Source organism: Streptococcus infantis (assembly GCF_018499575.1).
In the GTDB taxonomy this organism is placed as follows: Bacteria; Bacillota; Bacilli; order Lactobacillales; family Streptococcaceae; genus Streptococcus; species Streptococcus infantis_K.
The window spans coordinates 1-230,686 of sequence record NZ_JAHDAP010000002.1 but is presented as its reverse complement, the minus strand read 5'-3'; the positions used below and the strand labels follow the sequence as shown (position 1 = coordinate 230,686).

At 41.4% G+C, this 230,686-nt stretch carries 224 protein-coding genes, 2 tRNA genes, 1 other RNA gene and 1 riboswitch (1 of these 228 cut by a window edge); of the genes, 50 read left to right on the top strand and 177 right to left on the bottom strand.

Annotated features, from left to right (window positions below; translation table 11 throughout):
• The 13 genes from recG to nrdR all read right to left on the bottom strand — a co-directional run.
• Nucleotides 1-1,735, bottom strand: partial view of an ATP-dependent DNA helicase RecG gene (gene recG / locus KJR31_RS07170; protein ID WP_214262718.1) — the 5' portion only. Its footprint begins 281 nt before the window's first position; 1,735 of the gene's 2,016 nt are visible here — the first part of the coding sequence; the start codon lies at nt 1,733-1,735; the stop codon falls past the left edge of the window.
• 24 nt (nt 1,736-1,759) lie between these two features.
• Entirely contained in the window at nt 1,760-2,863 is a 1,104-nt protein-coding gene (alr, locus tag KJR31_RS07165) for an alanine racemase (RefSeq protein WP_214262717.1), read from the bottom strand.
• Complete coding sequence (gene acpS, locus KJR31_RS07160; protein WP_214262788.1) at nt 2,853-3,215, bottom strand: holo-ACP synthase; 363 nt, start codon at nt 3,213-3,215, stop codon at nt 2,853-2,855. Before acpS ends, alr begins: the two co-directional genes overlap by 11 nt.
• A gap of 44 nt (nt 3,216-3,259) precedes the next feature.
• Complete coding sequence (locus KJR31_RS07155; protein WP_214262716.1) at nt 3,260-4,291, bottom strand: 3-deoxy-7-phosphoheptulonate synthase; 1,032 nt, start codon at nt 4,289-4,291, stop codon at nt 3,260-3,262.
• Between the two features lies 1 nt (nt 4,292).
• Entirely contained in the window at nt 4,293-5,324 is a 1,032-nt protein-coding gene (locus tag KJR31_RS07150) for a 3-deoxy-7-phosphoheptulonate synthase (RefSeq protein ID WP_178894568.1), read from the bottom strand.
• A gap of 80 nt (nt 5,325-5,404) precedes the next feature.
• On the bottom strand, nt 5,405-7,918 hold the full coding sequence (secA, locus tag KJR31_RS07145; RefSeq protein WP_214262715.1) for a preprotein translocase subunit SecA: 2,514 nt from the start codon (nt 7,916-7,918) through the stop codon (nt 5,405-5,407).
• A gap of 179 nt (nt 7,919-8,097) precedes the next feature.
• Nucleotides 8,098-8,691, bottom strand: a complete 594-nt coding sequence (locus KJR31_RS07140) for a LemA family protein (RefSeq protein ID WP_214262714.1) — start codon at nt 8,689-8,691, stop codon at nt 8,098-8,100.
• A 39-nt stretch (nt 8,692-8,730) separates the two neighbouring features.
• Nucleotides 8,731-9,573, bottom strand: coding sequence for a TPM domain-containing protein (locus tag KJR31_RS07135; protein WP_006150863.1), 843 nt, complete (start codon nt 9,571-9,573; stop codon nt 8,731-8,733).
• A 192-nt stretch (nt 9,574-9,765) separates the two neighbouring features.
• A complete protein-coding gene (der, locus tag KJR31_RS07130) occupies nt 9,766-11,076 on the bottom strand; it encodes a ribosome biogenesis GTPase Der (RefSeq protein WP_214262713.1) in 1,311 nt (436 codons plus the stop codon).
• A 13-nt stretch (nt 11,077-11,089) separates the two neighbouring features.
• Entirely contained in the window at nt 11,090-11,803 is a 714-nt protein-coding gene (locus KJR31_RS07125; protein WP_214262712.1) for an NADPH-dependent oxidoreductase, read from the bottom strand.
• Nucleotides 11,800-12,696 (bottom strand): primosomal protein DnaI, encoded by an 897-nt coding sequence (dnaI, locus tag KJR31_RS07120; RefSeq protein WP_214262711.1) that lies wholly within the window; start codon nt 12,694-12,696, stop codon nt 11,800-11,802. Before dnaI ends, KJR31_RS07125 begins: the two co-directional genes overlap by 4 nt.
• On the bottom strand, nt 12,697-13,866 hold the full coding sequence (locus KJR31_RS07115; RefSeq protein WP_214262710.1) for a DnaD domain protein: 1,170 nt from the start codon (nt 13,864-13,866) through the stop codon (nt 12,697-12,699).
• Nucleotides 13,867-14,340: a transcriptional regulator NrdR gene (nrdR, locus tag KJR31_RS07110; RefSeq protein WP_004250782.1), complete on the bottom strand. Its 474-nt coding sequence runs from the start codon at nt 14,338-14,340 to the stop codon at nt 13,867-13,869. It lies immediately after the preceding gene.
• Nucleotides 14,341-14,482: 142 nt separating this feature from the next.
• On the opposite strand from nrdR, the gene KJR31_RS07105 reads away from it, so the two are divergent.
• The 3 genes from KJR31_RS07105 to KJR31_RS07095 are packed head-to-tail and all read left to right on the top strand — an operon-like array spanning nt 14,483 to nt 16,294.
• The gene (locus tag KJR31_RS07105; protein ID WP_214262709.1) at nt 14,483-14,848 is read left to right on the top strand and encodes a GntR family transcriptional regulator; all 366 of its coding nucleotides are present in this window, start codon (nt 14,483-14,485) and stop codon (nt 14,846-14,848) included.
• Nucleotides 14,849-14,851: 3 nt separating this feature from the next.
• Nucleotides 14,852-15,547, top strand: coding sequence for an ABC transporter ATP-binding protein (locus tag KJR31_RS07100; protein WP_214262708.1), 696 nt, complete (start codon nt 14,852-14,854; stop codon nt 15,545-15,547).
• Nucleotides 15,548-15,562: 15 nt separating this feature from the next.
• Nucleotides 15,563-16,294: a hypothetical protein gene (locus KJR31_RS07095; protein ID WP_214262707.1), complete on the top strand. Its 732-nt coding sequence runs from the start codon at nt 15,563-15,565 to the stop codon at nt 16,292-16,294.
• Nucleotides 16,295-16,363: 69 nt separating this feature from the next.
• Here the strand turns inward: KJR31_RS07095 and KJR31_RS07090 are convergent, their stop codons facing one another.
• Both KJR31_RS07090 and KJR31_RS07085 read right to left on the bottom strand, forming a co-directional pair.
• Entirely contained in the window at nt 16,364-17,059 is a 696-nt protein-coding gene (locus KJR31_RS07090; RefSeq protein WP_214262706.1) for an LrgB family protein, read from the bottom strand.
• Entirely contained in the window at nt 17,056-17,430 is a 375-nt protein-coding gene (locus tag KJR31_RS07085) for a CidA/LrgA family protein (protein WP_004250774.1), read from the bottom strand. Before KJR31_RS07085 ends, KJR31_RS07090 begins: the two co-directional genes overlap by 4 nt.
• A 181-nt stretch (nt 17,431-17,611) precedes the next feature.
• Here KJR31_RS07085 and KJR31_RS07080 point away from each other — a divergent pair, with 181 nt between their 5' ends.
• The 3 genes from KJR31_RS07080 to trxA all read left to right on the top strand — a co-directional run bounded on the left by KJR31_RS07080 (nt 17,612) and on the right by trxA (nt 18,639).
• Entirely contained in the window at nt 17,612-17,986 is a 375-nt protein-coding gene (locus tag KJR31_RS07080; RefSeq protein ID WP_214262705.1) for a MarR family winged helix-turn-helix transcriptional regulator, read from the top strand.
• 102 nt (nt 17,987-18,088) lie between these two features.
• Nucleotides 18,089-18,310 (top strand): DUF4649 family protein, encoded by a 222-nt coding sequence (locus KJR31_RS07075; RefSeq protein ID WP_214262704.1) that lies wholly within the window; start codon nt 18,089-18,091, stop codon nt 18,308-18,310.
• Nucleotides 18,311-18,324: 14 nt separating this feature from the next.
• Entirely contained in the window at nt 18,325-18,639 is a 315-nt protein-coding gene (gene trxA, locus KJR31_RS07070; protein ID WP_001029581.1) for a thioredoxin, read from the top strand.
• A 94-nt stretch (nt 18,640-18,733) separates the two neighbouring features.
• Here trxA and KJR31_RS07065 read toward each other — a convergent pair whose 3' ends face one another.
• Nucleotides 18,734-19,402 (bottom strand): MIP/aquaporin family protein, encoded by a 669-nt coding sequence (locus KJR31_RS07065; RefSeq protein WP_214262703.1) that lies wholly within the window; start codon nt 19,400-19,402, stop codon nt 18,734-18,736.
• A gap of 294 nt (nt 19,403-19,696) precedes the next feature.
• On the opposite strand from KJR31_RS07065, the gene KJR31_RS07060 reads away from it, so the two are divergent.
• Nucleotides 19,697-20,461, top strand: a complete 765-nt coding sequence (locus KJR31_RS07060; protein ID WP_004250763.1) for a (S)-acetoin forming diacetyl reductase — start codon at nt 19,697-19,699, stop codon at nt 20,459-20,461.
• Between the two features lie 144 nt (nt 20,462-20,605).
• Here KJR31_RS07060 and KJR31_RS07055 read toward each other — a convergent pair whose 3' ends face one another.
• The 5 genes from KJR31_RS07055 to KJR31_RS07035 are packed head-to-tail and all read right to left on the bottom strand — an operon-like array spanning nt 20,606 to nt 24,123.
• Nucleotides 20,606-21,352, bottom strand: a complete 747-nt coding sequence (locus tag KJR31_RS07055; RefSeq protein WP_214262702.1) for a 16S rRNA (uracil(1498)-N(3))-methyltransferase — start codon at nt 21,350-21,352, stop codon at nt 20,606-20,608.
• Between the two features lies 1 nt (nt 21,353).
• Complete coding sequence (gene prmA / locus KJR31_RS07050; RefSeq protein ID WP_214262701.1) at nt 21,354-22,304, bottom strand: 50S ribosomal protein L11 methyltransferase; 951 nt, start codon at nt 22,302-22,304, stop codon at nt 21,354-21,356.
• Between the two features lie 10 nt (nt 22,305-22,314).
• Nucleotides 22,315-23,214 (bottom strand): GIY-YIG nuclease family protein, encoded by a 900-nt coding sequence (locus KJR31_RS07045; RefSeq protein ID WP_214262700.1) that lies wholly within the window; start codon nt 23,212-23,214, stop codon nt 22,315-22,317.
• Entirely contained in the window at nt 23,215-23,643 is a 429-nt protein-coding gene (locus KJR31_RS07040) for an NUDIX hydrolase (RefSeq protein ID WP_214262699.1), read from the bottom strand.
• Between the two features lie 9 nt (nt 23,644-23,652).
• Nucleotides 23,653-24,123, bottom strand: a complete 471-nt coding sequence (locus tag KJR31_RS07035) for a DUF3013 family protein (RefSeq protein WP_214262698.1) — start codon at nt 24,121-24,123, stop codon at nt 23,653-23,655.
• 115 nt (nt 24,124-24,238) lie between these two features.
• On the opposite strand from KJR31_RS07035, the gene KJR31_RS07030 reads away from it, so the two are divergent.
• Both KJR31_RS07030 and KJR31_RS07020 read left to right on the top strand, forming a co-directional pair.
• On the top strand, nt 24,239-25,510 hold the full coding sequence (locus tag KJR31_RS07030) for a replication-associated recombination protein A (RefSeq protein ID WP_214262787.1): 1,272 nt from the start codon (nt 24,239-24,241) through the stop codon (nt 25,508-25,510).
• A gap of 263 nt (nt 25,511-25,773) precedes the next feature.
• A tRNA-Lys gene (locus tag KJR31_RS07020) sits at nt 25,774-25,846 on the top strand.
• 95 nt (nt 25,847-25,941) lie between these two features.
• On the opposite strand, the gene KJR31_RS07015 is transcribed toward KJR31_RS07020, so the two are convergent.
• Nucleotides 25,942-26,598 (bottom strand): hypothetical protein, encoded by a 657-nt coding sequence (locus KJR31_RS07015; protein ID WP_214262697.1) that lies wholly within the window; start codon nt 26,596-26,598, stop codon nt 25,942-25,944.
• A 237-nt stretch (nt 26,599-26,835) separates the two neighbouring features.
• Here KJR31_RS07015 and KJR31_RS07010 point away from each other — a divergent pair, with 237 nt between their 5' ends.
• On the top strand, nt 26,836-27,369 hold the full coding sequence (locus tag KJR31_RS07010) for a hypothetical protein (protein WP_214262696.1): 534 nt from the start codon (nt 26,836-26,838) through the stop codon (nt 27,367-27,369).
• A gap of 185 nt (nt 27,370-27,554) precedes the next feature.
• On the opposite strand, the gene KJR31_RS07005 is transcribed toward KJR31_RS07010, so the two are convergent.
• The 10 genes from KJR31_RS07005 to rpsL form a co-directional block, all read right to left on the bottom strand.
• Complete coding sequence (locus KJR31_RS07005; RefSeq protein ID WP_214262695.1) at nt 27,555-28,118, bottom strand: ABC transporter substrate-binding protein; 564 nt, start codon at nt 28,116-28,118, stop codon at nt 27,555-27,557.
• Nucleotides 28,119-28,303: 185 nt separating this feature from the next.
• Nucleotides 28,304-29,332 carry a tRNA preQ1(34) S-adenosylmethionine ribosyltransferase-isomerase QueA gene (gene queA, locus KJR31_RS07000; RefSeq protein WP_214262786.1) on the bottom strand — a complete coding sequence of 343 codons (1,029 nt, stop codon included), beginning with the start codon at nt 29,330-29,332 and terminating at the stop codon, nt 28,304-28,306.
• 37 nt (nt 29,333-29,369) lie between these two features.
• Complete coding sequence (locus KJR31_RS06995) at nt 29,370-30,278, bottom strand: LysR family transcriptional regulator (protein ID WP_049504432.1); 909 nt, start codon at nt 30,276-30,278, stop codon at nt 29,370-29,372.
• Nucleotides 30,279-30,418: 140 nt separating this feature from the next.
• Nucleotides 30,419-30,649 carry a GlsB/YeaQ/YmgE family stress response membrane protein gene (locus tag KJR31_RS06990; RefSeq protein ID WP_006153144.1) on the bottom strand — a complete coding sequence of 77 codons (231 nt, stop codon included), beginning with the start codon at nt 30,647-30,649 and terminating at the stop codon, nt 30,419-30,421.
• Between the two features lie 9 nt (nt 30,650-30,658).
• A complete protein-coding gene (locus KJR31_RS06985) occupies nt 30,659-31,900 on the bottom strand; it encodes an aminopeptidase (protein WP_214262694.1) in 1,242 nt (413 codons plus the stop codon).
• A 20-nt stretch (nt 31,901-31,920) separates the two neighbouring features.
• Nucleotides 31,921-32,073, bottom strand: a complete 153-nt coding sequence (locus KJR31_RS06980; protein ID WP_033687279.1) for a hypothetical protein — start codon at nt 32,071-32,073, stop codon at nt 31,921-31,923.
• Between the two features lie 17 nt (nt 32,074-32,090).
• The gene (locus KJR31_RS06975; RefSeq protein ID WP_214262693.1) at nt 32,091-36,485 is read right to left on the bottom strand and encodes a PolC-type DNA polymerase III; all 4,395 of its coding nucleotides are present in this window, start codon (nt 36,483-36,485) and stop codon (nt 32,091-32,093) included.
• A 113-nt stretch (nt 36,486-36,598) separates the two neighbouring features.
• Nucleotides 36,599-38,680 carry an elongation factor G gene (gene fusA, locus KJR31_RS06970; RefSeq protein WP_214262692.1) on the bottom strand — a complete coding sequence of 694 codons (2,082 nt, stop codon included), beginning with the start codon at nt 38,678-38,680 and terminating at the stop codon, nt 36,599-36,601.
• Between the two features lie 277 nt (nt 38,681-38,957).
• Nucleotides 38,958-39,428, bottom strand: a complete 471-nt coding sequence (rpsG, locus tag KJR31_RS06965; protein WP_000087873.1) for a 30S ribosomal protein S7 — start codon at nt 39,426-39,428, stop codon at nt 38,958-38,960.
• Between the two features lie 19 nt (nt 39,429-39,447).
• A complete protein-coding gene (gene rpsL / locus KJR31_RS06960; protein WP_001142332.1) occupies nt 39,448-39,861 on the bottom strand; it encodes a 30S ribosomal protein S12 in 414 nt (137 codons plus the stop codon).
• Nucleotides 39,862-40,203: 342 nt separating this feature from the next.
• Here rpsL and KJR31_RS06955 point away from each other — a divergent pair, with 342 nt between their 5' ends.
• Nucleotides 40,204-40,644 (top strand): LytTR family DNA-binding domain-containing protein, encoded by a 441-nt coding sequence (locus KJR31_RS06955; RefSeq protein ID WP_214262691.1) that lies wholly within the window; start codon nt 40,204-40,206, stop codon nt 40,642-40,644.
• Complete coding sequence (locus KJR31_RS06950; protein WP_214262690.1) at nt 40,641-41,099, top strand: DUF3021 domain-containing protein; 459 nt, start codon at nt 40,641-40,643, stop codon at nt 41,097-41,099. Before KJR31_RS06955 ends, KJR31_RS06950 begins: the two co-directional genes overlap by 4 nt.
• Before the next feature lie 40 nt (nt 41,100-41,139).
• On the opposite strand, the gene mutS is transcribed toward KJR31_RS06950, so the two are convergent.
• Nucleotides 41,140-43,671, bottom strand: a complete 2,532-nt coding sequence (gene mutS, locus KJR31_RS06945) for a DNA mismatch repair protein MutS (RefSeq protein ID WP_214262689.1) — start codon at nt 43,669-43,671, stop codon at nt 41,140-41,142.
• A 46-nt stretch (nt 43,672-43,717) separates the two neighbouring features.
• The gene (argR, locus tag KJR31_RS06940; RefSeq protein ID WP_214262688.1) at nt 43,718-44,164 is read right to left on the bottom strand and encodes an arginine repressor; all 447 of its coding nucleotides are present in this window, start codon (nt 44,162-44,164) and stop codon (nt 43,718-43,720) included.
• 153 nt (nt 44,165-44,317) lie between these two features.
• Here argR and argS point away from each other — a divergent pair, with 153 nt between their 5' ends.
• Together argS and KJR31_RS06930 are read left to right on the top strand one after the other, a co-directional pair.
• The gene (gene argS / locus KJR31_RS06935; protein WP_214262687.1) at nt 44,318-46,009 is read left to right on the top strand and encodes an arginine--tRNA ligase; all 1,692 of its coding nucleotides are present in this window, start codon (nt 44,318-44,320) and stop codon (nt 46,007-46,009) included.
• Nucleotides 46,010-46,356: 347 nt separating this feature from the next.
• Nucleotides 46,357-46,605 (top strand): MarR family transcriptional regulator, encoded by a 249-nt coding sequence (locus tag KJR31_RS06930; RefSeq protein WP_178894531.1) that lies wholly within the window; start codon nt 46,357-46,359, stop codon nt 46,603-46,605.
• 33 nt (nt 46,606-46,638) lie between these two features.
• On the opposite strand, the gene KJR31_RS06925 is transcribed toward KJR31_RS06930, so the two are convergent.
• The 6 genes from KJR31_RS06925 to KJR31_RS06900 form a co-directional block, all read right to left on the bottom strand.
• On the bottom strand, nt 46,639-46,848 hold the full coding sequence (locus tag KJR31_RS06925; RefSeq protein ID WP_214262686.1) for a hypothetical protein: 210 nt from the start codon (nt 46,846-46,848) through the stop codon (nt 46,639-46,641).
• Between the two features lie 70 nt (nt 46,849-46,918).
• A complete protein-coding gene (gene nrdI, locus KJR31_RS06920; protein ID WP_214262685.1) occupies nt 46,919-47,386 on the bottom strand; it encodes a class Ib ribonucleoside-diphosphate reductase assembly flavoprotein NrdI in 468 nt (155 codons plus the stop codon).
• Nucleotides 47,387-47,461: 75 nt separating this feature from the next.
• On the bottom strand, nt 47,462-47,992 hold the full coding sequence (locus KJR31_RS06915) for an ABC transporter permease (protein WP_214262684.1): 531 nt from the start codon (nt 47,990-47,992) through the stop codon (nt 47,462-47,464).
• Between the two features lie 61 nt (nt 47,993-48,053).
• Nucleotides 48,054-49,340 carry a response regulator transcription factor gene (locus tag KJR31_RS06910; protein ID WP_214262683.1) on the bottom strand — a complete coding sequence of 429 codons (1,287 nt, stop codon included), beginning with the start codon at nt 49,338-49,340 and terminating at the stop codon, nt 48,054-48,056.
• A 2-nt stretch (nt 49,341-49,342) separates the two neighbouring features.
• Nucleotides 49,343-51,016: a sensor histidine kinase gene (locus tag KJR31_RS06905; RefSeq protein ID WP_214262682.1), complete on the bottom strand. Its 1,674-nt coding sequence runs from the start codon at nt 51,014-51,016 to the stop codon at nt 49,343-49,345.
• A complete protein-coding gene (locus tag KJR31_RS06900) occupies nt 50,994-51,626 on the bottom strand; it encodes a YesL family protein (protein WP_250319702.1) in 633 nt (210 codons plus the stop codon). Before KJR31_RS06900 ends, KJR31_RS06905 begins: the two co-directional genes overlap by 23 nt.
• 125 nt (nt 51,627-51,751) lie before the next feature.
• Here KJR31_RS06900 and KJR31_RS06895 point away from each other — a divergent pair, with 125 nt between their 5' ends.
• The gene (locus KJR31_RS06895) at nt 51,752-52,015 is read left to right on the top strand and encodes a hypothetical protein (RefSeq protein WP_214262680.1); all 264 of its coding nucleotides are present in this window, start codon (nt 51,752-51,754) and stop codon (nt 52,013-52,015) included.
• A gap of 332 nt (nt 52,016-52,347) precedes the next feature.
• On the opposite strand, the gene KJR31_RS06890 is transcribed toward KJR31_RS06895, so the two are convergent.
• The 7 genes from KJR31_RS06890 to rpmF all read right to left on the bottom strand — a co-directional run bounded on the left by KJR31_RS06890 (nt 52,348) and on the right by rpmF (nt 54,876).
• A complete protein-coding gene (locus tag KJR31_RS06890; RefSeq protein WP_214262679.1) occupies nt 52,348-52,554 on the bottom strand; it encodes a CsbD family protein in 207 nt (68 codons plus the stop codon).
• Nucleotides 52,555-52,591: 37 nt separating this feature from the next.
• The gene (locus KJR31_RS06885; protein WP_214262678.1) at nt 52,592-53,221 is read right to left on the bottom strand and encodes an Asp23/Gls24 family envelope stress response protein; all 630 of its coding nucleotides are present in this window, start codon (nt 53,219-53,221) and stop codon (nt 52,592-52,594) included.
• A gap of 15 nt (nt 53,222-53,236) precedes the next feature.
• Nucleotides 53,237-53,407 (bottom strand): DUF2273 domain-containing protein, encoded by a 171-nt coding sequence (locus KJR31_RS06880; protein WP_142558776.1) that lies wholly within the window; start codon nt 53,405-53,407, stop codon nt 53,237-53,239.
• A gap of 11 nt (nt 53,408-53,418) precedes the next feature.
• Complete coding sequence (amaP, locus tag KJR31_RS06875; protein WP_214262677.1) at nt 53,419-53,982, bottom strand: alkaline shock response membrane anchor protein AmaP; 564 nt, start codon at nt 53,980-53,982, stop codon at nt 53,419-53,421.
• A gap of 86 nt (nt 53,983-54,068) precedes the next feature.
• Nucleotides 54,069-54,296, bottom strand: coding sequence for a GlsB/YeaQ/YmgE family stress response membrane protein (locus KJR31_RS06870; protein WP_349815559.1), 228 nt, complete (start codon nt 54,294-54,296; stop codon nt 54,069-54,071).
• A gap of 232 nt (nt 54,297-54,528) precedes the next feature.
• Nucleotides 54,529-54,678, bottom strand: a complete 150-nt coding sequence (rpmG, locus tag KJR31_RS06865; protein WP_001265622.1) for a 50S ribosomal protein L33 — start codon at nt 54,676-54,678, stop codon at nt 54,529-54,531.
• 15 nt (nt 54,679-54,693) lie between these two features.
• Nucleotides 54,694-54,876: a 50S ribosomal protein L32 gene (rpmF, locus tag KJR31_RS06860; RefSeq protein ID WP_000290417.1), complete on the bottom strand. Its 183-nt coding sequence runs from the start codon at nt 54,874-54,876 to the stop codon at nt 54,694-54,696.
• A 219-nt stretch (nt 54,877-55,095) separates the two neighbouring features.
• On the opposite strand from rpmF, the gene ilvD reads away from it, so the two are divergent.
• Complete coding sequence (gene ilvD, locus KJR31_RS06855) at nt 55,096-56,799, top strand: dihydroxy-acid dehydratase (RefSeq protein WP_214262676.1); 1,704 nt, start codon at nt 55,096-55,098, stop codon at nt 56,797-56,799.
• A gap of 58 nt (nt 56,800-56,857) precedes the next feature.
• Here the strand turns inward: ilvD and KJR31_RS06850 are convergent, their stop codons facing one another.
• The 3 genes from KJR31_RS06850 to tgt form a co-directional block, all read right to left on the bottom strand.
• Nucleotides 56,858-57,199 carry a metal-sulfur cluster assembly factor gene (locus KJR31_RS06850; protein ID WP_214262675.1) on the bottom strand — a complete coding sequence of 114 codons (342 nt, stop codon included), beginning with the start codon at nt 57,197-57,199 and terminating at the stop codon, nt 56,858-56,860.
• Between the two features lie 116 nt (nt 57,200-57,315).
• Nucleotides 57,316-59,133 carry an acyltransferase family protein gene (locus KJR31_RS06845; protein WP_214262674.1) on the bottom strand — a complete coding sequence of 606 codons (1,818 nt, stop codon included), beginning with the start codon at nt 59,131-59,133 and terminating at the stop codon, nt 57,316-57,318.
• Nucleotides 59,134-59,267: 134 nt separating this feature from the next.
• On the bottom strand, nt 59,268-60,410 hold the full coding sequence (tgt, locus tag KJR31_RS06840; protein WP_016466286.1) for a tRNA guanosine(34) transglycosylase Tgt: 1,143 nt from the start codon (nt 60,408-60,410) through the stop codon (nt 59,268-59,270).
• Between the two features lie 116 nt (nt 60,411-60,526).
• Between tgt and KJR31_RS06835 the strand changes: the two genes are divergently transcribed.
• Nucleotides 60,527-61,384 (top strand): DUF975 family protein, encoded by an 858-nt coding sequence (locus tag KJR31_RS06835; RefSeq protein ID WP_214262673.1) that lies wholly within the window; start codon nt 60,527-60,529, stop codon nt 61,382-61,384.
• Nucleotides 61,385-61,431: 47 nt separating this feature from the next.
• On the opposite strand, the gene KJR31_RS06830 is transcribed toward KJR31_RS06835, so the two are convergent.
• The 8 genes from KJR31_RS06830 to KJR31_RS06795 form a co-directional block, all read right to left on the bottom strand.
• The gene (locus KJR31_RS06830; RefSeq protein WP_214262672.1) at nt 61,432-61,794 is read right to left on the bottom strand and encodes a DUF1304 domain-containing protein; all 363 of its coding nucleotides are present in this window, start codon (nt 61,792-61,794) and stop codon (nt 61,432-61,434) included.
• Nucleotides 61,795-61,804: 10 nt separating this feature from the next.
• Nucleotides 61,805-62,230, bottom strand: coding sequence for a MarR family winged helix-turn-helix transcriptional regulator (locus KJR31_RS06825; RefSeq protein WP_214262671.1), 426 nt, complete (start codon nt 62,228-62,230; stop codon nt 61,805-61,807).
• Nucleotides 62,231-62,389: 159 nt separating this feature from the next.
• Nucleotides 62,390-63,253, bottom strand: coding sequence for a DUF2262 domain-containing protein (locus tag KJR31_RS06820; protein WP_214262670.1), 864 nt, complete (start codon nt 63,251-63,253; stop codon nt 62,390-62,392).
• 150 nt (nt 63,254-63,403) lie between these two features.
• Complete coding sequence (locus KJR31_RS06815; protein WP_214262669.1) at nt 63,404-64,522, bottom strand: LysM peptidoglycan-binding domain-containing protein; 1,119 nt, start codon at nt 64,520-64,522, stop codon at nt 63,404-63,406.
• A 177-nt stretch (nt 64,523-64,699) separates the two neighbouring features.
• The gene (locus tag KJR31_RS06810; protein WP_214262668.1) at nt 64,700-65,314 is read right to left on the bottom strand and encodes an HAD family hydrolase; all 615 of its coding nucleotides are present in this window, start codon (nt 65,312-65,314) and stop codon (nt 64,700-64,702) included.
• Nucleotides 65,315-65,317: 3 nt separating this feature from the next.
• Nucleotides 65,318-66,598, bottom strand: a complete 1,281-nt coding sequence (locus KJR31_RS06805; RefSeq protein WP_214262667.1) for an MATE family efflux transporter — start codon at nt 66,596-66,598, stop codon at nt 65,318-65,320.
• A gap of 60 nt (nt 66,599-66,658) precedes the next feature.
• The gene (gene thrC, locus KJR31_RS06800) at nt 66,659-68,143 is read right to left on the bottom strand and encodes a threonine synthase (protein ID WP_214262666.1); all 1,485 of its coding nucleotides are present in this window, start codon (nt 68,141-68,143) and stop codon (nt 66,659-66,661) included.
• A 74-nt stretch (nt 68,144-68,217) separates the two neighbouring features.
• Nucleotides 68,218-69,495 carry a gamma-glutamylcysteine synthetase gene (locus tag KJR31_RS06795; protein ID WP_214262665.1) on the bottom strand — a complete coding sequence of 426 codons (1,278 nt, stop codon included), beginning with the start codon at nt 69,493-69,495 and terminating at the stop codon, nt 68,218-68,220.
• A gap of 370 nt (nt 69,496-69,865) precedes the next feature.
• On the opposite strand from KJR31_RS06795, the gene adhP reads away from it, so the two are divergent.
• Complete coding sequence (gene adhP, locus KJR31_RS06790; protein WP_214262664.1) at nt 69,866-70,885, top strand: alcohol dehydrogenase AdhP; 1,020 nt, start codon at nt 69,866-69,868, stop codon at nt 70,883-70,885.
• 228 nt (nt 70,886-71,113) lie between these two features.
• On the opposite strand, the gene KJR31_RS06785 is transcribed toward adhP, so the two are convergent.
• From KJR31_RS06785 to leuS, 10 genes are all read right to left on the bottom strand, one after another.
• The gene (locus KJR31_RS06785; RefSeq protein ID WP_214262663.1) at nt 71,114-71,806 is read right to left on the bottom strand and encodes a leucine-rich repeat domain-containing protein; all 693 of its coding nucleotides are present in this window, start codon (nt 71,804-71,806) and stop codon (nt 71,114-71,116) included.
• 709 nt (nt 71,807-72,515) lie between these two features.
• Entirely contained in the window at nt 72,516-73,079 is a 564-nt protein-coding gene (locus KJR31_RS06775; RefSeq protein WP_250319701.1) for a DUF4230 domain-containing protein, read from the bottom strand.
• 276 nt (nt 73,080-73,355) lie between these two features.
• A complete protein-coding gene (locus KJR31_RS06770; protein ID WP_214262661.1) occupies nt 73,356-74,672 on the bottom strand; it encodes an ISL3 family transposase in 1,317 nt (438 codons plus the stop codon).
• 138 nt (nt 74,673-74,810) lie between these two features.
• Nucleotides 74,811-76,145 carry an aminopeptidase C gene (gene pepC / locus KJR31_RS06765; RefSeq protein ID WP_214262660.1) on the bottom strand — a complete coding sequence of 445 codons (1,335 nt, stop codon included), beginning with the start codon at nt 76,143-76,145 and terminating at the stop codon, nt 74,811-74,813.
• Nucleotides 76,146-76,252: 107 nt separating this feature from the next.
• Complete coding sequence (locus KJR31_RS06760; protein ID WP_214262659.1) at nt 76,253-76,975, bottom strand: pseudouridine synthase; 723 nt, start codon at nt 76,973-76,975, stop codon at nt 76,253-76,255.
• 165 nt (nt 76,976-77,140) lie between these two features.
• Complete coding sequence (locus KJR31_RS06755; protein WP_214262658.1) at nt 77,141-77,713, bottom strand: nucleotidyltransferase family protein; 573 nt, start codon at nt 77,711-77,713, stop codon at nt 77,141-77,143.
• Complete coding sequence (ruvB, locus tag KJR31_RS06750; RefSeq protein ID WP_284444670.1) at nt 77,694-78,692, bottom strand: Holliday junction branch migration DNA helicase RuvB; 999 nt, start codon at nt 78,690-78,692, stop codon at nt 77,694-77,696. Before ruvB ends, KJR31_RS06755 begins: the two co-directional genes overlap by 20 nt.
• Before the next feature lie 185 nt (nt 78,693-78,877).
• Complete coding sequence (locus KJR31_RS06745; RefSeq protein ID WP_214262657.1) at nt 78,878-79,294, bottom strand: GNAT family N-acetyltransferase; 417 nt, start codon at nt 79,292-79,294, stop codon at nt 78,878-78,880.
• Between the two features lie 11 nt (nt 79,295-79,305).
• Nucleotides 79,306-79,998 (bottom strand): GNAT family N-acetyltransferase, encoded by a 693-nt coding sequence (locus KJR31_RS06740; RefSeq protein WP_214262656.1) that lies wholly within the window; start codon nt 79,996-79,998, stop codon nt 79,306-79,308.
• A 111-nt stretch (nt 79,999-80,109) separates the two neighbouring features.
• Nucleotides 80,110-82,611: a leucine--tRNA ligase gene (leuS, locus tag KJR31_RS06735; RefSeq protein ID WP_214262655.1), complete on the bottom strand. Its 2,502-nt coding sequence runs from the start codon at nt 82,609-82,611 to the stop codon at nt 80,110-80,112.
• Nucleotides 82,612-82,850: 239 nt separating this feature from the next.
• Here leuS and KJR31_RS06730 point away from each other — a divergent pair, with 239 nt between their 5' ends.
• The 8 genes from KJR31_RS06730 to KJR31_RS06695 all read left to right on the top strand — a co-directional run bounded on the left by KJR31_RS06730 (nt 82,851) and on the right by KJR31_RS06695 (nt 91,645).
• Nucleotides 82,851-83,867: an NAD(P)H-dependent glycerol-3-phosphate dehydrogenase gene (locus KJR31_RS06730; protein ID WP_214262654.1), complete on the top strand. Its 1,017-nt coding sequence runs from the start codon at nt 82,851-82,853 to the stop codon at nt 83,865-83,867.
• A gap of 21 nt (nt 83,868-83,888) precedes the next feature.
• Nucleotides 83,889-84,788, top strand: coding sequence for a UTP--glucose-1-phosphate uridylyltransferase GalU (gene galU, locus KJR31_RS06725; RefSeq protein ID WP_214262653.1), 900 nt, complete (start codon nt 83,889-83,891; stop codon nt 84,786-84,788).
• Nucleotides 84,789-84,910: 122 nt separating this feature from the next.
• A complete protein-coding gene (gene pbp1b / locus KJR31_RS06720; protein WP_214262652.1) occupies nt 84,911-87,478 on the top strand; it encodes a penicillin-binding protein PBP1B in 2,568 nt (855 codons plus the stop codon).
• A gap of 79 nt (nt 87,479-87,557) precedes the next feature.
• Nucleotides 87,558-88,490 (top strand): DMT family transporter, encoded by a 933-nt coding sequence (locus KJR31_RS06715; protein ID WP_214262651.1) that lies wholly within the window; start codon nt 87,558-87,560, stop codon nt 88,488-88,490.
• Between the two features lie 63 nt (nt 88,491-88,553).
• Complete coding sequence (dapD, locus tag KJR31_RS06710) at nt 88,554-89,252, top strand: 2,3,4,5-tetrahydropyridine-2,6-dicarboxylate N-acetyltransferase (protein ID WP_214262650.1); 699 nt, start codon at nt 88,554-88,556, stop codon at nt 89,250-89,252.
• A 61-nt stretch (nt 89,253-89,313) separates the two neighbouring features.
• On the top strand, nt 89,314-90,444 hold the full coding sequence (locus KJR31_RS06705) for an N-acetyldiaminopimelate deacetylase (RefSeq protein ID WP_214262649.1): 1,131 nt from the start codon (nt 89,314-89,316) through the stop codon (nt 90,442-90,444).
• 3 nt (nt 90,445-90,447) lie between these two features.
• On the top strand, nt 90,448-90,987 hold the full coding sequence (locus KJR31_RS06700; protein WP_214262648.1) for a 5-formyltetrahydrofolate cyclo-ligase: 540 nt from the start codon (nt 90,448-90,450) through the stop codon (nt 90,985-90,987).
• On the top strand, nt 90,971-91,645 hold the full coding sequence (locus KJR31_RS06695; RefSeq protein ID WP_214262647.1) for a rhomboid family intramembrane serine protease: 675 nt from the start codon (nt 90,971-90,973) through the stop codon (nt 91,643-91,645). The genes KJR31_RS06700 and KJR31_RS06695 overlap by 17 nt, the downstream gene beginning before the upstream one ends.
• Nucleotides 91,646-91,722: 77 nt before the next feature.
• Here KJR31_RS06695 and KJR31_RS06690 read toward each other — a convergent pair whose 3' ends face one another.
• The 5 genes from KJR31_RS06690 to KJR31_RS06670 form a co-directional block, all read right to left on the bottom strand.
• A complete protein-coding gene (locus KJR31_RS06690) occupies nt 91,723-93,102 on the bottom strand; it encodes a glycoside hydrolase family 1 protein (RefSeq protein ID WP_214262646.1) in 1,380 nt (459 codons plus the stop codon).
• 109 nt (nt 93,103-93,211) lie between these two features.
• Complete coding sequence (locus tag KJR31_RS06685; RefSeq protein WP_214262645.1) at nt 93,212-95,065, bottom strand: proline--tRNA ligase; 1,854 nt, start codon at nt 95,063-95,065, stop codon at nt 93,212-93,214.
• A 16-nt stretch (nt 95,066-95,081) separates the two neighbouring features.
• Nucleotides 95,082-96,338 carry an RIP metalloprotease RseP gene (gene rseP, locus KJR31_RS06680; RefSeq protein WP_214262644.1) on the bottom strand — a complete coding sequence of 419 codons (1,257 nt, stop codon included), beginning with the start codon at nt 96,336-96,338 and terminating at the stop codon, nt 95,082-95,084.
• A gap of 21 nt (nt 96,339-96,359) precedes the next feature.
• Complete coding sequence (locus KJR31_RS06675; protein ID WP_214262643.1) at nt 96,360-97,163, bottom strand: phosphatidate cytidylyltransferase; 804 nt, start codon at nt 97,161-97,163, stop codon at nt 96,360-96,362.
• Between the two features lie 8 nt (nt 97,164-97,171).
• The gene (locus KJR31_RS06670) at nt 97,172-97,924 is read right to left on the bottom strand and encodes an isoprenyl transferase (protein ID WP_214262642.1); all 753 of its coding nucleotides are present in this window, start codon (nt 97,922-97,924) and stop codon (nt 97,172-97,174) included.
• Between the two features lie 213 nt (nt 97,925-98,137).
• Between KJR31_RS06670 and KJR31_RS06665 the strand changes: the two genes are divergently transcribed.
• The 3 genes from KJR31_RS06665 (at nt 98,138) to KJR31_RS06655 (ending at nt 102,061) form a co-directional block, all read left to right on the top strand.
• Nucleotides 98,138-98,533 carry a helix-hairpin-helix domain-containing protein gene (locus tag KJR31_RS06665; RefSeq protein ID WP_214262641.1) on the top strand — a complete coding sequence of 132 codons (396 nt, stop codon included), beginning with the start codon at nt 98,138-98,140 and terminating at the stop codon, nt 98,531-98,533.
• Between the two features lie 277 nt (nt 98,534-98,810).
• Nucleotides 98,811-99,380, top strand: a complete 570-nt coding sequence (locus tag KJR31_RS06660) for a GNAT family N-acetyltransferase (protein ID WP_214262640.1) — start codon at nt 98,811-98,813, stop codon at nt 99,378-99,380.
• A 29-nt stretch (nt 99,381-99,409) separates the two neighbouring features.
• Entirely contained in the window at nt 99,410-102,061 is a 2,652-nt protein-coding gene (locus tag KJR31_RS06655; protein ID WP_214262639.1) for a valine--tRNA ligase, read from the top strand.
• A gap of 54 nt (nt 102,062-102,115) precedes the next feature.
• Here KJR31_RS06655 and KJR31_RS06650 read toward each other — a convergent pair whose 3' ends face one another.
• The 15 genes from KJR31_RS06650 to KJR31_RS06580 all read right to left on the bottom strand — a co-directional run bounded on the left by KJR31_RS06650 (nt 102,116) and on the right by KJR31_RS06580 (nt 114,243).
• Nucleotides 102,116-102,715, bottom strand: a complete 600-nt coding sequence (locus tag KJR31_RS06650; RefSeq protein ID WP_214262638.1) for a response regulator transcription factor — start codon at nt 102,713-102,715, stop codon at nt 102,116-102,118.
• Nucleotides 102,716-103,813 carry a sensor histidine kinase gene (locus KJR31_RS06645; RefSeq protein WP_214262637.1) on the bottom strand — a complete coding sequence of 366 codons (1,098 nt, stop codon included), beginning with the start codon at nt 103,811-103,813 and terminating at the stop codon, nt 102,716-102,718. It abuts the gene before it with no gap.
• Nucleotides 103,813-104,550, bottom strand: a complete 738-nt coding sequence (locus tag KJR31_RS06640; protein WP_214262636.1) for an ABC transporter permease — start codon at nt 104,548-104,550, stop codon at nt 103,813-103,815. Before KJR31_RS06640 ends, KJR31_RS06645 begins: the two co-directional genes overlap by 1 nt.
• A gap of 1 nt (nt 104,551) precedes the next feature.
• Nucleotides 104,552-105,436, bottom strand: a complete 885-nt coding sequence (locus KJR31_RS06635; RefSeq protein WP_214262635.1) for an ABC transporter ATP-binding protein — start codon at nt 105,434-105,436, stop codon at nt 104,552-104,554.
• Nucleotides 105,423-105,617 (bottom strand): hypothetical protein, encoded by a 195-nt coding sequence (locus tag KJR31_RS06630; RefSeq protein ID WP_000709296.1) that lies wholly within the window; start codon nt 105,615-105,617, stop codon nt 105,423-105,425. The genes KJR31_RS06635 and KJR31_RS06630 overlap by 14 nt, the downstream gene beginning before the upstream one ends.
• Entirely contained in the window at nt 105,614-105,820 is a 207-nt protein-coding gene (locus KJR31_RS06625; RefSeq protein ID WP_025170070.1) for a hypothetical protein, read from the bottom strand. The genes KJR31_RS06630 and KJR31_RS06625 overlap by 4 nt, the downstream gene beginning before the upstream one ends.
• Nucleotides 105,821-105,945: 125 nt before the next feature.
• Nucleotides 105,946-107,613 (bottom strand): DAK2 domain-containing protein, encoded by a 1,668-nt coding sequence (locus KJR31_RS06620; protein WP_214262634.1) that lies wholly within the window; start codon nt 107,611-107,613, stop codon nt 105,946-105,948.
• Between the two features lie 2 nt (nt 107,614-107,615).
• Nucleotides 107,616-107,981, bottom strand: coding sequence for an Asp23/Gls24 family envelope stress response protein (locus tag KJR31_RS06615; RefSeq protein WP_000216443.1), 366 nt, complete (start codon nt 107,979-107,981; stop codon nt 107,616-107,618).
• A 152-nt stretch (nt 107,982-108,133) separates the two neighbouring features.
• Nucleotides 108,134-108,322 carry a 50S ribosomal protein L28 gene (gene rpmB, locus KJR31_RS06610; RefSeq protein WP_001140948.1) on the bottom strand — a complete coding sequence of 63 codons (189 nt, stop codon included), beginning with the start codon at nt 108,320-108,322 and terminating at the stop codon, nt 108,134-108,136.
• Between the two features lie 106 nt (nt 108,323-108,428).
• Complete coding sequence (locus KJR31_RS06605) at nt 108,429-109,103, bottom strand: LiaF transmembrane domain-containing protein (protein WP_214262633.1); 675 nt, start codon at nt 109,101-109,103, stop codon at nt 108,429-108,431.
• 4 nt (nt 109,104-109,107) lie between these two features.
• On the bottom strand, nt 109,108-109,554 hold the full coding sequence (locus KJR31_RS06600; protein ID WP_214262632.1) for a LytTR family DNA-binding domain-containing protein: 447 nt from the start codon (nt 109,552-109,554) through the stop codon (nt 109,108-109,110).
• A gap of 118 nt (nt 109,555-109,672) precedes the next feature.
• Nucleotides 109,673-110,176 (bottom strand): phosphatase PAP2 family protein, encoded by a 504-nt coding sequence (locus KJR31_RS06595; RefSeq protein ID WP_214262631.1) that lies wholly within the window; start codon nt 110,174-110,176, stop codon nt 109,673-109,675.
• 102 nt (nt 110,177-110,278) lie between these two features.
• Complete coding sequence (locus tag KJR31_RS06590; protein WP_214262630.1) at nt 110,279-112,039, bottom strand: ABC transporter ATP-binding protein; 1,761 nt, start codon at nt 112,037-112,039, stop codon at nt 110,279-110,281.
• On the bottom strand, nt 112,029-113,798 hold the full coding sequence (locus KJR31_RS06585) for an ABC transporter ATP-binding protein (RefSeq protein ID WP_214262629.1): 1,770 nt from the start codon (nt 113,796-113,798) through the stop codon (nt 112,029-112,031). The genes KJR31_RS06590 and KJR31_RS06585 overlap by 11 nt, the downstream gene beginning before the upstream one ends.
• Nucleotides 113,782-114,243 (bottom strand): MarR family winged helix-turn-helix transcriptional regulator, encoded by a 462-nt coding sequence (locus tag KJR31_RS06580; RefSeq protein WP_214262628.1) that lies wholly within the window; start codon nt 114,241-114,243, stop codon nt 113,782-113,784. Before KJR31_RS06580 ends, KJR31_RS06585 begins: the two co-directional genes overlap by 17 nt.
• A gap of 219 nt (nt 114,244-114,462) precedes the next feature.
• Here KJR31_RS06580 and KJR31_RS06575 point away from each other — a divergent pair, with 219 nt between their 5' ends.
• Nucleotides 114,463-115,146: a DUF308 domain-containing protein gene (locus tag KJR31_RS06575; RefSeq protein WP_214262783.1), complete on the top strand. Its 684-nt coding sequence runs from the start codon at nt 114,463-114,465 to the stop codon at nt 115,144-115,146.
• Between the two features lie 44 nt (nt 115,147-115,190).
• On the opposite strand, the gene KJR31_RS06570 is transcribed toward KJR31_RS06575, so the two are convergent.
• A complete protein-coding gene (locus KJR31_RS06570; RefSeq protein WP_214262627.1) occupies nt 115,191-115,907 on the bottom strand; it encodes a YebC/PmpR family DNA-binding transcriptional regulator in 717 nt (238 codons plus the stop codon).
• Nucleotides 115,908-116,004: 97 nt separating this feature from the next.
• Complete coding sequence (locus tag KJR31_RS06565) at nt 116,005-117,375, bottom strand: MATE family efflux transporter (RefSeq protein WP_214262626.1); 1,371 nt, start codon at nt 117,373-117,375, stop codon at nt 116,005-116,007.
• 108 nt (nt 117,376-117,483) lie between these two features.
• Here KJR31_RS06565 and KJR31_RS06560 point away from each other — a divergent pair, with 108 nt between their 5' ends.
• Nucleotides 117,484-118,038: a GNAT family N-acetyltransferase gene (locus tag KJR31_RS06560; protein ID WP_214262625.1), complete on the top strand. Its 555-nt coding sequence runs from the start codon at nt 117,484-117,486 to the stop codon at nt 118,036-118,038.
• A 42-nt stretch (nt 118,039-118,080) separates the two neighbouring features.
• Here KJR31_RS06560 and recA read toward each other — a convergent pair whose 3' ends face one another.
• From recA to KJR31_RS06530, 6 genes are all read right to left on the bottom strand, one after another.
• Nucleotides 118,081-119,229, bottom strand: coding sequence for a recombinase RecA (gene recA / locus KJR31_RS06555; protein WP_214262624.1), 1,149 nt, complete (start codon nt 119,227-119,229; stop codon nt 118,081-118,083).
• Nucleotides 119,230-119,283: 54 nt separating this feature from the next.
• On the bottom strand, nt 119,284-120,540 hold the full coding sequence (locus tag KJR31_RS06550) for a competence/damage-inducible protein A (protein WP_214262623.1): 1,257 nt from the start codon (nt 120,538-120,540) through the stop codon (nt 119,284-119,286).
• Between the two features lie 76 nt (nt 120,541-120,616).
• A complete protein-coding gene (brpA, locus tag KJR31_RS06545; RefSeq protein WP_214262622.1) occupies nt 120,617-121,657 on the bottom strand; it encodes a biofilm formation/cell division transcriptional regulator BrpA in 1,041 nt (346 codons plus the stop codon).
• A 4-nt stretch (nt 121,658-121,661) separates the two neighbouring features.
• Nucleotides 121,662-122,183, bottom strand: coding sequence for a GNAT family N-acetyltransferase (locus tag KJR31_RS06540; protein WP_214262621.1), 522 nt, complete (start codon nt 122,181-122,183; stop codon nt 121,662-121,664).
• A complete protein-coding gene (tsaE, locus tag KJR31_RS06535; RefSeq protein ID WP_214262620.1) occupies nt 122,173-122,616 on the bottom strand; it encodes a tRNA (adenosine(37)-N6)-threonylcarbamoyltransferase complex ATPase subunit type 1 TsaE in 444 nt (147 codons plus the stop codon). Before tsaE ends, KJR31_RS06540 begins: the two co-directional genes overlap by 11 nt.
• 88 nt (nt 122,617-122,704) lie before the next feature.
• Nucleotides 122,705-124,126 carry an NCS2 family permease gene (locus KJR31_RS06530; protein ID WP_214262619.1) on the bottom strand — a complete coding sequence of 474 codons (1,422 nt, stop codon included), beginning with the start codon at nt 124,124-124,126 and terminating at the stop codon, nt 122,705-122,707.
• A 196-nt stretch (nt 124,127-124,322) separates the two neighbouring features.
• Here KJR31_RS06530 and KJR31_RS06525 point away from each other — a divergent pair, with 196 nt between their 5' ends.
• Entirely contained in the window at nt 124,323-125,135 is an 813-nt protein-coding gene (locus tag KJR31_RS06525) for a Cof-type HAD-IIB family hydrolase (protein WP_214262618.1), read from the top strand.
• A 125-nt stretch (nt 125,136-125,260) separates the two neighbouring features.
• Here the strand turns inward: KJR31_RS06525 and KJR31_RS06520 are convergent, their stop codons facing one another.
• The 10 genes from KJR31_RS06520 to uvrA form a co-directional block, all read right to left on the bottom strand.
• Nucleotides 125,261-125,686 carry an SP_0198 family lipoprotein gene (locus KJR31_RS06520; RefSeq protein WP_214262617.1) on the bottom strand — a complete coding sequence of 142 codons (426 nt, stop codon included), beginning with the start codon at nt 125,684-125,686 and terminating at the stop codon, nt 125,261-125,263.
• Nucleotides 125,687-125,772: 86 nt separating this feature from the next.
• The gene (locus KJR31_RS06515) at nt 125,773-127,023 is read right to left on the bottom strand and encodes a bifunctional folylpolyglutamate synthase/dihydrofolate synthase (protein ID WP_214262616.1); all 1,251 of its coding nucleotides are present in this window, start codon (nt 127,021-127,023) and stop codon (nt 125,773-125,775) included.
• 260 nt (nt 127,024-127,283) lie between these two features.
• Entirely contained in the window at nt 127,284-127,589 is a 306-nt protein-coding gene (locus KJR31_RS06510) for a DUF1292 domain-containing protein (RefSeq protein WP_142558921.1), read from the bottom strand.
• A gap of 15 nt (nt 127,590-127,604) precedes the next feature.
• Complete coding sequence (ruvX, locus tag KJR31_RS06505; RefSeq protein WP_070678388.1) at nt 127,605-128,024, bottom strand: Holliday junction resolvase RuvX; 420 nt, start codon at nt 128,022-128,024, stop codon at nt 127,605-127,607.
• 3 nt (nt 128,025-128,027) lie between these two features.
• Nucleotides 128,028-128,294 (bottom strand): IreB family regulatory phosphoprotein, encoded by a 267-nt coding sequence (locus tag KJR31_RS06500; protein WP_004250500.1) that lies wholly within the window; start codon nt 128,292-128,294, stop codon nt 128,028-128,030.
• Between the two features lie 97 nt (nt 128,295-128,391).
• Entirely contained in the window at nt 128,392-128,964 is a 573-nt protein-coding gene (locus KJR31_RS06495) for an SP0191 family lipoprotein (RefSeq protein ID WP_214262615.1), read from the bottom strand.
• 60 nt (nt 128,965-129,024) lie between these two features.
• Entirely contained in the window at nt 129,025-129,423 is a 399-nt protein-coding gene (gene spx / locus KJR31_RS06490) for a transcriptional regulator Spx (RefSeq protein ID WP_006149601.1), read from the bottom strand.
• A gap of 135 nt (nt 129,424-129,558) precedes the next feature.
• Nucleotides 129,559-132,219, bottom strand: a complete 2,661-nt coding sequence (mgtA, locus tag KJR31_RS06485) for a magnesium-translocating P-type ATPase (RefSeq protein WP_214262614.1) — start codon at nt 132,217-132,219, stop codon at nt 129,559-129,561.
• A gap of 297 nt (nt 132,220-132,516) precedes the next feature.
• Nucleotides 132,517-132,670: riboswitch (M-box (ykoK) riboswitch) on the bottom strand.
• A gap of 53 nt (nt 132,671-132,723) precedes the next feature.
• Entirely contained in the window at nt 132,724-133,785 is a 1,062-nt protein-coding gene (locus KJR31_RS06480; protein ID WP_214262613.1) for a M24 family metallopeptidase, read from the bottom strand.
• The gene (gene uvrA, locus KJR31_RS06475) at nt 133,778-136,609 is read right to left on the bottom strand and encodes an excinuclease ABC subunit UvrA (protein WP_214262612.1); all 2,832 of its coding nucleotides are present in this window, start codon (nt 136,607-136,609) and stop codon (nt 133,778-133,780) included. The genes KJR31_RS06480 and uvrA overlap by 8 nt, the downstream gene beginning before the upstream one ends.
• 142 nt (nt 136,610-136,751) lie before the next feature.
• Between uvrA and KJR31_RS06470 the strand changes: the two genes are divergently transcribed.
• The 4 genes from KJR31_RS06470 to KJR31_RS06455 all read left to right on the top strand — a co-directional run bounded on the left by KJR31_RS06470 (nt 136,752) and on the right by KJR31_RS06455 (nt 140,049).
• A complete protein-coding gene (locus tag KJR31_RS06470; protein ID WP_000815631.1) occupies nt 136,752-137,696 on the top strand; it encodes a magnesium transporter CorA family protein in 945 nt (314 codons plus the stop codon).
• 12 nt (nt 137,697-137,708) lie between these two features.
• Entirely contained in the window at nt 137,709-138,383 is a 675-nt protein-coding gene (locus KJR31_RS06465) for a DUF1129 domain-containing protein (protein ID WP_214262611.1), read from the top strand.
• 198 nt (nt 138,384-138,581) lie between these two features.
• On the top strand, nt 138,582-138,845 hold the full coding sequence (locus KJR31_RS06460) for a SemiSWEET family transporter (RefSeq protein ID WP_214262610.1): 264 nt from the start codon (nt 138,582-138,584) through the stop codon (nt 138,843-138,845).
• A gap of 148 nt (nt 138,846-138,993) precedes the next feature.
• The gene (locus tag KJR31_RS06455; RefSeq protein ID WP_214262609.1) at nt 138,994-140,049 is read left to right on the top strand and encodes a S66 family peptidase; all 1,056 of its coding nucleotides are present in this window, start codon (nt 138,994-138,996) and stop codon (nt 140,047-140,049) included.
• Nucleotides 140,050-140,231: 182 nt separating this feature from the next.
• Here KJR31_RS06455 and KJR31_RS06450 read toward each other — a convergent pair whose 3' ends face one another.
• The 4 genes from KJR31_RS06450 to mutL all read right to left on the bottom strand — a co-directional run bounded on the left by KJR31_RS06450 (nt 140,232) and on the right by mutL (nt 144,138).
• On the bottom strand, nt 140,232-140,906 hold the full coding sequence (locus KJR31_RS06450) for a CPBP family intramembrane glutamic endopeptidase (RefSeq protein ID WP_214262608.1): 675 nt from the start codon (nt 140,904-140,906) through the stop codon (nt 140,232-140,234).
• Entirely contained in the window at nt 140,903-141,466 is a 564-nt protein-coding gene (locus KJR31_RS06445; RefSeq protein WP_214262607.1) for a DNA-3-methyladenine glycosylase I, read from the bottom strand. Before KJR31_RS06445 ends, KJR31_RS06450 begins: the two co-directional genes overlap by 4 nt.
• 9 nt (nt 141,467-141,475) lie before the next feature.
• Complete coding sequence (gene ruvA / locus KJR31_RS06440; protein WP_214262606.1) at nt 141,476-142,069, bottom strand: Holliday junction branch migration protein RuvA; 594 nt, start codon at nt 142,067-142,069, stop codon at nt 141,476-141,478.
• A 119-nt stretch (nt 142,070-142,188) separates the two neighbouring features.
• On the bottom strand, nt 142,189-144,138 hold the full coding sequence (gene mutL / locus KJR31_RS06435) for a DNA mismatch repair endonuclease MutL (RefSeq protein WP_214262605.1): 1,950 nt from the start codon (nt 144,136-144,138) through the stop codon (nt 142,189-142,191).
• 183 nt (nt 144,139-144,321) lie between these two features.
• Between mutL and tyrS the strand changes: the two genes are divergently transcribed.
• Nucleotides 144,322-145,578, top strand: a complete 1,257-nt coding sequence (tyrS, locus tag KJR31_RS06430; protein WP_214262604.1) for a tyrosine--tRNA ligase — start codon at nt 144,322-144,324, stop codon at nt 145,576-145,578.
• A 53-nt stretch (nt 145,579-145,631) separates the two neighbouring features.
• Nucleotides 145,632-146,480, top strand: coding sequence for a putative RNA methyltransferase (locus KJR31_RS06425; protein WP_214262603.1), 849 nt, complete (start codon nt 145,632-145,634; stop codon nt 146,478-146,480).
• Between the two features lie 52 nt (nt 146,481-146,532).
• On the opposite strand, the gene glgP is transcribed toward KJR31_RS06425, so the two are convergent.
• Entirely contained in the window at nt 146,533-148,791 is a 2,259-nt protein-coding gene (gene glgP, locus KJR31_RS06420; RefSeq protein WP_214262602.1) for a glycogen/starch/alpha-glucan family phosphorylase, read from the bottom strand.
• Nucleotides 148,792-148,813: 22 nt separating this feature from the next.
• Nucleotides 148,814-150,331 (bottom strand): 4-alpha-glucanotransferase, encoded by a 1,518-nt coding sequence (malQ, locus tag KJR31_RS06415; protein ID WP_214262601.1) that lies wholly within the window; start codon nt 150,329-150,331, stop codon nt 148,814-148,816.
• A gap of 430 nt (nt 150,332-150,761) precedes the next feature.
• Here malQ and KJR31_RS06410 point away from each other — a divergent pair, with 430 nt between their 5' ends.
• The 5 genes from KJR31_RS06410 to KJR31_RS06390 all read left to right on the top strand — a co-directional run bounded on the left by KJR31_RS06410 (nt 150,762) and on the right by KJR31_RS06390 (nt 156,304).
• Entirely contained in the window at nt 150,762-152,030 is a 1,269-nt protein-coding gene (locus KJR31_RS06410; RefSeq protein WP_214262600.1) for an extracellular solute-binding protein, read from the top strand.
• Nucleotides 152,031-152,155: 125 nt separating this feature from the next.
• On the top strand, nt 152,156-153,448 hold the full coding sequence (locus tag KJR31_RS06405; RefSeq protein WP_214262599.1) for a sugar ABC transporter permease: 1,293 nt from the start codon (nt 152,156-152,158) through the stop codon (nt 153,446-153,448).
• A gap of 1 nt (nt 153,449) precedes the next feature.
• Nucleotides 153,450-154,292, top strand: coding sequence for a sugar ABC transporter permease (locus KJR31_RS06400; RefSeq protein WP_214262598.1), 843 nt, complete (start codon nt 153,450-153,452; stop codon nt 154,290-154,292).
• Between the two features lie 215 nt (nt 154,293-154,507).
• Nucleotides 154,508-155,308 carry a DUF1189 domain-containing protein gene (locus KJR31_RS06395; RefSeq protein ID WP_214262597.1) on the top strand — a complete coding sequence of 267 codons (801 nt, stop codon included), beginning with the start codon at nt 154,508-154,510 and terminating at the stop codon, nt 155,306-155,308.
• Between the two features lie 9 nt (nt 155,309-155,317).
• The gene (locus KJR31_RS06390; protein ID WP_214262596.1) at nt 155,318-156,304 is read left to right on the top strand and encodes a LacI family DNA-binding transcriptional regulator; all 987 of its coding nucleotides are present in this window, start codon (nt 155,318-155,320) and stop codon (nt 156,302-156,304) included.
• Nucleotides 156,305-156,358: 54 nt separating this feature from the next.
• Here the strand turns inward: KJR31_RS06390 and KJR31_RS06385 are convergent, their stop codons facing one another.
• The 14 genes from KJR31_RS06385 to KJR31_RS06320 form a co-directional block, all read right to left on the bottom strand.
• On the bottom strand, nt 156,359-157,300 hold the full coding sequence (locus KJR31_RS06385) for a YitT family protein (RefSeq protein ID WP_214262595.1): 942 nt from the start codon (nt 157,298-157,300) through the stop codon (nt 156,359-156,361).
• A complete protein-coding gene (gene aspS, locus KJR31_RS06380) occupies nt 157,278-159,041 on the bottom strand; it encodes an aspartate--tRNA ligase (RefSeq protein WP_214262594.1) in 1,764 nt (587 codons plus the stop codon). The genes KJR31_RS06385 and aspS overlap by 23 nt, the downstream gene beginning before the upstream one ends.
• A gap of 137 nt (nt 159,042-159,178) precedes the next feature.
• A complete protein-coding gene (locus tag KJR31_RS06375; protein ID WP_214262593.1) occupies nt 159,179-159,394 on the bottom strand; it encodes a hypothetical protein in 216 nt (71 codons plus the stop codon).
• An 18-nt stretch (nt 159,395-159,412) separates the two neighbouring features.
• On the bottom strand, nt 159,413-160,054 hold the full coding sequence (locus KJR31_RS06370; RefSeq protein ID WP_214262592.1) for a CPBP family intramembrane glutamic endopeptidase: 642 nt from the start codon (nt 160,052-160,054) through the stop codon (nt 159,413-159,415).
• 9 nt (nt 160,055-160,063) lie between these two features.
• On the bottom strand, nt 160,064-160,765 hold the full coding sequence (locus KJR31_RS06365; protein WP_214262591.1) for a DUF3169 family protein: 702 nt from the start codon (nt 160,763-160,765) through the stop codon (nt 160,064-160,066).
• A gap of 14 nt (nt 160,766-160,779) precedes the next feature.
• Nucleotides 160,780-161,130 (bottom strand): PspC domain-containing protein, encoded by a 351-nt coding sequence (locus KJR31_RS06360; protein WP_214262590.1) that lies wholly within the window; start codon nt 161,128-161,130, stop codon nt 160,780-160,782.
• Nucleotides 161,127-161,330, bottom strand: a complete 204-nt coding sequence (locus KJR31_RS06355; protein WP_214262589.1) for a hypothetical protein — start codon at nt 161,328-161,330, stop codon at nt 161,127-161,129. Before KJR31_RS06355 ends, KJR31_RS06360 begins: the two co-directional genes overlap by 4 nt.
• A complete protein-coding gene (locus tag KJR31_RS06350) occupies nt 161,330-161,533 on the bottom strand; it encodes a helix-turn-helix transcriptional regulator (RefSeq protein WP_000916945.1) in 204 nt (67 codons plus the stop codon). Before KJR31_RS06350 ends, KJR31_RS06355 begins: the two co-directional genes overlap by 1 nt.
• Before the next feature lie 161 nt (nt 161,534-161,694).
• A complete protein-coding gene (gene pgfM1, locus KJR31_RS06345; protein ID WP_214262588.1) occupies nt 161,695-164,658 on the bottom strand; it encodes a glycosyltransferase PgfM1 in 2,964 nt (987 codons plus the stop codon).
• Nucleotides 164,659-164,680: 22 nt separating this feature from the next.
• Nucleotides 164,681-165,640: a glycosyltransferase PgfS gene (gene pgfS, locus KJR31_RS06340; protein WP_214262587.1), complete on the bottom strand. Its 960-nt coding sequence runs from the start codon at nt 165,638-165,640 to the stop codon at nt 164,681-164,683.
• A gap of 75 nt (nt 165,641-165,715) precedes the next feature.
• The gene (locus KJR31_RS06335) at nt 165,716-167,359 is read right to left on the bottom strand and encodes an LPXTG cell wall anchor domain-containing protein (RefSeq protein WP_214262586.1); all 1,644 of its coding nucleotides are present in this window, start codon (nt 167,357-167,359) and stop codon (nt 165,716-165,718) included.
• 197 nt (nt 167,360-167,556) lie between these two features.
• Nucleotides 167,557-168,837 (bottom strand): histidine--tRNA ligase, encoded by a 1,281-nt coding sequence (gene hisS, locus KJR31_RS06330; RefSeq protein WP_214262585.1) that lies wholly within the window; start codon nt 168,835-168,837, stop codon nt 167,557-167,559.
• Nucleotides 168,838-168,915: 78 nt separating this feature from the next.
• Entirely contained in the window at nt 168,916-170,163 is a 1,248-nt protein-coding gene (locus KJR31_RS06325) for a transporter (RefSeq protein WP_214262584.1), read from the bottom strand.
• 66 nt (nt 170,164-170,229) lie between these two features.
• Nucleotides 170,230-170,556: a helix-turn-helix domain-containing protein gene (locus KJR31_RS06320; RefSeq protein ID WP_250319699.1), complete on the bottom strand. Its 327-nt coding sequence runs from the start codon at nt 170,554-170,556 to the stop codon at nt 170,230-170,232.
• Between the two features lie 131 nt (nt 170,557-170,687).
• On the opposite strand from KJR31_RS06320, the gene KJR31_RS06315 reads away from it, so the two are divergent.
• Nucleotides 170,688-171,257 (top strand): MptD family putative ECF transporter S component, encoded by a 570-nt coding sequence (locus KJR31_RS06315; protein WP_214262583.1) that lies wholly within the window; start codon nt 170,688-170,690, stop codon nt 171,255-171,257.
• Between the two features lie 205 nt (nt 171,258-171,462).
• On the opposite strand, the gene KJR31_RS06310 is transcribed toward KJR31_RS06315, so the two are convergent.
• From KJR31_RS06310 to KJR31_RS06250, 13 genes are all read right to left on the bottom strand, one after another.
• Nucleotides 171,463-172,155 (bottom strand): methionine ABC transporter permease, encoded by a 693-nt coding sequence (locus KJR31_RS06310; protein ID WP_214262582.1) that lies wholly within the window; start codon nt 172,153-172,155, stop codon nt 171,463-171,465.
• A 1-nt stretch (nt 172,156) separates the two neighbouring features.
• On the bottom strand, nt 172,157-173,218 hold the full coding sequence (locus KJR31_RS06305; RefSeq protein ID WP_214262581.1) for a methionine ABC transporter ATP-binding protein: 1,062 nt from the start codon (nt 173,216-173,218) through the stop codon (nt 172,157-172,159).
• Nucleotides 173,211-174,584 (bottom strand): M20 family metallopeptidase, encoded by a 1,374-nt coding sequence (locus tag KJR31_RS06300; RefSeq protein ID WP_214262580.1) that lies wholly within the window; start codon nt 174,582-174,584, stop codon nt 173,211-173,213. Before KJR31_RS06300 ends, KJR31_RS06305 begins: the two co-directional genes overlap by 8 nt.
• A gap of 122 nt (nt 174,585-174,706) precedes the next feature.
• Complete coding sequence (locus tag KJR31_RS06295) at nt 174,707-175,561, bottom strand: MetQ/NlpA family ABC transporter substrate-binding protein (RefSeq protein WP_214262579.1); 855 nt, start codon at nt 175,559-175,561, stop codon at nt 174,707-174,709.
• 188 nt (nt 175,562-175,749) lie between these two features.
• Entirely contained in the window at nt 175,750-178,107 is a 2,358-nt protein-coding gene (locus KJR31_RS06290) for a hypothetical protein (protein ID WP_214262578.1), read from the bottom strand.
• 138 nt (nt 178,108-178,245) lie between these two features.
• Nucleotides 178,246-179,088, bottom strand: coding sequence for an amino acid ABC transporter substrate-binding protein (locus KJR31_RS06285; RefSeq protein ID WP_214262577.1), 843 nt, complete (start codon nt 179,086-179,088; stop codon nt 178,246-178,248).
• A gap of 102 nt (nt 179,089-179,190) precedes the next feature.
• On the bottom strand, nt 179,191-179,514 hold the full coding sequence (locus KJR31_RS06280) for an AzlD domain-containing protein (protein WP_045762538.1): 324 nt from the start codon (nt 179,512-179,514) through the stop codon (nt 179,191-179,193).
• A complete protein-coding gene (locus KJR31_RS06275) occupies nt 179,504-180,199 on the bottom strand; it encodes an AzlC family ABC transporter permease (RefSeq protein ID WP_214262576.1) in 696 nt (231 codons plus the stop codon). Before KJR31_RS06275 ends, KJR31_RS06280 begins: the two co-directional genes overlap by 11 nt.
• A gap of 140 nt (nt 180,200-180,339) precedes the next feature.
• A complete protein-coding gene (locus tag KJR31_RS06270) occupies nt 180,340-180,948 on the bottom strand; it encodes a hypothetical protein (protein ID WP_214262575.1) in 609 nt (202 codons plus the stop codon).
• Nucleotides 180,949-181,014: 66 nt separating this feature from the next.
• Nucleotides 181,015-182,025, bottom strand: coding sequence for a tRNA (adenosine(37)-N6)-threonylcarbamoyltransferase complex transferase subunit TsaD (gene tsaD / locus KJR31_RS06265; protein WP_214262574.1), 1,011 nt, complete (start codon nt 182,023-182,025; stop codon nt 181,015-181,017).
• Nucleotides 182,015-182,452, bottom strand: a complete 438-nt coding sequence (gene rimI / locus KJR31_RS06260; protein WP_214262573.1) for a ribosomal protein S18-alanine N-acetyltransferase — start codon at nt 182,450-182,452, stop codon at nt 182,015-182,017. Before rimI ends, tsaD begins: the two co-directional genes overlap by 11 nt.
• A complete protein-coding gene (gene tsaB, locus KJR31_RS06255) occupies nt 182,449-183,132 on the bottom strand; it encodes a tRNA (adenosine(37)-N6)-threonylcarbamoyltransferase complex dimerization subunit type 1 TsaB (protein ID WP_214262572.1) in 684 nt (227 codons plus the stop codon). Before tsaB ends, rimI begins: the two co-directional genes overlap by 4 nt.
• 250 nt (nt 183,133-183,382) lie before the next feature.
• Nucleotides 183,383-183,589 (bottom strand): hypothetical protein, encoded by a 207-nt coding sequence (locus KJR31_RS06250; protein ID WP_214262571.1) that lies wholly within the window; start codon nt 183,587-183,589, stop codon nt 183,383-183,385.
• A gap of 272 nt (nt 183,590-183,861) precedes the next feature.
• On the opposite strand from KJR31_RS06250, the gene KJR31_RS06245 reads away from it, so the two are divergent.
• A complete protein-coding gene (locus KJR31_RS06245) occupies nt 183,862-184,095 on the top strand; it encodes a DNA-dependent RNA polymerase subunit epsilon (RefSeq protein ID WP_214262570.1) in 234 nt (77 codons plus the stop codon).
• A 1-nt stretch (nt 184,096) separates the two neighbouring features.
• A complete protein-coding gene (gene rnjA / locus KJR31_RS06240; RefSeq protein ID WP_004250408.1) occupies nt 184,097-185,776 on the top strand; it encodes a ribonuclease J1 in 1,680 nt (559 codons plus the stop codon).
• A gap of 41 nt (nt 185,777-185,817) precedes the next feature.
• Here rnjA and KJR31_RS06235 read toward each other — a convergent pair whose 3' ends face one another.
• From KJR31_RS06235 to KJR31_RS06205, 7 genes are all read right to left on the bottom strand, one after another.
• A complete protein-coding gene (locus KJR31_RS06235; protein ID WP_214262569.1) occupies nt 185,818-186,855 on the bottom strand; it encodes an aldose epimerase family protein in 1,038 nt (345 codons plus the stop codon).
• Between the two features lie 13 nt (nt 186,856-186,868).
• Nucleotides 186,869-188,032, bottom strand: a complete 1,164-nt coding sequence (locus KJR31_RS06230; RefSeq protein ID WP_214262568.1) for an SIS domain-containing protein — start codon at nt 188,030-188,032, stop codon at nt 186,869-186,871.
• Between the two features lie 99 nt (nt 188,033-188,131).
• Nucleotides 188,132-188,536 (bottom strand): PTS sugar transporter subunit IIA, encoded by a 405-nt coding sequence (locus KJR31_RS06225; RefSeq protein ID WP_004250403.1) that lies wholly within the window; start codon nt 188,534-188,536, stop codon nt 188,132-188,134.
• A gap of 3 nt (nt 188,537-188,539) precedes the next feature.
• Nucleotides 188,540-189,361 (bottom strand): PTS system mannose/fructose/sorbose family transporter subunit IID, encoded by an 822-nt coding sequence (locus KJR31_RS06220; protein WP_178894416.1) that lies wholly within the window; start codon nt 189,359-189,361, stop codon nt 188,540-188,542.
• Entirely contained in the window at nt 189,348-190,253 is a 906-nt protein-coding gene (locus KJR31_RS06215; RefSeq protein ID WP_214262567.1) for a PTS mannose/fructose/sorbose/N-acetylgalactosamine transporter subunit IIC, read from the bottom strand. The genes KJR31_RS06220 and KJR31_RS06215 overlap by 14 nt, the downstream gene beginning before the upstream one ends.
• A gap of 26 nt (nt 190,254-190,279) precedes the next feature.
• A complete protein-coding gene (locus KJR31_RS06210; protein WP_214262566.1) occupies nt 190,280-190,756 on the bottom strand; it encodes a PTS system mannose/fructose/N-acetylgalactosamine-transporter subunit IIB in 477 nt (158 codons plus the stop codon).
• Complete coding sequence (locus tag KJR31_RS06205) at nt 190,753-192,540, bottom strand: glycoside hydrolase family 35 protein (RefSeq protein WP_214262565.1); 1,788 nt, start codon at nt 192,538-192,540, stop codon at nt 190,753-190,755. The genes KJR31_RS06210 and KJR31_RS06205 overlap by 4 nt, the downstream gene beginning before the upstream one ends.
• A 322-nt stretch (nt 192,541-192,862) precedes the next feature.
• Here KJR31_RS06205 and KJR31_RS06200 point away from each other — a divergent pair, with 322 nt between their 5' ends.
• Together KJR31_RS06200 and strH are read left to right on the top strand one after the other, a co-directional pair.
• Complete coding sequence (locus tag KJR31_RS06200; protein ID WP_214262564.1) at nt 192,863-193,579, top strand: GntR family transcriptional regulator; 717 nt, start codon at nt 192,863-192,865, stop codon at nt 193,577-193,579.
• Between the two features lie 268 nt (nt 193,580-193,847).
• Nucleotides 193,848-197,828 carry an LPXTG-anchored beta-N-acetylhexosaminidase StrH gene (strH, locus tag KJR31_RS06195; protein ID WP_214262563.1) on the top strand — a complete coding sequence of 1,327 codons (3,981 nt, stop codon included), beginning with the start codon at nt 193,848-193,850 and terminating at the stop codon, nt 197,826-197,828.
• A 44-nt stretch (nt 197,829-197,872) separates the two neighbouring features.
• Here strH and purB read toward each other — a convergent pair whose 3' ends face one another.
• The 18 genes from purB to KJR31_RS06105 all read right to left on the bottom strand — a co-directional run bounded on the left by purB (nt 197,873) and on the right by KJR31_RS06105 (nt 219,380).
• Nucleotides 197,873-199,171: an adenylosuccinate lyase gene (purB, locus tag KJR31_RS06190; protein ID WP_061604446.1), complete on the bottom strand. Its 1,299-nt coding sequence runs from the start codon at nt 199,169-199,171 to the stop codon at nt 197,873-197,875.
• A gap of 55 nt (nt 199,172-199,226) precedes the next feature.
• Nucleotides 199,227-199,454, bottom strand: coding sequence for a phosphoribosylaminoimidazole carboxylase (locus KJR31_RS06185; protein ID WP_214262562.1), 228 nt, complete (start codon nt 199,452-199,454; stop codon nt 199,227-199,229).
• Between the two features lie 8 nt (nt 199,455-199,462).
• On the bottom strand, nt 199,463-200,413 hold the full coding sequence (locus KJR31_RS06180; protein WP_214262561.1) for a ketopantoate reductase family protein: 951 nt from the start codon (nt 200,411-200,413) through the stop codon (nt 199,463-199,465).
• The gene (purK, locus tag KJR31_RS06175; RefSeq protein ID WP_049496667.1) at nt 200,413-201,504 is read right to left on the bottom strand and encodes a 5-(carboxyamino)imidazole ribonucleotide synthase; all 1,092 of its coding nucleotides are present in this window, start codon (nt 201,502-201,504) and stop codon (nt 200,413-200,415) included. The genes KJR31_RS06180 and purK overlap by 1 nt, the downstream gene beginning before the upstream one ends.
• The gene (gene purE / locus KJR31_RS06170; RefSeq protein WP_214262560.1) at nt 201,491-201,979 is read right to left on the bottom strand and encodes a 5-(carboxyamino)imidazole ribonucleotide mutase; all 489 of its coding nucleotides are present in this window, start codon (nt 201,977-201,979) and stop codon (nt 201,491-201,493) included. Before purE ends, purK begins: the two co-directional genes overlap by 14 nt.
• A gap of 234 nt (nt 201,980-202,213) precedes the next feature.
• The gene (gene purD, locus KJR31_RS06165) at nt 202,214-203,479 is read right to left on the bottom strand and encodes a phosphoribosylamine--glycine ligase (RefSeq protein ID WP_214262559.1); all 1,266 of its coding nucleotides are present in this window, start codon (nt 203,477-203,479) and stop codon (nt 202,214-202,216) included.
• A 120-nt stretch (nt 203,480-203,599) separates the two neighbouring features.
• Complete coding sequence (gene purH, locus KJR31_RS06160) at nt 203,600-205,147, bottom strand: bifunctional phosphoribosylaminoimidazolecarboxamide formyltransferase/IMP cyclohydrolase (RefSeq protein WP_214262558.1); 1,548 nt, start codon at nt 205,145-205,147, stop codon at nt 203,600-203,602.
• Nucleotides 205,148-205,223: 76 nt separating this feature from the next.
• Nucleotides 205,224-205,778, bottom strand: a complete 555-nt coding sequence (gene purN / locus KJR31_RS06155; protein WP_214262557.1) for a phosphoribosylglycinamide formyltransferase — start codon at nt 205,776-205,778, stop codon at nt 205,224-205,226.
• Nucleotides 205,778-206,800, bottom strand: coding sequence for a phosphoribosylformylglycinamidine cyclo-ligase (purM, locus tag KJR31_RS06150; protein WP_214262556.1), 1,023 nt, complete (start codon nt 206,798-206,800; stop codon nt 205,778-205,780). Before purM ends, purN begins: the two co-directional genes overlap by 1 nt.
• A 36-nt stretch (nt 206,801-206,836) precedes the next feature.
• Nucleotides 206,837-208,279 (bottom strand): amidophosphoribosyltransferase, encoded by a 1,443-nt coding sequence (gene purF / locus KJR31_RS06145; protein WP_214262555.1) that lies wholly within the window; start codon nt 208,277-208,279, stop codon nt 206,837-206,839.
• Between the two features lie 12 nt (nt 208,280-208,291).
• Nucleotides 208,292-212,017 carry a phosphoribosylformylglycinamidine synthase gene (locus tag KJR31_RS06140; RefSeq protein ID WP_214262554.1) on the bottom strand — a complete coding sequence of 1,242 codons (3,726 nt, stop codon included), beginning with the start codon at nt 212,015-212,017 and terminating at the stop codon, nt 208,292-208,294.
• Nucleotides 212,018-212,046: 29 nt separating this feature from the next.
• Nucleotides 212,047-212,754, bottom strand: coding sequence for a phosphoribosylaminoimidazolesuccinocarboxamide synthase (gene purC, locus KJR31_RS06135; protein WP_214262553.1), 708 nt, complete (start codon nt 212,752-212,754; stop codon nt 212,047-212,049).
• A 160-nt stretch (nt 212,755-212,914) separates the two neighbouring features.
• Nucleotides 212,915-213,832 (bottom strand): HlyD family efflux transporter periplasmic adaptor subunit, encoded by a 918-nt coding sequence (locus tag KJR31_RS06130; protein WP_214262552.1) that lies wholly within the window; start codon nt 213,830-213,832, stop codon nt 212,915-212,917.
• Nucleotides 213,833-213,844: 12 nt separating this feature from the next.
• On the bottom strand, nt 213,845-215,998 hold the full coding sequence (comA, locus tag KJR31_RS06125) for a peptide cleavage/export ABC transporter (protein ID WP_214262551.1): 2,154 nt from the start codon (nt 215,996-215,998) through the stop codon (nt 213,845-213,847).
• Nucleotides 215,999-216,207: 209 nt separating this feature from the next.
• A complete protein-coding gene (locus tag KJR31_RS06120; protein ID WP_214262550.1) occupies nt 216,208-216,444 on the bottom strand; it encodes an acyl carrier protein in 237 nt (78 codons plus the stop codon).
• A gap of 10 nt (nt 216,445-216,454) precedes the next feature.
• Complete coding sequence (plsX, locus tag KJR31_RS06115) at nt 216,455-217,447, bottom strand: phosphate acyltransferase PlsX (protein ID WP_049496635.1); 993 nt, start codon at nt 217,445-217,447, stop codon at nt 216,455-216,457.
• Entirely contained in the window at nt 217,444-218,214 is a 771-nt protein-coding gene (gene recO, locus KJR31_RS06110; protein WP_214262549.1) for a DNA repair protein RecO, read from the bottom strand. The genes plsX and recO overlap by 4 nt, the downstream gene beginning before the upstream one ends.
• On the bottom strand, nt 218,211-219,380 hold the full coding sequence (locus KJR31_RS06105; RefSeq protein WP_214262548.1) for a pyridoxal phosphate-dependent aminotransferase: 1,170 nt from the start codon (nt 219,378-219,380) through the stop codon (nt 218,211-218,213). The genes recO and KJR31_RS06105 overlap by 4 nt, the downstream gene beginning before the upstream one ends.
• A gap of 154 nt (nt 219,381-219,534) precedes the next feature.
• On the opposite strand from KJR31_RS06105, the gene KJR31_RS06100 reads away from it, so the two are divergent.
• A complete protein-coding gene (locus KJR31_RS06100; RefSeq protein WP_214262547.1) occupies nt 219,535-220,545 on the top strand; it encodes a YeiH family protein in 1,011 nt (336 codons plus the stop codon).
• Between the two features lie 28 nt (nt 220,546-220,573).
• Here the strand turns inward: KJR31_RS06100 and KJR31_RS06095 are convergent, their stop codons facing one another.
• From KJR31_RS06095 to tadA, 10 genes are all read right to left on the bottom strand, one after another.
• Nucleotides 220,574-221,011 carry a CoA-binding protein gene (locus KJR31_RS06095; protein WP_214262546.1) on the bottom strand — a complete coding sequence of 146 codons (438 nt, stop codon included), beginning with the start codon at nt 221,009-221,011 and terminating at the stop codon, nt 220,574-220,576.
• A gap of 118 nt (nt 221,012-221,129) precedes the next feature.
• Complete coding sequence (locus KJR31_RS06090; RefSeq protein ID WP_214262545.1) at nt 221,130-222,098, bottom strand: ribose-phosphate diphosphokinase; 969 nt, start codon at nt 222,096-222,098, stop codon at nt 221,130-221,132.
• 215 nt (nt 222,099-222,313) lie between these two features.
• Nucleotides 222,314-222,808, bottom strand: coding sequence for a beta-class carbonic anhydrase (locus tag KJR31_RS06085; RefSeq protein WP_214262544.1), 495 nt, complete (start codon nt 222,806-222,808; stop codon nt 222,314-222,316).
• Nucleotides 222,809-222,966: 158 nt separating this feature from the next.
• Nucleotides 222,967-223,662 (bottom strand): TIGR00266 family protein, encoded by a 696-nt coding sequence (locus tag KJR31_RS06080; RefSeq protein WP_214262543.1) that lies wholly within the window; start codon nt 223,660-223,662, stop codon nt 222,967-222,969.
• A gap of 70 nt (nt 223,663-223,732) precedes the next feature.
• Nucleotides 223,733-225,097: a DNA repair protein RadA gene (radA, locus tag KJR31_RS06075; protein ID WP_214262782.1), complete on the bottom strand. Its 1,365-nt coding sequence runs from the start codon at nt 225,095-225,097 to the stop codon at nt 223,733-223,735.
• Between the two features lie 39 nt (nt 225,098-225,136).
• Nucleotides 225,137-225,628: a hypothetical protein gene (locus tag KJR31_RS06070; RefSeq protein WP_214262542.1), complete on the bottom strand. Its 492-nt coding sequence runs from the start codon at nt 225,626-225,628 to the stop codon at nt 225,137-225,139.
• A gap of 16 nt (nt 225,629-225,644) precedes the next feature.
• The gene (locus KJR31_RS06065; protein ID WP_214262541.1) at nt 225,645-226,202 is read right to left on the bottom strand and encodes a histidine phosphatase family protein; all 558 of its coding nucleotides are present in this window, start codon (nt 226,200-226,202) and stop codon (nt 225,645-225,647) included.
• Entirely contained in the window at nt 226,162-226,605 is a 444-nt protein-coding gene (locus tag KJR31_RS06060; RefSeq protein ID WP_214262540.1) for a dUTP diphosphatase, read from the bottom strand. The genes KJR31_RS06065 and KJR31_RS06060 overlap by 41 nt, the downstream gene beginning before the upstream one ends.
• Nucleotides 226,606-226,659: 54 nt before the next feature.
• Nucleotides 226,660-226,758, bottom strand: an RNA gene (gene ffs, locus KJR31_RS06055) — signal recognition particle sRNA small type.
• A gap of 32 nt (nt 226,759-226,790) precedes the next feature.
• Complete coding sequence (tadA, locus tag KJR31_RS06050) at nt 226,791-227,258, bottom strand: tRNA adenosine(34) deaminase TadA (protein ID WP_214262539.1); 468 nt, start codon at nt 227,256-227,258, stop codon at nt 226,791-226,793.
• Between the two features lie 301 nt (nt 227,259-227,559).
• Between tadA and KJR31_RS06045 the strand changes: the two genes are divergently transcribed.
• Nucleotides 227,560-228,099: a hypothetical protein gene (locus KJR31_RS06045; protein ID WP_214262538.1), complete on the top strand. Its 540-nt coding sequence runs from the start codon at nt 227,560-227,562 to the stop codon at nt 228,097-228,099.
• 480 nt (nt 228,100-228,579) lie between these two features.
• Here KJR31_RS06045 and KJR31_RS06040 read toward each other — a convergent pair whose 3' ends face one another.
• The 3 genes from KJR31_RS06040 to KJR31_RS06035 form a co-directional block, all read right to left on the bottom strand.
• Entirely contained in the window at nt 228,580-229,866 is a 1,287-nt protein-coding gene (locus KJR31_RS06040; protein WP_214262537.1) for an adenylosuccinate synthase, read from the bottom strand.
• A gap of 239 nt (nt 229,867-230,105) precedes the next feature.
• Entirely contained in the window at nt 230,106-230,342 is a 237-nt protein-coding gene (gene comW, locus KJR31_RS08565) for a sigma(X)-activator ComW (RefSeq protein ID WP_250319704.1), read from the bottom strand.
• Nucleotides 230,343-230,531: 189 nt separating this feature from the next.
• Nucleotides 230,532-230,605: transfer RNA gene (locus KJR31_RS06035), tRNA-Asn, on the bottom strand.
• Between the last annotated feature and the right edge of the window lie 81 nt (nt 230,606-230,686).

Here is a 230,686-nt window from a genome sequence, read left to right as displayed (position 1 = left end):
TAGGATTAGCAACGAGAACTGCGTAGGACTGCTTGTCACCACGACCTACACGCCCTCTGAGCTGATGAAGTTGACTAAGTCCAAAGCGATCGGCATCCATGATAATCATGACCGTCGCATTTGGCACATTGACCCCAACCTCGATAACTGTCGTAGAAACCAAGATATCTGTCTTTCTCTCTTTGAATTCCTGCATAATCTGGTCTTTTTCATCACTCTTCATCTTCCCGTGTAAGAGAGCAACTTTTGCTTTCCCTGCAAAATGAGTCGTCAACTCTTCTGAGAGTGCAATGGCATTTTTAAGATCCAGGGCTTCAGATTCTTCAATCAAAGGAGAAATAACATAGGCTTGAGAACCTTTTTGAATCTCCCCTTCCAACCAAGTCAAAACCTGGGGCAGTTGCTCATGCTTGATCCAACGTGTCACGATGGGTTTACGTCCAGCTGGCATCTGGTCAATAATGGAAACATCCATATCTCCAAAGGCTGTGATGGCTAAGGTTCGTGGAATCGGAGTTGCCGTCATCATGAGGACATCTGGATTTTCTCCTTTTTCACGTAAAATACGCCTTTGTCCCACACCGAAGCGGTGTTGCTCATCGATGATAATCAAACCGAGTTTAGCATAGTCCACCCCATCCTGTATAAGGGCATGGGTACCGATGATTACATCAACATCGCCCTTAGCAATGGTCTCTAAAACCGTTCGTTTTTCTGCCGCTTTTAATGAACCTGTTAGGAGAGCTAGTTTCAAATCAGGAAAGAGACTTTCTAGACTTTCAAAATGCTGCTCTGCAAGGATCTCGGTCGGAACCATGAGGGCAGCCTGATACCCTGCCGTCACAGCAGCATACATGGCTAGACCTGCAACCACTGTCTTCCCGCTTCCTACATCTCCTTGCAAGAGTCGATTCATGTGATGGTCCGACTTCATATCTGTCAGGATTTCTTGCAGGCTTTTTTCTTGGGCTTGGGTCAAAGCAAAAGGTAACTGTTCTTTTACTGCCGTTAGTTTTTCCTGAGACCAATTCAGAACCAAGCCACTTCCATGAACCTTATTTTCAGACTTGAGGGTCTGTAATTGCATTTGGAAATAGAAGAGTTCCTCAAACTTGATTCGACGAAGAGCCTGTTTGTATTCAGCCAAATCCTTGGGAAAATGCATGGCACGAACAGCCTGACTACGGGGCATGAGTTTGTATTTGTCTAACAAGGACTGGGGGATATTTTCCTCTATCAAGAGGTCCAATCCCTGATCAAAGGCTGTCTTGATGACTTTCACAAGTCCTGCTTGACTGACGCCTTGCGCTAGACGATAGACAGGTTGGAGGTCATCCTCTACTTGAGCTAAAACCTTCATGCCTGTGAGGCTAGCCTTGGCACGATCCCACTTACCAAAGACAGCTAGTGTCGTACCAAGCTCTATCTTGTCTGCTAGGTAGGGTTGATTAAAAAAGTTAACCGCAAAAACAACCTCTCCCTGCTTGAGACTAAAGCGTAGACGATTGCGCTTAAAACCATAATATTGAACACTAGCTGGCGTCACCACCTGACCAGACAGAACTGCTTTCTCGCCATCTTCTAGTTCTAGCACCTGCTTGGTTTTAAAATCTTCATAACGGAAAGGAAAGTAGAGCAAGAGATCTTGCAGGTTTTCAATTCCTAGTTTGGCATATTTCTCTGCTGATTTTGGTCCCACGCCAGGCAAGACATGCAAGGGTTGATGTAAATTCATGCTCCTCTCCTTTCCATTTGTTTTTTAATAATATTCTCTCGGAATACGATCACTGAGGAGACAAACTACCTCATAATTGATGGTTCCTCGGTAAACTGCTACGTCTGTTGCAGTAATCTCCTTGTCACCGTTTGAGCCAATCAAAGTTACCTTGGTCCCCAATGGATACAGCTTAGGCAAACGAACCGTGATCTGGTCCATAGATACCCGCCCTACGATAGGGCACAATTGTCCATCCACTAGAACTGAGAAATTCTGCATATCTCGTGTCCAACCATCCGCATAACCGATTGGCAAAGTAGCAATAACTTGCTCACTGTCTGCCTGATAGGTCGCTCCGTAGCCCATACAAGCCCCAGCTGGAACTGTTTTGACATGAACAATAGCAGTTTCTAAGGTCAAGGCTGGCTTCAGTTCATAAGGCAATTCTAAAACTTGTCCGCTTGGATTGAGACCATACATAGAATCTCCCATACGAACTGCATTAAAAATCGTTTCTGCATGCCATAGAGTAGTCGCAGAGTTACTCGCATGGACCAGTTCAGGAACTTCTTGCAAGCCTGCGATTATTTCCTTGAAACATTCTAACTGTTGCTTAAAGTAGCTGTCTGATTCTTCATCTGCAGTTGCAAAATGGGTAAAGATTCCTTCAACATTAGCCCCATGTTCCTTGAGTAAAGCTTGAGCTTGTGCTGCCTCACTTGCACTTCTAAAACCAATTCGTCCCATACCTGAATCAATTTTTAGATGAACGGTTAAACCTGATAAGTCTGGCTCTGTAGCTATGAGTTTCTGGATCCATTCCAATCCTGCCACTGTTAAGGTAATGGCATACTCCTTAGCCAGTGAAAGAGATTCAACCTCAGATACTCCCAAAATAAGAATCTTCTTAGAAATTCCTGCCTGACGAAGTTCGAGGGCTTCATCGATATTAGAAACGCAAAAGCCATCGACGTCATCCTGGATAGCCTTCGCAACAGCTATCGCTCCGTGTCCGTAGGCATTGGCTTTTACAACTGCCCATTTGAGGGCATCTTGGGGAATATGCGCACCCATCTGTTGGATATTGTAGCGGATAGCTCCCAGATCGATGAGGGCTTTAGTTGGTCTATGTGGACTAGTTTTCATGATTCTCCTCCAAAATAACACTAGCTGTCACAAACTGATCTGTATGGCTGATTGATAGCCAAACTTTTCCTGAAAACGGGGATTTGCTGAAGTAGGGAGCTCCTCTTTCATTATTTAAAACTTCCAAGTCCTGAAAGCCCAACTTCCCAATTCCCGTTCCCATAGCCTTTGAGAAAGCCTCTTTAGCTGACCAACGCCCAGCCAAATACTCAATCTGTCTACGACCTTTAAGACTAGCAAAGCGCTCCATTTCCTTGTCTGTCAAGACACGCTGCGCAAAGCCCTCTCTTTTTTCAACTGCATTTTGTATGGAAGCTAATTCTTGAATATCGATTCCGTGTCCAACTATCATTTTCATCAAAAGGAGTTGAGACCCCCCAACTCCATCCTTTTCACTTATTTTGTTAAGGTAGAATAGATTTCTTCTACTAAAGCTACTGTGTTTTCCCAGCCCAAACATGGGTCTGTAATGGAACGTCCAAAGATTTCTGGCTGGTTTTGCCGACCATCTGCTAAGTAGGATTCAATCATGAAGCCTCGAGCTACCTTTTTAATCTTCTCATTCCAGTCACGGTTGAGAAGAGTTTGGCGAACGATTCGAATTTGCTCCATATATTGTTTCCCTGAATTATCATGGTTGGTATCAATCATGATAAAGGGATTTTCGAGTCCCATTGACTCGTAACGTCCAATAGCATCTAGAAGAGTTTCGTAGTAGAAGTTAGGTTCATTTTTCCCGTATTCATTCAAAGCACCGCGAAGGATGACATGAGCCAAGGGATTTCCTGAAGTTTCAACTTCTTGGCCATGGAAGAGAAAGGTTTGTTTGTTTTGTGCAGCATAGATGGCATTATACATCACAGATAGGTTTCCAGATGTTGGGTTCTTCATTCCCACTGGTGCATCAATTCCCGAAGCTACAAAACGGTGTTCTTGGTCTTCGACTGAACGTGCACCTACTGCATGATAACTCACCAAATCATCAACTAAGACCAGATTGGCCGGATACAGCATTTCATCTGCTGTAGTCAATCCTGTTTCTGTAATCACTCGATAATGAAGCTGACGAACAGCCTGCAAACCATTGATTAAGCTTGGAGCTTTAGAAGTATCTGGCTGATGAACTAAACCCTTGTAGCCATCTCCATTGGTACGTGGCTTTGCAGTATAGACACGCATAACCATGAAAATCTTATCCGCCACTTTTTTCTGCAAGTCTGCTAAACGACGGGCATACTCAAGCACTGCTTCTTCATTGTCAGACGAACAAGGTCCAATGACCAAAAGGATACGGTCATCCTTACCTGAAAGGATATCTGCCAATTCTTGGTCACGATTTTCCTTATGTTGCAAGGCTTCTGCAGATAATTGTGTTTCCGCCTTAATCGCTTCAATATCGATTTCTTGACCTTTCTCGATAAATGCCATATTAGTCTCCTAGTCTTTGGTAGATTTCGCGAACAAGAGCTTCAGTATTTTCCCATCCTAGACATGGATCGGTGATAGATTTTCCAAAGACTTCTGGTTCATTTTGACGACCGTCTTCTAGATAAGACTCAACCATGAAACCACGGACATATTTTTTAATCTTTTCATTCCAATCACGGTTAATCAGAGTCTGACGAACGATACGAATCTGCTCCATATACTGTTTACCTGAGTTATCATGGTTGGTATCAATAATAATGAATGGATTTTCAAGTCCCATCTTTTCATACTGAGCAATAGTATCCATCAAATTATCGTAGTAGTAGTTAGGAATGTTTTTCCCGTACTCGTTAAGAGCTCCACGGAGAATAGCATGAGATAAAGGATTTCCAGTAGTTTCGACTTCTTTCCCTAAGAAAAGGAAACTCTGCTTGTTTTGAGCCGCATAAATACCGTTGAACATAACATTGAGATTTCCAGAGGTTGGATTTTTAAAACCTGTTGCAAAATCTGCTCCACTAGCTACAAAACGGTGTTGTTGGTCTTCAACCGAACGGGCTCCAACTGCCATGTAAGAAATCAAATCATCTACCAAAGGAAGGTTCTCTGGGTACAACATCTCATCTGCTGTTGTCATTCCTGTTTCAGAGATAACACGGTAGTGCAAATGACGAACTGCCTTGATCCCATTGATGAGGCTAGGTGCTTCTTTGGCATTTGGTTGGTGAATCAAGCCCTTATATCCATCACCATTAGTACGTGGTTTTGCAGTATAGACACGCATAACCATAAAGACACGGTCTTTGACTTCTTCCTGAAGTTTTGACAAACGCTTAGCATACTCAAGAACCGCCTCTTCATTATCAGACGAGCAAGGACCGATTACCAACAAAATACGTTGGTCTTCCCCACGAATAATTGCTTCAAGCTCTTGATCACGTTGGAGCTTGTTCGCAAGTACTTGTCCTTCTAGTTTAGACAAACTACGTACTTCATCAATATTAATTTTAGGGCTTTTTGCTGTAAATACCATTATCCATCTCCTTATAAAGCAAACGGACGCCAAGCGAAAATTCACTTTTCACTAGGCATCCGCCTGAAAATTAGTCATTCTTAACGTCGTTTACCGTGACAGTTTTTAAATTTCTTACCAGATCCACATGGGCACAAGTCATTACGTTTTACTTGGCTGAGGTCCAAATCAGCTGGAAGATTTGTCTGTTGAGCAGCAATATTTCGAGTTGCTGTCGTACTAATATGATGTTCAGTTTGTGGACGTTCTTGTTCATGAATTTGTGCTTTCATCATCAAGCGAGTCACATCAAACTCAATTGAACCAATCATATCATTAAACATACGGAAGCCTTCCGCTTGATATTCCACGACAGGGTTGTTTTGGGCATAACCACGAAGACCAACAGCATTTCTCAACTGATCAAGGGCATCGATATGGTCAGTCCACTTGTTATCTACAACACGTAGAATCAAGACTTTCTGGAATTCTTTCACTGCTTCTTCGTCACGAAGTTTAGCAACTTGGCTATCGTAGACTTTCAATGCACGTTGGTATAGTTCATCCTTGATAGCTTGGTCTGACAAACCTTCTAGGTCTGAAAGTGAAATCGAATCTTCTGGAAGCAAATTGTACTTCGCAAAGTTCAAGATTGCTTCGAATTTTTCATCTTGTTTAGAACGAGCATGGCCATCTACAATACGTCCAATCGTACGACGAATCATAGCATGAATCTCAGGAGCCAAGTCACGATCTGCAGTGATGACATCATAACGTTGCGCGTAGATAATCTCACGTTGTTCACGCATGACATCGTCATATTGAAGGACTTGTTTACGAGTATCGTAGTTGTTTCCTTCAACACGTTTTTGCGCTGCTTCGACCTGACGTGTCAACATACGAGATTCAATGGCTTCGTCAGACATATTGAGACGTTCAAAGACACCCTTCAAGCGTTCTGAACCGAAACGTTTCATCAAATCGTCTTCGAGTGACAAATAGAATTGTGATTCACCTGGGTCACCTTGACGACCTGAACGTCCACGAAGCTGGTTATCGATACGACGGCTCTCGTGACGTTCTGTACCAATGACACAAAGTCCTCCAAGTTCACGAACACCTTCGCCAAGTTTAATATCGGTACCACGACCGGCCATGTTGGTTGCGATAGTCACCGCACCACGTTGACCAGCATTCATGATGATTTGCGCTTCTCTATAGTGGTTCTTGGCATTCAATACTTCGTGAGGTACGCCTGCTTCAACCAATTTCTTAGAAAGAAAATCACTGGTTTCAACGGCAACAGTACCTACTAATACTGGTTGACCTTTTTGGTAACGCGCCTTAACATCTTCAACGACAGCCTTAAATTTTGCATCGAGGCTAGCGTAGAGAAGGTCTGAATGGTCGATACGTTGGATTGGACGGTTAGTAGGAATTGGAATAACACGGATGTTGTAGATTTCGCGGAATTCCTCTTCTTCTGTTTTACCAGTACCAGTCATACCTGCCAATTTTTTATACATACGGAAAAGGTTTTGGTAGGTAATCGATGCAGATGTCTTGGTTTCATCTTGAATTGGGACACCTTCTTTAGCTTCAATCGCTTGGTGCAACCCATCAGAGTATCGACGGCCTTCCATGGTACGACCTGTAAATTGATCGACAATCAAGATTTCTTGCTCTTCGCTCACCACATAGTCGATATCAAGAATCATGATGTAGTTGGCACGAAGGGCATTATCGATAAAGTGAGTCAAAGCCACATTTTCGATATCATAAAGGTTTTCTAGTTTAAAGTAGCTTTCAGCCTTGTCAATACCTGAGTCAGACAAACCGATTGTCTTAGACTGAATATCAATGATGTAGTCATCTTTATCCAAAGACTTCACAAAGTGGTCAGCCATGTGGTAGAGTTGACTTGTTTCAACTGCATTAGCTCCTGAAACGATCAATGGTGTACGAGCTTCGTCGATTAAGATAGAGTCAACCTCATCGACCAAGGCATAGTTAAGTGGGCGTTGAACCATGTTCTCCGCACGAACAACCATGTTATCACGAAGATAGTCGAAACCAATTTCTGAGTTTGTTGAATACGTAATGTCACAGAGATAAGCTTCTTTTTTCTCCATTGGAGATTTCGCAGCTAAGTTAATCCCCACTGACAAACCAAGCCATGAGTACAACTCACCCATCTCAGTCGCGTCACGTTCTGTAAGGTATTCGTTGACGGTAACTACGTGTACACCTTTTCCTGAAAGTGCATTAAGGTATACCGGCATTGTCGCTGTCAAGGTTTTCCCTTCACCTGTACGCATTTCTGGAACGTCACCGTGGTGAAGAACGATACCACCCATAACCTGAACCTTGTATGGGAAAAGTCCAAGAACACGCTTAGCTCCCTCACGTACAACCGCAAAGGCTTCGTACAAGAGTTGATCAAGCGTTTCACCATTTTGATAACGTTGCTTAAATTCTTCTGTCTTAGCTTGCAACTGCTCGTCTGTCAAAGCAGCCATTTCATCTTCGTATTTGAGGACTTTATCAGCCATTTTTTCTAAGCGGCGGAGTTCCCCTTTATCATTTTCGATGATTGTTTTTAATAAATTTGCCATTTTTTTCCTTACTTTAAATTCTGAATATTTTAGAATGTTCTTTTTATTGTAGCATATTTGCCCAGCTTTTTCAAGAAAGAATCCGTGTTTATACAAGCTAAAAAAGGCTCATTTAGAGCCTTTTTTTGTAAATGTTCAAACAATTGCTAATCATCGATTTTCTTTTAGAAATTTCAAGCTTATTCTTTAGTTGTAGAAGTACTAAAATCAACCTTTGGAGCTGTCTTGGCTTCTTCGCTTTCTTTAAAGGTTTCTGCCTCTTTAAAGTTCATCATGTTAGCGAAAAGAACTGTTGGGAAGCTTCTTAATTTTTGATTGTATTCCGTTGCCACTTTGTTGTAATCCTTGCGAGCTACAAAGATACGATTTTCACTTCCGGCCAACTCCGTCATAAGTTGTTCCACATTTTGATTGCTCTTCAATTCCGGATAATTTTCTGTTAGCGAGATCAATCGTGAAATAGCTGAACTCAATTCTCCTTGAGCCTCTTGATTTTCTTTTGAAGTCACGGAGCCATTCCCGATTTTAGCACGAGCTTCTGCAATTTGGGTAAAGACTTCCGTCTCATGGTTCATCTGGCCTTTTACTGACTCTACCAAATTTCCAATCAAGTCAGAACGACGTTGAAGAGCTGTCGCTACATCTGCTTGCGCTTGCTCGACCTTGGTTTGTTCGGAGACAAGTCCGTTATAAGTGCCTACTACTGAGCAACCGCCAAGTAAGATAATAGCCAGCAAAATGCCCAATACATAAATAATTCCTTTATTTTTCATATCTAAACCTACTTATTTCCTTAATTTTTTACACGAACATTACCAATCATCGGATGAGCCACCGCCATCGAAGCCTCCGCCGTCCCAGCTACTAGAGGAGTCTGATCCTGAGTCGGACCAAGATGACCCTGAGTCGGAAGAGTCACTAAACCACCATCCTCCATCAGAGGAGTCTCCCCCTCCGCCACCTCTACCTCTGATAATGGCAATAATGACTCCAACGAAATATATTACCGTCAGGAACATAAAGAAATCTTTTATGGGGTCATTTTTTTGACGGCGGTTTGATGAACTAGTTCTATCTCGATTAGATTTTTTCCCACTGATACTTTCGGAATAACGTTTGATATCAGAGGAGTCATCATCAGACGAGAAGGTCCCAGTTCCTCTATAAAACTGATTGTCCAAGCCTTTAGCAATCGCTAGAATTCCCTTACTATAGTCACCAGTTTTAAAATCTGTACGACTGGCTGCCAAAATCTGCTTGGTTTGATAGTCTGTTATTCTAATGGCGGTGTTATTACTGGTTTCAATTCTTGATTTACGGTCTTGAACGGCTACTACAATGAGACTTCCAAAATTATCGCCTGAATAGCCAATCTTCCAAGCCCTAGCGGTTTCATTTGCTACCGTTTCAATGCTTTCACCTTCCAAACTGTCTACGATATAGACACCTATTTGAAGCTTTTCTGCCTTTTGACTATTGGTTTCATTTAAGTCACGAATTTGAGTAACTACTTCCTCTGTCAAATAATGATTTGGATCATAAATACCATAGTCTGGTTTTTCAGGTGCGGTAAATCCTGATAGGAAGAAAAATGCCATCAGCAATCCAAGTAGATGCACCACGAAACGATTCTTTAACAATCTATCTTTTTTCATAATAACCTCCTTGTGCAAGGAAAATTGTTTAGAGAATTATAGCATTTTGACTTTTACAAAGAAAGTACCTTTTCATTACAAAACCATGACACAGACCAGGAAAAATATGTTATTTCGATGACAAATTTAGTCTTACGTTCTTGGTATCCTCTACAAAAAAGAAGGTCTGAGAACCTTCTTCTTTTTATCATTTTATTTCCGTTTTCTTGCAATCAGATGGATTGGTGTTCCTTCAAAGACAAAGGCCTTGCGGATTTGATTTTCCAAGAAACGCAAGTAAGAGAAGTGCATTAATTCTTCTTCGTTTACAAAGATAACAAAGGTCGGTGGTTTGGTTGCCACTTGAGTCGCATAGAAGATTTTGAGGCGTTTCCCTTTGTCTGTCGGTGTCGGGTTGATGGCAATAGCATCCATAATCACATCATTCAAGACAGCTGATGGGATACGAGTATTTTGACTCTCGCTGATTTGTTTGATCATTTCAGGTAATTTGTGAAGACGTTGCTTGGTAAGAGCTGACACAAAGATAATCGGTGCGTAAGGCAAGTATTGGAACTGCTCACGGATATCCTCTTCCCAGTTTTTCATGGTGTGATTATCTTTTTCAAGGGTATCCCACTTATTGACCACGATAATCATCCCTTTACCAGCTTCGTGGGCAAAACCTGCGATACGTTTGTCGTACTCACGGATACCTTCTTCGGCATTGAGCACCATCAAGACTACATCTGAACGGTCAATGGCGCGCATGGCACGCATAACAGAGTATTTCTCAGTATTTTCATAGACTTTACCAGACTTACGCATGCCAGCCGTATCAATCATGATAAATTCTTGGCCATCTGCATCTGTAAAATGGGTGTCAATAGCATCACGAGTTGTCCCAGCTACAGGACTGGCAATGACGCGATCTTCTCCCAAAATGGCATTGATCAAGCTAGATTTTCCGACATTTGGACGACCAATCAAACTGAATTTAATGACATCTGGATTTTCTTCTTCAACTTCATGTGGAAGATTTTCGACGATAGCATCCAATACATCCCCTGTACCAATCCCGTGAACAGATGAAATTGGCAGTGGTTCACCCAAGCCTAGTGCATAAAAATCATAGATATCATTTCGCATCTCAGGATTGTCCACCTTGTTGACTGCAAGGATGACCGGTTTATGGGTTTTATAGAGTTTACGAGCTACGTATTCGTCTGCATCTGTGATTCCTTCTTTTCCAGAAACGACAAAGACGATGACGTCTGCCTCTTCCATGGCAATCTCTGCCTGGTGCTTAATTTGTTCCATAAATGGAGCATCAACATCGTCAATCCCTCCAGTATCAATCATACTGAAAGAACGATTGAGCCACTCACCAGTAGCATAGATACGGTCTCGTGTTACTCCTTCGACATCTTCTACGATTGAGATGCGTTCCCCTGCAATACGGTTAAACAGGGTTGATTTCCCAACATTGGGACGTCCTACAATGGCAACAGTTGGTAAGGCCATGTTTTCTCACTTTCTACAATAAGTTCTTTTGTTCAAGATTTTCTCTAGTCGAGCTTGGTTCAGGCTGACCGAATTGCTCCGCAAGACGCTGACTCCAAGTGGTAGTCGCACGCGCTCCTGCGTATTCAGTCTGCACAAGGTCATAGGCTTCAATAGCCTCAGCCGTTTGTTCTTGGTATTCTTCCTCAAAAACAACTTGCTCGAGTGGCAATCTTGGTTTTACATCGTGTTGTTGATTTGGTACGCCTAGTGCAATCCCAAAAACTGGATAGGTGTAGTCAGGAAGCTTGAACAACTCTGCTAATTCAACAGATTTGTAACGCACTAAACCGATGATTACTCCACCATATCCAAGGCTTTCTGCCGCAAGCAAGGTGTTCTGCCCAGCTAGTGCTGCATCGACTGAAGTGATGAGGAGCCCTTCCACCCCTTGAGGTTGGAAAGTATCGGTATGGAGACGAGCTCCTTTTTCTGCACGGTTTAAATCTCCTACAAAGAGAAGGAAAGCAGCAGACTGACGAATCGCTTCCTGAGGAACCAGCTCAAAAAGAGCATCTTTCTTTTCTTGACTTCTGACTACAATCACAGAATAAGATTGGAAATTTTTCCAAGAAGAAGCCATTTGTCCTGCAGATAAAATGGTATTTAAATCTTCTTTAGGGATCGCTTCTTCCTTAAATCTGCGAACCGAAGTATGAGATTTCATTAATGTGATTGTTTCACTCATCGGCGGTTTTCTCCTTCTAGTCGTGTTTCCTCTGCCAAATAACGGATACGCTCCATCACACGTCTAGCTTCCCAGGTTTCATCATTTCCATTCTTGCCTTTGGCAAAATGTTTTTCCAAATCATCAAAACTGAAATTTGAGGTAAAGAAGGTCGGTAAATCTTCTTGCATACGATATTGAAGAATGACTTGCAAGACTTCATCACGCACCCAAGGTGTTGATTGCTCAGCACCAATATCATCAAAAATCAAAACTTCAGCTTGCTTGATTTCATCCACCAAACTCTTTACATTACCATCACCGATAGCATTTTTAACGTCAATGACAAAACTTGGATAGTGAAGAAGGGTAGATGAAACACCACGTTTTTCTGACAAATCATGGGCTAAGGCAGCCACCATAAAACTCTTCCCAACTCCAAAGTCTCCATAGAGATAGAGACCTTTACGGACTTCTGGATATTGCTCAACAAAGGTAAAGAGCTTTTCAAAAACTGGCATGCGTCCCAAGTCATCCAAATCAACTTGAGCCAAACTAGCTTTTTTAAGACTAGCTGGAAGATTAATCAATCTGAGACGATTCTTGATAGCCGCTTCCTTCTCAGCCGCAATCAGTTCTGGAGTTTCCTCATAGGATACATCTGCGTAACCATGATTCATAACTAGAATAGGCTTATAGCCACGCGCGATATAGTCGGTATCTCCGCGAAGGAACTTATCACGTTCGGTGATGTATTGATTAAACTTAGAGATACTACGATTCAATTCCTCTTGACTGAGAGATTCCTTCCGGATAAAAGCCGCAACATCTGGATCTTTTACAATCTGCTGAACCAGGTCCTGGTATTGAAAACGGCTGGGATGATCTTTAAGTACATCTCCTACACTTTCCATCTAGTCTCCTCCTTTTCCTAATCGGTCTAACATTTCTTTTTTCTTACGTTCTAACTCCATGCGAGTTTCTTCGCTGGTTTCATTTTTATATTCTGGATTACTCCATTTTGGGACATTACTTTTGGTTTGGCTTGTTTTCGCTGATTTTTGTTCTTGTCCCTTTTGATTCTTCTCTCTGATGCGAAGTACAGCTTCTTCAGCAGTTCTGATCTTGTTATAAGAGTAATCATTAGCCACTTTCATGGCATATTTTTCATTGAGGTTGGCAGAATCAACCTTATTGAAGGTCAAGAGTATAACAATGTTGATAACCTCATCAAGCAAGCCCAAGTCTGCCATCTGTTTTAACAAATCGCGTTCAGCTTGGATAATCCCTGCATTTCGGGTTTGTTTGATACCCGCTAAAAATTGCAGGGCAGTCTTACTTTTAGCTTCTCGGATAATAGTCGCTTCTTGGGGACTGAAGTCTGACGAAACAGATTTTTGCGCTGATTTTTCACGCATACGCTTGACAGAAATAACTTGTGAAACTGCTGTCGCCTTAGCCAATTGATAGGTTTCAAACCAAGTCCATTTTTTCTCGTCAGCAATTTTAAAGAGCTCTAAAACATCTGACTGTTCATCTTGGAAACGAAGACCATCTCGAGCCATGAGCTGACGAAAATGATCCAAATCGAAATCATTCGTCAAATTAGCCCTTACTGGTGTTTCATCATAACTAGCCATGTCCTCTATTTCTGGAAAGACCTGACTCAAAGGAACCGTCAAAGCTTCTCCCTCTGCAGACTCTTGACGCAAATCAGAAACTGCTGGATCACCAATTTTTTTCTCCAATAAAGTTCGATAAACTGTATGACGCAAGAAATCTGAACTAGAAAGGGTTGGATGAATGGCGATTTCATAGACGTCACCCTTTTGATAGAGGGTAAGCAAGTTGAAAGCTGATAAGATTTTAAAAGCTTTTAAAAGCCTGTCCATTCCAAAATTCAGATGATTGAGAATGGCAGCAAAGAGGTGTTCCTTTTGTCCATTATCCCAAAAGGCTAGGGTATAAAGGTAAAGACTCAGCGCATCCTGACCGATAATCGGGAGGTAGCACTGCACCAGAGATGTGGGATCTTGCGACACCCGATTATTCTTTAGAAAAGAAAAACGATCATTAGGCTTCATTTATTTTTCCTTTTTCTTCTTTGAAGATTGCGTAATTTGTTTGAGAAGATTTTCGAGCTCGCTCACATCTTTAAAGCTACGATAAACACTAGCGAAACGAACGTATGTGATTTCATCCAGTTCAGCCAGTTCTTCCATGACGAGAGAACCAATATCTTCACTTTGAATTTCATTATCATTGCGACTGAGGAGTTTTTGCTCGATACGATTAACCACCATGCCAATTTCATCACTAGAAACGGGACGTTTTTGAGCTGAGCGAATAATCCCGTTAAAGATTTTATCTCTTGAGAATTGTTCTCGAGTTCCATCTTTTTTGACCACAACCAGCGTTCTTTCTTCTACACGTTCATAGGTCGTAAAACGATGCTGGCATTCTTCGCACTCACGTCTTCTTCTGATTGTATTTCCTTCTTCAGCCTGGCGACTATCAATAACACTGGATTTAGTAGCGCCACATTTTGGACAACGCATGCCTTCCCCTCCCTGTCGTTTTCTTTTCATTATACCATTTTTTTGAGCAATTCCCAAAATAATTCTCCTTTTGGCTTGACAAGTTTCTTGTTTAGTTGTATTATTTAATTAACACAATAGACATTGTGGAAAGGAGAACGTGATGTCCTGGATATTTGATAACAATAAACCCATTTATTTGCAGATAATGGATAAAATTAAACTGCAAATCGTTTCTCATAAACTAGAACCCAACCAACAACTGCCAACTGTCAGAGAACTGGCTAGCGAGGCTGGCGTTAATCCTAATACCATCCAACGTGCCCTATCAGACCTAGAAAGAGAAGGCTTCGTATACACCAAGCGTACTGCAGGACGTTTTGTCACAGAGGACTTGGACTTAATCCTCCAATCCCGGAAACAACTATCAGAAGAACAACTGCAGCAGTTTGTAACAGGCATGGTAGAATTTGGCTATGAAAAAGAAGAACTACCAACTGTTTTGAGAGATTATATTGAAGGAGTTTAGACTATGACCTTGTTAACGTTTGAAAATGTTTCAAAATTCTATGGAGCAAGCCCTGCTCTTCAAAATGTTTCCCTTGAAATCCCAGCAGGAAAGATTGTGGGACTTCTTGGTCCAAATGGTTCTGGAAAAACAACCCTGATTAAACTAATCAACGGCTTGTTACAACCTGATGGAGGGCGTATTCTGATCAACGATATGGAACCAAGTCCAGCAACTAAGGCCATTGTTTCTTACCTACCTGATACGACCTATCTAAACGAGCAAATGAAAGTCAAGGAAGCTCTTACCTTTTTCAAGACCTTCTATAAAGATTTCAATCTGGAACGTGCTCAAGCTCTTCTTCGCGACCTTGGTATCGATGAGAATAGCCGCTTCAAGAAACTCTCAAAAGGGAACAAAGAAAAAGTTCAGTTGATCCTTGTCATGAGTCGTGATGCTCGTTTGTATGTCCTTGACGAACCAATCGGTGGTGTCGATCCCGCAGCTCGTGACTACATCTTGAACACCATCATCAACAATTACTCTCCAACTTCGACTGTCTTGATTTCAACTCACTTGATTTCGGACATCGAACCAATCTTGGATGAGATTGTCTTTCTCAAGGATGGAAAAGTTGTCCGTCAAGGGAATGTGGATGATATTCGCTATGAGTCTGGAGAGTCTATCGACCAGCTCTTCCGTCACGAATTCAAAGCCTAGATAAAGGAGATTATTATGTTTTGGAATTTAGTTCGTTATGAATTTAAAAATGTCAACAAATGGTTTTTAGCCCTCTATGCAGCTGTACTATCCCTATCTGTCATCATCGGTATTCAGGGCAGTAGCCTCTCAAGCACCTATTATCAAGATAAGGGCGTTGTCATGTTAGTATTTCTATCTCTGGTTTTTGGTGGTCTGGTTATTACTTTGAGTATCTCAACCTTGATTTTGATTATTCAACGATTTAAGGGTAGTGTTTATGACCGTCGTGGCTATCTAACTCTCACCCTTCCAGTATCTGAACACCAGATTCTCTCCGCTAAACTTCTTGGAGCCTTTGTTTGGTCTTTGGCAAGTACAGTGGTCTTCCTTTTTAGCCTTTATATTATCATTTCCATGATTGAACCAGACGCCTTCCTATCTAGTTTTGCCGAGTATATGCTAAAAAATTATACAGATGATTTCTGGTTAGCCTTGATTTCCTATATTTTTAACACTCTTGCAGGTATTCTTTGTATCTACTTGTCTATCTCTATCGGCCAACTCTTTAATGAATACCGTACAGCTCTTGCGGTTGTCGCCTACATCGCTATCCAAATAGTCCTTGGTTTTATCACCCTAAATCTTCGCATCGATTTCGACTACAATTGGGTATTATCCTTTGAAATTTTCAAGGACTTAATCCTTAGCGTCGGCTTCTATCTCGGCACCTACTATATCTTAAAGAACAAAGTAAACTTACAATAATGAATGAAGCCCCTAGCAAATAAAGCTAGGGGCTTCTTTTTACACAAAGAAATATAACATTATTATTTTTTAACTCAATATTAAACTAGCTACGATGGGACTGATAAAGACATACAGCAGACCTGTGACACCGATTGCCAAACCAGCCATGGCACCTGCAACAGAACCATAACGGAATGCTGTCCCAGTTCCAACGGCGTGACCCGTTCCTCCTAGAGCTAGACCGGCAGCTACTGGGTCGTCTATTTTTAGCCATTTTAAAAGTGTTGGTCCAATAACGCTAGTCAAAATGCCAGTTGCTACCACAACTACCAAGGTGATCGTCGCTATCCCTTGTAGCTTATCCGTAATTCCAACTGCCATGGCCGTCGTTACAGACTTTGGGAAAAGTGAAATCGCCAAGAAGAAATCCATACCGAAAAATTTTGCAACTAAAGCTGTAAAAACTGTATTTACAACAACAGCAAGGAAACTACTGAGTAGAATACTTCTAACATGGTGCTTCATGAGGTGAAAACTTTTATAGAGAGGAATCCCAAGTGCTACTGTCGAAGGTACAATCAAGTTATTCAGATAAACCCCACCTTGATAATAGTCAACATAGGAAATACCCGTCAATTTCAGAAATGCTATGATAAATAAAGTCGCTAAGAGTAAGGGAGTTGTCAAAGGATGAGGGTAGCGTCTAAAGATAATCATGCCCCCGAGATAGGCCAGGATAGACAAGGCTATCCCAAAAAGTGGATTGGATACAAATTCGCTCATTTAGCACCTCTTTCTTCGTAATCACCTTCATAACGCTTTTTGATAAACTGAACGACCAACGCAATCAAGATAATATTGATAACTGCTGCAAAAAAGACAATCAAGACAATGGGCAATAAATAGGGAGCAATCACATCAAATTTCTCCATAATCCCAACTGCAGGAGGCAAAAATAGAATAGTCATATTAGCCAGGAGAAAATTCCCAACCATGTTGACATGACGTACCCGCAACCACTTGAACTGCAAGGCTAAAAATAAAATAATCAAACCAATAATGCTTCCAGGGATAGGCAAATGGAAAAAGCTAGAGATTCCCTCACCAATCAGTGAAATGACAAAGAGAATCATTAACTGAACATATAACTTCATCGTTTACTCCACAAATAGACTTTCTGCATACCAGTTTACTACTTTTTCAGAAAATTTCAAGGAAATACACAAGAAACATCCTTCTTGCTATCTCATCTAAAAAGTTGTATACTAATTGCGTGCGCAAGCATCTTAGATGCAAAAATCCATTTACATCTATTATAGAGGAAAGGAGATTAACATGACTTACTTGGAAAAATGGTTCGACTTCAACCGCCGACAAGTAGAGCTAGAAGCTATTTTAGAGCAAACGATCGCTGAGCAGAGTGAACAGAGTCTTACGCTCAAAGAATTCTATCTCTTGCACTTTTTAAATCAGGCTCAAGAAAAATCTTTGAGACAGATTGACTTGCCAGATAAACTTCATCTGAGCCCTAGTGCTGTATCACGGATGGTGGCACGCCTAGAAGAAAAAAACTGTGGTTTACTTAGTCGAAGATGCTGCGATCAGGACAAGCGAGCTAGTTTTATCTGCCTCACTAGCGAAGGACAGACGACTCTCGCCTACTTACAAAAAGCTGTTGAAGAAAGCCTAGCTACAAAAGCAGACTGGTAAATTTTAATTGTTTACCAAAAAACTTGCGTGCGCAATCAATTTTCTTGACATTCCTTTTTCTGAGGAGTAAAATGAAGACATGATTTAGCAAAGGAGAATCCTATGATTGAAATCACTTATCTGGATGCTAGCAAGCAAGAGAGAACCATGACTTTCGAATCATACGAAGAATTTGAACGTTCTCAACATGCCTGTCTGATTGGGGTCGCAGACTACTACCCAGTTCAAAAGTTATCCTATAAAGGACACGATTTGGACTACCATGGGACTTACGGAGATGTTTTCTTCTATCTCATGAAACAAGATTTAAGCCAATATAAGTAAAAAGGAGAAATACTATGGCAAAAGCAATTACAGATGCAACATTCGAACAAGAAACTAAAGACGGATTGGTCTTGGTAGACTTCTGGGCAACTTGGTGTGGTCCATGTCGTATGCAAGGTCCAATCTTGGATAAATTGTCTGAAGAACTTTCAGAAGATGTCTTGAAAATCGTTAAAATGGATGTTGACGAAAATCCAAATACAGCTCGTGCATTCGGCATCATGTCTATTCCTACTCTTCTCTTTAAGAAAGATGGACAAGTCGTTAAACAAGTGGCAGGTGTTCACACTGCAGAACAAATCAAAGCTATCGTTGCTGAATTAAGTTAATCATAAAACACTCCCACATTGGTTATGGGAGTGTTTTTTATATAAAAAATTACCCTCCAAGATGGAGGGTAGGATTTTTTACTATATCGTTGAATTAATCTTCTGTTCCAAGGAAGTTTTTTGCAACAAGTGCTGCAAGAACCCCACCAACGATTGGTGCAAGGATGAAAATCCAAACTTGTTGAAGAGCTGCGCCACCTACCAATACAGCAGGAGCCAAGCTACGAGCTGGGTTTACTGAAAGTCCAGTGATATTCAATCCCACAAGGATCATAGCTGTCAATGACAAACCAATCACCAAACCAGCGATTGCGCCATTTCCTTTGCTTGCTGAAGTTACAGTCATGATAACCAAAACAAACAAGAAAGTTGCAATTGTTTCAAACAAGAAACCACCAAAGACAGTTACACCGTTAGCCAAGGCATTTTCTCCAAGACTTGCAGTTGACATCCCTGAATTTGCCAAGAGGAAGAATACAGATCCAGATGCTAAGAAAGCACCAACTACTTGGCCAAGGATGTAGTTTACAAGCTCTGAAGATGACAAACGTTTGTTAACAAACATAGCGATAGAAACAGCTGGGTTCAAGTGTGCACCTGAAACCGTTCCGATTGAAAAAGCTGCAACTACGATTGCCAAACCAAAGGCAAGAGCAATTCCAAGGTGTCCAAGTCCCTCAACACCATTTCCAAAAACAACAGCTCCTGTTCCGATGAACACAAGCATAAAAGTACCGATCAATTCAGCAACAAATTTTTTCATGATAAGTCTCCTTTTTTCAAACTATGTATTAGTCTATCAGAAGGAGGAAAGGGTTTCAAGAAATGTGCTTGGAAAATCAGTTCATAAACTACTCTAGCTAAGCGCCAGTCCTCATCATTTGTAAATTAGATTGAAATTTTTAAAAACAGGTATTTGTTTGACACAAATTTCACAAAGGTATATACTAAAAAGTGATAGGATTCTTTTAGAAACCTATCACAACTCACTTATAACCCTTTTGCTGTTCTTTTATGAACGTTTGAATGGTATCATGGATACCAAAGGAGGAATCATATGTCTAAAGTAGCTATTGTTACAGGTGCAGGTCAAGGAATCGGTTTTGCAATCGCAAAACGCTTGGTCCAAGATGGTTTTAAGGTTGGGGTATTAGACTACAATGCTGAAACAGCTGAAAAAGCAGTTGCTGAGTTGTCAGCAGAGAATGCTTTAGCTGTTGTAGCAGATGTGTCTAAACAAGCAGAGGTTGCTGCAGCTTTCCAAAAAGTTGTAGACCATTTCGGAGACTTGAACGTTGTGGTAAACAACGCTGGTGTCGCTCCGACTACACCTCTAGATACGATTACAGAAGAACAGTTCAATCGTACCTTTGCTATTAACGTCGGTGGGGTAATCTGGGGAGCACAAGCTGCTCAAGCTCAATTCAAAGCACTTGGTCACGGTGGTAAAATCATCAACGCTACTTCTCAAGCAGGTGTTGTTGGAAATCCAAACTTGACTGTTTATGGTGGTACAAAATTCGCTGTTCGTGGCATTACTCAAACATTGGCGCGTGATTTAGCTGATTCAGGTATCACTGTTAACGCTTATGCTCCAGGTATCGTTAAAACACCAATGATGTATGATATCGCTCACGAAGTTGGGAAAAATGCAGGAAAAGACGACGAATGGGGTATGCAAACATTCGCAAAAGATATTACATTGAAACGCCTTTCTGAGCCAGAAGATGTCGCTGCAGCGGTTAGCTTCCTTGCTGGACCAGATTCAAACTACATTACAGGACAAACCATTATCGTTGATGGTGGTATGCAATTCCACTAAAATTTTAAAAAAACGAGGTTGGATTAAATCCAACCTCTTTTATTATTTGGTGATTCTACATTGGAATCCTTTTTTATTCCCCTAACTCTGCACTATAGGCAATAATCTAATCAACCGTGTCAGAATAGAAAAATGATGAAGCATTCATTTTTTCTCTAATTCAAGCAAAACACTAATGGCTGATAGAGAATAAAGTGGCGCTGTTTCTGCTCGAAGAATCCGTGGTCCAAGTCCTGCAAGGACTGCTCCTTTGGCTTCAAAAGATTCAATTTCTGCAGGGGATAAACCACCTTCTGGACCAAAGATAAAGAGCAGTTTAGCTCCCTTTTCTAACCCAGCAACAGCTTGGATAAGCGCAGCTGATTCTCCTTCTTTGGCTGACTCTTCATAAGCAACCACGATGCGGTCAAACTGGTCTAACTGAGCTAGAAAGTCTGCCTTTTTCTCAAAAAGTGTAATGTTTGGGACAAGATTCCGCTTGCTTTGCTCGGCTGCTCCAAGGGCAATTTTTTCTAACTTCTCAACCTTTTTGCCCAATTTCTTGCCGTCCCATTTGGCGACTGACCAGTCAGCAGGAAAGGCCCAGATTTGGCTGGCTCCGAGCTCGGTTACTTTTTGAGTGATAAACTCCAGCTTATCTCCCTTGGGAAAGCCAGAGGCAATGGTCACTTGGACTGGTAGTTCTACATTGTCAGCTAATTCTTCATCCAACTCAAACTGACGTGCTTCCACATTTACCACGCGCGCCAAACGCTTGATCCCATCATCAAAGACTAGGGTCACCTGGTCATCTTCTTTCAAGCGCATGACCTGAAACATGTGCTTGCTGGTTTCCTTATCCTCAATCGTGACTGGGGAGCTAGCCAAACCTTTTACAAAATACTGTTGCATGCTAGCCTCCAATCACACCAGAGATATCCTTGGTCTTCTTGAAGACACAGGCATTCCACTCTCCTTGAATCATATGGGTTTCAAGGAAAAATCCAGCTGCTTCTGCTGACTGACGTACCATATCCCACTTGTCCTTGATAATGCCACTCATGATGAGATACCCTTCGTCCTTGACCAAACGATAAGCATCGTCCGTCAGATGAATGAGGATATCCGCCAAGATATTGGCCACGATGACGTCTGCTTCAATCTCCACACCCTTGAGCAAATCACCTGGAGCTACATGGATGTTTTCCATGCCAGGATTAAGCTCAATATTTTCCTGAGCGACCCGAACCGCTACATCATCTAGGTCATAGGCAAAGATTTCCTTAGCTCCTAGAAGCGAGCTAGCAATGGAAAGAACACCTGAACCTGTCCCCACATCGAGCACCGTTTCGCCACCACGAAGAACCTGCTCTAAGGCAAAGAGGCTCATCTTGGTCGTCGGGTGGGTTCCCGTTCCAAAGGCCATGCCTGGATCTAGCTTGATAATCTTTTCTCCAGTTGTCGCCTCATAATCTGTCCAGGATGGCACAATGGTCAAATCATGGGTAATGCGAGCTGGTTCATAGTATTTCTTCCAGTTGTCGGCCCAGTCTTCCTCAGCCAAGGCAGTCGTGCCAATTTTGACTTCTCCCAGATCCATAAAGTCGGTCAATTCTGCTAAACGAGCCTGTAAGTCTGCTTCAACTGCTGCTACATCAACCGTTTCAGGGTAGTAGGCGGTCACCACGATGTCTTCCTCTTGCTCGACCTCAGGGAAAATCTCACCGAAGCGATCGACATTTCCCACATAGTCCATGCTGTCTTCAATCGCAACACCTTGGGCTCCTAGCTCAATCAAGAGGTTAGAGACCAGTTCCTCTCCCTCACGCTTAACTGTAACTTTTAACTCTTGCCATGTTTCCATTTTATTCTCCTTAACAATCCACCATTTCTTCTAATTCTTTTAAAGTTTTTCCGTCCTTATTTTTCCAATCAATTCGTCCATTGGTATTCATTCCCAGAACAAAAGCTGCTGCATAAGAAGGGCTAGAGAAAAGTTGTTTCTCCTGTAAAATACCATCTTTGATTACATTTGTATCTATTAGTTCTTTACGAAGTTTTTGCAGACTAATTGGGATTACATTGGAATCTATCACCTCTATTTGACTACCCTCCAAAACTACAAAACCCTCCGAAGTACGTTCACAACGAGCTTCTATTACTTTATTTGATTTCTTAGATTTTCGCTTTAAATATAAAAAAGTTGACTGATCATAAGGTAAGTCTTTCTCTGTTTTCTTTGTCATAGGAACAAACACTCGATACCCTAAGGTTCCTACAATCATCAAAGTGTTTTCTACAACCTCATCCAACTCCGACTGCTTTTCTTCCGTAACATTCCCAGAATTGGGCTCATTCCCATTTTTTACAATAAAGCGCCCCGCGTCCTTTGCTAGTTGTGTAAATTTATTTTCCAAGTAACTAATTTCCGTGGGCCCAAAGGAGTTATTCTGCGTAGTCAAAATAATGACATCATTAAAATAATCTGCATGGTTGTTACGAGTATGTTCCTGAACACGTAAAAGGACACCTTCACCATTTTTGCGATTCGTCGCCTGCCCGATGTAGGTAACATCCTTTTGCTTATCCTCATTACGACCAAATAGGAAATAAATGCCACTTTGCTTCATTTCATCACGTGATTTTAAATCTGCCAATTGAATTCGAGGAATTTTATAAATCACCCCTATCCAATTCGACAAGGTACATTTAATTATCCCAGTAACTTCTCCATCCATGAGAAACATATTGATATTCTTACTACGATTTGGCATTTACCTTACTTCCTCCAAATAATTCCTCAATCTTCCTTGCAACTGAGGCACTGCCTGTTTAGAATTGAGAAATTCCTCAACGCCCATCAGTTTGTATGCCTGTCCCTCGTCTCCAAAGGTGATATTGTCAAATTGTTCTTGACTTAGCTGACCAACCATAAAGACAGACCGCCGACCTTCAAAGAGCATGCTGGGATAGACCTTACTCCAAAGCAGGCAATCTTCAGTCAGATGAATGCCTAGTTCCTCATAAACTTCACGCGATACGCATTCAAAAGGGCTTTCGTCCCCTTCACGACCTCCACCTGGTAACTCCCACATATTGGGCCAAGGGATATTGTCCTTGTCATCACGCAAGATGGTCAGTAGCTTATCTCCACAAAAGAGGGCAATTTTGCAGCCAGTAAAATCTGAAATGTCTATATCCACTACAAGCTCCTAGTATCTCGGATAAGGGTAAAATTCTCCCTCTTCCAAGCCTGCTTTTCCTTCTTCAAAGACTTCTTGGTTCCATTCCATGACGAATTCTTCTGCTTCTGGGTCTTCCAAAAAGTCCATGAGGGCATCTAGCCCAACCTCTGCAGTATCTTTGAGAAATAGGGCGAAATAAGCTAAGAATTCACGAGAAAAACCTTTCTTAGGTAGGTAAGGAATGACTGTCAAATAGTCTTCTTCATTAACAGTTGACTTGGCAGGGTTGTAAAAGAGCACTGCTTCCTCAAAAAGGATATCGTCTGATGACACATCCCCGTCCTCATCCAGCATCTCCACCCCTGCAGGATTTTGTGCCTCAAGCAAAAAACTCACTTCAACCGCATGATTGCGCTTATCCCAACTAATCTCATAATCAAAAGGAAAGTTCTTGTCCAACTCTTCTTGTAAAACATCTAAAAATCCGTATGTTGCCATTTTGTCCTCTTTCTATACGACTCTTTAATCGCCCCGAATACTCGGAAATATGCTAAAATAGATACTACCATATTACCACATTAGTATCAGAAAATCCATGTTAGAAAGGACTGCTATGCCAGACAATCTCGCGCTTCGTATGCGCCCCAAAACCATCGACCAGGTCATCGGTCAGGAACATCTGGTCGGCCCAGGAAAAATCATCCGTCGCATGGTGGAGGCTAACCGCCTGTCGTCTATGATTCTCTATGGACCTCCGGGTATCGGAAAAACAAGTATCGCTTCAGCCATCGCTGGAACGACTAAGTATGCCTTTCGAACCTTTAATGCGACAGTTGATAGTAAAAAACGTCTCCAAGAAATCGCCGAAGAAGCCAAGTTTTCAGGTGGTCTCGTCCTATTACTAGATGAAATCCATCGGCTTGACAAGACCAAGCAAGACTTTCTCCTGCCACTTTTGGAAAGTGGCCTGGTCATCATGATCGGTGCGACAACTGAAAATCCTTTCTTTTCTGTCACTCCAGCCATCCGTAGCCGTGTTCAGATTTTTGAACTGGAACCCCTGTCTAACCAAGATGTCAAAGAAGCCATTCAAATCGCCCTGACTGACCCTGAACGAGGATTTGATTTCCCAGTTGAATTAGATGATGATGCCCTTGCTTTTATCGCAATATCTACCAATGGAGATCTCCGTTCTGCCTTTAACTCGCTGGACTTAGCAGTTCTTTCGACTCCGGCAAATGATGAAGGTATCCGCCATATCACGCTTGATATTATGGAAAACAGCCTCCAGAGAAGCTACATTACTATGGACAAGGATGGAGATGGTCACTATGATGTTCTCTCTGCCCTGCAAAAATCCATTCGAGGTTCAGATGTCGATGCTAGTCTCCACTATGCCGCTCGCTTGATAGAGGCTGGTGATCTTCCTAGTCTCGCTCGTCGCTTGACCGTCATTGCATACGAAGATATCGGCTTGGCTAATCCCGATGCCCAGATTCACACTGTCACTGCTCTGGATGCGGCGCAGAGGATTGGTTTTCCAGAGGCTCGCATTCTCATTGCCAATGTCATCATCGATCTGGCACTCTCGCCTAAGTCCAACTCAGCCTATGTGGCTATGGATAAGGCTTTGTCCGACCTCAAAACATCGGGGCACCTGCCGATTCCAAGACACCTACGAGACGGTCACTATAGCGGAAGCAAGGAACTCGGAAACGCCCAAGACTACCTCTATCCTCATAACTATCCAGGTCACTGGGTCAAACAAGAATACCTACCAGAAAAAATCCGTGACCATAGCTACTTTTCTCCAGAAGATACTGGAAAATACGAACGGGCCCTGGCTCAACGCAAGGAAACCATTGATAAATTACGAAACTTGTGAAATCCTTTTCAAAAAGTTGCATTTCCCCCTTGATTTTTTTTGAAAAAGTGGTATCATATAAACATAGAAACGCTGTGGTGTACGACTTCACATTCAAGTGTTGACCGACTATTTTTTGTATTTTTAGGGAAACAAAAGACTTCTAACAGCATGTAGGCCGTCTCACACGGAAACAGCTTCAGTTAGAGCGAGTTGCCCACCTGCTTAGTTGCGCGGGTTCAATACAAACCGTGAAGTTTCGGCACCAATACAGCTTTTTATTTGCCTCCTTAGCTCAGTTGGTAGAGCAGTAGACTCTTAATCTATGGGTCGCAGGTTCGAGCCCTGCAGGGGGCATCTAAACAACAGGAAAAAGCCTTGATTTCAAGGCTTTTTTGTTTTTCTAAAAGATTTTTTCTTGGTGTTTAGGGGAAATTTCTCAAGATAGATGTTTAACTATCTGCTTCTTCCTTAAATCGTACTTTTCCTTGACTATATAATCCCATAATTTTCACAAAGCGAACTGGATTGTTTTGGTTATACAAAAGAAATACTGAAAAGAATAACAAGCCCGCTAACCACAAACCATAGCTTTCATCACCAATCGGTTGACCAAATTTTAGAGGAAAAAGTAGGAAATACAAAAGATAATAGATAGACACTATATTTACTGCAAAGCGAGCAAATCGAAAAGGTAAAGCAGACAGTTGTCTAGGATCAAACTGGTTTTTTACAAACAAATTATGAGATGCTTTAAAGAAAAAGACTTTCTCTGTCGTTGGCTGGGCCTTGCGAACATTTTTATAGAGAGCTCGTTCGAGTAAAGCAACTAACGAGAAAAACTGCATCAACCAAAAGAGAAGAATACAGGCTAGACTGAACCAGTTGTAGACACCAACAAACTTGAGTGAAAAGAAGCCCGAAACTGCGGGTCCACCTGCTAGTAAGAGAATTACCAAGTCAGGAATAAAGGAATTCGTGTCACCAGCTTTTTCAGTATTGAGCAACCTACTCTTTGGAGCAGCTAAAGCCTCTCCTGTCTTTTGGTCATAATAAACAGCTTGACCGTCACATTCGCCTATAAAGACGCGACGTCTAAGAAAAAACATACATCCCTCTTTCTATTTATGAAAATATGTTGCCAAAGTTTGGATTACCTTTATCCTAGTATACCACAAACCATATGCTAGTTCATAGGATAACTAAGGTTGGAAGATTGCTAAAAGGTTGACAGAACTTCGCTCCATAGTATATGATGGGAATACCTAGAAATTTTACTCTCCACGACCTATACGACTTCTACTGAAAAAGCGTTGGCGAGTTCAATTCTATATCTGGAGGTTTCTATGAAAATCTATTATTCAAAATTTGTCGGTGTCGGCTATCTAGTCTTTGCGGTGGGTGTATTCTTTCAATTTTCCTTTTTTCTCGCGCATGGATTGATCGACTTTTCCCAGCTTAGTCTTCTTACTTTGGTTCCAACCATCCTCTTTTTCGCTGCTATCTATTCAACGATTGCAGGCATCAAAAGACTGACTAGTCGTAGGCTATCCTTTGAATTCACCTTTGAAGGTATTTATGTCTATCCTGGGTTATTCTTCTCAAAAGAAATCTTTATCCCAAAAGAAGAATTGTTGCGAGCATCGTATGTTGAAGTGGATGTCAGTGACCCTGACCATGTCAACAGCAAGGCTTACTATTTAGACTTCGATTTGAGAGAAGTGACCCAGCTAGAAGATATTTCTAAGTCAAACGTCATCATCGATACAAGTGTTCTGAAATTGCGTCTCGCCCTTAGCCTCTGTCGATTTAGAGAGGAAGAAAAAGCCGAGTTGGCAACCTATCTAAAAGAAAACTACGGAATTAATTTCTTATATTAATAAGTAATAAAAAAGCCCTACATCAGGGCTTTTTGTATTGTTAACAATTCACTACATACGCTTTAAAATGGACTGGTTTATCATCCAACTTAAACGTATTGTAAACTTGGATGTTTAAAAATTTATACATCGAAAACTTTAAAAAAGCAAGGACATTTCACCACCCTTACTTCTGATTGATCTTTTTAGTTACGGTAAAACTGGTTATCTTTGTCGCTTACAGATTGACCAATAGACAAGACATCTTGGCTACCGTCTGTACCTGTCACTTGATTTGGGACTCCGGCTGGTGTGAAGATCAGTCGTGCACTCTCTCCGCCACCGACGAGATGGATACCTGTTGAGTAGTAGCCATCTTTTTCCTCTACTTGGCCCATTTCGTATTTAAAGGTCCCTTTGGTGCTTTGGATCGTTACAATCCCATCAGCTGTGACTGTTGCAGTTGTTCCCGCGTAATTTTCCCAAGTCCCTACAAACTTAGCGTAAGCCTCTTGTGATTTTTGCTTATCTTCCTTTTGTTCTGCTTGAGTGCTTGTAGCTTCTGTCGCACTATTTGTTTCTGACTTCTGCTCCTCTTTTTGGCCTGCTTCAGTTTTACTTTCGGACTCTGTAGTCACCTTGCTTGTTGTTTCCTTTTGGCTTGAAGAGGACGTATTCTTGTCAGTTTTTCCACCACAGGCAGCCAAAGTCAAGACAGCCAATAAGGTCAGGACTGATAGGCTCGTATAGCGCAATGTTTGGTTTTTCATAAAAATCTCCTTTGGAATAGACAAAGATAAAAGTAGCTCGTCAGATTTTGCATATATTTGACGGCTGTCTCGTAGTCTTCAGTGTATCATTTATTTAGCATTAATTCAATAGCTATCTGATATCAAAAAAGGCTAATCCAATCAGGAATTAGCTCTTTTATTTCTAGTTTTGATTTGCTCGTTTTTTAGTAGATAAACATGGCATCGCCAAAGCTAAAGAAACGGTATTTTTGGTCGATAGCATGTTGGTAGGCTTCAAGGACCAATTCACGGCCTGCAAAAGCTGAGACAAGCATGACCAAGGTAGACTTCGGCAAATGGAAATTAGTAGAAAAAGCATCCACCACTTTCCAATCATAGCCCGGTTTGATAAAGATATTGGTCCAGCCAGAATCGGCCTGGATTTGCCCATCAAACTTACTTCCGATGGTTTCTAGTGTACGGATAGAGGTTGTCCCCACAGCAATGACACGGCCACCATTTTCCTTGACCTGACGCAAGGTCGCTGCGGCTTCTTCAGACAATTGATAAAACTCTGAGTGCATTTCGTGTTCATCCAGGTTATCTACCGAAACTGGTCTAAAGGTTCCAAGACCAACGTGCAAGGTCAAGTAGACTAGGTGAACTCCTTTTTGCTGGATTTCTTCCAGTAATTCTTTGGTAAAATGTAGTCCTGCAGTCGGAGCAGCGGCTGAGCCACTCTCCTTGGCATAGACGGTCTGGTAACGTTCACGGTCATCCAACTTTTCGTGGATATAAGGAGGCAAGGGCATTTCTCCCAAACTTTCAAGCACTTCTAGGAAAATTCCCTCATACTCAAAGCGAACAATACGGCCACCATGGGTTAATTCCTCGGTCACGACTGCGCTTAGGCGACCATCCCCAAAGACAACACGGGCACCGACCTTGAGACGTTTAGCTGGCTTCGCCAAGACTTCCCATTCGTCTCCTGCTATATTTTTCAAAAGTAAGAGTTCAACGTGACCCCCTGTTTCTTCCTTTTGGCCATGAAGTCGAGCTGGCAAAACTCGTGTGTCATTCATAACCAGGGCATCACCTGGCTCTAGCATTTCAATAATTGAGTGAAAATGGCGATCTTGAAATTCCCCTGTTTTGCGATTGACCATCAAGAGTTTAGAGGCATCGCGCTTTTCCAGAGGCGTCTGTGCAATCAGTTCCTCTGGCAAGTGGAAATCAAAATCATTGGTATTCATTGGTGTCATTTTTCCTTTTCTTTTCTAATAGAATTCATTAGCTGTCAAAGCGAACTTCTTCAAGTAGGTACTCGATGAAGCGTTCACCCATCTTAGACAAGCTCGTTTTCTCATGCTGGATATAAACCAGTTCAATGGGATCATCAATATCAAGTGGAATCGAAACGATATTGTCTCCATTGAGGTTACTATTGAGGATACCAGTCGCGATGGTATAGCCGTCCAAACCAATCAAGAGATTGAACAAGGTCGCACGGTCACTAACAACGATGGATTTCTTGTGGTGTTCCTGAGACAAAATCTCCTCTGAGAAATAGAAGGAATTATGGGTACCTTGGTCATAGCTCAAGTATGGGAAGTCTTCTAGGTCTGCCAACTGCACCTTGTCTCTCTTAGCAAGAGGGTTAGTCTTGCTGACAAAGATATGGGGTTGGGCTGTAAAGAGATGGTGGGCAACCAGATGGTTGTCATCCAACATCTTCGAAAGAACGTCCCGGTTATAGCTATTTAAAAAGAGAACTCCCACTTCACTTCGGAAGTTCTTGACATCATCGATAATCTCCCAAGTTCTGGTCTCACGCAAAAAAAGCTCGTACTTTTCCATATCGCTTTTCTTAAGCAAGGAAACAAAAGCATTGACCACAAAGGCATAGTGTTGCGAAGACACACTAAAAAGCTCGCGATGAGCGATTGGGTTCTTATAGCGTTCTTCTAGAAGCTGCGTTTGCTCGACAACCTGACGGGCATAGGAAAGAAACTCCATCCCATCACGTGTAAGCGTAATTCCCTTAGGATTTCGGATAAAAATCTCAATTCCCATCTCATTTTCTAGGTCACGAACGGCATTTGATAGACTCGGTTGTGTAATGAAAAGTTGCTTGGCAGCCTCATTCATCGAACCAGTCTCTACGATTTTGATAATATAGTGTAATTGTTGAATTCTCATGCTTTTATTGTACCATACTTGTGGCAATATAAAAAGGAACAGTCACTGAAAGCCAAGCTAGTCGTATATCAGTCTTTTTACAGCTCATAAAAAGAGGTTGGAAGATTTCCAACCGCTTTTTCTGTTCTAGCAAGTTAAAACTAGCTGTCTTTTCTCCAAAAGATGGCTAATAAAATCATGGCTCCTAAAACTGATGGGATAATAGCCGTATCAGCTAAGATAGGGCCCCAAGTTCCAAAAAGCATTTGACCCAGGAAAGCACCAATCCAACCCAGGAACATTTTCCCGAAGCAACCCATCCGTTCTCCACGATTGGTGATAGCTCCTGCTAATAGTCCGATCAAAAGACCGACAAACATACTTCCAAGCATAGTTTCTCCTTAAATTGCCCAATCTCCATTGCGGAAGAGTGGTACGCGTGTTCCATCCTCACGGATACCATCGATATCCATTTGGTTCGAACCAATCATAAAGTCAACGTGAACATCTGAACGGTTAAGTCCTGCAGCTTCCAGTTCTTCTTCGCTCATCTCTGCTCCACCAACAACGCTGGTTGCATAGGCTGCACCAATAGCCAAGTGGTTAGAAGCATTCTCATCGAAAAGAGTATTAAAGAAGGTAATACCTGACTGTGAAATTGGGCTTGGATCTGGTACCAAGGCACATTCACCCAAGGCACGCGCACCAGCATTCTTAAAGACAAGGTCCTTCATAACCTGGTCACCCTTTTCAGCTGTAATATCAACGATTTGACCATTTTCAAAGGTCACCTTGATGCCTTCGATGATATTTCCATTGTAGCTAAGAGGTTTTGTAGATGTTACATAACCATCTGCACGACGGAAGTCAGGAGCTGTAAAGACTTCTTCTGTTGGCATATTTGGCAAGAATCCTTCACCTTGAGCATTGATAGCTCCAGCTGATTCCCAAACGTGGTTCTTCGGCAAGCCAAGTGTCAAATCAGTTCCAGGTGCTGTGTAGTGAAGAGCTGAGAATTGTTCTTTGTTGAGCATTTCTGCCTTGCTCTTCAAGATAGCTGCATGTTTTTCCCAGGCCTTAACTGGATCTTCTTCGTAGATACGGCAAGTCTTGAAGATTTGGTCCCAAAGGAGATCCACTGCTTCTTCGTCGCTTGCAGCATTTGGAAAGACCTTTTTAGCCCACTCTAGTCCAGCTGCAGCTGCTACAGTCCAGCTAACCTTGTTAGATTGAGTTGCGATACGCATTGGCTTCATAGCAATTCCCATAGCTTTAGCAGAAGCTGAGAGCTTTTCAGCGTCCACTCCATTCAAGGCACCTGGGTCAGAAGAACGGACACCGAGACGGCTTGCTTTGTTTTCAAGAAGGTAGTTCATCTCAGCGATCTTATATTCTGGCACATTGTCCAAACGCTCCATCGGCGCGTGAAGGAATTTCTCACGATTTACAAAGTCATCTGCCCATTGGACGATCACTTCGTGTGCTCCAAGTGCATAGGCTTCTTTAACGATTAAGTGAGCCAACTCACGTTGTTCTACATCTATCGAAAGAGCCAAAGTGTGTCCTGGTTGCACGTTCACTCCGTTTGCAACCAAGAGCTTAGCATATTTTTCTAGATTTTCTTTAAAATTTGGTAAAACCATTTTGTTTCTCTTTTCTATTTTTATTTTTCTTTCAAAGCAGAAAATAATCCTGCTAAAGCAATGGCGCTAGACAAGAGTGCTGTCGATAGAAGGATTGTCTGATCAGCAAGTTCCAATTGATACTCAAACACCTTCTCAGCCGGCTTGTCTTCCGCAAAAATTCTTAGTTTCATCTTTTTCCTCCAAGATCTTAAAACAAATCATCAAACAAACTCAACTGATTATCCTCTGGCAGATTGCCGAGAATTCCCATTTCATCCATCTTTTCAACCAAGGTTGATGAGAGTCCACCACGCTTGCGTAGTTCTGTCTTAGAGAGGAACTCTCCTTCTTGACGGGCACGAACCAGTTGCTTGGCAACGTTCTCTCCCAGACCATCCATTGCAACAAACGGCGGGATAAGGGTGTCTCCATCGATGATGAATTCAGTCGCATCACTGCGATAGAGGTCCAATTTGCCGAACTTAAAACCACGTTCCCACATCTCATTGACGATTTCAAGGGTGGTGTAGAGGTCGATCTCCACATTGGAAGCTTCGTTGTTCTTGCGTTTTTCAGCGATTTCTTGCATCTTGCGCTTGATGGCATCTAAGCCTGCACCCATGGTCTTGATATCAAAGGCCTTGGCACGGATAGAGAAGTAAGCACAATAATAATAAATCGGATGGTGAACCTTGAAGTAGGCCACGCGAAGGGCCATCATAACGTAGGCTGCCGCATGGGCTTTAGGGAACATGTACTTGATTTTTCCACAAGATTCGATATACCACTCAGGCACATTATTGGCCTTCATGGCTTCGATATAACCATTGCGCTCTTCTTCTGATATTTTGAGCCACATTCCCTTACGCACGCGCTCCATGATGGTAAAGGCCATCTTTGGATCTAAACCAGCGTGCATGAGGTAAACCATGATGTCATCCCGACATCCGATAACGGTCGATAGGTCCGCAATTCCCGCCTTAATCAAGTCTTGGGCATTTCCCAACCATACGTCGGTACCGTGAGATAGACCTGAAAGCTGGAGCAACTCTGCAAAGGTCGTCGGATGGGTTTCATCGACCATCCCACGTACGAAGTTAGTCCCAAACTCTGGAATACCAAGCATACCAGTCGAAGTCCCGATTTGATCAGGGGTCACTCCTAGGATATCTGTACCCGAAAAGAGGGCCATAACACCAGGATCGTCCATTGGGATATCATTTGGATCAATACCTGACAAGTCCTGCAGTTTCCGAATCATAGTCGGATCATCATGTCCTAGAACATCGAGCTTGAGGACGTTCTCATCGATATCGTGGAAGTTAAAGTGAGTCGTTTGCCATTCAGCAGTGACATCATCGGCAGGATATTGCACTGGAGTAAAGTCATAGACATCCATATAATTAGGGATAACAACGATTCCCCCTGGGTGCTGACCGGTCGTCCGTTTAACACCAGCAGCTCCTTGGGCTAGACGCTCTACTTCGGCTTCACGGTAGAACTTGCCATAGTCACGCTCGTAACCCTTGACAAATCCATAGGCTGTTTTAGCAGCCACTGTACCAACCGTTCCGGCACGGAAGGCGTATTCTTCTCCAAAGATATCACGGACATCCAAATGGGCGCTTGGCTGATCTTCCCCTGAGAAGTTCAAATCGATATCGGGTACCTTGTCCCCATCAAAACCAAGGAAGGTCTCGAAAGGAATGTCCTGTCCATTTTTGCTGAGTTTATGGCCACAGTTTGGACAGTCTTTATTTGGCATATCAAATCCTGAACCGTAGGAACCATCCGTGATAAATTCACTGTACTGACACTGACCACAGACATAGTGAGGAGAAAGCGGATTAACCTCGGTAATTCCAATCATGGTCGCAACGAAACTGGATCCAACAGACCCACGTGAACCAACCAAGTAGCCTCGTTCGTTTGAGCGGTGCACTAGCATTTGCGAAGCCAGATAAATCACGGCGAATCCATTCCCCAGTATAGAGGTCAGTTCCTTTTCAATTCGTAAGTCAACGATATCTGGGAGTGGATTTCCATAGATTTCAAAAGCTTTTTTATAGGTCAACTCTGCGACTGTTTCCTCAGCCTTGTCAATGAAAGGTGTATACAAGTCGCCTTTAACGACCTCAACAGGCTCAAAGATTTCTGCCAAGGCGTTGGTATTTTCAATAACAATCTTACGAGCCAAGTCTTCCCCTAGAAAGGCAAATTCATCCAACATTTCATTGGTCGTTCTAAAATGTGCCTTGGGTAGCGGAGCTGGTTGGGCAGCTTCTCCGTGACCAATCGTCCGGTTAATCATAGCTCCCTGACCTAGACTTCGTACGATGATTTCTCGATAAATCTCATCTTCGGGTTCGAGATAATGGACATTTCCTGTTGCAAGAACGGGCTTTCCGAGACGGTCTCCGACCTCAATCAAGCTTTTGATGATGGTCTGAAGCTCCTCCATATCCTTGACCTGCTCTTTGGCAATCAGAGGTGCATAGATAGCCGGAGGCATGACCTCGATAAAGTCATAATATTTAGCAACTTCGACTGCCGCATCTACGCCCTGTGATACGACTGCATCAAAGACCTCCCCTTCTGTACAGGCTGAACCTAGGATCAAACCTTCTCGATGGGCATCTAGTACCGTACGTGGAATCCGTGGAACTCCTTCAAAATACTGGGTATTTGAGAGAGACACCAGCTTAAAAATGTTTTTCAAGCCCACCTGATTTTTTACATAGATGGTCGCATGCTTGACCCGAGCTTTTTTATAAGAGTCTGGACTGATTAAATCAAGGTTCAATCGCGCTAAGTCAGTCACACCGTACTTTTCTGCAACTTCTTTGATAAAGATAAAGAGCAGACGGCCAGTTGCTTCCGCATCATAGTTGGCCATGTGGTGGTGTTCTAGGGCTACACCAAAACGTTTGGTCAATGGTCCGAGACCATGACGTTTGTACTCAGGATAGAGATTTCTAGCGAACTCTAGCGTATCAATGACAGGTTGAGTAATTTTTGGAAGACCGTGGCGTTCATAGTTGGCATTCATAAAGCCAACGTCAAAGGTCGCATTATGGGCTACAAGAACGGTATCCTTACAAAATTCTTGGAATTCTTTCAGAACTTGAACCAAGGGTTTCGCATTTTTTACATGGTCATCGGTAATTCCTGTCAACTCGGTTGTAAAGGATGATAAGGGATGCCCTGGATTGATAAATTCATCAAACTCAGCGATGATATTCCCCTTATACATCTTGGAAGCCGCAACCTGAATCAAGTCATTATAGATGGCTGAAAGACCTGTCGTTTCCACGTCAAAGACTACATAAGTCGCTTCAGAAAGATCCATCTCCACTTCGTTGTAGACGATAGGAACACGATCCTCTACGATATTGGCTTCCATCCCATAAATGAGCTGAATACCAGCTTTCTTGGCTGCCTTATAACCATGAGGAAATGACTGCACATTGCCGTGGTCTGTGATTGCCACTGCTTTGTGTCCCCATTTGGCTGCTTTTGCGACTAACTCCTCGACCTCAGGAAGAGCATCCATCGTCGACATATTGGTATGGGCATGAAACTCAACGCGACGCTCACCTTCTGGCATTAAGTCCTTACGCTCATAGTGAACGACTTCTTGCACATCTTGCACATTCATGGTCAAATCTCGTGTGAAATTATTCATCTCAACATTCCCACGGACACGGAGCCATGAATTTTTCTTAATCATGTCAAACTTCTGAGCTTCTTCTTCATTTTTGACCCATTTTTGCATGGAGAAACTAGACGTATAATCCGTCATCTTGAAGTTAATCAAGACACGACCCGTTCTAGTCACCTTATGCTCCACATCAAAGACAACTCCTTCAAAAACCAGTCGATTTTCTTCGGTATTGACCTCGATCATTGGAGTAATCTCGGCCTTGTCAAGTTTAGGCTTAGCAACAGCCTTCTTAGCTTGAAAATCAAAGACAGGTTTTTCCTCAACTGGAGGAGGCGGTGCCATCTGTTCTAACTGTTCCATAGCTCGAAGGGTTTCGTCATTAGCAGCCTGAACAATCATTTGATTTTCAGAATGGAAAGCTTCCTGTTCTTCTTTGGTCAAATCTTCATTTTTCTCTAAGTGACATGTAAACTTAGGAAAACCAAAGTGTTCCAGTTGTTTGCTAAGATTCGGGAGATGATTTTTTCTGAAATGCTCTGTATCTGCAGCCTCAGAGGCCTCAATAATCAATTGATCATTTTCAAACCGAACTTGAAAATCCTGATACATGGTTCGAAATCCTTGACTAGAACAAGGCCCATCTGAAAAAGCCTCATGATAGTAGGCCTGTAGAAGCTCTCTTGAAAAATCTTGATATTTCGTTTTAATCTCGAAAGTCGCTTGATTCCCCGTTTTTGAAAATTCTTCTTTCAATCCCTTCTTCAATGCTAAAAAGAGCTCAAAAGGGAGAATATTCTCAAAGGTAAAACGAAACTCCCAAATATTACTTTGTTTGTGTACAATAACTTGTTCAATTTCAGCCTGGGAGAAGGCCTCATGATTTCTCATTTCAGGCGGAATTCCCAACTGATTCATTAAAATTTCAAAAGTGGTTGACATCCATTTTCCTCACAATATACTCCTTCTATTTTACCATATTTGAGGCAATTTTAGCTATTTCTACCAAATAGAAAAAGAAGCCACAAAGTGACTTCTTTTAGAGTGACGGTGAATTATTCTTCACCTTTGTTTTTCTTAATGATTTCTTCTTGTACTGACTTAGGTACATCTTCGTAGTGGTCAAATACCATCATGAATGTACCACGTCCTTGTGATGCTGAACGAAGAACAGTTGCGTAACCGAACATTTCAGCAAGTGGAACGTAAGCACGAACGATTTGGCTGTTACCGTGAGCTTCCATACCATCTACACGTCCACGACGAGCAGTTACGTGACCCATAACATCACCAAGGTTTTCTTCTGGAACAGTGATTGTTACAAGCATCATTGGCTCAAGGATAGCTGGTTGTGCAGTCTTAGCAGCTTCTTTAAGGGCAAGAGATGCAGCGATCTTGAAGGCAGTTTCAGATGAGTCGACATCGTGGTATGAACCATCGTAAAGCTTAGCTTTCACGTCAACCATTGGGTAACCAGCAAGAACACCGTTAGCCATAGATTCTACCAAACCTTTTTCAACCGCTGGGATAAATTCACGAGGAACCACACCACCGACGATTGCGTTTTCGAATTCGAATCCTTTTCCTTCTTCGTTTGGAGTAAATTCAATCCATACATCACCGAATTGACCTTTACCACCAGACTGACGTTTGAAGAATCCACGTGCTTGAGTAGGAGCGCGGAATGTTTCACGGTAAGATACTTGAGGAGCACCTACGTTCGCTTCAACTTTGAACTCACGACGCATACGGTCAACAAGGACGTCAAGGTGAAGTTCACCCATACCAGAGATAACTGTTTCACCAGTTTCAACGTTAGTTTCAACGCGGAATGTTGGATCTTCTTCAGCCAATTTTTGAAGGGCGATACCCATCTTGTCTTGGTCAGCTTTAGATTTTGGCTCAACCATCAATTGGATAACTGGTTCTGGAACGTTGATTGACTCAAGGATGATTTTAGCTTTTTCATCTGTCAATGAGTCACCAGTTGTAGTATCTTTCAAACCAACGGCTGCAGCGATATCACCTGAGTAAACAGTGTCGATTTCTTGACGGCTGTTAGCGTGCATTTGAAGGATACGTCCGATACGTTCACGTTTACCTTTAGAAGTGTTCAATACATATGAACCTGATTGAAGAACACCTGAGTAAACACGGAAGAATGTCAAACGACCTACGAATGGGTCAGTCATGATCTTGAAGGCAAGAGCTGCAAATGGCTCTTCATCAGATGCAGGACGAGTTTCTTCTTCATCTGTATCTGGGTTGATACCCTTGATAGCTGGAATATCAAGTGGGCTTGGAAGGTAGTCGATAACCGCATCAAGCATCAATTGAACACCCTTGTTCTTGAAGGCAGAACCACAAAGTACTGGGTAGAATTCAACGTTGATAGTCGCTTTACGGATACCAGCTTTCAATTCCTCGTTAGTGATTTCTTCACCTTCGAGGTATTTCATCATCAATTCTTCGTCAGTTTCAGCAACTGCTTCAACCAATTTTTCACGGTATTCTTGAGCTTGTTCAAGGTATTCAGCTGGAATATCTTCTTCAAGGATATCTGTACCAAGGTCGTTAGTATAGATTTCAGCTTTCATCTTGATCAAGTCAATGATTCCGCGGAAGTCATCTTCAGCACCGATTGGCAATTGAATTGGGTGAGCATTTGCTTGAAGACGATCGTGAAGTGTGCTTACTGAGTAAAGGAAGTCAGCACCGATTTTATCCATTTTGTTGGCAAATACGATACGTGGAACTCCGTACTCAGTTGCTTGACGCCAAACTGTTTCAGTTTGAGGCTCAACACCTGATTGTGAGTCAAGAACTGTAACCGCACCGTCCAATACACGAAGAGAACGTTGTACTTCGATTGTGAAGTCCACGTGTCCTGGTGTGTCGATGATGTTTACGCGGTGGTTGTTCCATTGAGCTGTTGTCGCAGCAGATGTGATAGTGATACCACGTTCTTGCTCTTGCTCCATCCAGTCCATTTGTGACGCACCTTCGTGAGTTTCACCGATTTTGTGGATTTTACCAGTGTAGTAAAGGATACGCTCAGTTGTAGTTGTTTTACCAGCATCGACGTGAGCCATGATACCGATATTACGAGTTTTTTCAAGTGAAAATTCGCGTGCCATGAGGTTTGTTTCTCCTATATTTTTTATTTCTATTCTATTATAACACGATTTCAATAAAAACGGATAGGCAGGACCCACCCGTTCTCAATGTTTATCTTGTTTAGTTGGTTTCAACTTGTGAGATGGGAAGTTGAATTGCAGCTAATACTATTTGTTTTAGCTGATTTGAGCTGGAACGGGATGCTGGGTGAAAAAGATAAACTTCCTTGTATTCATCGAATACTGCGTCAGTTTCCTATTTTCACTGTGCATCCTTACCGTTCCTAGCATCATGATTTTACCAACGGAAGTGTGCGAAGGCACGGTTAGCTTCAGCCATACGGTGAGTGTCTTCACGTTTCTTAACTGCTGCACCAGTGTTGTTAGCAGCATCCAAGATTTCTTTTGCAAGACGGTCTTGCATTGTGTGTTCACCACGAAGGCGAGCGATTGTTACCAACCAACGAAGTCCAAGTGTTGTACGACGTTCTGGACGAACTTCAACTGGGACTTGGTAGTTAGATCCACCAACACGACGTGCACGTACTTCAAGTACAGGCATGATGTTTTCCATTGCTGTTTCAAATACTTCAAGTGCATCGTTACCAGTAGCTTCTTTGATTTGCTCAAAAGCACCGTAAACGATTGAAGCAGCTGTACCACGTTTACCATCAAGCATAACGCGGTTGATAAGACGAGTAACTAGTTGTGAATTGTAAAGCGGATCTGGCAATACGTCACGCTTTGGAGCTCTATTTTTACGACTCATTTCTCTTTATCCCCTTTCCTTATGCTTTTGGACGTTTAGTACCGTATTTAGAACGGCCTTGTTTACGATCGTTAACACCAGCAGTATCAAGTGCACCACGGACGATATGGTAACGTACCCCTGGAAGGTCTTTTACACGTCCACCACGAAGAAGCACCACGCTGTGCTCTTGCAAGTTGTGTCCGATACCTGGGATGTAGGCAGTAACTTCGATAAGGTTGCTCAAACGTACACGAGCAAATTTACGAAGGGCAGAGTTAGGTTTTTTAGGTGTCATAGTTCCAACACGAGTTGCTACACCACGTTTTTGTGGTGAAGAAACGTTTGTTTGAACTTTTTTATGACTGTTGTAACCAACGTTCAAAGCTGGTGATTTAGATTTTTCTACTTTTGATTTACGCGGTTTGCGAACCAATTGGTTAATTGTAGGCATCTACATTCTCCTGTGTTTTTTTATTTTTGGTGATGATACACTTGGTGACAGCTATCATCTGTGTGTACTTTTGCAACATTTGTCAGCACGTCCCTGTACACTCTTGAGAGACCAAAAGTAAAAAGTACCGTCTAACATTGTACCACGTTTTTTCTATTTTTGTCAATATATTTCTTCTTATTTTTTGACTTCTTTACTCTAAAATCTCTTTGAAAACGCTCGCCTGCCAGATAGACTCTTCAACCGACCACATAGACAAAGCTTCTTGTAATTGTCAAAAAAATGGTGTTTAATAGACTTGTAAATAAGAGATCTCTATTACAACTAGATAAAGGAGAAATTATGAAAGTCAAACTCGACATTGATCAGCAATATGCAGAAGAGCAAATCATCATAGAAGCACCAACTTTGTCCCCTAGAGTTCAAAAAGTTCAAGACTTTGTTCAATCGCTGGATCAAAAAGAAACTCTTAAAGGAAAATTTCAAGATCAGGTTTTTCTTATCGAAATTCAAAAGATTCAACGGATTTACATTGAAAACCGTAAAGTGCTGGCTGAAACGGACAGTCGAATCTATGCTCTCGACATTCGTCTCTACCAAGCAGTTGAAATCTTACCTGCTTCCTTTATCCAAATTTCCCAATCTGAAATTGTCAACATAGATGCTATCAGTCATCTTAAACTAACCTCTAACGGCTTGATTGAAATTTATCTTAAAAACGAAAGTTTTACCTACTCATCTCGCCGTTACCTCAAAGCTATTAAGGAGAAATTAGAACTATGAAAAAACAAGTATTTCACGATGCCACAACTGGTATCCTCATCGGCCTCATCCTATCTATTATCTTTTCTTTTATCCACTCACCAAGTAACTACGCACCTCTCAGCCCCAACTCTTTGATTGGTCAATTCATGACCCAACATCAGGTGCATGGATCACTCGTCTTACTTTACTGTCTGCTTATCTGGGCAGCGATTGGAGTCCTCTTTAGTTTTGGCGGCCGTCTATTCGCTCAAGATTGGAGCCTTCTTCGTGCGACTGTCACTCACTTCTTCCTTATGTTGCTAGGTTTTGTACCTTTAGCAATCCTAGCAGGATGGTTCCCGCTTCACTGGACTTTCATCCTTCAACTCATCCCAGAGTTTGCAATCGTCTACCTCATCATCTGGGTTATTCTCTACAAGAGAGAATCCAAAAAGGTTGCACACATCAATCAACTATTGTCTCAAAAACACTAATATACAAGAAACCCACTCACAAAACGGAGTGGGTTTTTGCTTATAATTTTTGCTTCAGCTCTGACAAGAGATTCATGGCTTGCATAGGTGTCATATTGTACACATCTACATTCGCAAGTTCTGTCAGGACTGGATTTTCTTCTTTTTCATCAAAGAGTGACATTTGTTCATTGACAGTATTTTGTTTGGTAGGAATTGGGTTTTCCTGACCCTGGCTTTCTAATTGAGTTAAAATCGCATCTGCCCTTGCTAGTAAGTCTGCTGGCAAACCTGCAATCTTGGCAACGTGAATACCATACGATTTGTCTGCTGGACCTGGTTCAATCTTATGAAGGAAAGTAACTTGACCATTCTGCTCAAGCGTAGCCACGTGAACGTTTACCAGATGTTCCAAACTAGCTTCCAGACTGGTTAATTCATGGTAGTGCGTCGCAAAAAGAGTCTTGGCACCGATATGTTCATGGATGTACTCGATGATAGACTGGGCTAAAGCCATCCCATCATAAGTTGCGGTTCCACGGCCTAGCTCATCAAAGAGAATGAGAGAGTCCTTGGTAGCATGACTAATGGCATTATTAGCTTCCATCATCTCTACCATAAAGGTAGATTGGCCTGAAACCAAATCATCCGCTGCACCGATACGGGTAAAAATTGCATCAAAGATTGGCAAGCGGGCACTTTCTGCCGGAACATAAGACCCCATCTGTGCCATGACCGCTGTAATGGCTAGTTGACGCATGTAGGTTGACTTCCCGCTCATATTAGGTCCTGTGATCAGTTGGATGCTGGTGTCTTCATCCATCTGGATACTATTAGGAATATAGGTTTGGGCTCCCATGACCTTTTCAACGACGGCATGACGACCTTTTTGGATATCTATGCTAGAGTCTTGCCCAAACTCTGGGCGAATCAGGTGTTGTTTTTCTGCAACTACTGCCAAGCCTTGCAAGACATCGACAGTAGCGATTCCTTGAGCCAGAGCCTGTAGGCGTTGGATATACTTACCAACCTCCTCACGAATACGCATAAAGATTTCGTACTCTAGGTTTGCTGATTTCTCACGCGCCTCTAGCATTTCACCTTCGATACGCGCTAACTCCTCTGTCCCAAATCGCTCAGAGTTTTTCAGCGTAGCCTTGCGGAAAAAGTGGGCTGGTACGTTGCCTAACTGCGAGTTGGTCACATGGAAATAATAGCCGTCTTTTTTATTGTAGTCAATCTTGAGAGTATTGATGCCAGAGTTTTCTCTTTCCTTTGCCTCAATCTCAGCAATCCAACTAGTCCCTTCTCTGAGAACACGACGGTATTTATCCAAGGTCTCATCAAAGCCCGTTCGAATAATACCACCTTCGGTAATCACGTGAGGAGCCTCAGGAGCAATAGCTGCACTAATCAAACTTTCCAACTCAGGAATAGCATCCAGTTGTTCAATCAGATAAGCTAGAGCTGGTTGCTCCATTCCTTCTAAAATGGCGCGAATCCTTGGAACACTTCCCAAGGTAGTCGCTAGTTGCAAGAGGTCTTTAGGATTGCTTTTCCCAAAAGATACACGACTAGCCAGACGTTCGATATCGTAGACTCCCTTGAGGCTTTCCGTTAAATCACTGCGCTCAAAGAAATAATCCAAAAAGACTTGCACAACCTCCTGACGTTCAAGGATACGTTCCTTGTCAATCAAAGGACGTTGAATCCAAGAACGCAGAAGACGCATACCCATTGCGGTCTTAGTCTCGTCTAGCAACCAAAAAAGACTGCCTTGTTTCTTGCCTGAACGAGCATTTTCAACCAAATCAAGACTGGCCTTGGTCGCAAAATCCATCTGCAAGAAATCTTTGATTTCATAACGGATAACAGGCTTCAAGTGGTTCAATTCTCGCATCTGTGTCCGATGAACATACTGGAGAAGTTTACCACTAGCTGCTCCTTCCACAGATGCCAATTCTGAATCTAACAGATGTAGATCTTCATAGATTTCTTGTTCATAGGAAAGTACGAGATTCATTTGACGACCGAGAATCTGTTCTTCCGATTCAGATAGGTCGTAGCCAACCACTACTTCTCTCGCTTTGAGATTGCGGATTTCACCACAGACTAGAGAAAAGTCTGACAGTCCCGTTACATAAAAATCACCTGTTACCAGGTCCATATAAGCTAAGCCATATTGGGAACCATCACGATCAATGGCTACTAAAAAGTTGTTTTGACTATCCGGCTTGCTACTATCAACGACTGTCCCTGGTGTAATAACCTGAACGACTTCACGTTTAACGACACCCACAGCTTGTTTGGGATCTTCCATCTGTTCAGCGATGGCAACCTTGTAGCCACGCTCAACTAGGACATCGATGTACTGTTGGGCAGAGTGATAGGGTACACCTGCCATAGGAATAGGATTTTCAGCATTTTTATTGCGACTGGTCAGTGAGATTTCTAGTATCTGTGCAGCATTGACGGCATCTTCATAAAACAACTCATAAAAATCACCCATGCGAAAAAGCAAAAAAGCATCTGGATATTGTTTTTTGATATCCACATACTGTTGCATACCAGGTGATAATTTTTCAGTAGTCATTTACTCTCTCCTTGTAAAAACAGTCCTGAGAGAAGCTCTCAAGACCTTATCTATTTCCCATTAGCTCAAGCAAGCGTTCTTCCATGACTTTAGCAGCATGCTGATCTTTACAGATAACCAAAAGGGTATTGGCTCCTGCAACTGTACCTAAGATCCACCCATCTTTATTTGAATCGACTACATTGGCTAAAACAGATGCTTCTCCAAGTTTCGTGTGGAGGACCAAGGTGAATTCGGCTCTTGCAACACCCTCTAAGTGGTGTGAAAGGAATTCGACCAAATCAATCTTCTCTGTCTCATTTGCTAGTACATAGTAGACAACATCGTTTTTCTTAACTTTGGTTAAGCCAAGCTCTCGCAAATCACGGGATAATGTCGTTTGTGTCACAAAGACATCACAGGCTTCCAATCGATCTTGAATTTCCTTTTGAGTTCCTAATTTTTCTTCTGTAATCATTCGCTTGATGAGCTGATGACGTTCTCTTTTTCTCATAAGATCCTTTCAAGTGCATATTTATAACATTTTACATTTTTTTAGTAAGAATATTATATCAAAAAAACTGGATATTTCAAAAAATATCTCTTCTTTCAAAAAAAATGTAGTAAATTGTGATAAAATAGTAGAAAAGCCCTAAAGGAGCCCTAAATGAATACAAAAGAATTGATTGCTAGCGAGTTGGCTAGCGTCATTGGTAGCCTGGACCAAGAGGCTATTTTAAATTTACTAGAAACACCTAAAAACTCAGATATGGGAGATATCGCCTTCCCTGCCTTTTCATTGGCAAAGGTTGAACGTAAAGCTCCTCAAATGATTGCAGCAGATATCGCTGAAAAGATTAATAGCCAAGCCTTTGAAAAGGTGGTAGCGACAGGTCCTTACGTCAACTTCTTCTTTGATAAATCAGCTATTTCTGCACAAGTATTACAGGATGTTATCACTGAAAAAGAGCACTATGCTGACCAAGAGATTGGCAAGCAAGAAAATGTTGTTATCGACATGTCTAGCCCTAACATCGCTAAACCATTTTCAATCGGTCACCTTCGTTCAACCGTTATCGGAGATAGCTTGTCACATATCTTCCAAAAAATCGGCTATAAAACTGTCAAGGTCAACCATTTGGGAGACTGGGGTAAACAGTTTGGGATGCTGATTGTTGCCTACAAAAAATGGGGGAACGAAGAAGCTGTCAAAGCTCATCCAATCGATGAACTTCTCAAACTCTATGTCCGTATTAATGCTGAAGCTGAGAACGATCCAAGCTTGGATGAAGAAGCACGCGAATGGTTCCGCAAACTTGAAAACGGCGATGAGGAAGCTCTCGCTCTTTGGCAATGGTTCCGCGATGAAAGCTTAGTAGAATTTAACCGCCTTTACGATGAATTACAAGTTGAATTCGACAGCTATAATGGGGAAGCTTTCTACAATGACAAGATGGATGCAGTTGTAGACATCCTCGCTGAAAAAGGACTATTAGTCGAATCAGAAGGTGCTCAAGTTGTCAATCTTGAAAAATATGGAATTGAACACCCAGCTCTTATCAAGAAATCTGACGGTGCTACACTCTACATCACACGTGACTTAGCTGCGGCCCTCTACCGTAAAAACGAGTACCAATTTGCCAAATCTATCTATGTCGTTGGTCAAGAGCAATCTGCTCACTTTAAGCAACTCAAGGCTGTCTTACAAGAAATGGGCTATGATTGGAGCCAAGACATTGTCCATGTTCCGTTTGGATTAGTAACAAAGGAAGGGAAAAAACTTTCTACTCGTAAAGGAAATGTTATCTTGCTAGAGCCAACTGTCGCAGAAGCCATCAGCCGTGCTAAAGCGCAGATCGAAGCAAAAAATCCTGAACTTGAAAACAAAGACCAGGTTGCCCACGCTGTTGGAGTTGGGGCTATTAAATTCTATGACCTTAAAACTGACCGTACAAATGGCTACGACTTTGACCTCGAAGCCATGGTATCCTTTGAAGGGGAAACTGGTCCTTATGTCCAATACGCTTACGCTCGTATCCAATCAATCTTGCGTAAAGCCGATTTCAAACCTGAAGCAGGTGCCAACTATAGTTTGAACGATGCCGAAAGCTGGGAAATTATCAAGCTAATTCAAGACTTCCCACGTATCATTAAACGTGCAGCTGATAACTATGAGCCGTCTATCATCGCTAAATTTGCAATCAGCTTAGCTCAAGCCTTTAACAAATACTATGCCCACACTCGTATCTTAGATGAAAGCCCAGAACGTGACAGTCGCCTAGCTCTCAGCTATGCAACAGCAGTTGTCCTTAAAGAAGCCCTTCGTCTGCTGGGCGTAGAGGCGCCAGAGAAGATGTGATTCAGTACTAACAATTGGAACTAAAGTGCCTAATTGTTAGACGCTAGCCGCTTTTATGCGGACTAGCTAACTGCTTCACTAGTCATGCCCGCTAAATATAATCGATTTAGGGGGCACGACGTCGTAAATAAGGCGATCTGCCTAAACGCCTTACTAATACATCCAAATAAATAATATCGACTTATTTGGATGCATGTCGTGATCTATTAAATTAATTTATTACTAAGCAATCTAAGTAACTAAGGCACAAGCCTATAAGAATTGCTTTATACTATCATCACTCGAAAGGCGAAGACTCTTCGCTTTTCTCTTGCTATTCATTTCTTTATCACTAAGGGAGAATTTTTATGAGCCAATACGCTTATATCTTAGTTGTTATTAGTCTTCTTTTTCTCTTTCTTGTCAACAAATATGAAAAAGAGAAACTTCAAAGACTGCTTCAGAACCAACTATTGAAAGATCAAGCTTTTCGTGCAACTATCAAAGAGAAAATCCAAACGATAGAAAACATCAATGATGTCATTGACTACATTAACAAAGGTTACCGTTTAGGAATTCCCATTTCAAAAGAAATCGTTGACGAAATTCGCAAATAAGAAAAACTCGAGATACCATTTCTCGAGTCTTTTTTATTTATTTCTGACAGCTAAGATTTCTACCAGGATAACAATCCCTAAGGATACCATGGTTCCAAATGGTGATGCATCTTCATCAAAAATTTTATCAGAAAACATCATCAGACTAATTGCCAAGAGCAACAAAGCACTGCATAGCATAATATCCTTGAAGCTTGGTTTGCGTTTTATATACTTTAAAAATGATTTCTGTAGTTTACTCATTTGAACTGTTCTCTTTTGAAATAATTCTATGATCCATGGGATAAAAAACTAGACCAGCAACTCTATCCTCTTACAAGGATTCAAGTTCATAAAGCTCTGCAATAATACCTGCAACCTTTTTGATATCTCCTAGCATTCCGCGCATTTCAAAGTCAGCTAAAACAGGGAAACCAAAACGTTGACTGTATTGCTTGGCCGTCAAGCAGTATTGGTTGTTAAAATTGCGGTTACCTGATCCTACGACACCAAAACACTTGCTAGCATTGTCACCATATGCGATAAAGTCACCTACCGGAGTTGTCAAAATTTCTACATCACCATTGTCAACCCCATTGCCACCCTCGAGATAAGTCGGTAGAAAAGCCACATACGGGTTGGTCATCTCGAAGAAGTCTTCTCCATCCTTGACCAAGTCTTTAATATGAATTTTTTCCACATCAATATTCGCATACTGCTCTAACAAATAAGCTTTCAAACGTGTCACGAAACTCTCCGTGTTTCCGCTCAGACTGATATAAACTAAGGAAATTTTTTTCATCTTTTCCTCCCTCTTTCTCGAATCCAAAAAAATAACTACCAAGATTGTATCTTGATAGTTATCCTTTGTCAACTCTTAGGCGAGTTCTTCCTCTTGAGATTCTGTTAATTCTTTTTGCTGACGCCATATTTTATAGAAGACGATTCCCAAAAAGATAACATTGATGACGATGAATATGATAGTGGTTACTTTTGACATGACTTCCATTCCTAAACGTAGGGTGTCATCTTTAATCAATTGCATAGCATCTTGTAAATTCATATTGTCATGGACTAGTCCAACAATAGCTAGCAAGGCATATCCAACATAAGTGTAGTTTGCCAACTGCAGGTTCTTACGAATTAAGAAAACAAAGGCTACTACAACTAGGATAGCAGATAGGACAATGAGTATCGTGTTAAAAATAGAGTGAGATGACTCTGATACTCGGTGAGCATAGTTAACTGCGTCTTCTATTTGTTGAGCACTAAGTGTCCCAACATTTCCTTGGCTAGCACGAAGGGCGTCCTTACTAGGTACTGGAGTGAATATTCCAACTACTGCCAAGGCTGAATTAATCGCTGATAAGACTAATAAAACCCATAGATAGATTGGTTTCTTTTTCATAAAAGTAACCTCCTCAAATTTTTGAATTTATTATAGCATATTTTAAAATGGATAACAAAAGTTAGAGGGTGACTTCAATCTGCTTGCGGTAGGCTTTCGGAGACTTTCCACATAGTTTTCGAAAGACCTTGTAGAAATAGCCTACATTACTATAACCAACAGTATAGCAAATATCCTCAATACTATCATTTGTAGAAAGTAAAAGTTGCTGGGCTGCCTTAATCCGTTGCTTATTGAGAAGCTCAGCAAAGGTTGAATTGGTTTCCTTCTTGATTAACTGACCTAAGTAAACAGGATTGATAAAGAGATCCTTGCTGATATCCTTGAGAGAAAGTTCTTTTTTATAGTCTCTACCAATAACTTCAAGTACACTGACGACATTCTCATTCATGCGATATTGACCAAAGAAGGACGTCAAGGTTTCCTTGGTATAAGCCACTAAATCTTCAAAGTTTGTAATGGCATGAATTCTTTTGACAATATCTGTCATATCATCTGCTTTCAAATGCTCAAAGAGATGGAAGACGTCCATCACAAACTGAGTAAAGAGTTGCTTGGTAATGGATACCCTCGGTGTGTTTTCCAACACAATCTTCTCAAGCAAATTCAACTCCTCGATAATCTGCTGAAGATTGCCCTGGATAATCACTCGATAAATAGGTTCATAATAAGAAAAGAGGCTTTCAGATTGATCGAGATTTACAGTTCCATAGAAGAGTGCTTTTTCAACGTCAAATTTCCATTTTTCAAAGTTAGCCTGATAAGGTAACTCAAAAGGCATGACAAGTAAACCATCGAATTTCTGAGCTGCAATCACAATCTGCCAGTCCTGACCTAGAACATAGTAAGGAATGACAAAATCCCCTTGTTTCTCTTGAGAGAGTCCAATCCACCAGTTTTCTTTTTGAGACAGGTGTGCTTTAAATGCTTCGTCGTCTAACTTTTGACTTAACATTTCTGGCTCATGCACTTTCTCACGAAGTTGACCAAGGATTTTCTCGAGTAAATGCTCCAGCTCAACCTTATCAACTGGTTTGACAAGATAATCTACAACATTGAGGTTCATGGCTTTCTTGACATAGTCAAATTCTTGATAGCCTGAGAGAAGGATATAGTAAGCCTCTGGCAAGAGTTCCTTCATCTCCCCAATCATTTCAAGTCCTGTCTTGTCAGGCATGTTGACATCAGAAATGACGATATCTACGGGATGCTCTCGGACATAATCCAAAGCGTCATCAGCATGATTGGCCGTTGCAACGACTTCCATATCCCATTTTTCAAAAGGGATCAAACGCTTAAGTCCTTCTGTAATCATGTACTCATCATCAACTAATAGTACTTTATACATGTTTATCCTTTCTCTTCATCCTGAATGGTAATTCGATATTGAACACCTTTTTGTTCAGCAGATTCTATACTAATGTTATAGCGGTCTCCAAAGTAGAGCACAAAGCGTTCGTGGACATTGACGATCCCAATAGACTGTCGCTGTTCCATATAATCCGCTGTGTGTTCAAAGGTTCTTTGAGCCAGTTTAGCTTGAATTTCTGCTAGTTTTTCAGCAGACATCCCACGGCCATTATCGGTTACTAAAATTTCGACATAGCCATTTTTTTTCAAAGCCTTGATACTGATAACATTATCTGTCCTTCTGTGGTCAACTCCATGGGCAAAATAATTTTCCACTAAAGGCTGGAGGGTGAACTTTGGAATACGCATTTCTTCCAATTCAGGGTCAATCTTAAATCCATAGGCAATGGATTTTGGATAGCGAACCATACAGAGATAACTGTACTTCCGACAAAACTCCACTTCTTGTTTGAGGGTCGTTTCTCGCTCGTCAGAGATATTATTGCGCAGGAGACTACTGAACTCATAGATGATATCTGCTAGCTCATTTTGGTTCTCCATTACTGCGTACATCCGCAAAAATTCCAGAGTATTGTACATGAAATGCGGATTAATTTGAGCTTGTAAGGCTCGCATGTTGGCATCTTTTTGATTGAGTTCCAGTTGATAAATATCGTGAATATTACTTTCTAGTCGATCCAACATATCATTTGTCGACTCAGCAATTAGCAGCAATTCCTGGTCCTTTTTATCTGTGTTAATTCTCTTGGTCTGCTCTCCCTCAGTAATGGCTTGGATGGAGTCCACTAAGTCCACAACCTGACTTTGATAGTCAGAAAAGGTCCTTCTTAAGGTCATATATAAAATGATGATAAAGAGGGCGCTCAAACCTAAAATAAGTGCCGAATTCGCTAAAGTCCCACTCCAAACATAATCCCTTGGTACAGCTACTCGAACTTGATATCCATGGACAGTTGTCCCTACCAACCAAGATTCATTCGTTCCCTTTGTTCCAATATAGAACATATCTGTTTCATATGGTGCAATGACCGTTACTGCCACTGGAATTGTTCCCCTAGTATTGTCAATTGCCTTATAGAGGACTTCTGGTTCTACGGAAATATAGATGACACCAATAGCTTGATCAGATACTGGATCCGATACTGGAATAGCGAAACTATTAGCATCCGGTTTAAAGCTCTCAGCTGGAATCTTCTGCCCACCTCGATTTTCTCTTTTGGAAACAAATACATCCGTCGAATCTTGTAAAACAATCGAAACACCTGTTACAAAATCATTTCGCACATATATATCATCGATATTTTCATAAATGGAAACGGAAATATAGGGTGACGCCTTGCGTTCTAACTGCCAATAAAAATAATCTGGCGTACTGAGGCTAAAATACTTGTAAATCCCTTCAATTCGAGCTTGATTATCCACTAAACTCTGGGCTAGGCGGGTTGACTCCCGATAGTAGTATTCAACTTCATCAATAGTACGAGCGAGAACACGCTGACCAACACGATTGGCTTCCCTTTCACGCATATCCCAGTCTGCGTAAGAAATCAAGAGAGCAAAGCAGGAAATGATGATCATCATTACCAGACTATAGATTCGTAGGAGTGAGTGGAGGCGGAATTGTTTGGTCTTATTTGGTTGCCAATTTTTCATGAATACTTTCATAAACAGGCTCCAATAAATCACTAATAAAGAAGTGCCACATCCCAATACCTACAAAGGCGATGAGGGCTGGCATATAGAAGCCAATAATGGCTAACAAGACGCTACCAAGGAGAACCTTGGCCACTGCTGATAAACTCATAAAAATTCCGATAAAGGCAAGCTTTAAGGTATTTTTATAGGACAATTCAAAGTAAACCTGTAATTTTAAAGATACTGTATAGGCCAAAAATACCAAGGCTACTAAAAAGATATTTAGAAATGTCGCTGCCAAGTGGAGAAGCGTCTGATTTGGCAATTGAATCATCAGATACAAGCCATAAATCAAGATCAAGTCAATCCCTATAAAGGTGTAGAAACTGAGATTACTTTTGACAAAATTGCTCTTAAATAAAGACCAAGCTTCCTTGAAACGATAAGCACGGTAAGAATAGCCGTGTTCAGCATATAAACTCATGAGAGTTGCACTAGCGGGTGCTATACCAAAGACCACTCCTCCTGCTAGTGTCAATAACCAAAAATAAGCCGTCGCAATCATCCCCAAAAAGAAACGATGAAAGACTAGCTCAATGAAATTTCCCACGGTTTGCCTCCTATACATTAATCTAGTTTTATTATAACATATTTCAAGCGCTCTCAAAAATAGGAGCAGTAAAAAAATAAATACATTTATTGGTTTAATATCGATGTTTGTACTATAATTAAGATAGATGAAGAGACCGATTGGTGATCAAAAAACAAACTTTTCCCCCAGAGCAGATGGATATATTTGAAAATGAGATCATTACTATTCAACTTAGTTATTGGATTGATAAAGTAACGAAAGGAGTACGATTTATGACTATTTCTATTTTAAGAATTACTTTGCTTTGTGTTGCGATTGGATTGACTCTTTTCTCTGATAAATTGTTCAAACAACAACATGTAAAAATCGCAAAAATAATTTCCGCTATAATCTTTTTAGTCGCTTCATTATCACTTCTGTTCTAAGTTATTTTAGGAGCTGGATTAACAATAACGAAAGGAGTATGGACCATGACTATTTTTATTTTAAGAACTACGTTGGTTTGTATTTCGCTTGTATTGAATTTTTTCTCTGATAAATTGTTCAAACAACATGCAAAAATCGTAAAAATAATTTGCACTATAATCTTATTAGTCGCATTCTTATTAACATATCTTTAACATATCTGTTCTAAGTTATTTTAAGAATACAGGAATTTATTGGTCCTGTATTCTTTTTTTCGTCAAATGTACATTGACAAAAACACCCCCTAACTGGGAGTGTTTTCGAGAAAAATAGCAAGATTTCCTAAATTTTATTATTTAGCATCATCTTTATGAAGCATGTTTTTAACACCTTCAACGACACCTTCTACAGCATCTTTTGCATCTTCAGCAACTTCTTTAACTTTAGAAACAACTTTTTCTGTTGCCCCTTCGCTTTCAAGTTCTTTATCGCCTACCAATTTTCCAATACCTTCTTTGACAGCACCTGCTGCTTGATTGAATTTTTCTTCTGTAGGCATAAGTATGTCCTTCTTTTATTTTTTTCTAAATTATAAATTAGTGTACACGTGGTTCTGCTTTGACTGCAGCGTCTTTAACAGTTTCAACACCTTCGCCAACTTTTTCTTGAACAAATTCAGCGCCTTCACTAAGTTTTTCTTGGGCTACTGCAACACCTGAACCGATTCCAGCTTTCACTTTAGACAATTGTTCTGACGCAAACTCGCCTGTTGATTCTGCCACGTCAGTTACACGATCTTGAAGGCTAACTGAGTCTGCCTCATATTGTTCTTTAGTTTTGATGTCAACAACATTAACGTTAACCTCAACTACTTCTAGATCAGTCATTTTCGCAACTTCTGATACGATAACATCTTTGATTTCCTTGTATAGAGTTGGAACATTTTTTCTGTACTCTACGATAACCTTCAAGTCAACTGCTACTTGTTCTTTACCAACTTCAACGTTAACACCGTGTGTTACATCGTTAGTATTAACAAGTTTTTCTGTAAGATTTGAGAAGAATCCGCCGTCCACATGTAATAGTCCTGGAACTTTTTCTAGTGAAAGACCGATAATTTTTTGAATAACTTTATCTTCGTAAGTTAATTCTCCTCGAACATCTTTAGAGACGACTGCATCTTTCTTTTCAGTATTTACATTTACATTTTTTTCTACGTTTGACATATAAAACTCCTTTATTTATTTATTTAAATAATTTTTCTGAACATAGTATCCAAATCCAATCCCTAATGTCCCACAAATTAAAACAAATAGTGTTTTAAAAAATCCAAAGGACAGGATGAAGCAAGCTAGAAGAATACCTGCTATACCACATAGAATTGGATATTGGTATTTTTTAAACAATTCCATTTTTTACTTCCTTACTTTACACGACTAACAATCTTCTTGGTTGCTTTTTGAGGGTCATATTCTTTTACTGAAACTTCCAGTTTAACCTCTCGATCCATACCAAAGAACTCTTTTAAGCCTTGAGTTATTTCATTTTGGACTACTTCAAATTTGTTAGCAATGTTATCTGAAAGAACAGCTGTACCTTCTACATAAACGAAACATTTCTTTTTTCGAGTATGTACTTGAATTTTTGGTTCTTTAATTATTCGATGTTCATTCAGTAAGCATCGAACAAAACCTTCGATAGCTGAATTTTTTAACTTCAATTTATCGTCTTTAGTTCCAAGTTTTATTTCTAGATATTGTCTAGGATAAAACAGGATTACTAACATCCATAATAAAACGAAGATAGATAGGACTAGAAGCCCCCAAAAGATATATCTAGCGAGATAATATTCAATAGCAGTCTGTCTCCAGCTAGCTAATTGAATTCCTAAATCACTAACTTGTTGGTAATCTATCAAAATAAGAAGGAAAATTGTCAAGACTAGAATACAGAAAATAAGTAATACTATTTTCTTTGATTTTGACATATAAAATCCTTTCAATTAAAGCACTAAACTATAGGTTTACCCGTCAATACTAAATTTAAATCTATAGTTTATGATTGAGTAAAAAGTTAACCTTTTTTACCCAAAAAGAATGATACTACAGCGACAACAATCACCGCACCAGCAATCGATGGAATAAGTGACATTCCTGCTAGAGAAGGTCCCCATGTCCCAAAAAGCGATTGACCGACAGATGGCCCAATTAAACCAGCAAAAATATTTACGATGATTCCCATTGAACCACCTTTTTTAGTAATTGCTCCTGCAGCGAGACCGATAAAGCCTCCGATAATAATTGACTACAACATAACGGGCCTCCTTTCTTTTAATCAGAAAACTGTATTCTGTGTTCACAAAATATCTTTTGATTAAACTTAGTATATCATAAATAATATGAAAGCGTGTTCAAAAAATATGCTCACGAATATATTCTTTAACAGAATTCTATATCTAATTTTCAAAACAACACAAAAACGCTCTAGACAATATGACTAGAGCGTTCCTTATGTATTGATTCGTATTGAATGCTTATTTAACTTCTGTAAACACAACGTGCTTGCGAAGTTTTGGTGAGTATTTCTTCAATTGAAGACGGTCTGGAGTGTTACGTTTGTTTTTAGAAGTAAGGTACAAGCGTTCACCAGATTCTTTGTGTTCAAGTGTAATATTTACGCGCATGGTATCTCCCTTCTATTATTCAGCTGATGCAGCTTTAGCGATCTTACGTCCTTTGTAGTATCCTTTAAGTGATACGCGGTGAGAACGTGAGTAATCTCCAGTAGTTTCGTCAAAGTTTACAGATGGAGCTGTCACTTTGTAGTGTGTACGACGTTTGTTTTTCTTCGCTTTTGAAGTGCGACGTGCAGGTACTGCCATTTTGATTTCTCCTTTTAGTATGTATATTCGATTCAATCTTATGATTTTCATCAACCATATTAGAATAACACATTTTTTTTGTAAAGTAAAGTTACTTGACAAAAAAAGATGAATTTTTTTATAGTTCACCGCCGAATTGTCTGAAAATTTAAAAATTTTCTTCTGTTATTCATATGAAAATTATGCTATAATGGAACAAACTGAAATGGGAGGGAACAAATGACAGAATTAGATAAACGTCACCGCAGTAGCATTTATGACAGCATGGTAAAATCACCTAACCGTGCTATGATGCGTGCGACTGGTATGACAGATAAAGACTTTGAAGCACCGATTGTGGGAGTCATTTCCACTTGGGCGGAAAACACACCATGTAATATCCACTTGCATGACTTTGGGAAATTGGCTAAAGAAGGTGTTAAATCTGCTGGTGCTTGGCCTGTGCAGTTTGGAACCATTACCGTAGCAGACGGTATTGCCATGGGAACACCGGGTATGCGCTTCTCCTTAACGTCACGTGACATCATCGCAGACTCCATCGAAGCAGCTATGGGTGGTCATAATGTGGATGCCTTTGTCGCTATCGGTGGCTGTGACAAGAACATGCCTGGTTCTATGATTGCCATTGCCAATATGGATATCCCAGCCATTTTCGCCTACGGTGGTACTATCGCCCCTGGAAAACTGGATGGAAAAGACATCGACTTGGTTTCCGTATTTGAGGGCATTGGTAAGTGGAACCACGGTGATATGACTGCTGAGGACGTAAAACGTCTGGAATGTAATGCCTGCCCTGGACCTGGTGGTTGTGGTGGTATGTACACGGCTAATACCATGGCGACTGCTATCGAAGTTTTGGGTATGAGTTTGCCAGGTTCTTCTTCGCACCCAGCTGAATCTGCTGATAAGAAAGAAGACATCGAAGCAGCCGGTCGTGCAGTTGTCAAAATGCTTGAACTTGGTATCAAACCTTCAGACATCTTGACTCGCGAAGCCTTTGAAGATGCCATTACAGTGACAATGGCTCTAGGTGGTTCTACAAATGCCACTCTTCACTTGCTTGCCATTGCCCACGCAGCTAATGTTGACTTATCTCTTGAAGACTTCAATACGATCCAAGAACGTGTGCCTCACTTGGCTGACTTGAAACCTTCTGGTCAGTATGTCTTCCAAGATCTTTACGAAGTTGGTGGTGTGCCTGCGGTTATGAAGTACTTGTTGGCAAATGGATTCCTTCACGGAGATCGTATCACATGTACTGGTAAGACTGTCGCTGAAAACTTGGCTGACTTTGCAGATCTTACTCCAGGCCAAAAAGTCATCATGCCACTTGAAAATCCTAAACGTGCGGACGGTCCATTGATCATCTTGAACGGTAATCTTGCTCCTGACGGTGCAGTTGCCAAGGTGTCAGGTGTGAAGGTTCGTCGTCACGTTGGACCGGCTAAGGTCTTTGACTCAGAAGAAGACGCTATCCAAGCTGTCTTGTCCGATGAAATCGTTGATGGCGATGTTGTCGTTGTTCGTTTCGTTGGACCTAAGGGTGGTCCTGGTATGCCTGAGATGCTATCACTTTCATCAATGATCGTTGGTAAAGGTCAAGGAGACAAGGTTGCCCTCTTAACAGACGGACGATTCTCTGGTGGTACTTATGGACTGGTTGTTGGACATATTGCTCCTGAAGCTCAGGATGGCGGACCAATTGCATACCTTCGTACAGGCGATATCGTTACGGTTGACCAAGATACCAAAGAAATTTCCATGGACGTTTCCGATGAAGAACTTGAAAAACGTAAGGCAGAAACAACCTTGCCACCACTCTATAGCCGTGGTGTCCTCGGTAAATATGCCCACACCGTATCCTCTGCTTCTCGTGGAGCCGTTACAGACTTCTGGAATATGGAACAATCTGGTAAAAAATAAGCAAATCAAAAAGCAAGCCAAAATTGGCTTGTTTTTTTGTCTGTTTCAAAATAGATAACTATCGTGGAGGTAGTCCTAAAGCTATCCGTCCATAACGACTAATGCGTGTTATCTTCCATGCTGGAGACCAGGTAACTTCAACCCTGACATCCTCAATTCCATCAATTTGTTTTAGGCCTGCCACTATCTCGATTGGCAGACTTTCTGCACAGTCACAGGCAGTATCGGTGAAGGTCATAACAACTGTACAAAGGCCAGCCTCATCTAAATGAATCTCATAAATCAATCCAAGATTGTATACATCTAACTCTACATCTGTATCATAAACTTTTTCGAGTACTTCAATGATTTGATCTTCCAATTCTAGAGCACGGTCATTGATCTTGATGTCTTCTCTCATTGCATTACCTCCATTTTTAGACTGCACCTATTTTCTCATAATTCTGACAATTTGGCAAGTTTTTCCCAATTCTCTTTAAAGTAAAAAGTAGAGATTGTATCTCTACTTTTTAGTGTTTATTTTGATTTGACAGGTTTATCTGCAAGAGCTTTGACGGCAGCATTAATAGTTTCTGCGTAAAGTTTAGCTCCTTCATCCTGCTTGGTAGTATCACTACCGAAATGAACCTGGTCTGTTCCCTTCCAAATATCTGGATGATCTTTGGCTACCTGGTTCCAATCTGCAAGTGCAATATATGGATATTTTTGTGCCAGTTCACGTGCATAGCTTGCGTACTGTTCTACATAAGGTTGCGTTTCCTGCGTTGTATCACCCTCGTATGGAGTTACTAGAACAAGCTGATGTCCTTTCGGAAGATTTGTTACCAGTAGATCCAAATCAGCCTTATAATCTTCAGGATTATTAACGCCAGTCGCGATGACTACAATTTTAGGCAAGGCTTTATTCTGACTGTAATTCAGCATCAATGCATTTGCCTGTTTGGTGTTTCGACTGACCTGACCATCAATCTGAGCATCTGGTAAGATTTCTTTCAGTCCTTCGGAAGCACGCAAGGTGACAGAATCTCCAATGATGGACACGCCATCAGCTATGTTATAGCGACTGGCTTCTGCTTGTTCTGCCATCGTTTTTGTTCGAGTGATATTAGTTTGAGCCTGATTAAGACCATTAACCATCAAATCCGTTTCAAATGCGCCTACTTGAGGAGCAATCAGTATCACGACAAGGGTAATCAGAGCAAGTACTCCTGCACTACCAGCAAAGATTGGTTTGATGTGAGGAATTTCTTTTGCCATTCGTAACAATTTGCTGGACTTTCCTGCAATCAAAGGTTCGATCACATAGAAAGAAAGGGTTGCGAAGAGATAAGAAAAGATAGTCGTTAAAATCACTGCCGGTAGATTGCTCATCAGCTGAGAGAAGATAATATAAAACGGCCAGTGGAATAGATAAACAGCATAGCTAGTATCTGCTAAAAAGCTAATCACCTTTGGTTCTTCGATTGTCGGTGTTTTATCATGCAAAATGCGTGCTGCAACAATCATCAGAAGCGCAGCTAAACTTGCCAACAAGAAGCCGAGTAAATAGGCAAAGAGATAGGTAAATTTCACAAAGAAGGTCAGTAAGAGCAAGACTCCGAGACCGGCTCCAAAGACTAGCAAGGTCTGCTTCAAATCCAAGGTTCTATTCAAACGTTTAAGAAGTGGCGTCGTATGACGAACCCCTATTACGGTCGCAAGCACACTACCTAAGAAGAATGGATAAACATGAGTCAAAGTTGAGAAGTAGAGTGTTGAGTAGGAGCTAACGATGAAGCTACCAATAAACATAGAAAGGAAGCTAATCATAAAGGTCGCTGAGGAAAGTAGGAAAATCATTCCTCGTAGTTGTCCACTTGTCTTTGCACGTTTGGACAAGAACCAGACTGCTAAACCCCACAAGACATAATAATGAACTTCAACAGCTAAGCTCCAGTTGTGAACAAAGAGATGAGGGATAAACTGAGATTCATAACTTCCTCCTGTCAACATTTCATAGAAGTTAGTCATAAATCCTAGAACACCGGCAATCTGACCACCAATTCCTGCCACATAATCCTGACGAACCAAGAACGTGAAGGGCATAACAACGAGGACCATCAAAACAACCGGCGGAAAAATTCGATAGAAGCGTCGTCTAAAAAATCCTAGGACATCAATCTTACCTTTTTGTCCAAATTCTTCTAATAATAGTGAAGTAATTAAAAAACCTGAAAATGTGAAGAAGACGTCAACCCCAAAGAAACCTCCTGGGAAAAGCGTCTGAAAGAAATGGTACAAGAGTACCAAAAGCAAACCTGTAATCCTAATTAAGGAAAACCATTTAATACGCATACGAGTTTATTCTCCATTCATTAGATTGGCAAAAAAGCCATCTAATTTTCAATCCATAATACCTTTATTCTATCAAAAAAAACAGAAAAATCCTAAGATAAAACTTAGGATTTTTAGCTGACATTAAGTTAAATTTAGAAATTACGTCCAGACTTGTTATAGCCATATTTTTCAACAAAATGCTCACGGAATTCCAAAAGATTATCATCCATGATAGCCTGACGAACCTGCTTCATGAGGTTGAGCAAGAAGTAAAGGTTATGGTAACTTGTCAAGCGGATACCAAAGGTTTCATCAGCCTTGAGCAAGTGACGAAGATAGGCACGGGTGTAGTTCTTACATGTGTAGCAATCACACTCTGGATCAAGTGGTGTGAAGTCCTCAGCAAACTGGGCATTCTTGACAACCAAACGTCCTTGGCTAGTCATACAAGTACCATTACGAGCGATACGCGTCGGCAAGACACAGTCAAACATATCTACCCCACGAATCACCCCATCAATCAAGCTATCTGGCGCTCCTACTCCCATCAAGTAACGAGGTTTATTTTCAGGAAGCAGTTGGGTCGTAAAGTCCAAAACTGCATTCATCTCCTCATGGGTTTCTCCAACGGCTAGTCCACCGATAGAGTAGCCTGGGAAATCCATGCTGACAAGGTCTTGAGCTGACTGACGACGAAGGTCTTCAAATCCTGCCCCTTGTACAATCCCAAATAAACCTTGGTCATGTGGACGACGGTGAGCTTTCAAGCCACGTTCAGCCCAACGACTGGTACGTTCGATTGATTTTTTTACATAATCATAGGGCTGATAAAACTGAGGACATTCGTCAAAGGACATCATGATATCTGAGCCCAAATTGTTTTGAATAGAAATGGCCTTTTCAGGTGAAAGGAACATCTTAGAACCGTTGAGGTGGTTCTTGAAGGTTACCCCTTCTTCTGTAATATTACGGCTGTCTGCTAGGGAATACACTTGGAATCCACCGCTATCCGTTAAGATTGGTTGGTCCCAATTCATGAACTTGTGAAGACCTCCAGCACGGGCAATGAGTTCATCCCCCGGGCGAAGCCACAAGTGATAAGTGTTAGAAAGGATAATTCCTGACCCCATCTCTTTCAATTCTTCTGGCGACTGAGTCTTGACCGTTGCCTGAGTTCCAACTGGCATAAACATAGGCGTTGGGAAGGTTCCATGGGGTGTGATAATCTCACCCAAACGAGCTCCTGTGTGTTTTTCTTTTTTTATTAATCGATATTTAATTGGCGAATCTGACATTTTTTACCTCCGAAGCTGGGAAAGACAGTCCCAGTTCTTACTTTGTGCCCAGGGGCATACTGTATGATTCTATCAAAAAAAACAGGAACTGTCACGAACTATGGTATAATGAAAGAATGAAGTACCCAAAAATTAATTTAAAAGAAGTTCGCGAGCAGGCTAGACAATTTCAAGCCGAGCACCCTCGCTTGTTGCTTGTCTTTTTATTCCCAAGTATTCTCTTGATTCTGTCTAGCTTTATCAGACCTTTATCCCTACTTGATGAAGGCATTCTTGAACAGTCCTTCTTGAACTTTCTAGGGACCACGATTCAGTCTGCTCTCTTTCCAATAGCTGTTGGATTTACAAGTTCCATCATCCTAGCTGGTGCTCTCTTTACTACGATTAATCTTTACAGAATTTCTGAGATAGAGCTGTCCTTTAAAGATAGTCTGTCCTTACTTGACAACCGCTTCTTTACCCAAACTTTTCTAACGCTCTTACTCAAGCGTTTCTATCTCTTTTTATGGAGCATCCCTAATCTTTTTGGAGTCTACTTGCTCTTTTATAGCAGTGCAATGGCTCGTAAATTTGTGGAACTTCATCCCGAATTTCCATCTGTCGACGTCACCAATCCAGATATCGAACATTTCCTACTTACTTTTGCACTCTACTTCTTTGGTAGCATCCTAATCATGATTTTGGGAACCCTTATCTATCTACCGCAATATTACGCCTATTCCCAAGTTGAACTACTTTTATGTGACACCCTTGCAATCGGAATTGCCAAACCGAGTCGCGTGCTGCATACCAGCCGCTTTCTCATGAAAGGCTATAAATTCCAACGCTTTGTCCTTGATTTACAGCTACTTCCTTGGTATATCCTTATCTGGATTAGCTTTGGAATCGCAAGTATCTCTATCTTCCCTTATATCTATAGTAGCCAAATCTTCTTCTATCAAAGGCTGCTTGAAATCAAGCGGAGAAAAGTTTAAGATCAGTTATTAAAAACCAGCACCTTCATAGAAAGTGCTGGTTATTTTTATTTTAAAAAGAGAATACTCAAAAGAGTTATGATCGCTGGACCACCTTGCTTTAGAATGATTTTTTTATCTGCTGTTAAAGCGCCATAAGTCGCTGCTCCTATGACAAATAAAACAAAGATTGTTACGATTTCTAAGCTATGTGAGAAATAAATCCCATAGATAAGAAATACCCCTATCAAGGCATTATAAATCCCTTGGTTTTTAAACAGTGAGGTGACTGAGGGTCGAGTCAACTCTGCCTTTTCCATATTAAAGACTCGGCTGGTTGCGTCTGATTGGGTTGCGATACTCTCCAAATAAAAGATATAAAAATGTTCGAGGGCAACAATAGTTGCTAAAACAGTAGTAATGATTGACATAGTGTTCTCCTTAAAATTCTATTTTTTCTAAACCTGAGACTAGTTTTGTCAGTATGGTTGTCAGTTCTTTCTGCTCACCAGGCGATAAGATGTTCTCCATCTGTTCCTTCACTCGCAAGTGATGTTTAGGCGGATTAACTAATAGTTGATTCTTGGCTTCTTGGGTTAATTCAACTAAAACTTCTCGCTGATTGATTGGATTGCGCTTGCGACTAACATAGCCCTCTGACTCTAAAACCTTAAAATGACGGGTCAAGGCTGCCTGGTCAATCTGTAACTTCTCTTGAACGGCAGTTTGGTTACAGGGTGACTTTTGCAATAAAAACTGCAGAATTTGATAGCGGGTTAAACTAATTCCCAATTGTTTCTCAAAAAGTTGAGTAATGGTCTGATCTACTAAATGGAGCTGGTACAGTAATTCATTGATTTCTGACATTTCTATTCCCTTGTTAACATTTGATTTGTCAACTATTGACTTATCAAGTATAATACAAGCAGATTAAAAATGCAACTATTTTGCTCACTCCGAAAAAATAGCCTCTTGGTTTTAATCCCAAAAGGCTATGTTTTTTTATATTCTAGATAAAACCCAGCACTAACCTACCAAATCTGCTCGAAGGATTTCTCCCTCTTTATCAATGACGACTTCAATGGCATGGCCTGCAAAAATTTCCTCGCTATCATCATAGTAGAGGGTCAATTCCCCATCTTCGTTGATCGATAGTTCACTCAAGGAAAGTGAGTTGGTAAAATACTCTTCTGTTAACTCCACATCATTTTCATCTGAATCAATCCAGTCTTGAGCTGTTTCCCACAGTTCTTTGACGATATAGTCTTTAATCTTAGCATCTTGAACTTGGAAAGATCCCATAAATTTCTTTAAATCATCAAAAGAACTTGGAGGAAGACTTTCATCTGCACCCGCATCAAACATAGCATGAATCTTACCGCTCTCATAAGTGATGAAGCCTTCAAACCAAGAATAGGCTCTATTTAAGGTGAATTCACCAATATCGTCTTTTATGATGACTGGTTTTTGGTAGGCTTCAATCAAGGTCTCTAACCTAGCATCTGTGGATTGGTCATCTAGGTATTCCAGCAAACGATAGCAGTTGTTAGCTACTTCTGACATATATGGCTCTAGCTCCATAAAGGGGCGTTTTTGACATTTGATCCGATGAATTTTGTAGGGTTCAAAACTAAATCCCCATCGCTTTTCTTCAAATTCCTCAGGAGTCAGGAGCCATTCCAAACGTCCTTCACGTTCAGAGAATTCCTGGGTTGCGACATTGACACTAGCTTTAAAATTTACTGACGGTACCTTGCATCCATCTTTTAAGGAGATTGCTCCACTTACATTTTGGAAGGTAAAAATCAAGAGCTCAACAATTTCTCCGCAAAATTCCTCTTCAAAATCATCTCTTGTTTTCTCAAATGGAGTTTTTAATCGTTTTGTCATCTTTATCATCCTTTCTCTCTATGCTTAAAATCGCTGGTATGGTTTTGTATTCGCTTACATTTTATCATGTTTGATATTTTTTTTCACTTGTAAATACTATTTTTACAAAAAAAGAAGCTACACTTTTAAATGTATAGCTTCTGATTATTCTTAGTTCATAGATACGTGAACGTGGTCATAGTGGTTTTCTGTTACGCTACCACGGTCTGGCATTGGATTCCATGTGTAGGCTGGTCCATATTTGCTATCGAATGGTGCATAGAAACGTTGTTTCCAGATGATGTAGCTGATGCCACGGCTAGCCATATTTTGGATGGCGTAATCTGCAATTTGATCACCGAGTGCTGAACTTACTGGAACCATGAAGTCAATAGCAAGACCTTTTCCGTGATCCCCACTATCTCCTGGACGGTAACCACTAAATGATGTGATACCAAACAAGTTAGCTACTTCTTCTTTAAATGCAGCTGTTTGTGGTTGAAGACCTGCATTTTCAGATTTTGTTGCTGCAATACTTGCATAATCAGGTGCCGCTGGTGCTGCATAAGTTGTTGATGCTCCTTGGCTTGGTTCAGCTTGGTAAGTTTCTGGTGCTGACTGTGCTTCTGTTGTTGCTTCAGTAGTGGCTTGTGTTGTTGTTTCTTCCACTACAGGCGCTGCTGTTACAGCTTCAGTTGTTGCTTCTGTTGTTGGCTCAGCTGTCGTTGTAGTTGTTTCCTCAGTGGCAGGTGCTTCTGTTACTGCCTCTGTTATTGCTTCTGAAGATACTGTTGTTTCTGCTACAGCTTCAGTTGTAGCTTCAGTAGTGACTTCGGTTGTTTCTGTTACAACTTCTGTTTCTTCAACTGGTTGTGTCAAATCTTCGACTTGAACAGTTTGCTCATCTACCGTTACTTGATTCGTTGTTAAATCTGCTGTTGCACTTGCTACATCAGAACCTACTTCTTGAGGTGTATAAACCTCAACCTCTGTTACTTCTTCATTTTCGTTAACAATTGTAGTCAGTACAGTTTCTGGGAAAATCAAATCAATATTCGTGATTTTGTTCAAGTTTGCAAGGACATTTAAGTCAATTCCCAAAGCCTCTGCGATTGTGCTTAGGGTATCTCCATACTTAATTGTATAACTTGTTTTGTTTTCACTTTTAGCAACATCGTTTTGAATTTGCTCAACTGTACGTGGTGACCATACAATTTCTTCTGCTTGAGTTGCCAAGGTAGGGGCAAGTGATAGAGCTACTGTTGATGCTAAAATAATTCGTTTCTTCATACTATTCGAACTCCTTTTCAAATGTAGTACCTTTCTATCATAACACAAAGGAAAAAGAAAAAAAGCCCTTTGGGGGCTATTTAATAAAACTGTCTAAACTCTGTAACAAACCACCTTAATTGAAATAGTTTGTTTGTATTTTGTTACAAATCTGACATACTCTCTTTCATAAAACTTTCAAAAAAAGAGAGAAGGAATATCCTCTAAACTAGTAATCTGATAATTGCAATCCACCGGAGTTTCAAGGAAATTGATACTCTGGATGCCACTATTCTGAGCGAATTCGATATCCAAGGTGCGGTCCCCTATATAATAGGTGCGATCTGGTTTTAAATGATACTTATTGATAAGGTAGGTAGCTGCTTCTGGATTTGGTTTCCGAGCAAAACCACTCTGACTTGTCAAAATTTCTGCGAAATAAGAATCTAGCCCTAAATCCCGTAAAATAGAGAAGGCATTGTCACCTTTGTGGGTGTAGACAAATTGCTGAATTCCTTGCTTGTCCGCCCAGGCTAAAACCTCACGCGCACCGGGCATCAAGACGACCTGAGCATTCTTTTCAGCCAAGCTCTGAGCACGAACTTGATTGAGAAGCCCTAAATCTAGTCCTCTCTCTTCTGCAACTTGCTCCAATAAATCCTGAACAGAATATTTCAAGATAAAAGCTCGAACTTCTTCCTTATTATAGGGAATGGAAAACTGTGCATAGGTTTCCTCAATTCCTGACAAAATAGCTTCATAGGAGTCCAATAAGGTCCCGTCTAAATCCCAGATAAAAGCTGTTCCTTGCATTTCTTATCCTTTCAATGTCATATAAGATTTGTAACGATAGCGGAGGAAAAACCATCGAAAACCATTGTCCAATAAGGTTCCAGCCCAAATACCTGGCAAGCCCCAACCAAGAATAATTCCCATCAGATAGCCTGTTCCGATACGGATACACCACATCCCAATACTTGTCGCATAAAAGGGAAGTCGGGCATTTCCCAAACCTTGCCAGACAGCCGTATAAATGACCGTTCCCGTTGTCATAGGAGTTCCTAAAAGTGAAAAAAGAGTCACTAAAACACTGGCCTCAATAGCCACAGGATCGCTGGTGTAGAGATAGCTTAGTGGTGTCCCGAGAGCATAGATACTAAGCGTCAAGGGCAACATGAGAAAGAAAGACAACCAAAAAGTTTGCTTACTTAGTTTGTCCACCCTTGCCCAATTATTCTCTCCAACCGCTCGAGCTACCTGCATGACTGTTGCTGTAGCAACACCAAAGGCAGGCATGTAATTAAACTGTGTCAAAACTTCACCAATAGCATTTCCCGCGACGGCTTCCGTCCCAAAGGAAACAACCAAGGCAATAATGACGACATCACCAGCCCTCATCATGAGACGTTCTCCAGCAGCAGGTAAAGCCAAGGTCAGCAGGTCTTTATCCAGCCTCAAACTTGGCCTTGCATATGGAAGTTTTAATTGTGACCACAAGATTACAACCCCAACCAAACGAGACAAAATAGTCCCCCAAGCCACCCCAGCTATTCCCATATCAAAAATAAAAATGGCAACACTTGAGAAAAGGATATTTAAAGCATTGGATAAAAAACTAACATATAGCGGAAGTCGAGGATTGTGGGTAGCGCGAATCAAAGCCCCCAAACTAGTCATCAAGCCCAAGAGAACAATTGAACCACCCACCAATGATAGGTAAAGTCCACCGCTCTCAGCTACAGACGCTTCTGTCCCCAAAAGACCAATCATCTCTTGACCTGCAAAGATGGACAAGCCACCTAAAATTAAACTCAATAGCAAGGTTATCTTGAGAGCTTCTGTTACATGGTAGGCTAGTCTAGACTGATCTTTCTGTCCCACACTCTTTGAAATGACACTAGAAATTGCTGCTCCCAAGGCAATAAAAATAGCCTGATAAATGGTGATCATATTTCCAGCTACAGACACACCCGAAATGGCGATCAACCCCAAGTGTGCCACCAAGTAGCTATCTACCATCCCCATGAGCATCTGCAAGAAATTTTCACCCATGGCTGGCAGAGCAATGTTGAGAATATCCTTATTTTTCTTAAACAATCCTTCCTCCTGATGAAAAGAAACTCAGTTAGTTTCCCAACCGAGTTTACTTCCTCTCTTTTAAAGTCCTAGATAAGTTTCTACTGCAGTCTGCATCTCTGCCGCCGCAACCGTTGTCTTGTGACGAACGGGAGCTGTTTCGAGGCCATCAACTGCAGGTGGCACTGCTACTCCTAAAATTTCATGTAGTTGAGCCAAGGCTTCAAAATCGCTCAAACCTGATTGCCCAGTTACAGCTTCTACTGCAACCACTGGGAATTTGTATGGACTAGCAGTTGATGCAATCACGGTCTTAGTCACATCACCTGTAGCAGCTTGGTATTTTTTATAAACAGCTGAGGCAACCGCTGTATGTGGATCCTCAATGTAGGTATCTGTTTGATAAACACGCTTGATTTCTGCTGCTGTTTCCGCTTCAGTCGCATACTCTGCTGCAAAGAGATCCAGAATCTCTGCATCAAAATCTGTCAATTCATACTGACCTTGGTTATTCAAAGCATTCATGAGTTCAGCTGTCTTAACCGCATCATTACCTAAAAGATGGAAAATCAAACGCTCCAAGTTTGAAGAGACCAAGATATCCATAGATGGACTAGTAGTTACCTTAAACTCACGTTTCTTGTCATAGACACGAGTTTTAAAGAAGTCTGTCAAGACATTGTTGTCATTTGAAGCACAGATGAGCTTGCCGACGGGTAGGCCGATTTGTTTAGCGTAGAAAGCAGCCAAGATATTACCGAAGTTTCCTGTCGGTACTGTGAAGTTAACCTTATCACCAGCCTTAATCTCACCAGTTTTAACAAGCTGAGCGTAGGCATACACATAATAGACAATCTGTGGTACCAAACGACCGATATTCATAGAGTTGGCTGATGAAAACTGGAGCTTGTTGGCTGCCAATTTTTCACGAAGAGCCACATCATTGAACATATGTTTCACGTTTGTTTGAGCATCGTCAAAGTTTCCATCGATGGCAATAACATGAGTATTGTCGCCAGTCTGAGTGGTCATTTGCAACTCTTGTACCTTGCTGACACCATCCTTTGGATAAAAGACGATAATCTCAGTACCAGGAACATCCGCGAACCCTGCCATAGCAGCTTTCCCAGTATCACCAGATGTCGCTGTCAAGATGACAATTTTGTTTTCCAAGCCGTGTTTCTTAGCAGCTGTTGTCATAAAGTACGGCAAGATAGACAAGGCCATATCCTTAAAGGCGATGGTTGAGCCGTGGAACAATTCCAAGTTGTATTGGCCATCGAGTTTGACAAGAGGAGCAATTGCTGGTGTATCAAACTTGCTGTCATAGGCATTGGTGATACAGTAGTCCAACTCTTCAGCTGTAAAGTCATCTAAGAAGGCTGACAAGACAAGTTTAGCCACTTCTTGGTAAGAAGCGTCTTTCAATGTGTCAAAATCCAAGTCCACCTTTGGATAGCTCACTGGAGTAAACAAGCCTCCATCTGTTGCCAAGCCTTGCAAAATCGCTTGGCTGGCTGTTACTGTATTGTTCGCATCACGCGTTGATTGATAAACTAATGTCATAAATCTCTATCCTTTATCTATAGTCTCATCCATTATATCATGATTTTTCAGAAAATTCTTCCGTTATGAGAAAATTATACGTCCAATTCTTCTTTCAAAGGCTCTAAATAAGCCATTTCACTCTGACCTCTCACCTCAAGTCCTTGCTCTGCTATCGCTAGTAAGTCTTTAGAGAACTGGACAATACCAGTTTTTTCCTCATTTGTGAGTTTTTTCTTAGAAAACTGTCTTCTCAAAGACTTGTAGTCACGTCCAAATCTCTCAAAGAAAGGTGCTGTTTCTAGGTAAGTTTCAAACTTGTCTAGATTCACCAACAAACCTAGATGAAAGGCTGCTGAAGCAAAGGTGCGGTCCAGCGGTTGCGTACAAACACTACGAAATTCAACCGTCCCTCGTGTTGTTAAGTCCTGAAATTGATAGCTACGGTGAGTTTGGAAGTCCTTCTCTTGAGGAACAAGAAGAGTTTCTTTGCCATTCAGAGTATAGGCAGGAATGTCATCAGTATCCAAATAATCTCTAGCCCGAATCGGAGAAAAATAGTAGGTTTCCCCATCACGTTCTGCTGTAAAAATTGCAGAGCGGTCTAGATAATCAAAGAAATCATCCTCATTTTGAAATAGTTTTGCATTGACACCAACATTTTCTGGATAAATCCCATGCATAGATTCTTCCCAAAAAATATCTCGTGAAATCTTGGTGTCCCAGTCTGCTCCAGAAAACTCAGAATTGGCAAACAGGTAAGCTTTGGCTGCCTCAATCTGGGTGAAAGCATTGATAACACGCAGGTAGTTAGATGTTGAAACATCCAACTGAACTTGACTCCCGCAGATAAAAGCTCCATATTGCGGAAAATCATGCAAATCAGCTCTTTCTTGACGACTTCCCATATGCAGATAATCCATCAGCATCTGGTAGCGTGGATAGGCCACAGGTCGATTGTCATTTTGATCCCAGTTCGGGTGAATCCCCCAACCCTGGATAGCATGGTCCTTTTCTCCTAGTTTTTCTTGGATTACCTTCATATAGGCCTCAAAACGGCCTTCGACCTCTTGGATAGTCTGGGCTCTGCCAAAGGCAAATTCCAAGGTTGTATAAGAAACTTCAAACAAAATCCGATCTTGACTCTTAGGTTCTACAAGTTGAATCGGATTGCCCTCCCAGTCTACCTTTTCAACTTCCATACTGAGAGCATCAACCAAAAAATGCATCAAGTCCTTGCTGACTTCAATATCTGTAGGTTGGCCTTTCGTATGAACGATAGGAAACTCCAACTCAATACCGATATAGAGATCTGGATTTTCTTTGATATTTTTTAAATAGCGGTCTTTTAATAACTGAATTGAAGGGGACATACATACCTCTCACTCTAACTTCTCATACTAGAAAATAAATTACTCTCTATTATACCAAAAACTCCTAGAGATGGATCTTAGAAAATCTGTTTGCAAGCTCGCCCCCCTAGATTTGAGGCCAAACAAGTTCCTATTTATATGAAATTTTATACGAATACGTTAGATATCATTGTTCAAATTTCACAGTCTCATCAACCAGTTAAGCGATTTCATATATTTTTACATAAATCTCCTTGCATTATATTAAATATCGTGATATAATTCACATATAGACAAAAAGAGGGCAGTTCAAATTTGACTTCACTTGAATCACGATTTAAGGCAAGCCCCTTTTCCTCTGCACCTCAACTACTAATCAAGGAGGATAGCTATGAAAGCTGTTGTTGTAAATCCAGAAAGCACTGGTGTTGCTATTGAAGAAAAAGTGCTCCGTCCGCTCGAAACTGGGGAAGCACTTGTTGAAGTTGAGTACTGTGGTGTTTGCCATACAGACCTCCACGTTGCTCATGGTGACTTTGGAAAAGTTCCAGGACGTGTTCTCGGTCACGAAGGGATTGGTATCGTAAAAGAAATCGCTCCTGATGTTAAGAGTCTAAAAGTTGGTGACCGTGTCAGCGTAGCTTGGTTCTTTGAAGGCTGTGGCATGTGTGAATATTGTACAACCGGACGCGAAACCCTTTGCCGTACAGTAAAAAATGCTGGCTACTCAGTTGATGGTGGTATGGCAGAACAATGTATCGTAACTGCAGATTATGCCGTTAAGGTTCCAGAAGGTCTCGATCCAGCCCAAGCTTCTTCAATCACTTGTGCCGGTGTTACTACCTACAAGGCTATCAAAGAAGCAAAAGTTGAGCCAGGCCAATGGGTTGTACTCTATGGTGCCGGAGGACTTGGTAACTTAGCTGTTCAATACGCTAAAAAAGTATTCAACGCTCACGTTATCGCAGTAGATATTAACAACGATAAACTTGCTCTAGCTAAAGAAGTCGGTGCTGACATCGTGATTAATGGTCTTGAAGTCGAAGATGTTCCAGGCCTTATCAAAGAAAAAACAAACGGTGGTGCTCACTCAGCTGTCGTAACAGCTGTATCAAAAGTTGCCTTCAACCAAGCAGTTGACTCTGTTCGTGCAGGTGGTCGTGTAGTAGCTGTCGGACTCCCTTCAGAAATGATGGATCTAAGTATCGTTAAAACAGTTCTTGACGGTATTCAGGTCATCGGTTCCCTTGTTGGTACACGTAAAGATTTAGAAGAAGCTTTCCAATTTGGTGCTGAAGGTCTCGTTGTTCCAATTGTTCAAAAACGGCCTGTCGAAGATGCCATTGCTGTCTTTGATGAAATGGCTGCTGGTACCATCCAAGGTCGCATGGTTCTAGACTTTACTCATTAAGATAGATAATAAAACAAAAAAAGAATCAGGTTTATCACCTGATTCTTTTGGCTCTTTGTCAAATAGTGTTGATGAAGAACCTAATGAAAAAAGAATCCAACAAAAATTGGACTACCTGTCTCCGGTTGAATACCGAAGACGGTAGCCCTAGGGTGTTTTTATTAAATTCTCACTTTTTGGGGTCAGTCCCTAAGCCTGATAGTAGTTTCTTGTTCATACTATTCCCCTTTAGTCATTTACTACTTTGAGTCCTAAACTATTGGCAGCCTCTTCTGCCTTTGATCCCTTAGGTGTATGGATTTCTACATTCTTATTTGAATTTTCTGGGAAGTAAAATAAGTCTGTTATTTCAATTACACTTTCAGGTATTGTGATCGATTTGATTGATGGTGTGTCTGAAAATACCAATTGACCAATTGATTTTGTTCCTTCTGGAAATACAACAGACTCTAGAGAACTTGCTCCTAAAAATGCGTGATCATCAACAGTTTCTAATGATGTTCCTAAATAAATGTACTTCAATGCTTTATCTTGACCAAAAGATGACTCTCCAACATATCTTACTGTATCTGGTAAGACGATTGCTTCACATTTTTCAAGATTTGCCATACCACGCTGTGCAATCGCTATAACAGGTTTACCATTAATGGTTTTTGGTACACGAACAACCTTGTCGTCAGAAGTACAACTATAGATTGCGTATCCTTCTTGCCACTCTTCATATGTGAAGTACTTTTCATCTGTCTCTGGGAAGTCTTTGAAGTTCTTCTCTGTTACTTCAGAGTTATTTGTTGTGGTATTTTTTGTTTCTATTGTAGAAGTACTTGTTGTGGTATTTTGTTTTGACTCCTTAGGTCCGCATCCTACTAAACCTGATAAGAGTACTGCTGCACATAAGCCTGATAATAGTTTCTTGTTCATTATTTCTCCTCCTAATATTTTATGAATATATTAATACCTATATGTTATAAGATGTAGATATTCTTGCTAATATCAAATATTTCTATTTAATCTTCCTATAAATATACGAATGTTAATATATTAATATCTTTAAGTATTTATAACTATAGTTCCTTAATTTTCCCAGTAAAAAACGAAAGGCACCACAAGTTATTTATATGTTTTCTTTAAACGATTCATGTACTTCTGTCGCAACTTCTCGCCCGTCTTTAATTGCGGTTGCGATAGATTGAGGACCTAAATATGCATCACCTGTTATTATTTATTTCTATTGTATTCTGATGTTGACCGAAAGTCAAATTTTTACCTTTCATCTAGAACACTAAAGTCTACTTTTGTTCAATTGCTGCAACGACAAGATCACATGGAATAATATGTTCACTACCTGCCACTTCATGCGTTAATCTTCTTCCACTTTCATCTGATTCACCAAGTTCCATTGTAATAACCTTTACACCAGTTACTTTCCCACTCTCATCACGCAATACTTCTTTAATATTCTCTAAGAAATGGAATGTAACACCTTCATTGTGTGCATCTTTGATTTAATGGATGTTGGCCTTTTTGTATACACTAAAATAGGGTTGGTGGAAAATTTCCATCAACCCTAAAAATTATAGAACCACACAAAACGCTGACCAGAGATGGTCAGGGTTTTGTATTTCAAAAATTATTCTGTAAATTCTATAGTTACTTTTACTTCAGAATCCATTGAAGAAAATATTGTTTTATAATAATTGATTGCAGATTCTTTAATTTCACTCTTAAATTTATCTAAATACTCTGCTTGTTTATCACTAGAAAGTTGGTTTGTGACCAATTTCCCAGTATCAACATCTTCTGTAGTCCCACTTAATAACTCTCCATGACTATCATATAAATCATAAGGATTATCTTTTGAAAGTTCAACACCAATTACTTCCAATTTTGGAACAATAACCTTATATTCTTTTTCGCTTATTTGTTCAACCTTTACACTACTTTTAATTCCAAATTTAGCGTTATAATTTAAAATTACTAATGCTGCTTTTTTAGAGAACGGCACATCAAACCCAAAAACTTGAGTTGTTTTTGTTTCAGAAATAATTTCATTAATTCCCGCATTCAAAAATACAACTTCATTCACTTTTTCAATACTTTCGATATTAATTGACGATTTGACTTCTGATTTATGTTCCTTAGGTAAGAAAAATAGCACTCCAATAGCTATAATAGCTATTAATACCAGATTCAATAGAACACTAAACTTATTAAATTTCTTCTTTAATATAGACAAGATAAAAAAACCTCACTTTAAATAATCTATCTAAATTTTACACATTCTAAAGAAAACAGTCAATATTTTTTCGTACTATCTTCTAAAATTAATTGTGCCTATTAAAAATGAAATTAGTTTGTTGCATTTGATTATATTTTTTGAACACCAAATCCATTTAAAATTGAGTGCTATTTTGAGCACTAAAAAAGGGCTCTTTGTCAAATAGTGTTGATGAAGAAATTTAGGAAGGGATTAAGCAACTAATTGTTGCTTAATTCCTTTTTGTTTTGGGCCAAACATTTTTGTTATTAAAATAATCCTATTTCTAAAATAGTAATAGTTTCTAAAGCCGTAGGCATTTCTTTTAAGCACTTTTATTTTATTGTTTATTCCTTCAATAGGGCCATTTGTTCTAGTTGGATACTCACAAGTATTTTGAATATATGGCAAGTAAGTCATAAGAGTCTTTAATACTCTTTTTAAACCAGGAGATAGGTCTAATTGCGTAGCTGCTTCAATCGTTTCCTTGAATTCTATATAATCTCTATCCTGTATACATTCACGAGGTGAATGTACAACCTCATAATCATTTTTTAGAGATGGATTGTTTTCTAAGATATAATCTACGATTCCTTTACTTGTTATGAAGCTTTCAAAAAGCTTATAACGATTATATTTATAGTTCTGAAGTTCATTAGGGTTCTTTAAAATTAACTTCCAATAATGTTTTAACTTTCGATATAATTTAGGATTTTTATAACGATGCTGATTCATGACACGTACCCGAGTTCGATTTAATTCTCTATTTAAGGCTTGTACGATGTGAAAAGGATCAATGATAATTTTAGCGTTAGGAAACATTTCTTTTATTAATTGAATGTACGGTAAGTACATGTCGATTGAGATAGTTTTTACCTTTAATCTTGTCTTAGTCTCAAAACGATGAAAATATTGTTTTAAACTGTAAGATTTTCTATCACGTACAACATCGACCAGCTTGTGTGTAGTGCTATCACAAATAATGAAGCTCATATTACTATCGGAAGCTTTGACGGATTTAAATTCATTAAAACACAAATGTTCAGGGAAATCATGTAATGGTTTAATCGTTAATAATCGTGCTGTATCATCTATGATACGTCTTACAGTATGAACTGAAACATTTGATTCTTTTGAGATATATATTTCAGATACTGTTTCACTTATTTTTGCCTTAATTTCATTTTTTAATCGTTTCGAAATATGACAATGTTTTTCTACAATGCGACTAGTATCTGCAGTAAATGAAGAACCACATTCTCTACAGAGAAATCTCTGATTTCGTAGATTTAAGTAGGCTGGAAGGCCTGAAACAGAACAGAGAGTGATACGAGAAGTTTTCGTCCCGTTTTTAACTATATTGTTATTTTGGCTAACGCACCCACAAACGGCACAAAATTCTGGTTTATGCGTATATGTAGCTGAATAAAATAAAGATTTTCTATTTTTTAATATCTTCTCTTGAACATTATTATCCCAAATAATGTTTTTATCTTTGATTTGTAGTGTAGCTTCTAGTATATTGTTCATATGGTCATCATTCTTTTGTTTTAGGTTTAGGCGCTTTTAATATAATGGATGTTGGCCTTTTTGTATACACTAAAATAGGGTTGGTGGAAAATTTCCACCAACCCTAAAAATTATAGAAACATTCTTTTTATATCTCATTTATTCTGCCAAGGCACCCATTGGATCCCATGGTGCAAGGACGATTGGTTCTGCTTCGTAAGCAGCTCGTTCTTCTGCTGTTAGTAATTCCTTACGAACAACAATTTGGTAAGTGTATTCGTCCATCCAAGCATCTGAAGCAACAAAGTAACCATCGGTACCAACCTTGTCTCCCCATGAGTTTTCAACTTTCCACTTAGTTGATTTGCCATTTTCATCCAAATCAACACCTGTCAAGACCATAGCATGAGTCATCAAGCTTTCGCTGTAGTCCAAACGTCCAGCCTTGTCTTGAGTAAGTTGAATGTCCATGCTTGATTCAAAGTCATAAACATCTGTCGCAAGGATTCCTGCTTTACGGTTGCTGAGTTGGCCGACATCTGAACCAAACCAAACAGTTTCTCCTGTTTGCATTTGAGCAATCGCCAATTCTTTCAAGCGTTCCATGGGTACGTTAATGTAACGAACCGCACGGCTACCAACGACATTTCCCAACATCTCAACTGTGTATGATTTACCGTAAGGTTTATCAGCAGTTGGAGCATTGATGACAGAAACGTAGTCTTCTAGTGGAAGATCGACATATTTCTTGTAAAACTCTTGTGGAGTGATGCCTTTTTCGCTTTGGTAGTTATTGTCTTTATCACGATAAGCAAAGTCAAATTTACGCGGTGGGAGGCCTAGTGACATTGCAAGGAAGTTAAAGATTTCTTGCAAGAGATCTTCTTTCTTAGTCTGAACAGTCGCTTGATCCGCACCTGAAGCTAATAGATCTCGCAAGATTTGAGCATCTTGACGAAGCAATTTGTTAAGGATTGCATTGAGCTCACGGCTACTGCTAGATGAGATAGATTCAGGATACACTGATTTAGGTACGACACCATATTTTTCAAAAAGAGCTACTACCATATCCCATTGTCCACCATCTTGTTGAGGTGTTTGAAGAAGGAAGCTAACCTTGCGGCTCGTCAATTCTTGATCAGCAGTTGCAATCACTTGCTCCAAGAACCAGTTAGATTTTTCATACTTGTCCCAGAAGAAGGTGTGGGCTTGTGACAATTCAAAGTTTTCAAGTTTGTATTGAGAGATGAGTTTGTGGCGGAAAGTGTTGAGAGCCGCAAACATCCAGCATCTACCAGAAGCTTTCTGGTTAGTAACCTTATCCTTTGTCAAATCAAGTGAGAAAACTGGTGTGTTGTCGACATGGCTTTGACGACGCTCTAGGGCTGCAAAAATACCGTTATGGCTAGCAGCATTTTCGATAGCTTGGTATTTTACATTTGCTTCATAGTTAGCAAATAATTTATCTGTAAATGATTCTTGAATCGCGTTCATAAAATCCTCCTTTTTTCTTACTGTCTATTATAACTCTTTTCACAAAGGAAGCAACCAAAAACTGAAAAAGGCAGGGACATTTTCCCTACCTTTTCCGATTATCCAGTTTATTGAACACTTTCAAGCAAGCCTTCTAGTTCTTCCTTGGTCAAACGACGCCATTCTCCACGTTTCAAATTTTCATCCAAGGTCAAAGTTCCCATGGTTAAACGTTGCAAGTCCACAACTTCCTTGCCACAGTAAGCTACCATCCGTTTGACCTGGTGGAATTTCCCTTCTGCAATGGTCACTCGAACCAGGCTTTCTTCCTTTTCCGTATCAATAGACACAAGCTCCAGCTTGGCAGGCTGACAGGTAAAGTCCTTGAGCGGAATTCCTTGCGCAAATGTCTCAATGTCTTCATCCGTCATGATTCCATTGACTTGCGCCAGATAAGTCTTATCCACATGACGTTTTGGTGAAAGAAGAGCATGAGCCAGCTTGCCATCATTGGTCAAGAGCAAGAGTCCATGCGTATCGATATCCAAGCGCCCTACTGGGAAAACTTCCTTGGCACGTGCATAGTCATCCAACAAATCCAAGACTGTCTTGTGTTTAGGATCTTCGGTTGCTGAGATAACTCCTTGGGGCTTGTTCATCATGTAGTAGACAAACTCCTCGTAGTCTAGCTTTTCCCCGTCAAAACAAATTTCGTCCGTATCTTCATCAATTTGTAGCTTGGCAGACTTTTCTTTCTTGCCATTGACCATCACGCGCCCAGTTTTTAGAAAGTTTTTGACCTCAGTCCGACTCCCAACAGCGCAGGAAACTAAAAATTTATCTAATCTCATAGGGCTATTATATCATGAAAAAGCATAGACTTAGAACAAAAAAAGCCGCCTAATTGGGCGACTTAATTTTTTTATAGGGAGATTATTATGAAAAAGTTTTAGGAGTATAAGTTAAGGTCTTCTTAACTTATGAGATAAGTATACAGCTCCTATCTTAAAGTTTCCTTAAGTATTTTTAAATGTGAGATTTTTCCATTTTTCTCGCCAATTTTTCTTGGATAAACGCTTTTGATAGAGCTTCATCCGGTCTTCATTTTCTAAGAAATGAGGAGTTGGACGAACTTGAAAGTTCAAAATATCCTCCAAACCATAAGGCGCAAAGAGCTCTAAAGTTGCGTCAGCTTGCAAGCGAAGCCCTACTGCCGTACAACGTTCTGGATACTTACTCATGGCATCGCAGGAATTTCTATACGGAGGCGTATGGGGACTATGTTGATGCATATAGACTTGATTTTTCAGCTCCCACTGATACTGGGGGAAGTCCTCTCTCAACTTACTTTCTATGGCTAGCGTTTCTTCGTAACTGACATCTGGATCAAAGAAAATCACATCCACATCTGTTTCACGGTCAAAAGCTGGTTTATCTGACAAGAGATTCCAGATAAAATTTCGAACCGAACCTGCCGCCAACCAGGAATCTTTCAACTCCAGATCTCGGATGATGGTCAGAATAGCCATCATGTCAGGATTTTCTCTAACACTATCTAGTATTTCTTGCTTATTTTTCATTGTACTCATACCCTAAATGTTCATAAGCCTTAGCTGTCGCGACCCGTCCTGAACGAGTTCGCATGATAAAGCCTTTCTGGATCAGGTAAGGTTCGTACATATCCTCTACCGTCTCACGCTCTTCAGCGATATTAACCGAAAGAGTGCCTAGACCGACAGGGCCGCCGCCATACATCTCAATCATGGTGCGAAGGATTTTCTGGTCCACATAGTCCAAGCCTTCATGATCTACATCCAGCATAGTCAAAGCCTTATCTGTAATGATATCATCAATCAAGCCATCCCCCATAATCTGCGCAAAGTCACGCACGCGCTTGAGGAGACGATTAGCGATACGAGGAGTTCCACGACTGCGTAAAGCTAACTCAGATGCAGCTTCATGGGTAATTTCCATCTCAAAGATATCTGCCGTCCGCTCGACAATCTCTGTCAAATCAGCATGGGTATAATATTCCATGTGACCTGTAATCCCAAAACGGGCACGAAGAGGATTCGAAAGCATCCCCGCACGAGTTGTCGCCCCAATCAAGGTAAAAGGTGGCAAATCTAGATGGACACTACGGCTAGCTTCTCCCGCACCAATCATGATGTCAATGTAGAAGTCTTCCATGGCGCTGTAAAGTACCTCTTCTACCGACATGGGCAAGCGATGAATCTCATCGATAAAGAGGACATCTCCAGGCTCCAAGTCATTTAAAATGGCTACCAAATCACCCGCTTTTTCGATGACAGGGCCAGATGTCTGCTTGAGATTAACTCCCAATTCATTGGCAATGACAAAAGCCATGGTCGTTTTCCCAAGACCTGGAGGGCCAAACAAAAGAACATGGTCCAGCGCCTCATCACGCATTTTTGCTGCTTCGATAAAGATTTGAAGCTGATCTTTGACCTTGTCCTGACCGATATATTCACGTAAATATTGGGGACGGAGGGTACGTTCTACCAACTCCTCATCACCCATGATTTCATTATCTAAAATTCTACTCATGTTCCTATTATAGCAAAAATCCAGCCCACAAACAAAAAAGCCACCTGATTTAGTGGCTTCTTTAGGGAGATTATTATGAAAAAGAAAAGTTTAGGATTTTTATTAAATAAAGTTAGGAGGTCTTTACTTAATAACTATATGATACAAGAGAAGACTTAAAATTAACTTAAGATAAAATAATTATTTTATTTTTTTCGATCCACCCAAATCATTCCTGTGCAATCATAAGTAGATAAGGTTTCAAAACCCAAGGAACGGTAAAATCCCAAGGTTTTTTCTGTCTGTTCGGTCGCTAGTTGGACTTGATAGGCATCTTTGAAATCCCCTAAAGCTTCTTTCATCAAGTCGCTACCAATCCCTTGGCGCTGATAGCTAGGCAAAACAATCAAATCTTGAACAAAGACCGATGAAAAACCATCTCCAACCAGACGCACTAAACCAACGATTTCCTCACCATCACGGGCAAGATAAGTCGCTAGCGAATGAGACAAGGCCTGCTCCAACATTTGTGGCTGATTGGTATAGTTTGTCCAACCAACTGCCTGATAGAGATGTAAAACGTCATCAATTGTAACAGAGGATTCTTTTGTAATCTTAATCATAACAAACCTTCCTAACATTCTCGTAGAGATTTAATCTGTTGTCCATTTTCATCAAAATTATCCGGACGCAACCATGCTTCAAAACGAGCCTTAATCCTTGGCCAGTCCTTATCAATCATGGACAACCAATCCGTATCTCTGGTGCGACCTTTATAGATAACAGCTTGGCGGAAGGTTCCTTCATAGACAAAGCCCAAACGTTCTGCTGCTTTCCTAGATGGAAGATTGAGGGCGTCGCACTTCCACTCATAGCGGCGATAGTTGAGTTCTTCAAAGACATAACGAGCTAGCAAATAGTGGGCTTCTGTTCCCATCCTGGTCTGTTTGAGAGCCGGAGAAAAGGTCACTGCTCCAACTTCAATGACGCGATTGACTTGGTCAATGCGCATAAGAGAAAATGTTCCCAAGGCCTTACCAGTTGTCTTGTCTATAATCGCATAGTAAAAACGGTCCTTACGAGCCAGCATCTGATTTAAAAGGCTGACCAGTTCCTCCCCATCTGCCACTGATTCCTGAAAAAGGTAGGTCCACATCTCACGAGGACTATCTGGGCCATAGACAGCTAATAAATCCTCTGCATGCTTTTCCACCGATAGAGCTTCTATAATCGTATATCGCCCTTCTAACCGTACAAGTGAAGGCAAAACTCCAGGTGTATCATCTACAGGTTCACCAATCATCTGACCGTATTCATTTACTGGCATAGCTTTCTCCTTGTCTCCCACTTATAAGTTTAAAGATGTGAATAGTATATCACATCTCACAGGTAATCTACAAAAAATCCTCCAGAACTTAGCTCTGAAGGACTTTTAAATTTATTTCGTTACGATATTTACAAGCTTATTAGGTACACTAATCACTTTCACGATTTCTTTGCCGTCAATCTCTGCTTTGACTTTTTCGTCAGAGAGAGCAATTTCTTGCAATTCTTCGCGAGAAAGGTCTTTTGCGACCATGAGTTTGGCACGGACTTTTCCTTTGATTTGGACGACGATTTCAATTTCATCTTCAACCAATTTGCTTTCGTCCCATGTTGGCCAAGCTACGTAAGAGATAGACTCACCTGTTGCTGCCACTGTTTGCCAGATCTCTTCTGCCAAGTGAGGCGCAAATGGGGCGATCAATTGGATAAAGCCTTTGGCGTAGTCTACATAGAGTTTGTCTTCCTTGTTAGCAGCGTTAACAAAGACCATGAGCTGGGCAATGGCTGTGTTGAATTTCATAGACTCGATTTGCTCTGTGACAGCTTTAACGGTTTCGTTATAAACCTTGTCTAGAGCACCATTGTTTTCCGCAACGATTTCTTTACTTGTGATCAAACGGTACACACGGTCAAGGAACTTACGACTTCCTTCCAGACCTTCTTCTGACCAAGCGATCGAAGCATCGAGTGGCCCCATGAACATTTCATAGACACGAAGGGTATCAGCACCGTATTGTTCCACCACATCGTCTGGGTTGACCACGTTCTTGAGTGATTTAGACATCTTGGCTGGTGCTTGCTCCAATTCTTCCCCTGTTTCCACATGGAAGAAGGAACCGTCACGTTTTTCAACCTTGTCAGTCGCCACAAGAGCACCGCGATGGTCACGGTAACTTGTGCCCAAAATCATTCCTTGGTTAAAGAGTTTTTGGAACGGTTCTTTAGTCGGTACAACACCGATATCATAGAGGAATTTGTGCCAGAAACGAGCGTAAAGCAAGTGAAGCACGGCATGTTCTGCACCACCCACGTAAATATCTACTGGCAACCATTGTTTGAGGAGGTCCTCATCGGCCAATTTCTCTGTGTTATGTGGATCGATATAGCGGAGGTAGTACCAGCTTGAACCTGCCCATTGTGGCATCGTATTGGTCTCGCGACGACCTTTGACGCCATCTTCACGAGTCACTTCCAGCCAGTCTGTCAGGTTAGCTAATGGGCTTTCCCCAGTACCTGAAGGGCGGATGTCCTTGGTTACTGGCAGTACAAGTGGCAATTCACTTTCTGGAACGGCTGTTGAAGTCCCGTCTTCCCAATGAATGATTGGAATTGGTTCACCCCAGTAACGTTGACGGCTAAAGAGCCAATCGCGGAGACGGTAAGTCACCTTCTCTTGGCCACAGCCTTTTTCTTCCAACCAAGCTACAATCTTGGCAATAGCATCTTCTTTGTTAAGACCGTTCAAGAAGTCTGAGTTGACGTGAAGACCATCTTCTGTGTAAGCAGCCTCTTCAACGTTTCCACCTTCAAGCACTTCTACGATTGGAAGACCAAACTGTTTGGCAAATTCCCAGTCACGTTGGTCGTGGGCAGGTACGGCCATTACCGCACCTGTACCATAGCTAGCGAGAACGTAGTCGGCAATCCAGATTGGAATTTCTTTACCATTGACAGGGTTGATGGCATAAGCACCCGTCCAAACCCCTGTTTTTTCCTTGGCAAGGTCTGTACGAGCCAAGTCTGATTTCAAGCTAGCTTGGTGTTTGTAGTCTGCTACGGCTTCAGCTTGTTCAGGACTTGTGATGGCATCTACTAGTTCATGCTCAGGTGCCAAAACAGTGAAGGTCGCACCAAAGAGGGTATCCGGACGTGTCGTAAAGACGGTGAATTCCTTGTCTGTCCCTTTTACTTTGAAAGTTACGTTAGCACCAGTTGATTTCCCAATCCAGTTGCGTTGCATGTCCTTGATAGACTCTGGCCAGTCAAGGTCATCCAAGTCATTGAGCAAGCGCTCTGCATAGGCAGTAATTTTAAGCATCCATTGTCGCATTGGTTTGCGGACAACTGGATAGCCACCACGCTCAGATGTTCCATCTGGAAGAACTTCTTCGTTGGCAATGGCTGTTCCCAATTCTTCCACCCAGTTTACTGGCACTTCAGCTTCATAGGCCAAGCCTTTTTCATAAAGTTTGGTGAAGATCCATTGCGTCCATTTATAGTAGTTTGGATCTGTTGTATTTACCTCACGGTCCCAGTCGTATGAGAATCCAAGCGCGTTGATTTGGCGTTTGAAGTTAGCAATGTTTTCCGCTGTAAATTCCGCTGGGTCATTTCCTGTATCCATAGCATATTGCTCTGCAGGCAAACCAAAGGCATCCCATCCCATTGGGTGAAGAACGTTGTAGCCTTGGGCACGTTTGAAACGGCTGAGGATATCGGTCGCTGTATAGCCTTCTGGGTGTCCTACGTGCAGACCTGCTCCAGATGGATAAGGGAACATATCCAATGCATAAAACTTAGGTTTTGAAGCGTCTGTTCCTGTCTTAAATGTGTGATTGTCAGCCCAGTGTTTCTGCCACTTAGGCTCGATTTCTTTATGATTGTAAAAACTCATGCTGTCTCTCCAATTTTCGTGATGCTCCTATTATACCATTTTTAAGGGAAATATTGTTTCTCTTTTCGTGTTTTTTATCGTTTTGCCGTTTGAACACTAAACTATTTTACAAATAAATTCTAAAAATTCTCCAATATATATAATTTACCATTCAAACAATTCTTAATAAATAATATTAATGCAAGTTAGGGCTTTTTATGGTAGAATATAGGAAAGTGCTTTCTCAGAAGGAGGGGAAAATGAACAAACAAACCATCGCTGTTTTAGGGCCTGGTTCTTGGGGTACTGCTCTGTCACAAGTTTTAAATGACAATGAACACGAAGTACGTATCTGGGGAAATATTCCTGACCAAATTGACGAAATCAATACACAACATACCAACAAACGCTATTTTAAGGATACTGTATTAGACGAAAAGATTGTTGCCTACCATGATTTAGCAGAAGTCTTGAAGGGCGTTGACGCTGTCTTGTTCGTAGTTCCAACTAAGGTGACAAGATTGGTAGCTCAACAGGTAGCTACTGTTCTTGATCATAAAGTGGTTATTATGCATGCTTCAAAAGGTCTCGAGCCAAATAGTCACAAACGTCTTTCAACCATTCTTGAAGAAGAAATCCCTGAAGAGTTCCGCAGTGAAATTGTGGTTGTATCTGGTCCTAGTCACGCAGAAGAAACAATCGTCCGTGACATTACCTTGATTACAGCCGCATCTAAGGATTTAGAGACAGCTCAGTATGTTCAGACACTCTTTAGTAACCACTACTTCCGTCTTTATACCAATACAGATGTGATCGGAGTGGAAACGGCTGGTGCTCTTAAAAATATCATCGCTGTTGGTGCAGGGGCCCTTCATGGACTTGGCTTTGGTGATAATGCTAAGGCGGCGATTATCACGCGCGGGCTTGCGGAAATTACTCGTCTGGGGGTTAAACTTGGAGCAAATCCATTAACTTACAGTGGTCTTTCTGGAGTTGGGGATTTAATCGTTACAGGAACTTCTGTCCACTCACGTAACTGGCGAGCAGGTGATGCTCTTGGGCGTGGTGAAGCCTTGGCAGATATCGAAGCAAATATGGGAATGGTCATCGAAGGAATTTCAACAACCAAAGCTGCTTACGAATTGGCGCAAGAGCTTGGAGTCTATATGCCTATTACCCAGGCTATTTACCAAGTTATTTATGAAAATGTTAATATTAAGGATGCTGTTTCTGAACTCATGAGTAACGAGTTCAAGGCAGAAAACGAGTGGTCATAATCACCGTTAGAAAGGATGCTCATGAAGCAAAAAGTTAGAAAAGCTGTTATCCCTGCTGCGGGACTTGGAACTCGTTTCCTACCAGCAACCAAAGCCTTGGCAAAAGAAATGTTGCCAATCGTGGATAAGCCAACCATTCAATTCATCGTTGAAGAAGCTCTCAAGTCTGGAATTGAGGACATTCTTGTTGTAACAGGGAAGTCAAAACGTTCTATCGAAGACCACTTTGACTCAAACTTTGAACTAGAATACAACCTTAAGGAAAAAGGAAAAACAGATCTTTTGAAACTAGTCGATGAAACAACTGGTATGCGCCTTCACTTCATCCGTCAGACACACCCACGTGGCCTCGGAGATGCCGTTTTACAAGCCAAAGCATTCGTTGGGAATGAACCTTTTGTGGTGATGCTCGGAGATGACCTCATGGATATCACTGATGAAAATGCTGTCCCATTGACTAAGCAACTTATGAATGATTATGAAGAGACTCACGCTTCTACCATCGCTGTAATGCCTGTACCACACGAAGAAGTCTCTGCCTATGGTGTTATCGCGCCTCAAGGTGAAGGAAAAGATGGACTTTATAGCGTTGAAACCTTCGTTGAAAAACCAGCACCTGAGGACGCACCAAGTGATTTAGCGATCATCGGTCGTTACCTCCTCACACCAGAGATTTTTGGTATTCTTGAAAATCAAACGCCTGGTGCCGGAAATGAAATCCAGCTAACAGACGCTATTGATACCCTCAACAAAACTCAACGTGTATTTGCTCGTGAATTCAAGGGGGCTCGTTATGATGTTGGAGACAAGTTTGGCTTTATGAAAACTTCAATCGATTACGCACTTAGACATCCTCAAGTCAAAGATGACTTGAAAACTTATTTGATTAACCTTGGGAAAGAACTCTCAGGAGAAAAATAAGCCCCTAAACCAGGTTGAAAATACCTGGTTTTTTTGTTGCCCAAACACCTCCAAAGCTAGTCCAAGCCTAATTTCTTGCAATCATTGCTTTTATGGTATAATAATAAGGAGTGAGGAAAGAAATGAAGAATAAATTATTATCTATGAAAGAAAAAGGACTGGCCTTACTGGAGTCCCTTAAAACAAAGCTAAAAAATATACATTTAGGAAAAAAAGGTCCTAAAAATTCTAAAAAGAAAAAGCAAACCAAAACGAATATTTGGACTATCTTTGCTAATATCTTACTGGGAATCAAGGCAACCTTTAATACCCTATTCATCATCGCCTTTCTTGGTGGACTTTTAGGTACTGGGGTTGTTTTCGGTTATGCTGTATCTCTATTTGACAAAGTGACCGTCCCTCAAACAGAAGATTTAGTCAAACAAGTGAACGATATTTCATCCATTTCTGAGATTCGCTATGCTGATGGTTCCATGATTGGCGCTATTGAGAGCGACCTCCTTCGGACTTCTGTCGCATCGGATGCTATTTCAGACAATCTCAAGCAGGCTATCGTTGCGACTGAGGATGAACATTTCGCAGAACACAATGGAGTCGTTCCTAAAGCGGTTATTCGTGCTAGTCTAGGAAACTTTATCGGGCTTGGTTCTTCTAGTGGAGGTTCTACACTAACACAGCAGCTCATCAAGCAACAAGTGGTTGGTGATGCTCCTACACTAACCCGTAAAGCTACTGAAATCGTGGATGCCTTGGCCTTAGAGAGAGCAATGAGCAAGGACGAAATCTTGACAACCTATCTCAATGTCGCTCCATTTGGTCGTAACAATAAAGGGCAAAATATCGCAGGAGCTCAACAAGCAGCCAAGGGTATTTTCGGTGTTGATGCCTATCAGCTAACGATACCTCAAGCAGCCTTCATAGCAGGCTTGCCACAAAGTCCTATCTCTTACTCACCTTATGAATCTACGGGAGAAATGAAGAGTGAAGAAGATATGGCACTTGGTATCAAACGTTCCAAAGATGTTCTATACAATATGTACAGAACAGGGGTCCTCAGTCAGGAAGATTACGAAACCTATAAAGCATACGACATCAAACAAGATTTCTTACCAGCTGAAAGTGTAAACGTAACTTCTAGGGGCTATCTCTACTTTACTGCTCTCGATGAAGCAACTAACCTCATGTATGACTACTTGGTACAAAAAGACAACGTCTCTGCCCAAGAACTCAAAAACGAGTCCATCCAAAAATCCTATCGTGAATTAGCTGAAAAAGAGATTCAAAATGGTGGTTACCGTATCACAACTACAATCGACAAAGCTATCCATACTGCTATGCAAGATGCAGTGGCCAACTATGGCTATCTAGTTGATGATAATACCGGTCAACCTGAAGTCGGAAATGTTTTGATGGATAATCAAACGGGAGCTATCTTAGGATTTGTCGGTGGCCGCGATTACCAAAGTAATCAAAATAACCACGCTTTTGATACAAAACGATCTCCAGCTTCGACTACCAAACCTATCTTAGCCTATGGTATTGCTATTGACCAAGGATTAATGGGAAGTGCTAGCATCCTATCAAACTATCCAACTAACTTTGCCAACGGAACTCCAATCATGCACGTCAACAGTCCAGGGACAGCTATGGTAAACCTTAAGGAAGCTCTAAATTATTCCTGGAATATCCCAGCCTACTGGACTTATCGTATGCTTCGTGAAAAAGGAGTCGATGTCCGCTCCTACATGGAAAAAATGGGTTATGAAATCCCAGAATACGGTATTGAAAGTCTTCCTATGGGAGGAGGAATTGAAGTCACTGTAGCTCAGCATACTAACGGATATCAGACCTTAGCTAATAATGGTGTCTACCATAAAAAATACATGATTTCGAAAATCGAAAAAACCAACGGTGAGGTTATCTACGAGCATAAAGACGAACCTGTGCAGGTCTACTCTAAAGCGACCGCAACCATTATGCAGAGTCTGCTGAGAGATGTACTTTCATCCCGAGTCACGACAAGCTTCCAAAGTGATCTTTATGGCATAAATCCCAGTCTAGCAAGTGCTGATTGGATTGGGAAAACTGGTACAACAAATGAAGAAGCCGATATGTGGCTCATGCTTTCAACTCCACGGTTGACCCTTGGTGGCTGGGTTGGTCACGATGATAACAGTTCGTTAGCCAAAGGCGCATACTATCGTAATGCTAAGTATATGGCTCACCTCGTAAACGCTATTCAACAAGCTTCTCCTTCCGCTTGGGGTTCTGAACGCTTTACCCTTGATTCGAGTGTCACCTCTTCTCAAGTCCTTAAGTCGACTGGACAGAAGCCTGGCAAGGTCACTATCAACGGTAAAGAGATTGAAGTAACTGGAGAAACTGTAACCAGTTATTGGGCGAATCAAGCTGGCGCTCCAACGACTACTTATAAATTTGCTATCGGTGGTAGTGATGCTGATTACCAAAATGCTTGGAATACTATTTTGGGAAGTTTACCAAAATCATCTAATTCCAACAATAACAACTCAAACAACAATAGCAATAACAATAATAATCGAAACAATAATCGAAATAATAGCAACAACAGTAATAACGGTAATAGTAATAATAACAATAATAATAGCAGCAATAATAACAATATTACCAACGGAAGTAATGACTCTTCGTCAAATAGACTTCAACGCTAAATTTCTTACCGATAGGAGAGCGAGAAATTATGATTCTCACTCTCTTTTTTCTTTTTATCATTCATGGTACAATAGCTTCATGAATCAATATCAAAAGAATATTTTTAAGGGGACCATCTACTCCCTCCTATCTGGACTAATATGGGGTATTTGTGGCATTTTAGGAGAATTCTTCTTTACCCATTATCAAGTCTCCTCCGGTTGGATTACTTCTATGCGATTAAGTATTGCAGGTGGTTTCGTACTTATCTTTTCTAGCTTTAAGTTCCGCTCACAGTTATTCAACCTTTGGAGAAATCGTAACAACTATCTGCCTTTTCTGGCATATGCTATCTTAGGAATCTTCTCTGTCCAGTATTTCTTTTATCTCTGTGTAGAATACTCTAATGCGACAACGGCAACCATCCTACAATTTATCAGTCCTGTCTTCATTCTTATCTACAACCGCATCGTCTACAAGAAAAAGGCTTCTAAAAAAGCAATCTTCTATGTTTTGACGGCTATGCTTGGGGTCTTTTTGATGGCCACCAAAGGCGATTTGTCTAAGTTATCCATCACCCCTCTAGCCTTGTTGACAGGACTTCTCAGTGCGCTAGGCGTTATGTTTAATGTCATTTTGCCCCAGCCATTTGCTCGAAAATATGGTTTCGTTCCCACTGTTGGTTGGGGAATGCTGCTTGCTGGACTCTTTAGTAATTTTCTCTACCCTGTTTATAGAATAAGCTTTCAGCTTGATTGGGTAAGCATCTTGATTTGTTTGACCATTGCCTTTTTTGGAACAGCCTTTGCCTTCTTCCTATCCATGAAGGCTGTCTCACTCGTTTCCCCATTGGTGGTATCAGTGGTCAGTGCAAGCGAACCTTTATCATCGGCGATTCTAAGCGTTCTGTTTCTAGGTTTAGTCTTGGATGGCTATCTGCTATTAGCTATGATTTTGATTATTATTCCAATGGTCTTCTTATCCATCGAAGAATCAAAGGATAAAATGAAAGAAACTTCTTTTAACACTTAAGGCTTCAATTTTGAAGCCTTTTTTGGTAGAATAGTATGCATTATAAAGAGTGAGGAGACCCCTATGACTGCTACAAAAATGAATGCACAAGAAATTATCCAATTTATCGCCAATGCTGAGAAAAAGACCAGTGTAAAAGTAACCTTTGAAGGACAACTTGCTGGATCTATCCCTGCTTCTGTTACCAAGCTTGGAAATGTTCTCTTTGGAGATTGGAAAGATATCGCTCCACTTCTTGAAGGACTTACAGAAAACAAGGACTATGTTGTTGAACAAGACGCTCGCAATTCAGCTGTACCTCTCCTTGATAAGCGCAATATCAATGCTCGTATCGAACCAGGCGCTATCATCCGTGACCAGGTTGAAATTGGTGACAATGCTGTTATCATGATGGGAGCTGTTATCAACATCGGTGCTGAAATCGGTGCTGGCACTATGATTGATATGGGAGCTATTCTAGGTGGCCGCGCTATTGTCGGTAAAAATAGTCATGTCGGTGCCGGTGCTGTTCTTGCAGGTGTGATCGAGCCCGCTAGTGCTGAGCCTGTTCGTGTCGGTGACAATGTACTCATCGGTGCTAATGCTGTGGTCATCGAGGGTGTTCAAATCGGTAGCGGTTCTGTTGTTGCGGCAGGTGCCATCGTCACTCAAGATGTACCAGAAAATGTTGTGGTAGCTGGTGTTCCAGCTCGTGTTATCAAAGAAATCGATAGCCAAACCCAACAAAAAACAGCGCTAGAAGATGCGCTTCGCACCTTGTAATGAGTAACAGAGGCGGAAACCTTTCCAGCCTCTTTATCGTATCAATAGAAAGAAATTAGATATGTTAGATTTGATTCAAACTCGACGCGATCTTCACCAAATTCCTGAGATTGGCTTAGAAGAATTCAAGACTCACGCTTATTTGCTCAATGTCATTGAGAAATTAACAGCTGGCAAGGATTTTGTTCAGATTCGTACCTGGCGAACTGGTATTTTAGTTTACTTACAAGGAAGTCAGCCAGAACGTACCATCGGTTGGCGGACAGACATTGATGGCCTCCCAATTGTTGAACAAACAGGCCTTCCTTTTGCCTCTCAACATCCAGACCGCATGCATGCTTGTGGGCATGATTTTCATATGACCATTGCCCTTGGAAGTCTCGAACGTGCTTTAGAAAAACAACCAAAAAACAACCTCCTCTTTCTCTTTCAACCTGCGGAAGAAAATGAGGCCGGCGGCATGCTCATGTATGAAGATGATGCCTTTGGTGACTGGTTGCCTGACCAATTCTATGGTCTTCATGTTCGTCCAGACTTAAAAGTTGGACAGATTGCGACCAATACCCATACACTCTTTGCAGGAACATGCGAAGTTAAGATTCGCTTTCAGGGTAAAGGGGGACACGCTGCCTTTCCACATGAAGCAAACGATGCTCTGGTTGCAGCTAGCTATTTTGTGACTCAAGTCCAGTCAGTTGTCAGCCGTAACGTCGATCCTATCGAGGGAGCTGTCGTCACTTTTGGTGTTTTTCAAGCTGGTACAACCAATAATGTCATCGCTGATACAGCCTTCTTGCATGGAACCATCCGAGCTCTTACACATAGTATGAGTCTCTTGGTTCAGAAACGTGTCAAAGCCATCGCTGAGGGCGTGGCTGCTGCTTTTGATATAGATGTAGAGATTGAACTCAAGCAGGGAGGTTATTTACCAGTTGAAAACAACCCTGAACTAGCCCGAGAATTGATGACCTTCTTTGATGAAAAAGAGGAAATTGAACTCATCGATATTGCGCCTGCCATGACAGGGGAGGACTTTGGTTATCTTCTCTCTAAGGTTCCCGGCGTCATGTTCTGGCTAGGTATTGATAGTCCCTATGCCCTTCATCATCCAAAGATGAGTCCTAAGGAAGAAGCTCTGGCTATCGGTGTCGATGCCGTATCAAGCTTCTTAGCCAAGAAAGCTGCGGAGTAAACTATGAAAAAAATCCTACGCAAGCAGGTCTTACAAGAACTCAAATCCCTATCTGCAGAAGAAAAGCGAAACATGAACGATTGGATTACCAATCAGCTCCTTCAACATCCTTTTTACAAAGAAGCAAATACAATCGCCACTTATCTGTCTTTTCCCCATGAATTTCAGACAGCTAGACTCATTGAACAGGCTCAAAAAGATGGGAAAACCATCCTCATCCCCAAAACCTATCCACATGGGAAAATGGACTTTGTTCTATATGAACCAGAGAAACTCGAAAGAAATTCTTTTGGACTTCTTGAACCTCAAGGAGAGTTTACAATCCTTGAATCTTCTCAGATTGACCTAATTCATGTTCCTGGTTTGGCATTCAATCCTTCTGGCTATCGGGTTGGGTATGGTGGTGGCTACTATGACAGATATTTGAGCCATTATTCTGGAAACTCCATCAGCACACTTTATCCATGTCAGATTCAGGAATTCCATCCTGAATCACACGATATTCCCGTTAAGGAGGTACTCATCTATGAAAGAGATTTTTGATCGTCGTTATCCTGTCACGAGCTTCTTTCTTCTTGTGACAACCCTGGTTTTTGTCATCATGTTTTTAACCAGTGGTTTCAACTACACCAGTGCAGCGACCTTGTATCAGTTTGGTGCTATTTACCCTCCTGCCATAAAGGCCATGCCTGAACAAATCTGGCGCCTGTTTTCAGCAATCTTTGTCCACATTGGCTTGCAGCACTTTTTAGTCAACATGCTATCCCTCTACTTTTTGGGGCGTCAGATGGAGGACATCTTTGGTTCCAAACAATTTTTCTTTATCTATCTCTTATCAGGGATGATGGGGAATCTCTTTGTTTTGGTCTTTAGTCCTAATGCCATCTCAGCTGGAGCCTCAACTGCCCTTTACGGCATGTTCGCTTCTATTGTCGTTCTTCGGTATGCTTCACGCAATCCCTACCTGCAACAGCTTGGGCAATCCTATCTCTCCCTCTTAGTCATCAACCTAGTAGGTAGTGTCTTAATCCCTGGCATCAGCCTTGCGGGGCATGTGGGTGGAGCTGTTGGTGGCGCATTACTGGCTATCGTCTTCCCAGTCCGAGGAGAACGAAAGATATACAGCCCAGTCCAACGTGGTCTTGCAACCCTAGCTTTCATCGCTTTATCAGCCCTACTACTTTTTATCGGATTACTTTAAAACAAAGAAAAACCATTGGAATCTCTCTCAGAGAGCTTTATTTCCAATGGTTTTTTTAAATCTATTTGAAAAGTTGCTTAAAACCCATTATTGTCACTGAGTTCTTTGAACCAGTGGCCTGATTTTTTCAAGAGGCGTTCTTGCGTTTCTAAGTCAAGCTCGACTAAACCATAACGGTTTTTATAGCTATTGAGCCATGACCAGCAGTCGATAAAGGTCCAGATCAAGTAGCCTTTACAGTTGGCACCATCTTCGATAGCACGATGAAGTTCACGCAGGTGCCCTTTGACAAAGTCGATACGATAATCATCTTGAATCATACCGTTTTCCCGGAATTTATCTTCACCTTCAACACCCATACCATTCTCGGTCAACATCCACTCGATGTTGCCATAGTTTTCCTTGATGTTTTGAGCGATATGATAAATCCCTTGCTCATAGATTTCCCAACCACGGTGGGGATTAATCTTACGACCTGGCATGACATAAGGCTCATAGAAATGCTCTGGCAAGAGTGGACTATCCGGGTGCTTAGCAAAACGTGGCGCCATAACACGCAAGGGTTGGTAGTAATTGACTCCAAGAAAGTCTACTGTATGTTGGCGAATGAGTTCCAATTCTTCTGCTGTAGCATCTGGCAGCAAATCATGCTCAGCTAAAATTTTCACTAGTTCTTCTGGATAAGTTCCCAAGACTGATGGATCTAAGAAAGATTGCGCTTGAAAGAGATCTGCTATACGAGCAGCTTTCACATCCGCAGGATGTTGACTACGTGGATAAGCTGGTGTCAAGTTGAGGACAATCCCAATCTTAGAATTTGGCAGAATTTCGTGACAAGCCTTAACTGCAAGAGTGCTTGCCAGTTGAGTGTTATAGGCTACCTGAACCGCAGCTTTGGCATCCACCTTATGTGGATAATGAGCATCATAGAAATAGCCAAACTCAACAGGTACGATCGGCTCATTGAAGGTAATCCACTGATCTACCAAGTCACCATAGGTCTCAAAACAAAAACGAGCATAGTCTTCGTAAGCCTTGATGGTCGCCTTATTTTCCCAACCATCGCCATCTTCTTGAAGGGCAAAAGGCAAGTCAAAATGGTAGAGATTGACTAAGAGACGGATGCCCTTAGCCTTAATCGCTTCAAAGACCTGACGGTAGAAAGCCACACCTTGAGGATTGACTTCTCCACGACCCTGCGGGAAAATACGAGACCACTGGATAGAAGTCCGAAAGGCTGTGTGACCTGTTTCTAACAACAGTTCGATATCTTTTTCCCAATTTTCATAAAAGGTCGATGTTTTGTCTAGTCCAATCCCATTATAGAAGCGATTGGGCTCTACTTGGTACCAATAATCCCAGAGATTATCTCCCTTGCCGTCACCAGGTACTCGTCCTTCTGTCTGTGGTCCAGAAGTTGAGGAACCCCAGACAAAATCCTTTGGAAATTTTAGCATAGCTCTACCTCTTTATTTACTCATTTTAACTTTATTTTATCTCATTATAAAGAAAAAACAAGGCAAAAACTAGTTACATTTTTGTCTTGTTTTTCTTCTGATTATAGATTTATTTATTTGTGAGAATTTCAAGGGTTTCAAGCAGATTATCTGCGTGAACTTCGATCGTATCTCCTGTCGCCTTGATCTTGACTTCTACGATACCATCAGCTGCTTTCTTCCCAACAGTGATACGGATTGGAAGACCAATCAAATCGCTATCGCTGAATTTAACACCGACACGTTCGTTACGGTCATCTGTCAAGACTTCGTAGCCTTTATTAACCAAAGCTTCTTCGATACGATTTGTCAATGCAAGACTTGCTTCATCCTTGACATTCACTGGAATCAAGTGCACATCAAATGGCGCCAATTCTTTAGGGAAGTTGATTCCCCAAGCGTAACGGTATTCACCTTTTGGAGTTTTATTTACAAAGAGGCGAGCGTGTTGCTCCATAACCGCTGAAAGGAGACGGCTTACACCGATACCATAGCACCCCATGATGATTGGCACAGCACGACCATTTTCATCCAAGACATCTGCTCCCATACTTGCTGAGTAACGAGTTCCAAGTTTAAAGATGTGACCAATCTCGATACCACGGGCAAAGTTGAGAATACCTTTTCCATCTGGAGAAATTTCACCTTCACGAACTTCACGGATATCGACATACTCGGCAGTGAAGTCACGACCTGGGTTGACACCAGTCAAGTGGTAGCCATCTTCGTTAGCACCAGCAACAGCATTGCGGCTATCTTGGACCTTGCGGTCTGCGATAATCTTGACATTTTCTGGAAGATTGACTGGGCCAAGTGAACCAAAGTCCGCTCCCAACAATTCTTTCACTTCTTCCTCAGTTGCAGGCTCCAAGAAGTCTGCACCAAGGTAGTTTTTCAATTTGACTTCATTGAGTTGGTCATTGCCAACGAGTAGGGCAACAACTGGCTCCTCGTCTGCGATATAAACCAAGGTCTTGATGGTTGCTTCTTCTGAAACATTTAGGAAGGCTGCTACTTCATCAATCGATTTGACACCTGGTGTTTCCACGCGAGCCACTTGATCTTCAGTCACAACACGGTTGCTTGGTTTGTACTCGTTGGTTGCCATTTCCAAGTTGGCTGCATAGCTTGATTCGCTTGAGTAGGCAATGGTATCTTCACCAGAAACCATCCATTTCAGCAATTCTGCCTTGATTTCTTCTTGCACTTCAGACGGAATCTCGTCAAATGATGCGACAGATTTATCCAATACCACCCAACGATCAAGGTCTGTACGAGCAGGTGTGATGGCCATAAACTCTTGGCTATCCTTACCACCCATGGCTCCACCGTCACCGATGATAGCTTTAAAGTCCAAGCCACTACGAGTGAAGATACGCTCATAGGCTGCCTTATACTCATCATAGGTTACATCCAAACTATCGTAGTTAGCGTGGAAGCTGTAACCATCTTTCATGATGAACTCACGAGTACGAAGAAGTCCATTACGCGGACGTTTTTCGTCACGGTATTTAGGTTGGATTTGGTAGAGATTCAGTGGCAATTGCTTGTAAGACTTGACAGAATCACGGACAATAGCTGTAAAGGTTTCTTCATGAGTTGGACCCAAGATAAAGTCTGACTTCTCACGATTTTTCAATTTGTACAAGTCTTCACCGTAAGTTTCATAACGGCCAGACTCACGCCACAGGTCCGCACTGAGAAGGGCTGGAGCCAACATCTCAACGGCACCCATCTTGTCAAATTCCTGGCGCATGATCTTCTTAGCTTTTTCGATAACACGGTTAGCAAGTGGTAGGTAAGAATAAACACCTGCCGATACTTGACGAACATAACCAGCACGCAACATAAGAGCGTGGCTGATAACTTGAGCATCGCTTGGCATTTCGCGAAGCGTTGGAATAAGCATTTTACTTTGTTTCATATTTTTCCTCTAATTCTTAAAAGAAGGTACGCATGATGTCGTTCCAAGTCACGGCGATCATCAAGACAACCATAATCACAACTCCAACTAGAGTAACATAGGTTTCAATTTCTTGTTTCAATGGTTTGCGACGAATAGCTTCAATAATATTGAGCACGATTTTCCCACCATCAAGTGCCGGGATAGGAATCAAGTTGAAAATCCCGATATTGATGGAAATCATAGCCAAGAAGAACAAAACATTCTCAAGACCATTTTTAGCAGCATCACTACTTGCCTTAAAGATAGCAACAGGTCCACCCAATTTATTCAAGTCAGGCTGGAAAATCAAGCTCTTCAAGGCGTTGAGAATTCGTAAAGCCGAGTCAGCAGCAGAGGTGAATCCACCTACAAACATAGACCAGATATCTGATTTGAGTCTCGGTTGAACACCTAGAATATAGCGACCTTGGTTTTCCTCAGGGGTCACACTGACTTGTTTTTCAGTTCCATTTTCAGAGACTGTTACATCCAATACAGGTGCTGTTTTATCCTTGGTCTCTACTTCAACTGCCTGAATCAAATCTTGCCAGTTACTAATTTTGTGTGAACCGACTTTAGTGATTTGGGCCGTATTTTCAACACCGACCTTTGCAATCGCGCTATCAGGGATGATACTAAAGTTATTACTTTGTGTATCACGAACACCACCCTGCATGAAAATCAAAATCCAGAAGACGATAACTCCCAGGATAAAGTTATTCATGGGGCCTGCAAAGTTGGTAATCAATTTGCCCCAGACAGTCGCATTCTGGTATTGAACATCTAGCGGAGCGATACGAACTTCTGTTCCATCAGCTTCCACGATAGTTGCATCATGGTCTACGGAGAAAGTTTTTTCCTCTTCTAAGACCAGACCTGTGATAAAAAGTTTATCCTCAAAGTCAAACTGGGTTACTTGCATCGGAAGAGCCGTTTGGTCTACCTTCTTACCAGAAAGATTGATGCGCTTCACCTTGCCATCTTCGGCTAAGGTCAAACTAACAGGAGTTCCTGTCTTAATCTCTGTAGTATCTTCACCCCAACCTGCCATGCGGACATAACCACCAAGTGGTAGGAGACGAATCGTGTAAGCAGTCCCGTCTTTCCCGATATGGGCAAAGATTTTCGGACCCATACCAATGGCAAATTCACGAACCAAAATTCCAGACTTCTTAGCAAAGTAGAAATGTCCGAACTCGTGAACCACCACGATAATTCCAAAAACAAGGATAAAGGTTAATAATCCTAACATTTAATATCTGTTCACCTTTCCTTAAAATAAGCCGAATAGGTGCATAATAGGGAAAACAGCCAACATAGAGTCAAAGCGATCCAGCACCCCACCATGTCCAGGGATAAAGAATCCTGAATCCTTGACTCCAAAATGGCGTTTCATGGCACTTTCAATCAAGTCACCCAATTGACCTGCAATACTAAAGAAAATAGCAAAGAGCGTCATTTTGTAAATACCATAAGGAAGGGCAACTGTACTATCCACTAACATAAAGATGAGTGTAACAAGCATAGCTGCTACAATACCACCAAAAGCTCCTTCGACTGATTTGTTAGGAGAAACTCTTGGAGCCAATCTTCTCTTGCCGAAATTCATTCCTATGAGATAAGCACCACTATCTGTTGCCCATACGATACAGAGGGCCAAGAGCGCTTTATCCAAACCTGCGATTCGAGCATCGACTAAAGCGTTGAAGCCAAAACCAACATAGAAACTCATGGCAATCGGGTATACAGCGTCCTCAATGGTGTAATTCTTGCTAAAAACAGTGCAACCTAACATGATAAAAATCACAACACCATATGCGACAACATTCCCATCTACAGGTAAAAATGTCAAGTAGTTTTCTAGGGGGATTGTCAGTGCAAAAGTTGCTAACAAGGTCAGCAAGCCCTCAGGGGTCATGGTATTTAACCCTTTCATCTGAAGCAACTCATGAACCCCTAGCATGGCTAGAAGTCCCATAGCAATCTGTAACCAAAGCCCACCAATCACCAAGAGCGGGATAAAGATTGCTAATGCCAGAGCGGCAAATATGGTTCTCTTTAATAAATCCTTTTTCATAACTTTTCCTAAACTCCTCCAAATCGACGATTGCGGCGGTTAAACTCTGCAATAGCCTCCTTCAAGGCTTGCTCATCGAAATCCGGCCACAAGACATCTGTGAAATAAAGTTCACTATAAGCTGCTTGCCAAGGCAAGAAATTACTCAAACGAAGCTCGCCACTAGTTCGGATGATTAAGTCTGGGTCGCGCAAGGTTTTCGGCAAATGTCCAGTGAAGAGGTACTCCCCAATCAACTCTTCTGTAATATCACCTGGATTCACCTTAGCATCCAAAACATCCTGAGCAATCAACTTGACTGCTTGTGTAATTTCAGCTCGTCCACCGTAATTAAGGGCAAAATTGAGAATCAAACCAGTATTCAACTTGGTCAACTCTTCTGCCTTTTTCAAAGCTTCGAAAGTTTGTTTAGGCAAACGATCAGTCTCCCCAATCATTTGGATCTTCATGTTCTTCTGGTGCAATTCGGGGACATATTTATCATAAAATTCAACAGGCAAGTTCATGATAAACTTGACTTCCTGGTCTGGCCGTGTCCAGTTTTCAGTCGAGAAGGCATAAACAGTCATAGCCTTGACACCCATATCGCTAGCAGCAATCGCTACCGTTCTCAAAGCATCCATCCCAGCCTTATGACCAAAGACACGCGGTTGCATCCGTTTTTTAGCCCAACGACCATTGCCATCCATGATAACTCCGATATGCGCTGGCACTACTACTGGTGTTTCTGTTACTTTATCTTTTTTTAAAAATCCAAACATGATTGTATTCCTATTCAAAAATCTATCGTTTCATTATACCATATTTTTCGCTTTTCTTCTATCATATTCTCTTATTCTAAGGCGGAATTCCCTATAGAACTCCTATCTTTCTAAACTAACAAGCCTTGCATTTCACAGAGAAAGTTGGTACAATAAAACATAAAGATTTATCCTTGTTCAATCACAAGGGTTTTTTATTGAAAGGATCTTACCATGTCAAAGAAACTACAACGTAAAAAACAATTAAGAAATAGCCTTCGTCGTTCAGGTGCGTTTTCAAGTGCTGTGAATAAAGTTGTCGAAGAAACAAAGAAGGTCGTTAAACATGCAGAGCACGCAGCAAGTGAGGCAGGAAAAGCTGTCTCTAAGCAAGTAGAAAAAGCTGTAGAAGCAACTAAAGAGCAAGCCCACAAGCTTACAACTTCTGTTGAAGATTTCGCAGCTGACCTAGGCGGACTTCCACTTGACCGTGCTAAAACTTTCTACGATGAAGGGATCAAATCTGCTGCTGACTTCAAAAACTGGACAGAAAATGAACTCCTTGCTTTGAAAGGAATCGGTCCAGCTACAATCAAGAAATTAAAAGAAAACGGCATCAAGTTCAAGTAATCTTTCTTGTTCCTTGCATTTCCGTCAAAAACTTGTTAAAATATAGCCATTAGAGGTGTTTTGAGTCCCACATTTTACAGAAAGTGGCGGAGCTGAGAAGTCCACAAATGTGTCAAAACTGGTTGCTAATGGATGAAAATGAAATAATAATGTCTTTTTGTTTTAAAGACGAGAGTTGCGGGCTCTGCCCGAAATTGGGTGGTACCGCGGATAAACACATTCGTCCCTGTCAGATTAATGACAGGGGCGATTTTTTTGTAGAAAGCGAGGGAGGAAAATGACAAGAGCTGAACTGCCAGAACGAATAGAGACTGAGCGACTCGTTTTAAGAGTCCGTACTGTGGCCGATGCTGAGGCTATCCATGCCTACGCTAGTCTGCCAGAGGTTTCTTACCCAGCAGGTTTTCCACCCGTCAAGACCTTGGAAGATGAAATCTATTACTTAGAACACATCCTTCCTGAGCGCAATCAAAAAGACAATCTCCCTGCTGGCTATGGAATTGTGGTCAAAGGGACTGATAAGATCATCGGCTCAGTTGATTTCAACCATCGCCACGAAGACGATGTACTGGAGATTGGCTATATCTTGCACCCAGATTATTGGGGCCGCGGTTATGTACCAGAAGCAGCTCGTACCTTGATTGATCTAGGTTTTAAAGATTTAGGACTTCACAAGATAGAACTGGTCTGCTTTGGATACAATGTCCAAAGTCAACGCGTCGCTGAAAAACTCGGTTTCACTCTTGAAGCTCGCATAAGAGACCGCAAAGATGCTCAAGGCAACCGCTGTGATGATTTGAGATACGGCTTGCTGAAGAGTGAGTGGGAGACTCAAGGTCAACATTAAAAATAGAATTAATTAGAAAGGACAAACACATGTCTAAAGAACTTTCACCTAAATACAATCCAGCCGAGGTTGAGGCTGGTCGTTACCAAAAATGGCTTGATGAAGATGTTTTCAAGCCTTCTGGCGATAAAAAGGCTAAGCCTTATTCAATCGTGATTCCACCACCAAACGTAACTGGTAAACTCCACCTCGGTCACGCTTGGGATACGACTTTGCAAGATATCATCATCCGTCAAAAACGGATGCAAGGCTTTGATACTCTTTGGCTTCCTGGTATGGACCACGCGGGGATTGCGACTCAGGCTAAGGTTGAGGAGCGCTTGCGTGGTGAGGGTATTTCCCGTTATGACCTGGGTCGTGAGAAATTCCTCGATAAGGTTTGGGAATGGAAAGACGAATACGCCACTACCATCAAGGAACAATGGGGCAAGATGGGGCTCTCTGTAGACTACTCTCGTGAGCGTTTCACTCTTGACGAGGGTTTGTCAAAAGCGGTTCGTAAGGTCTTCGTGGACCTTTACAAGAAAGGCTGGATCTACCGTGGTGAGTTTATCATCAACTGGGACCCAGCAGCTCGTACAGCCCTTTCTGATATCGAAGTGATTCACAAGGACGTCGAAGGTGCCTTCTACCACATGAACTACATGCTAGAAGACGGTTCACGCGCCCTTGAAGTTGCTACAACTCGTCCAGAGACTATGTTTGGGGACGTTGCCGTTGCGGTCAATCCAGAAGACCCACGCTACAAGGACTTGATTGGTCAAAACGTCATCCTTCCAATCGCTAATAAATTGATTCCAATCGTTGCCGACGAGCACGCAGATCCTGAGTTTGGGACTGGTGTTGTGAAAATCACTCCTGCCCACGATCCAAACGACTTCTTAGTTGGTCAACGTCACAACTTGCCACAAGTCAATGTTATGAACGACGACGGAACTATGAACGACTTGGCTTTCGAATTTGCAGGCATGGACCGTTTTGAAGCTCGTAAGGCAGTCGTTGCTAAATTGGAAGAAATCGGTGCCCTCGTTAAAATCGAAAAACGTGTCCACAGTGTTGGTCACTCAGAACGTACAGGTGTTGTGGTCGAGCCACGCTTGTCTACTCAATGGTTCGTCAAGATGGACCAATTGGCTAAGAATGCTATTGCCAACCAAGACACAGAGGACAAGGTAGAATTCTACCCACCTCGTTTCAACGATACCTTCCTCCAATGGATGGAAAATGTCCATGACTGGGTAATCTCTCGTCAGCTCTGGTGGGGTCACCAAATCCCTGCTTGGTACAATGCTGAGGGTGAAATGTATGTCGGTGAAGAAGCTCCGGAAGGTGACGGATGGACTCAAGACGAAGATGTTTTGGATACGTGGTTCAGTTCTGCCCTTTGGCCATTCTCAACCATGGGCTGGCCGGATGTCGACTCTGAAGACTTCAAACGCTACTTCCCAACTTCAACCTTGGTAACAGGTTATGACATCATCTTCTTCTGGGTGTCTCGTATGATCTTCCAATCATTGGAATTCACTGGCCGTCAACCATTCCAAAATGTCCTTATCCATGGTCTTATCCGTGATGAGCAAGGACGCAAGATGTCTAAATCTCTCGGAAACGGTATTGACCCAATGGATGTTATCGAGAAATACGGTGCCGATGCCCTTCGTTGGTTCCTTTCAAACGGTTCTGCACCAGGGCAAGACGTGCGCTTCTCTTATGAGAAAATGGATGCTTCATGGAACTTCATTAACAAGATCTGGAACATCTCTCGCTACATCCTCATGAACAATGAAGGTTTGACCCTTGAGCAAGCTACTGCCAATGTGGAAAAAGTTGTTAACAAGGAAGCTGGAAATGTCACAGACCGCTGGATTCTCCACAACCTCAATGAAACTATCGGCAAAGTCAATGAAAACTTTGATAAGTTTGAATTTGGTGTGGCTGGACACATCCTCTACAACTTCATCTGGGATGAGTTTGCGGACTGGTACGTTGAGTTGACTAAGGAAGTCCTTTATAGCGATAACGAAGAAGAGAAAGTTATCACACGTTCTGTTCTCCTTTACACTTTAGACAAGATCCTTCGTCTCCTCCACCCAATCATGCCATTCGTGACAGAGGAAATCTTTGGACAAATCTCAGAAGGCTCTATCGTCACAGCTGCATACCCAACTGTCAACCCAGCCTTTGAAGACCTTGCTGCTCACACGGGTGTCGAAAGCCTCAAAGACTTGATCCGTGCTGTTCGTAATGCGCGTGCTGAAGTAAATGTTGCACCAAGCAAGCCAATCACCATCCTTGTGAAGACAAGTGATAGCGACTTGGAAGCCTTCTTTAACAGCAATGTCAACTACATCAAACGCTTCACAAATCCAGAACACTTGGAAATCGCATCAAACATCCCTGCACCTGAACTTGCAATGTCAAGCGTCATCACAGGAGCAGAAATCTACTTACCACTGGCAGACCTCCTCAATGTCGAAGAAGAATTGGCTCGCCTCGACAAGGAACTCGCTAAATGGCAAAAAGAACTGGACATGGTTGGTAAGAAGCTCTCTAACGAACGCTTCGTAGCCAACGCCAAACCAGAAGTCGTCCAAAAAGAACGCGACAAACAAGCCGACTACCAAGCAAAATACGACGCAACCGTAGCACGTATTGATGAGATGAACAAGTTGGTGAAATAAACATTAAAAAATCTCTTAGATTCATTTCTAAGAGATTTTTTCTTACTTCTCACCTCACAACCAGCCTTCTTCTTCGGCAGTTTTGGCTGCTTCGGTTCGGTTGCTGGCGCCTAGTTTGGAGAGGATATTGGTCATGTAATTACGGACGGTGCCGTTTGAGAGGTAAAGCTTGTCAGCAATCTCTTGGTTGGAGAGGCCTTGGGCAACTCCATGTAAAACAGCGACTTCTTGTTCGGTCAAGGGATTGGGATGGGTCATCATGACTTCCATGAGCTCTGGAGAATACTCCTTACGTCCCTCTAACACAGTATGTAGGGTTTGCATGAGTTCGGCAATGCTTCGCTCTTTCAAGACATAGGCATCGACTCCTGCTTTGACCGCTCGTTCAAAATAACCTGGGCGTTTAAAGGTCGTAACGATAACCACCTTGGTTTCAGGCACTTCTTGTTTGATCCACTCGAGTGCTTCGAGTCCTGTCTTGACTGGCATTTCGACGTCAAGGATGGCAATATCTACTGCTTCTTTCTCCAAAATTTCGATAGCTTCGGCTCCATTTTTTGCCTGCAAGACAGTCTCCACATCTGGCTGAAAACTTAAGAGCTGGCACATGGCATCTCTCAGCATACTTTGGTCTTCTGCGACTAATACTTTCATCTACTTTCTCTCCTTATAAGGCAGATGCACGCGCACCTCTGTTGGATGTTTCAAACTGACCAGCTCTACTTGACCTGAGAAGGCTGCAACACGATCTCGGACTGTATGGAGTTCATTTCCTTTTACAGTTGCAAAACCTTTCCCATCATCTCTGACCGTCAATAGCAATTCCTGATCTGTACGTTCCAGTTTTAGATAGGCTTTTTCAGCACTGGCATGTTTGATGATATTGGTCGCCAGTTCTAACAAAATCATAGCAGCCGTCGACTCCACATCCTGGGTCAGGCTAGCCTTGTCCAATTGATTGTCAACCTCAACCTCAATTCCAGCAATCTCCAGCATCTTTTTGACAGTTTCAATCTCTGATGCTAAAGTCCGTGATTTCAGATTTTCCACGATGGTACGCACTTCATTCATGGAATCTTTGCTGATCTGGTGAATTTCTTTTAATTCCTTCTCCACCTGTGGATAGGCCTGCATCTGAAATAACTGCAGGGCCAGATCTGTCTTGACACTCAGCATGGCAAAGGTATGTCCCAGACTATCATGCAAATCCTGACCGATACGACTGCGTTCATTTTCAGCTAGCAATAGATTTATCTGGGCATTTTGCTTGGCCTGAGCTTCTTTCAAATCCTCGACAATGCGAATCCGAACCAAGCCCAATGTCATCAAATCGACAAAAGTAAGAATCCCAAGCTCAAAGGCTACAGCCTCAGTTTCGACTGACTGAAACATCATGAGTTGTCCAACAACAAGAACTTGAGCAAGGAGAAAAGTCCAGACATGAAGAGAACGTAGGCTACGAACTCTAAAATGATAAATCAAAAGATTAGCAAGGAAAAAGAAGAACCACACATAGTTCCCATAAATAAAGGCGGTATTTCCAGCCACATAAGCTAACATGATGAACCAAAAAAGCCAGGATAAACGCTGACTCTTGGTGGTTAAAACGCCTAAGTAAGCCACCACAAATAGAATATCAACTAATAGATGCCAGCTAGGAATTTCCCCAACCACTGCAGAGAGGATAGGGAAAACCATAAAAATCAAACTGGCCCAAAACATATAGTGTATGCTTTTTAGTCTTTCAAGCATTAAGCATTCTCCTTATGACCTTGAAGGTAAATAGTCAAACCAAACAAAACTGCTGAAAAAACAAGTAGATAAACTGTGGCTGATAAATTGATGCCACCCTCGTTTAAGAAGGTCTTGAGCAACTCCATCAACTGATAGGTTGGCAGACACTTACCGATTGCTTGCATCCAGTCTGGAAATAAAGTGATGGGCATCCAGAGTCCGCCTAAAACAGCCAATCCTAGATAGAGAAGATTGCCCACGACAGACATCAGCTGACTAGACGGTAAGAGTGTCAGGATCAAGCCAAGCGCTACAAAAGCTACACTTCCCGCAATCAGCAAGAGCGCAGCCCCAATCCAGCTTCCTAAAGGCATATCCACACCTCTGACCAAGTGCCCAACTGAGAAAACAACCAGGATTGAAACCAAATAATCAACTATCATACTTGTTATCTTTGATAGATAATATTCTACCATATTTACTGGAGTATGGCGTAATGTTTTCTGCCAGTTGTTGATTTTATCGGTATGTAAAACAACTGGGAATGAAAAGATAGCTGTCGACATCATGGAAAAGGCCGTCATGGAGATGAGGTAGTCGCGCATAAAATTAGCCGGCCCACCTGGTGTATCCTGGTACATGCCTGAAAAGAATAAATAGAAGGCCGTCGGCATCCCTACGGATAATAGATAATAGACTAGTTGTCGTTTGGTCAATAGAAATTCAATCTTGTTTAGTGCGATCCATCGTTTCATCTTAGTCATCTCCCTTTTGTGTTTCTTCAAAGATTGTATCTAGCAAGCTACGGTTATTGACTTCAATTTCTTGTATCCTACAGCCTGCCTGGACTAACAGTTCCCAGAAAGCATCTGCTTCGCGTGTAACTACTTGCAGGGCATCTTGTTTTTGTGACCAGTTTTCAACCAAGTTAGACTGTTCGACGACTTCCTTGTAAGCTAGAGGTAGGATGAAGTGCTTTTCAATCTCCTCACTGCGCATGGCTAGAGGTGTCGTATCACGAATCAACTCTCCCTTATTTAAGACCAAAATCCGGTCCGCTGTATGCTCTACTTCCTCAATATAATGAGACGAATAGAGAATGGTGACCCCCTGCGCTTTTAAGTCTTGGACAATTTCCCAAAAACGTTGACGGGTTGAAGTATCCATGGCCGCAGTTGGCTCATCTAAAAAGACAAGCTTTGGTCGGCCAATCAAGGTCAAGACAAATGAAAAGAGACGCTTTTGCCCACCTGACAATTTTTCTGCTAATTGTTCTTTTTGCTGCTTGTCAAACTGCAATAGTTGATCAATCTCCTGATTGTTCAAGGGATTTGGATAAATGCTTTGAAAGAAAGCAATCAACTCTTTAACCTTTAATTTCTGAACAATAACATTTTCTTGAGGGAGGTAGCCTCTAATATAGTCTAACTGAGAACTCGTCACTGGCAAGCCTTGGATGGATACTTGACCGCTGGTGACCAATTTATCTCCAAGCAAACAGTCCAAGAGTGTAGTCTTTCCGGCACCATTTGGCCCAATCAAGGCGACGCATTCGCCCTCTGCTACCTCAAAGGAAATATCCTTCAAAATAGCCTTGCCCTTGATGCTTTTATTTAGGCTTTCTACCTTAATCATGTTCATGATATTCTCCTTTCAACCACTCCTTCCCCATCGGAAAGGCGATAAAAATCATAAATCCTAGACCCCAGGCACCACGAATGACTTGGTGAAGGAAGGCTTGGTCAAACCACCCTGTAAACATTTCGACCAACCATACCACTAGTGATAGTGCAATAAAAAGATAGAGAATCGCTTTTTTCATTTTTCAAACTCCTTTTTCACATCTGAGACCAATTTTAAACCTTCTCGGATCAACCAAGACATCATACCAAATCCTGCAAATAACTCCCAAGGAAAATGATAGAAGCCTTCGTCCAATCCTGAAAACATGAGATAAGTCATGACTCCTGCTGCTACTAAACTCATTGCGACAATTACTTTATGTTTCATTTTTTCTTCCTCCATTTGATACATCTATTATAATTCTTTGAAGGTTGTGTCACTAGAAGCTTCTGTCATGAGGAAATATGACAAATGTCACAAAAAAAGAAAGTTGATTTCTCAACTTTCTTTTTCTTATTATTTAATCTTTATTCCACACTGAAAAGATATGGGTAAACTGGTTGTTGACCTTGGTGAATTTCTACTTCGACATCTTCGAATTCTTCTGCGATTTCTTGGGCGATTTGGTTAGCCAATTCTTCACTTCCATCTTCTCCGACATAGAAAGTTACGATTTCACTGTCTTCATCCAACATGTGTTTCAAAGTTTCAGTCAAGGTTTGGTGCATATCAGGATTTGACACGAGGATCTTCCCATCTACCATACCAAGATTGTCATTTTCATGGATTTCTAAGCCATCGATAGTTGTATCACGAACGGCTGTTGTTACACTACCACTGATAACATCGCCAAGGGCTGCAGTCATGCGTTCTTGGTTTTCTTCGATTGATTTGCTTGGATCAAAGGCAAGAAGACTAGTCAATCCTTGAGGAATTGTACGAGCTTCTACCACAACAGCTGGTTGTTCCAATACTTCAGCTGCAGATTGAGCTGCCATGAAGATATTTTTGTTGTTTGGCAAGAAGATGATATTGCGAGCATTGACTTTCTCAACAGCCTTGATAAAGTCTTCTGTAGAAGGGTTCATGGTTTGTCCACCTTCGATGACATAGTCTACACCTTGTGCACGGAAGATGTCTGCCAAGCCTTGTCCAGCTACTACTGCGATAAGAGCATATTCTTTTTCTTCAGCTGGCTTGCTGACTTGAGCTTCTTCTTTTTCTACTTGCGCTTCGTGTTGGTTACGCATGTTATCGACTTTAACCTTGACCAAGCTACCGTATTTTAGACCTTCTTGCAAGACAAGTCCTGGATCTTCTGTATGGACGTGAACTTTAACGATTTCATCGTCATTGACAACAAGTAGAGAATCTCCAAGGTCGTTCAAGTAGTTACGGAATTCTTCGTAGTCAAACTCTTTAGCATAAGTTGGACCTTGTTTAAGGGCAACCATGATTTCAGTACAGTAACCAAAGGTAATGTCTTCTGTTGCCACATGTCCAGCTACAGACTTGTGGTGTTCAGCATTGATCATCTCACTCATATTTGCTGGAGTAGCAACAAAGTCCTCAGAAGCGCTGTATTCACCAGTAAGAGCTGAAAGGAAACCTTCATAGATGAAGACCAAACCTTGACCACCTGAGTCCACAACTCCAACTTCCTTCAATACTGGAAGCATTTCAGGAGTTTTAGCAAGAGCTGCTTTAGCTCCCTCTAAGGCTGCACGCATCACTTCAACTGCGTCATCTGTCTGTTCTGCTTTTTTCTTAGCACCGATGGCAGCTCCACGTGATACAGTCAAGATAGTTCCTTCAACTGGCTTCATAACAGCCTTGTAGGCAACCTCAACACCTGATTGGAAGGCAAGGGCTAGGTCTTTCCCTGTTAACTCTTCTTTTGTCTTGATGGCTTGTGAGAATCCACGGAAAAGCTGAGAAGTGATAACTCCTGAGTTTCCACGCGCACCCATCAAAAGACCTTTAGCCAAGATACTTGCAGCCTCACCAACTGTTGAAGCTGGTTTGTCTGCGACTTCCTTAGCACCATTTTCGATAGTCATCCCCATGTTTGTTCCTGTATCTCCATCTGGAACTGGGAAAACGTTCAATGAATTGACATATTCGGCTTGCTTGTTCAAACGAGTTGAAGCAGCCTGTACCATTTCTTGAAATAAGCTTGTAGTAATATTTGACACGATTATTCTCCTACAACTTTGATATTTTGAATGTAGACATTCACAGTTTGCGCAGTGATTCCAAGTTGGTTCTCTAAACTAAAGCGAACGCGCTCTTGGATGTTTTTTGAAACTTCACTGATTTTTGTACCGTAGCTCAATACAGTATATACATCAACTGCAATACTACCGTCTTCAGCTGCTTTAACGACTACACCTTTTGAATAATTTTCCTTACCAAGAAGGGCTTGGAAATTATCTTTGAGGGCATTTTTACTAGCCATACCGACTACACCAAAAATTTCAGTTGCTGCACCACCTACGACAGTAGCGATCACATCATCTGTCAGTTCGACTTGACCATCTTTTGTATTAATTTTTACAGTCATTTTTTTTACCTCAACTAGTTGATACTCTATTTTATCATATTTCAGCCCAACTGTAAAAGCAGAATGATGTATCATCGGATATTTGCTTGATTTTTCAAATGATTTCAGCTTTCGAGCAAAAGAAAAAGACCTATTAGGTCTTTTCATGTTTATTAAACGCGTTCTACTTTTCCTGATTTCAAAGCACGAGCTGAAGCCCAAACTTTTTTAGGTTTACCATCGATAAGAACAGTAACTTTTTGAAGGTTTGGTTTTACGGCACGTTTAGTTTGGTTCATCGCGTGTGAACGGTTGTTTCCTGATACAGTCTTACGACCTGTAAAGTAACATACTTTAGCCATTGTGTTTTCCTCCTATTAGATCTAATATAGCGGATGTGCTAGCACCACATACCGTACTATGTTATCACACTTTCTCCATTTTGGCAAGGGAATTGGAAGACTTTTTTTATTTGACGTAGACGACACCAAGTTTCCCGAAAGCTACGTCTCCACGGATAATCAAGGTTTTGCTGGTTGGGGCTACAGGAGCATCTGCCTTGGCTGCACCACAGAAAGTTTCCACCTTAAGATCTACTCTCCAGTGTTGGGGAACATAGACAACTGCATTCCCAAATCCGACTTCTATCTTCAAGGTTGCGCTATCACCTAACATCTCTGCATTGTCATAATAAATCTTGGCATTCCCGAAACCGACTTCAAACTCGTCTTCTACCAAATCTTGGTTCTGCTTGTAAAAGGTTCCGCTACCAAAGGCTACTTCCTTTTCTGTAAGGATAGTCTTTTCACCGTCATACCACCATTTTTTCCCATTCCAAGTCCGGTTAGTATGAGTCAGCATACTAACTCCGAGCACGATTAGAACTCCTGCCCAGAACAGTGATTGATTGGGGATCGGTAAAATGTCATAAAAATGATTGGCAATCAATAGGGCCACTAGGGCTGTAAAAGAGGCTGAAGTGAAGTGGCGACGAAGCAAAGCTCCAACTGATTGATAGGCAAAAAATCCAATACCAATCAAGGGCCAAATCTTCCCTTCAAGTGAAGGAATCCCAAAATTTCCCTGTAACAATACTAAAGCTGCCAATACTAGCAACACAATACCAAATGCTTTCTTTTTCATCTTCTTACCTCATGTTTCTTAGATTTTCTTTTAGGAGGGATTGGTAATGCCGTGACACGTGCACCTCCTTGTGGGTCTGATAAAAGGAAATAGTTCCTGTACCTGAGAAGGACTTGTCCACCGAGTAGACCTGCCGAAGATTGGCAATGGTCGACTTGGATACCCGACTGAAATAGCGGGGTAGGATGGACTCTAACTCATAAAGCTTGAGTCGAACCTCGTAGGCATCTTTCTGGGTATGGGCGTAAATCTTGCTACCTTCTGTCTCAAAAAAGAGAATTTCTGACAAGTCTAAGTAGTACTCACCCGTCCCCTTATAAAAGATCAACCTAGGAGCCTTGGTTTCTTGCAAGAGTCGTTGCAGGTCAGCTATTTCATCTGTCAGGGCTGCAGCCTTGATGACAATCTCTGTCTCAGTTAATTCACTATCAATCTCGATTCGTAACTTCATCCTATCTCCTTTCTGCATCTACTATACCAAAGCCCAGAAGACTTTACAAGGGCAAAAAAGCAAGTGGTCACTTTTGACCCGTAAGTGGTTACGAGGCCAAGCTCACTTGCTTTGCTTTTTACAAAATAAAGAAGAGAATTCCCCAAAGGAGGCCACAAGCGTAGCCAACTAAAACATCCTTGGGGTAATGTACACCCCCTAAAACTCGCACCAGACCGAGAAGAGCTGATAATACCAATAAAATCAAGCCCACAGGCAGATTTGCATGTAAGCAAGCCATGGAAATGATGGTTGCTGAAAAAACATGGCGGCTGGGCATTGAATTGCCTGCACTATCCTTGTCTAGTAGTGGGATAATTTCCCAAGCCTCATAAGGACGCGGTTGATTGATCCACTTACGAACTAGCGTTAATAGGACAAAGCCAGAAGCCGGCACCATGATATAGGTGGCAAGGTCTTTCCCCAAGCCTTTGCTGATAAAGCTTGCTCCCAGTAAGGTCAAGTATGCCAAGGGCATCAGAACTGTCATCATGCGATTAAAGACTCGCATCAGTTGTAATCCTTGTGGATGTCGAAGAAGGCTTGATTTCCTCTTTTCGTACCACTCTTGATAGTTTTTCATATCTATTCTCGTTATTTTTAGATTTTACACAAGAAGCCTGCTAGCTTCTCCTACTCTAGTATAGTGCAGAAAAAGAAGGCCGTCAAGCCTTCTTTTTGATTACTATTCTTCTGCTTGGTCTTCTGTAAATTGACTATTGTAGAGATCAGCATAGAAACCACCTTGAGCCATGAGTTCATCATGATTGCCTTGCTCAATGATATTTCCATCTTTCATGACCAGGATTAAGTCCGCATTACGGATAGTTGATAAGCGGTGAGCGATGATAAAGGACGTGCGTCCTTCCATCAAACGGTCCATGGCTTTCTGAATCAACTCCTCTGTACGTGTGTCTACTGAGGATGTCGCTTCGTCCAGAATCAAGAGAGGAGCATCCTTAAGCAGGGCACGAGCGATAGTCAAGAGCTGTTTCTGTCCGACTGACAAGGTCACTGTGTCATCCAAAACAGTATCGTAACCATCTGGTAGGGTCATGATAAAGTGGTGGATTCCTACTGCTTTCGCAGCTTCAATCATTCGTTCATCGCTGATTCCAGTTTGATTATAAATGAGATTGTCTCGAATGCTTCCTTCAAAGAGCCAAGTATCCTGTAAGACCATTGAAAAGGCATCGTGTACTTCTGAACGTTTCATAGACTTGGTATCCACACCATCAATGCGAATGCTTCCCTTATCAATCTCATAGAACTTCATCAAGAGATTAACAATGGTCGTCTTCCCAGCTCCGGTTGGTCCAACAATGGCAATCTTTTGCCCTGCATGAGCTGTCGCAGAAAAGTCATGAATGATGGTTCGCTCAGGTATGTAACCAAAGGAAACTTGATCAAAAACTACTTCACCCTTCATACCAGACAATTGTGTTTCCTTATGAGATTCGTCTTCCATCTCAGCTTCACTTAGAAACTCAAAGACACGGGTCATAGCTGCACTAGCCTGTTGCAAGCTGGTAATCCCTTGAGCAATTTGTGATAAGGGTTGTGAGAAGGTACGAACATAAACCATAAAAGCTACGATAATCCCAATACTGATATGGCCTTCAAGAGCCAAGGCAGCACCGACGATAACAACCAAAACATAACTAAAGTTTCCGACAAAGAACATAGCAGGCATCATGATGCCAGAAATAAACTGAGATTTCCAGATACTATCATGTAGATTTTGATTCAATCCTGCGAATGTTTCTTTAGTTGGTTCCACAGCGTTATAGCTGGTCACAACATTGTGGCCTGAGTACATTTCTTCCACATAGCCGTTTACAGCTGCTAGGTTGTTTTGTTGGGCTTTAAAGTAACCCTGTGACTTAGCCATAATGACTGAGACAGCCGCAAAACCTACAAGGGTTGAAACAACTGTTACCAATGCCAAAATCCAGTTCATGCCAAACATGGTAATCAAAACAGCAATCAGCAAGAAGCTAGCTGAGAGAACCGTTCCCAGACTTTGGTTGAGGGACTGAGCTGCCGTATCGACGTCATTTGTTACACGAGAGAGAGTATCTCCTTGAGAATGGCGGTCAAAATAAGCAAGTGGCAGACGGTTAATTTTTTCAGCGATAGCTGTCCGCAAGCGTTTTGAAAAATGTTGGATACTCGTTGAAAAGATATAGGCTTGTGTATAGTTGAGAATGGCACCAAGCACATACAAAATAGCTAAAAAGCTGGCGATACTTGACACAGCTACCAAATCGATTTCTGTAGCCAAGCCATCTGAAATCAAGTTGGTGATTTCCTTAATCTTAGTTGGTCCATAAACCGTGATGATGCTTGAACATACAGCCGCCACAACCGCAACTAGTAGAGGAAGTTGGAGACCTGCTAGAAAAGGTTTATATTGTTTCCAAAAGGACATCTTCTTATTTTCCATGTTCCAATTCCTCCTTCGATAGTTGTGAATAGGCAATTTCTTGGTAAACTTCGTTGGTCGCAAGAAGTTCCTTGTGGGTGCCTTGTCCCACGACTTTACCTTGATCCAATACTAAGATCAAGTCAGCATCCATAATTGTTGAAATACGTTGGGCCACGATCAACTTGGTCATAGATTGCGTTTTTTCAGCTAGTTCTTGGCGCAAGATACGGTCTGTCTTGTAGTCCAAGGCCGAGAATGAATCATCAAAAATGAGAATTTCTGGTTTACGAGCCAAGGCACGCGCAATGGCCAAACGTTGTCTTTGTCCTCCTGAGAAGTTGGTTCCACCTTGAGCCACTTCTGAGGATAGACCGGCTTCCTTGTCCTCGATGAAACCTTTAGACTGGGCCAATTCAAGAGCTTGCCACATAGCGGTCTCGCTTAGCGGAGTTTCTGGACTCTTACCAAAGTCTAGATTCCCCTTGACATCTCCTGAGAAGAGAACAGCTTTTTGTGGGATATAGCCGACTTTATTCCGCAAGTCTTCCAAATCATAATCCTGCACATTGACGCCGTCCACTAGGATTTCTCCATCTGAAACGTCATAAAAACGAGGCAAGAGGTTCACAAGCGTAGATTTACCAGAACCAGTTGAACCGATAAAGGCAACTGTTTGACCAGCTTCTGCCTTGAAGCTGACATGTTCCACAACTGCTTCTGAGTTTTTAGAATAGCGGAAGGTGACATCACGGAATTCCACTTGACCTTGAATAGAAGAATCTGCCGTCTGTGGTTGACTAGGATTTTCAATAGAAGAATGCAAGTCCAGCACTTGATTGATACGTCCTGCAGAAACCAAGGTACGAGGAAGGACGATAAAGAGAGCTCCCATGAGCAAGAATCCCATCACGACCTGCATGGCATAAGACATGAAGACCACCATATCACTAAAGAGTGGTAGACGGTCTGTCAGGCTAGCATCATTGATGATATAGGCACCAATCCAGTAAATAGCTAGACTCAAGCCACTCGAAATCGCCATCATAATGGGATTCATAATAGCCATCAATCGGTTGACAAAGAGATTGAGACGAGTGACTTCATCGTTGGCTACTTCGAATTTTTTATCTTGATAATCTTCAGCATTGTAAGCACGAACCACTCGAATCCCTGTCAAGCTTTCACGAGTAATACTATTGAGTTTATCTGTCAATTTCTGGATGACAGATTGTTTTGGAAAGGCCAGAGTCATGAGAACTGTTGTCATCAGAACATTGACGATAACAGCCACCACTACTGCCCAGAGCCAGTATTCAGATTTGCCAAGGATTTTTCCAATGGCCCAGATAGCCATAATAGGCCCACGAGTGACTACCTGGAGCCCCATAGTAAAGAGCATTTGAATCTGCGTGATATCATTAGTCGTCCGAGTCAAGAGACTTGGGATTGAAAAACGTTTAATCTCTGTCTGCGAGAAATCTAGAACACGATGAAAAATATCGCTTCGTAAATGAGTTGTGTAAGACGCTGCAACGCGAGCAGCAAAAAATCCAACAGTAACGGATGACAGAAAAGCAAGTAGAGACAAGCCTATCATCTTAATGGCTGGTGACCAAAGTGCACCCATATCCGTACCTGGAGTTCCAATCAATTCTGTAATTTCTGAAATGTAAGTCGGTACTTCTAACTCTAGATAGACCGAAAAACAGGTAAAGAGGACAGTCAAGAGAATCATTCCCCACTCTTTTCCTGTGATACGCTTAGCGAGTTTTTTCATCTTCCCCTCCTATTTTTTCTACATTGGCTTGTAATTGAGCCATGACTTCCTCAAAAATAGCTAGTTTTTCTTCAGATACTCCATCGAGTAAACTGCGGTCAATTCGTTCAAAGAAAGACTTGACCTGCTTCATTTGAGAGCGAGATTTTTCAGTCAAATGAACAAATTTTGCCCGTTTATCACTTGGACTCGCCTCCAACTCCACCAAACCATTTTGCACCATGCGCTTCACTAAATTGCTGGCAACTGACTTGGTGACATTGAGTTCTTGTTCAATATCCTTGATAAGCGTCAATTCTTGATCCTGCTCACGACGATCTAAAAAACGAAGAACCTGACCTTGCGGTCCACCCATGACTTCAATACCACAACGTTTGGCTTCTTTTTTTACCATCAGGTGAAGTTGATGGCCGAAACGTTTAAAGACCAACATCGGTTTATCCATGATTTCCCCCTTCTAAACAAAATAGTTCCCACGAGAACCAATTGGTTTTCATGAGAACTATTTTATCATTTTCAAATAAGATGTCAAGAAAAAAGTTTCCTTGAGAACTATTTAAGTAAAAATTGACATCAGCTCTTATTTTATCTATAATAAACACTATAATAAACACTATCTCACACGTATTATAATACACCCTAATTAGAAATGAGAACATCACAAATGAAACAAAAAGAAGAGAAAATCTTAGGAATCTTGGCTATTATCTTTGGAGCCCTGGCACTTCTTGGTTCTTGGCTACCAATCATTAGCATACTAGCGTTTTTCTTCGCTATTGTTGCTATAGCCTTAGGAGTTTTTGGTATCGGCCTTAATCTCAAAAATCGTAAAATATTGGCTATCATCGGAACGACCCTAGGTGTTTTATCCATCTTTCTTGTTTTAATGACGCAAGTATTACCTTCTGGTGTCTTTACTGATTTAGCTAAAAACTTTCGTCACCCATACAGAAGTCTAGCCTCTATAACAGAAGATGAGGAATTTGGAAATTTACCAGATTATAAATCAGACGAAGATAAGAATGAAGAGGATATCGAAGATAGCGATGACTTCTCTTGGACCCAGGAACAATTTGACGCTTTGATAGAAGGCGACACCACAAATAGAGGAAAAGGTGGCACCAACTACAAAGATATTATCAGCAAGCATGGACTACCGGATTCTGAAATCGAGTCAACCTCAGGTGGCTACGAGATTAAAAAAATCACCTATCTTTCCCTTGGTTCAAACACCAAGACAGTGGTACTCACTTTCGCAAAGCAGGAAAACGGCCAGTTTCTTCTCATCCGTAAATTTGCCCTAGGATTGGATAGTAAAGATCAAACTGACGATGGAGTAAAAGTCTAAAATAACTAAAAAACGAACAGCTATTAAAGCTGTTCGTTTTTTTATTAGAAGCCATCTACGTTGGTGTAGATTTTTTGTACGTCTTCGTCGTCTTCAAGAACGCTGTAGAGTTTTTCAAATGTTTCAAGGTCATCACCTGACAACTCCACTTCTGACTGAGGAATCATCTCAAGTTCAGTCACTTGGAATTCTTCGATACCAGACTCACGCAAAGCAACGATAGCCTTGTGAAGGTCAGTTGGAGCTGTGTAGACAGTGATTGTTCCTTCTTCTGCTTCTACATCATCTACATCGACATCTTCTTCAAGTAAGAGTTCAAAGATAGCATCCGCATCGTCACCTGCAAATACGATAACACCCTTGTTGTCAAAGAGGTAGGATACTGAACCTGAAGCTCCCATGTTTCCGCCGTTTTTACCAAAGGCAGCACGGACATTGGCAGCTGTACGGTTAACGTTTGAAGTCAAGGTATCAACGATCAACATAGAACCATTTGGTCCAAATCCTTCGTAACGACCTTCTGTAAAGGTTTCGTCCGTGTTTCCTTTCGCCTTGTCAATAGCCTTATCGATAACGTGTTTTGGCACTTGTGCTTGTTTAGCACGGTCGATAACGAATTTCAAAGCAGTATTTAGTTCTGGATCTGGTTCACCTTTTTTAGCTGCTACATAGATTTCTACACCAAATTTTGCATATACTTTAGAGTTAGCTCCATCTTTAGCCGTTTTCTTGGCTACGATATTGGCCCATTTACGTCCCATTAGGAATCTCCTTTTTTCACATTTTAATCTTTCTTATTATAACACAAGTCTAGACGATTTTCACTAGAGGAAATGGATTTTTCTTTTGTAAATTAAGCTAGGATTGCCCGTCGACAGCCAAGATTTTCTTGCCTTCCTTTATCCAAGGATTCTGAGAAAGTGAGATATAAAGCTGTCCAGTCATCACAAGCCAAAGTAGCGGTTCACATAGGATAACGCCTGTATAACCTGCCCATGGAATAACCCAAGCCACAAAAACAATTTTCCCGATAAACTCGATAAAACTTGATAGGAGGGGCAAGAGTTTTTGACCGAGTCCCTGCAAACTATTTCTATAAATCAATAAAAGACTCAAAAAGGGATAGAAAACAGAACTAATGCGTAGGTACAAGGCCCCATTTTCAATCAAGTAACCATCTGTTGAACTCGCTAAGAAAGAAACGAGGCTAGGACTTGCAAAAAATAGGAACACACAAGCAAAGGTTGCCCAAGACATGCTCAAGTAACTCCCTAAACGAAGACCCTGGACAATGCGTTCGGGACGTTTTGCCCCAAAATTTTGAGAGATAAAAGTCGTCATCGAAGCTGAAATAGCCGTCATTGGCAATAAGGCAAAGGCCATGATTCTACGTGCTGCCGTTTGGGCACTGATAATAACTGCTCCAAAACTGTTAACAGATGATTGCAAGATCACACTTCCGATAGAGACGATTGACCCCATCAGCCCCATGGCTAGCCCTTGCTCCAAGAGATCAATATAGAGAGCCTTGTTCCATTTGAAGTGCTTCAAGCCTGGAAGGAGCTCTGGAACACTCTTGCGGATATAGAAATAACAGAGAATAGCAGACAAACCTTGCGAGATGATGGTTGCAAGACCTGCAGACTGAACTCCCAACTGTAGTTGCGTAATAAAATACAAATCTAAAATGACATTAACAATGGCTGAAAAAATCAGAAAAGCAAGTGCTGCAAGGCTATCACCAATCGATCGTAGCAATCCTGCAAAGAGATTGTAAGCAAAGCTAACTCCCACACAGCTGACAATCATAGAGATGTATTCATAGGATTGGGGGAGGATTTCTGCAGGTGTTTCGAGATATTGTAAGAGCGGATAAAGACCGAAGAAACCCATCAGCATCACAAGACCACTCAGAATTGCACCTAAAATCCAAGTCGCTGCGACAGCTTCCTTAATCTTTGCAAAATTACGAGCACCATAAAGACGAGCAATAACAACACCCATCCCATTTCCGACTCCGAGAGCAAAACCGATAATCAAATCAAAAATAGCTGTAGTAGCTCCGACTGCCGCCAAGGAATTTTGTCCCAAAAAACGCCCAACAATCAAAATATCAGCTGTATTGTATAGTTGCTGAAAGATATTGGACAGTAAAATCGGTAATGCAAAACTAATTAGCGAAGGAAGGATAGGACCATGAATCAGGTCCACCGTTGATTTTTTATTCATAAGGCTATTATATCAGCTTTCAAGTAGGGGAACAAGGGAGTTTCGTTAAGAAAGCGTTGCCTAGATAGAAACAATCTGGTATAATCGTGACAGAAAAGGAGGGTATGTATGAGCTTAACAAGCCAGTTAATTACAGATGTATTCCCAGACCTTGACAAAGTTGAACAATTAAACAAGGAAGCCTTCCCTGAAGAGGAACGCGTCTCTTTGGAGGAATTTTTAAGTTACCAGGATCGAGATGACGCCCACTTTTTCGCCTTTTATAACGAAGAAGAATTTGTCGGCTTTGCTTTTGCCATTTCCAATCAAAAAGCTTTCTACATTAGCTTCTTTGCTATTATGCCTCATCTCCGTAGCCATGGCTACGGAAGAGAAATCATTGAAAAACTCATTGATTTTTATAAACGTACCATGATTCTTGAAGTGGAACGATTGGACGAGGACTGCGATAACCTTGAACAACGAAAAGCTCGCATGGACTTTTACTTACAAAATGACTTTAAAACTGCCAATGCCTTCTTGGAATACGAGGGAATGAGTTTTGAAATTCTCTACCGTGGCGACCATTTTGATGAAGAGGCTTATCGGAACATCTTTCAAAAATTGCAAGAAGAAAATTACTTCGACTTTCGTATCGAATACCGACGCTTTAGTGAACACTAGTCATCATGAAACAAAAAAGTAGCAGTTTTACTGCTACTTTTTTTATTCTTCAATTTCGATTTCAAGAGCGTCGCCCAAATCAAGTGTTACTTCTTGGTTAGAATCTGCATCAGCTGCTACACTTGCTTTAGAACCTTCTTCCTCTTCAATTAAACCATATTGAACACGAACTTGGTGGTCAATTTCATCAAAGATTTCTGGATGGTCTGCCAAGTATTTCTTAGCATTCTCAGAACCTTGTCCGATTTTTTCACCCTTGTATGAGTACCAAGCACCTGCTTTTTGAATGATATCCAAATCACTAGCAATCTTCAAGAGTTCGCCAGTTCTAGAAATACCTTCACCGTACATGATTTCAACAAGAGCTTCTTTGAACGGTGGAGCCACCTTGTTTTTCACAACTTTGATTTTAGTTTCTTTACCGACGTTGGTGTCTTTTTGGTCACCAGTTCCCTTGATTTGTGTGCTTCCACGCACATCCAAACGGACAGAAGCATAGAATTTAAGGGCGCGTCCACCAGGAGTTGTTTCTGGATTTCCGAACATAACCCCTACTTTTTCACGTAACTGGTTGATAAAGATAGCAATTGTCTTTGTCTTGTTGATAGAAGCACCGAGTTTACGCATAGCTTGACTCATCATACGAGCTTGAAGACCAACGTGGCTATCTCCGATATCTCCATCGATTTCCGCACGAGGAACAAGGGCTGCAACAGAGTCGATAACGACAAGGTCAACCGCACCTGAGTCGATCAATTTCCCTGCAATTTCAAGACCTTGCTCACCTGAGTCTGGTTGTGACAAAAGCAATTCGTCAATGTTAACCCCAAGAGCTGCTGCATAGGCTGGATCAAGAGCGTGTTCCGCATCGATAAAGGCTGCAATTCCACCTTCTTTTTGTGCTTGCGCTACAGCGTGAAGGGCTACTGTTGTCTTACCTGATGATTCTGGACCATAGATTTCGATGATACGTCCCTTAGGATAACCACCTGAACCGAGTGCAATATCCAGGGCCAAAGAACCTGAACTCATCACTTGTACTTTTTGCTCGGCACGTTCACCTAAACGCATGATTGAACCCTTACCGAAGTCTTTTTCAATCAATTTAAGGGCATCGTTCAAGGCTTTTTCACGATCAGCTCCAAATTTTTTGCCGATTTCATCTAATTTTTTTGTTGGTTTTTTCGCCATTTTGTTCTCCTATATTTTTATAATTCTTAGAACCTTCTTCTATTATATCAAAAGTCAGTCACTTAATAAAGCTTTGCGAGCCAAGTTAAAAGCATGCATAACTGCAATTTTACGAACATCTGCTCGGCTTCTTTCAGCTATATTGACACGAACAACTTCTGTGCCTGATGCTTGAGACAAGCCGATAAAAACTGTACCTGCAGGATGCCCTTCTAGACTATCCGGACCAGCCACACCTGTCAAGGAAACTCCAAAGTCCGACTGGGTTTTAAATCGTGCTTGCTCCGCCATTTTTTCCGCTGTAAATGCTGACACGACTCCATGTTCTTCCAACTCTGCTTGTGGAATATCAAGCATCTTAGCCTTTTCTTCCATGCTATAAGTGACAAAGCCACCTTTAAAGATAGCTGACACTCCCGAAAAGTCTGCCAAAGTTGATTGGAAAAGCCCTGCTGTCAAGCTTTCTGCAGCTGTGATGGTTTTCTTCTGCTTTTTCAATCCCTCAATAACTACGCTGGCTAGACTTGCTTCCTCGCCATATCCATAGCAGATATCCTTTAAAGCAATCCCTTCAAAAGTCTGACGTGCAAGAATTTGACCCTCAATACAATCCAAAGCTTTTCTTGCCTCCTCTTGACTAGCAGCCTTGGTAGACAAGCGCAAAGTCACTTCTCCCGTTTTTGCATAAGGCGCTAAGGTTGGGTCTGTCTGCCCTTCAATCAAATCTGACAAAATCGTCACAAGCTGACTCTCTCCAATACCAAAGAAACGTAGGACACGTGAGTACAATTTAGCTCCAGTTGTCAATCTTGGCAGCAGTTCATTTAAAACCATGGGTTTCAGTTCACTTGGCGGACCTGGTAGGACGACGTAAGTCACGCCAGCCACTTCAACCATGCCTCCGACTGCTAGTCCTGTTTCATTCGGTAGCGGGGTCGAACCCTGAACGATTTGCGCCTGACGTTCATTATTTGGAGTGCGAGCATAGTCTGGTCTATGAGCAAAAAAGTCATCTAGTTTAGCCTGCGCTTGCGCATCAAAAGTTAAACCACGCCCTAGAAAATGGGCCAAGGTTTGTTTGGTCAAGTCATCCTCTGTTGGTCCCAATCCTCCTGTTAGGATAACCAGATTGCTTCGATTCTGCGCAATCTCCAACAAGGATAAGAGACGAGCCTCATTATCGCCTACAGCCGTCTGGAAGTAGACATCAACACCGATTTCAGCCAACTTTTCAGATAAAAACTGTGCATTGGTATTGACAATTTGACCTGTTAGAATCTCTGTCCCAACAGCTATTATTTCCGCTTTCATTTTTTCCTCCTACCTATCTATTCGGATTTCTTTGAAAAAATCGCAGGAAAATTCCTACGATTTTAATATTCATTTCTTATTGTTCTTGTTGTCCTTGCTCTATAACAGAACCAGTCGTTTGTGGCAAACGACCATAAATGTTTTCATACAAAACTGCATTTGTCTCCAACTCGGTAACTTCTGGTTTGTCTAATGAACGGCGTAAAAGATTTTGCATCTCTAACATATGCTCAGATGTCACGATTTGGTAAGATATTCCGTCAATCATTGCATCTTCTCCGCGCAATTGCTGAGACTCAATATTCTTAAAGGAATCCTGATAGCCCATCAACTGAGGAATTGTTGTGGTCGTAATCTCAATATTGGTTTGCATGTTATCACTAAGAGCCTTCAAAATTTCTTGGTAGTGGCTGACACTATTCAAACTAAGAATCTTTTCAACAATCTTTTGGATAACTTCGCGCTGACGTTTCTGACGACCGTAGTCTCCCTCTGGATCTTGATAGCGCATGCGTGAATACACCAGCGCCTCTTCACCATTTAGTGTTTGTTCACCAACACCGATGGAAATCGTGTTAAATGGCTCTTGGTCCTGGATAGAGATGGGGAAACCTAGAGTGTTGTTGACTGTAATACCACCAACGGCATCAACCATTCTTTGAAGACCGTGCATATTGACCATAACATAGCGGTCGATATGGATATTCATCATTTTTTGAATGGTCGAAATGGCTAGTTCTGCCCCACCATCAGCATAAGCAGCATTGAGTTTAGCCTCTCTAACACTACCGTCTGGTTGTTGGATCTGAGTTAGAATATCACGTTCCAAACTCATCATGACAACTTTCTTGGTTTTAGGATTTACAGTTACTAAGATCATCGAGTCACTGTTACCTGCCCATGGATCTGTACGCTCAACGTTCCCCGTGTCCACACCCATCAACAGGATTGTCAATGGTTCAGTTGCCTCGATAACCTTAGTTTCTTCTCCGATTTGTTTATAGGTTTTGGCTAAAGTCTGTGTACCTTGTTGATAAATAGTGAAGGCATACGCTCCCACACCAAGCACTGTCACAAGAACAAAGCCTAAAAACATTCCAATTATTTTTTTTACCATACTTTTATTCGTCTATCAGTCGACCCATCAGGTAAACATCAAGAAACTCTCCTCCTTCTATACAAGCACCACGTTCCTGTTGGCCTTCAATGATGAAGCCCAGCTTTTTATATAGATGAACAGCTGCCAGATTTCGTTTTTGGACTGTCAATTGTAATCGTCGAATGCTTCCACTCGATTGGGCCCATTCAATAGCTTCTTCCATCAGGATACTACCGAGACCATTTCCCCAATAGGCTTTCTTAACCCCCAAGAAAACGTCGCCAATATGGCGAACTCGCGGACGTTGATCAGCCGTTATATTGATAACTCCTGCCAATTCGTCATTCAAAAAAGCTAGTAAAGCAATCTGATTATCCGACTGGGCCTGCTTGTCAATAAAACGCTGCATTTCGGATTCACTCATTGCAATTCCATTTTCATCCAGACTGGTAAAACTAGATTCGTGGCCAATCTGATCCAAAAGTGCAATAAGATCTGAAGCATCTTGGGCCTCTGCTTCACGAATTAAAAGTTCATACTCCATTCGTCAGCCTCTTTAACAGTTCTGTCGCTCGTTGACCATGAGCATGAAAGACAATTTCGCGCCCCTCATCATTTTTTAGAATTTCTAATTCGAGATAGTCTGATGGGAGAGCCTCGCCTAATAGGTGCCCCCACTCAATAACCGTTACACCTGAACCAAAAAGAAATTCATCAAGGTCAATTGAATCTGCATCACCTTCGATGCGATAAACATCCAAGTGATACAAGGGTAGGCGTCCTTCATATTCACGAACAATGGTATAAGTAGGACTTTTGATCATTTGATGAATCCCTAGTCCTTTAGCTAGACCTTTTGTTAATGTGGTTTTGCCAGCACCTAGTTCACCAGTTAAAATCAATACATCATTTTTTTCAAGTAGACTACCCAACTCTTGTCCAAGAGCGATTAGTTCATCTTCATTTTTTGTGTACATGTAAACATTATACCAAAAAGTTTTCTTTTGCGATATTTCTAGTAATAAAAAAGGAGGAATCTCCTCCTTTTTTTTTTAATTTTTATCATTAGTTTAGAGCCATGCTAATGTAGTTCAAGATGAACAGAGCATCTAAAATCCAAATCATCACATGTACTTCCTTCACTTGTCCTTTAACAATCTTCGCCAAAGTATAAGTTAAGAAACCAACGGCAATCCCTTGTGTAATAGAGTAACTGAATCCCATAAAGATAGATGTGAAGAAGGCTGGAACAGCTTCTGACATATCATCCCAAGGGATATTTTTCAAGTTAGAGAGCATCATAATTCCGACGATAATCAAAATTGGTGCTGTCGCAGCTGAAGGCACAATGGCAAGAAGTGGACTAAAGAAGCTTGATAGAGCAAAACAGATAGCAACAACTAAGGCTGTCAATCCAGTACGTCCACCAGCACCAATCCCTGCTGCTGACTCAATATAAGTTGTAACGTTTGAAGTACCTGCAATGGCACCAACTGATGTCGCCACCAAGTCAGAATATAGAGCCTTATCCAATTTAGCTGATTCATTGTTCTCACCACTTGATGCGATGATCCCAACTTTTTCACCTGTACCGATAAGAGTACCAATTGTATCAAAAATATCCGTCAATGAGAAAGCAAGAATGGCCATCAAGGTTTCAGGCAAACGAGAAGTATTTGAAATCAAAGATCCTAAACCTTCTGAACCAAGAGCAGCACCAAACAAAGTTCCAAGGTCATTAACTGCTGCTGAAAGATTGTTGCTAGCAAAATCGATTCCTGACAAATTAACAAGACCAACTGCAATCGCAAGGACTGTAGTCGTCAAAATAGAAAGGATGATGCCACCTTTAATCCCTTTGACAACAAAGAAGATTGTAATTGCAAGGCCTGCAATAGCTACCAATACTGCTGGAGTGTTGAAATCTACCAATCCTGGAACAGCTGCTGCATTAGCAGTGATTGCAGCTTGAGCCTTATCTGCTCCTTCACCTGCTACCGTATAAGTCCCTGGGTCAATTGAGAATTTCAAAAGACCAGCATTCTTAATACCAACATAGGCAAGGAAAACACCAATACCAGCTGAAATTGCTGAACGAAGAGTTGTAGGAATAGACTCGATGATCATTTTACGAACATTGGTCAATGTAATGATCAATGAAATAATCCCACAAATGAAGACCATCCCCAGAGCTTCTTTCCAAGTATAGCCCATTCCAAATACAACCGTAAATGTAAAGAAAGCATTCAGTCCCATACCTGGTGCTTGGGCGTATGGCAAGTTAGCATAGAAAGCCATCATCAAAGTTCCTACTACAGAACCGATGATTGTTGCCAAGAATACACCCTGAACAGGCATTCCTGTTTGCGAAAGCATTTGAGGGTTTACAAAGAGAATATAACTCATTGCAAAGAAAGTTGTTAAACCAGCAAGCACCTCTGTACGGACATCTGTCCCGTGCTCTTTTAGTTTAAATAGTTTGTCCATTTTTAATCTCCTTTGTCATTTTACGAACAATATGACTATTATATCATCAATCATTCACATTTTCAAGCTGTTTTTCCTATTTTTAAAAATTCTTAAAGGATATGATTCTTCTTATTTTTGCTTATAGTCAGCTTTTCTTTCAGCTTTTTGATATAATAGGAAACATCTTATCTGAAACTAGATTCGGGAGGATTTTATGGCTAAAAAAATGATTGCCGTTGATTTAGACGGAACCTTACTCAACTCTGAAAGTAAACTTTCTGACTTTACAATTGAAACAATTAAGAAAATCTCTAAAAAAGGCCACCAAGTCGTTATTGCAACTGGCCGCCCTTACCGTATGGCCAAAGAGTTTTATGAACAACTTGAACTTGAAACCCCTATGATCAACTTCAATGGTTCTCTCACTCATCTACCTGGTAAGGCTTGGAAACATGAAAAGTGTCTTACTGTGGACAAAAAATATCTCTTGGACATCGTGAAACGAAAAGAGGAGATTGAGGCAGATTTTATCGCAGGTGAATACCGTAAAAAGTTTTACATTACGACCCCGGACAAAGAAATTGCTAATCCTAAATTGTTTGGTATTGAAAATTTTCGCCCAGAAAATCAATTCAAGTCTGATCTAGTGACCAAGGGACCTAACTGTATTTTATTACAAACGAGGGCAGATGATAAATATGCACTGGCGGAAGAGATGAACAGTTTCTACAAGCACCAACTCAATATTAATACTTGGGGTGGTCCCTTGAATATCCTCGAGTGTACACCGAAAGGAGTTCACAAGGCCTTTGCTCTTGAATACCTTCTCAATGTCATGAATATTGATCGACAGAACTTGATTGCCTTTGGTGATGAACACAACGACCAAGAAATGCTATCCTTTGCAGGTACAGGATATGCCATGAAGAATGCGAATCCCGCTCTACTTCCTTTCGCTGATGAACAGTTGCCACTGACCAACGAAGAAGACGGAGTTGCTCACTTTTTACAAGAACGATTCCTTTAATTCCATCCACTCCATACTTTTTGGTAGAAAATAGCTACCTTAACAGTATGGGTTTTTTATACCCAAAATTTATAAAAAAGGATTTGAATCTATTTTAACTAGATTCAAATCCTTGCAAAAGTTATCTATTTTTTTAGAACGATACGATCAGAGACTTCACGATCCATGTCATCGATAATAATCTGGTTCTCTTCTGCCACATAAATCTTGATGTCATCTCCAATAAAAACTCTCTGACTTTCTGGTTCGAAAGTTACCTTTTTAATTTCTTGATCGCCATCAGGCTCTACTTCCGTCCATGTTCCAGTATTGCCAGTAACTGCGAGAGTAATGCTATCTCCCTCGTCTTGCCCTTTATAGGTCCCATCAATATTCGTTACTGAACTAGCCGTCGAACTAGAAACAGTCGTTTCTGCTTGCTGACTAGTTGTTACTTCCGTACTGGTGCTTGCTTGAGTTGAAGGAGTTGCTTGCTCTTTTGGCGAACATGCAACTAAGAGACTAAGACTTGCCAAAGAAGCAAGAGAAAGTGTGAATTTTTTTAGCGACATCATGTCTCCTTTCTTTTAGTGGCTTAAAATCAGAATAAGCCTGCCGAGCCACCACACCTCTACTATAACAATTAAAGATAGGAGAGTCAATCAAATGACTTTGGATTCATAAGATAGGCACGAACCTCAGATATAAAATAGAGGGAACCTGTCACAAATAGCAAGTCTTGCTCCTCTGCAGAAGCTTCAAAGTTATCTATAAAATCTCGATAAGAAGCAATGTTTGTATAACCTCCCAAGTCTTGCTCCTCCAAGGAACCTTGGTAATCAAAAGTCGTAACATAGAGAGTTGCATCAGGCAAATGCTCAGTTAAGGATGTCAACATACCGCCATAATCTTTTCTCTTCAGGGCACCAAAAAGAATTTGAGCTTGATAACCTTGCTGGATTTTTTCTTGAATAAACTCAACCAAACGCTCCAAGGCTGGTAAGTTGTGAGCGCCATCTAAATAGATGTGATCAGTGATTGCTTCAAGACGCCCAGCCCATCTGGTAGTTCGCAAAGCAGTTCGAATCGCTTCTTGGTCAACATTCTCATCTCTTTGTGCCATAAACAATAGAAAAGCCTGCAAGGCAAGAGCTGCATTTTCCTCCTGATAGGCTCCTTCCAATCCCAGTTTTAGTTGGTTCAAGTCCGCTAGAGATGAAGAGAAACATCCATTCTTGAAAGAAAAATCTTGGTCAGCTTGATAGAGAGTCACACTTAAATCATTTGCAGTCCTTTGACAAACCATCTGTGCTTCCGGAGCTAGTTTTGCAATGACAGCTGACTTGCCGGACTTAAAAATCCCTGCTTTCTGTTCAGTAATTTCTGCCAAGCTATTACCTAAGGTCTCCTGATGATCGAGGCCGATTGATGTGATGACTGCAATCTCCCCAGTCACCACATTAGTGGTATCAAGAAGTCCACCAATCCCTACTTCAAGTAAGACTAAATCCACCCCTTGCTCTTTAAAATAGAGTAGAGCAATTAAGGTCAGCAACTCAAAAAAAGATAGCTGATCATGGGTTTCTAGAAGTCTCTGCTCCATTGCTTTGACTTGTTCTGCTAAACGAATAAAATCTACGTCCGATATGGGCTCTCCATTGATACAAATACGATCATGGATGCTAACAATGTGTGGCGAAGTAAAGGTCCCAACCTTCTTGCCATGAGAAACAAAGAGTTCCCTCATAAAGGCAATGGTTGACCCCTTCCCATTAGTACCCGTTACATGGATAATCGGATAGGTTTGCTCAGGATTCCCCAGTAAATCTACTGCTCTTTGCATCCGTCCCAAGCCTGATCTAAAATTCAATCCAATTCGACTATGGAGCCATTTTTCTACTTCAATCATGCTGATCTCCTTAACAAAAAAGCGAAGATTCTCTTCGCTTTTTACTGTTTTTGCTAGTTCCTAGCTAAATTTTATTTTAGTGGGGGGCTAAAAACGTCCACTGGACTTACCAGCTCTCTCTTATTCCAAGGAGCTGGGGTGATACAGTCTCCCAGACTACCTGCATTTCTATTTTCTAGCGCAGGGCTAAAAACATTCACCGGATGTTCCAACTCTTTCTAGTTTCTAGGAGTTGGACTAAAAACGTTCCCCGAACGTTTTTACTCCTCCATAAAGCTGTTGAAGACTTCTTCAATCATGTTCCATTCGTCTTCTGAATCTTCAGGGATTGGTTGCAATTCGCCTTCTGTCCCGTCTTCGTTTTCAGTGTATGAGTAAGCTTGGATTTCCACTTGTCCATCTTCGTCTTCCTCAGCATTAACTGGTACTAAAAGAACATAGTTTTTACCAAATTCTTCTTTTCCGTCAATAGTCAAAAGGATTTCAAATAAAGTTTCGTTTCCTTGCTCATCTACAAGTGTAATAAGTTCACGTTCTTCGTGATCGTGGTTGTGATCGTGTGACATAGTTTCTCCTCTGTCTTAAAATTTTCTATCTAAATAATTTTGCAAAATCAACTGAGCCGCTAATTTATCAATAACTTTTTTACGCTTATTGCGACTAACGTCTGCTTGCTCAATCAACATGCGCTCTGCAGCAACTGTGGTCAGGCGTTCATCCTGATACTCTACTGGCAATCCAAAGAGCTCCTCAAGTTTCGCCCCATATGCTTGACTGGCTTCTACCCGCGGTCCACTGGTATTGTTCATATTTTTAGGCAAACCAACAACAAAGCGCTCTACCTTATAGGTGTCAACCAATTCCTTGAGTCGTTCAAAGCCGAACTCTCCTTGATCTTCATTGATTTGGATGATTTCGAGCCCTTGTGCTGTAAAACCAAGCGGATCGCTAATTGCTACTCCTACCGTTTTGGAACCAACGTCCAATCCCATAATTCTCATTGGTTATAGATCGACTCCTTGTCCCTTAAGGTAGTAGCGGACCAATTCTTCAACAATCTCATCGCGTTCGTATTTACGGATTTGATTTCTTGCGTTATTGTAACGAGGAACGTAAGCTGGGTCTCCACTGAGAACATAGCCCACAATTTGGTTAATAGGGTTATACCCCTTCTCATTCAATGAAGCATAGACTTCTGTCAATGTTTCACTAATTTCTTTTTTATTGGAATCATCCAATTTAAAACGTACGGTTTCTTCAGTAAATCCCATTCTAACACCCTCTTTCCTTAGAATAGTACTATTATAGCACATTCAAAGCCGTTCTACAAATGACACAGTCTGATTTCGCTGATTTTCTGTGACTTCCCTACTGGACGGTCGCGCCACTTGCAACTCGATTTTCAATATATTCTTCTGGTTCATTTTTTAGTAGATTTTCTAATCCCACATTTTTTAAATATTCGCTTTCGCTTGCCTTTTTAACGTCTAGAACTTGAAAATCATAACTTATTTTTGTTTCAATCTCGGTTTCACTTAAAAGATTGGTTTCAAGGTTAAATCCAGGAATTTTACGTGCTTCTTGGACCGATTCATCCTTGTCTTCTCCTTCTTTCAAGGCCTTTTTTGCTTCCTCTAATCCATGCTCTGCAATAAAGTTCTTGAGGTCTTCTGAAACTTGTCGTTTTTGCTGAATCGTTAAGGTCAAGAACTGTTTGCCCTTATAGGTAATGGTCTGGGTTTGTTGAACCCCATTTTCGTCAGCAGGTAGAACAAGCGTCTTTGTTACAACTGTATTGTTATTGGCATTTTCTAGAACTGGCAAAGTTGATTGAAGAGCTTCTGTCTTTGTATCTTTAGAAGGTTCCGCAGACTCTTTTTTCTGTCCACAGCCAGCTAGCAAAAATAGGAGCGCAACTGTACCGATAACTATCTTCTTCATATTTATTTTTCCTTATTTATGTATCAAATAAGGCTAGGAGTCACTCCCAGCCTTCATGTTTTATAGTGCAGCACGTAAACGTGCTTCAGCGTTTTCTACATTACGGACAGAGCGTGGCAAGAAGGCACGAATGTCATCTTCTTTATAGCCAACTTGCAAACGTTTCTCGTCAACAAGAATTGGACTTTTTAGGATCCGTGGTGTCTCCATGATTAAGGTAAGCACTTCATTGACACTCAAATCTTCGATGTCAACACCTAGGGCTTTAGCATAGCGATTTTTTGATGATACGATGCTAGCAATTCCATTATCTGTCTTGGTTAAAATATCAAGTAGTTCTTCTCTCGAAATTCCTTCTTTTCCAAGGTTTTGTTCTTTATAACTTAACTGGTGGGCATTGAGCCAGGTTTTAGCTTTTTTACAGCTAGTACAACTTGAGACTGTATAAATTTTGATCATGTACCTACCCCTTTCGCTACATGTTACTATCAGTTTATTCTATTATACCATAAAAAACATCCGACTTGCGACCTATTTTTAAAAAAATTTAACTTTTTCCCCAGTTTTCTATCTTTTTTCTTGACAAAAACCGAACTATAACCATTCTTTATACTTCTTAATGTAAAAATTCTTAATAAGGGTGACACTAAACATGTACAAGAAAATAATACAGATTAAGAATAAGAAGTAAGGCAGTCCCAATGGAGCTAAACGAAGGATATGTACTAGCGGTCCATAAGGTAGACTAGTTACAAAAAAGGCAGCAACTAAAGTCATCAAAATCACTAGCCAAGCTGGTCTGCTCTGTACAAAAGGAACTTTTGCTGTACGAAGCATATGGATGACCATTGTTTGAGACCACATAGATTCGATGAACCATCCTGTTTGGAAAAAGATAATAAACTGAAGGGCTGATTCAGATCCATGAACATAATCATGTCCTGTCATCAATGGAACAATGATAAAGTAAAGGAAGATAAAGGTCAAAATATCAAAGATAGATGAGATAGGTCCCATCCAAACCATAAATCGGGTAATGGATTTTGCTTCCCATGTATGGGGTTGTTTTAGGAAGTCTTGATCCACATTATCAAACGGCAAAGCCACACAGGATAAATCGTAAACTAAGTTTAGGACAATTAGATGAACAGGAGACATCGGTAGAAATGGCAAGAAGATACTTGCAACCAGAAGGGAGAAGATATTCCCAAAGTTTGAACTAACTGTCATCTTAATGTACTTGGTCATGTTGGCGTAGACCTTACGACCTTCCACGATACCCGTTTCAAGAACCATGAGATCCTTATCTAGCAAAATAACATCCGCTGTTTCTTTGGCAATATCGACTGCAGTATCAACAGAAATACCCACATCTGCAACCTTCATGGAAGGAGCATCGTTGATTCCATCTCCCATATAACCAACACCGTGACCATTTCTCTTTAACTGTAGAATGATACGAGCTTTTTGATCAGGAGATAATTTTGCAAATACCGTTACTTTTTCTACAGCCTCTGCCAACTGCTCATCTGACATCTGTTCGATATCAGCCCCTAGGAGAATTTCCTCAACATCTAGGCCTACTTTTTCACAGATGGCTTGTGTTACTTTTTCATTATCTCCCGTCAAAATCTTGGTCTTAACACCATGTTCGAGTAAAGCCTTGATTGCAGGTGCTGCTGAAGGCTTTGGTGGATCCAAGAAGGCAAGATATCCGGTCAGGATCATATCCTTTTCATCTTGGACTGTATAGCTATAACCTTCTTGGATATCCGTCTTATAACCAATCCCTAAGACACGTAATCCTTGTTTATTTAATTGTCCGACTTCTGCTAAGATTTCTGAACGAATGGCATCCGTCAAAGGAGTGACTTCACCTTGATACTCTACACGAGACGAAATCGTGAGCATTTCTTCTAAGGCTCCCTTGGTCACCATACTAACGGTACCTTCATCATCTTTTACAATGACGCTCATCCGTCTACGTTCAAAGTCAAAAGGAAGTTCGTCGATTTTTTGGAAATTGGTATCTAGATTTTGTAGAATAGGATACTCTTTGGCTTCTTTTTCAGTTCTGCTAATGATGGCACGGTCCATCAAGTTTTTCAAACCTGTTTGAAAATGCGAATTTAGATAAGCTCTTCTTAAGACCGCCATATCCAAATCACCGTGGATATCTAATGGGTATTCTAAAACAATCTCATCTTGCGTTAGAGTTCCAGTTTTGTCCGTACAAAGGATATCGATTGCCCCTAAGTCCTGGATAGCATTAAGTTTTTTGATAACCACCTTTTCCTTGGCCATGATAATAGAACCTTTGGCCAAGCTGGCTGTAATAATCATTGGCAGCATTTCTGGTGTAAGTCCGACACCAACACTCAAGGCAAATACTCCAGCCTCTAGCCAGTCTCCATCGGTCAAACCATTTGCGAGAAACACGATTGGAACCATGACAAGCATCAAGCGAATTAAGAGCCAAGAAATGCTGTTCATTTCACGCTCGAAAGAAGTTGGTTCATCGTAGGTGTTGAGAGTCTGTTCAATAGCTCCCATCATGGTGTCATCCCCAACTGCTAGAACCATAGCTGTAGCACTTCCTGAGATAACGTTTGTCCCCATGAATGCCAAAGATTCTGCTTCTAAAAGGCTATCTACATTTTGATTGGTGGCTTTATTTAAAGCAAGCTTCTCGACCGCATCGCTTTCTCCAGTCAAACCTGACTGTTGCACGAAAAAGTCGCGTGATTCAGATAAGATGACATCTGCTGGAATCATGTCGCCAGCACTCAATTTCACAAGATCTCCCACAACCAATTCATCGATTGGCAACTCTTGTTCAAGACCATCACGAATAACGGTTGCCGTATTGACAATCATTTTTGAAAGGTTGGTTGTTGCCTTATCACTTCGCAACTCTTGGACAAAACGGATGCCTCCTGAAATCAAAACCAAGACAACGATAATGATAGATGTCGTTGGATCCTCTTGACCAGGTTTGGCAAGCCAAACGTTTGTAACGAGAGAAATAAAGGCAATCACAAGCAAAATAATTGTGAAAGGATTGATAATGGACTCATAAATCTTTTTTAAGATGGAATCCTCTTGGCCCTTGGTGATGGTGTTTTCACCATAAAGGGCACAGTTTTCTTCGATTTGTTCTTGGTCCAAGCCTTTTAGACTTGTATGGTAAAAAGCTAGACTCTCTGTAAATGGTGTTTGAATAGCTGCTACTAATCTTTCTTTTGTAGTTTTCATTGGTTTCTCCTATCTGTATGAATGGTGATTTCATACTCAATGAAAATCAAAGAGCAAACTAGGAAACTAGCCACAGGCTGTACTTGAGTACGGCAAGGCGACATTGACGTGGTTTGAATTTGATTTTCGAAGAGTATCATACACAGGAACCAATCACTTTATAAGGACAGAACGACACAAATCAGCGATTGGCTGTGTATGTGCGGTTCTGGATGATCGTCAATTTGCATCGTTTGTCTCCTTTCTTTGTTCTAAAACAGCAGAAAGTCCTGCCATAAAATGGCAGGACAAAAAACTTATTATCTGTTTTCGTTCAAGCTTTAACTCCATAGGGCGATGTAATGAGCTTAGTCTTGACCTTCGCGACCAGGACTGTTGACCAACGAGTAGTGTCTCCACTGCTTTGCGGTAGTCATCCGTATCCCTATGGTAGCCTCACCTACCGTTTTCGCCTTTCAGTATAAACCTTTCAATAGTAAAAGTCAATGATTTATCTCATTTTTCTTAGATAACAATCAATTCTTTTGGAGCAAGGGTCAATAGCTCGCAACCTGTATCTGTAATGAGGATATCATCTTCGATACGGACTCCGTATTTTCCTTCAATATAAATACCTGGTTCATCAGTCAAGACCATACCCGATTTAATAACTTCTTTCGAAGTTTGACTAAAGTAAGGCTCTTCGTGAATATCCAGTCCGATACCATGGCCAATACCGTGTGTAAAGTATTCTCCATAGCCTGCTTCCACAATGATATCACGAGGAATCTTGTCAAAATCACGGAATCCTAAGCCAGCCTTAGCCTGGTCAATCAGGGCCTGGTTAGCCTTCAAAACAGTGTTGTAGATTTCTGCTTGTTCGTCACTGACATGGCCTAGATAGATGGTCCGTGTCATATCACTCACATAATGCTCGTAAAGGCAACCGAAGTCCATAGTAATGGCTTCGCCTAGTTCTACTGGTTTATGCATTGGGTGAGCATGGGGTTTAGAAGAGTTGATTCCACTCGCTAGGATGGTATCAAAAGACAAGCCTGCCGCTCCCAACTCACGCATGCGGAAGTCGAGGAAATTGGCAATTTCAATCTCAGTCTTCCCTGGCTTAATAAATTCAAGGGCATCGTGGAAAGCTTGATCTGAGATTGAACAAGCCTTGCGAATCGTCGCAATCTCTGTCTCATCCTTAATCATACGAAGAGCTTCAACAAACTGTGTCTGTGGAACTAGTTCCAACCCTTCAAAAGCTCCCTGCATACGGTGGTAATAAGAAACTGAAATTTCATCTTCAAAACCAATACGAGAAAGACCCATATCTTTAGCAATCTTTGCGATAGTTGCCAACTCATCACGTTCTGCAAAAATCCCAAAGCCAGTAACTTCTTGCTTGGCAGCGATAATATAGCGAGCATCTGTCACTAAGACCTGACGGTCACGACTGATAAAGACTGTCCCATTTGAACCCCAAAATCCTGTCAAATAGTAGACATTTTTAAGGTTATTGATAATAATTCCATCTAGTTCTTTTTCTTGCATTTTATCTAAAAATGCTTGCACACGTTTATTCATGATGTAACTTTCCTTTCAAATACTGTCCTGTATAGCTAGCTTGATTCGCAGCTACTTCTTCTGGAGTTCCTGTTGCAATGATGGTCCCACCACCAACACCGCCTTCTGGTCCTAAGTCGATAATATGGTCTGCTGTTTTGATAACATCTAGATTGTGCTCGATCACGAGAACTGTATTGCCATCATCGACAAAGCGAGACAAAACGGTAAGCAAACGAGCGATGTCCTCCGTATGAAGTCCTGTCGTCGGCTCATCCAGAATATAGAATGACTTACCTGTTGAGCGCTTATGGAGTTCACTGGCCAACTTCATACGTTGAGCTTCTCCTCCAGAAAGAGTCGTGGCTGGTTGGCCCAAGGTCACATAACCTAAACCTACATCTTTGATAGTCTGGAGTTTGCGTTGAATTTTCGGAATGTGTTTGAAAAATTCTACCGCATCGTTGACGGTCATATCCAAGACTTGCGAGATATTCTTTTCCTTATAGTGAACTTCTAGCGTTTCACTGTTGTAGCGGGTTCCGTGGCAGACTTCACAAGCCACATAAACATCTGGCAAGAAGTGCATCTCAATCTTGATAATCCCATCACCCGAGCAGGCCTCACAGCGACCACCCTTAACATTGAAGCTGAAACGTCCCTTTTTGTAGCCTCGAATCTTGGCTTCATTTGTCTGAGCGAAGAGGTCTCGAATGTCATCAAAGACACCTGTATAGGTTGCAGGATTGGACCTTGGTGTTCTTCCAATAGGACTTTGGTCAATATCAATCAGACGGTCGATATGCTCAATTCCTGTAATCGCCTTAAACTTACCAGGCTTATCTGAATTGCGGTTAAGCTTTTGAGCAATGGCTTTTTTGAGGATGCTGTTAATGAGGGTCGACTTGCCTGAACCGGATACACCAGTCACAGCGATAAATTTTCCTAAGGGGAAGCGAGCAGTGATATTTTGTAGGTTGTTTTCACGCGCCCCAGTCACCTCGATGAAGCGCCCATTGCCTACACGGCGTTCCGTCGGTACTGGGATGGCACGTTTACCTGCCAAATACTGTCCTGTGATGGACTTACTGTTGCGAGCTACCTGCTTAGGCGTTCCCGCAGCAACAATTTCTCCACCAAAGACCCCTGCACCAGGGCCGACGTCTATCAGATAATCAGCCTCTCGCATGGTATCTTCATCATGTTCTACCACGATAAGAGTATTTCCCAAATCACGCATCTTTTTCAGACTGGCAATCAGGCGATCATTGTCCCTCTGGTGAAGACCGATGGACGGCTCGTCTAGGATATAGAGGACTCCTGAGAGATTGGAACCAATTTGAGTTGCCAAGCGAATACGTTGGCTTTCTCCACCTGATAATGTTCCTGCCGAGCGAGAGAGAGTCAAATAGTTAAGTCCCACATTATTGAGGAAGGTCAAGCGATCTTTGATTTCCTTAAGAATCGGACGAGCGATAATGGCTTCGTTTTTTGATAGGGTCAACTGATCAATAGCTTCCAAATGGTCTGCGATGGAGAGGTCTGAAATTTCTCCGATATGAAGACCTTCCTCTCCTCCTACACGAACAGATAAAGCCTGGTCATTGAGGCGATAACCGTGACAGGTACCACAAGTTAGCTCATTCATATAAAGACGCATCTGTGTGCGGGTGTAGTCACTATTGGTTTCATGATAGCGACGCTTGATATTATTGACAACTCCTTCAAAAGGGATGTCGATATCACGAACTCCACCAAATTCATTTTCATAGTGGAAATGGAATTCTTTACCATCTGAACCATAGAAGATGAGATGCTTGTCCTCCTCAGACAAGGCCTCAAAAGGCGTATCCATGTCCACTCCAAAGGCTGTCATAGCTTGTTCTAGCATATTTGGATAATAGTTAGAAGAGATGGGGTTCCAAGGTGCTAAGGCCCCCTCACGAAGGGTCTTGCTAGCATCTGGTACGACTAAGTCCGTATCAACCTCTAGCTTGATCCCCAAACCATCACACTCGCTACAAGAACCAAACGGAGCATTGAAAGAGAAAAGACGAGGTTCCAGTTCTGGAACGGTAAAACCACAGACTGGGCAGGCATAATGTTCTGAAAAGAGTAACTCCGAATCATCCATAGTATCGATAACCACATAACCTTCAGCGATACGAAGGGCTGCTTCAATCGAATCAAAGAGACGACTACGGATACCATCCTTGATAATGATACGGTCTACCACCACGTCAATGTTGTGTTGTTTATTCTTTTCAAGTTCAGGAACTTCGGTCACATCGTAGACAATCCCATCAACACGGACACGAACGTAGCCATCCTTTTGAATCTTTTCAATCAGAGTTTTGTGTTGCCCTTTTTTCTTACGGATAACAGGTGCTAGAATCTGTAAGCGCTGGCGTTCCGGCAATTCCAAAACCTTGTCGACAATCTGTTCGACAGACGAAGCCTTGATAGCCCCATGTCCGTTGATACAGTAGGGTGTTCCTACACGTGCATAGAGGAGTCGTAGGTAGTCGTTGATTTCCGTCGTTGTTCCAACGGTAGAACGTGGATTTTTACTGGTCGTTTTCTGATCGATAGAAATAGCAGGACTGAGACCATCGATAGAATCCACATCAGGCTTTTCCATATTGCCCAAAAACTGACGGGCATAGGCTGACAGACTCTCGACGTAGCGGCGTTGCCCTTCTGCATAAAGGGTATCAAAGGCAAGACTGGACTTGCCCGAACCCGATAGCCCCGTCACCACAACTAGCTTGTCTCGTGGAATTTCCACATCTATATTTTTTAAATTATGGGCGCGTGCCCCATGGATGACAATCTTATCTTGCATGTTACTTCTTTCTAGTCCATTGTTGCTTTCCATTATACCAAAAAAAGTGAAATTCTATTACCAAAAAAGCCGAATTTGTAGTATAATAGTACGGTGCTAAAAATCACTGAAACACGGATTAGATTAGGAAAGGATAGGAGATATGAAGCAAGTCTTTCTCTCAACTACAACTGAATTTAAAGAGATCGATACGCTCCAGCCGGGCACTTGGATCAATCTCGTTAATCCTACCCAAAGCGAATCGATGGAAATCGCCTCTGCCTTTGATATTGATATCGCTGACCTCCGTGCACCACTCGATGCGGAAGAAATGTCTCGTATCACGATTGAAGATGAATACACCTTGATCATCGTGGACGTCCCAATCACAGAGGAAAGAAATAACCAGACCTACTATGTAACGATTCCCTTAGGGATTATCATCACGGAAGAGGCTATCATCACTACTTGCTTGGAGCCTCTACCACTTCTTGATGTCTTTATCAATCGTAGGCTTCGAAATTTCTATACCTTCATGCGTTCGCGCTTCATCTTCCAAATCCTCTATCGCAATGCAGAGATATACTTGACAGCCCTCCGTTCTATCGAACGTAAGAGTGAGCAAATCGAAAGCCAACTTCACAAATCTACTCGAAATGAAGAATTGATTGAACTCATGGAGTTGGAAAAGACCATCGTCTACTTCAAGGCCTCTCTTAAGACAAACGAGCGCGTGATTAAAAAGTTGACCAGCGCAACTAGCAATATCAAGAAATACCTTGAAGACGAAGATCTACTGGAAGATACCTTGATTGAAACGCAACAGGCCATCGAGATGGCGGATATCTATGGAAACGTCCTTCACTCTATGACAGAGACCTTTGCCTCTATCATTTCAAACAACCAGAACAATATCATGAAAACCTTGGCCCTCGTGACCATCGTTATGTCTATCCCGACTATGATTTTCTCAGCTTACGGAATGAACTTTAAGGATAATGAAATCCCTTTAAACGGAGAACCGCATGCTTTCTGGCTCATCGTCTTTATCGCCTTTGCTATGAGTGTTTCTCTCACTCTTTACCTCATCCATAAAAAATGGTTCTAAACAGGAGTTATTATGTCACAGATTGATTTAAAAGAATTAACAAAGAAAAACCAGGAATTTATCCATATTGCAACCCAGCAATTTCTAAAAGATGGAAAAACCGATGCTGAAATCAAGGCCATCCTTGAAGAAGTCATTCCTCACATCCTTGAAGAACAACCAAAAGGAGTGACAGCTCGTTCTATCTACGGAGCACCAACTCACTGGGCTCACAGCTTCAGCGAAAAAGAACAATACGAAAAAGAACATCCAAAGGAAAATGACGATCCAAAATTGATGATGTTGGATTCAGCCCTTTTCATCACAGGATTATTTGCAGTAGTTAGCGCCTTGATGAGCTTCTTCTCAAACCAACCTGTGGCCTACGGATTGGTAACACTTATCAGTGTAGGGGCCTTTGGTGGAGTTGCCTTTTACCTGCTCTACCACTTTATCTACCGCTACTACGGACCTGATACTGACCGTAGCCAACGTCCTCCATTCTGGAAATCACTTTTGGTTATGTTAGCAACCATGTTTGTCTGGGTTTTCATTCTCTTCTTGAGCAATTTCCTTCCACAAGCCATCAACATCAGCTTACCACCTCTTGTTTTATTGGTGATTGGAGGAGCTCTCCTTGCCCTACGTTTCTACCTCAAGAAACGCTTCAACATCAAGAGCGCAAGTGCAGGACCAGCTAGATATTAAGATAAACAATAAAAGTAGTGTGTTTTGTAGACAGACTACTTTTTTTGTAGTTCCAAATCATTTTTCGATTCTCAAAAGAAGTAAACACATTTTCTAATAACATTCTAATGTAAAGTCTTCCCTTGGAATCCCGAGGTTTTATCCTTGAATCCAAGTTGTTTTTCTGTTATGCTAATAAAGTAATAAGGAGAAATATATATGACTAAACATAGAATTAATCAAATTGTTGGTTCAATTGGTGCCTTTATCGGGATTATTGTATTTATAGCCTACATCCCCCAAATTTTTGCCAATTTACAAGGAAATAAAGCTCAACCATTTCAACCTTTATCAGCAGCAGTCTCTTGCTTAATCTGGGTCATTTATGGATGGACAAAAGAGCCTAAGAAAGACTGGATTCTAATCATTCCAAACTCGGCTGGGGTTATCCTTGGCGGACTGACCTTCCTTACTGCTCTATAAGAAATTAACTACTATAAAAGCAACCACACAATTGGTTGCTTTTTTGCTTACTTTCTTAATCTAAAAGCCTTTTTCTGATTCTAATTCTTGTTGTTTCCCCTCATCTTTTGTGATACAATAGCATCAATTTTTTCTAGGAGGATAATATATGACTTCTACTATTGGTATTATAAGTTTATCTAGTGGGATTATAGGAGAATACTTTGTCAAACACGAAATGGACTTGGGTGTCCAACGTCTAAAGAATCTGGGACTCAAACCTGTCTTTTTGCCCCATTCACTAAAAGGCTTAGATTTTATCAAAGAACATCCTGAGGCACGTGCAGAGGATTTGATTCATGCCTTTTCTGATGATAGCATCGACATGATCCTATGCGCCATTGGTGGAAACGATACCTATCGCTTGCTACCTTATCTTTTTGAAAATGACCAACTACAAAAGGTTATCAAACCAAAGATTTTTCTCGGTTTCTCGGATACGACCATGAACCATCTCATGTTGCATAAACTAGGAATCAAGACTTTTTACGGCCAATCATTTCTAGCAGACATTTGTGAGTTAGACAAAGAAATGTTGCCATATAGCCTCCACTACTTTAAAGAATTGATAGAAACAGGAAAAATCTCAGAAATCCGCCCTAGTGACGTTTGGTATGAGGAACGAACTGATTTTAGTCCCAAGGCTCTGGGAACACCTCGTATCAGTCATGCAAATACCGGTTTTGAGTTGTTGCAAGGAAATGCTCAGTTTGAGGGAGAAATCCTCGGTGGTTGTCTTGAGTCTCTCTATGATATTTTTGACAACTCTCTACACGCAGATAGCACAGACCTCTGCCAAAAGTACAGACTCTTCCCTGACTTATCCGACTGGAAAGGAAAGATTCTATTGCTAGAAACAAGTGAAGAAAAGCCTGAACCTGATGATTTCAAAAAAATGTTGCAGGCTTTAAAAGAAACTGGGATATTCGAAGTCATCAGTGGACTCTTGGTCGGAAAACCTATGGATGAAACCTTCTATGACGACTATAAGGAGGCTTTAATGGACACCATTGATAGCAATATCCCGATTGTCTATAATCTAAACGTTGGCCATGCCACACCAAGAGCAATTGTTCCCTTTGGAGTCCACGCGTATGTAGACGCAACGGATCAAGTCATTCGCTTTGACTATAACAAAGAAAGAGAGTGGGACAGAAATTGGTAATTCGTTAGAATTCGATTTCGTCATCCCACCTCCGCACAGTTGAGTAGGGCTGTAAAAGCTGATGAAAGCAGCGTAGTAGAGCCCACTCAACCACTGCGTCTTGCTCGACAATCCATAGACAATTGAGAGGCTAGGACTTTTGTCCCAGCCTCTTTTTCTCATTATCATTACTGGCATTTTCGTCACATACTACTGATAGCTAAAATGATCAAGGAGAGACTGTTGCTTAACATGTGAACAAGTAGGGGATAGTAAATATTCTCCTTTTCTTTCACATAAATAATTGAAAAGGCAAGGCCACCACCTAGGTATCCGACTGCACCAATCCACTCTGATAAAGACAAACTATGCATATGAGTAAGCGCAAAGACAAGGCCGACCAAAAAGACACTCAACCAAGTTGGTAGACTTTTCCTTAAATATCTCAATAAAATTTGACGGAAAAAGAGCTCTTCTACTAAAGGTCCTATGATGCAGGCAAAAACCGCTATCAGTAGTGGTTGCTCTTGAAAGGTACTTTGAATATTCGACTGGTTTAGACCTTGTCCGACCAGCCCCAAAAACCGTCTCAACATCTCTGATACAAAGCCAAAGACAACAGTCAGCAGAATGAGAAAGAGCCAGCCTGTTAAGACGCCAAAGAAGAATTTTCTTTTCGTCTTTCTAATCTCATTCCATTGTTGAATCAATCTATCCTTGAACAAGAAAGAGCCATATAGAGCTAATACTACATAGACTAGATAATTTGCAATGGTAGATGGCATCAAGAAAGACAACCATCTAATGCCATCAAACACAAAGAGAACTGTATAGAGGAGCCCAAAAACCAGAACTCCCTTATATTTGGTAGACATCATTTAAGACCCTTCCATTCACAATCATTCTCATGGTCATCAACCAGACCTGCAGCTTGTAGAAATGACAAAACTGCAACAGGACCCGTAAACTTAAAGCCTCGTTTTTTGAGATCTTTGGATAATTTCTCAGATAGAGCTGTTTTGGCAGGCGCCTGGCTGTAGTCAGGCACATCATTAACGATAGTTTTCCCCTCGACAAAAGACCAGAGATAGCTATCAAAAGAGCCAAACTCTGCCTGGACTTGTAGAACGGCTTGGGCGTTGGCACGCGTCGCAAAAATCTTAGCTCGATTTCGGATGATCGCTACATTGTCAATTAAATCTTCCAATTCGGAGTCGCTCATCTCTGCAACACGATGAATTTGGTAACCATGAAAAGCTTCCCGAAAGGCTTGTCGTTTGTTGAGCACCGTTTCCCAAGACAGCCCTGCCTGATAGGTTTCCATACAGAGCAACTCAAAAAGGGCATGGTCATCATGGAGGGGACGTCCCCATTCTTTATCATGGTAGGCTATATATAGCGGGTTGTTCATTTTAACCCAGCCACAGCGTTTGGGCATCTTATTCTCCTATTTGACCAACATCTTAAGAGCAGACTTGATATAGTTCTCTGCTGTATCGGTCGTCCCTTCAAAGAATTTCTTGATTTTCTTGAGTTCGGTAGCCTTGTAACCAAGAGCCAACATGGCTTCCATAGCTTCTTCCAATTCTTGGTTGGCACTGCTAGATGGTGCTGTAGCCTTGACAGGGAGATCGTCTCCTGCAACAACCACTTTCCCTTCTAAGTCCAAGACCATCTGTTGGGCTGTTTTCTTCCCGATTTTAGGGAATTTGGTCAAGTAGGTGATGTTCTTGGTCTCGATAGCTTGCACAAGTCCTGCATTGTCATCAGCTGCGATAATAGCAAGCGCAGAGACTGGGCCAATGCCCGACACCGAAATCAAGCTGAGAAAGAGCTTTTTCTCGTCTTCTGAACGAAAACCGTAAAGTAGATGAGCATCTTCACGTACAACTTGATGCACATAGATTTTTGCTTCTTGGTTGACTTGTCCTGAGTAGGCATAAGGGTTAGCTACATGCAGAATGTAGCCGATACCGTTAGCTTCTAGAACGATGTATTTAGCAGTAATTTTGGTAATAATACCCTTTAGATATTCGTACATAATTTTCCCTTCAATTTATACTCAATGAAAATCAAATCTAAACTAGGAAGCTAACCGTAGGCATAACTTGAGTTAGGCAAGGTAAGGCTGACGAGGTTTAGAGAGATTTTCGAAGAGTATTAGTATTTTCCTAGCTCTCTGAGGCTAGTATGATTTTCCTGAATGCGACGGAACATCTTTTCCATGTCCGACTTGGTAAAGTGAACCAAAACAGGACGTCCGTGGGGACAGTTGTATGGATTGTCACATTGGGAGAGTTGGTAGAGGAGTTGTCTAGCAGAGTGATCATCAATACGATGGTTGCCCTTGATGGACCGCTTGCAGGACATCATAATGGCTAGCTCTGCTCGATATTTCTTTATCGAAACTTCCTTGGTCAAGAGGAGCATGTCGCACATTTCATAGATCCCAGACTCGATTTCCTCCTCTGCCATCCAAATGGGATGTTCGCGCAAGATAAATTGATTCTCCCCGTACTCTGCTAGAAAGACGCCAACTTCCTCTAAGAGAGGCATTCTTTCCTTGAGACGAAGGGCATCATCCGCAGGAAATTCAAAGATATAGGGCACTAGGAGTTGCTGCAGGCTCTGGTCAACATTGCCAATGCTCTCACGGTACTCCTCATACTTAACCCGCTCCTGGGCTGCGTGTTGGTCTATGATGTAAAGCCCATCTCTACCTTGGGCAAAGAGATAGGTCCCATGCATTTGCCCAAAAAATTCCAACTCTGGGAAGCTTGAAGATTCTTCTCGCTCTAGCTTGTCATAAGCCTTATCCAGACTGGCTAAATCTAGCTCTGGATGGTCTAGTTGGTCATAATTAGCAGGCTTTCTCTCTGCAAAATGCAGTTTGGCTGGCTTGGTTATCTGGTCTAAGGTTTCCTTAGCAAACAGATTCAAATCCTGTCTTTCTTCCGTCAGATTCACCTGATGGTCTGCTACCTCAGCTTGAGTCGGTCTTGTCAGCTCCGTTTTTTCATAGTAGAGCGTGTTTTCTCTCAGCGGTAAAGTGGTTTGCTCTACCTTTTCACGATTGCGAACAGTAGACTTAGCCAGATTTTCCAAGGCATCTGGAATCAAGGTCTGTTCCTTGAGACTCTTTGCAATAGCTTCTGAAACCAGTGCCATCAGCTCCCTTTCCTTGGAAATTCGTACCTCTTGCTTGGTTGGGTGCACATTGACATCGGCTAAGTAAGGGTCAATCTGGATGTGAATAACAGCCAGTGGAAAACGCCCCACCATGAGTTTGCTACCGTATCCATCTAAAATGGCACGATTGAGCAGGAAATTCTTGATATAACGGCCATTGATGAAGAGACTGATATAGTTGCGATTAGCCCGTGTCAATTCCGGCAATGAGACAAAGCCAGAAATTTCAAAATCTAGGTCAGCATTCTCAATTTCAACCATTTTTTTGGCACTGGCTAAACCATAAATCCCAGCAATGGCTTGGCGCAGTTGACCCGTACCAGCTGTTCGTGTCATTTCCTTGCCATCGCTAATCAGGCTAAAAGAAATCTCCGGATGGGCTAGCCCCAGACGATTGACAATATCAATGATATGAGACAACTCCGCCTGCTGACTCTTCATATACTTGAGACGAGCCGGTGTATTGAAAAAGAGGTCTTCCACACAAACCTTAGTCCCTACAGGACTTGTCGCTGGAATGATTTCCTCAACTTCTCCCCCACGAGCCACTAGCTTGGTCCCGTGACTGGCACCATCCACCGCTGTCAACAAAGTCAAAACACTGACAGATGCGATAGAAGGCAGAGCTTCACCACGAAAGCCGAGGGTCCGAATCCGAAAAAGATCCGCTTGATTCTTAATCTTACTGGTCGCATGACGGCGGAGAGCCAACTCGACTTCATCGTGGGCAATCCCGTGACCATTATCTGTGATTTGGATTTTCTTAAGCCCAGCTTCCTCGATTTCAACGATAATCTGGCTAGTGCCAGCATCAATAGCGTTTTCAACTAGCTCCTTAACCACACTAGCAGGACGTTCGATGACTTCTCCTGCTGCGATTTGGTTGGTCAAGACTTCCGGCAATTCAATAATATGAGACATCTTTCAGCCCCTTTCTTAACTATTTTTATCTATTTCTCTGAAAATAAGCTAGTGCTATTATACCATATTTCACTCGTTTCCAAAAAAGTCCATGCACCAACTTTCTCCCCTAAGATACTAGGCTATTTCCTGACTTTGTGGTACAATAGGTAGAAACAATATTTTAAAAAGGAGAAAAGACACATGCACATTTTTGATGAGCTAAAAGAGCGTGGTTTGATTTTTCAAACGACTGATGAAGAAGCTTTGCGTAAAGCCCTAGAAGAAGGTCAAGTTTCTTATTATACTGGCTACGATCCAACTGCTGACAGCCTTCACCTAGGCCACCTTGTCGCAATCTTGACAAGTCGTCGCTTGCAGTTAGCAGGTCACAAACCATATGCGCTCGTTGGCGGTGCTACAGGTCTCATCGGAGATCCGTCCTTCAAAGATGCTGAGCGTAGTCTCCAAACAAAAGACACAGTAGATGGCTGGGTCAAGTCTATCCAAGGACAACTTTCTCGCTTTCTTGACTTTGAAAATGGTGAAAATAAAGCTGTCATGGTCAACAACTACGACTGGTTTGGCAGCATCAGCTTCATTGACTTCCTCCGTGATATCGGAAAATACTTCACTGTCAACTACATGATGAGCAAGGAGTCTGTGAAGAAACGGATCGAAACAGGGATTTCTTACACTGAGTTTGCCTACCAAATCATGCAAGGTTACGACTTCTTCGTTCTTAACCAAGAGCACAATGTAACCCTTCAAATCGGTGGTTCTGACCAATGGGGAAATATGACTGCTGGTACCGAATTGCTTCGTCGTAAAGCTGACAAGATTGGTCACGTGATTACTGTTCCACTGATTACAGACGCGACGGGTAAGAAATTTGGTAAATCTGAAGGGAACGCTGTTTGGCTCAACCCTGAAAAGACTTCTCCATACGAAATGTACCAATTCTGGATGAATGTCATGGATGCTGACGCTGTTCGCTTCTTGAAAATCTTTACTTTCTTGTCATTAGACGAGATTGAAGACATCCGCAAACAGTTTGAAGCAGCTCCACACGAACGCTTGGCTCAAAAAGTCCTCGCTCGTGAAGTCGTGACTCTTGTTCACGGAGAAGAAGCTTACAAAGAAGCCCTTAACATCACTGAACAACTCTTTGCTGGAAACATCAAAAACCTTTCTGTCAAAGAACTCAAACAAGGACTTCGTGGCGTGCCAAACTACCAAGTTCAAGCAGATGAAAACCACAACATCGTTGAACTTCTCGTATCATCTGGCGTGGTTAATTCAAAACGCCAAGCCCGTGAAGACGTTCAAAACGGTGCTATCTACGTCAACGGCGACCGTATCCAAGACCTTGACTATGTCTTAGGAGATGCAGATAAGTTAGAGAACGAACTGACTGTTATCCGTCGTGGTAAGAAAAAATACTTCGTCCTTACATATTAACAAACAGACTGGAGGCATTTGCTATCCAGTCCTTTTTTTGCTAGACTAAAACTATGAATACAAACCTCAAACCCAAACTCCAGCGCTTTGCTTCTGCTAGCGCCTTTGCCTGCCCTATCTGCCAAGAAAATCTGGCCTTGGTTGAAAGCAGTCTCAAGTGTGAGAATCGCCATTCTTTTGATCTGGCAAAATTCGGCTATGTCAATCTGGCACCCCAAATCAAGCAATCTGCTAACTACGACAAGGAAAACTTTCAGAACCGCCAGCAAATCCTAGAAGCTGGATTTTACCAGGCTATCTTAGAAACCATCTCGGACTTACTAGCAACGAAGCTATCCGCAAAAACTGTCTTGGATATCGGTTGTGGCGAGGGGTTTTACTCTCGTAAACTCCAAGAAGCCAACTCTGATAAAACCTTCTATGCCTTTGACATTTCAAAAGACTCGGTCCAAATCGCAGCCAAAAGCGAAACCAACTGGGCAGTCAACTGGTTTGTCGGCGACCTGGCTCGCCTTCCTATAAAAGACGCTAGCATGGATATGCTACTTGATATCTTCTCGCCTGCCAACTACGGAGAATTTCAAAGAGTATTATCAAAAGACGGCATCTTAATCAAGGTCATTCCTACCGAAAATCACCTTAAAGAAATCCGCCAAATGGTACAGGAGCAACTAACAAAGAAGGACTATTCCAACCAAGATATTAAGGAACATTTCCAGGAACATTTCAGCATCCAATCGAGTCAGATAGCTTCCCTGACCAAGTCCATCACCGCAGAGCAACGCCAAGCCCTGCTTAGCATGACGCCCCTACTCTTTCACGTCGATCAAAGCAAGATTGACTGGAGCCAACTGACAGAGATTACCATCGAAGCAGAGATTCTTATTGGGAAAGTACTGTGAATGAATCTAAAATCAAAAAACGCATCTATTAAAGATGCGTTTTTGTTTAATCTTAGTTCAAGTGCCAGATATCTTCGTTGTACTGAGCGATTGTACGGTCAGATGAGAAGAATCCTGCTTTAGCAATGTTGACAATCACTTTATCCAACCATGCGTCACGGTCTTCGTAGTCAGCAAGCATTTGCTCTTTCACCTTGATGTAGTCTTCCAAGTCAAGAAGAGTCATGAACCAGTCTTTGTTGATCAATTCGTTGTAAAGACGTTCCAAACGTTCTTTCTTACCAACTGCAAGAACAGCGTCGCTCACGATAAAGTCAACCAATGGTTTGATCGCTTTACGAGCGTAGAATTCGCTTGATTTGTAAGCTTCTTTTGCGTAAAGGTCGATAACAGTTTCTGAATCTTCACCGAAGATGTAGATGTTTTCGTCTCCAACCAACTCAGCGATTTCCACGTTAGCACCGTCCATAGTACCAAGAGTCAAAGCTCCGTTCAACATGAATTTCATGTTACCAGTACCTGAAGCTTCTTTAGAAGCAAGTGAGATTTGTTCTGAGATATCACATGCTGGGATGAGGAAGCTTGCTGCAGTAACGTTGTAGTTTTCAACCATAACCACTTGCAAGTGTGGTGCTACTGCTGGGTCGTTTGCAATCACTTCTGACAAGCAAAGGATCAAGTGGATGATATCTTGAGCGATTGTGTAGGCAGGAGCTGCTTTACCACCAAAGAATACTGTGATTGGACGAGCAGGGATGTTACCAGCCTTGATGTCAAGGTATTTATGAATCACATACAATGCGTTCATTTGTTGGCGTTTGTACTCGTGAAGACGTTTGATTTGGATATCAAAGATAGAGTTTGTATTGATTTCCACACCTTGATGTTCCTTCAAGTGACGAGCCAATTTACGTTTGTTGTGAGCTTTGATGCTTTCCAATTTTTCTTTGACAGCAGCCTTGTCTTCATATGAGAGAAGGTCTTCCAACTTAGAAGCATCGTGGTGCCAATCGCGTCCAAGAATCTCATCCAAGTAGTGAGACAAGCTTGGGTTGGCATGCATGAGCCAACGGCGGAATGTGATCCCGTTTGTTTTGTTGTTGAATTTTTCTGGGTAGATGTCGTAGAAAGCTTTCAACTCAGAGTTCTTCAAGATTTCAGTGTGGAGTGCTGCTACCCCGTTAACACTGTATCCGTAGTGGATATCCATGTGAGCCATGTGTACACGGTCGTTTTCATCAATGATTTGAACAGCTGGGTCTTTGTATTCTGCTTTCACACGACGATCCAATTCTTTGATGATTGGTACCAAGTGAGGAACCACTTCTTCCAAGAATTCAAGAGGCCATTTTTCAAGGGCTTCCGCAAGAATTGTGTGGTTGGTATAAGCTGTCATGTTGCGAACGATAGAGATTGCCTCATCAAGTTCGATACCACGTTCAGTCAAAAGACGGATCAACTCAGGAATCACCATTGATGGGTGAGTATCGTTGATTTGTACAACTGCGTAGTCAGCAAGGTCATGCAAGTTGCTTCCTTTTTCGATTGCTTCATCGATGATCAATTGAGCACCGTTTGAAACCATGAAGTATTGTTGGAAAATACGGAGCAATTCACCTTGACGGTCACTATCATCTGGGTAAAGGAAAAGAGTCAAGTTGCGAGCGATGTCTGTCTTGTCAAAGTTGATACCATCTTTGATGATTGAAGAATCAACTGAGTCCAAATCAAACAAACGCAAACGGTTTTTAGTAGCTGTTTTGTAACCAGGTACATCGATATCGTAAAGAGTAGATGTCAATGTAAAGTGTGCAAATGGCACTTGGTAGCTACGGCTTGAACGAACCAACCAGTTTTGGTCAGTCAACCAAGCGTTAGGAATGGTTTCTTGTTGGTTGTTTTTAAGCACTTGTTGGAAAAGACCGAAGTGGTAGTTCAAACCAACCCCGTCTCCGTTCAAACCAAGTGTAGCGATTGAGTCGATAAAGCAGGCTGCCAAACGTCCCAAACCACCATTACCAAGTGATGGTTCCAATTCTACTTCTTCGATTTCGATCAACTCTTTACCTGCGTCAGCAAGTTCTTTCTTAACTTCGTCATAAAGACCAAGGTTAATCAAGTTGTTAGACAGGAGTTTACCGATCAAGAACTCAGCTGAGATATAGTAAACTTTTTTCTTGCCAGTGTTGACTGGTTTTTGGCTACTTGCAAGCTTGCTGTAGTTAAGAAGAGCAAGGTAAAGCTCTTCGTTACTACATTCTGCGATCGATTTATTGTAACGATTTTGTACAAATTCTTTTAATGGTAACATTTTTGTATCTCCTGATAATGTCTTATTTCTTTAATTCTACCAAATTTTTATTAATTCTGCGATAAATTGTAGTCAGATCAAGCAAAGTTTCTTCGACAGCAGGAGTTAGTTGATCTGCTGTCATACGCCATGACCAGTTTCCACCAAGAGTAGATGGGAAGTTCATACGAGCTGAACCATCCAATTCTAGCAAGTCTTGCATAGTTGCAATAGCCATGAAGCTAACGGATGAAAATACTGTGCGAAGCATTGCGTGTGGCACTGTTTCATACTCTTTACGGTTCGTGTAACGAGCCATGTACTCACGAGTTGGATCATCAATCTCATCACGGTACCAACCTAGAACAGTGTTATTATCGTGTGTTCCTGTATACATGACAGAGTTATTTGGTGCCAAGTGAGGGCTATCGATACTTTCATCGTCAGGGTTGAAGGCAAATTGAAGAATCTTCATCCCTGGGAATCCAGTACGTTCACGCAACTCAATAACTTCGTCAGTCATAAATCCAAGGTCTTCGGCGATGATGTTCAAGTCACCAAGTTCTTCTTTAACCGCTGCAAAGAGTTTGTAGTCAGGTCCTTTTACCCATTTACCAGTTGCCGCTGTTTCAGAACCAGCAGGGATTTCCCAGTAAGACTCAAATCCACGGAAGTGGTCGATACGAACGATATCGTAGATTTTGAAGCTTTCACGCAAGCGTTCAATCCACCATTTGTAGCCATCTTTGTCCATTGCTTCCCAGTCATAGATTGGGTTACCCCAAAGTTGACCGTCTGCAGAGAACTCATCAGGAGGGCATCCTGCGATGTGAGTCGCTTTCCCATTTTCATCTGTTTTAAAGAGATGTGGATTAGCCCACATATCGCTTGAGTCTTCAGCCACGTAGATAGGCATATCTCCGACGATTTCAATGTGGTTTTCGTTAGCATATGCTTTCAATTTCAACCATTGTTGGAAGAAAAGGTATTGCGTTACGCGGTGGTAAACAAGTTTATCTGCTAATTGTTCACGGTAACTTTCAAGAGTTGAGGCTTTGCGAGCACGTGCATCTGCATCTGGCCATTCTGTCCAAGCAAGATTATCAAAATGCTCCTTGATAGCCATATACTCTGCAAATAGTTCAAGCCATGATTGATTTTCTTGAGCAAACTTTTCGTAATTTTTGACATCTCCAACTTCAAGGAAACGTTTAACAGCTTTCTCTAAAAGCGGACGGCGTGCGTAGTAGATTTTAGCGTAGTCAACTTCAGTTGGGTTGCTACCAAAGTCCACACCTTCAAGATCACTTGCTTCCAACAAACCTTGCTCCACCAAAATATCAAGGTCGATAAAATGAGTGTTTCCAGCAAAGGCTGAGAATGATTGGTAAGGAGAATCTCCATAGCTAGTTGTTCCCAAAGGAAGGATTTGCCAGTAGCGTTGCTTAGTACGAACCAAGAAGTCAACGAAATCATAGGCGCTTTGACCAAATGATCCGATTCCGTATGCTCCTGGGAGTGATGAGATGTGCATCAACACACCGCTTTGACGTTTTTTCATATTAGCACCTCGCGTGTTTGTAGTTAAGAGTTTCATATTTATATGCGCAAACGTTTGCGCCAACTCAAGTATAACCCATTTCAAAAAGAAATGCAAGCGTTTTTAAAAAAACTTTTTTTGATTTATTGATATTCTTAAAAATAAAATTTACTATATCCTATTCTCTGACCTTGATAATTTTTTTTTAAAAAGTGCGCAATCGTTTCCATTTTTCTATTTTCCGAACATTTTTCTTGATTTTTTACTTTTTCTTCCTATTATAGAACATTTTATAGCGACATTCCCCTCTTCTGCCGAATTTTAAACTTTTTAAAAATTTTTAAAAAAAGTGCTTGCAACCGTTTTCCGTTTGTGCTATACTATGGTCATAAGGGAAAACGTTTGCGTTTCCTCGAAATTAAAATTTGTTATTCTTTAGGAGGAATACATTATGTCAACTAAATTCATGAAGAGCGCTGCTGTACTTGGTACTGCTACTCTTGCTAGCTTGCTTTTGGTAGCTTGTGGAAGTAAAACTGCTGATAAAGCTGCTGATTCTTCTGCATCAGGAAGTCAAGAAATCACTTTCTACGTTGAAGACCAATATAAAGCATTCGCAGAATCAGCTGCAAAAGCTTACGAAAAAGAATCTGGTGTAAAAGTTACTATTAAAACTGGTGACCAATTAGGTGGACTTGACAACCTTTCACTTGATAACCAATCAGGTAAAGCTGCTGACGTTATGATGGCTCCATACGACCGTGTAGGTAGCCTTGGTACTGACGGACAACTTTCAGAAGTTACTTTGAGCGACGGTGCTAAAACAGACGATACTACTAAATCTCTTGTAACTGTTGGTGGTAAAGTTTACGGTGCTCCTGCTGTTATCGAGTCACTTGTTATGTACTACAATAAAGACTTGATTAAAGAAGCTCCGAAAACATTTGCTGAATTAGAAGAGCTTGCTAAAGATAGCAAATACGCTTTCGCTGGAGAAGACGGAAAAACTACTGCTTTCCTAGCTGACTGGACTAACTTCTACTACGCATACGGACTTCTTGCTGGTAACGGAGCTTACGTATTTGGTGATAACGGTAAAAATCCTAAAGATATCGGTCTTGCTAACGACGGAGCAATCAAAGGTCTCGAATACGCTAAAACTTGGTACGACAAATGGCCTAAAGGTATGCAAGATACTGAAGGTGCTGGAAACTTGATCCAAACTCAATTCCAAGAAGGTAAAACAGCTGCTATCATCGATGGTCCTTGGAAAGCTCAAGCATTCAAAGATGCTAAAGTAAACTACGGTGTTGCAACTATCCCAACTCTTCCAAACGGTAAAAACTACGAAGCCTTTGGTGGAGGTAAAGCTTGGATCATCCCATCAAGCACTAAAAACCTTGAAGGCGCTCAAAAATTTGTAGACTTCCTTGTTTCAACTGAACAACAAAAAGCATTCTACGATGCAACGAACGAAATCCCAGCAAACACTGAAGCTCGTGCTTACGCTGAAGGTAAAAACGATGAGTTGACTACAGCTGTTATCAAACAGTTCAAGAACGCTCAACCAATGCCAAACATCTCACAAATGTCAACAGTTTGGGACCCAGCGAAAACTATGCTCTTTGATACTGTAAGCGGTAAGAAAGATGCGAAAACAGCTGCTAACGATGCTGTAACATTGATTAAGGAAACAATCCAACAAAAATTTGGTAACTAATTGATTTGTTCAAGGGGGGTGGAAGCAAAATCCCCCCTTTGAATTTATAGATATGCTTCTTATCTGATGTACCTATCTTACGAATAAATCCGAGTTTAAACTCGCATCCTATGAAAGGAGTAATCATGGAAAAACAACAGCCTCGCAAAGCAGCCTTGCTGTCAATCATTCCTGGTTTAGGACAAATCTATAACAAGCAAAAAGCTAAAGGTTTTATTTTCCTTGGTGTGACTGTTCTATTTGTTCTGTATTTTCTAACGCTTGCAGCTCCTGAATTGAGTAACTTGATCACACTCGGTACAAAACCGGGCCGTGACAACTCTCTTTTCATGCTGATTCGTGGTGCTTTCCACTCTATTTTTGTAATTGTTTATTTAGCATTTTATATTTTCAACATTAAAGATGCTCACACTATTGCAAAACGTATCAATAACGGTATTCCTGTGGCTCGTACCTTCAAGGATATGATCAAAGGTATTTATGAGAATGGATTCCCATACCTCTTAATCATCCCATCATATGTAGCGATGACATTTGCGATTATCTTCCCTGTTATCGTAACCTTGATGATTGCCTTTACCAACTATGACTTCCAACATTTACCGCCAAATAAATTGTTGGACTGGGTTGGATTGACGAACTTCACAAACATCTGGAGCTTGAGTACCTTCCGTTCAGCCTTTGGTTCCGTTCTTTCTTGGACCATTATCTGGGCTTTGTCTGCTTCTACTTTGCAGATTGTTATTGGTATTTTCACTGCTATCATTGCGAACCAACCATTTATCAAGGGTAAACGTATCTTTGGTGTTATCTTCCTTCTACCTTGGGCAGTACCAGCCTTTATCACTATCTTGACTTTCTCAAATATGTTCAACGATAGTGTTGGTGCTATCAATACTCAAGTAATCCCTCTCTTTGCTAAGGTTCTTCCATTCCTCGATGGAGCACTAATCCCTTGGAAAACAAATCCTACTTGGACTAAGGTTGCCTTGATTATGATGCAAGGATGGCTTGGCTTCCCTTATATTTATGTCTTGACACTCGGTATCCTACAATCTATTCCAAATGACTTGTACGAAGCAGCTTACATTGACGGTGCAAATGCTTGGCAAAAATTCCGCAACATCACTTTCCCAATGATCTTGGCCGTTGCGGCACCTACTTTGATCAGCCAATACACCTTCAACTTTAACAACTTCTCTATTATGTACCTCTTCAATGGCGGAGGTCCTGGTAGTGTAGGTGGTGGAGCTGGTTCAACCGATATCTTGATCTCATGGATTTATCGTTTGACAACTGGTACAGCTCCTCAATACTCTATGGCTGCTGCCGTTACATTGATTATTTCAATCATCGTCATCTCTATTTCTATGATTGCATTCAAGAAACTACACGCATTTGATATGGAGGACGTCTAAGATGAATAACTCAATTAAACTCAAACGTAGACTGACTCAAAGCCTTACTTACCTCTACTTGATTGGTCTTTCAATCGTTATTATCTATCCTCTTTTAATTACGATTATGTCTGCCTTCAAGTCTGGTAACGTCGTAGCCTTTAAACTCGACAGCAATGTCAACTTTAGTTTTGACAACTTCAAAGGACTCTTCACTGAAACCTTGTACGGAACATGGTACCTCAACACTTTGATCATCGCTTTGATCACTATGGTCGTTCAAACAAGTATTATCGTCCTTGCTGGTTATGCCTACAGTCGTTACAATTTCTTTGCTCGTAAACAAAGTTTGGTCTTCTTCTTGATCATCCAAATGGTTCCAACAATGGCCGCTTTGACTGCCTTCTTCGTTATGGCCCTCATGTTGAACGCCCTCAACCATAGCTGGTTCCTCATCTTCCTCTACGTCGGTGGTGGTATCCCGATGAATGCTTGGTTGATGAAAGGTTACTTTGACACCGTGCCAATGTCTCTTGATGAGTCTGCAAAACTTGATGGTGCAGGACACTTCCGCCGCTTCTGGCAAATCGTTCTCCCTCTTGTTCGCCCAATGGTTGCAGTACAAGCACTCTGGGCCTTCATGGGACCTTTCGGAGACTATATCCTCTCTAGTTTCTTGCTTCGTGAAAAAGAATACTTTACAGTTGCCGTTGGTCTACAAACCTTCGTTAACAATGCGAAGAACTTGAAGATCGCCTACTTCTCAGCAGGTGCTATCCTCATCGCTCTTCCAATCTGTACACTTTTCTTCTTCTTGCAAAAGAACTTCGTTTCAGGACTTACAAGCGGTGGCGACAAGGGGTAATATACCCTCGCCACCCTTTTTCATTTTTGAACTTGTACATCGATTGTCTGGTGAGAAAGAAGAGCTTGCAGAGATTACCTTGTTAGTTAGTGGACGAATCCTAACAAACATTCACTTTTACCAAGGATTCTACTATCCCCGCTTGAAATAAAAAACATTTCTCTATATAATACTCGATAATACTCGTATAGAAAAATGTCTATAGAAAGAGATTTATGTTACCATATCCATTTTCTTATTTTAATAGTATTTGGGGATTCCGTAAGCCCCTATCTCATCGTTTCGGCCTAAATTGGTTTCAACTGATTTTTACCAGTATTTTCTTGATTAGCTTGTCGATGGTGCCAATTGCTATCCAGAACAGTTCTCAGGAAACCTATCCTTTGGAAACCTTTATCGATGATGTCTACGCACCTTTGACGGATAGTGTGGTTCAAGATTTGGCTACCAATGCCCAGATTGTCAATGGTAAACTAAGTTATACGGGGACAACTCCCCATCAAGCTTCTGTACAAATCGGCGCTACTGCTCCTTCAAGTTTCCCTGAAGAATTACTTCTTAGCTTTGAACCCGAGCAACTCGTCATCAGTAAGCAAGGAAAAGAGTTAACCAGTATCCGCTATCACGCTATTACAACTGAGAGCTTCCAAAACAAGGAAAGCTTGACTCAGGCTATTTCCAAAGACTGGTATCAACAGAATCGTGTCTATATTAGCCTCTTTCTGGTCTTAGGCGCCAGCTTCCTCTTTGGACTTAATTTTTTCATTGTCGCTTTAGGCGCTAGCCTTTTGCTCTACTTTACGAAAAAATCACGTCTCTTCTCATTTAAGACCTACAAAGAGTGTTATCATTTTATTTTGAACTGTTTAGGTTTACCAACTTTCATTACCTTGATTCTAGGTCTCTTGGGTCAAAATATGGCGACTTTGATTACTGTTCAAAACATTTTATTTGTTCTATACCTGGTCACTATCTTTTACAAGACTCATTATCGTGATCCAGACTACCAAAAGTAGGAGATTATTATGCCTGTTACGATTAAAGACGTGGCCAAGGCTGCAGGGGTTTCTCCCTCAACCGTAACCCGTGTTATTCAAAACAAATCTACGATTAGTGACGAGACTAAAAAACGAGTTCGAAAGGCAATGAAAGAACTCAATTATCATCCTAATCTTAATGCTCGAAGTCTCGTTAGCAGTTATACACAAGTTATTGGCTTGGTTCTTCCAGATGATTCAGACGTTTTCTACCAAAACCCTTTCTTCCCTTCTGTTTTTAGGGGGATTGCACAGGTTGCCTCAGAGAATCACTATGCCATTCAGATTGCGACCGGTAAGGACGAAAAAGAGCGTTTAAACGCCATTTCACAAATGGTCTACGGAAAACGTGTGGACGGGCTTATTTTCTTGTATGCTCAAGAAAATGACCCCTTGGTACAACTAGTTGTCGATGAGCAATTTCCCTTCCTCATTCTTGGAAAATCACTTTCCCCTTTTATTCCGCTTGTTGACAATGATAATATTCAAGCTGGATTTGATGCGACCGAATATTTCATCAAAAAAGGATGTAGTCGAATTGCTTTCATTGGTGGTACCAAGAAACTCTTTGTTACTCAAGACCGTCTGACAGGTTACGAGCAAGCTCTTCAAGAACATCATCTAGCTCTTGATAGCCACCGTACCTTCTTTGCCGACGAGTTCCTAGAAGAAAAGGGCTATAACTTTAGTAAACAACTTTTTAAACATGACCCTCAGACCGATGCAATTATCACAACAGATAGTCTCTTAGCTGAAGGTGTCTGTAACTACCTCAACGAACATCAGCTTGATGTTCCAGTCCTCAGCTTTGACTCAGTAAATCCAAGATTGAATCTAGCTGCCTATGTTGATATCAATAGCCTTGCTCTTGGCCGAACTTCATTTGAAACCATTCTTCAAATCATCAATGATGTCAAAGAAAATCGTCAAATCTGCTATAGACAAGTGATTGCGCACAAAATCGTTGAAAAATAAAAAACCAACTCTCTATTTTGAGTTGGTTTTTTTGTATACTATTTACCTGAACAACTAGTTTTCAACTTCGACAAATCGTCCTAGAATATGGACATTCTCTGAGACAGATACAAAGGCTGTCGGATCAACTTGTTTCATGATTAGTTTAAAATCATTAAACTCTGCACGAGTGATAACCGTTATCAAAACTGCCTTACGCTCGTGGTTATAAGTCCCTTCAGCATCGTGAATCATAGTCGCACCACGGTGCAATTTATGATGGATTTTCTCAATCACTGCGTCAGGATTGCTAGTGACGATCATGGCCTGCATGCGTTTCTGTTTGGTAAAAACTGCATCTGTTACACGGCTTGAGACAAAGATCGTAATCATGGAATAAAGGGCATATTTCCATCCAAAGGTCAATCCTGCAATCAGCATGATTGTACCGTTCACCAAGAAAGAGATGCTTCCGACATTACGACCTGTTTTCTTACGAATGGTCAGACTGACAATATCCGTTCCACCGCTGGAAATGTTATGGCGTAAAGCAAAGCCGATTCCCAGTCCCATGACGACTCCCCCAAACAGGGCATTGATGATAGGATCTTCTGTCAAGACCACCACTGGCACAAACTGGATAAAGAGCGAACTCATGGATACCGTGATAAAGGTAAAAATCGTGAACTTATGGCCAATCTGTCGCCAAGCTAAAATCATGAGCGGAACATTGATACAATAGAAAGCGACAGAGATTGGGATGTGGAAATGAAACCAGTAGTTACTAAGGCTTGAGATAATCTGTGCTAAACCTGTTGCACCACTTGAATAAACGTGTCCTGGTTGGAAAAAGAAATTGACAGCTACAGCTGATAAAAAACCATATACCAGAGAAGCTGAGATTTTTTCATCGTATTTTTCTTTAGAAATTCCTTGTAAGACACGTAAGATTTTTACGCGATGAGCAAAGCGACGCAAATAATAGTGCCACTTCTTAGTTTGTTTCGTTTGTTTCATCTTGTTCTACTTGTAGATTGAGTTCTTCTAGTTGTTTAAGAGCTACTGTTGATGGCGCCTGCGTCATCGGATCAGTCGCTTTGTTGTTCTTAGGGAAGGCAATGACTTCGCGGATATTTTCTTCTCCAGCGAGCAACATTACAAAACGGTCAAGTCCGATAGCCAATCCACCGTGTGGTGGGAATCCATAGTCCATAGCTTCCAATAGGAAACCAAACTGGTCATTGGCTTCTTCAGCCGAGAAGCCAAGAGCCTTGAACATACGTTCTTGAAGGTCTTTTTGATTGATACGAAGGCTACCGCCACCAAGTTCATAACCGTTCAAGACGATATCGTAGGCAATAGCACGAACATTGGCCAATTCACCTTCCAATTCATGGGCAGTATCTGCCTGAGGAAGAGTAAATGGATGGTGGGCGCTCATATAACGGCCTTCTTCTTCAGACCATTCAAACATTGGCCAGTCAACAACCCAGAGGAAGTTAAATTTATCGTTATCAATCAAGCCAAGTTCTTTGGCAATACGTCCACGAAGGGCACCAAGTGTTGCATTAGCTACCTCAAGCGTATCAGCAACAAAGAGAACCAAGTCTTTATCTTCAAGACCAAGTGCACTTGTCAAATCGCCTTGAATGGCAGTCAAGAACTTAGCAACTGGTCCGTTCAATTCTCCATCAACAACCTTAACCCAAGCAAGACCCTTAGCGCCATACTGCTTGGCTACTTCTGTCATCTTGTCGATGTCTTTACGTGAGTAGTTATCTGCAGCTCCTTTGACGACGATGGCTTTAACAGCAGGAGCTTCTGAAAAGACTTTGAAGTCTACTCCCTTGACAACTTCTGTCAAGTCCTGAAGCAACATCTCAAAACGAGTATCAGGCTTGTCAGAACCATAAAGAGCCATCGCGTCATCGTACTTCATACGAGGGAATGGCAGTGTTACTTCGATTCCTTTGGTTTCCTTCATCACGCGCGCAATCAATCCTTCTGTGATATCTTGGATTTCTTGCTCAGTCAAGAATGAAGTCTCCAAGTCGACCTGGGTAAATTCAGGTTGGCGGTCCCCACGTAAGTCTTCGTCACGGAAACATTTGACGATTTGGTAGTAACGATCAAATCCCGCATTCATCAACAACTGTTTGGTAATCTGTGGACTTTGAGGAAGTGCGTAAAAATGCCCTTTATTGACACGAGAAGGCACCAAATAGTCACGCGCTCCTTCTGGTGTTGACTTAGAAAGGAATGGTGTTTCCACATCGATAAATTCTAACTCATCCAAGTAGTTGCGGATAGAATGCGTCACCTTGGCACGAAGTTTAAGGTTTTCCAACATCTCTGGACGACGAAGGTCAAGGTAACGGTAACGTAGACGTGTATCATCGTTGGCCTCAATGCCATCCTTGATTTCAAAAGGTGTTGTTTTGGCTGTATTCAGAACCGTAAGAGCCGTTACATTCAGCTCAACTGCTCCAGTCGCCAATTTATCATTGGCCTGCTCACGTGCTGCAACCTGACCAGTCACCTCGATGACGTATTCACTACGAAGGCTTTCAGCTGTTGCCATCACCTCTGCCGATACTTTTTCAGGGTTGATAACCAACTGCATAATCCCTTCACGGTCACGAAGGTCGATAAAAATCAAGCCACCCAGGTCACGACGACGGGCAACCCAACCCTTCAAGGTAATTTCTTGTCCGATGTGCTCCTCACGAACACGACCAGCATACATACTACGTTTCATGTTTTCTCTCCTCTTGTATTCTGTTACTATTTTACCATAAAAGCGCAGGCTCTTCATGAAAATCAGCAGAAAAGTTGAGAGTTTCCTCTGATAAATAAAAAAATCCAGCAAAGTCATTCGCTGGATTTGGGTTTTCTTTATTTTTTTCGCTTTTCAGCAATTTCCGCTGCCTTTTTAGGGAGAACAATCTCCGTTGCATAAGCTGTCGCAAACCGTATAATACCTGCGATTGGTGCAAAGATAACTGCTAGATGATTATAAAAGAAATCCCCTTTAAAAGCATAGGCAAGCGCTCCAATAATAAAGAAGAGAACAACTGCCTGGATCACTGCTAATAATATCACTCGTTTCATGACTTCCTCCTGAGTCTATTATAGCATGATAATCATTAAAAATCCGATTAAATTATTCAAGGCGTGAAGAGCCATACTATAAGCCAAACCACCCTTACTAATATAGGCCAAGCCCAAGCTAAATCCGAGTGAAGCATAAACTAGGAACTGTTGAGGAGTCCCAGGGAAATGAACAAGTGCAAAAATGATGGTGCTTACAAGAAGAAAGAGAACTGTCTGCTTGACGTTATCTTGTTGAGGGAAGACATAGCGAGCTAACATCCCTCTAAAGGTTAACTCTTCTGTAAGTGGCGCAAAGACGACTACCATAAAGAAAGAGAAAAGAGGTTGATTATGAGTCAATTGTTCTACAGTCTGCTGATTGACTGATGGATCATTTGGCAAGAAAGTTTGTGCAACTATGACAAGAACCAATACCAAGGCAGGCAACCAGATGTGTTTGTTGAGGGCTGTTTGTTCAATCGTAACAGTTCCTGTCTGATACCACTTGTAGGTAAAGAAGGTAAAAATTCCTGCCAATAAGATATAAATTGGGACAGCAACGTAGTCAGGCACTCCCATCTTCATCGCTACCAAACCTACAACCTGAGTCAAACTATAGACAATAAAAAATGATAAGAAAGCAAGGGCAAACCAGCCAATATTTTTAAGTGTTTTCATAAGATTCTCCTATTTAAAATAACGTTTTGTTTTACGCAACTGTGCCACATTAGTGTACAAATGGATGACAACTGCTACGAGCAGAGCAACCAACTGTACTTGTCCTAATACTACAGATAGCACGACTAAGACAACATAGATACCAGGAATGAGGAGTTGATTAACCTTGAACAAGATCAAGTAAGCTTCTTCCATCTCAGCCTGTTTTTCTCCCTCATCATAAGTATCGAGGTATTCCAAAACTTCCTTGGGAGTCGCCGTAATAGAAAGTTTATAGTTACGAACCGTGCTGGTGATTTTGAGACAGTAAACACCCGACCAGATACCTACAACCAGCAAAAGTAAGGATGTTGCTGATCGGCCTAAACCTCCCAAATCTAAAAGTAGACAGGATAGCATACAAATTTGGCAAACATTCCAAGCTACCGTACCATAATCTAAGAAACGATACATATCAAGGTAGTCTTGCTCATTTCCTTCATCCTCTTCTTCTCTTTGATAATTCTGATAGGCCTGATGACTTTTTCTAGTGAAATAAAAGGTTAGAATCACCGTAAGCATCCCTAAACCAAGAAAAATTGAGTACGAGGCAATGATTACTTGCTCTTGACTGATACCTAAAGGATTAAGACCAAGGAAACCAGCAAATATTCCTAATAAAACACTTGCAAGAAAAATCTTCAGTGCAAAAATGATATGTTTCTTTTCCATATTTCAACCTCTTTCTAAAACAAACCAGACAACCATTGACCAAAAGTTTTACCTGATTCAAAAATAGCGGTCAAGCCTTCTGATCCAAGTGAGACCAAAAGCAAACAAACAACGACTAAGAGAAGAGCTTGGTTTCGTGCTTTTTTTGCTCCATCCCCCAAGGGATCATTGCCAAGCCAACCTGCTAGATAGGCATAGAGCGTCATTGTTAGAATCCCAACCTCAGTCGAAGAGAGGAACAACAAGACTGTCACCAAACGAACGATATTGGTTTGGATGTTAAAATAATTTCCTAAACCTGCACAAACACCTGCAAGTTCTTTGTGTTCAGTGTCGACTTGAAAACCTGCTAAAAACTCTTTCATAACTTTTCTCCTTTTACGATTTCTTTAAACTTTATCTTTCTCTCTACCCATCTAAAGACTAATAGTAAAACTATGTTAATCCAGAAGAGGTATTTACTGTCAACAATTGTAAACCAACCAAGTAGGCTTCCGATCATAGCCAAAAGATTTACGATAAACACAACTATAGATAGATAATAAATCACTTTATACTTGTTCATCACTCATCCTCCTCTAAGCGAAAGACTGACTCGACTGGCTCATTGAATATCTGAGCAATCTTCAGGGCAATGACGATGGATGGCGTGTACTCATCCCGCTCAAGCAAGCTGATGGTTTGCCTGGACACGCCAGCTAGTTTGGCCAGCTCTGTTTGATTCAGGCCATCGCGAGCCCGAAGCTCTTTTAGACGATTTTTTAGCATGTCTTTTTTCTCCTTTGTTCTTATCTTGATTTCATTGTAACATATCTTTTTATTTTTGACAAGCATATTTGTCAAAAAGTTTAAGATTTTTGTCATTTTGTAAAAGAAAAAGGTCAGAAGTGGTATCCTGACCGTATTTTTTATAGTTGATAAAAGATTGCTTACTCAGCTAATGGAGCGTCTTGATTTTCTTTCAGCTGGTTTTTATCATCCTTCTTGTAATCTCTTCTGACGATATAAAGCGTTGTTAGACTGATGAGAGTCAATATAGCACCTGTAACCCTTCCTTTTTGGGAGAAGACAAATTCTACTTTGTGTTGTCCGGAAGTAATCGGGAATGAAATAAAGCTGTTCCATGCTTTTGTCACAGGGACATCCTTACCATCAACTTTCACCTTCCACCCCTCACTATAAGGGATAGAGGTCATCATAAATTTGCTGTCATCAGTAATATTCACGGAACCTACGATATGAGTGTTCGTAAATTTCTCAACTTGCAGGCCTTGTGCTTTTCGTTTTTCTAATGCACTTTGAATTTGACTGATTTCTGCACGATAAACACCTGCATTTGAAAGGTCAACCTTATCTGTTTTAAAGCGGAACTCAAGCACAGATTCTTGATTCTCCGCCTTATCTGCGATTTGCCATAGTTGGCGTTGCGTATTTCTCTTGGAATGAGTAAACCACTTGCCATTCAGAAGGACGGAGTAATCTTTCTCTGAATTGAGACCTGCAGGCACAAAGAAATAGTAAGTCAAATCTGTTCGTGGAGTAATTCGGTAGCGAACGACTGCATCCTTAGAGGAGTCCACACGCTTGTAAACTGCAGTTCCTTTTTCTTTGTCGACATTTTCTTCTGTAAGATTTTCTGTTTCGACATCTCCATAGGCTAATGGTTTGAAGTAGTCGAGGTAGTTTTCCTCGCCTTTTTTCACGCCTTCCATAGAGTTGAGTATGATATTTTGATTTTGAATTGCGTTGTTTCTGCCGAAGTTGATATTTCTCACCAAATCATTTGTTCCATAGGCTAATGGGAAAGAATTTGGATTTTCGTACACGATATAACGCTCATCCTCGTAGACTTTCTTCGTGAAGTAACGGTTCATATCAAAACGACTGGCAAAGCGAGTGAAATACATTCTCTCAGGATGGGCTTCTTTCTCAGTAGGATCCAGGTCTTTGACATCCATATAGTAACGAACACCGTATAAGGCATCTGTCAACAGGGTCCCATTTTCATACTCAGTTGCCGCATTAATCCCTTGGTCACCCATATAGGCAAATTGATCCATGGTTGTACGCTCTAAGCTTGAACTAAAGGTACTCAAACCTGGATAGGAAACAAGTGATGGCACTGTTTTTGAATAAGCAAAGGTTGTTGCGATTCTATAAAATGGTTGATCTGCCTGTTTCTGAACATCATCTGTCACCTGTTTTACAGATACTGTCGCATCTACAAACTTGTCTACATCAGCATACCCAAAGGTTACTTGAGATAGATAGGCATTGTAGCCCAACTCAAAGATTGTTAGGGCAGACAAAGCAAGAATGGCTAATCGGGTCATTCTTGAACGCAGTAAGAAGATAACCGCCAAGTAGACCAGCAAGGTTAATACAACCTGAGATAAGAAATATCCTGTTTGAAGAAGAAGGCCTATAAGAAGTACGATAGACCCAGCTATCAATAGCACCATTTTTTTCACTTGAGGAGCTTTACGAGACCGACTCCAATAGAGATAAGAGAAGGCTGCAGTGATAGCTATGAGTAAAACCCAAAACACAACAACATTCTTTGATAGGAACTGAGTCAGTGCTTCTGGCTGTGTTTTTGGAAGATAGGTGAATTTCTTTGTATAGAGATAAATTGCTGATAAAACCAGTAATACAGCTGAAAGTAGCTTCCCTCTGCGAGAAATTTCCACTTGCCCCTTAACTACCTGATAGGCTAAAACGAGCATAAAGAAAGAGAAAAGCCATGAGAAACGGAAGAAGAATCCAGCTGGATTTTGTCCCATATGCCAGATTTTACTTACAAATTCATTGACAAAGGAAATGAAGAAGACAAGGGTGACCGCACCTGCAGCCCAACGTTTTTCCTTGGCTATCTGCTTTGATGTAAAGTAGAGGATAAAACCTAGAAATCCTAAAGCACCGATGTAGATATTTGGAAGGTTAGGCCCAGCTGACCAGCCTGAGGCAGTATCAAAACCACCGATAGCCAGTTTAGACAGAATATCCACAGGATTGATCTGAAAGGCCAAGGAGAATTTCATGGCATCTCCCACTTGCCCCTTACTCTCAAGGAGATTATAAAAAACTGGCACAATCAATACCGATGCCGTAGCAACCCCAATGACAGAGAAGGCAAATGTTTTTACCAGAGGACTCAAGAAGTGTTTCAGCTTCTGTTTCAGAGTTCCCTGAATAGAGAGGCGTGGTGAAACATAATAACAAGAGTATAGGACGATAAAAATCGAAATCATATACCCCATATAGAACTGCAGAAAGACTGTTAGTCCTAAAATAAAGGCATAACGATAGGGTCTTCCTCCATCCAAGATCTCTTCCAGATAAACGATAACGAGCGGTAGCATAATCATGGCATCATAGAAAATGACGTTCATCTGATAGGAAACGAGCATCCCTGAAAGAGCATAGGCTGTTGCAAATAAAGGCACCAACCACACACGTGATTCTGCACCTTTATAGCGCTTAATCAGGAAATGAGAGAAAGAAAGTCCGATTGCGCCGTATCTGAGCCAAATGGTCAGAAAGACTGCCAAACCATAATGTTTGAAGGGAATAATAATATAAAAAATATTAAAGGGACTCATCAAGTAATAGCCTAAAACCCCTATCATATCTCCACCGAGAGATTTGGTAAAGGAATAAGTCAGACTACTCAAATCACCTGTAAGTACTGCATTTTTAAGCAAGCCAAAAAAGCTGATATACTGCTGCCCAAAGTCAACTGCCATCAGACTTTTATTTCCAAAAGGATAGCTACCCATGAAAAACCAAACAACCAGCATAATGGTCATCGGTAGTAAGGCACTTATCGTATAAAGCAAGGCTTTAGGGTGTTTCCCTTTTAACTCTTGCCAACGCATTAACCACTTATCCATGTTTGTTTTCTCCTATGTCTTCTTAACCAATCTTATCTTTTTCAGCTTGGTCAATATTGCTTTTCGCGACGATAAAGTGAGGACGTTGCTTCACCTCGTAATAAATCTTTCCAATATACTCTCCAAGTACTCCTATGAAAATGAGTTGCACACTACTAAACAAGATGATAGCTGCTATTGTCGTGAAATAGCCACTTGTATAGTCGGAAGAAAAGATAAATTTACAAAATTCATAAACAATATAGAGGAGAGACAGAGCCATACTGACAAATCCAAATTGGATACAAATTCGGAGCGGGCGATCATTAAATGAAATAATCCCCTGGAAAGCATAGTTCATAGACTTCTTAAAGCCAAATTTACTTTTTCCTGCTTTCCGAACTTCATTTTTATAAGGGATGACCTTCTCTTTAAAACCAATCCACTCATAGAGCCCTTTATTAAATCGATTGTACTCTGGAAGTGAAACAAATACATCTACAGCTCTCTTGCTGAGGAGACGCAACTCAGACTTCCCGTCGGTCAATTTGACGTCCATAGAGTGGTTCGAAAATTTATAAAAACTGCGAGCAAAGAAGCTTCCTAGGAAAGACTCCCCTTCTCGACTTCTCTGACCACTGACGATATCGTAACCCTCCTTATACGCTTCTACAAAGAGAGGGATTAGGTAAGGCGGATGTTGCAAATCACCATCCATCACCATGACCGCATCACCAGTCGCATACTTAAAACCAGCAAGAATTCCGCTCTCGCGTCCAAAGTTTCTACTAAAGCTGATATATTTGACCCGTGGATGTTCATTCGCAATAGCATCGATTAGCTCTAGAGTGCTATCGCTGCTCCCGTCATCTACATAAAGAATTTCATAATCAGACAGTTGTTCCGATAAAATCATACTATCTAACTTCTCAGAGATAGCTTTATGCGTTTGAGCTAGAACTAATTCTTCGTTTAAAAGAGTGATAAGAATTGATAGTTTCATCTATATGCTCCATATACTATTTACTTTTAAAAAAGGAGAGAACCTTGCTCTCTCCTCTTTAAAGAAACTTAACTATTACTTGTTAGAATATTTACGTTTCATTACAACGGTACTTGATAAGATGACGATTCCTGCAACTACCAAGCCAGTTCCCATAGATTCTCCAGTTTTAGGAAGTTCTGGTTTTTCCTCTGTAGTCGTCGTTCCTGGAACATCTGGTTTTGAGGTTGTAGTTGTCGTTGTCGAAGTTGTGGTTGAAGCGGTCGTTGGCGCTTCGGTTGTTGTAGTCGAAGTAGTCGTTGGTGCTTCTGTCGTTGTAGTTGAAGTAGTCGCCGGCTCTTCGGTTGTTGTAGTTGTTGAAGTAGTCGTTGGCCCTTCTGTTGTTGTAGTGGTCGAAGTGGTCGTTGACTCTTCGGTTGTTGTAGTGGTCGAAGTGGTCGTTGACTCTTCGGTTGTTGTAGTGGTCGAAGTGGTCGTTGACTCTTCTGTTGTTGTGGTGGTCGAAGTGGTCGTTGACTCTTCGGTTGTTGTAGTGGTCGAAGTGGTCGTTGACTCTTCGGTTGTTGTAGTGGTCGAAGTGGTCGTTGACTCTTCGGTTGTTGTGGTGGTCGAAGTGGTCGTTGGCGCTTCTGTCGTCGTTGTTGTAGTAGTCGTTGGCGCTTCGGTTGTTGTGGTGGTGGTTGTAGTTGTGGTGGTTGTAGTTGTGGTGGTTGTCTTATCTCCACTACCCTCACCTGAAGCTGTTTCTAAACGCGTCAATGCACTGACTGAACGAGATTTTTGGAAGTTGCTTGCTGACCATTCCAAAACATTGGCAACTTTAGTACCTTCTGGAAGTGGTGAAGTCAATTCTGTTGTGTACTCAATGTACATTGCCCAGTTCCAGTTATCACCAAAGTTAATGGTGAATCCTGTGATTTTACCATCTGCATTTCGAGTAAATTCAGCTTTTTTGCTAAAGTTATCGATTGGTTCTAGTTTAAGAAGTGCTGCTTCATTTGGAATTTTCTCTGGTTGAGTTGCATAACGAACAGCACGGAAAGAGCTTTCCACCAAGACTTGCCCACTATCACTAAAATCATCTTTAATGACCATGTTGTTCAATTTGTCCTGAACAGCATTCAAGACAACACGCCACTTGATTCGGTTAGGATTCTCTGAATCTTGGTAACCATATTTCATTTCATAGTCACCAGCTTCACCATCTGTTTTATTGTAATTAAGTGTATAGTTTTCTGTCCCGAATTGGAATGTATATTTACCTGTTTCTGGTAAGTTCGTTACGTTTGGACGAACAGAATATTTTAAAGACATTACCTTATCTTTGTAATTCTTAGAGAAATAATCTGTAAAAGTAATCGTTACTTTTTGAGTACTTGGATCTGTCACTGCATTTCCAATCACTTCACCACTACTATGTGTAATTGGAAACTCTAGCTTAGTAATCAAGCCCAACTCTTTAGGAAGGTCAAGCACCAGTACATCACCTTCGTTAATTTGTTGAGTGTCAGGGAAAGAAATGGTATTGGTCGCTTCCAAAACTTTACCTGTACTGATTTGAGTTTCATCTGTCAGTGGTTGACCATCAACAGTGATTGTTGTTTTATTTGTATAGTCTGTAACATTAGCTGCAAATACTGTCGTCAGTACTGTCAAAGATAACACAATTACACCTAAAAAGGCAAACATACGTATCGCGTTCTTTTTAAAATGATTCATGGTTAACTCCTTTTTATTAATCAAATATATCATAGCATTTTTTGAATTCGTTTACAAGTGATTTTATAATATTCCACTTGTCCTTCCAAAAACGTTCAGTTTTTCTCATCCTTTTATACAAAAAGAGACCTCAATAGTCGTCTTTTTAATATAAAGTAAAAAAACCAGGAATAAATTCCTGGTTCATTATATAACTATTAAAAGCCTAGTTTTTTAAAGATTTCTGAGTAATTTTGACTGATAGCATCAAGCGAAACTTCTACTTCTTCTCTAGTTTGGTTGTTCTTAACTTTCACTTGTCCGCTTTCGACTTCGCTCTCTCCGAGAGTAATAAGAGTTTTAGCCGCAAAGACATCGGCTGACTTAAATTGAGCTTTTAGCTTGCGGTTGAGGTAATCACGTTCTGCTTTGAAACCTTGCTGACGAAGAGCTTGTACCAATTCCAAGGCCTTGAGATTAGCTCCCTCCCCTAGAACCGCAATATAGACATCTAGAGCGTTTTCGATAGGGAGAGCTACACCTTGCTTTTCAAGGATGAGAAGCAGGCGCTCGACACCAAGTCCAAAACCAAATCCAGCAGTTTCAGGACCACCGAAGTAGGCAACTAAGCCATCGTAGCGACCACCTGCACAGACTGTCAAATCATTGCCCTCGATTTCGGTGATAAACTCAAAAATCGTATGGTTGTAATAGTCCAGACCACGTACCATATTGGTATCGATGATATAGTCTACTCCAAGGCTTTCCAACATCTGACGAACAGCATCAAAGTGAGCTTGGCTTTCTTCATCTAGGTAATCTAAGATAGATGGTGCATTCTCCACTGCCACCTTATCTTCTTTTTCCTTCGAGTCCAAAACACGAAGAGGATTTTCCTCCAAACGACGCTGACTATCCTTAGACAAACTATCTTTGAGTGGTGTTAAGTAATCAATCAAGGCTTGACGATAGGCCGCACGGCTTTCAGGATTGCCAAGAGTGTTAAGGTGTAGTTTGACACCTTGAATCCCGATTGCTTTCAAAAAGTGGGCTGCCATCGCAATTGTTTCTACATCGGTAGCAGGATTACTAGAGCCAAAGCACTCCACACCAATCTGGTGGAATTGGCGCAATCGACCTGCTTGTGGACGCTCATAGCGGAACATTGGGCCCATGTAGTAGAACTTGCTTGGTTTTTGAACTTCTGGTGCGAAGAGTTTATTTTCCACATAAGAACGGACAACTGGCGCAGTCCCTTCTGGACGTAGAGTGATATGACGGTCGCCCTTGTCGTAAAAATCGTACATTTCCTTTGTTACGATATCAGTTGTGTCCCCAACGGAACGACTGATGACTTCGTAATGCTCAAAAATAGGGGTACGTACTTCTGCATAGTTGTAGCGTTTAAAAATTTCACGCGCAAAGCCTTCAACGTACTGCCATTTGGCAGACTCTGCAGGTAAAATGTCCTGCGTTCCTTTTGGTTTTTGTAATTTCATAGAGAATCCTCTTTCTAACTTAATAGTCCTATTTTACCATAAATGAAGGGATTGGGACAGTATGAAGAAAGCATGGATTTAAAGATTATTTTTGAGATTGAGACTTGTCAGAAGAATAGCTAACAAAGAAAGACCTACAAAAAGCATCCAAGTCAACTGCATATTCCATACTGCCACCAGTGAAAAACAGGCCGTCCCCACTGGTATAGATAGAGTAAACAACAAACCTAAAAAATTACTGGTACGAGAGAGAACCTCTGGAGCAAGATTTTTCATAAGCAGAGCACTAATCTTTGGAGAGATTTTACCAGAGACGTACATGGTAAAAAAGACGAAAAACATCCCGAGCAAGACTTGGTTTAACAAATTAGATAGACCAACTAGACTGGCTCCTAATGTAACCCACATCATCAATCTAGGCAGAGATTGCTTCCCAAAATAATCATTGCCCGTAAGACTACTGATGATAACCGCTAATAAGGTAATCAATTGTAAGATAAACAAGGCATCCTTGTAGGAAAAATCCAGTAAGGAATGATTTAAAAGGAAGATGTTATAGATACCACCTAAAGCACCTCCCAAAGCATTGATAAGTAAGATAGCAAAGAGCATAAATCCAAAGTTTTTCTGTCCACTTTGAAGAAAAACGAGACGTAGGTTTCGGTAAATCGTTAAAAACTGATCTTTGATAGAAAGCTTCTCATTTTTCATTGATTTACTATCAGCAAATGGAGTTGATAAGCTTAATTCAGCCCTTCCTAAAAAGAGAATGAGAGCTGACACTAGGAAAAATATGGCATTGATTCCAGCTACGAGCGAAAAGTTCTGTGTCGACACCCCTAATAGCCAAACTCCGAAAGCCTGCCCGCCAATCGCAGAGATGTAGGTAATAAACTGCGAAAAGGAATAGGCCTCCATCAAATCTGACTCTGCTACTTTTTCTTTAACGAGAGGCATTCGCAATCCACCAGCAAAATCACTGGCTACATCACTAATGACATTGATGAGGCAAAGGGTCGAAAAGGCAAAGAAACTAGCTTGCTGAACAACTAGGGCTGCTAGAAAAAATAAAACCGCCTGAAATAAACCGACATAGGTCATCCATTTGACCTTGTCCCTCGTGTAATCTGCACGAATTCCAACAAAAACTGTAAAAAGAGTTGGAAGCATCATCACAACATTAGCCACGGCAACGGCAACAGAAGCCTCTGGTAAAGTCGAGGCATAGACCACAAATACTAAATTAAAAATTGAAGCTCCAAAAGCATTGAAAAATCGTGATAAACTCAAGATTCGATAAGCTTGATTTCTTAGTAATAGTTTCATATAGATTCCTTTCTCACATACTACTTTTATGGTAGTTCTAGTATAGCATTGAGAATATGTTCTTGTTTATCCTTTGAAAAAAGGGATTTGTTGGTATTCTCTCTGATAGAGGGTATGCAAAGATGTTAAATCTTTTGGGTTTACGGCTTTAAACAATTGATTTCTGAATTCAGAATTAGCATCCTGGTGAAAACCTCTCGCTAAAAATAAGAGTTCTTCTACGTTAGCATGAATATTCTCTAAAGCAACAAATAACTTTTGAGCAGATATTTCACTCTTCCCATTTTCAAAACGTGATAATAAGGATGCTGAAAAATCATCCCCCGTTGCTTTTCTCAAGGAAATTTTTCTTGATTCCCGCAACTCTTTAAAAACTTTACCTAAATTTTTCATACTCTTGCCACTCGTCTTTTATTTTTTCCTATTTTATCATAATTCCTAGTAAATACTAGTCCCTAGCCAGCATTTACAATCTTCCACAGGCATGATACAATGAATAACATCAGATATACGAAGGAGAACTTATGAAAAAGAATATTTTGACAACCCTTGTAGCCGCCCTGGTCTACTTTCTCTGTATCGGAGTGGGAGTTTTACTAGGAAGCCTTGTCGACCACACTGGAAATATGTTTTACGCCCCTGCTTTTGCTGCCCTAGTGGGTGGTAGCGTCTATATGATCCTTTTAGCAAAAGTACCTCGTTTCGGAGCAATTACAACGATTGGGCTTGTGATTTCTCTCTTTTTCCTCGGGAGCAAGCATGGTGCTGGAGCCTTTCTCCCAGGAATTATCTGTGGTCTTGGAGCAGACGGCATCGCTCACCTAGGTCACTACAAAGACAAGGTCAAGAACCTTCTTTCCTTCCTAGTTTTTGCTTTTGGTACTACTGGTCCCATCCTACTCATGTGGTTGACCCCTCAAGCCTATATCGCAACTCTAGTCGCTCGTGGAAAATCTCAGGACTATATCGATCGCATCATGGTTGCACCGAATCCTGCTAATATCCTCCTCTTTATCACAAGTGTTCTCATCGGCGCTTTACTTGGTGCCCTAATCGGTCAAAAACTTAGTAAAAAATTTGCAGATAAAATGTGATAGAAAAAGAGCCACACGGCTCTCAGTAGGTAGACAAACCCTTTCGGTAATTAAAGGAGCTTGGTTACTACATCTCGAAAACTCTTAGAAATGCAGATATAATGCTGTTTTTAAGAGTTTTTTTATTTTCTCTAGTAAAAGAAAAAGACTGAAGAAAATTGTCCAAAATTGACTTTTTCTTCAATCTAAGAGCCACACGGCTCTTTTATTTATGACTTAATTTCTTGGTCAAGAAGTCTCCCAAGAATTGAATCGTAAAGATGATCAAGATAATGATAAGTGTCGCAAGGACTGTCACATCATGATTGAAACGGTTAAATCCATAGGCGATGGCTACGTTACCAATACCACCGGCACCTACTGCTCCCGCCATAGCTGTCTCACCAACGAGGGAAATCAAGGTTACAGTCGTCACGCGGATCAAGTCTGGTAGCCCTTCTGATAGGTAAACCCCTACAATATCCCAGAATGTAGCACCACTGGCTTGAGCCGCCTCAATCACACCATTATCAAGCTCTGATAAAACCACTTGAACCTGACGTGCAAAGAAGGCAAAGACTGCAAAAGATAGCGGTACGATAGCCGCATTTGGACCAATGCTTGTCCCGACAATTAGATGAGAGAAGGGCGACAAGACCGCCAAGAGAATGATAAATGGTACCGCACGGAAGATTGAAGTAATCTTATCCAAAACCCAAAAGACAAATTTATCTTCTAAGACACCCCCAGGAGCCGTCAAGACAAGGAACAGTCCTGCAACAAGTCCTAAGAACCCTCCAATGATAAAGGAAAGAACTGTCATATAAAGCGTTAAGTAAATAGCTGTTCCCCAGCCTGCTTGGCCTAACCAGCCCATCTTATAGACGTTTGGTAAATATGTTTGAATTAACTCTGCCATCTTACTGTCCTCCCTTCAATACTTTTAGTTGCACACCAGCCTGACGAATAGCGTCTTGAGCATTCGCCAGCGCTTCTTTTTCTCCAGATAAAACAACTACCAACTCACCCACCGGAGTACCATCAAGAATTTCAATGTTTCCATAAAGAATATTGGCTGTTACTTGGTAGTGTTTGTATAATTCATTCAAAAGCGGTTCATCTGTAGATGCCCCTGCATACTTGAGTTGTACCAAAATGCTATTTTCAGATAAGTGCTCCACGATTTCTTGCTTCTCAATCTTAACCATAGCTTCATCGATACCTGTCGCAGTTGAGATAAAATCCTGAGTCAATGGTTGCTTAGGATTTGAGAAGATCTCAAGAACGCTACCTTCTTCAATCAAGCGGCCATCCTGCATCACTGCCACACGGTTGGCGATATCTTTGACAATTTGCATCTCATGTGTGATCAAGACAATAGTCAAACCTAGTTTACGGTTTAATTCTTGCAAGAGTGACAAGATTTGTTTGGTTGTCTTCGGATCAAGAGCTGAAGTTGACTCGTCTGAAATCAAAATCTTCGGATCATTGGCCAAGGCACGCGCAATAGCTACACGTTGTTTTTGACCACCAGAAAGTTGTGAAGGATAGTTTTCAGCACGGTCAGCCAATCCGACTAAGTCTAATAATTCAGCCACTTTAGCCTTCTTATCTTTCTCACTAAGTCCAGAATGTTTGAGGGCAAAGGCTACATTTTCCTCGGCCGTTTTTTGGCTCATAAGGTTAAAGTGTTGGAAAATCATCCCAATATCTTGACGTTTGCGACGTAATTGCCCAGCAGTTAAGGTGTCTTTCCCATCAAAAATCACATCATCATCAACGGTAATTCTACCTGCAGATGGTTTTTGCAAAAGGTTGATCACACGAACCAAGGTTGACTTCCCTGCTCCAGAATATCCAACGATTCCGTAGATATCCCCTTCTTGGATGTGAATGGTCACATCTTTAACCGCTGTGATGGTTCTTTTCTTTTGATGAAAAGTCACATCGATTTGATCTAACTTGATAATATCTCTACTCATAGCTTCTAATCAGCTCCTCTACTAATTCAATATGGGTGTAGTAATCGGCGATTCGCACGTTTTCATCTCCACCGTGGTCTCGGCTGTTGGCATTTCCTAGCCCAAAAGCGACCATAGGTACTTCCAAGGCATCGAATACGGTATGCATAGGACCTGTTCCAGCCGTTGTCGGCAAGACCGATACGCCCTGTGGATAGAATTTCTTGGCCAGCTCAATGACATTGAGAATAGATGGTGCACTCATATCACTTCGATAACTCATCTCACCCAAGGTATAGTACAATTCTACCTTATCAAAACCGTTTTTGTCTAGTTGTTTCCGGATTTTCTCTAAAACATCATGTGGTTCTAGCCCAGGGACCAAGCGAACTTCTAGCTTGGCGCTAGCTTCTGCTGGCAGAATTGTTTTAACTCCTTGACCTTGATAGCCTGACTGAATTCCTTCGATATTGAGTGCTGGTTCAAAGAAGAATCGTTTTAGAAAGGCTTTACGTTCCTCTTGTAAAAGCGGCAATTCCAAGCCATAAATCTGGCTGATCTCCTCTGGATTGCGTTGGGCATAGGTTTCAACCAAGGCTAACTCACGTTCGTTTGGTTCCTGCACATCATCGTACAAACCTTCTACCAAGATACGGCCATCGGTAGCGCGAAGACTAGTCAAAGCTTGAATGAGATACCATGGAGCTGATTCGATGACTCCACCATAGCTAGAATGGATATCGACGTCTGCACTCTTGACCTTGGCATCAAAGGTAACAATCCCCTTGTTCCCACCAGAGATTTCTAGCTGTTCCAAAGCATTTTTAGTTCCTTGTTCCCAGACCAACAAATCTGCACCACGAAGCTTGTCCGCGTGTTTTTCTAGATATTTGTCCAAATCCATAGAGGCAGACTCTTCAGCTCCTTCCATGATGAAGCTGATATTGACTGGTAGATCATCATGGTCCTGCATGTATTTTCTAAGAGCACTCAAGCGAGCAGTGATATGCCCCTTGTCATCATCAACCCCACGCCCGTACATGATGCCATCACGGACAGAAAGCGTAAATGGATCCTCTGTCCAGATCTGGTCACTATCCGCAGGTACTGTGTCATAGTGGTTGTAGAAAATGATAGTCTTGGCATTTGGGCGTGAACTTTTAAAATGCGCCATGACAAAGGGTGCCGTATAACTCTCATCAATCTCGACCTCTGCACCTACACGCTTGAAGATCTCGCCTAGATAACGAGCCACCTCTTTAAGGCCGACTTGTTGGGCAAAGACTGATTTTTTAGAAATCAAGGTACGCAAAACTTCAAAGTAATGTTGCGCTACATGATCCTTTTCAAATTTTTCAATTTGTTCTTCTTGGCTAGGAAAAACCATTTTTTTCTCTACCTTTCTACTAGGACTTGTACCTTTGGAATCAATACAAGTGGATTTCATTTGCTTAAGACTCTATATAAAAGCAAGAGGTGGAAAAAATCTCTCCCACCTCCCTATGTTTATTACCAAACTGGTTGATCCAAGCCGTCTGAAGTTTCTTCGATGACTTTTTTCACTTCGTCAGTGTGGTAAGCTGCGATAATTTTCTTGATTGCATCAGCTTTAGGTGATGATTCCCAATCTTTCTTCGCAACGATGATGTTGTACCATTGTTTTGAATTTTCGTCAGCTTGCTCTTTAAAGAGTGCTTTCTTGTAGTCCAATTTTGCTTCTGTAACAAAAGTGTTGTTGACAACCGCTGCATCAACTGATGTCAATGAACGAGCTGTTTGGCTAGCATCCAACTCAGTGATTTTCAAGTTCTTTGGATTTTCTTTGATGTTTGCGATTGTAGCAAGTTCAGTTCCTGAAACATCCAACTTGATCAAACCAGCAGATTGAAGAAGGTAAAGAGCACGGCTTTCGTTAGTAGCATCGTTTGGTACTGCGATTTCACCGTTATCTGGGATTTCTTCCACTTTAGTGTACTTGTTTTCTTCTCCGTTTTTACCTGAGTAAAGACGGATTGGTGAGATATAAGTATCTGCAATCGCTACAAGATCTTTTCCGTTTTCTTTGTTCCAGTTGTTCAAGAAGTTGTAGTGTTGGAAAGCGTTCAAGTCTACTTCACCATCGGCAGTTGCTTTGTTTGGTTGTGAGTAGTCTGTAAACTCTGTGAATTCCAATTTGATGCCATCTTTTTCAACTAATTCTTGGACTTTGTCCCAGCGTGCTTCTTCTGAACCGCTACGGTTAACAGTCGCAATTTTAACTGTAGTTGTACTGTCTGCTTTCTTGTCTGAATTTCCGCAAGCTGCAAGTGTAAGGCCTGCTACTGTAGCAATCGCTGCTACGCTTAACCATTTTTTGATTTTCATGATTCTTTCTCCTTTAAAAATAATACCGTAATAGTATCTCATACTTTATTTGATTTCGCAAATTGTTATTAGATAGGTAAGGTTATAGTTTGAAACTATACATATTAAGCGAATATTAATCTACATTCACTTCTGTAGCTCTGCATAAAAAAAGCTAGCTAGCTGATTGCTAGATAGCTTTTTAAGAATTATTTACCTTGTCTTCTGCGTCGTGTTGCGATGCCTGCTAATCCGAGGCTCGCAAGTAAACCGTAAACTCCGAATAGAGTCGTTTGCCCATCTACTCCTGAGTTTGTACCTGTATTAGGTAATGCTTTCGTAGAAGCTTTTTCTACAGGTTTATTAGCTTCTGCACCTTGAGGTTTATCAGCAAGTTTACGAAGATCAAATTCTGGAAGTGGGTCTTGAACTGGAGCATTTTTTGGTAGACCAATAATCATTCCGTCTTTTTCTGCCAATTTCAGCATATTTTCTGCTTCAAGTACATCTAATAAAGCTTGTAGCTTCGCTTTGGCTTCTGCTAGGGCTGCTTGAGCCAATTTCAATTCAGCTTCCGCTTGGTCACTAACTTTCTGTGCATTTGCTTTATCAGTTTCTGCTTGCTTCAATGTTGTTTCTAAGGCTGATGCTTGACCTTTCAAGGCCATTGCTTTATCGCGTTTTTCTTCTGCATTCTTAATAGCTGTAGCCAATTCTGCTACCTTGGCTTGCAAGGCTTTTAGATTTTGACTTGCTTTAGTTGCCTCTTGTGATTTTGTAGCAACTAATTCAGCTTTTGCTTTCGCATCAGCAGTTAAGGTTGCCAAATCAGATTTAGCTTGTTCCAAATCCTTTTTAACTTGTTCACGCGCATTGACTAGATTATTAGCTTGTTTATTTAATTTGTCCAATGTTACTAACAAGTCAGCTTTTTTAGTTTCAGCAGCTGATTTTTTAGCATCTTTATCAGCTTTTTCTGCTTTCAATGATGCAAGTTCAGACTTAAGATCAGCAGATTTGTCAACAACTGTTTTCTCAACATATACAAAGTGATGCTCAGGCAAGAACTTCATGCGTTTACCATAGAAGGTCGGATGCAATTTATCGTCTTCATTAAAGGCATAGAAATTAGAACTGTATTCCTTCACTGTTTCAGGTGTATAGGCATTACTTGTATATGTATAATAAATATTATTAGGATTTTTTCCTTCAATCGTTCCTTGGGCTACACCTACTTTTCCTCCAACCGGTGTAAGAAGGGCTCTGCGGTGTCCGTAGTCGATCCCTTTTATATTATTAAAGTCTGCATACCAAGCTAAAAGGGATTCATAAGCAAACTGTTTATAACTCATGATTCTATCGTAATTATAAATAGTCTGACCATTTTTAACTTCCACAAAGTTAGGTCCACCATCTGTTCCAGGAATTGCATAATTCATTCCAATATTTTCTACACGAACATCTTCTCCATCTGGGTGTGAGAACTTGGTATCATGGCTTAAGACTCCAGTGGTAGCCATTTCATTTGAACGTTCTTCTGCATGTTTAATGTAGGCTTCGTCTAGAGCTAAGTCTTGTGTAACACCATTAGCACGACGGAGTTCATTTGCTAACTCGATGAAAGCTTCTGTCAATTTGCGATTATCCACAACAAACTTAAAGACTGGTCTTGTTTTATATTTGTGATTAACTGCATCATATGGGTTTGCATTATAATCAGCTAAAGCCTTAGTGAAGCGTTTCATTTCTTCAGTTGCTTCCTCTTCAACTTCACGAACACCTTGAAAGTCAACATTTTCCATCAAAGGTTTGCCTGCGGCGTCTCTAGGGCGATTTTTTTTGTTATAGTCATAATCATCCTCAGATGCTGGAGCTTTATGTCCTTGTTCTTCTGGATTCAAGACCTTTTTCAAGACTGTTGGTTTGTAATTGTCAAGTTCCTTTTGTTTTTCTGCTATCTTATTCGCTACTTCATTCGCTGCTTTCGTTTGTTCTTGAAGAGACTGATCGGCTTTTTTAACCTCGCTTTCAGCATTAGAGATTTGATTTTTAAGACTTGCATCAGTCATGCCATCTAGTTCAGCTTGCTTTTCTTTTACCTCTGCTGCTTTAGCGTCACGCTTTTCATTGGCAGATTGGCTAGCTTCTTTAGCAGCAGTTTCTGCAGATTGAGCTGCTGTTGCTGTAGATTCTGCATTTGCCAAAGCTTTGTCAGCTTCTGTTTTTTCAGCGCTCTTCTCAGATGCTACTTTTGATTCTTCTTCGATGATAGCATCAGCATTTTTAGCGATATTGATAGCTTCTTTTGTCTCAGCAACCTTTTTATCAGCCTTTGCTAAGTCCTTTTTAGCCTCCGCTTCTTTTGAAGCTTTTTCATCTACAGACGCTTGAGCTTTCTTAACTTCCTTTTGCGCATCTGTAATCTGTTTTTCAGATGATGATGGCGCAACAGCTTTTTCCTTAGCATCTACAGGCTTTTCATTAGCTTGAACCTCATGATTCATTGCACCCGCTGCTAACAAAGCCGCAGCTAATGTAAATGAGGATAGAAACTTTTTATGTTTCATAACAATCTCCTTTAAATGTATTATTTATTATTATAACCCATTCCGACGGGCTTTGTCAAAGAATATGAGACAATCCAGTCGCTTTTTTGAATGTGCTTACATAAAAATACCCCTGTCACTAACAGAGGTATTTTTAAATTATTTAATATCAGCTTCTGCTGGCAGGTAAGAGCCACCAAAGAACTGTTGAGACAGTTTTTCAAGAGTTCCGTCTTTGTATAGTTCTTGGATGCGCTTATCCACAAATGCCTTCAATTCATCTTGACCTTTGGCAAGAAGTGGATATACGTAAGGCTGTTGGTCGCTTGGAAGTTCGATGACTTTCAAGTTGTCCAAACCTTGGTTCTTGATAACTGTTTCAACACCAATCTTGTCAAAAATCTTGTAGTCAAACTGGCCATCGCTCAAACGAGACATGATTTGTTGGAAATCTGCCTTCGTATAGTTAAGGATAGTTGGGTTATCTGGGTGTTGTTTGTTGTATTCTTCCAACTGTTTAGCTGATGTTGTTCCTTGAACGACTTCAGTAGATTTTCCACCGATATCATCAAGTGATTTGATGCTGTTGTCATCCTTTTTAACTACGAGAACGTTAGGGTTTTTAGCAGTTGGTGCTGCATAAAGATATTTTTCTGCACGTTCTTTAGTGTAGCTAATGTTGTTAACTGCCATTTGGTAACGATCTGCGTCAAGACCTGCAAAGATCCCTGACCATTCTGTCTTTTCAAACTTGACATCATATTTGTCAGAGTCTTTAAAGATAGCACGAACAACTTCGATTTCGTAACCAGTCAACTCACCATTTTCTTCATAGTTAAATGGTTTTGGTGAAGCGTTAGTTGCAACGATAATTTCTTTCTTACCAGATGTTGCTTCGCTAGTTGCAGCATCTTTCTTCTCACCACCTGAGCAAGCTGCTAATACACCTGCGGCAACAAGCCCTAGGGCAGCAAGTGATGAATATTTAACGATTTTTTTCATGATAATTCCTCCAAAATAAAATACAGTCTAATCTTAACAGAAAAAATGAGATTGCGCCATTATATGATTTCTATATTTGTGATAGGTTTTCTTTATGGCTAATTAAAAGACCAAACGTAGGACTGCTATCAAAACCACTCCAAAGAGAACTGTCCCCACCAGATTACGGTAACGAAAGGCCACAAAGGCTGTTGGGAAGACTGCTAGAAAGTCTAACCATTTTATCTGTGGAAGGCTTCCAACTTTTCCTGTCACCACACTTGAAAGAATCAAGGCAAAGATAATAGAAACTGGGAGAAATTTCAAAAAGCGCTCTACGATAGGCGGCAAACCCTTGTACTTGGCTAGGATAAACGGAATCATTCTTGGAATCCAAGTCACCAGGCCAGAAAAGACAATCGCTAATAAAATATACTTACTGACCATCCAAGACCACCCCCATGGTACAACCTAGCAAGGTCGCAAATAGGACAGCTAGCGATTGAGATACCACTGTCAAAAGTATAAAGAAAGAGAGGGCAACAACTCCTAAAATAATGAAGAGGTTGCGCAAGGGAATTCTTCTTTGCATCATCTGAAACTGAGAAGCAAAAATCCCGATAAACATACCAACTAAGGCAAAGTCGAGCCCAAAAATCTCAGGATTTGGTAGGAGACCTCCTAAAGCTGTTCCCGCAACTGTCCCCACAAACCAAGCTAGATAGCTATTGAGATTATTCCCATGCATCCACATAGGATTTACCTGATTTGTATGCACTAACTCTCCCATCAAAACGCCATAGGTCTCATCGGTCAGAAGGCTGGACATTCCGATATTGTGCCAGAGACCGGTGTGGCGAAAATAGGTAGACGCATGCAAGCTCAGTAAAAAGAGACGCAGGTTGATCAAAAAGACCGTCATGGCAATGGCTGCCACAGGCGCATGAACTGCTATCAAGGCTATCATGGCAAACTGGGCACTTCCTGCATAAACAAAGAGACTCATCAAGCCCATCTCAACAGATGTTACATAGGGAGATCCGATAATCCCACAAGCAAGGCCGATACTGACATAACCTAAAGCGGTCGGCACGGCAGCCTGTACCCCCTCCCAAAATCCTTTTTCTTTCATAAACCTCCTCACTATTCATTCCTTCATCAACTACTTTCCAGACAGTCACAGCAAAAATCATTATAACACATTCAAAGAGGAGAAAACAGTCTGGAATTTGAAACTAATGGCAAGTATCAGCCCCTGAACAGTATGGTTCATTATGGATACATGAGAAATTGATCAATTCGAATTCTATACTTATAGCCTTCATTTTTTTCAGTATATTCATCTTCTATCGGGTAGACATCAACCCAGAGCTCTCTCCTTTGGCCTTGCAATTTGACTTTATAGCGATAGCCATCATCGTATAATCCTACTGTCTCGGTAGTTACGGATTTGAAAGTCGGAAGAGCTTCAATTTCTTTTTTTATAGTCTGGGATAAATTGTAGAGCGCTACTTGTTGCTCCATTTTTGAAGCTACAGAAATATGAACTGTCACTTCTTCCAAGCGATGTGATTTTGAAAATGTGAAATCTGCTCGACCTGTATAACCATTCAATGCAATATTTTCGTAATGATAGAAAAGCCGGCCTGTTTTATAGAAATAAGGATCCCTTGCATGCCAAGTGTCCCGATAGGCGGTTTCCGTTTCTTCTATCACTTCATCAGCTTCTCCAAACACTTTTTCAAGAGATTTGAGGGGCATATTGAATGACAGTGACTCAAATAGAATCAATTGTGTCTTTGGAATATGCTGGCAAGCTGACATACAAAGCAATAAAGCTCCAAGAGCAAGCACAACACTCATTGTTTTTTTTAATTTCATATTTCTACTATACTAAAAGATTCCGGCATTTGTCCAAGATAAAAGAGTTAACACTGAGCTAACTCTTTACTCCATAGTATCAAAGGCGAGACTTGGTTTGGCATTTAGGTCCATGCCTGCAAAGTTTTCTTTATTCCACTCGCTGACACTGGCATAGGCAATCATACCCGCATTGTCTCCGCAAAGTCGCAGAGGAGGAATGATCACCTTGACGTCAGTGATTTCAGCTGCTAGGCGTTCTCTAAGTCCTTTGTTAGCTGCCACACCACCAGCCACGACTAGGGTTTTAACAGGGTATTTCTCCAAGGCCCTCTTGGTTTTTGCCATGAGAATATCCATAACTGCTGCTTGGAAAGAGGCAGATAGGTCTTCCTTGGACAAGCTTTCTCCCTTTTGCTCGGCATTGTGGTGGAGATTGATAAAGGCAGACTTCAAACCTGAGAATGAAAACTCCAGATTATCTTCTTTAATCATGGCACGAGGGAAATCATACACATCCTGACCTTTATGAGCTAGCTCATCAATCTCACGACCTGCTGGATAGGTCAAGCCCATGACACGGCCGACCTTATCATAAGCCTCACCAACTGCATCATCACGTGTTTCGCCAACAATCTTATAATCACCAGCCTCAGACACATAGACCAACTCTGTGTGTCCGCCGCTAACCAAGAGGGCTAGCAAGGGGAACTCCAAAGGTTCGACACTTTGAGCTGCCATGAGATGACCAGCCATGTGATTCACAGGAATCAAAGGAAGGCCATGTGCCCAAGCAAAGGCCTTGGCAGCTGACAAACCAACAAGTAAGGCTCCGACCAAGCCTGGTCCGTAGGTAACCGCAACAGCTGTCACATCGTTTTCAGTAATTCCTGCTTCTGCCAGCGCCTCCTCGATACAGGCTGTAATGACTTCGACATGGTGACGGCTAGCTACTTCTGGCACTACGCCACCAAAGCGTTTGTGACTCTCAATTTGGCTAGCAATGACATTGGACAAGAGCTGGTCGTCGTTTTTCAGGACGGCGACACTGGTCTCATCACAGGATGTCTCAAATGCTAAAATATATCTATCCTTCATCTATTTCTCTCTTCATGATAATGGCATCCTCAACTGGATTATGGTAGTAGACCGTTCTCTCAGCGATGACCGCCATTTTTTCTTTCTTGTAAAATGCTTGCGCTCGGTGGTTGGACTTTCTAACTTCGAGGAAAATTTCCTTGTCTGTCGGCAATGTTGCAAACAAGGCTGAGGCTATCCCCTGACCTTGATAGGCTTTTTTGACAGCAATTTGCAGGACTTCTGCTTCAAAAAGATTCTCCTGAATTGCTAGAAAACCTATCACTTCTTCCCCATCATTAGCTAGAGCATACCAAGTCTGGTCTTGAGACAAGTCTGCTTGGATTTGTTCCAACGTCCAAGGACTGACGGGATAAACATCCGTCATCACTTCGTAAATAGCTTGTGCCATATCAGGCTGCTGTTGAATTTGTTTAATCTCGATCATAGACGTTTAATGTAAGACTCACCAGACTCGGTGTGATTCTTGAGCCAGTTTTCCTCTGCTTCGACACGTTTGAGGTAGTTAGGTACAAAGTCATGTAAAGAGTCTGCCTCCTTGTCCCAGGCCCAAAGAGCTAAATTAGCTGCATTTGGCAAGGTTTCTTGGTAGTTGGCTTGTGGCAACTGTTCTTCAATTTGTTCCACAAAGGCTCCAACTTCTCCGACAAAGGTCACCTGATCAGCATCCTTGACTTGTTCTAGGACTTCAGCAAAGGACAAGTGAGCTTCTGGAAAGACAGGTTGAGCATTTTCATAAAATCCTGCATAAACATTATTACGGCGTGCATCCATCAAAGGAACCACCAAACCTTCCTGTTGATTCGGTACCAGGGCTAAAAGGCTAGACATCCCCACTAACTCAATGTTCAGGGTATGTGCCAAGGTCTTGGCAGTCGCTACCGCGATTCGCAAACCTGTATAGCTACCCGGCCCCTCTGCTACGACGATTCGATCCAAATCTTTGGGCGTCAAATCTAGACTGGCCATCAAAAAATCGATAGCAGGCATCAGAGTAATGCTGTGATTTTTCTTGATATTGATCATGGTCTCAGCAAGAAGCTGCTTGTCCTCTAAAATGGCTAAAGACAGAGCCTTGCTGGACGTATCAAAAGCTAATACTTTCATAACACTTTCCTATCTTTTTGTCTGTTTACTATTATACTACAAAAGCCGACACATGGGAATTTTCTTTGTCTTGAAACAAAAGGGCCTGCCACTTAGACAAAAAGAAGTGTAAATAAGTCATATATGCCTTAACTCGATATTCGATACGAGAGATCATCGTAAACATAAGGATATCACCTGAAAATAGAAAAATCCGTCCCTTCTATCAAGACGAGGTGGACTTTCTGTATATTTAGATGAATAATTGACTTTAGGCATTTAAACCAAAGTAGAAAACGAGCCAGACAACATAGGTGACAAGGAGGAGAAAAATTGAATAGAGCGTCACAAAAGCAAGCTTCCAAAGGAATTTTGCTTTCCGATACTCTAATCGAGTATACAAAACATTTCCACCGTAAACACAGGCAACAAATATCGCAAAGGCCATAAGACGAATGACAATAGCTAGTTGAAACATATCCTGCCCTCCTTCATAAGGAAAAACCTCTTTCCTAACTTTATTATAGCACTTGCATCTTATGTCTTCAAATACTTATACAAGGTAAAATGAAACGCATTTCAAGCTCCTTACTTTCATGTTTCCTGCTTTTACTAATTCCCCTTTTTATGTTATAATTGAGATAATTGTAACGAATCAAGGTCAATACAGGCAGAAAATGAAATAGAAACAAACAGCTTCAAGCTGGTAATTTTTTGAATACAGCTGACCTGAAAACAGAAAGGAAACACATGATTTACAAAGTTTTTTATCAAGAAACAAAAGACCGTAGCCCACGTCGTGAAACAACACGCTCACTTTACCTAGACATTGATGCTAACTCAGAACTTGAGGGACGTATCATTGCCCGTGAACTTGTTGAAAAAAACCGTCCAGAATTCAACGTTGAATATATCGAGCTCTTGTCAGACAAATTGCTAGACTACGAAAAAGAAACTGGCGCATTCGAAGTTACGGAGTTCTAATATGGCCTATACTCTTAAACCAGAAGAAGTGGGCGTTTTTGCCATTGGTGGTCTAGGAGAAATCGGTAAAAATACATACGGAATCGAATACCAAGACGAAATCATCATCGTTGATGCAGGGATTAAATTCCCTGAGGATGACCTTCTTGGTATCGACTACGTTATCCCTGATTACTCTTATATTGTAGAAAATATTGACCGTGTCAAAGCACTCTTGATCACACACGGACACGAGGACCATATCGGTGGGATTCCGTTCTTGCTCAAGCAAGCAAATATCCCTATCTATGCAGGTCCACTAGCCCTTGCTTTGATCCGTGGAAAACTCGAAGAGCATGGACTTTTGCGCAATGCTACACTTCACGAAATCAACCACAACACTGAGTTGACCTTTAAAAATCTTAAAGCAACTTTCTTTAGAACTACTCACTCTATCCCAGAACCTTTGGGTATCGTCATCCATACACCTCAAGGGAAAATCGTCTGTACGGGTGACTTCAAGTTTGACTTTACACCAGTTGGTGAACCTGCAGACTTGCACCGTATGGCAGCCCTAGGTGAAGACGGAGTGCTTTGCTTACTCTCTGACTCGACAAATGCTGAAGTGCCAACCTTTACAAACTCTGAGAAGGTTGTCGGCCAGTCTATCATGAAGATTATCCAAGGTATCGAAGGACGTATCATCTTTGCATCCTTTGCCTCAAATATCTTCCGTCTCCAGCAAGCAACTGATGCTGCTGTTAAAACAGGTCGTAAGATTGCTGTCTTTGGTCGCTCTATGGAAAAGGCCATTGTCAACGGAATCGAGCTTGGCTACATCAAAGCGCCAAAGGGAACCTTCATCGAACCAAATGAAATCAAAGATTACCCTGCGGGTGAGATTCTTATCCTCTGTACGGGTAGTCAGGGTGAACCTATGGCGGCTCTCTCACGTATCGCCAACGGAACCCACCGTCAGGTGCAACTCCAACCTGGTGATACGGTTATCTTCTCATCTAGCCCAATTCCAGGAAACACCACTAGCGTCAACAAATTGATTAATATCATTTCTGAAGCTGGTGTTGAAGTCATCCATGGTAAGATTAACAACATCCATACATCTGGACACGGTGGTCAGCAAGAACAAAAACTCATGCTCCGCCTCATCAAACCAAAGTACTTCATGCCTGTCCACGGTGAATATCGCATGCAAAAAGTCCACGCCGGACTTGCCGTAGATACTGGAGTTGAGAAGGACAATATCTTTATCATGAGCAATGGTGATGTACTTGCCCTTACCGCAAATTCTGCTCGTATCGCTGGTCATTTCAATGCTCAAGATATCTACGTCGATGGAAATCGTATCGGCGAAATCGGTGCAGCAGTTCTAAAAGATCGCAGAGACCTATCCGAAGATGGTGTTGTACTTGCTGTCGCAACGGTAGACTTTGAGTCTCAGATGATTATTTCTGGACCAGATATCCTTAGTCGTGGTTTCGTCTACATGCGTGAATCTGGCGACTTGATCCGTCAAAGTCAACGCATCCTTTTCAATGCTATTCGTATCGCTTTAAAAAACAAGGATGCTAGCGTCCAATCAGTCAACGGTGCTATCGTAAACGCCATTCGACCATTCCTTTACGAAAATACTGAACGTGAACCAATCATCATTCCGATGATTCTCACGCCAGATGAAGAATAATAAAAAATTCTCTGAAATCCTATGACTTCAGAGAATTTTTATTATTTAACAACGATTTCGTAACGAGTTTTGCTTGTGAAAGTTTCACCTGCTTTGAGGATAACTTGATCTTTAAAATCACTATGAATAGCATCTGGTAAAGCTTGCGCCTCAAGAGCAATCCCATTATGTTGAATCATTGGTTGACCAGCGATAATGACACTCTCATCCACAAAGTTAGCTGTGTAGACTACAAAGCAAGGAGATTCTGTCTTGAAGAGCAGGAAACGACCTGACCCTTGGTCATAGAGGAAACCAGCATTATCATGTCCTGCAGGAAGAGCAAATGGATGGTCCAATCCAGATACGAGTTGAATCTGCTCATCTTCGTCTGCAAAGATATCTTTCAACAAGGCACCATTGTAGATATGCTTAACCACGTCACGATTAGCATCTGGAGTTTTAGCTGGCACACCGTCAGGAGCGATTGGGTAAATACCTTCTGTATTCAGTTGGAAAACATGGCGATCAACCGTCTGAGTGAAATCCCCAGACAGGTTAAAGTAGCTATGGTTGGTCGGATTGACCAAGGTATCCTGGTCCGTCGTCACCTTGTAACTAACTTCGTAAGCACCATTTTCTTCCAAGTGGTAGCTGATCCAGATTTTAAGATTTCCAGGGAAACCTCCTGTACCGTCTGTTCTTTCTGTGTAAAGAGTCAAACCATGGTCGCTGACTTCAACCAATTCAAACAAACTAGAATCCCAACCTGTCGAACCGCTGTGGTTACAGTTGCTAGCGTTGTTGACTTCGAGTTCATAGGTTTTCCCATTCAATTCGAATGTCGCACCTGCGATACGACCTGCAACTGGACCTACACTCGCTCCATGTTTAGGGCTATTTCCCACATAGCTGTCAAAATCATCAAATCCTAGGATAACATTGGCAAAATTACCAGCCTTATCAGGAGTTACATAGCGTAGAATCGTTGCACCATAGGTCATGACTTCTAGTTGGTAGCCTGCTTCTGTTTCAAAGCGATAAGCGACAACATCCTTGTCATCAACTTTCCCAAATACACGTTCTGTGTATGCTTTCATCCTTTTCTCCTTATTATTTGAATTCGTGAATAATAACACCTTGAACGACGCGGTTTACTGTACCTGTAGGTGATGGTGTATCTGGTCTATTTCCAACCTTAAGCGAAGTCAAGAGAGCAAATAATTGACCATAAACAATATAAGGGAACACACGGTAAACATCATTCAAAACTCCGCCACAGCCAAGTGCTACTTCCTTAACATTTTCAAGTCCAAAGACTTGATCACTCAAGAGAACAACGCGACGAGCGATTTGGTCTCCTGCAACTTCACGAACTAAGTCTAAGTCATACTTACGAGTATAGTCTGTTGTAGTACCAAATACTAAAACTACAGTATCTTCATTGATAAGAGATTTTGGACCGTGACGGAAGCCGACAGGGCTTTCATACATAGTCGCAACTTGACCAGCAGTCAATTCCAAAATTTTCAGTTGTGCTTCATGAGCAAGTCCGAAGAATGGACCAGCACCTAAGTAAATTACTCGATTAAAGTCTAGGTCAACCAATTCTTTCACATCTGCCACATTGTCAAGAACTTTACGAGCAAGACTAGAAAGCACTTCAAAACGTTCTGCTTTAACAGCAAATTCAGTTGGATCAAAGACCAAAAGTGCTGTCAACATCATTGAAGTAAAACTCGATGTCATTGCAAAGCCAGCATCGTTAGAAGCTGCCGGTTGCAAGAGCAAGAGGTTGCGATCATCACCGTGGGCTTGAAGTGCTAATTTCCCTTCAGCCGCACAAGTGATCGTTACTTGATAAAGATCGTCAACTAAAGCCTTAGCCAAGTCAACTGTTGCCACACTCTCAGGTGAGTTCCCGCTACGTGCAAATGATACCAAAACAGTTGCCACATCTTTTTTCAAATAGGTTTGTGGGTTGGCAACGATATCTGTTGTCGCAATAGCATTGAAATTCCATTTACGTTCGTCATAGACTTCCTTGAAGTATGGAACCAAGGTATCACCTACATAAGCTGAAGTTCCAGCACCAGTCAGGATAACCTTGATATAGTCATGTTTATCTGCAATTCCTTGCAAAAAGGCTGAAATTTCATCACGGCGTGCTTGGTATGATTCAAAAGCTTCCTTCCAAACATCTGGTTGTTGGTAAATTTCGCGTGTGGTGATCTCTGCTCCCAACTCAAGCAAATCTTCTTTTGTATAATCTAGCATTGAAAACCTCTAATCTAATATTGTTTCATGATTGAAAACATGGGAATGGGAGTCGCTCCCATTCCCATGTATATTTTCTATAAGATAGTTTGTTACATCTTATTCATCTTCATCGTCGTCGAAGCTAGCCAATAAATCATTAACTTTCACAATGCTTTCTGAAGCACGACTCTTATAGTCCGCATCGATACCTGTTAGGCTTGCATTGATAAACTCAATGACCATTGGAAGGTTCATCCCTGCATAAAGTTCAATGTCACGACCTTCCATAATCAAACGGCTCACCACGTTACATGGAGTTCCGCCAAGAAGATCCGCAAAGACTAGGAAATCATCCAATCCTTCAACAGCAGCTTCAAATTTAGCAGTAAATTCTTCTGGTCCATCTTCTGGAAGAAGAGCAACCGCATGAATGTTGTCTTGTGGTCCCATAATCATCTCTGTGCTACCTTTAAGTTCTTCACAGAAACGACCGTGGCTCACTAGAATTAATGATTTAGTCATAAATTATGCGCCCATTCCAAGTGCAAATTTACCAAGAGCAGAAAGAGCCAAGGCAAGCACGATAATGATACCGATAGCTTTTGTAGAGTTCATACCTTTCTTACCAAGCAACCAGAAGATGAATGCAGTGAAGATTGCTGGAAGCAAACGTGGGAAGATTGAGTTCAAGATGTCTTGGAAGTCAATCATCTTTTCACCGATTGGCAATTTGTATGAAATTTCAAAGTTGATCATTGTTGCTACAAGAGCACCCATCATGAATACACCAAGTACAGATGCAGCTTCAATCAAAGCTGTCAAAGTACTTTGCATGTTGTTGATAAGGTTAACCCCTTCTTTGTAGGCAAATTCCAACTGTTTCCAACGGAAGATGTCATACGCTACTGCAACCGCGATCCAAAGGAAGATACCCCATGGTTGACCAGCGATAGCCATTGTTGCAGCGATAGAACCCATGATAGCTGGCACAAGTGAACCAAAGATAGTGTCTCCAAGAGGAGCGAATGGTCCCATCAAACCTGTCTTGATACCGTTAACCGCGTCTTTTGAGACTACACCATCTTTTTCTTCCATGGCAAGGTCAAAACCAGCGATGATTGTGTGGAAGAATGGTGAAGTGTTGAAGAATTGAGTATGAACTTTCATCATTTCTTTCAACTCAGGAGTTCCATCTCCATACATTTTACGCAATTGTGGCAAGATCATGTAAAGGTAACCTGATGCTTGCATACGTTCGTAGTTCCATCCCAATTGGAAAGTGAACAAGCTACGTTTGTTAATTTGATTAAAATCTTCTTTTGTTAATTTGTAATTAGAATTCGTCATCTTCAATTTCCCCACTTTCTGATGGTGTAGAAGGTGCTGCTACAGCTACTTTTTGGCTATTTTTGAAGTGAAGCACTGCAAGGAAAATACCTACGATAGAGATACCGATCATAGACAAACCTTTGAAGTTGTTTGCAAAGCCAATTTTTTCAGCAACTTCAGCTGGAAGCATGCCAACGATACCAGCAACTGCTCCACCAAGACTTGTTACATATGAGTAAAGTACAGTCAACATAGCTGTCAAACCGAATCCCATAGCAAGGTAGTGAAGGTTACGTTTAACTGGAAGGTAACGAAGCAAGATAGCGAATCCAAGACCTGGAAGCATACGACCTGCAAGAGTCAAACCGTCTGCAACCCATTGGTATTCTTTAACAAGGTTTACAACACCTGTAACGAATTCTCCACCGAAAGCAAGGGCGAAGAATACTGGAAGGGCACGAGATAGAGCCCAAGGAAGCGCACCAAGAAGGTAGTTGCGTTCGATTCCTTTGTAGTCAAAGCGTTCGATCGCAGCATCAATACGGTGAGCGAAGAATGTTGTAGTCATACGACCAAGTACGTCGAAGTAAGTCAAGAGTGCCGCTACTGGTACAGCGATTGTAGTAATCGCAAGGTCTGTTTCGATACCTTGTGCAACTGAGAAAGCTGTCGCAAGTACCGCACCAGAAGTTGCGTCGATACGAGAAGCACCACCGAAGGTACCTACCCCAAGTACGAACAACTGCAAGCTACCACCGATAAACAAACCAGTTGTCAAATCTCCCATGACTAAACCAGTAATGAAACCAGCGAATACAGGGGAACCTGCAGAAGAAACGATCGTCAACTCATCACAGATTTGATAAGCTGAGTACAAAGTGAGAAGTAAAATTTGCCACCATTGTATCATAACAATGACCTCCTAAAAATTTTTTCCTATTTTAATAAGCTCAAAAAGTCTGAAACTGGATCATTTGGAACCATTTGAGCAGTGAGTTTAACACCTTTTTCCGCTAATTTACGGAAGTCTTCCACGTCTTTATCCACAACGTTGATAGAACGTGTGATCGCACGTGTTTCTGGTGTTTGAGACATGTTGCCGACATTGACAGTTTCAAGTGGCACACCTGCTTCTACCAAACCGAGGAAACGGTCAGGTTTGCGTGCTACAATCAACAGACGTTGGCTATCATATTTACCAGCAAGGATATTCGCTGCTGCTTTATCAACTGGCAAAATACTAAGTTTTACACCTGGTGGTGTTGCAAGTTTCAAGCCACTTTTTTCAACGTCGTTGTTCACAACTTCATTGTCAACGACCATGATACGTGAAACATTAAGTTTAGCAGACCAAAGGTTTGCGACTTGTCCGTGAATTAAGCGCCCATCGATACGGCATCCTACAATTGTCATAAGTTTTCCCCCTTTATAAGTTTTAGTGTAGGTTTACAAGTTAAGTGTATGTGTTCCTTATACTCCCCTTCGGTTTCAAAGATAATGATGCGGTTGGCACCTTCCTTGAGATAGCTATGTGGAATATAAAGAGATAAGGTTGGACCGACATTCCAGAAACGACCTAGGTGATGCCCGTTAATATAAGCAATCCCTTTACCAAACTCAGAACAATCTAAGTAGGTATCTTTCGGCTCCTTGATCTCAAAGTCAAAGGCGTAAAAGGCGGGTTGCCCTTCTGTCCATCCCTTAGAGAAATCAATATTCTCTGGGTTATCAAGTGGAAGTGGATATTGCTTCCAGTTGAGCAAGAAATGCAAATCTTTACAAACACCTGTGCGAATTCCTTTTCGCTGTGTGTCTGCTAATAATTTGTGTCCATAGTTGACACGCCCCATATTTTCAATAAGTATATCAATATTGGATAGCGTTTTCTTTTTGCCTTGATAAAAAATATCTTCACCGATTTCTGTTTGGTACTGTGTCGCCACTCGTTTACCATCGATAAAGAGTTGGGCTCTATCTCGTCCGTCAATGATTCGAATGCGTTCTTCATCCGCATCCCAACTTACTTCCGTACGATAGAGTAGGTAGCCGTAACCTTGTCCTAGCTCTTCCATTTTCTTAGGGTAGAGACTTTCAATGGGACTGGATAGGCTATCCAAGGTTTCAAACAAGGAAACTTTCTCGACTAGCGGAATCGCTTCTACTTCCATACTTTCCTTGCGAAGCGGTTCAGATTGTGGATACTCAGGATAGTAAGTCGCCATCATGTCTTTGACTGCAAAATATTTAGCAGTCGGGTTACCAGCTTCATCAAGAAGAGCGTCGTAATCATAAGATGTTACTTGTGGTAAATCAATAGTTCCTCGAGCTGAACAACCATTCATAAAACCAAAGTTGGTTCCACCGTGGAACATATATAGGTTGATAGATCCTAGCTCTAGAACTTCATGAACAGCTTCTGCTAATTCCTCAGGTTCACGCTTGATGATTGGTTCTTTCCATCGATTGAACCAGCCATCCCAGAATTCCATACACATGAGTGGCCATTTCTTGCCGTGCTCATCTAGAAACTCTTGCATCTGTGAGAAATTATAAGCAGCTTTGGAACCAAAGTTCCCCGTCACAAAGAGATCATCCTCAATCAAGGTCCCAGCCTTGAGAGTCGCTCGCCACGGACCATCTGATGTGAAAAGCGGACAAGTAACTGACCGTTCTTCCATCAAGCGTCGGATTGCCCTCAAGTATGCCTTGTCTTCACCATACGATCCATACTCATTTTCGACTTGCATCATGAGAATGTTGCCACCGTTTTCCAATAATCTCGGAACTAAACGTGGAAGCAACTGATCATAGTAACGACCAACCATGTCAATGAAAGCTGGGTCCGACGACCGAATTCTCATATCCTTGGTTAAGAGCCATGCCGGTAAACCACCAAATTCCCACTCTGCACAGATAAATGGAGAAGGACGTACAATTGCATATAAGCCCAAATCTTGTGCAGTTTGAAGAAATCTTTCTAAATCAAGATCACCTTCAAAGTTAAATTTCCCTTCAGCAGGTTCATGCATGTTCCAAGCAACATAGGTCTCAACTGTATTGAATCCTAATGCCTTGAGGTTATACAATGAATGATGCCAATCTTCCGCAGGAACTCTAAAATAGTGAATGGCGCCAGACAAAATCTTGAATGGTTTCCCATCCAGATAGAAATCATCTTTAATTTCAAATCTTGCCATTCTTCCTCCCCTAAAAGCGAAAAGTTTGCGCTTTCATTTATTGTTATATCAACTATAAACCAATCGGAGAATAATGTCAATACTTTTTGAAATTTTCTTTAAAATTTTTCTATTTTTTTACTGAATCTTTTCTAAAAATCATCTCAAATCCTATAAAATCAACATTCTGACTGAAGAGCAAAAATACGAGGCAAAACACGAATTATTTATATGTATTCTAAATTCTTATTCCGATATTTTAATTTTTTAAAATGCTTTTCTACTATTTTTTTCGATTTTATGTTAAAATCATATGTGGAGAAGGAAAAAATGAGGTGAAAATATGGCAATTCCAAAATATCAATATATTAAAGATGAATTGAAAAATAAGATTATTTCTGGTCAATTCGCTAGTGGAGACAAGTTCTACACTGAAGCAGAATTGATTTCCATGTATGATGTTAGTTCAATCACAGTAGTCCGCGCCTTGAACGACCTTGCCAAAGACGGATATATCGTCCGCCAACAAGGGAAAGGAACTTTCGTAGCTCGTGCACGTAAACACAAACTCGTTGAATTTTCTGATGTAGAAATCTTCGAAACAAAAGATGATAAAGTAACTGTTCTTTCTATCGAACGCGGGAACGATCTTAAATACCTAGAAAAACTCGGCCTACGCGGCGATCAATTCTATTACAAGATTGAACGTATTCGTGAAACAAATGGCGTTACCTATATCTATCACAATTCGTATATTCCTGAACAATACATCAATGCCAACTATCCAAATCTCGAATATTATAGTTCTATCTATAATCGTTTTAAATTGGACTACCACATTCACATGAATGACGAGCATTTTGAAGAAATTAATGAAATTGTATTTCCAACTCCAAAACATGCCGCTTCTATCCTAGGAATCGACACTAAATTCCCAACTGTTTTCCAAACGAAGACAACTCAGCTTGAAGCAACTGGTCAAGTTTTGGAATACATCGAAACTTATAAACGTTCTGATTTCTACAAAATTAAATTCATCTCTTGTGACCGTGGTCACTAATCTTAAAAAACCTGAGGCAACTGTCTCAGGTTTTTTATATACCCATTATATCACCGCCTCTCTTTCAAAAGAATAGCATTTCAAGCAATTCTATAATTAGTAACCTTTTTACTAAAAAATAGTCACAACCAGAAAAATATATCTTAATTTATAAATTATTCTATTTTTTATAGTAATTTCCTCAAAAGCTTGACTTTATTTTAGTTAGAACATACAATAGGATTAGTATGTGAAAACGCTATCAAAACATAAAAAGGGAGGTTTTTTAATGAAACCAGAAAACAAACAGCGCTTCTCTATTCGTAAATATGCAATCGGAGCAGCTTCTGTATTGATTGGCTTTGCCTTTCAGGCTCAAGCCGTTGCTGCTGACGGAGTCGTTCCTGCTACAACAGAGAATCAGCCTGCTGTCCAAACCACTGGAGAAGTCACTCCACCAACGAGTGAAGAAAAAGTCGAGACTGCTCCTTCAACAGAAAATACTACTCCAACTACTCCTTCAACAGAAAAAGCTACCCCAGCTGCTCCTGCAACAGAAAAAGCTACCCCAGCTGCTCCTGCAACAAACTCTGAAGCACCAAAAGTTGAAGTTGCTCCTGCACCTGCCGTAGCAAATCCTGTTACATCTGAAGAAGCTCCAGCTAAGCCAGCAGTAACTGAAGAGGCTAAGAAGACAGAATCTGAAAAACAAGAAGAAAAGAAAGAAGTTGCTAAAGTTGAAGCACCTGCAGTCGCTACAGAAAGAGCAACTCAAGTCAATGAAAAACTGGCTAAAAAGAAAATTGTATCAATTGACGCTGGACGTAAATACTTCTCTCCTGACCAACTAAAAGAAATCATCGACAAAGCTAAACACTATGGCTACACTGATCTTCACCTTTTAGTCGGAAATGACGGCTTGCGCTTTATGCTTGATGACATGTCTCTAACTGTAGGTGACAAAACTTATGCCAGCGATGATGTCAAACGTGCTGTTGAAAATGGAACCAATGCCTACTACAACGATCCAAATGGCAATCATCTGACTGAAAGCCAAATGACTGACTTGATTAGTTATGCTAAGGATAAAGGAATTGGACTTATCCCAACAGTTAACAGTCCTGGTCACATGGATGCCATCCTCAACGCCATGAAAGAATTGGGTATTGAAAAGCCTAACTTTAACTATTTTGGTAAAGAATCAGCACGTACGGTTGACCTTGACAACGAAAAGGCTGTTGCTTTTACAAAAGCCTTGATTGATAAGTATGCAGCTTACTTTGCGGGCAAGTCTGAAATCTTTAACATCGGTTTGGATGAATATGCTAACGATGCTACGGATGCCAAAGGGTGGAGCGTTCTTCAAGCCTATAAATGGTATCCAGAAGATGGATTCCCAGACAAGGGTTATGATAAATTCATCGCCTACGCTAACGACCTAGCTCGTATCGTCAAGTCTCATGGTCTAAAACCAATGGCCTTCAACGACGGTATCTACTATAATAGTGATACAAGTTTTGGTACCTTTGATAAAGACATCATCGTGTCTATGTGGACTGGTGGCTGGGGTGGTTACGATGTCGCTTCTTCTAAGTTACTAGCTGAAAAAGGACACGAAATCCTCAACACTAATGATGCTTGGTACTACGTTCTCGGCCGTAATGCTGATGGTCAGGGCTGGTACAACCTCGATCAAGGATTGAACGGTATCAAGAGTACACCGATTACTTCTGTTCCAAAAACAGAAGGCGCTGACGTTCCTATTATCGGTGGGATGGTAGCCGCTTGGGCTGATACTCCATCTGCCCGCTACTCTCCATCTCGTCTATTCAAGCTCATGCGTCAATTCGCAAACTCAAATGCTGAATATTTCGCCGCTGACTACGAGTCTGCTGATCAAGCTCTGAAAGAAGTGCCAACCGACCTTAGCCGCTATACAGCAGAAAGTGTTGCTGCCGTTAAAAAGGCTGAAAAAGCCATTCGCTCTCTTGATAGCAACCTTAGCCGTGCTCAACAAGATAGCATTGACCAAGCGATTGCAAAACTCCAAGAAGCTGTTAGCAACTTGACCTTCACTCCAGAAGCTCAAAAAGAAGAAGATGCTAAACGTGAAGTTGAAAAACTTGAGAAAAACAAGGTTATCTCAATCGATGCTGGACGTAAGTACTTCACTCTAGATCAACTCAAACGTATCGTCGATAAAGCTAGCGAACTTGGTTACTCTGACCTTCATCTCCTCCTTGGAAATGATGGACTTCGCTTCCTCTTGGATGACATGACAATCACTGCAAACGGCAAAACCTATGCAAGTGACGATGTGAAAAATGCCATCATTGAAGGAACAAAAGCTTACTACGACGATCCAAACGGAACAACTCTAAGCCAAGCTGAAATTACTGAACTAATCCAATATGCTAAAGATAGAGGCATTGGAATTATCCCTGCCATCAACAGTCCTGGCCACATGGATGCTATGCTTGTTGCTATGGAAAAACTAGGCATCGCAAATCCACAAGCTAACTTTGACAAGGTTTCAAAAACAACTATGGACCTTGAAAACGAAGAAGCAATGAACTTTACAAAAGCCCTTATTGGCAAGTACATGGACTTCTTTGCAGGCAAGACTAAAATCTTTAACTATGGTACAGATGAGTATGCCAATGATGCTACCAATGCTCAAGGTTGGTACTACCTCAAGTGGTATGGCCTCTATGGTAAGTTTGCTGAGTACTCTAATAGCCTAGCTGCCATGGCTAAAGAAAAAGGGCTTCAACCAATGGCCTTTAACGACGGCTTCTACTACGATGATAATGACGATGTTGAGTTTGATAAAGATGTTATCATCTCTTACTGGTCTAAAGGTTGGTGGGGCTATAACCTTGCATCTCCTCAATATCTAGCAAGTAAGGGTTACAAAATCCTTAATACCAACGGAGATTGGTACTATGTTCTAGGCAATCATAAAAATGACGAAGCCTACCCTCTATCAAAAGCAATTGAAAATACTGAAAAAGTACCATTTAAGCAACTAGCTTCAACCAAGTATCCTGAAGTCGACCTTCCAACAACTGGTAGTATGCTAGCCATCTGGGCGGACAAACCTCAAGCTGAGTACAAGGAAGAAGAAATTTTTGAACTGATGACTGCCTTTGCAGATCACAACAAAGACTACTTCCGTGCTGACTACAAGGCTCTTCGTGAGGAACTGGCTCAAATTCCTGAAAACTTAGAAGGATATAGCACAGAAAGTCTCGATGCTCTCAAGGCTGCTAAAGAAGCTCTGAACTACAATCTCAACCGCAATAAACAAGCTGAGTTGGATACACTTGTAGCTAACCTTAAAGCAGCAAGACTTGGTCTCAAACCAGCCGCAACTCACTCAGGAAGCCTCGATGAAAATGAAGTTGCTGCCAACGTTGAAACCCGACCAGAGCTTATCACAAGAACGGAAGAAATCCCATTTGAGATTGTTAAGAAGGAAAATCCTAACCTTCCAGCGGGACAAGAAAAAGTTGTCACTGAAGGTGTCAAAGGTGAACGTACAATCTACGTCTCAGTTACTACTGAAAATGGTAAGGAAACCGAAACAGTTCTTGAAAGCAAAGTCACAAAAGAAGCTGTCAATCAAGTGGTTGAAGTTGGAACTCCTGTCACTCACGTCGGAGACGAAGAAGGAGTTGCTCCTGTTGCAGATTCAAAACCACGTGTTGTGATCGAGGACGAAGAAATTCCGTTTACAACCATCACTCGTGAAACGGATGCATTGCCTAAGGGAAAAACTCGTGTAGTAACCGAAGGTGTCAAGGGACGTCGTAGCCATTTCTACTCTGTCTCTACTGCTGCTGACGGAAGCGAAGTGAAAACATTGGTTACTAGTGTTGTCGCTCAAGAACCAGTTAATCAAATCATCGAAGTCGGAACTCCTGTAACGCATGTGGGAGATGAAAAAGGACTAGCTCCTGTTGCGGAAGAAAAACCAAAACTAGAGATTCCAAATATACCGGCTCCTATTGCAGAAGAAAAACCAGCACTAGAAATTCCAAATGTGCCAGCTCCTATTGCAGAAGAAAAACCGAAATTAGAGATTCCAAGTAAACCAGCTCCAGCAACTGTTCCTGCTGAGGAAAACAAACCTCTTCCTCAAGGACCAGCTCCTGTGGCAAAAGAAAATAAACTTCCTGAAACAGGAAGCCAAGGTTCAGAATGGTTGATTGCTACAGGTTTGATGGCTGCTCTCACAGCTTATGGACTTAGCAAGAAAAAAGATTAAGCACAAATAAAAAGCGAGATACAATCTCGCTTTTTTTATTGTCATTAGTCACCCAAACCGATACGTTCGAAGATCTCATCCACACGTTTGGTGTAGTATGTTGGGTTGAAGATTTCGTCGATTTCTTCTTGAGTGAGACGTGAAGTCACCTCTGGATCTGCTTCAAGAAGTGGTTTAAAGTCTACTTGGTTATCCCATGATTGAGCTGTCTTCGGTTGAACGAGGTCGTAAGCTTGCTCACGGGTCATGCCTTTTTCAATCAAAGTAAGCATAGCACGTTGACTGAAAATAAGACCAAATGTAGAGTTCATGTTGCGAATCATGTTTTCAGGGAAGACTGTCAAGTTTTTAACGATGTTTCCAAAACGGTTGAGCATGTAGTCAATCAAGATGGTTGTATCTGGTGCGATGATCCGCTCAGCTGATGAATGAGAGATATCACGTTCATGCCAGAGTGACACGTTTTCATAAGCCGTTACCATGTGACCACGGATAACACGCGCAAGACCTGTCATGTTTTCAGAACCGATTGGGTTGCGTTTGTGAGGCATAGCTGAAGAGCCTTTTTGACCTTTAGCAAAGAACTCTTCCACTTCACGTTGTTCTGATTTTTGAAGACCACGAATTTCAGTTGCCATACGCTCGATAGAAGTTGCGATGCTGGCAAGAACCGCAAAGTACTCAGCGTGAAGGTCGCGAGGAAGCACCTGTGTAGAGATTTCTTGAGCACGGATACCAAGCTTGTCGCAGACGTATTTTTCAACAAACGGTGGAATGTTGGCAAAGTTCCCAACCGCACCAGAAATCTTACCAGCTTCCACACCAGCAGCCGCATGCTCGAAACGCTCGATGTTGCGTTTCATTTCGCTGTACCAAGTTGCCAATTTAAGACCAAAAGTTGTAGGCTCAGCGTGCACACCGTGGGTACGACCCATCATGATAGTGAACTTGTGTTCTTTTGCTTTGTCAGCGATGATGTTGAGGAAGTTTTCAAGATCCTTGCGGATGATGTCGTTTGCTTGTTTGTATAGGTAACCATAGGCAGTATCTACTACGTCAGTAGATGTCAAACCATAGTGAACCCACTTGCGCTCTTCGCCAAGCGTTTCAGAAACCGCACGTGTGAAAGCCACCACATCGTGGCGAGTTTGCTGCTCGATTTCCAAAATTCGGTCGATGTCAAAGTCCGCCTTCTCGCGAATCAAAGCCACATCTTCCTTAGGGATTTCCCCCAACTCAGCCCATGCCTCGTCAGCTAAGATTTCCACCTCAAGCCAAGCACGGTATTTATTTTCTTCAGTCCAAATGTTCGCCATCTCAGGGCGGCTATATCTATCAATCATGTTTAATTTTCCTTTCTGTTGATGTTTCACATCAGCTAAGCAACCGACAATCGCTTTACTCAAACTCTTCTTTCCCAATCCACACTGATGGATAGTGATCGAGTGTATTCAAATCCGTATCCAGCGGGACATCATAGATAGCTAAATAGTTTTCAGGATATTGAGCAGTCAGCTCTTCATACTTAACTTTCACTTTTTCGTGATCGCTACTAGCATACAAGACTTCGACGACTGCTCCCGTCTTTTCTTTTTCAACAAATGCGTTGACAATGAGTTGAATCATAAAACCTCCTAAAGCGAAATCCCCTTCATGTTTGCTTCTAGAATGGGCATGTCCACACCTAACTCCTGACCGGTCTGATAGACACTTTGACAACAGTAGAAAATATCCTGTTTATCATTGTGTAAGGTCATGATTTTTCGTGTCAGCTCATTTTTCGCAAACATGACTTTCATGGCCTTGCCGGCTATCCAAGCGGGAATTTTGTAGGGCAAGAGTTCGGCTTTGTAAAGCTTCAAATTCACGCCACGCGCTTCTACGACTTTCAAAGCCTCTCGAATGGCCTTAATGGCCAATGATAATTCCGAAGAACTATTCATCAAGTTCAGAGCCAATTCTTCTGGATTTTCCAGATTCCCTGAACGTGCAGCTGTCGAAGTGACACCCGCATTAATCGCCATGTGAATCCAAATCCATTCGACCATATCATGAGGCACTTCCCACTTCAAATCTGCAGAAGTCAGTAAATCCGTCAGATCAGAATAGTTAGAAATCTGTGCTTTTTGTTCACCTTCTAGCATTAAATGGTCAAATAAGACACCATCCAAATGGTCCTCCTGCATATGACCACCCGCTGTCGGGAAAGCCAGAATATAGTCGTAATCTCCTGCCCACTCTTGGACCTCTTTTCGAGTATTCCAGAAATTGCAGAAGAAAACGAGAGTGCCTTTGATATTATTTTTTCGCAAGGTTTCCACAGCTTCTTTGACAAACCCATGACGCACACTCAGAAAAATAAAATCATATTCCGAATCAGCTTCCGCCACATGAACCTCATAGGTGTCGTGTTTGTTCTCACCTTTGGAATGATAACGGCCATCTAGCAGATCAACCAACAACTCCTTGGGAGCAGTGCTTTTCTTACTGCCTCTCAGTACGTGTTCCACTTGATGACCTGCTTTTTGAAAAGCATAGGCATAAGTAGTCCCGATCACTCCAAGTCCTAGAATCGCTATTTTCATCAAAAATCAATTCCTTTCCCAAACTCCTCTACCTCATCCGGCATATCACTAAACAAGGTCACATGTCCCATTTTGCGATTGTGCTTCGCTTCTATTTTACCATACATGTGGAGGTGGGCGCTTGGATTTTCTGTGACATAACGCTCAGCTGCTTCGACGTGTTGGCCGAGAACATTGAGCATGACCGCTGACGCATGGAGTTTGATGGCTGGCAATGGCGCTCCGAGAACGCCCAGGATATGGGTATCAAACTGGGAGAAGTCACAGGCTTCGATAGAGTAGTGCCCTGAGTTGTGTGGACGTGGAGCAATCTCATTGACGATGATGTCATCAGCCGTCGCAAACATTTCCACGCAAAGGGTTCCAGACAAGTTCAGTTGTTCTGCGATTTGCACTGCCATGGCTTTAGCTTTTTCAGCTAGACTTTCTGAAATACGAGCTGGCACAATGGTTTTAGACAAGATATTGTTGCGATGAATATTTTCCTGAACTGGAAAAACCGTCACATCCTTACCATTCCCAGACACGATGACAGAAATCTCCAAGTCGAAATTGACAAATTCTTCCAAAACACAGTCAGCTGAATCCGCTAGTGCATAGGCTTCTTCTAAATCTTCCGCTGATCGAATAACCTTCTGACCATGGCCATCGTAGCCACCTGTCGCAGTCTTGAGGACATAGTTTTTAGAAAGGTCGATATCTGCCAAATCCTGGCTTGAAATCACAACCTTATAAGGTGCCACGGTGACTTGGGCCTTATTTGAGAGAAAGTCCTTTTCAAAAATACGGTTTTGAGAAATGCGAAGCAGATCTGTCCCTTGTGGAAGCTGACCATCTTTGATAACAGCGTCAAGGCCGTCAGCGTCGACATTTTCAAACTCATAGGTCAGGACATCGCAACGCTCCGCCAACTGACGGAGGGCGTCCACATCATTATAAGGCGCCACGATGATTTCCGCCACACGAGAGGCTGGGCAATCCGCCGCAGGGTCCAGCGCGATGACCTTGTGCCCCATGTAGATAGCAGAAATGGCCATCATCTGCCCCAGCTGACCGCCACCGATAATTCCGATTGTTTTAGATGAGCTCATTTGTAGACTCCTCTGCGATTTTTCCTTGTTCTTCTGCGAAATCTGCCAAAGCTGTCGTGATAGCCTGATCCTCTACTGACAAGAGACGGAGGGCGAATAGAGCCGCATTTGTCGCACCTGCTTCACCGATAGCCATAGTTGCGACTGGTACTCCGCCTGGCATCTGAACAATAGAATAAAGCGAATCCACACCGCTAAGGGCACGTGATTTGACGGGTACTCCGATGACTGGAAGGGTTGTTTTAGCAGCAACCATCCCTGGCAAGTGAGCTGCACCACCAGCACCTGCAATGATGACCTTGATGCCACGGCTACGTGCTTCTTCGGCATGTTTGAACATGAGGTCCGGTGTACGGTGTGCGGAAACAACTTTCTTTTCGTAAGCGACGCCGAAGTTGTCGAGGACTTCAGCAGCTTTTTGCATGGTTGCCCAGTCGGATTTTGAGCCCATGATAATGGAAATTACTGGTTTCATTACTTCTCCTTTTTTAATAATCTTCTATTGTAGTGCGGACGTAAGCGACCGCCTATGGCGTTCCATTACTAAAACTGGAGCCTGGGTCTCCAGTTTTCCGCTCCTAATAGCAAAGCTACTAGGAGTTCCACTACTGCGACGATTATCCTATACTAGCTCGCTAACGCTCGCAAATTAAGCGACCATCACCTTAGTTTGGCTCGCTTTCGCTCGCAATGACAGATATAGTATCTGCTAATCTTTTATTGCCTTGCTTCCAATATCTGTTCGATAAAAGAGGCCTTCTGTATTTTGTTTGTCGAGTTGGTTGTAGATAATGTTTTGCCCGTCTTTGACGGTGTCTGCTGTTGTAACAAGCATATAGACACGTCCACCGTTTGAAAGAAGGTTTTGGCCATTTTCAGCGAATTTAGCACCGGCATAGTAGGTGATGATGTCGCCCTCTGTCTTGACTGGAAGCTTGACACCCTTCTCATAAGCGAGTGGGTAGCCGTTTGATGCTACAACCACACCAAGTGTCACACCCTTGTCTGTCCATGTGATAGCTGGCTCCTTGCCCTCCAAAATATCCGTGATATTTTGCGCAAAGTCAGATGTCAAACGAGGCAAGATGATTTGTGTTTCAGGATCTCCAAATCGAGCGTTGAACTCGATGACTTTGGGTCCATCAGCTGTCAAGATAAGACCAGCGTAAAGGACACCAAGATAGGGGCGCCCTTCTTTAATCATGCCTTCAAGAACTGGCTTGACAATAGTCTTAACCGCTGTATCAACGACACTCTGTGACAAATGAGGTACTGGCGCGTAAGCCCCCATCCCACCAGTATTCGACCCCTTGTCACCATCATAGGCACGCTTGTGGTCCTGAGCTGTTGGCATGATGTAGAACTTGTCGCCATTGGCAAAGGCAAAGAGAGAGAATTCTTCCCCGTCAAGGAATTCCTCGATGACCACACGCGCACCTGAGTCACCAAATTTATTGTCCAAAAGCATCTCGTGAGCGGCTTCCACTGCTTGCTCAACCGTTTCAGCAACGACGACACCTTTACCAAGGGCCAAGCCGTCTGCCTTGACTACGATCGGAGCACCTTTCTCCTCGATGTAGGCCTTGGCTTCCTCGAAATCTGAAAAGGTTCCATAGGCTGCTGTCGGAACGTCATATTTGACCATGATTTCCTTAGCAAAATCCTTAGACCATTCCAGCTCAGCCGCAGCCTTGGTCGGACCAAAAGCCTTGAGACCAGCTGCATTGAAATCATCCACAATCCCAGCTGCAAGGGCGTCATCTGGGCCAATGAAGGTCCAAGCAATATCGTTGGTTTTTGCAAATTCAATCAGTTTAGAATGTTCGGAAATGGAGATATTTACCAACTCTAAACCATCCAGAGTCATCCCGTCATTTCCAGGAGCTACAAAAACCTGTTCAATATCTTTAGACTCCAGCAACTTCTTAGCAATCGCATGTTCACGACCACCTGAACCGACAACAAGCAGTTTCATCTCTCAACCTCTTTTGCGAATTATTTATTAATATTATACCATAAACGTTCGTTTTAATCTTGTTTCGTTAAGCATTTTTAAGCAAAAAAGGAAAGAAACTGTTTCCCTCCCTTTTGTTTTTTAATGTCTAAAATGTCTCACTCCTGTGAAGACCATGGTCAAGCCATATTTGTCAGCTGCTTCGATAGATTCTTGGTCACGGACGGAACCACCCGGCTGGATGATGGCCTTGATACCTGCTTTGGCGATTTCTTCTACGTTATCTGCAAATGGGAAGAAGGCATCTGAAGCAAGAACTGCGCCGTCAAGACGGTCTTTAGCTTGCTCAATGGCGATACGAACTGAAGCCACACGATTGGTTTGACCAGGTCCAACACCAAGTGTCATGTGGTCATTAGTCACGATGATTCCATTTGATTTGACGTATTTAATAGCTTTCCATGCAAACTCTAGAGCTGTCGCTTCTGTCTCCGTCGGTTGGCGTTTGGTTACCACTTGCCAGTCAGCTGGACTTTCTTTCACCACGTCTTGATTTTGAACGAGAAGTCCACCGACTACACCTGTGTATTCTGCTTCCACTTCGCTAGCATCTTGAGCATCAAATGGCAACTCAAGAATACGCAAGTTTTTCTTTTTATTGGTCAAAATGGCTAGCGCTTCATCCGTATAGCTTGGTGCGATGATGATTTCAAGGAAAATGCCGTGCATCTTCTCAGCTGTCGCAGCATCCACCTCACGGTTAAGAACAACGATCCCACCGAAGATAGAAACTGGGTCAGACTCATAAGCATAGTCCCAAGCTGTTTCGATATCGTCAGCCTGACCGATTCCACATGGATTCATGTGTTTGAGAGCCACAACGGTTGGACGTTCTTTGAAATCACGAATGATACGAATGGCAGCGTCAGCATCACGGATATTGTTGAATGACAATTCTTTACCGTTAAGCTGTTTAGCTGAAGCAATCGAATAATCCGTTGGTAAGGCTTTTTGATAGAAATCGGCATCCTGTTGAGGGTTTTCGCCGTAACGCATTGGTTGTTTAAGGTCATAGGTCAAAGTGAGTTTTTCAGGTTTTGTTTCTCCCACTTGAGCTGTGAAATACTCTGCAATCAAGGCATCATATGAAGCTGTGTGACGGAAAACCTTAGCTGCCAACCGTTGACGAGTTTCGTAACTTGTTTCGCCCTTAGCTCCCAATTCTTCCAAAACCACAGCATAGTCAGCAGGATCCACCACAACTGTTACGCTGGCGTGATTCTTCGCTGCTGAACGAAGCATTGATGGCCCACCGATATCGATGTTTTCAACCGCGTCAGCGTATGTCACGTCAGGTTTGAGGATGGTTTCCTTGAATGGGTAAAGGTTAACCACAACAAGGTCGATAAGTTCAATATTATTGACCTTAGCCGCCTCTAGGTGACTATCGAGATCACGACGAGCGAGAAGACCACCGTGGATATTTGGATGGAGAGTCTTGACACGACCGTCCATCATTTCTGGGAAGCCAGTCACATCGTCAATGGCAATGGTATCTACCCCAGCATTGTCAAGGGCAACCTTGGTACCACCCGTTGAGATGATATCCCAACCAAGTTTTTTGAGTTCTTGGGCAAATTCAACAATGCCCGCTTTGTCTGAAACACTAATTAGTGCGCGTTTAGTCATTTTATTTCTTTTCCTTTTTTTAAAAAAGTTCTTTATCTGCTACAGTCGAAAATTATCTTTCAGCTCTAGGGCTTTCTTATTTTCGTGCAACTCCCAAACTATCCAAGACTTCTGGATAGAGCTTGTACTCTGTTTCGTGGATGCGAGTTTCGAAAGTATCAAGGGTATCACCTTCAAGGCGTGGCACACGTACTTGCTTGATGACCTTACCGGTATCGACGCCGGAGTCCACCCAGTGAATAGTCACGCCGCTCTCAGCAACACCAGCATTCCAAGCATCCTCAATACCATGAGCACCTGGAAATTCAGGAAGATAAGCCGGGTGAATATTAATGATACGGCCTTCATAAGTTGCTAGCAAGGTTGGACCGACGATTTTCATGTAGCCTGCAAGACAAACCAAGTCAATCTGGTGTTCATCCAAGAGTTCGACGATGGCTCCTTCATAGTCTGCCTTGTTCTCAAACTCTTTGAGTTCAAAAGCGTAGGATAATACCCCTAGCTTTTCGGCACGTTCTAAGACATAGGCATCACGGTGATCTGAAAAGACAAATTCTACTGGAAATTGTTCTGCAATCACCTGAAAGTTTGAGCCGTTGCCAGAGGCAAAAACAGCAATCCTTTTAGTCATTATTTAATCACCACACTTGCGCCATCTTTCTTCACAATACGACCAATTTCATAAACAGGTTCGTCAAGAAGTTCTTTGACACGTTCCACATTCTCTGGTTTAACCGCAAGCATGAGACCAATCCCCATGTTGAAGATTTCAAACATTTCTTCGTGTTTAATTTGGCCATATTTTTCAAGGGCTTTGAAAATTGGAAGGACTGGGACTTTGCTTTCGTCAATTTCAGCAGCCAAGTCATCCGCGAACATCCGTGGGACATTTTCGATGAAACCACCACCTGTGATGTGGGCAATACCGTTAACTAATTCTTCTTTGATGAGTGGTAAAACTGCTTTGACGTAGATACGAGTTGGCTCCAAAAGAACCTCTTTGAGTTTTTTACCTTCCAGTTCTGGGAGGACTTCCTCACCTGTGTAATCAGCAAAGACACGACGAACAAGGGAATAACCATTTGAATGGATACCGCTTGAAGCAAGACCAAGAAGCACGTCTCCCTCTGCTACTTTTGAACCGTCGATGATTTGGCTTTTTTCAGCAACACCGACCGCAAATCCAGCCAAGTCATAGTCGTCTTCACCGTACATACCAGGCATTTCAGCAGTTTCACCACCGATGAGGGCTGCACCAGCTTGCACACACCCTTCGGCCACACCAGCAACCACTTGTTCTAGCTTAGCTGGTTCATTTTTACCAGTTGCGACGTAGTCCAAGAAGTAAAGAGGCTCTGCACCTGCAGCGATGATATCGTTAACACACATGGCCACACAGTCTTGACCGATGGTATCGTGTTTGTCGTACTTAATAGCCAGCATGAGTTTAGTACCAACACCATCTGTACCTGAGATCAAAACAGGTTCTTTGACACCTGTTTTTGAAAGGTCAAACATGCCACCGAAACCACCAAGAGCTCCCATGACACCTGCACGCTCTGTACGGGCAACGTGTTTTTTGATCCGTTCTACAACCTCATAACCCGCTTCAACGTCCACACCCGATTGAGCATACGCATTCTTATTTGTCATTTGTTTATTCCTTTTCCTTTCCTTCAATGGGAAATTTTATTTGTAAAAACTCGTTTTTTCTTCCAAACTTCTACGATATTCTTCTTCATAGTCATAGAGAGGAGTTGGATATTTCCCATCAAAGTAAGCCACACAGAGACCGCCATTTGGCGCATCTGTTTCAATCCCAATAGAGTTAATCAAGCCATCAATTGAAAGATAGGTCAGGCTATCCGCACCAATGATTTGGCAAGTTTCCTCAACGGTATGATTGGCCGCAATCAGCTCCTGACGTGTCTGGATATCAATCCCGTAAAAACATGGATAGGCAAGAGCAGGACTCCCGATGGCAACGTGCACTTCTGATGCTCCCGCTTCTTTCAAAAGTTGGACAATGCGACGAGATGTTGTTCCTCGTACAATGGAGTCATCAATCATGACAACACGCTTGCCTTTCACGACACCAGAAACGGCAGAAAGTTTCATCCGAACCCCTTGCTCACGCAATTCTTGAGTTGGCTGGATAAATGTACGTTGGGTATATTGGTTCTTGATGAGACCCATTTCATTTGGTAGACCTGATTCTTCAGCAAAGCCCATAGCTGCGCTGAGAGAGGAGTTTGGCACACCGACTACGATATCAGCTTCGTGCTTGAACTCGCGTGCCAATTGAGCTCCCATTCGCTTACGGGCTGTATGGACATTGACACCATGGATATTGGAGTCAGGACGAGCAAAATAGATATACTCCATGGAACAGATAGCCAACTGAGTATCGTTTGTGTAGCTATCATACTGGATACCATTGTCGTCAATAATGACAATCTCGCCTGGTTTCACATCGCGAATCCACTCAGCACCGATTACCTCAAATGCACAGGTTTCAGATGAAACAACAACTGCTCCATTAGCCATTTTCCCGATTGATAGAGGTCGGAAGCCATTTGGATCAAGGGCTGCAATTAACTTATCTTCAAACATCAAGAGATAAGCGAAACCACCTTTGACAAGACTAAGTGCTTCCTTGATTTTTCCCATCAAATTTGGATTGTGGCTACGGCGAATAAGATGAGCCAAAATTTCTGAATCTGAAGTTGAGCTGAAGATTGCCCCTCTTTGTTCCAATTCTTGCTTGAGAGATTCTGCATTGGTCAGATTCCCATTATGAGCCAGACCAAACTGCATATCGTGAAAGCGGAAAAGGAAAGGTTGGATATTGTCTACAGAAGCTTCTCCCGCAGTCGCATAACGCACATGTCCAATCGCTCCAGTTCCTGTCAATTTATCCAAATTAGCAGGATTTTTGAAGACTTCTGATAAAAGCCCCATATCACGATGGCGCTTCAATTGTCCGTGGTCATTGGAGAGGATTCCTGCCCCCTCCTGACCACGGTGCTGAAGACTGTGGAGACCAAAATAGGTCAACTTAGCAGCATCTGGATGTCCCCAGATACCGAAAACACCACATTCTTCATTAAGAGATTTTACTTCGTATGTCATTTTTTATACCTTTTATTTCCCTGTGAAATAACGCACAGCTGACGCAAAGAGGTGCTGGTCTTTATTTCCTGGGATGTTTTGGAAGAGACCGTCTTCGAAACGTTCTGAGTGTCCCATCTTCCCAATGATTTGACCGTTCTTGCTGGTGATACCTTCAATGGCGTTAACAGAACCATTTGGATTGTATTTAGAATCCATGCTTGGTTTACCTTCAAAGTCAACGTATTGGCTAAAGATTTGACCATTGTCACGAAGCTCTGCAAATTCCTCAGCTGTCACGACAAATTTACCTTCACCGTGTGATACTGGAATAGCATGGATGTCACCAACTTCCACTCCAGCAAGCCATGGTGAGTTGGTATTGGCAATACGTGTTTCTACCATCTTAGCCACGTGTTGGTTGGCATCATTGTAGAAGAGGGTTGGACTCGTGCTGCTTACATCTTCAAAGTTACCATATGGAAGAAGACCTGATTTAACAAGAGCTTGGAATCCGTTACAGATACCGATGATCAAACCACCACCTTCGATGAAACTATCAATAGCCGCACGCACTTTTTCATTGAGCAAAATGTTCACGATAAATTTAGCTGATCCATCTGGTTCATCCGCTGCCGAGAAGCCACCTGCAAAGAAGATAATGTTAGCTTTTTCGATATTGTCAACCATGGTGTCAACCGACTTGACAATTGCTTCTTCATTCAATGTTACAAATGGTACCAAGTTAACTTTGGCACCTTCTTTTTCAAAGGCCTTAGCAGAGTCATACTCAGAGTTAGTACCTGGGAATACTGGGATGTAAACCACTGGTGTCTCAACTACTTCTTTAGCTTTAATCACAGCAGCTGACGCTACTGCAGGTACTTCTTCGTTCTCAGTTGCTTGTGCAAATTCAGTTGGGTAAACCTCTTCCAATTTACCTTGGAAGGCACTGTCAAGTTTGTGTCCATCAAGCGTTACACCATTGACAGTAAGTGTAAAGTCAGCTACTGTTTGTCCAATCTTGGCAACACCTGAAATCTCTTCAGGAGATGTGAAGACGAATCCACCCAATTGAGCTGTCAAGGCAGTCTCAAGATTTTCAAGGGTTACAGTGGCACCAATATGGTTCCCAAAGCTTACAAGGGCAAGGGTTTCAAGGACACCACCATATTTGACAGCTGATGCAGATGTGACTTTATAATCAGCTTGGATGGCTTCAAACTTAGCAAAGTTAGACTTGATAAGACCAAAGTCAATTTCTTGTGCCAAAGCTTGACCTGGAATATAGTAAATATTTTCACCAGCAGCTTTAAATTCTGGAGAAAGGACCTTACGACTATCTGCAGTTGTGACACCAAAAGCAACCAAGGTTGGTGGCACCGTCAATTCTTCAAAGGTACCAGACATAGAGTCTTTACCACCGATAGATGGCAAACCAAGTTGAATCTGAGCTTCAATTGATCCAAGGAGAGCTGCTACTGGCTGACCAAAACGCTCAGCTTGCTTGTCCATGCGCTCGAAGTATTCTTGATAAGAGAAACGAGCCTTAGACCAGTTTGCACCAGCAGCCACCAAACGAGCAGTTGCTTCGATAACCGCATAAGCAGCACCGTGGTACGGAGACCATTCTGCGATGTATGGGTTAAAGCCTTGTGCCATGACTGATGCCGTATGAGTCACACCATGTTGAACTGGCAATTTCTGTACAGAAGCCTCCGTTGGTGTGATTTGGTAGCGACCACCAAGTGGGTGATTGACTGTTGAACGACCAACTGAGCTATCAAAGATAGTTTGCAATCCTTTTTGACTGGCATGGTTGAGGTCAGCCAAGACTGCAAGCGTGTCTGCCTCAAGGGTTTCAGCAGATGTTTGGCGTTCTTCTGGAAGCTTGACATCCTTGTCAACCACCTTAGCATCTACGACTACCCGTACACCATTTGTATCAAGGAAACGACGTTCCAAATCAACGATTGTTTCACCATTCCAGTGCATGACAAGATTTGGTTTTTCAGTTACTGTCGCGACAACAACCGCGTCAATATTTTCTTTATTACACTCTGCAATAAAGGCATCTACATCTTCTGGGCGAACCACCACGGCCATCCGTTCTTGTGATTCGGAGATAGCAATTTCTGTTCCATTCAAACCTTGGTATTTCAATGGCACTTTGTCTAGATCAATTTCAAGACCATCTGCCAATTCACCGATAGCCACACAGACACCACCAGCACCAAAGTCATTTGATTTCTTGATCAGACGTGTTACTTCACCATTACGGAAAAGACGTTGAATCTTACGTTCTTCGATGGCATTCCCTTTTTGAACCTCAGCACCAGCTGTTTCAACAGATTCAACCGTTTGAACTTTAGAAGAACCTGTCGCACCACCGACACCATCACGTCCAGTCTTCCCACCGAGCAAGATAATCACATCACCAGCTTCAGGTTTTTCACGGACAACATTTTCCTTAGGAGCCGCACCGACAACTGCACCTAGCTCCATACGCTTCGCAACAAAACCTGGGTGGAAGTATTCACGAACATAAGTTGTTGCAAGACCGATTTGGTTACCATATGAAGAATAACCGTGAGCCGCTGTTTTAGAAATCACTTGTTGTGGCAATTTCCCAGCGCGAGTTTCTGAAATTGGAGTTGTAATATCGCCAGCACCTGAGATACGCATGGCTTGGTAAACGTAGGAACGACCTGACAATGGGTCACGGATGGCACCACCGATACAAGTAGCTGCCCCACCAAATGGTTCGATTTCCGTTGGGTGGTTATGGGTTTCATTCTTGAACATAAGAAGCCATGGTTCTTTGACACCATTGACATCCACGTCAATTTCAACAGAGCAGGCATTGATTTCATCAGACACTTCCATATCATCCAAACGACCATTGGCACGCTCATAACGGCCAAAAATAGTCGCCATATCCATCAAGGTCTGAGGTTTTTCCGTACGTCCCAACTCATCACGCATGGCAATATACTTGTCATAAGTCGCTTGCAATTGTTTTTGGAATTTAGAAGCTGAGAAGTCGATATTCTTCAACTCCGTCTCGAAAGTTGTGTGACGACAGTGGTCAGACCAATAAGTATCCAAAACCTTCAACTCAGTCTCAGTTGGCACACGTCCAATTGACTTGAAGTAATCTTGAATGAAGAGAAGGTCATCCACTTCCATGGCCAATCCTTGTTCTGCCTTATACTGTGCAAAATCTTCTGCTGTATAAGTTTCAAAGAAATCCAAATTTGGAATGGTCTTGTCAGACTCAGAGAAATCCTGTTTCGCAATACCAAGAGTGATGTCTTTGAAACGAGAATCCACTGGGTTCAAGAGATAGTTTTTAACAGCTTCCAATTCATTCGCATCAATATCCTTATTGACCAAGTAAAGTTGTGCTGTGTTCACCGTTACATCATTTGAACTACCAAGCAAAAGCAAAGCTTCCTGTGAAGATGCCGCACGTTGGTCAAACTGTCCCGGCAAACTTTCGATCGCAAAGAAAGCATACTTCTCAAGGTCAGCCTTAACTGTAGCTTCATCCAAAACAGTATCGGTCACTTGCTCAGAGAAGATATGTTTTTCCGCACGCGCAAACAAATCCTCTGCTAAATTAAAGACATCGTATACCTGAACAATACGAAGGTCCTTCAAGGTTTTTAACTGAAGATTATGCTGTAGTTCCTTTACTAAAGAGTGAGATTTCACACGAAAATCAGCTTTTTTCTCAACGAAAATACGTTTATCCATTTTATTTCCTTTATTTCTATTCAAACAACTTACTTTAAGCCCTGCAACTTTTCCAAGACAACCTTATAAACATCTGTCAGACTACCTAAGTCTCTACGGAAAACATCCTTGTCCATATGATGCCCTTCAGCATCCCAAAGGCGGCAATTATCTGGTGAAAATTCATCGGCCAAGATAATCTTGCCATCCTTATCAAAACCAAATTCCAATTTGAAGTCAATCAAACGCAGACCAATCTGCTCAAACCAATCCTTCAACAATTCATTGATACGACGTGTTTCTTCCTTGATATAAGCAATTTGCTCATCATTGGCAATATCCAAAAACTTCACATGCTCATCATTGATAAATGGATCATCCAAATCATCATTTTTATAGTAAAATTCAACGATTGGAGTTTCTAAGTCCAGCCCTTCTTCCACACCGAAACGTTTTGAGAAAGAACCCGCCGTCACATTACGAAGAACAACTTCTAAAGGAATAATAGTCACTTTCTTGTTGAGTTGTTCGGTGTCAGAAATACGTTCAATAAAGTGTGTCGCTACACCTGCAGCATTCAATTTTTCAAAAATAAGAGACGAAATCTGATTATTCAGCACACCTTTTCCCTCGATGGTCTCTTTGCGAGCTCCATTCAGCATGGTTGCTTGGTCCTTGTAGACCGACTTAATCACATTTTCGTCTTCTGTAGTATAGATATCTTTAGCTTTTCCCGTATAAATAAGTTTACTGGACATTTTATCATTCGCCTTTCGTATTACTTTGCCTCATTCTAACACAATAATAAGCATAAATCAAATATTTTGCGAACGAAAACGTATTCCCTCTTTGAGTTTTATAAAAACTGTAAATCCTTTTAGGATTACAGTTTTAAAATATTATTTAAAAAAGTGAACATTATTCCCAATTCAAAAAATCATCCAAATAATAGCGTAAATAACTTTTCTTGCCTATGATTATTTGTAAGCGGCCTTCTAAACCATACCTAAGATTTTCAGCTTGTTCTCGAGTTATTTTTGTTTCCGCTTCTATTTTAAAGAAATTTCCTTGGTCAGTTTTGGTTGCAATTGTATCAATACTAGTGATAGTAGAAACAAGTCTCACTTGATCATTGGTGGCATTAGTCGTGGTAAAGCGCACAAAATCTCCAATCTTGATTCCCACAATATCTTTTGAACTAAGATAGGCCGTCAATTTTGCTCTTCCTTCTCTATCTAATAGTGGATATAATTTAGCAAGTAATGTTCCTTCTGTGACTACCGCAGATTGATTCCTTTCAGGATTGAGATAAAGAACTCCGTCCTCCTTGGCTCTTATTGTTCCTCTTTCGAGTAAACTAGTTTGGCTTTTTTCCCCTATTTTTACTTCTAAATCATCTTGTTCAAAATCTATCTGCTCTTGTACAGTCGAAGAATTCTGAGAAGAGAGACCTATATTTCCCCGTGTAACACTATTCTTAAGATTACTTGTTTTACTTTGATAGTCTCTAAAATTCTCTAACTGACTAGCATTGGTTTCATCCTGAAGTACATCACCTAATTCCTGATACTGAACAAGTAAATCTCCTTGTTGCACCTGTTTGTTCTCTTCTAGATAATTAATTACCATCCGCCGATTACTACTTGACTGGATATTAGCAATGATACGACTAGGTTCAACTGTAGCTTTCGAAGATAAACTTATTTCCTTTTCTGCAAACATTGCAAATCCAAACATAAACACTACCAAAAGTGACATAGGAAAAATCACTCGACTGGAAAAATTATGATAACGTCGATTATAAAATTCCGCACTTTCTAAAAATTCAAGGTACATTCTTTCTCCTTTCTAACAGTTAACTAAATGAGCATAAAAACTATTTCGAGCAAGCAAGTCAGCATGATTGCCCTCTTCTACAATCTTACCTCGATCCAAAACAACAACTTTCTCCACCCGTTCAGCAATAGTCAAACGATGAGCAATGAAAATCAAGGTCTTATCTAGATTCATGAGATTGTCCACTATCCGTTTCTCTGTTAAGATATCTAGACTACTCGTCGCCTCATCCAAAATCAAGATAGGAGCATCTGTCAAGAGAGCACGTGCCAAAGCAATCCTCTGGAGTTGACCACCAGAAATTCCTGTCCCATCAGAAGTCAATTCTGTCTGGTAATTCAAGGGCATACGCTCAATATCTTCACGAATTTCTGCTAGCTCAACTGCACGTAGTATATCCTCCTGAGTCGTACCCTCCTTCGCTCCAAGGAGAAGATTTTCTAAAATTGTTCCATTAAATACATAAGGTTGTTGAGGTAAATAGTTGATATGTTTGCGCAGAGACTTTTTATCAATCTGATTTAAATTCATACCTCCCAGTCTGATTTCTCCCTGACTTGGGTTGAAAAAATTAACCATCATCTTAGCCAAGGTCGACTTTCCTGATCCTGAAACTCCTACAAGAGCTATTTTAGAGCCATCATTGATGTTCAAATTGATATCCGATAAGATATCTTGACCATAGTCATACTTGTAGTGAATTCCCTTAAAAGTCATATCTCCTTGAACCATACTCAAATCCTCTACCATTTTCTGTCCTTCAAACTCAGAGTTGACCCGATACACCTCGTTGAGACGACTATTAGCAACTTGAGCTGTTTGGAGCTTACTCTGAAGGTTGATGATGTTTTCTAGAGGATTGGTGAAATAATAAAGAAGTGTATTATACGTAATCAACTGGCCCAAACTCATCTTCCCATCCATAACGAAATTAGCACCCATCCATAATACGCAGACATTTAGCAGCAGTTGAGCAAATTTTTTGAGAGCTTTTTGCTGACTTTCTGCTCTGCTATAAGTAAAGGATCTTTTCAGATAGTCCACAAATTCCCTATCAAGCTTTTGGTAGCGTGTTTTTTCGCTAGCTAAGGATTTAATCGTTTCAATACCATTAATATCCTCTATAATAGAAGATGATAGGGTTGCATTTGCTTCCATGGTATCCCGGTTCATCTTTTCAAAAGGTTTCATAAAAGCAATAATAATTACAGCATAAATGGGAAGGCTTAATAAGCTTATGAAAAAGAGATTATTATTTTGCAAAAACAAAATTATGGAAATCATCAACATCATAGATATATCCAGAAAAATTGAAATAATGGTTGAAGCCAAGGCATCTATGATACTATTAGCATCTGTAAATCGTGACACGATTTCCCCCGTCCGACGTGTTGCAAAAAAGGACATAGGTAGATTAAAAATATGTTTGATATAAGATAAAATAACATCAATCGATAGACGTTGTCCAAGGATAATTAAAAGGTAATCTTGAGCAAAAGACAAAATCTGTTGAAGAGCATAAACGATAACAAGGCATATAGAAATAATACTTAGGGTCGAAGATGTCTGATTCGGTACATAGGTATCAATAATAGATTGTAGGTAGTATGAACCAACGATGTTAATCAAGGTTACTAGAACGGTCGCTAATATGATATTGGTGATCAAACCTTTCTGATTTATCAAAATAGGTAGAAAAGAAGTCAAACTCTGATTCTTGTCCTTATGTGGCTGATAATTTGGGGAGGGAGCCACAAAGATAGTTGTCCCTGTCCATTCTTCTTCAAATCTTTCACGCGATAGTTTGGTCAATCTAACCTCTGGATCTGGGTCAGCTATATGAATGTTCTGCTGATCCATCCCTGTCACTACATAATAATGAAAGAATTCTTTGTCCTTAAGCACGTGAACTACAAAAGGAAAGATTAAATTTGGAGAATCAAACAAAGTCATGTCTGCTTGAATGGCTTGTGGCTCAAAACCTAATGTTTCCGCAGCCTTCACCAGACCCAAAGCTGTCGTCCCATTTATAGTCGTTTTGGCTAATTCACGCAGACGTGCTAATGAATAATGGCTTCCAAAACAGCCAAACACCATGGCCAATGAAGCCACTCCACAGTCCTTCTGATCCATCTGTGAGCGATAGTGTTTTTTTCTGAATTTCATATTCTTATCCTTTTCTTAACAACCTAATTAAAAGTTCTGTAAGATTATTTTAGCCAAACAAAATAAGAAATTGATAACTCTTTCTAAAAAAACAGTATCTACACCCAAATAGCACTTTTAAAAGTTTAAGCAAGCATATGGATTGATAAATCCGTTAAAATAAATATTCCACACGACAAAAAAGCAACATGCTCTGCATGTTGCTTTTTTTATATTCTATTTTTGATAATTTCTAATACATCTGCGACGCTTTGGAGATTATCAATTTCTTCATCACCGATTTCGATTCCAAACTCATCCTCAATTGTTAGGACAAATTCCATCAAATCTACTGAATCAGCATCTAAATCATCCTTTAAGCTCAAGTTTTCAGTAACTACAAAGTCCTCTCCTTGACGTTCTTGGATGATGGTCACGATACGGTCGAAAATTTGTTGTTCTGTCATATTATTCTCCTTATTCCTCTGAAAATTCACGCGCAGTTTGGGCAACTACATCTGTCTCAAGCATGGTACGAATCTGGCGTATTGTGCTATAGACAGCTTTGGCATCACTTGAACCATGAGTCTTAACTACTGGCGCCTTAACACCAAACAAGACCGCACCTCCAACATCTGAATAGTTGAGCTGTTTTTTCAAACCTCTGAGGTTATCCTTAAGAAGGAAAGCACCTAGCTTGGCTCTAAGACCGCCACCTACAATAGCATTTTTGAGCAAGCCCATGATACCCATAGCAGTCCCTTCAATAGCTTTGAGCACAGCGTTTCCCGTGAAACCATCTGTTACGACTACATCAGCAACACCATCCATCAAATCACGTGCTTCCACGTTCCCGATGAAATTCAAACTCTCGTCAGCCGCTAATAGGTCATAGGCTTCCTTGCGGAGTGGATCTCCCTTGCTGCTCTCTGTCCCGTTATTAAGCAAACCTACACGAGGTTTTTCAATACCACGAACATTTCTAGCATAGAAGGAGCCTAGGACTGCATATTGATGAAGGTGATGGGCGGTATTTTCTGCATTGGCACCAAGGTCAAGCATGTCAAAACCTTTTCCATCAATAGTTGGCAATGTTGACATCAATCCAGGTCGATCAATATTTTTGATACGACCAACGATGAAGAATCCCGCTGCCAACAAGGCACCTGTATTTCCTGCAGAAAGAACTGCATCTGCCTCTCCATCTTTGACAGCCTTAGCTGCCAATACCATGCTGGCATTTTTCTTCTTGCGGATGGCTTTTGTAGGCTCATCATCTGAGTCGATTTTTTCATCAGTATGGATAATACTAACGCGCTCTGTAGCTGTTAGATATTGCTTGATTTTGCTTTCATCTCCATAAAGTTGGACTTCAATATCTGAAAAGTCAGCAAGGGCTTGATTAACTCCCTCTACAATAGCTTGTGGTGCGTAATCGCCACCCATTGCATCAACTGCGATTTTTTTCATTTGTCTTCCTCTTTCAGTAGTTGTCCCCAGTCGGCTAGGGAATCAATAAATTTCTTTGATTTCAGATGAATGCCGACATATTCCTCATAGATTTGGTCCATAAACTTGCGCAAGTCCTGCTTGATTTCGGCCTTAAGTGAGATAGTCTCCAAGGTCTCAAAATCAATGGCTTGAAATTGATTGAGCAGATAAGGAATATTGGGATTTAAGTGACATCGTTTCTCATCTTCATGGTAATGATCGGGACAAAGACAACCCCCGTATTTGAAGGAGAAGTCAAAGGCTTGCCCCACACGATGACAAAAGGTACACTCATTAAAGTTGAGACTGATTCCAAAACGTGTCAATATTTGAATTTCAAAAATATTGGTCAAAACTTGATAATCCAGACCCTCTTCCATCAGCTCTAAAGTCTTTTGCAAAAAATCAAATAAGGGAGCATCTTCTTGGTTATCCTGCAAACTCGCATCTGCCAAGGCTGCAACGTAAGTCGCATAAGCCATAACAAAGAGGTCACTATTGATTTTCGGAAAAGTCTTCACCTCATGATAATCTTCTATATAACTAAGTCCATCGTCATTGACTTTTAGGAGAAAATGGGCTAAGACTAAAGGTTGAATGACAGGAGCTAGTTTGGATTGGCCGGCGTGTTTGACAAAAAACATGCGCTTACCTGCCTGTTCTGTAAAGATTTTAACAAGCTTATCATCCTCTCGAAAATTTCGATTGTAAAGTACTAAACCCTGACTCGTAATCGATTGAATCATGCTTCTCTCATGTACTCCTCAAGTCGTTTCATAGCCTCTCTGATGGTTTCCATGCTAGCTGCATAAGATAGGCGAACATAGCCTTCTCCATACTGTCCAAAGGCAGCACCAGGGATAAAGGCAACAGCCTTCTTGTAAGCAAAATCCTTCAGAAAAGCAAAGGAATCTTGATTGTAACCTGCAGGAATCTTAGCAAAGATATAGAAAGCCCCATCTGGTTTAATAATCTCAAAACCAAGGTCAGTCATCTTCTCAATAATGTAGTCCCGACGTTGGATATATTCCTTCTTCATTGGTTCCGCATCGTTCTTACCCGCTGTTAAGGCTTCTACCGCAGCATGTTGTGCCATAGTGTTTGCAGCAGTAACCAAATACTGATGACTCTTGATGAGTTGAGCTGTGAAGTTTGCTGGTGCAAAGATAAAACCTAAACGCCAACCTGTCATGGCATGGGATTTAGAAAGACCGTTAATGATAATTGCCTGATCTCTTAACATAGTTCCCAAAGACACATGATTTTCCCCTGTATAGGTCAATTCTGAGTAGACTTCATCACAGACTACGAAAATCTCATACTTGCGTAAAACAGCTGCCAAGGCTTCTAATTGCTCGCGACTATAAGTAATCCCTGTCGGATTAGCTGGATAGTTGAGAATAACTGCCTTGAGCTTGTCCCCCTGCTCCAAAATTGCCTTTTCCAACATCTCAGGCGTCAAAACAAAACCATTTTCAGTTGTATCAATCTCGACAATCTCTGCACCCACTAGATTGACTATTGGCCCGTAACCTGGATAGGCAGGAGCTGGCAAAAGAACCTTGTCTCCTTTCTCCAAAATAGCTGTCAGAGTAGCTGACAGAGCCTCTGTCGCACCAATTGTGACCAAGATTTCATTCTCTGGATTGTAGTCTAGCTGATATTTCTCTTTTACAAATTCACTCGCCGCCTGACGCAATGTCAACAAACCACTCATCCCTGTATAGTAGGATTGATCTTGGTCAATGGCTCGCTTTGCAGCTTCCTTGACATGATCTGGCGTTGTAAAATCTGGTTCTCCCAAGGTCAATCGCAGGACACTAGGAATCTCTGAAATAGCCTGGTCAAATTGACGAATCAAGGAAACTTGTATCTTATCTAATTGTTTATTAAATCGTTTGGTTAAGTCCATATATATCCTCCTTGATCAAAGAACATATATCTATTATACTACAAAAGCTCTCTGACCGCAAAATTCCGTTTATTTGCAACCTTATTCCCACTTTCTATTTTACTTTTCTGACAGACAAGATTATAATAAGAAGTGCTTATTTTCGGAGGTTTTTATGTCATTTCTATCAAAAAATTGGGCAGGACTGTTAGCCTGTCTGATCATCTCAATCATCTCTTGGGTTTTAGGAGGCTTTCTGCCTGTTGTGGGAGCACCTGTTTTCGCCATTTTTATCGGAATGATTCTCCACCCCTTTCTCACTCCCTATAAACAACTGGAAGCCGGCTTGACTTACAGCTCTAAGAAATTACTTCAGTATGCTGTTATCTTGCTTGGGTTTGGACTCAATATCTCTCAAGTTTTTGCAGTAGGAAAATCTTCCCTCCCTGTCATTCTATCCACCATTTCTATAGCCTTGATTGTTGCCTATCTCTTCCAGCGCTTTTTTAATCTGGATGCAAAGTTAGCTACCTTGATTGGAGTAGGCTCTTCTATCTGTGGTGGTTCTGCAATTGCAGCGACTGCCCCCGTTATTCACGCCAAGGAAAAAGAAGTGGCTCAAGCCATCTCTGTTATCTTTTTCTTCAATGTCTTGGCAGCTCTTATCTTCCCAACTCTAGGTTCTTGGCTCCATCTTTCCAACGAAGGTTTTGCTCTCTTTGCGGGTACTGCGGTCAACGATACTTCCTCTGTGACAGCTACTGCTAGTGCCTGGGATAGTCTTTACCATACCAACACTCTTGAGTCTGCCACTATTGTTAAACTGACACGCACCCTAGCTATTATCCCTATTACTCTCTTCCTCTCCTACTGGCAAAGCCGTCAACAAGGTAACAACCAAGGAGTGAAGCTTAAAAAAATCTTCCCCGTTTTCATCCTCTACTTTATCCTAGCTTCTCTGCTAACCACCGTCCTTACTTCTTTTGGTGTCAGCAATAGCTTCTTTTCACCTCTCAAACAACTCTCCAAATTCCTCATCATCATGGCTATGAGTGCTATTGGTCTCAAAACTAACCTCATTGCTATGATCAAATCCAGTGGACAGGCCATTCTTCTTGGAGCTCTTTGCTGGATTGCCATCATCCTAACTAGTCTGGGTATGCAAACACTCATTGGTCTTTTCTAAGACAAAAGGTAGCCCGCAAGCTACCTTTTTATTGTTCAAGAATTAAACGTGTATGTTCTCTCTTGATGCAACGATTCATCACGATATCATCGCATCCTCCAGCACGCAAGATTTCTTCTGCTTCCAAACTTTCAAGCCCTAATTGCGCCCAAAAAATCTTGGCATCCGCTTTGAGAAAATCACGCGCTACATCCGGTAAAAATTCACTGCGTCGGTAAACATTGACAATGTCTACAGGAAAAGGAATCTCAGCTAAGCTAGCATAAGCCTTTTCTCCCAAGATTTGACCACCTGCAGCCTTGGGATTAACTGGAATAATTTTATAACCACGAGCCTGCATTTCCTTGGTCACTCGATTACTAGTTGTCTCCTCACGGTCAGACAAGCCCACTACGGCTAAGGTTTTACTAGTTGCTAGATACTGACGGACCACACCATCACTTGGATTGATAAATTCTTGAGTCATAGAAACCCTCCTTTTTTCATCAGTATAGCACATTTTGAAAAGGCTTGCAGTTTTTGGCTACAAAAAATTTCCTAGCAGGAGAAAACCTGCTAGGAAATTCATTTATTCAAGTGAAAGATTAGATTTTTTTCTCGATACTAAATAATGGAGAAAGTGGGCGTTTTTCGTGGATACGTACAATAGCATCACCAAGGAGGTGAGCAATAGAAATCTGTTCAATCTTATCAATCAAACGTTCTTCCGGAAGGTAAATAGTATCTAAAACCACCAACTTTTTGATAGCAGATTTTTGGATGTTCTCCAAAGCTGGTCCTGATAATACTGGGTGAGTACAGCTAGCATAAACTTCCACAGCTCCAGCTTCAGCCAAAGCATCGGCAGCATGACAGATAGTTCCAGCTGTATCAATCATATCATCAATCAAGATACAAGTTTTGCCCTCTACTTTACCAATGATATTCATCACTTCACTAGTATTCATCTTGTCTACACTTCGACGTTTATCAATGATAGCAATCGGTGTTTTCAAAAATTCAGCTAGCTTACGAGCACGCGTCACACCACCGTGGTCCGGACTTACTACCACATAGTCAGATCCAACCATGCCACGGCGCTCAAAGTAATCCGCAATCAAAGGAGCACCCATCAAGTGATCAACAGGAATATCAAAGAATCCTTGAATCTGTGCAGCGTGCAAATCAATTGTCAACAAACGATCTACTCCAGCTACTTCAAGCATATTTGCAACGAGTTTTGCAGTGATTGGTTCACGCGCTCTAGCCTTTCTATCCTGACGCGCATAACCATAGTAAGGCATTACAACGTTGACAGATTCTGCACTAGCACGTTTCAAAGCATCAACCATAATCAAAATCTCTAGTAGATTGTCATTTACAGGTGAGCTAGTTGATTGTAAGATAAAGACATGTTTCCCACGGATAGATTCTTCGATGTTAACTTGAATTTCTCCATCTGAAAATTGACGAACAGTCGATTTTCCCAATTCTATCCCAATCTCTTGTGCCACACGTTCTGCCAATTCTTTATTTGAAGAAAGGGCAAACAGCTTTAAATCAGAAAAAGACATGATTTCCTCCGGTATTTATGTATCACTTGTGTTTTTCACAACATTTTTCCATCTACCATTGTAGCGCTTTTTTCTCGATTTTTCAATAAAAAATAAGACAAGAGCTGACTTTTATACTCTTGTCTTGTGCTATTTTATATTGGTGATATTGAGGATGAAATGTGTCAATCTTATCATCCTACTTCACGGCACATTGGAAATTTTCAACTATAAAGTTAGTATACTTCTCTCATACTCCCTGTATCCACATCGTAAACAGCTCCTGAAATAATAACATCTTCGGGAATTAAGGGGCATTCTCGCAGCAACTTCATATCCTCACGGACACTCTCATCGATGTCTTGAAACGGTAAAAAGTCCTGCCCAGATACATCTACTCCAAATTCACATTTCAAATGTTCTTGGAAATCCTCGTTATTGAAGGTTTGAGCGCCGCAGTCTGTATGATGGAGCACCACAATTTCTCTTGTTCCCATTTGTTGCTGGGAAATCACGAGTGAGCGAATCATATCATCCGTCACTCGACCACCCGCATTCCGTAAAATATGGGCATCTCCAAGAGCTAACCCTAGAGCTGGTGCAACGTGCAAACGCGAGTCCATACAAGTTACGATTGCAACCTTGGTCTTAGGTTTAATGGATAAGTGCAAATCTCCATGTAGTTCTACATAAGCTTGGTTGGCCTTTAAAAAATTTTCAAAATAGGACATGACAACTCACTTTCTAATCTGCCAGATAATTTGAACACCAAATTATTGTTATTCTATCTTACCATCTTTTCTTTGTCTTGTCAGTTTTCAGCTTTCATTGAAAAAACTAGAACAGAGATATCCAGCTTCTAGCTTGGGCTTCTGTCCTAGTTTTATGTTTATGATCCTTTTTGGATATACTTATTGAGGGAGCCTGCAAAGCTCTGAAGATTGAGACTTTGTACATAGACCTCACCGGTACCTCGGAAGGTATTCACCACTCCTTCACCCGTACCTATAGACTGCCAGAAGCCATTTTCTAAGTGGATATCATAGTCCAGAGATTGACTCCAAGCTACCACATGGGCATTGTCAATCGTTATTTCTTGGTTTTGCAACTCAATTTTCTTAATAGATCCAAAGGCATTGGCCAAAAGAGTTCCCTGACCTTGGGTAGTCATCACAAAGAGACCGCCTTGCCCTCCGAACAGAGCTTTCCCAATAGACTGGCGCTCCATTGTATAGAAAGCTGTACCATCAAGAGCTAAAAAGGCACCATCATTCAATCGGTACTGCTTTTCGCCTAGCTCAAGAGCAATCACTTGACCAGGAGTATCTGGTGCTAAAGCAAGGTTTCCGTTGTCAGACTCCGCAACAGCTTGAGTGATAAAGGTACTTTCACCAGAAACCATTGAACGCCCTACAGCTTTGACAAAACGTCCCAAACCAGAACCGCTTGCATTGAGCTGGGTATTGAGACTTACATTAGGTGTATGGTAGACCATGCTACCGCGCTGAATAAAGACCGTTTCTCCCTGATTGAGCGACAACTCTACCAAAGGAAATTGCATGTGACTATCCATAGAAAATTTCATCAGAAATTCCTCCTTGTTTTAATAAATATTAGCAATAAAATGTTTTACAATCTAAAACTGAGCATAACTATTAGGAGAATACCTTTTTCAAGACTTCCTGAATAGTCGTCACTCCAACCACCTGAATTTCCTTAGGCGGTTTAATGCCAGTCAAAGAATTTTTTGGCACATAGATTTTTGTAAATCCAAGCTTAGCAGCCTCATTAATGCGTTGCTCGATACGATTGACACGACGCACCTCTCCCGTCAAGCCCAACTCTCCTACAAAACATTCTTGCGGATTGGTTGGTTTGTCCTTGTAGCTCGAAGCAATAGCAACTGCAACTGCCAGATCAATAGCAGGTTCATCTAATTTGACACCACCAGCTGATTTGAGATAGGCATCCTGATTTTGAAGCAAGAGACCTGCCCGTTTTTCCAAAACAGCCATAATCAAGCTTGCACGATTGAAGTCAAGGCCTGTCGTCGTACGCTTAGCGTTTCCAAACATGGTCGGCGTCACCAATGCCTGCACTTCAGCAAGAATTGGACGTGTCCCTTCCATAGTCACAACGATGGACGAACCAGTTGCTCCATCCAAGCGTTCTTCCAGAAATACCTCACTTGGATTGAGAACCTCAACCAAGCCACCTGACTGCATCTCAAAAATTCCAATCTCATTGGTCGAACCAAAGCGGTTTTTGACAGCTCTCAAGATACGGAAAGTATGGTGGTGCTCCCCTTCAAAGTAAAGAACCGTGTCCACCATATGCTCCAACATACGCGGACCCGCCAAGGTTCCTTCCTTGGTCACATGGCCGACGATAAAGATAGCAATGTTATTGGTTTTGGCCAGCTGCATGAGCTCTGCCGTAACTTCCCGCACTTGAGAAACTGACCCTTGAACTCCAGAAATCTCAGGAGACATAATCGTCTGGATGGAGTCGATGATGAGAAAATCAGGCTGGATACGTTCGACTTCTGCTCGTACGCTCTGCATATTGGTCTCTGCATAGAGATAAAACTCACTGTCGATATCTCCCAATCGCTCTGCACGAAGTTTAATCTGCTGAGCAGACTCCTCACCGCTGACATAGAGAACTGTTCCTACTTGAGACAGCTGGGTCGAGACTTGTAGGAGTAAAGTGGACTTCCCAATCCCTGGATCTCCCCCGATGAGGACCAGACTTCCTGGGACTACTCCGCCGCCAAGGACTCGGTTAAACTCCTCCATCTCGGTCTTAGTTCGATTGACATTGATGGACGTTACTTCAGCCAGTTTCATGGGCTTTGTTTTCTCACCTGTCAAGGAAACACGTGCATTCTTGACCTCTGCAACTTCGACTTCCTCAACAAAGGAAGACCAAGCTCCACAGTTGGGACAACGCCCTAGGTATTTAGGTGAATTGTACTCACAATTTTGACATACAAATGTCGCTTTTTTCTTTACTATAATTCTAATCCTCTCATTATAAAATCTCTTATTATTTTCACGTCAGCAACTATCTTGTTTCAGAACAGTCAATCCACCGTCATCCGCATGGACATAATACCGACCATCCGGACTAAATCCAAAAATATAGGGTAAATAACCTTTATAAATTTGACTTTTAGCTTCCTCGCCTTTTTCCCAATAAATGGTTAAAATTGGATATTCTTCAGATTGGTCTTTATCCATGATTACTCTGACGTCTTTACCATTATCCAGAGGGAGACTTCCTCCATATTGACCAGCAATACGAATAGGAGTATCATAGCCCTCACACATGGCTATCAATTCCATTTCATCATAATCTCCCTCTATTGGAGTAATTTGACCGTTTTCACTATCGATAATTGACATATATTCTGAAGAAATGCAAAGAATTTTATGATAGGCATCAGGGAGAAATGCTAGGTAAAGAAAACCTCCAATACTAATCTCATAAACTTTCTTATAGCCTTGACAATTCTCTACGGTAAAAGCTTGAAAATCCTTATAACTCATTCCATTGTGCTTCTTTCTATATCTCTATCTCACATTCAATCACTTGGCAAAAATCAATCTTCTCGTCTGGTACAAATTGGCGCATGAGCATGCGATGGGCTACAACTACCACAGTTTGATGTTCCCGATACTTAGCCATGCATTCTAGAAAACGAGACTTCATCCCTACAGCTGTCTCATATTGAACAGGAGAATTTGGGAGCAACTCCCCCTTGTTTTCTAAAAACAGACATCTAGCTGTTTCAAAGTTCTCTATACCTGTTTCATAAACCTGCCATTCATGCAATAATGGCTCCACTCTCAAAGGAAGCCCAGTAGCACAAGATACATAAGAAGCTGTTTCTAATGCTCGCGTCACTGCAGAAGACACCAGTATATCAGCTGATCCAAACAAAGGATTTTTGCAAAGTTCCTGAGCTTGTTGTCTTCCTTTCACCGATAAAGGGGCCAAGTCTATCCCAAATCCCGTATAAGAACGCTCCTCTAACTCACGGTAATCTGGCTCTCCATGACGTACAAAGATAATCTTCATCTTAGTGCCCGGTCGATCCAAATCCACCAGTCCGAACGCCATCAGCCACATCTCCATCTGCAATCAAGAAAGGAGCAAAGACAGCCTGAACCACACGTTCCCCAACTTCAAGAACAACTTCTTGGTCGGTAATGTTCTTCATCTGAGCAAAGATATGTCCCTCATTCCCAGGATTACCATAGTAGTCCCCATCAATGACACCCACAGAGTTAATCAAGACCAGACCTTTTTTACGAGGATTAGAGGAACGATCATAAAGATAAAGCACCTCTCCAGCTTGCATATAGGCCTTAACCCCTGTCGGAACCAAGACAATCTCTCCTGGAGCAATGACAGTGCGTTCTGCAACTTTTAAGTCGTATCCAGCTGCATGAGCCGTCTCACGCTTAGGCAACAGGTTTTCATCTGTAAAACTAGAAACCAATTCAAATCCACGAATTTTCATATTTTCTCTTTTCTATTATCTTTTATTCTAGGCTATTTTATCTTATTTATTCGAAAAAAGCACGAAAAAAGAGCACACAATTCACACTCGCTTAGGGCTGCTGGATTCCTCCCCTGACCCGCTTCACGCAGAACTGTTGCTCCACTAGCTATTATACCATATTCCCCTCTATTTTAAAAGAGAAATTATTTTTTACGTCGATTTCGGAAAAAGTCCTGCATAATCTCTGCACACTCATTCTCTAAAACACCTGTTTCAACTTCCACGCGGTGATTGAGTCTCTCGTCTGTCAAGATATCATACAAGCTCCCGGCAGCGCCAAATTTCTGATTTTTAGCCCCGTAGACCACGTTTGGAATCCGTGCGAGACCAATTGCCCCACTACACATGACACAAGGCTCAATGGTCACAAAAAGCGTACAATCGAGCAAACGCCAACTCTCTTCGCTCAAATTAGCATTCTCTATGGCCATAATTTCCGCATGCATGACTGCCCGTTGCAACTCCTCTCGCGCATTGTGTCCTCTCCCAATGACTTTTCCGTCCTTGACAATTACACAACCAATGGGGATTTCATCATGCTCTAAAGCAATCTCTGCCTCTTTTAATGCCTCTCTCATAAAAGCTTCTTTTTCTTCAAGCGTGTAATTCATCTCTTCTCTCTTCCTAGCTATCAATTCTATCATTATAGCATGTTTTCCTAGACAAAAAAAGAGCTCTATAATATTTGCAGAAACCAACTTTAGATAGTATTCAATCTCTGGTTTGTAGAAATAATGTTATAAAAAGAGTATAATGGTAGCAAAATTTAGAGAAACACTAGGAATCCTGAACTGAGAGTAATGGATACAAGTGATACAGAATGTCCAGATCTGTCGGAAGATTTTTAACTATAAGTCTCCAAGAGATGATTAGCCTGAGATTTAAATAATAAACAAGATGAAAGGGTAAATAATGAAATTAGAATTTTTACAGGATGAACCAAAACTTACCTTGATGTTTCCATATAAAGATACATTTAATAGAGTAGGGAGACCATCCATGATATCTATATCTGTTATGATTCTCTGGATTCTGAAGCGTCTGATGACTTACAATACTGATTTTGCAGACAAAATTGTTATGGCGGTAGCGCTGATTTATGCTCCCCTCCTTATATGGTTTATGGGGTATTATCTCTTCATAAATGGAGTAAAATTAGAAATTTATAAAAACAATATTGTTCAGTATTATACCTATAGCAGTAGAGGCCACAGCCTATTACATTATCAATTTGGACTTCAAGATATCGAACAAATAACCATTAAAAAGCGTCCTTTTAATTGCGTAAAGTTAAGCATAAAAATTAGAAATCCTATTTTTTTAGAAGGACATGAAAAAAAACTAAATAAGCTAGTCAGAGTCAGTATCATCACAGACAAACTAAAAGCAGATGCTTTTAGGCACGAAATGAAGCAATTTCAAAGTGATAAATCAGATAATCAAGTAAGCTGATTCAGAAAAAATTCAAGTTTGTCTAACTTACAAATTCTCAAGAAAATAGTTCACTGAAGAGGCTGGGATCAGAAATCCCAACCTCATTTTTTCTTAGTTATGCGCCTTCGATGTGATGACAAATTGAACGATTTGTTGGTATTTGAGAATTCAAAAAGCTTCTTTTACCAAAACTTCTTTTCTCAATTCACAACTTTAACCAATTTACCCAAATGTTGAAACCTCGCAGATCTGGGTGTACCAAATCGAGAGTTGTTCTAAAGATTTCTGTCCCACTGTTTTTCTCTTTGTCTTAAAAGTAAAGAAGCCACCTAAATATGACTTAAAAGCTGACAAAAAAAGCCACCGAATGCGGTGACTTTATAGGGAGATTATTATGAAAAAGAAAAGTTTAGGAAATTTGTTACAACAAGTTAGGAGGTCTTCTTGTAACTGTCTATAGTATATCCGACCTGTCTTAAACAAATCTTAAAAAATCTCCTATGACCAAACACTTTCTAAAATATTTGTCTGTTCACGACCAGGACCTACTGAGAATGTAGAAATACGAACACCCACCAATTCGCTAACACGGCGAACATAGTTACGTGCATTTTCAGGAAGGTCTTCCAAAGTACGTACTCCAGTGATATCTTCAGACCAACCAGGCAATTCTTCGTAGATTGGTTTACAACGTTTCAATTGTTCGAGACTAGCAGGGTAGTAATCTATACGTTGACCATCAAGATCATAAGCTACACAGATTTTTACTGTATCCAATCCACTCAAAACATCGATAGAGTTCAAAGAGAGATTTGTGATACCAGAAACACGACGGCTATGACGCATAACAACTGAGTCGAACCAACCTACACGGCGAGGACGCCCAGTAGTTGTCCCATACTCATGCCCCACTTCACGAATACGATCACCAACTTCATCAAATAGCTCAGTTGGGAAAGGACCATCACCTACACGACTTGTATAAGCCTTACATACACCGACAACTTTGTCAATCTTGCTTGGACCTACTCCAGAACCAATTGTCACACCACCAGCCACTGGGTTTGATGAAGTAACAAATGGATAAGTACCTTGGTCAATATCCAACATGACACCTTGTGCACCCTCAAAGAGAACCCGTTTACCATTATCAAGCGCGTCGTTCAAGATAACAGAAGTATCAGTCACATATTGCTTGATTTGTTGACCATACTCATAGTATTCTTCAAAAATATCATCAATTGAAATAGGTTCACTATCATACAATTTTACAAATTGACGATTCTTTTCGGCAAGATTACGTTCTAAACGCTCACGGAAGATTTCTTTATCCAAAAGATCCGCAATACGAATTCCAACACGAGCTGCCTTGTCCATATAGGCTGGACCAATTCCTTTAATTGTCGTCCCAATCTTGTTATCACCCTTAGCTTCTTCTTGAAGACGGTCTAACTCAATGTGATAAGGCAAAATAACATGCGCACGATCAGAAATTCTAAGATTATCTGTTGTAACACCTTCTTCGTGGAGATAATTTAATTCTTTTACAAGAGACTTTGGATTTACAACCATTCCGTTTCCAATTACAGAGATTTTTTCTGGGAAGAAAATTCCAGAAGGAATCAAGTGTAGCTTAAATTTCTTTCCATCAATCACAATCGTGTGACCTGCATTGTCACCACCTTGGTAACGAGCAATCACTTCCGCATTAGCTGAAAGAAAATCAGTAATTTTTCCTTTACCTTCATCACCCCATTGGGTACCTACAACAACAACTGAAGTCATAATAAATTTTCGTCTGAGCCTAAGGGCTCGTCCTTTCTCATATACATGGTGGGACTCTCACCCACAATAATATCTTACAATTTATTATAAGAAAAAAAGCCTATTTTATCAAGGATAAACACTAGAAAAGATTAGGGATTTCTTTTATTTTTAAATTGAAAAACAATAATTATTTAGCTTATTCTATATAAATTTAAATAATCTATTATTATTGTTCGTAAAAAATGAAAAAAACTTATTTAAAATGAATAATTCAAATTCTGACCAAGCAAATAATTGAGATAAAGACGATATGCAGCTCTAAAGTGACAGAGAATAAAATCATTCTCACTCTTTATCCTAAAACGAATTAAGTAATATAATAAAAATTTTAGATGAAGTAATTCCCATTCATCATTACTCTGTAGAAAAAATGAATATTCTTCTTCGACTTGTTTTAGAAAAAGCAAAGAACGATCGTAGTATTTTTGAAGCATATAAAAAACCTTTCTTATTGATAAAAAAAGTTTAACAGAAAGGCATACTAAAATGACCATAAATCCTATAAAGTAAGAATCAAAAGCTAAACTAACATAAAATAGACAAAATAGGCATTGATAGATACAAAAATAAAAGTTCTAAAAAAATTATAAAATAAAAAAAACGTTCCTTAGAACGTTTAAATACTCCGCCAGTAGGACTCGAACCTACGACATCATGATTAACAGTCATGCGCTACTACCAACTGAGCTATGGCGGATAACAGCTAAGCGACTTCCATATCTCACAGGGGGCAACCCCCAACTACTTCCGGCGTTCTAGGGCTTAACTTCTGTGTTCG

Coding starts and splice junctions, on each gene's coding strand:
- alr (WP_214262717.1), bottom strand. CDS start 2,863: ATGAAAACTAGTCCACATAGACCAACTAAAGCCCTCATCGATCTGGGA.
- acpS (WP_214262788.1), bottom strand. CDS start 3,215: ATGATAGTTGGACACGGAATCGATATTCAAGAATTAGCTTCCATACAA.
- KJR31_RS07155 (WP_214262716.1), bottom strand. CDS start 4,291: ATGGCATTTATCGAGAAAGGTCAAGAAATCGATATTGAAGCGATTAAG.
- KJR31_RS07150 (WP_178894568.1), bottom strand. CDS start 5,324: ATGGTATTTACAGCAAAAAGCCCTAAAATTAATATTGATGAAGTACGT.
- secA (WP_214262715.1), bottom strand. CDS start 7,918: ATGGCAAATTTATTAAAAACAATCATCGAAAATGATAAAGGGGAACTC.
- KJR31_RS07140 (WP_214262714.1), bottom strand. CDS start 8,691: ATGAAAAATAAAGGAATTATTTATGTATTGGGCATTTTGCTGGCTATT.
- KJR31_RS07135 (WP_006150863.1), bottom strand. CDS start 9,573: ATGAAAAAAGATAGATTGTTAAAGAATCGTTTCGTGGTGCATCTACTT.
- der (WP_214262713.1), bottom strand. CDS start 11,076: ATGGCCTTACCAACTGTTGCCATTGTAGGACGTCCCAATGTTGGGAAA.
- KJR31_RS07125 (WP_214262712.1), bottom strand. CDS start 11,803: ATGAGTGAAACAATCACATTAATGAAATCTCATACTTCGGTTCGCAGA.
- dnaI (WP_214262711.1), bottom strand. CDS start 12,696: ATGGAAAGTGTAGGAGATGTACTTAAAGATCATCCCAGCCGTTTTCAA.
- KJR31_RS07115 (WP_214262710.1), bottom strand. CDS start 13,866: ATGAAGCCTAATGATCGTTTTTCTTTTCTAAAGAATAATCGGGTGTCG.
- nrdR (WP_004250782.1), bottom strand. CDS start 14,340: ATGCGTTGTCCAAAATGTGGCGCTACTAAATCCAGTGTTATTGATAGT.
- KJR31_RS07105 (WP_214262709.1), top strand. CDS start 14,483: ATGTCCTGGATATTTGATAACAATAAACCCATTTATTTGCAGATAATG.
- KJR31_RS07100 (WP_214262708.1), top strand. CDS start 14,852: ATGACCTTGTTAACGTTTGAAAATGTTTCAAAATTCTATGGAGCAAGC.
- KJR31_RS07095 (WP_214262707.1), top strand. CDS start 15,563: ATGTTTTGGAATTTAGTTCGTTATGAATTTAAAAATGTCAACAAATGG.
- KJR31_RS07090 (WP_214262706.1), bottom strand. CDS start 17,059: ATGAGCGAATTTGTATCCAATCCACTTTTTGGGATAGCCTTGTCTATC.
- KJR31_RS07085 (WP_004250774.1), bottom strand. CDS start 17,430: ATGAAGTTATATGTTCAGTTAATGATTCTCTTTGTCATTTCACTGATT.
- KJR31_RS07080 (WP_214262705.1), top strand. CDS start 17,612: ATGACTTACTTGGAAAAATGGTTCGACTTCAACCGCCGACAAGTAGAG.
- KJR31_RS07075 (WP_214262704.1), top strand. CDS start 18,089: ATGATTGAAATCACTTATCTGGATGCTAGCAAGCAAGAGAGAACCATG.
- trxA (WP_001029581.1), top strand. CDS start 18,325: ATGGCAAAAGCAATTACAGATGCAACATTCGAACAAGAAACTAAAGAC.
- KJR31_RS07065 (WP_214262703.1), bottom strand. CDS start 19,402: ATGAAAAAATTTGTTGCTGAATTGATCGGTACTTTTATGCTTGTGTTC.
- KJR31_RS07060 (WP_004250763.1), top strand. CDS start 19,697: ATGTCTAAAGTAGCTATTGTTACAGGTGCAGGTCAAGGAATCGGTTTT.
- KJR31_RS07055 (WP_214262702.1), bottom strand. CDS start 21,352: ATGCAACAGTATTTTGTAAAAGGTTTGGCTAGCTCCCCAGTCACGATT.
- prmA (WP_214262701.1), bottom strand. CDS start 22,304: ATGGAAACATGGCAAGAGTTAAAAGTTACAGTTAAGCGTGAGGGAGAG.
- KJR31_RS07045 (WP_214262700.1), bottom strand. CDS start 23,214: ATGCCAAATCGTAGTAAGAATATCAATATGTTTCTCATGGATGGAGAA.
- KJR31_RS07035 (WP_214262698.1), bottom strand. CDS start 24,123: ATGGCAACATACGGATTTTTAGATGTTTTACAAGAAGAGTTGGACAAG.
- KJR31_RS07030 (WP_214262787.1), top strand. CDS start 24,239: ATGCCAGACAATCTCGCGCTTCGTATGCGCCCCAAAACCATCGACCAG.
- KJR31_RS07015 (WP_214262697.1), bottom strand. CDS start 26,598: ATGTTTTTTCTTAGACGTCGCGTCTTTATAGGCGAATGTGACGGTCAA.
- KJR31_RS07010 (WP_214262696.1), top strand. CDS start 26,836: ATGAAAATCTATTATTCAAAATTTGTCGGTGTCGGCTATCTAGTCTTT.
- KJR31_RS07005 (WP_214262695.1), bottom strand. CDS start 28,118: ATGAAAAACCAAACATTGCGCTATACGAGCCTATCAGTCCTGACCTTA.
- queA (WP_214262786.1), bottom strand. CDS start 29,332: ATGAATACCAATGATTTTGATTTCCACTTGCCAGAGGAACTGATTGCA.
- KJR31_RS06995 (WP_049504432.1), bottom strand. CDS start 30,278: ATGAGAATTCAACAATTACACTATATTATCAAAATCGTAGAGACTGGT.
- KJR31_RS06990 (WP_006153144.1), bottom strand. CDS start 30,649: ATGCTTGGAAGTATGTTTGTCGGTCTTTTGATCGGACTATTAGCAGGA.
- KJR31_RS06985 (WP_214262694.1), bottom strand. CDS start 31,900: ATGGTTTTACCAAATTTTAAAGAAAATCTAGAAAAATATGCTAAGCTC.
- KJR31_RS06980 (WP_033687279.1), bottom strand. CDS start 32,073: ATGAAACTAAGAATTTTTGCGGAAGACAAGCCGGCTGAGAAGGTGTTT.
- KJR31_RS06975 (WP_214262693.1), bottom strand. CDS start 36,485: ATGTCAACCACTTTTGAAATTTTAATGAATCAGTTGGGAATTCCGCCT.
- fusA (WP_214262692.1), bottom strand. CDS start 38,680: ATGGCACGCGAATTTTCACTTGAAAAAACTCGTAATATCGGTATCATG.
- rpsG (WP_000087873.1), bottom strand. CDS start 39,428: ATGAGTCGTAAAAATAGAGCTCCAAAGCGTGACGTATTGCCAGATCCG.
- rpsL (WP_001142332.1), bottom strand. CDS start 39,861: ATGCCTACAATTAACCAATTGGTTCGCAAACCGCGTAAATCAAAAGTA.
- KJR31_RS06955 (WP_214262691.1), top strand. CDS start 40,204: ATGAAAGTCAAACTCGACATTGATCAGCAATATGCAGAAGAGCAAATC.
- KJR31_RS06950 (WP_214262690.1), top strand. CDS start 40,641: ATGAAAAAACAAGTATTTCACGATGCCACAACTGGTATCCTCATCGGC.
- mutS (WP_214262689.1), bottom strand. CDS start 43,671: ATGACTACTGAAAAATTATCACCTGGTATGCAACAGTATGTGGATATC.
- argR (WP_214262688.1), bottom strand. CDS start 44,164: ATGAGAAAAAGAGAACGTCATCAGCTCATCAAGCGAATGATTACAGAA.
- argS (WP_214262687.1), top strand. CDS start 44,318: ATGAATACAAAAGAATTGATTGCTAGCGAGTTGGCTAGCGTCATTGGT.
- KJR31_RS06930 (WP_178894531.1), top strand. CDS start 46,357: ATGAGCCAATACGCTTATATCTTAGTTGTTATTAGTCTTCTTTTTCTC.
- KJR31_RS06925 (WP_214262686.1), bottom strand. CDS start 46,848: ATGAGTAAACTACAGAAATCATTTTTAAAGTATATAAAACGCAAACCA.
- nrdI (WP_214262685.1), bottom strand. CDS start 47,386: ATGAAAAAAATTTCCTTAGTTTATATCAGTCTGAGCGGAAACACGGAG.
- KJR31_RS06915 (WP_214262684.1), bottom strand. CDS start 47,992: ATGAAAAAGAAACCAATCTATCTATGGGTTTTATTAGTCTTATCAGCG.
- KJR31_RS06910 (WP_214262683.1), bottom strand. CDS start 49,340: ATGTATAAAGTACTATTAGTTGATGATGAGTACATGATTACAGAAGGA.
- KJR31_RS06905 (WP_214262682.1), bottom strand. CDS start 51,016: ATGAAAAATTGGCAACCAAATAAGACCAAACAATTCCGCCTCCACTCA.
- KJR31_RS06900 (WP_250319702.1), bottom strand. CDS start 51,626: ATGTATAGGAGGCAAACCGTGGGAAATTTCATTGAGCTAGTCTTTCAT.
- KJR31_RS06890 (WP_214262679.1), bottom strand. CDS start 52,554: ATGCCTACAGAAGAAAAATTCAATCAAGCAGCAGGTGCTGTCAAAGAA.
- KJR31_RS06885 (WP_214262678.1), bottom strand. CDS start 53,221: ATGTCAAACGTAGAAAAAAATGTAAATGTAAATACTGAAAAGAAAGAT.
- KJR31_RS06880 (WP_142558776.1), bottom strand. CDS start 53,407: ATGGAATTGTTTAAAAAATACCAATATCCAATTCTATGTGGTATAGCA.
- amaP (WP_214262677.1), bottom strand. CDS start 53,982: ATGTCAAAATCAAAGAAAATAGTATTACTTATTTTCTGTATTCTAGTC.
- rpmG (WP_001265622.1), bottom strand. CDS start 54,678: ATGCGCGTAAATATTACACTTGAACACAAAGAATCTGGTGAACGCTTG.
- rpmF (WP_000290417.1), bottom strand. CDS start 54,876: ATGGCAGTACCTGCACGTCGCACTTCAAAAGCGAAGAAAAACAAACGT.
- ilvD (WP_214262676.1), top strand. CDS start 55,096: ATGACAGAATTAGATAAACGTCACCGCAGTAGCATTTATGACAGCATG.
- KJR31_RS06850 (WP_214262675.1), bottom strand. CDS start 57,199: ATGAGAGAAGACATCAAGATCAATGACCGTGCTCTAGAATTGGAAGAT.
- KJR31_RS06845 (WP_214262674.1), bottom strand. CDS start 59,133: ATGCGTATTAAATGGTTTTCCTTAATTAGGATTACAGGTTTGCTTTTG.
- tgt (WP_016466286.1), bottom strand. CDS start 60,410: ATGTCAGATTCGCCAATTAAATATCGATTAATAAAAAAAGAAAAACAC.
- KJR31_RS06835 (WP_214262673.1), top strand. CDS start 60,527: ATGAAGTACCCAAAAATTAATTTAAAAGAAGTTCGCGAGCAGGCTAGA.
- KJR31_RS06830 (WP_214262672.1), bottom strand. CDS start 61,794: ATGTCAATCATTACTACTGTTTTAGCAACTATTGTTGCCCTCGAACAT.
- KJR31_RS06825 (WP_214262671.1), bottom strand. CDS start 62,230: ATGTCAGAAATCAATGAATTACTGTACCAGCTCCATTTAGTAGATCAG.
- KJR31_RS06820 (WP_214262670.1), bottom strand. CDS start 63,253: ATGACAAAACGATTAAAAACTCCATTTGAGAAAACAAGAGATGATTTT.
- KJR31_RS06815 (WP_214262669.1), bottom strand. CDS start 64,522: ATGAAGAAACGAATTATTTTAGCATCAACAGTAGCTCTATCACTTGCC.
- KJR31_RS06810 (WP_214262668.1), bottom strand. CDS start 65,314: ATGCAAGGAACAGCTTTTATCTGGGATTTAGACGGGACCTTATTGGAC.
- thrC (WP_214262666.1), bottom strand. CDS start 68,143: ATGACATTAGTTTATCAATCAACGCGTGATGCGAACAATACAGTAACA.
- KJR31_RS06795 (WP_214262665.1), bottom strand. CDS start 69,495: ATGTCCCCTTCAATTCAGTTATTAAAAGACCGCTATTTAAAAAATATC.
- adhP (WP_214262664.1), top strand. CDS start 69,866: ATGAAAGCTGTTGTTGTAAATCCAGAAAGCACTGGTGTTGCTATTGAA.
- KJR31_RS06785 (WP_214262663.1), bottom strand. CDS start 71,806: ATGAACAAGAAACTATTATCAGGCTTATGTGCAGCAGTACTCTTATCA.
- KJR31_RS06770 (WP_214262661.1), bottom strand. CDS start 74,672: ATGAACAATATACTAGAAGCTACACTACAAATCAAAGATAAAAACATT.
- pepC (WP_214262660.1), bottom strand. CDS start 76,145: ATGAACGCGATTCAAGAATCATTTACAGATAAATTATTTGCTAACTAT.
- KJR31_RS06760 (WP_214262659.1), bottom strand. CDS start 76,975: ATGAGATTAGATAAATTTTTAGTTTCCTGCGCTGTTGGGAGTCGGACT.
- KJR31_RS06755 (WP_214262658.1), bottom strand. CDS start 77,713: ATGAGTACAATGAAAAATAAGCAAGAAATACTAGATAGTGTTAGAGAA.
- ruvB (WP_284444670.1), bottom strand. CDS start 78,692: ATGAGTAGAATTTTAGATAATGAAATCATGGGTGATGAGGAGTTGGTA.
- KJR31_RS06745 (WP_214262657.1), bottom strand. CDS start 79,294: ATGATTAAGATTACAAAAGAATCCTCTGTTACAATTGATGACGTTTTA.
- KJR31_RS06740 (WP_214262656.1), bottom strand. CDS start 79,998: ATGCCAGTAAATGAATACGGTCAGATGATTGGTGAACCTGTAGATGAT.
- leuS (WP_214262655.1), bottom strand. CDS start 82,611: ATGAGTTTTTACAATCATAAAGAAATCGAGCCTAAGTGGCAGAAACAC.
- KJR31_RS06730 (WP_214262654.1), top strand. CDS start 82,851: ATGAACAAACAAACCATCGCTGTTTTAGGGCCTGGTTCTTGGGGTACT.
- galU (WP_214262653.1), top strand. CDS start 83,889: ATGAAGCAAAAAGTTAGAAAAGCTGTTATCCCTGCTGCGGGACTTGGA.
- pbp1b (WP_214262652.1), top strand. CDS start 84,911: ATGAAGAATAAATTATTATCTATGAAAGAAAAAGGACTGGCCTTACTG.
- KJR31_RS06715 (WP_214262651.1), top strand. CDS start 87,558: ATGAATCAATATCAAAAGAATATTTTTAAGGGGACCATCTACTCCCTC.
- dapD (WP_214262650.1), top strand. CDS start 88,554: ATGACTGCTACAAAAATGAATGCACAAGAAATTATCCAATTTATCGCC.
- KJR31_RS06705 (WP_214262649.1), top strand. CDS start 89,314: ATGTTAGATTTGATTCAAACTCGACGCGATCTTCACCAAATTCCTGAG.
- KJR31_RS06700 (WP_214262648.1), top strand. CDS start 90,448: ATGAAAAAAATCCTACGCAAGCAGGTCTTACAAGAACTCAAATCCCTA.
- KJR31_RS06695 (WP_214262647.1), top strand. CDS start 90,971: ATGAAAGAGATTTTTGATCGTCGTTATCCTGTCACGAGCTTCTTTCTT.
- KJR31_RS06690 (WP_214262646.1), bottom strand. CDS start 93,102: ATGCTAAAATTTCCAAAGGATTTTGTCTGGGGTTCCTCAACTTCTGGA.
- KJR31_RS06685 (WP_214262645.1), bottom strand. CDS start 95,065: ATGAAACAAAGTAAAATGCTTATTCCAACGCTTCGCGAAATGCCAAGC.
- rseP (WP_214262644.1), bottom strand. CDS start 96,338: ATGTTAGGATTATTAACCTTTATCCTTGTTTTTGGAATTATCGTGGTG.
- KJR31_RS06675 (WP_214262643.1), bottom strand. CDS start 97,163: ATGAAAAAGGATTTATTAAAGAGAACCATATTTGCCGCTCTGGCATTA.
- KJR31_RS06670 (WP_214262642.1), bottom strand. CDS start 97,924: ATGTTTGGATTTTTAAAAAAAGATAAAGTAACAGAAACACCAGTAGTA.
- KJR31_RS06665 (WP_214262641.1), top strand. CDS start 98,138: ATGTCAAAGAAACTACAACGTAAAAAACAATTAAGAAATAGCCTTCGT.
- KJR31_RS06660 (WP_214262640.1), top strand. CDS start 98,811: ATGACAAGAGCTGAACTGCCAGAACGAATAGAGACTGAGCGACTCGTT.
- KJR31_RS06655 (WP_214262639.1), top strand. CDS start 99,410: ATGTCTAAAGAACTTTCACCTAAATACAATCCAGCCGAGGTTGAGGCT.
- KJR31_RS06650 (WP_214262638.1), bottom strand. CDS start 102,715: ATGAAAGTATTAGTCGCAGAAGACCAAAGTATGCTGAGAGATGCCATG.
- KJR31_RS06645 (WP_214262637.1), bottom strand. CDS start 103,813: ATGCTTGAAAGACTAAAAAGCATACACTATATGTTTTGGGCCAGTTTG.
- KJR31_RS06640 (WP_214262636.1), bottom strand. CDS start 104,550: ATGAAACGATGGATCGCACTAAACAAGATTGAATTTCTATTGACCAAA.
- KJR31_RS06635 (WP_214262635.1), bottom strand. CDS start 105,436: ATGAACATGATTAAGGTAGAAAGCCTAAATAAAAGCATCAAGGGCAAG.
- KJR31_RS06630 (WP_000709296.1), bottom strand. CDS start 105,617: ATGAAAAAAGCGATTCTCTATCTTTTTATTGCACTATCACTAGTGGTA.
- KJR31_RS06625 (WP_025170070.1), bottom strand. CDS start 105,820: ATGGAGGAAGAAAAAATGAAACATAAAGTAATTGTCGCAATGAGTTTA.
- KJR31_RS06615 (WP_000216443.1), bottom strand. CDS start 107,981: ATGACTGTAAAAATTAATACAAAAGATGGTCAAGTCGAACTGACAGAT.
- rpmB (WP_001140948.1), bottom strand. CDS start 108,322: ATGGCTAAAGTATGTTACTTTACAGGTCGTAAGACTGTATCAGGAAAC.
- KJR31_RS06605 (WP_214262633.1), bottom strand. CDS start 109,103: ATGAAAAAGAAAGCATTTGGTATTGTGTTGCTAGTATTGGCAGCTTTA.
- KJR31_RS06600 (WP_214262632.1), bottom strand. CDS start 109,554: ATGAAGTTACGAATCGAGATTGATAGTGAATTAACTGAGACAGAGATT.
- KJR31_RS06595 (WP_214262631.1), bottom strand. CDS start 110,176: ATGAAAAACTATCAAGAGTGGTACGAAAAGAGGAAATCAAGCCTTCTT.
- KJR31_RS06590 (WP_214262630.1), bottom strand. CDS start 112,039: ATGGAAAATAAGAAGATGTCCTTTTGGAAACAATATAAACCTTTTCTA.
- KJR31_RS06585 (WP_214262629.1), bottom strand. CDS start 113,798: ATGAAAAAACTCGCTAAGCGTATCACAGGAAAAGAGTGGGGAATGATT.
- KJR31_RS06580 (WP_214262628.1), bottom strand. CDS start 114,243: ATGGATAAACCGATGTTGGTCTTTAAACGTTTCGGCCATCAACTTCAC.
- KJR31_RS06575 (WP_214262783.1), top strand. CDS start 114,463: ATGAAACAAAAAGAAGAGAAAATCTTAGGAATCTTGGCTATTATCTTT.
- KJR31_RS06570 (WP_214262627.1), bottom strand. CDS start 115,907: ATGGGACGTAAATGGGCCAATATCGTAGCCAAGAAAACGGCTAAAGAT.
- KJR31_RS06565 (WP_214262626.1), bottom strand. CDS start 117,375: ATGAATAAAAAATCAACGGTGGACCTGATTCATGGTCCTATCCTTCCT.
- KJR31_RS06560 (WP_214262625.1), top strand. CDS start 117,484: ATGAGCTTAACAAGCCAGTTAATTACAGATGTATTCCCAGACCTTGAC.
- recA (WP_214262624.1), bottom strand. CDS start 119,229: ATGGCGAAAAAACCAACAAAAAAATTAGATGAAATCGGCAAAAAATTT.
- KJR31_RS06550 (WP_214262623.1), bottom strand. CDS start 120,540: ATGAAAGCGGAAATAATAGCTGTTGGGACAGAGATTCTAACAGGTCAA.
- brpA (WP_214262622.1), bottom strand. CDS start 121,657: ATGGTAAAAAAAATAATTGGAATGTTTTTAGGCTTTGTTCTTGTGACA.
- KJR31_RS06540 (WP_214262621.1), bottom strand. CDS start 122,183: ATGGAGTATGAACTTTTAATTCGTGAAGCAGAGGCCCAAGATGCTTCA.
- tsaE (WP_214262620.1), bottom strand. CDS start 122,616: ATGTACACAAAAAATGAAGATGAACTAATCGCTCTTGGACAAGAGTTG.
- KJR31_RS06530 (WP_214262619.1), bottom strand. CDS start 124,126: ATGGACAAACTATTTAAACTAAAAGAGCACGGGACAGATGTCCGTACA.
- KJR31_RS06525 (WP_214262618.1), top strand. CDS start 124,323: ATGGCTAAAAAAATGATTGCCGTTGATTTAGACGGAACCTTACTCAAC.
- KJR31_RS06520 (WP_214262617.1), bottom strand. CDS start 125,686: ATGTCGCTAAAAAAATTCACACTTTCTCTTGCTTCTTTGGCAAGTCTT.
- KJR31_RS06515 (WP_214262616.1), bottom strand. CDS start 127,023: ATGATTGAAGTAGAAAAATGGCTCCATAGTCGAATTGGATTGAATTTT.
- KJR31_RS06510 (WP_142558921.1), bottom strand. CDS start 127,589: ATGTCACACGATCACAACCACGATCACGAAGAACGTGAACTTATTACA.
- ruvX (WP_070678388.1), bottom strand. CDS start 128,024: ATGAGAATTATGGGATTGGACGTTGGTTCCAAAACGGTAGGAGTAGCA.
- KJR31_RS06500 (WP_004250500.1), bottom strand. CDS start 128,294: ATGGGATTTACTGAAGAAACCGTACGTTTTAAATTGGATGATTCCAAT.
- KJR31_RS06495 (WP_214262615.1), bottom strand. CDS start 128,964: ATGAAGAAGATAGTTATCGGTACAGTTGCGCTCCTATTTTTGCTAGCT.
- spx (WP_006149601.1), bottom strand. CDS start 129,423: ATGATCAAAATTTATACAGTCTCAAGTTGTACTAGCTGTAAAAAAGCT.
- mgtA (WP_214262614.1), bottom strand. CDS start 132,219: ATGAAAACTACAAAAGAAAGATTAGTAGCAGCTATTCAAACACCATTT.
- KJR31_RS06480 (WP_214262613.1), bottom strand. CDS start 133,785: ATGAATAAACGTGTGCAAGCATTTTTAGATAAAATGCAAGAAAAAGAA.
- uvrA (WP_214262612.1), bottom strand. CDS start 136,609: ATGCAAGATAAGATTGTCATCCATGGGGCACGCGCCCATAATTTAAAA.
- KJR31_RS06470 (WP_000815631.1), top strand. CDS start 136,752: ATGAAGCAAGTCTTTCTCTCAACTACAACTGAATTTAAAGAGATCGAT.
- KJR31_RS06465 (WP_214262611.1), top strand. CDS start 137,709: ATGTCACAGATTGATTTAAAAGAATTAACAAAGAAAAACCAGGAATTT.
- KJR31_RS06460 (WP_214262610.1), top strand. CDS start 138,582: ATGACTAAACATAGAATTAATCAAATTGTTGGTTCAATTGGTGCCTTT.
- KJR31_RS06455 (WP_214262609.1), top strand. CDS start 138,994: ATGACTTCTACTATTGGTATTATAAGTTTATCTAGTGGGATTATAGGA.
- KJR31_RS06450 (WP_214262608.1), bottom strand. CDS start 140,906: ATGATGTCTACCAAATATAAGGGAGTTCTGGTTTTTGGGCTCCTCTAT.
- KJR31_RS06445 (WP_214262607.1), bottom strand. CDS start 141,466: ATGCCCAAACGCTGTGGCTGGGTTAAAATGAACAACCCGCTATATATA.
- ruvA (WP_214262606.1), bottom strand. CDS start 142,069: ATGTACGAATATCTAAAGGGTATTATTACCAAAATTACTGCTAAATAC.
- mutL (WP_214262605.1), bottom strand. CDS start 144,138: ATGTCTCATATTATTGAATTGCCGGAAGTCTTGACCAACCAAATCGCA.
- tyrS (WP_214262604.1), top strand. CDS start 144,322: ATGCACATTTTTGATGAGCTAAAAGAGCGTGGTTTGATTTTTCAAACG.
- KJR31_RS06425 (WP_214262603.1), top strand. CDS start 145,632: ATGAATACAAACCTCAAACCCAAACTCCAGCGCTTTGCTTCTGCTAGC.
- glgP (WP_214262602.1), bottom strand. CDS start 148,791: ATGTTACCATTAAAAGAATTTGTACAAAATCGTTACAATAAATCGATC.
- malQ (WP_214262601.1), bottom strand. CDS start 150,331: ATGAAAAAACGTCAAAGCGGTGTGTTGATGCACATCTCATCACTCCCA.
- KJR31_RS06410 (WP_214262600.1), top strand. CDS start 150,762: ATGTCAACTAAATTCATGAAGAGCGCTGCTGTACTTGGTACTGCTACT.
- KJR31_RS06405 (WP_214262599.1), top strand. CDS start 152,156: ATGGAAAAACAACAGCCTCGCAAAGCAGCCTTGCTGTCAATCATTCCT.
- KJR31_RS06400 (WP_214262598.1), top strand. CDS start 153,450: ATGAATAACTCAATTAAACTCAAACGTAGACTGACTCAAAGCCTTACT.
- KJR31_RS06395 (WP_214262597.1), top strand. CDS start 154,508: ATGTTACCATATCCATTTTCTTATTTTAATAGTATTTGGGGATTCCGT.
- KJR31_RS06390 (WP_214262596.1), top strand. CDS start 155,318: ATGCCTGTTACGATTAAAGACGTGGCCAAGGCTGCAGGGGTTTCTCCC.
- KJR31_RS06385 (WP_214262595.1), bottom strand. CDS start 157,300: ATGAAACAAACGAAACAAACTAAGAAGTGGCACTATTATTTGCGTCGC.
- aspS (WP_214262594.1), bottom strand. CDS start 159,041: ATGAAACGTAGTATGTATGCTGGTCGTGTTCGTGAGGAGCACATCGGA.
- KJR31_RS06375 (WP_214262593.1), bottom strand. CDS start 159,394: ATGAAACGAGTGATATTATTAGCAGTGATCCAGGCAGTTGTTCTCTTC.
- KJR31_RS06370 (WP_214262592.1), bottom strand. CDS start 160,054: ATGAAAACACTTAAAAATATTGGCTGGTTTGCCCTTGCTTTCTTATCA.
- KJR31_RS06365 (WP_214262591.1), bottom strand. CDS start 160,765: ATGGAAAAGAAACATATCATTTTTGCACTGAAGATTTTTCTTGCAAGT.
- KJR31_RS06360 (WP_214262590.1), bottom strand. CDS start 161,130: ATGAAAGAGTTTTTAGCAGGTTTTCAAGTCGACACTGAACACAAAGAA.
- KJR31_RS06355 (WP_214262589.1), bottom strand. CDS start 161,330: ATGAACAAGTATAAAGTGATTTATTATCTATCTATAGTTGTGTTTATC.
- KJR31_RS06350 (WP_000916945.1), bottom strand. CDS start 161,533: ATGCTAAAAAATCGTCTAAAAGAGCTTCGGGCTCGCGATGGCCTGAAT.
- pgfM1 (WP_214262588.1), bottom strand. CDS start 164,658: ATGGATAAGTGGTTAATGCGTTGGCAAGAGTTAAAAGGGAAACACCCT.
- pgfS (WP_214262587.1), bottom strand. CDS start 165,640: ATGAAACTATCAATTCTTATCACTCTTTTAAACGAAGAATTAGTTCTA.
- KJR31_RS06335 (WP_214262586.1), bottom strand. CDS start 167,359: ATGAATCATTTTAAAAAGAACGCGATACGTATGTTTGCCTTTTTAGGT.
- hisS (WP_214262585.1), bottom strand. CDS start 168,837: ATGAAATTACAAAAACCAAAAGGAACGCAGGACATTTTACCTGCAGAG.
- KJR31_RS06325 (WP_214262584.1), bottom strand. CDS start 170,163: ATGAAACTATTACTAAGAAATCAAGCTTATCGAATCTTGAGTTTATCA.
- KJR31_RS06320 (WP_250319699.1), bottom strand. CDS start 170,556: ATGAAAAATTTAGGTAAAGTTTTTAAAGAGTTGCGGGAATCAAGAAAA.
- KJR31_RS06315 (WP_214262583.1), top strand. CDS start 170,688: ATGAAAAAGAATATTTTGACAACCCTTGTAGCCGCCCTGGTCTACTTT.
- KJR31_RS06310 (WP_214262582.1), bottom strand. CDS start 172,155: ATGGCAGAGTTAATTCAAACATATTTACCAAACGTCTATAAGATGGGC.
- KJR31_RS06305 (WP_214262581.1), bottom strand. CDS start 173,218: ATGAGTAGAGATATTATCAAGTTAGATCAAATCGATGTGACTTTTCAT.
- KJR31_RS06300 (WP_214262580.1), bottom strand. CDS start 174,584: ATGGTTTTTCCTAGCCAAGAAGAACAAATTGAAAAATTTGAAAAGGAT.
- KJR31_RS06295 (WP_214262579.1), bottom strand. CDS start 175,561: ATGAAAATCAAAAAATGGTTAAGCGTAGCAGCGATTGCTACAGTAGCA.
- KJR31_RS06290 (WP_214262578.1), bottom strand. CDS start 178,107: ATGAAACATAAAAAGTTTCTATCCTCATTTACATTAGCTGCGGCTTTG.
- KJR31_RS06285 (WP_214262577.1), bottom strand. CDS start 179,088: ATGAAAAAAATCGTTAAATATTCATCACTTGCTGCCCTAGGGCTTGTT.
- KJR31_RS06280 (WP_045762538.1), bottom strand. CDS start 179,514: ATGGTCAGTAAGTATATTTTATTAGCGATTGTCTTTTCTGGCCTGGTG.
- KJR31_RS06275 (WP_214262576.1), bottom strand. CDS start 180,199: ATGAAAGAAAAAGGATTTTGGGAGGGGGTACAGGCTGCCGTGCCGACC.
- KJR31_RS06270 (WP_214262575.1), bottom strand. CDS start 180,948: ATGAAATTAAAAAAAACAATGAGTGTTGTGCTTGCTCTTGGAGCTTTA.
- tsaD (WP_214262574.1), bottom strand. CDS start 182,025: ATGAAGGATAGATATATTTTAGCATTTGAGACATCCTGTGATGAGACC.
- rimI (WP_214262573.1), bottom strand. CDS start 182,452: ATGATCGAGATTAAACAAATTCAACAGCAGCCTGATATGGCACAAGCT.
- tsaB (WP_214262572.1), bottom strand. CDS start 183,132: ATGAAAGTATTAGCTTTTGATACGTCCAGCAAGGCTCTGTCTTTAGCC.
- KJR31_RS06250 (WP_214262571.1), bottom strand. CDS start 183,589: ATGTTTCAACTAGCTATTGTCATTCGTCTTATGGCCTTTGCGATATTT.
- KJR31_RS06245 (WP_214262570.1), top strand. CDS start 183,862: ATGATTTACAAAGTTTTTTATCAAGAAACAAAAGACCGTAGCCCACGT.
- rnjA (WP_004250408.1), top strand. CDS start 184,097: ATGGCCTATACTCTTAAACCAGAAGAAGTGGGCGTTTTTGCCATTGGT.
- KJR31_RS06235 (WP_214262569.1), bottom strand. CDS start 186,855: ATGAAAGCATACACAGAACGTGTATTTGGGAAAGTTGATGACAAGGAT.
- KJR31_RS06230 (WP_214262568.1), bottom strand. CDS start 188,032: ATGCTAGATTATACAAAAGAAGATTTGCTTGAGTTGGGAGCAGAGATC.
- KJR31_RS06225 (WP_004250403.1), bottom strand. CDS start 188,536: ATGACTAAATCATTAATTCTAGTGAGCCACGGTCGTTTCTGTGAAGAA.
- KJR31_RS06220 (WP_178894416.1), bottom strand. CDS start 189,361: ATGACGAATTCTAATTACAAATTAACAAAAGAAGATTTTAATCAAATT.
- KJR31_RS06215 (WP_214262567.1), bottom strand. CDS start 190,253: ATGATACAATGGTGGCAAATTTTACTTCTCACTTTGTACTCAGCTTAT.
- KJR31_RS06210 (WP_214262566.1), bottom strand. CDS start 190,756: ATGACAATTGTAGGATGCCGTATCGATGGGCGCTTAATTCACGGACAA.
- KJR31_RS06205 (WP_214262565.1), bottom strand. CDS start 192,540: ATGGCAAGATTTGAAATTAAAGATGATTTCTATCTGGATGGGAAACCA.
- KJR31_RS06200 (WP_214262564.1), top strand. CDS start 192,863: ATGGCAATTCCAAAATATCAATATATTAAAGATGAATTGAAAAATAAG.
- strH (WP_214262563.1), top strand. CDS start 193,848: ATGAAACCAGAAAACAAACAGCGCTTCTCTATTCGTAAATATGCAATC.
- purB (WP_061604446.1), bottom strand. CDS start 199,171: ATGATTGATAGATATAGCCGCCCTGAGATGGCGAACATTTGGACTGAA.
- KJR31_RS06185 (WP_214262562.1), bottom strand. CDS start 199,454: ATGATTCAACTCATTGTCAACGCATTTGTTGAAAAAGAAAAGACGGGA.
- KJR31_RS06180 (WP_214262561.1), bottom strand. CDS start 200,413: ATGAAAATAGCGATTCTAGGACTTGGAGTGATCGGGACTACTTATGCC.
- purK (WP_049496667.1), bottom strand. CDS start 201,504: ATGAGCTCATCTAAAACAATCGGAATTATCGGTGGCGGTCAGCTGGGG.
- purE (WP_214262560.1), bottom strand. CDS start 201,979: ATGAAACCAGTAATTTCCATTATCATGGGCTCAAAATCCGACTGGGCA.
- purD (WP_214262559.1), bottom strand. CDS start 203,479: ATGAAACTGCTTGTTGTCGGTTCAGGTGGTCGTGAACATGCGATTGCT.
- purH (WP_214262558.1), bottom strand. CDS start 205,147: ATGACTAAACGCGCACTAATTAGTGTTTCAGACAAAGCGGGCATTGTT.
- purN (WP_214262557.1), bottom strand. CDS start 205,778: ATGACTAAAAGGATTGCTGTTTTTGCCTCTGGCAACGGCTCAAACTTT.
- purM (WP_214262556.1), bottom strand. CDS start 206,800: ATGACAAATAAGAATGCGTATGCTCAATCGGGTGTGGACGTTGAAGCG.
- purF (WP_214262555.1), bottom strand. CDS start 208,279: ATGACATACGAAGTAAAATCTCTTAATGAAGAATGTGGTGTTTTCGGT.
- KJR31_RS06140 (WP_214262554.1), bottom strand. CDS start 212,017: ATGGATAAACGTATTTTCGTTGAGAAAAAAGCTGATTTTCGTGTGAAA.
- purC (WP_214262553.1), bottom strand. CDS start 212,754: ATGTCCAGTAAACTTATTTATACGGGAAAAGCTAAAGATATCTATACT.
- KJR31_RS06130 (WP_214262552.1), bottom strand. CDS start 213,832: ATGTACCTTGAATTTTTAGAAAGTGCGGAATTTTATAATCGACGTTAT.
- comA (WP_214262551.1), bottom strand. CDS start 215,998: ATGAAATTCAGAAAAAAACACTATCGCTCACAGATGGATCAGAAGGAC.
- KJR31_RS06120 (WP_214262550.1), bottom strand. CDS start 216,444: ATGACAGAACAACAAATTTTCGACCGTATCGTGACCATCATCCAAGAA.
- plsX (WP_049496635.1), bottom strand. CDS start 217,447: ATGAAAAAAATCGCAGTTGATGCAATGGGTGGCGATTACGCACCACAA.
- recO (WP_214262549.1), bottom strand. CDS start 218,214: ATGATTCAATCGATTACGAGTCAGGGTTTAGTACTTTACAATCGAAAT.
- KJR31_RS06105 (WP_214262548.1), bottom strand. CDS start 219,380: ATGGACTTAACCAAACGATTTAATAAACAATTAGATAAGATACAAGTT.
- KJR31_RS06100 (WP_214262547.1), top strand. CDS start 219,535: ATGTCATTTCTATCAAAAAATTGGGCAGGACTGTTAGCCTGTCTGATC.
- KJR31_RS06095 (WP_214262546.1), bottom strand. CDS start 221,011: ATGACTCAAGAATTTATCAATCCAAGTGATGGTGTGGTCCGTCAGTAT.
- KJR31_RS06090 (WP_214262545.1), bottom strand. CDS start 222,098: ATGTCTTTTTCTGATTTAAAGCTGTTTGCCCTTTCTTCAAATAAAGAA.
- KJR31_RS06085 (WP_214262544.1), bottom strand. CDS start 222,808: ATGTCCTATTTTGAAAATTTTTTAAAGGCCAACCAAGCTTATGTAGAA.
- KJR31_RS06080 (WP_214262543.1), bottom strand. CDS start 223,662: ATGAAATTTTCTATGGATAGTCACATGCAATTTCCTTTGGTAGAGTTG.
- KJR31_RS06070 (WP_214262542.1), bottom strand. CDS start 225,628: ATGAGTTATAAGGATTTTCAAGCTTTTACCGTAGAGAATTGTCAAGGC.
- KJR31_RS06065 (WP_214262541.1), bottom strand. CDS start 226,202: ATGGCGTTCGGACTGGTGGATTTGGATCGACCGGGCACTAAGATGAAG.
- KJR31_RS06060 (WP_214262540.1), bottom strand. CDS start 226,605: ATGAAAATTCGTGGATTTGAATTGGTTTCTAGTTTTACAGATGAAAAC.
- tadA (WP_214262539.1), bottom strand. CDS start 227,258: ATGAATTACACGCTTGAAGAAAAAGAAGCTTTTATGAGAGAGGCATTA.
- KJR31_RS06045 (WP_214262538.1), top strand. CDS start 227,560: ATGAAATTAGAATTTTTACAGGATGAACCAAAACTTACCTTGATGTTT.
- KJR31_RS06040 (WP_214262537.1), bottom strand. CDS start 229,866: ATGACTTCAGTTGTTGTTGTAGGTACCCAATGGGGTGATGAAGGTAAA.
- comW (WP_250319704.1), bottom strand. CDS start 230,342: ATGCTTCAAAAATACTACGATCGTTCTTTGCTTTTTCTAAAACAAGTC.